Origin of the sequence: Bacillus sp. YP1 (genome assembly GCF_000877815.1) — a bacterium.
GTDB lineage: Bacteria > Bacillota > Bacilli > Bacillales > Bacillaceae > Bacillus > Bacillus subtilis.
Window position 1 is genome coordinate 2,121,529 of record NZ_CP010014.1, and the last position, 224,771, is coordinate 2,346,299.

Annotated in this window: 270 protein-coding genes, 1 tRNA gene, 11 pseudogenes, 1 riboswitch and 1 other annotated feature (1 of these 284 running past the window's edge); of the genes and pseudogenes, 56 read left to right on the top strand and 226 right to left on the bottom strand. The window is 41.1% G+C overall.

Annotated features, from left to right (window positions below):
* From QF06_RS10280 to QF06_RS10290, 3 genes are all read right to left on the bottom strand, one after another.
* Positions 1-7, bottom strand: partial view of a glycerophosphodiester phosphodiesterase gene (locus QF06_RS10280; RefSeq protein WP_041850009.1) — the start only. It extends 725 nt beyond the left edge of the window; 7 of the gene's 732 nt are visible here — the first part of the coding sequence; the start codon lies at positions 5-7; the stop codon falls past the left edge of the window.
* Between the two features lie 78 nt (positions 8-85).
* Positions 86-706 (bottom strand): N-acetylmuramoyl-L-alanine amidase family protein, encoded by a 621-nt coding sequence (locus QF06_RS10285; RefSeq protein ID WP_010886565.1) that lies wholly within the window; start codon positions 704-706, stop codon positions 86-88.
* 14 nt (positions 707-720) lie between these two features.
* Positions 721-1,014, bottom strand: a complete 294-nt coding sequence (locus QF06_RS10290; protein WP_003230284.1) for a lipoprotein — start codon at positions 1,012-1,014, stop codon at positions 721-723.
* 307 nt (positions 1,015-1,321) lie between these two features.
* Here QF06_RS10290 and QF06_RS21810 point away from each other — a divergent pair, with 307 nt between their 5' ends.
* Entirely contained in the window at positions 1,322-1,474 is a 153-nt protein-coding gene (locus QF06_RS21810) for a hypothetical protein (protein ID WP_014480226.1), read from the top strand.
* Positions 1,475-1,546: 72 nt separating this feature from the next.
* Positions 1,547-2,665 carry an NADH-dependent flavin oxidoreductase gene (locus QF06_RS10295; RefSeq protein ID WP_032726120.1) on the top strand — a complete coding sequence of 373 codons (1,119 nt, stop codon included), beginning with the start codon at positions 1,547-1,549 and terminating at the stop codon, positions 2,663-2,665.
* A gap of 464 nt (positions 2,666-3,129) precedes the next feature.
* Here QF06_RS10295 and spo0A read toward each other — a convergent pair whose 3' ends face one another.
* The 27 genes from spo0A to QF06_RS10430 form a co-directional block, all read right to left on the bottom strand.
* Positions 3,130-3,933: a sporulation transcription factor Spo0A gene (spo0A, locus tag QF06_RS10300; RefSeq protein WP_003226427.1), complete on the bottom strand. Its 804-nt coding sequence runs from the start codon at positions 3,931-3,933 to the stop codon at positions 3,130-3,132.
* Between the two features lie 275 nt (positions 3,934-4,208).
* Positions 4,209-5,489, bottom strand: a complete 1,281-nt coding sequence (spoIVB, locus tag QF06_RS10305; protein ID WP_004398697.1) for a SpoIVB peptidase — start codon at positions 5,487-5,489, stop codon at positions 4,209-4,211.
* Between the two features lie 174 nt (positions 5,490-5,663).
* Entirely contained in the window at positions 5,664-7,394 is a 1,731-nt protein-coding gene (recN, locus tag QF06_RS10310; RefSeq protein WP_003230267.1) for a DNA repair protein RecN, read from the bottom strand.
* Positions 7,395-7,430: 36 nt separating this feature from the next.
* On the bottom strand, positions 7,431-7,880 hold the full coding sequence (gene argR, locus QF06_RS10315; RefSeq protein ID WP_003230265.1) for an arginine repressor ArgR: 450 nt from the start codon (positions 7,878-7,880) through the stop codon (positions 7,431-7,433).
* A 97-nt stretch (positions 7,881-7,977) separates the two neighbouring features.
* On the bottom strand, positions 7,978-8,823 hold the full coding sequence (locus QF06_RS10320; protein ID WP_043940165.1) for a TlyA family RNA methyltransferase: 846 nt from the start codon (positions 8,821-8,823) through the stop codon (positions 7,978-7,980).
* On the bottom strand, positions 8,820-10,721 hold the full coding sequence (gene dxs, locus QF06_RS10325) for a 1-deoxy-D-xylulose-5-phosphate synthase (RefSeq protein WP_003245985.1): 1,902 nt from the start codon (positions 10,719-10,721) through the stop codon (positions 8,820-8,822). Before dxs ends, QF06_RS10320 begins: the two co-directional genes overlap by 4 nt.
* Positions 10,722-10,895: 174 nt before the next feature.
* A complete protein-coding gene (locus QF06_RS10330) occupies positions 10,896-11,786 on the bottom strand; it encodes a polyprenyl synthetase family protein (RefSeq protein ID WP_003230262.1) in 891 nt (296 codons plus the stop codon).
* Positions 11,776-12,030 carry an exodeoxyribonuclease VII small subunit gene (locus tag QF06_RS10335; RefSeq protein ID WP_003226409.1) on the bottom strand — a complete coding sequence of 85 codons (255 nt, stop codon included), beginning with the start codon at positions 12,028-12,030 and terminating at the stop codon, positions 11,776-11,778. The genes QF06_RS10330 and QF06_RS10335 overlap by 11 nt, the downstream gene beginning before the upstream one ends.
* Positions 12,027-13,373, bottom strand: a complete 1,347-nt coding sequence (gene xseA, locus QF06_RS10340; protein ID WP_015251733.1) for an exodeoxyribonuclease VII large subunit — start codon at positions 13,371-13,373, stop codon at positions 12,027-12,029. The genes QF06_RS10335 and xseA overlap by 4 nt, the downstream gene beginning before the upstream one ends.
* A 137-nt stretch (positions 13,374-13,510) precedes the next feature.
* Positions 13,511-14,362 carry a bifunctional methylenetetrahydrofolate dehydrogenase/methenyltetrahydrofolate cyclohydrolase FolD gene (folD, locus tag QF06_RS10345; protein ID WP_003230259.1) on the bottom strand — a complete coding sequence of 284 codons (852 nt, stop codon included), beginning with the start codon at positions 14,360-14,362 and terminating at the stop codon, positions 13,511-13,513.
* Between the two features lie 11 nt (positions 14,363-14,373).
* Positions 14,374-14,769, bottom strand: a complete 396-nt coding sequence (nusB, locus tag QF06_RS10350) for a transcription antitermination factor NusB (RefSeq protein WP_003230256.1) — start codon at positions 14,767-14,769, stop codon at positions 14,374-14,376.
* Between the two features lie 263 nt (positions 14,770-15,032).
* A complete protein-coding gene (yqhY, locus tag QF06_RS10355; RefSeq protein ID WP_003230254.1) occupies positions 15,033-15,440 on the bottom strand; it encodes a fatty acid biosynthesis protein YqhY in 408 nt (135 codons plus the stop codon).
* Between the two features lie 20 nt (positions 15,441-15,460).
* Positions 15,461-16,813, bottom strand: coding sequence for an acetyl-CoA carboxylase biotin carboxylase subunit (gene accC / locus QF06_RS10360; RefSeq protein WP_003230253.1), 1,353 nt, complete (start codon positions 16,811-16,813; stop codon positions 15,461-15,463).
* A gap of 11 nt (positions 16,814-16,824) precedes the next feature.
* A complete protein-coding gene (gene accB, locus QF06_RS10365) occupies positions 16,825-17,304 on the bottom strand; it encodes an acetyl-CoA carboxylase biotin carboxyl carrier protein (RefSeq protein WP_003230252.1) in 480 nt (159 codons plus the stop codon).
* 155 nt (positions 17,305-17,459) lie between these two features.
* Positions 17,460-18,116, bottom strand: a complete 657-nt coding sequence (gene spoIIIAH / locus QF06_RS10370; RefSeq protein WP_003230250.1) for a stage III sporulation ratchet engulfment protein SpoIIIAH — start codon at positions 18,114-18,116, stop codon at positions 17,460-17,462.
* Positions 18,117-18,806 carry a stage III sporulation protein AG gene (gene spoIIIAG, locus QF06_RS10375; RefSeq protein ID WP_014477307.1) on the bottom strand — a complete coding sequence of 230 codons (690 nt, stop codon included), beginning with the start codon at positions 18,804-18,806 and terminating at the stop codon, positions 18,117-18,119.
* Positions 18,799-19,419, bottom strand: a complete 621-nt coding sequence (gene spoIIIAF, locus QF06_RS10380; RefSeq protein WP_003230233.1) for a stage III sporulation protein AF — start codon at positions 19,417-19,419, stop codon at positions 18,799-18,801. Before spoIIIAF ends, spoIIIAG begins: the two co-directional genes overlap by 8 nt.
* Positions 19,420-19,432: 13 nt before the next feature.
* On the bottom strand, positions 19,433-20,632 hold the full coding sequence (gene spoIIIAE / locus QF06_RS10385; RefSeq protein ID WP_003230230.1) for a stage III sporulation protein AE: 1,200 nt from the start codon (positions 20,630-20,632) through the stop codon (positions 19,433-19,435).
* Between the two features lie 18 nt (positions 20,633-20,650).
* A complete protein-coding gene (spoIIIAD, locus tag QF06_RS10390; protein ID WP_003230228.1) occupies positions 20,651-21,052 on the bottom strand; it encodes a stage III sporulation protein AD in 402 nt (133 codons plus the stop codon).
* A 6-nt stretch (positions 21,053-21,058) separates the two neighbouring features.
* The gene (gene spoIIIAC, locus QF06_RS10395) at positions 21,059-21,265 is read right to left on the bottom strand and encodes a stage III sporulation protein AC (RefSeq protein WP_003153142.1); all 207 of its coding nucleotides are present in this window, start codon (positions 21,263-21,265) and stop codon (positions 21,059-21,061) included.
* A 22-nt stretch (positions 21,266-21,287) separates the two neighbouring features.
* A complete protein-coding gene (gene spoIIIAB / locus QF06_RS10400; protein ID WP_014480238.1) occupies positions 21,288-21,803 on the bottom strand; it encodes a stage III sporulation protein SpoIIIAB in 516 nt (171 codons plus the stop codon).
* A complete protein-coding gene (gene spoIIIAA, locus QF06_RS10405) occupies positions 21,797-22,720 on the bottom strand; it encodes a stage III sporulation protein AA (protein ID WP_015714242.1) in 924 nt (307 codons plus the stop codon). The genes spoIIIAB and spoIIIAA overlap by 7 nt, the downstream gene beginning before the upstream one ends.
* 75 nt (positions 22,721-22,795) lie before the next feature.
* A complete protein-coding gene (locus QF06_RS10410; RefSeq protein WP_004398639.1) occupies positions 22,796-23,077 on the bottom strand; it encodes a YqhV family protein in 282 nt (93 codons plus the stop codon).
* Positions 23,078-23,221: 144 nt separating this feature from the next.
* Entirely contained in the window at positions 23,222-23,779 is a 558-nt protein-coding gene (efp, locus tag QF06_RS10415; RefSeq protein WP_003226377.1) for an elongation factor P, read from the bottom strand.
* Positions 23,780-23,803: 24 nt separating this feature from the next.
* Positions 23,804-24,865, bottom strand: a complete 1,062-nt coding sequence (gene papA, locus QF06_RS10420; RefSeq protein ID WP_014480240.1) for an aminopeptidase PapA — start codon at positions 24,863-24,865, stop codon at positions 23,804-23,806.
* The gene (gene aroQ / locus QF06_RS10425) at positions 24,862-25,308 is read right to left on the bottom strand and encodes a type II 3-dehydroquinate dehydratase (RefSeq protein ID WP_003230223.1); all 447 of its coding nucleotides are present in this window, start codon (positions 25,306-25,308) and stop codon (positions 24,862-24,864) included. The genes papA and aroQ overlap by 4 nt, the downstream gene beginning before the upstream one ends.
* A gap of 86 nt (positions 25,309-25,394) precedes the next feature.
* The gene (locus QF06_RS10430; RefSeq protein ID WP_003230222.1) at positions 25,395-25,931 is read right to left on the bottom strand and encodes a YqhR family membrane protein; all 537 of its coding nucleotides are present in this window, start codon (positions 25,929-25,931) and stop codon (positions 25,395-25,397) included.
* Between the two features lie 226 nt (positions 25,932-26,157).
* On the opposite strand from QF06_RS10430, the gene QF06_RS10435 reads away from it, so the two are divergent.
* Both QF06_RS10435 and QF06_RS10440 read left to right on the top strand, forming a co-directional pair.
* Positions 26,158-27,114 (top strand): DUF1385 domain-containing protein, encoded by a 957-nt coding sequence (locus QF06_RS10435; protein ID WP_041850010.1) that lies wholly within the window; start codon positions 26,158-26,160, stop codon positions 27,112-27,114.
* 39 nt (positions 27,115-27,153) lie between these two features.
* On the top strand, positions 27,154-27,549 hold the full coding sequence (locus tag QF06_RS10440) for an SA1362 family protein (RefSeq protein WP_003226367.1): 396 nt from the start codon (positions 27,154-27,156) through the stop codon (positions 27,547-27,549).
* Here QF06_RS10440 and QF06_RS10445 read toward each other — a convergent pair.
* From QF06_RS10445 to lipM, 3 genes are all read right to left on the bottom strand, one after another.
* Entirely contained in the window at positions 27,546-28,421 is an 876-nt protein-coding gene (locus tag QF06_RS10445; protein ID WP_041850011.1) for a patatin-like phospholipase family protein, read from the bottom strand. The genes QF06_RS10440 and QF06_RS10445 overlap by 4 nt on opposite strands.
* 125 nt (positions 28,422-28,546) lie before the next feature.
* Positions 28,547-28,975 carry a transcriptional regulator MntR gene (gene mntR / locus QF06_RS10450; RefSeq protein ID WP_003236923.1) on the bottom strand — a complete coding sequence of 143 codons (429 nt, stop codon included), beginning with the start codon at positions 28,973-28,975 and terminating at the stop codon, positions 28,547-28,549.
* Between the two features lie 99 nt (positions 28,976-29,074).
* Positions 29,075-29,911: an octanoyltransferase LipM gene (gene lipM, locus QF06_RS10455; RefSeq protein WP_014664579.1), complete on the bottom strand. Its 837-nt coding sequence runs from the start codon at positions 29,909-29,911 to the stop codon at positions 29,075-29,077.
* Between the two features lie 190 nt (positions 29,912-30,101).
* Between lipM and QF06_RS10460 the strand changes: the two genes are divergently transcribed.
* Positions 30,102-30,482, top strand: a complete 381-nt coding sequence (locus tag QF06_RS10460; protein WP_004398485.1) for a rhodanese-like domain-containing protein — start codon at positions 30,102-30,104, stop codon at positions 30,480-30,482.
* 34 nt (positions 30,483-30,516) lie between these two features.
* Here the strand turns inward: QF06_RS10460 and gcvPB are convergent, their stop codons facing one another.
* Genes gcvPB through gcvT form a run of 3 tightly spaced genes read right to left on the bottom strand, consistent with a single transcriptional unit; the run spans position 30,517 to position 34,440 of the window.
* Positions 30,517-31,983: an aminomethyl-transferring glycine dehydrogenase subunit GcvPB gene (gcvPB, locus tag QF06_RS10465; protein WP_041850012.1), complete on the bottom strand. Its 1,467-nt coding sequence runs from the start codon at positions 31,981-31,983 to the stop codon at positions 30,517-30,519.
* Entirely contained in the window at positions 31,976-33,322 is a 1,347-nt protein-coding gene (gcvPA, locus tag QF06_RS10470; protein ID WP_043940166.1) for an aminomethyl-transferring glycine dehydrogenase subunit GcvPA, read from the bottom strand. Before gcvPA ends, gcvPB begins: the two co-directional genes overlap by 8 nt.
* 29 nt (positions 33,323-33,351) lie before the next feature.
* Positions 33,352-34,440 carry a glycine cleavage system aminomethyltransferase GcvT gene (gene gcvT / locus QF06_RS10475; RefSeq protein ID WP_041850013.1) on the bottom strand — a complete coding sequence of 363 codons (1,089 nt, stop codon included), beginning with the start codon at positions 34,438-34,440 and terminating at the stop codon, positions 33,352-33,354.
* A 170-nt stretch (positions 34,441-34,610) separates the two neighbouring features.
* Positions 34,611-34,712, bottom strand: a riboswitch (glycine riboswitch).
* A 168-nt stretch (positions 34,713-34,880) separates the two neighbouring features.
* On the opposite strand from gcvT, the gene QF06_RS10480 reads away from it, so the two are divergent.
* The 4 genes from QF06_RS10480 (at position 34,881) to sinR (ending at position 38,094) form a co-directional block, all read left to right on the top strand.
* The gene (locus QF06_RS10480) at positions 34,881-36,554 is read left to right on the top strand and encodes a DEAD/DEAH box helicase (protein WP_041850014.1); all 1,674 of its coding nucleotides are present in this window, start codon (positions 34,881-34,883) and stop codon (positions 36,552-36,554) included.
* 20 nt (positions 36,555-36,574) lie between these two features.
* Positions 36,575-37,369 (top strand): YqhG family protein, encoded by a 795-nt coding sequence (locus QF06_RS10485; RefSeq protein WP_003230200.1) that lies wholly within the window; start codon positions 36,575-36,577, stop codon positions 37,367-37,369.
* Between the two features lie 182 nt (positions 37,370-37,551).
* Entirely contained in the window at positions 37,552-37,725 is a 174-nt protein-coding gene (sinI, locus tag QF06_RS10490; RefSeq protein ID WP_003230187.1) for an anti-repressor SinI, read from the top strand.
* Positions 37,726-37,758: 33 nt separating this feature from the next.
* On the top strand, positions 37,759-38,094 hold the full coding sequence (gene sinR / locus QF06_RS10495) for a transcriptional regulator SinR (RefSeq protein ID WP_003226345.1): 336 nt from the start codon (positions 37,759-37,761) through the stop codon (positions 38,092-38,094).
* A 92-nt stretch (positions 38,095-38,186) separates the two neighbouring features.
* Here the strand turns inward: sinR and tasA are convergent, their stop codons facing one another.
* From tasA to tapA, 3 genes are all read right to left on the bottom strand, one after another.
* Positions 38,187-38,972 carry a biofilm matrix protein TasA gene (tasA, locus tag QF06_RS10500; protein ID WP_015251717.1) on the bottom strand — a complete coding sequence of 262 codons (786 nt, stop codon included), beginning with the start codon at positions 38,970-38,972 and terminating at the stop codon, positions 38,187-38,189.
* Positions 38,973-39,035: 63 nt separating this feature from the next.
* Positions 39,036-39,608, bottom strand: a complete 573-nt coding sequence (sipW, locus tag QF06_RS10505; protein WP_003246088.1) for a signal peptidase I SipW — start codon at positions 39,606-39,608, stop codon at positions 39,036-39,038.
* Positions 39,592-40,353 carry an amyloid fiber anchoring/assembly protein TapA gene (gene tapA, locus QF06_RS10510; protein WP_015251716.1) on the bottom strand — a complete coding sequence of 254 codons (762 nt, stop codon included), beginning with the start codon at positions 40,351-40,353 and terminating at the stop codon, positions 39,592-39,594. The genes sipW and tapA overlap by 17 nt, the downstream gene beginning before the upstream one ends.
* A gap of 271 nt (positions 40,354-40,624) precedes the next feature.
* On the opposite strand from tapA, the gene QF06_RS10515 reads away from it, so the two are divergent.
* Complete coding sequence (locus QF06_RS10515) at positions 40,625-40,951, top strand: YqzG/YhdC family protein (RefSeq protein ID WP_003246051.1); 327 nt, start codon at positions 40,625-40,627, stop codon at positions 40,949-40,951.
* 41 nt (positions 40,952-40,992) lie between these two features.
* On the opposite strand, the gene QF06_RS10520 is transcribed toward QF06_RS10515, so the two are convergent.
* The 9 genes from QF06_RS10520 to corA all read right to left on the bottom strand — a co-directional run bounded on the left by QF06_RS10520 (position 40,993) and on the right by corA (position 46,547).
* On the bottom strand, positions 40,993-41,172 hold the full coding sequence (locus QF06_RS10520) for a YqzE family protein (RefSeq protein WP_003230176.1): 180 nt from the start codon (positions 41,170-41,172) through the stop codon (positions 40,993-40,995).
* A gap of 70 nt (positions 41,173-41,242) precedes the next feature.
* Positions 41,243-41,617, bottom strand: coding sequence for a competence type IV pilus minor pilin ComGG (gene comGG, locus QF06_RS10525; protein WP_015251714.1), 375 nt, complete (start codon positions 41,615-41,617; stop codon positions 41,243-41,245).
* Positions 41,618-42,001: a competence type IV pilus minor pilin ComGF gene (gene comGF, locus QF06_RS10530; RefSeq protein WP_041850015.1), complete on the bottom strand. Its 384-nt coding sequence runs from the start codon at positions 41,999-42,001 to the stop codon at positions 41,618-41,620. It abuts the gene before it with no gap.
* Positions 42,002-42,026: 25 nt separating this feature from the next.
* A complete protein-coding gene (comGE, locus tag QF06_RS10535; RefSeq protein ID WP_003230165.1) occupies positions 42,027-42,374 on the bottom strand; it encodes a ComG operon protein 5 in 348 nt (115 codons plus the stop codon).
* Positions 42,358-42,789, bottom strand: a complete 432-nt coding sequence (gene comGD / locus QF06_RS10540) for a comG operon protein ComGD (RefSeq protein ID WP_004398628.1) — start codon at positions 42,787-42,789, stop codon at positions 42,358-42,360. Before comGD ends, comGE begins: the two co-directional genes overlap by 17 nt.
* Entirely contained in the window at positions 42,779-43,075 is a 297-nt protein-coding gene (comGC, locus tag QF06_RS10545; protein WP_003230162.1) for a comG operon protein ComGC, read from the bottom strand. The genes comGD and comGC overlap by 11 nt, the downstream gene beginning before the upstream one ends.
* A gap of 13 nt (positions 43,076-43,088) precedes the next feature.
* Positions 43,089-44,126, bottom strand: coding sequence for a comG operon protein ComGB (gene comGB / locus QF06_RS10550; RefSeq protein WP_041850016.1), 1,038 nt, complete (start codon positions 44,124-44,126; stop codon positions 43,089-43,091).
* Positions 44,113-45,183 (bottom strand): competence protein ComGA, encoded by a 1,071-nt coding sequence (comGA, locus tag QF06_RS10555; protein WP_004399124.1) that lies wholly within the window; start codon positions 45,181-45,183, stop codon positions 44,113-44,115. The genes comGB and comGA overlap by 14 nt, the downstream gene beginning before the upstream one ends.
* A 410-nt stretch (positions 45,184-45,593) precedes the next feature.
* On the bottom strand, positions 45,594-46,547 hold the full coding sequence (gene corA, locus QF06_RS10560) for a magnesium transporter CorA (RefSeq protein WP_029317911.1): 954 nt from the start codon (positions 46,545-46,547) through the stop codon (positions 45,594-45,596).
* A 142-nt stretch (positions 46,548-46,689) separates the two neighbouring features.
* Here corA and QF06_RS10565 point away from each other — a divergent pair, with 142 nt between their 5' ends.
* Complete coding sequence (locus tag QF06_RS10565) at positions 46,690-48,018, top strand: hemolysin family protein (protein ID WP_041850018.1); 1,329 nt, start codon at positions 46,690-46,692, stop codon at positions 48,016-48,018.
* Positions 48,019-48,070: 52 nt separating this feature from the next.
* Here QF06_RS10565 and rsbRD read toward each other — a convergent pair whose 3' ends face one another.
* Positions 48,071-48,907 (bottom strand): RsbT co-antagonist protein RsbRD, encoded by an 837-nt coding sequence (gene rsbRD, locus QF06_RS10570; protein WP_041850019.1) that lies wholly within the window; start codon positions 48,905-48,907, stop codon positions 48,071-48,073.
* A gap of 86 nt (positions 48,908-48,993) precedes the next feature.
* Here rsbRD and QF06_RS10575 point away from each other — a divergent pair.
* A tRNA-Gln gene (locus tag QF06_RS10575) sits at positions 48,994-49,064 on the top strand.
* Between the two features lie 66 nt (positions 49,065-49,130).
* Here QF06_RS10575 and mgsR read toward each other — a convergent pair.
* Positions 49,131-49,511, bottom strand: coding sequence for a transcriptional regulator MgsR (mgsR, locus tag QF06_RS10580; protein ID WP_003230147.1), 381 nt, complete (start codon positions 49,509-49,511; stop codon positions 49,131-49,133).
* Between the two features lie 231 nt (positions 49,512-49,742).
* Here mgsR and QF06_RS10585 point away from each other — a divergent pair, with 231 nt between their 5' ends.
* Complete coding sequence (locus QF06_RS10585) at positions 49,743-49,988, top strand: DUF2626 domain-containing protein (RefSeq protein ID WP_003226300.1); 246 nt, start codon at positions 49,743-49,745, stop codon at positions 49,986-49,988.
* A 39-nt stretch (positions 49,989-50,027) separates the two neighbouring features.
* Here the strand turns inward: QF06_RS10585 and QF06_RS10590 are convergent, their stop codons facing one another.
* Positions 50,028-50,663 (bottom strand): MBL fold metallo-hydrolase, encoded by a 636-nt coding sequence (locus tag QF06_RS10590; RefSeq protein WP_041850020.1) that lies wholly within the window; start codon positions 50,661-50,663, stop codon positions 50,028-50,030.
* 156 nt (positions 50,664-50,819) lie between these two features.
* Between QF06_RS10590 and QF06_RS21235 the strand changes: the two genes are divergently transcribed.
* Positions 50,820-50,993 (top strand): DUF2759 domain-containing protein, encoded by a 174-nt coding sequence (locus QF06_RS21235; RefSeq protein WP_003230141.1) that lies wholly within the window; start codon positions 50,820-50,822, stop codon positions 50,991-50,993.
* A 31-nt stretch (positions 50,994-51,024) separates the two neighbouring features.
* On the opposite strand, the gene QF06_RS10600 is transcribed toward QF06_RS21235, so the two are convergent.
* The 12 genes and pseudogenes from QF06_RS10600 to QF06_RS10650 all read right to left on the bottom strand — a co-directional run bounded on the left by QF06_RS10600 (position 51,025) and on the right by QF06_RS10650 (position 61,293).
* On the bottom strand, positions 51,025-51,339 hold the full coding sequence (locus tag QF06_RS10600) for an MTH1187 family thiamine-binding protein (RefSeq protein ID WP_003230139.1): 315 nt from the start codon (positions 51,337-51,339) through the stop codon (positions 51,025-51,027).
* Between the two features lie 2 nt (positions 51,340-51,341).
* Positions 51,342-52,403, bottom strand: a complete 1,062-nt coding sequence (locus QF06_RS10605; RefSeq protein WP_003230137.1) for a lipoprotein — start codon at positions 52,401-52,403, stop codon at positions 51,342-51,344.
* Positions 52,404-52,464: 61 nt separating this feature from the next.
* Positions 52,465-53,595, bottom strand: coding sequence for a M14 family metallopeptidase (locus tag QF06_RS10610; RefSeq protein WP_015251708.1), 1,131 nt, complete (start codon positions 53,593-53,595; stop codon positions 52,465-52,467).
* A gap of 82 nt (positions 53,596-53,677) precedes the next feature.
* Entirely contained in the window at positions 53,678-55,594 is a 1,917-nt protein-coding gene (locus QF06_RS10615; RefSeq protein ID WP_003230133.1) for an LTA synthase family protein, read from the bottom strand.
* 116 nt (positions 55,595-55,710) lie between these two features.
* Positions 55,711-56,677: pseudogene (glcK, locus tag QF06_RS10620) on the bottom strand (glucose kinase GlcK).
* A gap of 10 nt (positions 56,678-56,687) precedes the next feature.
* Positions 56,688-56,903, bottom strand: a complete 216-nt coding sequence (locus QF06_RS10625) for a YqgQ family protein (protein WP_004399107.1) — start codon at positions 56,901-56,903, stop codon at positions 56,688-56,690.
* 109 nt (positions 56,904-57,012) lie between these two features.
* Positions 57,013-58,536: a rhomboid protease YqgP gene (gene yqgP / locus QF06_RS10630; RefSeq protein ID WP_015714265.1), complete on the bottom strand. Its 1,524-nt coding sequence runs from the start codon at positions 58,534-58,536 to the stop codon at positions 57,013-57,015.
* Positions 58,537-58,625: 89 nt separating this feature from the next.
* The gene (locus QF06_RS21240) at positions 58,626-58,799 is read right to left on the bottom strand and encodes a hypothetical protein (protein WP_003230126.1); all 174 of its coding nucleotides are present in this window, start codon (positions 58,797-58,799) and stop codon (positions 58,626-58,628) included.
* 66 nt (positions 58,800-58,865) lie between these two features.
* Complete coding sequence (locus QF06_RS10635) at positions 58,866-59,429, bottom strand: 5-formyltetrahydrofolate cyclo-ligase (protein WP_015714266.1); 564 nt, start codon at positions 59,427-59,429, stop codon at positions 58,866-58,868.
* Positions 59,430-59,513: 84 nt separating this feature from the next.
* A complete protein-coding gene (gene rpmG / locus QF06_RS10640; RefSeq protein ID WP_003153056.1) occupies positions 59,514-59,663 on the bottom strand; it encodes a 50S ribosomal protein L33 in 150 nt (49 codons plus the stop codon).
* A gap of 83 nt (positions 59,664-59,746) precedes the next feature.
* Complete coding sequence (locus QF06_RS10645) at positions 59,747-60,814, bottom strand: glycosyltransferase family 4 protein (RefSeq protein WP_015714267.1); 1,068 nt, start codon at positions 60,812-60,814, stop codon at positions 59,747-59,749.
* Positions 60,815-60,822: 8 nt separating this feature from the next.
* Entirely contained in the window at positions 60,823-61,293 is a 471-nt protein-coding gene (locus QF06_RS10650) for a hypothetical protein (protein ID WP_041850022.1), read from the bottom strand.
* A gap of 179 nt (positions 61,294-61,472) precedes the next feature.
* Here QF06_RS10650 and QF06_RS10655 point away from each other — a divergent pair, with 179 nt between their 5' ends.
* On the top strand, positions 61,473-61,826 hold the full coding sequence (locus QF06_RS10655) for a hypothetical protein (protein WP_003245993.1): 354 nt from the start codon (positions 61,473-61,475) through the stop codon (positions 61,824-61,826).
* The gene (locus QF06_RS10660; RefSeq protein WP_014480272.1) at positions 61,823-62,287 is read left to right on the top strand and encodes an endolytic transglycosylase MltG; all 465 of its coding nucleotides are present in this window, start codon (positions 61,823-61,825) and stop codon (positions 62,285-62,287) included. Before QF06_RS10655 ends, QF06_RS10660 begins: the two co-directional genes overlap by 4 nt.
* Before the next feature lie 28 nt (positions 62,288-62,315).
* Here the strand turns inward: QF06_RS10660 and pstB (QF06_RS10665) are convergent, their stop codons facing one another.
* The 9 genes from pstB (QF06_RS10665) to QF06_RS10705 form a co-directional block, all read right to left on the bottom strand.
* Positions 62,316-63,098: a phosphate ABC transporter ATP-binding protein PstB gene (gene pstB, locus QF06_RS10665; protein WP_014480273.1), complete on the bottom strand. Its 783-nt coding sequence runs from the start codon at positions 63,096-63,098 to the stop codon at positions 62,316-62,318.
* A 10-nt stretch (positions 63,099-63,108) separates the two neighbouring features.
* Positions 63,109-63,918 carry a phosphate ABC transporter ATP-binding protein PstB gene (pstB, locus tag QF06_RS10670; RefSeq protein WP_015384102.1) on the bottom strand — a complete coding sequence of 270 codons (810 nt, stop codon included), beginning with the start codon at positions 63,916-63,918 and terminating at the stop codon, positions 63,109-63,111.
* A 20-nt stretch (positions 63,919-63,938) separates the two neighbouring features.
* Complete coding sequence (pstA, locus tag QF06_RS10675; RefSeq protein ID WP_003230103.1) at positions 63,939-64,823, bottom strand: phosphate ABC transporter permease PstA; 885 nt, start codon at positions 64,821-64,823, stop codon at positions 63,939-63,941.
* The gene (gene pstC / locus QF06_RS10680) at positions 64,823-65,752 is read right to left on the bottom strand and encodes a phosphate ABC transporter permease subunit PstC (protein ID WP_015714268.1); all 930 of its coding nucleotides are present in this window, start codon (positions 65,750-65,752) and stop codon (positions 64,823-64,825) included. Before pstC ends, pstA begins: the two co-directional genes overlap by 1 nt.
* A gap of 68 nt (positions 65,753-65,820) precedes the next feature.
* Entirely contained in the window at positions 65,821-66,723 is a 903-nt protein-coding gene (locus tag QF06_RS10685) for a phosphate ABC transporter substrate-binding protein (RefSeq protein ID WP_015714269.1), read from the bottom strand.
* Between the two features lie 154 nt (positions 66,724-66,877).
* Entirely contained in the window at positions 66,878-69,028 is a 2,151-nt protein-coding gene (gene pbpA / locus QF06_RS10690) for a penicillin-binding protein 2A (protein ID WP_015714270.1), read from the bottom strand.
* 113 nt (positions 69,029-69,141) lie between these two features.
* Positions 69,142-70,434, bottom strand: a complete 1,293-nt coding sequence (locus QF06_RS10695; RefSeq protein WP_003230095.1) for an MFS transporter — start codon at positions 70,432-70,434, stop codon at positions 69,142-69,144.
* 106 nt (positions 70,435-70,540) lie between these two features.
* Positions 70,541-71,149, bottom strand: coding sequence for a superoxide dismutase SodA (gene sodA, locus QF06_RS10700; protein WP_004398583.1), 609 nt, complete (start codon positions 71,147-71,149; stop codon positions 70,541-70,543).
* Between the two features lie 178 nt (positions 71,150-71,327).
* A complete protein-coding gene (locus tag QF06_RS10705; RefSeq protein ID WP_004398518.1) occupies positions 71,328-71,810 on the bottom strand; it encodes a DUF456 domain-containing protein in 483 nt (160 codons plus the stop codon).
* A gap of 109 nt (positions 71,811-71,919) precedes the next feature.
* Here QF06_RS10705 and QF06_RS10710 point away from each other — a divergent pair, with 109 nt between their 5' ends.
* From QF06_RS10710 to ispG, 3 genes are all read left to right on the top strand, one after another.
* On the top strand, positions 71,920-72,681 hold the full coding sequence (locus tag QF06_RS10710) for a DUF1189 domain-containing protein (RefSeq protein WP_015384107.1): 762 nt from the start codon (positions 71,920-71,922) through the stop codon (positions 72,679-72,681).
* 94 nt (positions 72,682-72,775) lie between these two features.
* Positions 72,776-73,075 (top strand): LysM peptidoglycan-binding domain-containing protein, encoded by a 300-nt coding sequence (locus QF06_RS10715; RefSeq protein ID WP_003230087.1) that lies wholly within the window; start codon positions 72,776-72,778, stop codon positions 73,073-73,075.
* Positions 73,076-73,197: 122 nt separating this feature from the next.
* Positions 73,198-74,331, top strand: coding sequence for a flavodoxin-dependent (E)-4-hydroxy-3-methylbut-2-enyl-diphosphate synthase (gene ispG, locus QF06_RS10720; RefSeq protein ID WP_010886567.1), 1,134 nt, complete (start codon positions 73,198-73,200; stop codon positions 74,329-74,331).
* Between the two features lie 25 nt (positions 74,332-74,356).
* On the opposite strand, the gene QF06_RS10725 is transcribed toward ispG, so the two are convergent.
* Positions 74,357-74,746 (bottom strand): DUF308 domain-containing protein, encoded by a 390-nt coding sequence (locus QF06_RS10725; protein WP_074794481.1) that lies wholly within the window; start codon positions 74,744-74,746, stop codon positions 74,357-74,359.
* A 132-nt stretch (positions 74,747-74,878) separates the two neighbouring features.
* Here QF06_RS10725 and QF06_RS10730 point away from each other — a divergent pair, with 132 nt between their 5' ends.
* Positions 74,879-75,460: a nucleotidase gene (locus tag QF06_RS10730; RefSeq protein ID WP_015714271.1), complete on the top strand. Its 582-nt coding sequence runs from the start codon at positions 74,879-74,881 to the stop codon at positions 75,458-75,460.
* 42 nt (positions 75,461-75,502) lie between these two features.
* On the opposite strand, the gene zur is transcribed toward QF06_RS10730, so the two are convergent.
* On the bottom strand, positions 75,503-75,940 hold the full coding sequence (zur, locus tag QF06_RS10735; protein WP_004398578.1) for a zinc uptake transcriptional repressor Zur: 438 nt from the start codon (positions 75,938-75,940) through the stop codon (positions 75,503-75,505).
* Between the two features lie 137 nt (positions 75,941-76,077).
* A complete protein-coding gene (locus QF06_RS10740; RefSeq protein ID WP_003230077.1) occupies positions 76,078-76,959 on the bottom strand; it encodes a YitT family protein in 882 nt (293 codons plus the stop codon).
* A gap of 115 nt (positions 76,960-77,074) precedes the next feature.
* Here QF06_RS10740 and QF06_RS10745 point away from each other — a divergent pair, with 115 nt between their 5' ends.
* Entirely contained in the window at positions 77,075-77,329 is a 255-nt protein-coding gene (locus QF06_RS10745) for a DUF2624 domain-containing protein (RefSeq protein WP_003230076.1), read from the top strand.
* A gap of 26 nt (positions 77,330-77,355) precedes the next feature.
* Here the strand turns inward: QF06_RS10745 and QF06_RS10750 are convergent, their stop codons facing one another.
* Both QF06_RS10750 and cshB read right to left on the bottom strand, forming a co-directional pair.
* Positions 77,356-78,249, bottom strand: a complete 894-nt coding sequence (locus QF06_RS10750; RefSeq protein WP_009967756.1) for a deoxyribonuclease IV — start codon at positions 78,247-78,249, stop codon at positions 77,356-77,358.
* A 9-nt stretch (positions 78,250-78,258) separates the two neighbouring features.
* The gene (cshB, locus tag QF06_RS10755) at positions 78,259-79,575 is read right to left on the bottom strand and encodes a DEAD-box ATP-dependent RNA helicase CshB (RefSeq protein WP_032677120.1); all 1,317 of its coding nucleotides are present in this window, start codon (positions 79,573-79,575) and stop codon (positions 78,259-78,261) included.
* A gap of 168 nt (positions 79,576-79,743) precedes the next feature.
* On the opposite strand from cshB, the gene QF06_RS10760 reads away from it, so the two are divergent.
* Together QF06_RS10760 and QF06_RS10765 are read left to right on the top strand one after the other, a co-directional pair.
* Positions 79,744-80,487: a YqfQ family protein gene (locus QF06_RS10760; RefSeq protein WP_003246095.1), complete on the top strand. Its 744-nt coding sequence runs from the start codon at positions 79,744-79,746 to the stop codon at positions 80,485-80,487.
* 122 nt (positions 80,488-80,609) lie between these two features.
* Entirely contained in the window at positions 80,610-81,554 is a 945-nt protein-coding gene (locus QF06_RS10765) for a 4-hydroxy-3-methylbut-2-enyl diphosphate reductase (RefSeq protein WP_014477361.1), read from the top strand.
* Positions 81,555-81,576: 22 nt separating this feature from the next.
* Here QF06_RS10765 and QF06_RS10770 read toward each other — a convergent pair whose 3' ends face one another.
* The 25 genes from QF06_RS10770 to rpsU form a co-directional block, all read right to left on the bottom strand.
* Complete coding sequence (locus QF06_RS10770; RefSeq protein ID WP_041850023.1) at positions 81,577-82,698, bottom strand: Nif3-like dinuclear metal center hexameric protein; 1,122 nt, start codon at positions 82,696-82,698, stop codon at positions 81,577-81,579.
* The gene (gene trmK / locus QF06_RS10775; protein WP_032722127.1) at positions 82,691-83,341 is read right to left on the bottom strand and encodes a tRNA (adenine(22)-N(1))-methyltransferase TrmK; all 651 of its coding nucleotides are present in this window, start codon (positions 83,339-83,341) and stop codon (positions 82,691-82,693) included. Before trmK ends, QF06_RS10770 begins: the two co-directional genes overlap by 8 nt.
* Before the next feature lie 256 nt (positions 83,342-83,597).
* Positions 83,598-83,960: a cytochrome c550 gene (gene cccA / locus QF06_RS10780; protein WP_003230068.1), complete on the bottom strand. Its 363-nt coding sequence runs from the start codon at positions 83,958-83,960 to the stop codon at positions 83,598-83,600.
* 329 nt (positions 83,961-84,289) lie between these two features.
* The gene (gene rpoD / locus QF06_RS10785; RefSeq protein WP_003226225.1) at positions 84,290-85,405 is read right to left on the bottom strand and encodes an RNA polymerase sigma factor RpoD; all 1,116 of its coding nucleotides are present in this window, start codon (positions 85,403-85,405) and stop codon (positions 84,290-84,292) included.
* 198 nt (positions 85,406-85,603) lie between these two features.
* A complete protein-coding gene (gene dnaG, locus QF06_RS10790; protein WP_015714277.1) occupies positions 85,604-87,415 on the bottom strand; it encodes a DNA primase in 1,812 nt (603 codons plus the stop codon).
* Positions 87,416-87,448: 33 nt separating this feature from the next.
* A complete protein-coding gene (locus QF06_RS10795) occupies positions 87,449-87,943 on the bottom strand; it encodes a YaiI/YqxD family protein (protein ID WP_003230065.1) in 495 nt (164 codons plus the stop codon).
* 253 nt (positions 87,944-88,196) lie between these two features.
* Positions 88,197-89,009, bottom strand: a complete 813-nt coding sequence (locus QF06_RS10800) for a pyruvate, water dikinase regulatory protein (RefSeq protein WP_003230064.1) — start codon at positions 89,007-89,009, stop codon at positions 88,197-88,199.
* Positions 89,010-89,034: 25 nt separating this feature from the next.
* Entirely contained in the window at positions 89,035-89,673 is a 639-nt protein-coding gene (ccpN, locus tag QF06_RS10805) for a transcriptional regulator CcpN (RefSeq protein ID WP_003237058.1), read from the bottom strand.
* A 132-nt stretch (positions 89,674-89,805) separates the two neighbouring features.
* Positions 89,806-91,845, bottom strand: coding sequence for a glycine--tRNA ligase subunit beta (glyS, locus tag QF06_RS10810; RefSeq protein WP_032722129.1), 2,040 nt, complete (start codon positions 91,843-91,845; stop codon positions 89,806-89,808).
* Positions 91,838-92,725, bottom strand: a complete 888-nt coding sequence (glyQ, locus tag QF06_RS10815; RefSeq protein ID WP_003226213.1) for a glycine--tRNA ligase subunit alpha — start codon at positions 92,723-92,725, stop codon at positions 91,838-91,840. Before glyQ ends, glyS begins: the two co-directional genes overlap by 8 nt.
* Positions 92,726-92,807: 82 nt before the next feature.
* Positions 92,808-92,982: a binding site (T-box leader), on the bottom strand.
* 39 nt (positions 92,983-93,021) lie between these two features.
* Positions 93,022-93,789: a DNA repair protein RecO gene (gene recO / locus QF06_RS10820; protein WP_041850024.1), complete on the bottom strand. Its 768-nt coding sequence runs from the start codon at positions 93,787-93,789 to the stop codon at positions 93,022-93,024.
* A gap of 36 nt (positions 93,790-93,825) precedes the next feature.
* Entirely contained in the window at positions 93,826-93,969 is a 144-nt protein-coding gene (locus tag QF06_RS21250; RefSeq protein WP_003230053.1) for a YqzL family protein, read from the bottom strand.
* 147 nt (positions 93,970-94,116) lie between these two features.
* A complete protein-coding gene (gene era / locus QF06_RS10825) occupies positions 94,117-95,022 on the bottom strand; it encodes a GTPase Era (protein WP_003230051.1) in 906 nt (301 codons plus the stop codon).
* Positions 95,003-95,413: a cytidine deaminase gene (locus tag QF06_RS10830; RefSeq protein ID WP_003230049.1), complete on the bottom strand. Its 411-nt coding sequence runs from the start codon at positions 95,411-95,413 to the stop codon at positions 95,003-95,005. Before QF06_RS10830 ends, era begins: the two co-directional genes overlap by 20 nt.
* 118 nt (positions 95,414-95,531) lie before the next feature.
* Positions 95,532-95,903 (bottom strand): diacylglycerol kinase family protein, encoded by a 372-nt coding sequence (locus tag QF06_RS10835; RefSeq protein ID WP_015384119.1) that lies wholly within the window; start codon positions 95,901-95,903, stop codon positions 95,532-95,534.
* A complete protein-coding gene (gene ybeY / locus QF06_RS10840; protein ID WP_003230039.1) occupies positions 95,884-96,357 on the bottom strand; it encodes an rRNA maturation RNase YbeY in 474 nt (157 codons plus the stop codon). Before ybeY ends, QF06_RS10835 begins: the two co-directional genes overlap by 20 nt.
* Positions 96,358-98,493 carry a cyclic-di-AMP phosphodiesterase PgpH gene (gene pgpH / locus QF06_RS10845; RefSeq protein ID WP_015251683.1) on the bottom strand — a complete coding sequence of 712 codons (2,136 nt, stop codon included), beginning with the start codon at positions 98,491-98,493 and terminating at the stop codon, positions 96,358-96,360.
* Positions 98,494-98,571: 78 nt separating this feature from the next.
* The gene (locus QF06_RS10850) at positions 98,572-99,531 is read right to left on the bottom strand and encodes a PhoH family protein (RefSeq protein WP_014477373.1); all 960 of its coding nucleotides are present in this window, start codon (positions 99,529-99,531) and stop codon (positions 98,572-98,574) included.
* Entirely contained in the window at positions 99,528-100,724 is a 1,197-nt protein-coding gene (yqfD, locus tag QF06_RS10855; protein WP_003230033.1) for a sporulation protein YqfD, read from the bottom strand. The genes QF06_RS10850 and yqfD overlap by 4 nt, the downstream gene beginning before the upstream one ends.
* Before the next feature lie 18 nt (positions 100,725-100,742).
* A complete protein-coding gene (yqfC, locus tag QF06_RS10860; protein WP_003226191.1) occupies positions 100,743-101,024 on the bottom strand; it encodes a sporulation protein YqfC in 282 nt (93 codons plus the stop codon).
* A 56-nt stretch (positions 101,025-101,080) separates the two neighbouring features.
* Positions 101,081-101,500: a hypothetical protein gene (locus QF06_RS10865; protein ID WP_032722132.1), complete on the bottom strand. Its 420-nt coding sequence runs from the start codon at positions 101,498-101,500 to the stop codon at positions 101,081-101,083.
* 24 nt (positions 101,501-101,524) lie between these two features.
* Positions 101,525-102,520 carry a flotillin-like protein FloA gene (floA, locus tag QF06_RS10870; protein ID WP_003230026.1) on the bottom strand — a complete coding sequence of 332 codons (996 nt, stop codon included), beginning with the start codon at positions 102,518-102,520 and terminating at the stop codon, positions 101,525-101,527.
* 21 nt (positions 102,521-102,541) lie between these two features.
* Complete coding sequence (locus QF06_RS10875; protein ID WP_033884447.1) at positions 102,542-103,855, bottom strand: NfeD family protein; 1,314 nt, start codon at positions 103,853-103,855, stop codon at positions 102,542-102,544.
* Between the two features lie 131 nt (positions 103,856-103,986).
* Entirely contained in the window at positions 103,987-104,433 is a 447-nt protein-coding gene (locus tag QF06_RS10880; RefSeq protein ID WP_003230022.1) for a GatB/YqeY domain-containing protein, read from the bottom strand.
* A 14-nt stretch (positions 104,434-104,447) separates the two neighbouring features.
* Positions 104,448-104,621 (bottom strand): 30S ribosomal protein S21, encoded by a 174-nt coding sequence (gene rpsU, locus QF06_RS10885; protein ID WP_003152957.1) that lies wholly within the window; start codon positions 104,619-104,621, stop codon positions 104,448-104,450.
* A gap of 172 nt (positions 104,622-104,793) precedes the next feature.
* On the opposite strand from rpsU, the gene QF06_RS10890 reads away from it, so the two are divergent.
* Positions 104,794-105,717, top strand: a complete 924-nt coding sequence (locus tag QF06_RS10890; RefSeq protein WP_014480301.1) for a Na/Pi symporter — start codon at positions 104,794-104,796, stop codon at positions 105,715-105,717.
* Positions 105,718-105,752: 35 nt separating this feature from the next.
* On the opposite strand, the gene mtaB is transcribed toward QF06_RS10890, so the two are convergent.
* The 12 genes and pseudogenes from mtaB to gpr all read right to left on the bottom strand — a co-directional run bounded on the left by mtaB (position 105,753) and on the right by gpr (position 119,686).
* Positions 105,753-107,108 carry a tRNA (N(6)-L-threonylcarbamoyladenosine(37)-C(2))-methylthiotransferase MtaB gene (gene mtaB, locus QF06_RS10895; protein ID WP_003230017.1) on the bottom strand — a complete coding sequence of 452 codons (1,356 nt, stop codon included), beginning with the start codon at positions 107,106-107,108 and terminating at the stop codon, positions 105,753-105,755.
* Entirely contained in the window at positions 107,108-107,878 is a 771-nt protein-coding gene (locus tag QF06_RS10900; protein WP_038829708.1) for a 16S rRNA (uracil(1498)-N(3))-methyltransferase, read from the bottom strand. Before QF06_RS10900 ends, mtaB begins: the two co-directional genes overlap by 1 nt.
* A 22-nt stretch (positions 107,879-107,900) precedes the next feature.
* Positions 107,901-108,836, bottom strand: coding sequence for a 50S ribosomal protein L11 methyltransferase (gene prmA, locus QF06_RS10905; RefSeq protein WP_032726187.1), 936 nt, complete (start codon positions 108,834-108,836; stop codon positions 107,901-107,903).
* A gap of 24 nt (positions 108,837-108,860) precedes the next feature.
* Entirely contained in the window at positions 108,861-109,988 is a 1,128-nt protein-coding gene (dnaJ, locus tag QF06_RS10910) for a molecular chaperone DnaJ (RefSeq protein ID WP_041850026.1), read from the bottom strand.
* A 199-nt stretch (positions 109,989-110,187) separates the two neighbouring features.
* Positions 110,188-112,023: a molecular chaperone DnaK gene (gene dnaK / locus QF06_RS10915; RefSeq protein WP_014477380.1), complete on the bottom strand. Its 1,836-nt coding sequence runs from the start codon at positions 112,021-112,023 to the stop codon at positions 110,188-110,190.
* Positions 112,024-112,046: 23 nt separating this feature from the next.
* On the bottom strand, positions 112,047-112,610 hold the full coding sequence (gene grpE / locus QF06_RS10920) for a nucleotide exchange factor GrpE (RefSeq protein WP_003230005.1): 564 nt from the start codon (positions 112,608-112,610) through the stop codon (positions 112,047-112,049).
* Positions 112,611-112,681: 71 nt separating this feature from the next.
* Entirely contained in the window at positions 112,682-113,713 is a 1,032-nt protein-coding gene (hrcA, locus tag QF06_RS10925) for a heat-inducible transcriptional repressor HrcA (RefSeq protein WP_003246126.1), read from the bottom strand.
* A gap of 80 nt (positions 113,714-113,793) precedes the next feature.
* Positions 113,794-114,933, bottom strand: coding sequence for a radical SAM family heme chaperone HemW (hemW, locus tag QF06_RS10930; protein WP_021480059.1), 1,140 nt, complete (start codon positions 114,931-114,933; stop codon positions 113,794-113,796).
* 52 nt (positions 114,934-114,985) lie between these two features.
* Positions 114,986-116,823 (bottom strand): annotated as a pseudogene (lepA, locus tag QF06_RS10935) (translation elongation factor 4).
* 133 nt (positions 116,824-116,956) lie between these two features.
* The gene (locus QF06_RS10940; protein WP_041850027.1) at positions 116,957-117,295 is read right to left on the bottom strand and encodes a YqxA family protein; all 339 of its coding nucleotides are present in this window, start codon (positions 117,293-117,295) and stop codon (positions 116,957-116,959) included.
* 16 nt (positions 117,296-117,311) lie between these two features.
* Complete coding sequence (gene spoIIP, locus QF06_RS10945) at positions 117,312-118,517, bottom strand: spore autolysin SpoIIP (protein ID WP_014477383.1); 1,206 nt, start codon at positions 118,515-118,517, stop codon at positions 117,312-117,314.
* Between the two features lie 62 nt (positions 118,518-118,579).
* On the bottom strand, positions 118,580-119,686 hold the full coding sequence (gene gpr, locus QF06_RS10950) for a GPR endopeptidase (protein WP_014480309.1): 1,107 nt from the start codon (positions 119,684-119,686) through the stop codon (positions 118,580-118,582).
* Between the two features lie 203 nt (positions 119,687-119,889).
* On the opposite strand from gpr, the gene rpsT reads away from it, so the two are divergent.
* Positions 119,890-120,156, top strand: a complete 267-nt coding sequence (gene rpsT / locus QF06_RS10955) for a 30S ribosomal protein S20 (RefSeq protein ID WP_003229989.1) — start codon at positions 119,890-119,892, stop codon at positions 120,154-120,156.
* 14 nt (positions 120,157-120,170) lie between these two features.
* On the opposite strand, the gene holA is transcribed toward rpsT, so the two are convergent.
* Positions 120,171-121,214 (bottom strand): DNA polymerase III subunit delta, encoded by a 1,044-nt coding sequence (gene holA, locus QF06_RS10960; protein WP_029317888.1) that lies wholly within the window; start codon positions 121,212-121,214, stop codon positions 120,171-120,173.
* A 39-nt stretch (positions 121,215-121,253) separates the two neighbouring features.
* Positions 121,254-121,403, bottom strand: a complete 150-nt coding sequence (locus tag QF06_RS21815; RefSeq protein ID WP_120363468.1) for a hypothetical protein — start codon at positions 121,401-121,403, stop codon at positions 121,254-121,256.
* Positions 121,404-121,443: 40 nt separating this feature from the next.
* On the opposite strand from QF06_RS21815, the gene QF06_RS21255 reads away from it, so the two are divergent.
* Complete coding sequence (locus tag QF06_RS21255) at positions 121,444-121,578, top strand: YqzM family protein (protein WP_003229983.1); 135 nt, start codon at positions 121,444-121,446, stop codon at positions 121,576-121,578.
* 39 nt (positions 121,579-121,617) lie between these two features.
* On the opposite strand, the gene QF06_RS10970 is transcribed toward QF06_RS21255, so the two are convergent.
* The 3 genes from QF06_RS10970 to comEA all read right to left on the bottom strand — a co-directional run bounded on the left by QF06_RS10970 (position 121,618) and on the right by comEA (position 125,205).
* A complete protein-coding gene (locus QF06_RS10970; RefSeq protein WP_041850028.1) occupies positions 121,618-123,948 on the bottom strand; it encodes a DNA internalization-related competence protein ComEC/Rec2 in 2,331 nt (776 codons plus the stop codon).
* Between the two features lie 3 nt (positions 123,949-123,951).
* Positions 123,952-124,521, bottom strand: a complete 570-nt coding sequence (locus QF06_RS10975) for a ComE operon protein 2 (protein WP_003229978.1) — start codon at positions 124,519-124,521, stop codon at positions 123,952-123,954.
* Positions 124,522-124,587: 66 nt separating this feature from the next.
* Entirely contained in the window at positions 124,588-125,205 is a 618-nt protein-coding gene (gene comEA, locus QF06_RS10980; RefSeq protein ID WP_041850029.1) for a competence protein ComEA, read from the bottom strand.
* Positions 125,206-125,288: 83 nt separating this feature from the next.
* Between comEA and comER the strand changes: the two genes are divergently transcribed.
* Complete coding sequence (gene comER, locus QF06_RS10985) at positions 125,289-126,110, top strand: late competence protein ComER (protein ID WP_041850030.1); 822 nt, start codon at positions 125,289-125,291, stop codon at positions 126,108-126,110.
* A 65-nt stretch (positions 126,111-126,175) separates the two neighbouring features.
* On the opposite strand, the gene QF06_RS10990 is transcribed toward comER, so the two are convergent.
* From QF06_RS10990 to QF06_RS11025, 8 genes are read right to left on the bottom strand one after another with little or no spacing between them, the layout of a single operon-like run.
* Positions 126,176-126,919: a class I SAM-dependent DNA methyltransferase gene (locus tag QF06_RS10990; RefSeq protein ID WP_032726197.1), complete on the bottom strand. Its 744-nt coding sequence runs from the start codon at positions 126,917-126,919 to the stop codon at positions 126,176-126,178.
* The gene (rsfS, locus tag QF06_RS10995) at positions 126,916-127,272 is read right to left on the bottom strand and encodes a ribosome silencing factor (RefSeq protein ID WP_003237112.1); all 357 of its coding nucleotides are present in this window, start codon (positions 127,270-127,272) and stop codon (positions 126,916-126,918) included. Before rsfS ends, QF06_RS10990 begins: the two co-directional genes overlap by 4 nt.
* A 17-nt stretch (positions 127,273-127,289) precedes the next feature.
* Complete coding sequence (gene yqeK, locus QF06_RS11000) at positions 127,290-127,850, bottom strand: bis(5'-nucleosyl)-tetraphosphatase (symmetrical) YqeK (protein WP_014480316.1); 561 nt, start codon at positions 127,848-127,850, stop codon at positions 127,290-127,292.
* The gene (locus QF06_RS11005) at positions 127,840-128,409 is read right to left on the bottom strand and encodes a nicotinate-nucleotide adenylyltransferase (protein ID WP_004398676.1); all 570 of its coding nucleotides are present in this window, start codon (positions 128,407-128,409) and stop codon (positions 127,840-127,842) included. The genes yqeK and QF06_RS11005 overlap by 11 nt, the downstream gene beginning before the upstream one ends.
* Before the next feature lie 11 nt (positions 128,410-128,420).
* Positions 128,421-128,711 carry a ribosome assembly RNA-binding protein YhbY gene (gene yhbY / locus QF06_RS11010; RefSeq protein ID WP_003226133.1) on the bottom strand — a complete coding sequence of 97 codons (291 nt, stop codon included), beginning with the start codon at positions 128,709-128,711 and terminating at the stop codon, positions 128,421-128,423.
* Positions 128,705-129,547: a shikimate dehydrogenase gene (aroE, locus tag QF06_RS11015; RefSeq protein ID WP_041850031.1), complete on the bottom strand. Its 843-nt coding sequence runs from the start codon at positions 129,545-129,547 to the stop codon at positions 128,705-128,707. Before aroE ends, yhbY begins: the two co-directional genes overlap by 7 nt.
* A gap of 17 nt (positions 129,548-129,564) precedes the next feature.
* Positions 129,565-130,665 (bottom strand): ribosome biogenesis GTPase YqeH, encoded by a 1,101-nt coding sequence (yqeH, locus tag QF06_RS11020; protein ID WP_003229966.1) that lies wholly within the window; start codon positions 130,663-130,665, stop codon positions 129,565-129,567.
* Positions 130,666-130,668: 3 nt separating this feature from the next.
* On the bottom strand, positions 130,669-131,187 hold the full coding sequence (locus QF06_RS11025; protein ID WP_003226126.1) for a YqeG family HAD IIIA-type phosphatase: 519 nt from the start codon (positions 131,185-131,187) through the stop codon (positions 130,669-130,671).
* A 361-nt stretch (positions 131,188-131,548) separates the two neighbouring features.
* Between QF06_RS11025 and QF06_RS11030 the strand changes: the two genes are divergently transcribed.
* Complete coding sequence (locus tag QF06_RS11030; RefSeq protein ID WP_003226124.1) at positions 131,549-131,689, top strand: sporulation histidine kinase inhibitor Sda; 141 nt, start codon at positions 131,549-131,551, stop codon at positions 131,687-131,689.
* 304 nt (positions 131,690-131,993) lie between these two features.
* On the opposite strand, the gene QF06_RS11035 is transcribed toward QF06_RS11030, so the two are convergent.
* Positions 131,994-132,725, bottom strand: coding sequence for an SGNH/GDSL hydrolase family protein (locus QF06_RS11035; RefSeq protein ID WP_003229964.1), 732 nt, complete (start codon positions 132,723-132,725; stop codon positions 131,994-131,996).
* Between the two features lie 251 nt (positions 132,726-132,976).
* Complete coding sequence (gene cwlH / locus QF06_RS11040; protein ID WP_021480067.1) at positions 132,977-133,729, bottom strand: N-acetylmuramoyl-L-alanine amidase CwlH; 753 nt, start codon at positions 133,727-133,729, stop codon at positions 132,977-132,979.
* A gap of 186 nt (positions 133,730-133,915) precedes the next feature.
* Here cwlH and QF06_RS11045 point away from each other — a divergent pair, with 186 nt between their 5' ends.
* Positions 133,916-134,542, top strand: a complete 627-nt coding sequence (locus QF06_RS11045) for a TVP38/TMEM64 family protein (protein WP_041850032.1) — start codon at positions 133,916-133,918, stop codon at positions 134,540-134,542.
* Positions 134,543-134,561: 19 nt separating this feature from the next.
* On the opposite strand, the gene gnd is transcribed toward QF06_RS11045, so the two are convergent.
* A complete protein-coding gene (gene gnd, locus QF06_RS11050) occupies positions 134,562-135,455 on the bottom strand; it encodes a phosphogluconate dehydrogenase (NAD(+)-dependent, decarboxylating) (RefSeq protein ID WP_041850033.1) in 894 nt (297 codons plus the stop codon).
* Between the two features lie 251 nt (positions 135,456-135,706).
* Here gnd and QF06_RS11055 point away from each other — a divergent pair, with 251 nt between their 5' ends.
* Positions 135,707-136,429, top strand: a complete 723-nt coding sequence (locus tag QF06_RS11055) for a YqeB family protein (protein WP_032726205.1) — start codon at positions 135,707-135,709, stop codon at positions 136,427-136,429.
* 32 nt (positions 136,430-136,461) lie between these two features.
* On the opposite strand, the gene nucB is transcribed toward QF06_RS11055, so the two are convergent.
* Entirely contained in the window at positions 136,462-136,872 is a 411-nt protein-coding gene (nucB, locus tag QF06_RS11060; protein ID WP_009967785.1) for a sporulation-specific Dnase NucB, read from the bottom strand.
* Positions 136,873-137,067: 195 nt separating this feature from the next.
* Here nucB and QF06_RS11065 point away from each other — a divergent pair.
* Positions 137,068-137,418: pseudogene (locus tag QF06_RS11065) on the top strand (sigma-70 family RNA polymerase sigma factor); the annotation flags it as partial.
* Positions 137,419-137,445: 27 nt separating this feature from the next.
* On the opposite strand, the gene spoIVCA reads toward QF06_RS11065, so the two are convergent.
* The 7 genes and pseudogenes from spoIVCA to QF06_RS11095 all read right to left on the bottom strand — a co-directional run bounded on the left by spoIVCA (position 137,446) and on the right by QF06_RS11095 (position 142,843).
* The gene (gene spoIVCA / locus QF06_RS11070) at positions 137,446-138,906 is read right to left on the bottom strand and encodes a site-specific DNA recombinase SpoIVCA (RefSeq protein ID WP_223257626.1); all 1,461 of its coding nucleotides are present in this window, start codon (positions 138,904-138,906) and stop codon (positions 137,446-137,448) included.
* Positions 138,864-139,042: pseudogene (locus QF06_RS22130) on the bottom strand (hypothetical protein). The gene spoIVCA and the pseudogene QF06_RS22130 overlap by 43 nt, the downstream one beginning before the upstream one ends.
* A 354-nt stretch (positions 139,043-139,396) precedes the next feature.
* Positions 139,397-139,816 carry a thioredoxin-dependent arsenate reductase gene (locus tag QF06_RS11075; RefSeq protein WP_004398596.1) on the bottom strand — a complete coding sequence of 140 codons (420 nt, stop codon included), beginning with the start codon at positions 139,814-139,816 and terminating at the stop codon, positions 139,397-139,399.
* Between the two features lie 11 nt (positions 139,817-139,827).
* Positions 139,828-140,868: an arsenite efflux transporter Acr3 gene (gene acr3, locus QF06_RS11080; protein WP_032722149.1), complete on the bottom strand. Its 1,041-nt coding sequence runs from the start codon at positions 140,866-140,868 to the stop codon at positions 139,828-139,830.
* Positions 140,869-140,890: 22 nt separating this feature from the next.
* Positions 140,891-141,331, bottom strand: a complete 441-nt coding sequence (locus QF06_RS11085; protein WP_032722151.1) for an ArsI/CadI family heavy metal resistance metalloenzyme — start codon at positions 141,329-141,331, stop codon at positions 140,891-140,893.
* A gap of 58 nt (positions 141,332-141,389) precedes the next feature.
* A complete protein-coding gene (arsR, locus tag QF06_RS11090; RefSeq protein WP_029318103.1) occupies positions 141,390-141,707 on the bottom strand; it encodes an arsenical resistance operon transcriptional regulator ArsR in 318 nt (105 codons plus the stop codon).
* 371 nt (positions 141,708-142,078) lie between these two features.
* Positions 142,079-142,843: a YqcI/YcgG family protein gene (locus tag QF06_RS11095; protein WP_017696291.1), complete on the bottom strand. Its 765-nt coding sequence runs from the start codon at positions 142,841-142,843 to the stop codon at positions 142,079-142,081.
* A gap of 442 nt (positions 142,844-143,285) precedes the next feature.
* On the opposite strand from QF06_RS11095, the gene rapE reads away from it, so the two are divergent.
* The 7 genes from rapE to QF06_RS21820 all read left to right on the top strand — a co-directional run bounded on the left by rapE (position 143,286) and on the right by QF06_RS21820 (position 147,627).
* Entirely contained in the window at positions 143,286-144,413 is a 1,128-nt protein-coding gene (gene rapE, locus QF06_RS11100; protein ID WP_004398842.1) for a response regulator aspartate phosphatase RapE, read from the top strand.
* Positions 144,403-144,537, top strand: a complete 135-nt coding sequence (gene phrE / locus QF06_RS11105; protein WP_004398770.1) for a phosphatase RapE inhibitor PhrE — start codon at positions 144,403-144,405, stop codon at positions 144,535-144,537. Before rapE ends, phrE begins: the two co-directional genes overlap by 11 nt.
* A gap of 109 nt (positions 144,538-144,646) precedes the next feature.
* Positions 144,647-144,805, top strand: a complete 159-nt coding sequence (locus QF06_RS21265) for a CDI toxin immunity protein (protein WP_003245945.1) — start codon at positions 144,647-144,649, stop codon at positions 144,803-144,805.
* On the top strand, positions 144,769-145,059 hold the full coding sequence (locus QF06_RS22345; protein WP_418910793.1) for a CDI toxin immunity protein: 291 nt from the start codon (positions 144,769-144,771) through the stop codon (positions 145,057-145,059). The genes QF06_RS21265 and QF06_RS22345 overlap by 37 nt, the downstream gene beginning before the upstream one ends.
* A gap of 115 nt (positions 145,060-145,174) precedes the next feature.
* Positions 145,175-146,770 (top strand): LXG family T7SS effector endonuclease toxin YqcG, encoded by a 1,596-nt coding sequence (gene yqcG / locus QF06_RS11110; RefSeq protein ID WP_004399034.1) that lies wholly within the window; start codon positions 145,175-145,177, stop codon positions 146,768-146,770.
* A 14-nt stretch (positions 146,771-146,784) separates the two neighbouring features.
* Entirely contained in the window at positions 146,785-147,363 is a 579-nt protein-coding gene (gene yqcF, locus QF06_RS11115; RefSeq protein ID WP_009967790.1) for a type VII secretion system immunity protein YqcF, read from the top strand.
* A 117-nt stretch (positions 147,364-147,480) separates the two neighbouring features.
* Positions 147,481-147,627, top strand: coding sequence for a hypothetical protein (locus tag QF06_RS21820; protein WP_009967791.1), 147 nt, complete (start codon positions 147,481-147,483; stop codon positions 147,625-147,627).
* On the opposite strand, the gene QF06_RS11120 is transcribed toward QF06_RS21820, so the two are convergent.
* The 18 genes from QF06_RS11120 to QF06_RS11200 all read right to left on the bottom strand — a co-directional run bounded on the left by QF06_RS11120 (position 147,624) and on the right by QF06_RS11200 (position 162,172).
* Positions 147,624-147,986, bottom strand: a complete 363-nt coding sequence (locus tag QF06_RS11120; protein ID WP_003229947.1) for a hypothetical protein — start codon at positions 147,984-147,986, stop codon at positions 147,624-147,626. The genes QF06_RS21820 and QF06_RS11120 overlap by 4 nt on opposite strands.
* 15 nt (positions 147,987-148,001) lie before the next feature.
* On the bottom strand, positions 148,002-148,481 hold the full coding sequence (locus QF06_RS11125) for a hypothetical protein (RefSeq protein WP_004399085.1): 480 nt from the start codon (positions 148,479-148,481) through the stop codon (positions 148,002-148,004).
* A gap of 164 nt (positions 148,482-148,645) precedes the next feature.
* Positions 148,646-149,464, bottom strand: a complete 819-nt coding sequence (gene cwlA, locus QF06_RS11130) for an N-acetylmuramoyl-L-alanine amidase CwlA (protein WP_017697459.1) — start codon at positions 149,462-149,464, stop codon at positions 148,646-148,648.
* Positions 149,465-149,508: 44 nt separating this feature from the next.
* Positions 149,509-149,931 carry a phage holin family protein gene (locus QF06_RS11135; protein ID WP_017697460.1) on the bottom strand — a complete coding sequence of 141 codons (423 nt, stop codon included), beginning with the start codon at positions 149,929-149,931 and terminating at the stop codon, positions 149,509-149,511.
* A gap of 45 nt (positions 149,932-149,976) precedes the next feature.
* Positions 149,977-150,870: a phage-like element PBSX protein XepA gene (xepA, locus tag QF06_RS11140; RefSeq protein WP_032722160.1), complete on the bottom strand. Its 894-nt coding sequence runs from the start codon at positions 150,868-150,870 to the stop codon at positions 149,977-149,979.
* A gap of 87 nt (positions 150,871-150,957) precedes the next feature.
* Positions 150,958-151,122, bottom strand: a complete 165-nt coding sequence (locus tag QF06_RS11145; protein ID WP_003229944.1) for an XkdX family protein — start codon at positions 151,120-151,122, stop codon at positions 150,958-150,960.
* Positions 151,119-151,454 (bottom strand): XkdW family protein, encoded by a 336-nt coding sequence (locus QF06_RS11150; RefSeq protein ID WP_009967793.1) that lies wholly within the window; start codon positions 151,452-151,454, stop codon positions 151,119-151,121. The genes QF06_RS11145 and QF06_RS11150 overlap by 4 nt, the downstream gene beginning before the upstream one ends.
* A 9-nt stretch (positions 151,455-151,463) precedes the next feature.
* Positions 151,464-152,564 (bottom strand): pyocin knob domain-containing protein, encoded by a 1,101-nt coding sequence (locus QF06_RS11155; RefSeq protein WP_032722161.1) that lies wholly within the window; start codon positions 152,562-152,564, stop codon positions 151,464-151,466.
* A gap of 3 nt (positions 152,565-152,567) precedes the next feature.
* On the bottom strand, positions 152,568-152,840 hold the full coding sequence (locus tag QF06_RS11160) for a hypothetical protein (protein WP_032722163.1): 273 nt from the start codon (positions 152,838-152,840) through the stop codon (positions 152,568-152,570).
* Positions 152,837-153,415, bottom strand: a complete 579-nt coding sequence (locus tag QF06_RS11165; protein ID WP_032722164.1) for a YmfQ family protein — start codon at positions 153,413-153,415, stop codon at positions 152,837-152,839. Before QF06_RS11165 ends, QF06_RS11160 begins: the two co-directional genes overlap by 4 nt.
* On the bottom strand, positions 153,399-154,445 hold the full coding sequence (locus QF06_RS11170) for a baseplate J/gp47 family protein (RefSeq protein ID WP_032722165.1): 1,047 nt from the start codon (positions 154,443-154,445) through the stop codon (positions 153,399-153,401). The genes QF06_RS11165 and QF06_RS11170 overlap by 17 nt, the downstream gene beginning before the upstream one ends.
* Positions 154,438-154,863, bottom strand: a complete 426-nt coding sequence (locus tag QF06_RS11175; RefSeq protein ID WP_032722166.1) for a DUF2634 domain-containing protein — start codon at positions 154,861-154,863, stop codon at positions 154,438-154,440. The genes QF06_RS11170 and QF06_RS11175 overlap by 8 nt, the downstream gene beginning before the upstream one ends.
* 12 nt (positions 154,864-154,875) lie before the next feature.
* Positions 154,876-155,142 carry a DUF2577 family protein gene (locus tag QF06_RS11180; protein WP_032722167.1) on the bottom strand — a complete coding sequence of 89 codons (267 nt, stop codon included), beginning with the start codon at positions 155,140-155,142 and terminating at the stop codon, positions 154,876-154,878.
* A complete protein-coding gene (locus QF06_RS11185) occupies positions 155,139-156,119 on the bottom strand; it encodes an XkdQ/YqbQ family protein (RefSeq protein WP_032722168.1) in 981 nt (326 codons plus the stop codon). Before QF06_RS11185 ends, QF06_RS11180 begins: the two co-directional genes overlap by 4 nt.
* 12 nt (positions 156,120-156,131) lie before the next feature.
* Positions 156,132-156,791, bottom strand: a complete 660-nt coding sequence (locus tag QF06_RS11190; RefSeq protein WP_032722169.1) for a LysM peptidoglycan-binding domain-containing protein — start codon at positions 156,789-156,791, stop codon at positions 156,132-156,134.
* Positions 156,784-161,541 (bottom strand): phage tail tape measure protein, encoded by a 4,758-nt coding sequence (locus QF06_RS11195; protein ID WP_043940167.1) that lies wholly within the window; start codon positions 161,539-161,541, stop codon positions 156,784-156,786. Before QF06_RS11195 ends, QF06_RS11190 begins: the two co-directional genes overlap by 8 nt.
* A gap of 2 nt (positions 161,542-161,543) precedes the next feature.
* Positions 161,544-161,681, bottom strand: coding sequence for a hypothetical protein (locus tag QF06_RS21270; protein ID WP_021480099.1), 138 nt, complete (start codon positions 161,679-161,681; stop codon positions 161,544-161,546).
* Between the two features lie 41 nt (positions 161,682-161,722).
* Positions 161,723-162,172, bottom strand: a complete 450-nt coding sequence (locus QF06_RS11200) for a phage tail assembly chaperone (RefSeq protein WP_032722171.1) — start codon at positions 162,170-162,172, stop codon at positions 161,723-161,725.
* A gap of 145 nt (positions 162,173-162,317) precedes the next feature.
* Here QF06_RS11200 and txpA point away from each other — a divergent pair, with 145 nt between their 5' ends.
* On the top strand, positions 162,318-162,497 hold the full coding sequence (txpA, locus tag QF06_RS11205; RefSeq protein WP_004398662.1) for a type I toxin-antitoxin system toxin TxpA: 180 nt from the start codon (positions 162,318-162,320) through the stop codon (positions 162,495-162,497).
* A 379-nt stretch (positions 162,498-162,876) separates the two neighbouring features.
* Positions 162,877-162,966: a type I toxin-antitoxin system toxin BsrH gene (gene bsrH, locus QF06_RS21825; protein WP_075058862.1), complete on the top strand. Its 90-nt coding sequence runs from the start codon at positions 162,877-162,879 to the stop codon at positions 162,964-162,966.
* 253 nt (positions 162,967-163,219) lie between these two features.
* On the opposite strand, the gene QF06_RS11210 is transcribed toward bsrH, so the two are convergent.
* The 17 genes from QF06_RS11210 to QF06_RS11290 all read right to left on the bottom strand — a co-directional run bounded on the left by QF06_RS11210 (position 163,220) and on the right by QF06_RS11290 (position 175,522).
* Complete coding sequence (locus tag QF06_RS11210) at positions 163,220-163,663, bottom strand: phage tail tube protein (RefSeq protein ID WP_003229930.1); 444 nt, start codon at positions 163,661-163,663, stop codon at positions 163,220-163,222.
* A gap of 2 nt (positions 163,664-163,665) precedes the next feature.
* Entirely contained in the window at positions 163,666-165,066 is a 1,401-nt protein-coding gene (locus QF06_RS11215; RefSeq protein ID WP_003229929.1) for a phage tail sheath family protein, read from the bottom strand.
* The gene (locus QF06_RS11220) at positions 165,067-165,258 is read right to left on the bottom strand and encodes a YqzN/YkzM domain-containing protein (protein ID WP_010886574.1); all 192 of its coding nucleotides are present in this window, start codon (positions 165,256-165,258) and stop codon (positions 165,067-165,069) included.
* Positions 165,255-165,692: a phage tail terminator family protein gene (locus QF06_RS11225; protein ID WP_003229927.1), complete on the bottom strand. Its 438-nt coding sequence runs from the start codon at positions 165,690-165,692 to the stop codon at positions 165,255-165,257. Before QF06_RS11225 ends, QF06_RS11220 begins: the two co-directional genes overlap by 4 nt.
* A gap of 12 nt (positions 165,693-165,704) precedes the next feature.
* Positions 165,705-166,208 carry an HK97 gp10 family phage protein gene (locus QF06_RS11230; RefSeq protein ID WP_003246050.1) on the bottom strand — a complete coding sequence of 168 codons (504 nt, stop codon included), beginning with the start codon at positions 166,206-166,208 and terminating at the stop codon, positions 165,705-165,707.
* Entirely contained in the window at positions 166,205-166,567 is a 363-nt protein-coding gene (locus tag QF06_RS11235) for a YqbH/XkdH family protein (RefSeq protein WP_003229925.1), read from the bottom strand. Before QF06_RS11235 ends, QF06_RS11230 begins: the two co-directional genes overlap by 4 nt.
* Positions 166,564-166,959 (bottom strand): protein YqbG, encoded by a 396-nt coding sequence (yqbG, locus tag QF06_RS11240; protein ID WP_004398566.1) that lies wholly within the window; start codon positions 166,957-166,959, stop codon positions 166,564-166,566. Before yqbG ends, QF06_RS11235 begins: the two co-directional genes overlap by 4 nt.
* A 3-nt stretch (positions 166,960-166,962) precedes the next feature.
* Positions 166,963-167,274 carry a YqbF domain-containing protein gene (locus QF06_RS11245; protein WP_003229923.1) on the bottom strand — a complete coding sequence of 104 codons (312 nt, stop codon included), beginning with the start codon at positions 167,272-167,274 and terminating at the stop codon, positions 166,963-166,965.
* Positions 167,275-167,284: 10 nt separating this feature from the next.
* Positions 167,285-168,220, bottom strand: a complete 936-nt coding sequence (locus QF06_RS11250; RefSeq protein WP_003229922.1) for a phage major capsid protein — start codon at positions 168,218-168,220, stop codon at positions 167,285-167,287.
* Between the two features lie 18 nt (positions 168,221-168,238).
* Positions 168,239-169,207 carry an XkdF-like putative serine protease domain-containing protein gene (locus QF06_RS11255; RefSeq protein WP_003229921.1) on the bottom strand — a complete coding sequence of 323 codons (969 nt, stop codon included), beginning with the start codon at positions 169,205-169,207 and terminating at the stop codon, positions 168,239-168,241.
* 32 nt (positions 169,208-169,239) lie between these two features.
* Positions 169,240-169,893, bottom strand: coding sequence for a hypothetical protein (locus QF06_RS11260; RefSeq protein WP_003229920.1), 654 nt, complete (start codon positions 169,891-169,893; stop codon positions 169,240-169,242).
* Positions 169,894-169,933: 40 nt separating this feature from the next.
* Positions 169,934-170,851, bottom strand: a complete 918-nt coding sequence (locus QF06_RS11265) for a phage head morphogenesis protein (RefSeq protein WP_004398748.1) — start codon at positions 170,849-170,851, stop codon at positions 169,934-169,936.
* Positions 170,848-172,380, bottom strand: a complete 1,533-nt coding sequence (locus QF06_RS11270; protein ID WP_004398894.1) for a phage portal protein — start codon at positions 172,378-172,380, stop codon at positions 170,848-170,850. Before QF06_RS11270 ends, QF06_RS11265 begins: the two co-directional genes overlap by 4 nt.
* Positions 172,381-172,383: 3 nt before the next feature.
* Complete coding sequence (locus QF06_RS11275; RefSeq protein ID WP_003229917.1) at positions 172,384-173,679, bottom strand: PBSX family phage terminase large subunit; 1,296 nt, start codon at positions 173,677-173,679, stop codon at positions 172,384-172,386.
* The gene (gene terS / locus QF06_RS11280) at positions 173,672-174,391 is read right to left on the bottom strand and encodes a phage terminase small subunit (RefSeq protein ID WP_003229916.1); all 720 of its coding nucleotides are present in this window, start codon (positions 174,389-174,391) and stop codon (positions 173,672-173,674) included. Before terS ends, QF06_RS11275 begins: the two co-directional genes overlap by 8 nt.
* A 67-nt stretch (positions 174,392-174,458) precedes the next feature.
* Positions 174,459-174,923: a hypothetical protein gene (locus tag QF06_RS11285; RefSeq protein ID WP_004398685.1), complete on the bottom strand. Its 465-nt coding sequence runs from the start codon at positions 174,921-174,923 to the stop codon at positions 174,459-174,461.
* Positions 174,924-175,066: 143 nt separating this feature from the next.
* The gene (locus QF06_RS11290; protein WP_004398775.1) at positions 175,067-175,522 is read right to left on the bottom strand and encodes a hypothetical protein; all 456 of its coding nucleotides are present in this window, start codon (positions 175,520-175,522) and stop codon (positions 175,067-175,069) included.
* Between the two features lie 197 nt (positions 175,523-175,719).
* On the opposite strand from QF06_RS11290, the gene QF06_RS11295 reads away from it, so the two are divergent.
* Entirely contained in the window at positions 175,720-176,649 is a 930-nt protein-coding gene (locus QF06_RS11295; RefSeq protein ID WP_003229913.1) for a hypothetical protein, read from the top strand.
* A 73-nt stretch (positions 176,650-176,722) separates the two neighbouring features.
* Here the strand turns inward: QF06_RS11295 and QF06_RS11300 are convergent, their stop codons facing one another.
* The 13 genes from QF06_RS11300 to QF06_RS11345 form a co-directional block, all read right to left on the bottom strand.
* The gene (locus QF06_RS11300) at positions 176,723-176,929 is read right to left on the bottom strand and encodes an XtrA/YqaO family protein (RefSeq protein ID WP_003229912.1); all 207 of its coding nucleotides are present in this window, start codon (positions 176,927-176,929) and stop codon (positions 176,723-176,725) included.
* Between the two features lie 81 nt (positions 176,930-177,010).
* Entirely contained in the window at positions 177,011-177,439 is a 429-nt protein-coding gene (locus QF06_RS11305; protein ID WP_009967809.1) for a RusA family crossover junction endodeoxyribonuclease, read from the bottom strand.
* Positions 177,440-177,534: 95 nt separating this feature from the next.
* Positions 177,535-177,684 carry a hypothetical protein gene (locus tag QF06_RS21280; RefSeq protein WP_003229910.1) on the bottom strand — a complete coding sequence of 50 codons (150 nt, stop codon included), beginning with the start codon at positions 177,682-177,684 and terminating at the stop codon, positions 177,535-177,537.
* A complete protein-coding gene (locus QF06_RS11310) occupies positions 177,675-178,616 on the bottom strand; it encodes an ATP-binding protein (RefSeq protein WP_075058863.1) in 942 nt (313 codons plus the stop codon). The genes QF06_RS21280 and QF06_RS11310 overlap by 10 nt, the downstream gene beginning before the upstream one ends.
* Positions 178,498-179,175, bottom strand: a complete 678-nt coding sequence (locus QF06_RS11315) for a DnaD domain-containing protein (RefSeq protein WP_116362964.1) — start codon at positions 179,173-179,175, stop codon at positions 178,498-178,500. The genes QF06_RS11310 and QF06_RS11315 overlap by 119 nt, the downstream gene beginning before the upstream one ends.
* Before the next feature lie 75 nt (positions 179,176-179,250).
* On the bottom strand, positions 179,251-180,105 hold the full coding sequence (locus QF06_RS11320) for a recombinase RecT (RefSeq protein WP_003229907.1): 855 nt from the start codon (positions 180,103-180,105) through the stop codon (positions 179,251-179,253).
* Positions 180,106-180,107: 2 nt separating this feature from the next.
* The gene (locus QF06_RS11325) at positions 180,108-181,067 is read right to left on the bottom strand and encodes a YqaJ viral recombinase family nuclease (protein WP_004398673.1); all 960 of its coding nucleotides are present in this window, start codon (positions 181,065-181,067) and stop codon (positions 180,108-180,110) included.
* 105 nt (positions 181,068-181,172) lie between these two features.
* On the bottom strand, positions 181,173-181,367 hold the full coding sequence (locus tag QF06_RS11330) for a YqaI family protein (RefSeq protein ID WP_003229905.1): 195 nt from the start codon (positions 181,365-181,367) through the stop codon (positions 181,173-181,175).
* Positions 181,327-181,500 carry a hypothetical protein gene (locus QF06_RS21830; RefSeq protein ID WP_119123069.1) on the bottom strand — a complete coding sequence of 58 codons (174 nt, stop codon included), beginning with the start codon at positions 181,498-181,500 and terminating at the stop codon, positions 181,327-181,329. The genes QF06_RS11330 and QF06_RS21830 overlap by 41 nt, the downstream gene beginning before the upstream one ends.
* The gene (locus QF06_RS11335) at positions 181,497-181,754 is read right to left on the bottom strand and encodes a YqaH family protein (RefSeq protein ID WP_003245994.1); all 258 of its coding nucleotides are present in this window, start codon (positions 181,752-181,754) and stop codon (positions 181,497-181,499) included. Before QF06_RS11335 ends, QF06_RS21830 begins: the two co-directional genes overlap by 4 nt.
* A complete protein-coding gene (locus QF06_RS11340; RefSeq protein WP_004398626.1) occupies positions 181,751-182,320 on the bottom strand; it encodes a helix-turn-helix domain-containing protein in 570 nt (189 codons plus the stop codon). The genes QF06_RS11335 and QF06_RS11340 overlap by 4 nt, the downstream gene beginning before the upstream one ends.
* Before the next feature lie 73 nt (positions 182,321-182,393).
* The gene (locus QF06_RS21285) at positions 182,394-182,534 is read right to left on the bottom strand and encodes a hypothetical protein (protein ID WP_003229902.1); all 141 of its coding nucleotides are present in this window, start codon (positions 182,532-182,534) and stop codon (positions 182,394-182,396) included.
* 29 nt (positions 182,535-182,563) lie between these two features.
* Positions 182,564-182,794, bottom strand: a complete 231-nt coding sequence (locus tag QF06_RS11345) for a helix-turn-helix transcriptional regulator (RefSeq protein ID WP_004398958.1) — start codon at positions 182,792-182,794, stop codon at positions 182,564-182,566.
* 176 nt (positions 182,795-182,970) lie between these two features.
* Here QF06_RS11345 and sknR point away from each other — a divergent pair, with 176 nt between their 5' ends.
* Positions 182,971-183,321, top strand: a complete 351-nt coding sequence (gene sknR, locus QF06_RS11350; protein WP_004398704.1) for a transcriptional regulator SknR — start codon at positions 182,971-182,973, stop codon at positions 183,319-183,321.
* Between the two features lie 266 nt (positions 183,322-183,587).
* Here the strand turns inward: sknR and QF06_RS21290 are convergent, their stop codons facing one another.
* Together QF06_RS21290 and QF06_RS11355 are read right to left on the bottom strand one after the other, a co-directional pair.
* A complete protein-coding gene (locus QF06_RS21290; protein ID WP_003229900.1) occupies positions 183,588-183,755 on the bottom strand; it encodes a hypothetical protein in 168 nt (55 codons plus the stop codon).
* A 355-nt stretch (positions 183,756-184,110) separates the two neighbouring features.
* Positions 184,111-184,647: an ATP-binding protein gene (locus QF06_RS11355; RefSeq protein ID WP_004399117.1), complete on the bottom strand. Its 537-nt coding sequence runs from the start codon at positions 184,645-184,647 to the stop codon at positions 184,111-184,113.
* A 268-nt stretch (positions 184,648-184,915) separates the two neighbouring features.
* On the opposite strand from QF06_RS11355, the gene QF06_RS11360 reads away from it, so the two are divergent.
* From QF06_RS11360 to QF06_RS21835, 3 genes and pseudogenes are all read left to right on the top strand, one after another.
* Complete coding sequence (locus QF06_RS11360) at positions 184,916-185,434, top strand: ImmA/IrrE family metallo-endopeptidase (RefSeq protein ID WP_015714342.1); 519 nt, start codon at positions 184,916-184,918, stop codon at positions 185,432-185,434.
* Positions 185,434-185,832 (top strand): annotated as a pseudogene (locus QF06_RS11365) (sigma-70 family RNA polymerase sigma factor); the annotation flags it as partial. The gene QF06_RS11360 and the pseudogene QF06_RS11365, both read left to right, overlap by 1 nt.
* Positions 185,832-185,948 carry a hypothetical protein gene (locus tag QF06_RS21835; RefSeq protein ID WP_041850087.1) on the top strand — a complete coding sequence of 39 codons (117 nt, stop codon included), beginning with the start codon at positions 185,832-185,834 and terminating at the stop codon, positions 185,946-185,948. The pseudogene QF06_RS11365 and the gene QF06_RS21835, both read left to right, overlap by 1 nt.
* Here QF06_RS21835 and QF06_RS21295 read toward each other — a convergent pair.
* From QF06_RS21295 to yrkP, 5 genes and pseudogenes are all read right to left on the bottom strand, one after another.
* Positions 185,914-186,111, bottom strand: a pseudogene (locus QF06_RS21295) (recombinase family protein); the annotation flags it as partial. The gene QF06_RS21835 and the pseudogene QF06_RS21295 overlap by 35 nt on opposite strands.
* Positions 186,069-186,233: a hypothetical protein gene (locus QF06_RS21300; RefSeq protein ID WP_080332536.1), complete on the bottom strand. Its 165-nt coding sequence runs from the start codon at positions 186,231-186,233 to the stop codon at positions 186,069-186,071. The gene QF06_RS21300 and the pseudogene QF06_RS21295, both read right to left, overlap by 43 nt.
* A gap of 544 nt (positions 186,234-186,777) precedes the next feature.
* Positions 186,778-187,194, bottom strand: coding sequence for a phosphate-starvation-inducible protein PsiE (gene psiE, locus QF06_RS11370; RefSeq protein WP_003246154.1), 417 nt, complete (start codon positions 187,192-187,194; stop codon positions 186,778-186,780).
* 45 nt (positions 187,195-187,239) lie between these two features.
* A complete protein-coding gene (yrkQ, locus tag QF06_RS11375; protein ID WP_041850088.1) occupies positions 187,240-188,538 on the bottom strand; it encodes a two-component system sensor histidine kinase YrkQ in 1,299 nt (432 codons plus the stop codon).
* Positions 188,525-189,220: a two-component response regulator YrkP gene (yrkP, locus tag QF06_RS11380; protein WP_041850089.1), complete on the bottom strand. Its 696-nt coding sequence runs from the start codon at positions 189,218-189,220 to the stop codon at positions 188,525-188,527. The genes yrkQ and yrkP overlap by 14 nt, the downstream gene beginning before the upstream one ends.
* Positions 189,221-189,487: 267 nt before the next feature.
* On the opposite strand from yrkP, the gene QF06_RS11385 reads away from it, so the two are divergent.
* The 3 genes from QF06_RS11385 to QF06_RS11390 all read left to right on the top strand — a co-directional run bounded on the left by QF06_RS11385 (position 189,488) and on the right by QF06_RS11390 (position 191,774).
* The gene (locus QF06_RS11385) at positions 189,488-190,705 is read left to right on the top strand and encodes a DUF418 domain-containing protein (protein WP_003229894.1); all 1,218 of its coding nucleotides are present in this window, start codon (positions 189,488-189,490) and stop codon (positions 190,703-190,705) included.
* On the top strand, positions 190,624-190,872 hold the full coding sequence (locus tag QF06_RS21840) for a hypothetical protein (RefSeq protein ID WP_119123070.1): 249 nt from the start codon (positions 190,624-190,626) through the stop codon (positions 190,870-190,872). The genes QF06_RS11385 and QF06_RS21840 overlap by 82 nt, the downstream gene beginning before the upstream one ends.
* 344 nt (positions 190,873-191,216) lie before the next feature.
* Positions 191,217-191,774 (top strand): GNAT family N-acetyltransferase, encoded by a 558-nt coding sequence (locus QF06_RS11390; RefSeq protein ID WP_003229892.1) that lies wholly within the window; start codon positions 191,217-191,219, stop codon positions 191,772-191,774.
* 490 nt (positions 191,775-192,264) lie between these two features.
* On the opposite strand, the gene QF06_RS11395 is transcribed toward QF06_RS11390, so the two are convergent.
* From QF06_RS11395 to bltR, 15 genes and pseudogenes are all read right to left on the bottom strand, one after another.
* Positions 192,265-192,789, bottom strand: coding sequence for an NAD(P)H-dependent oxidoreductase (locus QF06_RS11395; protein WP_003246192.1), 525 nt, complete (start codon positions 192,787-192,789; stop codon positions 192,265-192,267).
* A 243-nt stretch (positions 192,790-193,032) separates the two neighbouring features.
* The gene (locus tag QF06_RS11400; RefSeq protein WP_004398792.1) at positions 193,033-193,509 is read right to left on the bottom strand and encodes an HXXEE domain-containing protein; all 477 of its coding nucleotides are present in this window, start codon (positions 193,507-193,509) and stop codon (positions 193,033-193,035) included.
* 582 nt (positions 193,510-194,091) lie between these two features.
* Entirely contained in the window at positions 194,092-194,877 is a 786-nt protein-coding gene (locus tag QF06_RS11405) for a sulfite exporter TauE/SafE family protein (RefSeq protein WP_003229890.1), read from the bottom strand.
* Positions 194,878-194,937: 60 nt separating this feature from the next.
* Positions 194,938-195,165 carry a sulfurtransferase TusA family protein gene (locus tag QF06_RS11410; protein WP_003229888.1) on the bottom strand — a complete coding sequence of 76 codons (228 nt, stop codon included), beginning with the start codon at positions 195,163-195,165 and terminating at the stop codon, positions 194,938-194,940.
* A 33-nt stretch (positions 195,166-195,198) separates the two neighbouring features.
* Positions 195,199-196,333: pseudogene (locus tag QF06_RS11415) on the bottom strand (MBL fold metallo-hydrolase).
* A gap of 29 nt (positions 196,334-196,362) precedes the next feature.
* Positions 196,363-196,647 (bottom strand): annotated as a pseudogene (locus QF06_RS21845) (DsrE/DsrF/DrsH-like family protein).
* Between the two features lie 20 nt (positions 196,648-196,667).
* Positions 196,668-197,225, bottom strand: a complete 558-nt coding sequence (locus QF06_RS11425) for a sulfurtransferase TusA family protein (protein ID WP_004399169.1) — start codon at positions 197,223-197,225, stop codon at positions 196,668-196,670.
* A gap of 65 nt (positions 197,226-197,290) precedes the next feature.
* A pseudogene (locus QF06_RS22135) lies at positions 197,291-197,387 on the bottom strand (rhodanese-like domain-containing protein); the annotation flags it as partial.
* Positions 197,388-197,410: 23 nt separating this feature from the next.
* Positions 197,411-197,893 (bottom strand): DsrE/DsrF/DrsH-like family protein, encoded by a 483-nt coding sequence (locus tag QF06_RS11430; RefSeq protein WP_003229885.1) that lies wholly within the window; start codon positions 197,891-197,893, stop codon positions 197,411-197,413.
* 146 nt (positions 197,894-198,039) lie between these two features.
* A complete protein-coding gene (locus tag QF06_RS11435) occupies positions 198,040-198,300 on the bottom strand; it encodes a metal-sensitive transcriptional regulator (RefSeq protein WP_003237170.1) in 261 nt (86 codons plus the stop codon).
* 21 nt (positions 198,301-198,321) lie between these two features.
* Positions 198,322-198,639: a hypothetical protein gene (locus QF06_RS22140; RefSeq protein WP_015649913.1), complete on the bottom strand. Its 318-nt coding sequence runs from the start codon at positions 198,637-198,639 to the stop codon at positions 198,322-198,324.
* A gap of 384 nt (positions 198,640-199,023) precedes the next feature.
* Positions 199,024-199,584 (bottom strand): cupin domain-containing protein, encoded by a 561-nt coding sequence (locus QF06_RS11440; RefSeq protein WP_004398494.1) that lies wholly within the window; start codon positions 199,582-199,584, stop codon positions 199,024-199,026.
* A gap of 225 nt (positions 199,585-199,809) precedes the next feature.
* Entirely contained in the window at positions 199,810-199,956 is a 147-nt protein-coding gene (locus tag QF06_RS21325; RefSeq protein WP_009967843.1) for a hypothetical protein, read from the bottom strand.
* Positions 199,934-200,044, bottom strand: a pseudogene (locus tag QF06_RS22145) (N-acetylmuramoyl-L-alanine amidase); the annotation flags it as partial. The pseudogene QF06_RS22145 and the gene QF06_RS21325, both read right to left, overlap by 23 nt.
* A gap of 81 nt (positions 200,045-200,125) precedes the next feature.
* Positions 200,126-200,947, bottom strand: coding sequence for a multidrug efflux transcriptional regulator BltR (gene bltR / locus QF06_RS11445; protein ID WP_041850099.1), 822 nt, complete (start codon positions 200,945-200,947; stop codon positions 200,126-200,128).
* Positions 200,948-201,061: 114 nt separating this feature from the next.
* Between bltR and blt the strand changes: the two genes are divergently transcribed.
* On the top strand, positions 201,062-202,264 hold the full coding sequence (blt, locus tag QF06_RS11450) for a multidrug efflux MFS transporter Blt (RefSeq protein ID WP_041850100.1): 1,203 nt from the start codon (positions 201,062-201,064) through the stop codon (positions 202,262-202,264).
* A gap of 198 nt (positions 202,265-202,462) precedes the next feature.
* Positions 202,463-202,921 (top strand): spermine/spermidine acetyltransferase, encoded by a 459-nt coding sequence (bltD, locus tag QF06_RS11455; protein WP_041850101.1) that lies wholly within the window; start codon positions 202,463-202,465, stop codon positions 202,919-202,921.
* 156 nt (positions 202,922-203,077) lie between these two features.
* Here the strand turns inward: bltD and QF06_RS11460 are convergent, their stop codons facing one another.
* The 3 genes from QF06_RS11460 to QF06_RS11465 all read right to left on the bottom strand — a co-directional run bounded on the left by QF06_RS11460 (position 203,078) and on the right by QF06_RS11465 (position 205,789).
* Positions 203,078-204,382: a hemolysin family protein gene (locus tag QF06_RS11460; protein WP_041850102.1), complete on the bottom strand. Its 1,305-nt coding sequence runs from the start codon at positions 204,380-204,382 to the stop codon at positions 203,078-203,080.
* A 280-nt stretch (positions 204,383-204,662) separates the two neighbouring features.
* Positions 204,663-204,806 (bottom strand): YrzO family protein, encoded by a 144-nt coding sequence (locus tag QF06_RS21330; RefSeq protein ID WP_017697705.1) that lies wholly within the window; start codon positions 204,804-204,806, stop codon positions 204,663-204,665.
* A gap of 17 nt (positions 204,807-204,823) precedes the next feature.
* Positions 204,824-205,789: a DMT family transporter gene (locus QF06_RS11465; protein ID WP_043940168.1), complete on the bottom strand. Its 966-nt coding sequence runs from the start codon at positions 205,787-205,789 to the stop codon at positions 204,824-204,826.
* 125 nt (positions 205,790-205,914) lie between these two features.
* On the opposite strand from QF06_RS11465, the gene czcR reads away from it, so the two are divergent.
* Positions 205,915-206,781: a LysR family transcriptional regulator CzcR gene (czcR, locus tag QF06_RS11470; protein WP_004398672.1), complete on the top strand. Its 867-nt coding sequence runs from the start codon at positions 205,915-205,917 to the stop codon at positions 206,779-206,781.
* Positions 206,782-206,903: 122 nt separating this feature from the next.
* On the opposite strand, the gene QF06_RS11475 is transcribed toward czcR, so the two are convergent.
* The 3 genes from QF06_RS11475 to QF06_RS11485 form a co-directional block, all read right to left on the bottom strand.
* Complete coding sequence (locus QF06_RS11475; RefSeq protein WP_003229874.1) at positions 206,904-207,941, bottom strand: flavin-containing monooxygenase; 1,038 nt, start codon at positions 207,939-207,941, stop codon at positions 206,904-206,906.
* Positions 207,942-208,028: 87 nt separating this feature from the next.
* Entirely contained in the window at positions 208,029-208,964 is a 936-nt protein-coding gene (czcD, locus tag QF06_RS11480) for a CDF family zinc transporter CzcD (RefSeq protein WP_003229873.1), read from the bottom strand.
* Between the two features lie 286 nt (positions 208,965-209,250).
* A complete protein-coding gene (locus QF06_RS11485; protein WP_004398711.1) occupies positions 209,251-209,640 on the bottom strand; it encodes a tautomerase family protein in 390 nt (129 codons plus the stop codon).
* 333 nt (positions 209,641-209,973) lie between these two features.
* Here QF06_RS11485 and gltR point away from each other — a divergent pair, with 333 nt between their 5' ends.
* Positions 209,974-210,864, top strand: a complete 891-nt coding sequence (gltR, locus tag QF06_RS11490; RefSeq protein WP_003229871.1) for a glutamate biosynthesis transcriptional regulator GltR — start codon at positions 209,974-209,976, stop codon at positions 210,862-210,864.
* 157 nt (positions 210,865-211,021) lie between these two features.
* Here gltR and QF06_RS21335 read toward each other — a convergent pair whose 3' ends face one another.
* The 10 genes from QF06_RS21335 to QF06_RS11535 all read right to left on the bottom strand — a co-directional run bounded on the left by QF06_RS21335 (position 211,022) and on the right by QF06_RS11535 (position 218,276).
* Entirely contained in the window at positions 211,022-211,339 is a 318-nt protein-coding gene (locus QF06_RS21335; protein ID WP_032677115.1) for a hypothetical protein, read from the bottom strand.
* Positions 211,297-212,619: a branched-chain amino acid transport system II carrier protein gene (gene brnQ / locus QF06_RS11500; RefSeq protein WP_003229870.1), complete on the bottom strand. Its 1,323-nt coding sequence runs from the start codon at positions 212,617-212,619 to the stop codon at positions 211,297-211,299. Before brnQ ends, QF06_RS21335 begins: the two co-directional genes overlap by 43 nt.
* A gap of 160 nt (positions 212,620-212,779) precedes the next feature.
* Positions 212,780-213,112, bottom strand: coding sequence for a branched-chain amino acid transporter AzlD (gene azlD / locus QF06_RS11505; RefSeq protein WP_003245988.1), 333 nt, complete (start codon positions 213,110-213,112; stop codon positions 212,780-212,782).
* A complete protein-coding gene (gene azlC / locus QF06_RS11510) occupies positions 213,109-213,873 on the bottom strand; it encodes an azaleucine resistance protein AzlC (RefSeq protein WP_015251618.1) in 765 nt (254 codons plus the stop codon). The genes azlD and azlC overlap by 4 nt, the downstream gene beginning before the upstream one ends.
* 12 nt (positions 213,874-213,885) lie before the next feature.
* The gene (azlB, locus tag QF06_RS11515; protein WP_004399001.1) at positions 213,886-214,359 is read right to left on the bottom strand and encodes an azlBCD operon transcriptional regulator AzlB; all 474 of its coding nucleotides are present in this window, start codon (positions 214,357-214,359) and stop codon (positions 213,886-213,888) included.
* A 333-nt stretch (positions 214,360-214,692) separates the two neighbouring features.
* On the bottom strand, positions 214,693-214,968 hold the full coding sequence (locus QF06_RS11520; RefSeq protein WP_004398814.1) for a barstar family protein: 276 nt from the start codon (positions 214,966-214,968) through the stop codon (positions 214,693-214,695).
* Positions 214,969-215,239: 271 nt separating this feature from the next.
* The gene (locus QF06_RS11525; RefSeq protein WP_003229866.1) at positions 215,240-216,472 is read right to left on the bottom strand and encodes a cytochrome P450 family protein; all 1,233 of its coding nucleotides are present in this window, start codon (positions 216,470-216,472) and stop codon (positions 215,240-215,242) included.
* Positions 216,473-216,864: 392 nt separating this feature from the next.
* Positions 216,865-217,014 carry a hypothetical protein gene (locus QF06_RS22025; RefSeq protein ID WP_003229864.1) on the bottom strand — a complete coding sequence of 50 codons (150 nt, stop codon included), beginning with the start codon at positions 217,012-217,014 and terminating at the stop codon, positions 216,865-216,867.
* A 98-nt stretch (positions 217,015-217,112) separates the two neighbouring features.
* Positions 217,113-217,676 (bottom strand): cysteine hydrolase family protein, encoded by a 564-nt coding sequence (locus tag QF06_RS11530; RefSeq protein ID WP_004398700.1) that lies wholly within the window; start codon positions 217,674-217,676, stop codon positions 217,113-217,115.
* 228 nt (positions 217,677-217,904) lie between these two features.
* Entirely contained in the window at positions 217,905-218,276 is a 372-nt protein-coding gene (locus QF06_RS11535; protein WP_010886579.1) for a YrdB family protein, read from the bottom strand.
* A 456-nt stretch (positions 218,277-218,732) separates the two neighbouring features.
* On the opposite strand from QF06_RS11535, the pseudogene QF06_RS22030 reads away from it, so the two are divergent.
* Positions 218,733-218,858: pseudogene (locus QF06_RS22030) on the top strand (TetR-like C-terminal domain-containing protein); the annotation flags it as partial.
* Between the two features lie 227 nt (positions 218,859-219,085).
* On the opposite strand, the gene QF06_RS11540 reads toward QF06_RS22030, so the two are convergent.
* Entirely contained in the window at positions 219,086-219,589 is a 504-nt protein-coding gene (locus tag QF06_RS11540; RefSeq protein ID WP_004399152.1) for a DinB family protein, read from the bottom strand.
* 226 nt (positions 219,590-219,815) lie between these two features.
* Positions 219,816-220,670: an aminoglycoside 6-adenylyltransferase AadK gene (aadK, locus tag QF06_RS11545; RefSeq protein WP_041850110.1), complete on the bottom strand. Its 855-nt coding sequence runs from the start codon at positions 220,668-220,670 to the stop codon at positions 219,816-219,818.
* 395 nt (positions 220,671-221,065) lie between these two features.
* Between aadK and QF06_RS11550 the strand changes: the two genes are divergently transcribed.
* The 3 genes from QF06_RS11550 (at position 221,066) to QF06_RS11560 (ending at position 224,341) form a co-directional block, all read left to right on the top strand.
* Positions 221,066-222,109 carry a nitronate monooxygenase gene (locus QF06_RS11550; protein ID WP_019712534.1) on the top strand — a complete coding sequence of 348 codons (1,044 nt, stop codon included), beginning with the start codon at positions 221,066-221,068 and terminating at the stop codon, positions 222,107-222,109.
* 346 nt (positions 222,110-222,455) lie between these two features.
* Positions 222,456-223,253, top strand: a complete 798-nt coding sequence (gene murI / locus QF06_RS11555; protein ID WP_041850111.1) for a glutamate racemase — start codon at positions 222,456-222,458, stop codon at positions 223,251-223,253.
* Between the two features lie 380 nt (positions 223,254-223,633).
* The gene (locus QF06_RS11560) at positions 223,634-224,341 is read left to right on the top strand and encodes a YrpD family protein (RefSeq protein WP_032726255.1); all 708 of its coding nucleotides are present in this window, start codon (positions 223,634-223,636) and stop codon (positions 224,339-224,341) included.
* Positions 224,342-224,771 lie beyond the last annotated feature (430 nt).

A 224,771-nucleotide genomic window follows, 5' to 3' on the forward strand; every position in this document is an offset into this window, starting at 1 on the left:
TTGTCATCGTTTCACCTCAAACCCTAAAGTTTTCTCCATTATACTTATTTTGTCGGCTCCACTCTAGGATTAAGGCTGTATCAATCTACTGATCATAATAAGAATCAATGCCGTTGACAATCGCATCTGCGGCCTTTTGCTGGTATTCTTCACTTCCCAGCTTGTCCGCATCAGAACTGTTAGTGATAAACCCAAGCTCCGCCAACACACTTGGCATTTGTGAATATGTAATGACGTAAAAGTCTGATTCTTTCACGCCCCTGTCTCTCGTTTGTAAGGATGAAACGAGCTGTGACTGAATATCGGATGCCAGACGCCGGCTGTTCTCCCCTTCATAATCAGATTGAAAATACGTTTCTGTTCCTGAAGCTGAAGCAACCCCTGAATTCACATGAATGCTGACAAAAAGGTCAGCCTGATTGGCACTTGCCTTAGCCACTCTTTCCTCCAAGGTCAGAAAATGATCGTCAGACCGGGATGCAACAGGATTGGCTCCCTCCTCTTTTAGTTTGTCTGTCACATGCTCTGAGACAGCCAAATTAATATCCTTTTCAAAGAGCCCGTTTCCGACCGCTCCACTGTCTTCACCGCCGTGTCCGGCATCAATATACACTGTTTTCCCTTCTATCGGCTCTGCTGCCTGTGCACAAGGCGCGAGCGTCAAAGCCAATCCGCACAGCGCCAAGCTCCTCCATAACATTCTCAACTTACTCCCTCCGGTCACGAGTTCTTTCGCAGCTGAATATCTTCCAGCTGTAAAGTTCCATTATCCTTCTTTGTATATTTCACCAGGACATGTGTCTGATCTGGCAGTGATTCACATTCATCACGTTTATCCTTCGGAACTTGTATCATGGTTTCTTCTCCATTAAGAGAAACCGCAATCGTATGAGGATCAGCCGAGCCAATGTATTTTCCCTCTTCGGTAAACCTTGGCACTGAGTCATCCGCACTTGCAACACTGCACCCCGAAAGAAAGAGCGCAGTAAACAGCAAAAGAACCGTTTGTTTCACATGACCACCTCTTCCTGATGTTTGGCTTTTATCTTTGACCAGAATGGCGAATTTGTAAAGACAACGCGAATGCAGGCGAGCAAGTTCCATGATTTTCAAAAGGGCTATACGACCCGATCATTTCCTGTTGTTAGAAAGATAACGAGCAGATTTGTCTATGAGGATGGCTCTAATTGAGGCGTCAATTAGAAAAAATTAGCGGAAAGAAGCAACTTTTTATTCATTTTAAAAAATTTGAGAATAGGGTGAGCAAATCGTTTGACGGGTGGGTCAGCCAAGCGTAACCTTTTAAAGGATATTTACTTTATTGAAAGAAGTTAAAGCCATGAAAAAATTCGTTCTGCTGCTGGCGGCAGCTGTCATCACATGCTCCATCGGCCACCAAATCAGCGGCGGCTACAAAGGCCCCGAAAAAGAGCGGCGAAAACATCACTCTGCACTCAAGATATTCAGTCGGTAAAGCAGATCAATTGCATTAATTTTTACATATAGGCTAGAATATGTGCGAATCCAAACGAAAGAAGATGATCAAATGAATCCTAAGTATAAGCCTCTGTTTGAACCATTTACGTTTAAAAGCGGCGTTACAATCGACAACCGGATCGCAGTAGCACCGATGACTCATTACGCTTCTAATGAAGACGGTACAATATCTGAAGCGGAGCTCGACTACATCATCCCCCGTTCAAAAGAGATGGGAATGGTGATTACAGCCTGCGCAAATGTTACACCGGACGGAAAAGCATTCCCCGGGCAGCCGGCCATCCATGACGATTCCAACATTCCAGGTTTAAAAAAGTTAGCACAAGCCATTCAGGCACAAGGCGCTAAAGCTGTTGTACAAATTCATCACGGCGGTATTGAGTGCCCGTCTGAGCTTGTTCCTCAACAAGATGTTGTGGGGCCAAGTGACGTGTTTGATAACGGCAAACAAATTGCTCGCGCATTAAAAGAAGAAGAAGTGGAAAACATTGTGAAGGCGTTTGGAGAAGCGACAAGACGTGCCATTGAAGCGGGCTTTGACGGTGTCGAAATTCACGGTGCAAACGGCTACTTAATTCAGCAGTTTTATTCTCCGAAAACCAACCAGCGCACGGATCGCTGGGGAGGAAGCGATGAAAAACGATTAGCCTTCCCGCTCGCTATTGTCGATGAAGTGAAAAAAGCCGCTTCAGAACATGCGAAGGGTGCGTTCTTAGTCGGATACCGCCTGTCTCCGGAAGAACCTGAGACACCGGGATTGACAATGACTGAAACTTATACGCTTGTTGATGCTTTAGGGGATAAAGAATTGGATTATCTTCATATCTCACTGATGGACGTGAACTCAAAAGCGCGCCGCGGTGCAGATCCGACTCGCACACGCATGGACTTATTGAATGAACGTGTCGGAAACAAAGTGCCGCTGATCGCCGTCGGTTCCATCCATTCCGCTGATGACGCGCTTGCCGTCATCGAAAACGGTATTCCGTTAGTCGCTATGGGACGCGAAATTCTAGTTGACCCTAACTGGACGGTAAAAGTAAAAGAAGGCCGTGAAAAGCAAATCGAAACAGTGATCAAAGGCACAGATAAAGAAAAATATCATTTGCCTGAACCGCTTTGGAAAGCAATTGTGAACACGCCAGGCTGGGTGCCTTATAAAGATTAATGTGCAAAAGACTGCCGAAACGATTCGGCAGTCTTTTTCCCTTTATATAAATAGTTTGTGTACACATCTAAACAGCAAAAGAAAGAGCTCCCCACCAACTTCGAAAAGAAAATCCAGGAAAAACCCCTCACGCTTTCTTGCTTTTTTCTTTTTCATTCGTACGTCTCCTTTTTACATGAATACGCCTTACTTACGATTTTGCAGGAGAAAGGTTTCATTTTATAACGGACACATTTAGGGTCGATCATGCTTCGTGATCCTATAAGATGTATGAATGGACCAAGAGTGCAGGTAATACCGCCATTTGCTTTCCTTACTTTTCAAACCTATCCTTTACTATATGCGGATACTTAATATTCTTCTCCCATACTACAAATGTCCCCAAAACAAAACGCCTCCTATTTATCAGCGCAAACTAATAAATAAAAGACGTTTGATTTAATGACCACTTAATAAGCTCATGTTTAAGAAGCCTTATGTTCTAATCTCAGCTTATCCGCAACCATTGCAATGAATTCCGAATTTGTCGGTTTAGCTTTTGTCATGCTGACAGTATAACCAAACAACGAGGAAATGGAATCAATGTTTCCTCTGCTCCATGCCACTTCAATTGCATGGCGGATCGCTCTTTCTACACGGCTTGCGGTTGTGTTAAATTTTTTGGCGATGTCCGGATAGAGGACTTTTGTAATGCTGCCGAGCAATTCGATGTCATTGTATACCATTGAGATTGCTTCGCGCAGATAGAGATAGCCTTTAATATGGGCTGGGACGCCGATTTCATGGATAATGCTTGTGATGCTCGCGTCGAGATTTTTCTTCTTTGGTTCAGGCTGGCTGCTGCGTATAATACTGCTTTGCGATGATGGCGCACGATGCGTCACACTGCTGGCATTTCCGCTGACCTGGCGGATATGGCCGACAAGGTTTTCCATATCAAACGGTTTGAGAATAAAGTAGGACGCGCCTAAATCGACGGCCTTTTTCGTGACATCTTCCTGTCCAAAGGCTGTCAGCATAATGACATTCGGCTGTTTTTTCAGATCTGATTCCCTCAGCCTCTCTAAAACCGCAAGTCCGTCTAAATGCGGCATAATAATATCTAATACGAGCACATCGGGATCTTTTTCTTTAAACAGCGACAGGCATTCCTGTCCGTTATAAGCAACGCCGATCACTTCCATGTCTTCCTGTCCTTCTATATATTCACTTAACAGGCTTACCAGCTCTCGATTATCATCAGCAACACAAACTTTAATTTTCTCCACGTTTCTTCCTCCCCAAATGTAGTTAACAGGATTCACCCTTGCTACATGTTTACATTCGACAAAACCGCTATATACCCTCTAAAAAAATCATAATCATCAATATTAGTGGCATATCTTTGTTATTCTATGTTTTTCTCTGTTTTTCGACTAAAAATGAAATTTGACAAACAAGGAAACGTGAATTTGTCGAAAAATCTTCTTTTGTATATTTTACCGTATGTATTCTGAGAAGTGAAGAGGGATCAAAATAAAAAAACTGCCGGAAACTCCGGCAGTCAGCTTGCTTTTTCTTTTCCATAAATATCGATTCCTGCTTCTGACAGCATCCATTCAATATGAACACCGTAACCGCTTGTCGGGTCATTTACAAATACATGGGTGACAGCACCGATCACTTTTCCATTTTGAATAATCGGGCTTCCGCTCATCCCCTGTACGATGCCTCCTGTTTCTTTCAACAGCCTTGGATCGGTAATTTTCAACACCATTCCTTTTGTCGCAGGGAATTTTTGCGGCGTTGTGCTGACGATTTCAATATCGAATTTTTCTACTTTGTCATCATCAATAACGGTTAAAATTTCAGCCGGCCCTTTTTTGACTTCGGTAGAAAACGCAACCGGCAATGCTTGATCTGATATGTTGTTTTGAATCGGCTGATGCAGTGTGCCGAAAATCCCAAACGGGCTGTTTCTGTTAATATCCCCGATCGTTTTGCGTTCTGAGGAAAATCGCGCCAGTTTTTCTCCCGGATTACCGCCTGTCCCTTTTTCAATTGATGTTACAGTGGATTTAACAATTTCTCCATTCTCCACTACAATTGGTTTCTTTGTATCCATATCGGAAATCACGTGGCCAAGTGCTCCGTATTTTTTTGTTTTCGGTTCATAAAAGGTCATAGTGCCGATGCCGGCAGCAGAATCTCTGATATATAACCCGATTCTGTATTTGCCTTCTCCTTCATCCTTTTCTGGAATCAGCTTCGTTTTGATTTTCTGTTTATCACGTTTGATCAGTAAATCTAAAGATTCACCAGTTTTCCCAGCCTTTTGAATAAATGGGGCTACATCATTCATTTTTTCAATTTTCTGTCCATTCATCTCAATAATGATGTCGCCCGCTTCAATTCCTGCCGTTTCTCCCGGAGATTTTTTGCCTTCACTTGTATTGATTTGATGAAATCCGACGACAAGAACACCGACGGAATGAAGTTTTACACCGATTGATTGTCCGCCAGGTATAACTTTTAAATCAGGAAGAACATGCACTTTTGTTTTTTTAATTGGAAATCCGGCAAGATCATATACCAATTCTGACTCACCTGATTTTTTGCCCGTCACCTTGATTTCATGCGGATCTTTCTTTACTGTAAACGCTTCTGAGGATTCTGATGTCTGAGCGTTTACCGATAAACTCGTTTCAATCGCTTGTGTTTGGGTTTCAAATACTCTCATTTGCGTTGGAATCAGTAAATATTCTTTTAGCGGTTTGCATAAACCTACACTTAATAACGAAACAAGGAGAATTAAACCTACTGCTTTTCTGATGTTATCGGGCATTCACTACTTCACTCTCCTCGCTCCTATCCCACACCTTCTTTATGACTTGCTGCTACATCATTTAATTTTGCCTTCTGACGGCTTATTTATAACTGTCATATGAAGAAAAACATTGGATATACTGATGAACGAATGGATGTGCACGAAAAAAATAAGCTGCGCTTCTCGCGCAGCTTACCCAGTTGTTTTGACTTGATCCGCTTGTTTTAAAAGTTCTTTCGCATGGCGTTTCGTTAAGTCGGTTACTTCGACACCTGCAATCATGCGCCCGATTTCCGCTACCTTTTCCTGCTTAGAGAGCGGCTTGACACGTGTCGTCGTTCTGCCGTCTTTTAACTCCTTCGCAATATAAAGATGCGTATCGGCCATGGCAGCCACCTGAGGCAGGTGTGTAATGCACAGCACTTGTGATCCTATTGACACCTTATGGATCTTCTCAGCAATTGCCTGTGCGACCCTGCCGCTTACACCGGTATCAACCTCGTCAAAAATGATCGATGTCACATCCTGTTGTGAGGAAAAAATGCTTTTTATGGCAAGCATCACCCGTGACAGCTCTCCACCTGAAGCGACTTTCGAAAGGGATTTCAGCGGCTCGCCTGTATTGGTTGAAATTAAAAACTTCACCAGGTCAATCCCTTGTTCAGTCAGCTGAACGGGCTGGCCGTTTACAAGCGGCGCCTCTTCATTGCGTGACGCTGTTCTGACCTTAAATTCCGTATCAAAAGTTGATTTTTCCATGTACAGGCTTTTTAATTCCCGATGAATCTCATCAGCCAGCTTTTTCGCCCATGTTTTTCGGATTTGTGACACATTTGCCGCTTCCACTGCGACATCTTTGCCGACGGAGTCAAGCTCCTTTTTCAAGCTTTGAAGGTGGCTGTCCCTGTTTTCAATTTGGTCAATCTCTTCTTCAATTTTAGAAGCATATTCCAAAATGTCTTCAACAGTGGCACCGTATTTTCGTTTCAGCTGTTTGATTTCATTAAGTCGCGTCTCAATATAGTTCAGGCGTTCCGGATCAAATTCAAGCTCATCCAGCATATTTCTCATCTGAAATGTGGCATCCTCAAGCAAATAGTAGGAGTTCGAAACACTTTCAGACATTTTTTTCAGCGGTTCGTTTATATCAGATATATCTTCAAGCTGCGCTGATGCCATTCCAACCCAGTCCAATCCGCCCTGCTCACTGCGAAGCGCGTTATATGCATTTTGCAGCGACTCATATATCTTCTCAAAGTTTGAAATTTGCTGGCGCTCTTCTTGGAGCTGTTCATCTTCGTTAAGCTCAAGCTTTGCCGATTCGATTTCTTCGAGCTGAAATTGAATAAGATCAAGACGATGGGCCATTTCCTGTTCGCTTTCAGAAAGCTGCTTAAGCTTTTTGAGCAGCTTCACATACCGCTGGTACCCTTCCTGATACGTTTTGAGCGCGCTTTCCACTTCGGCCCCGGCAAACTTGTCCAAAAGCTGGAGATGATTTTCGTCTTCCATTAACAGCTGGTTATCGTGCTGCCCGTGAATATCTAATAAAAGCCTGCCGATCTCTCTTAGTGAAGCAATCGTGACAAGCTTGCCATTGACACGGCAAACGCTTTTCCCGCTCGTGCTGATATCCCTTCTCATGACGATCATTTCGTCTGAAACGTCGATTCCCTGCTCAGCGCATACGCCTAAAACAGGATGGCCGCTCTCCAACAGAAACAGCCCTTCAAGTTCGGCTTTTGCTTCCCCATATCTAACAAATTCAGATGATCCGCGGCCTCCGACTAAAAGAGAAATGGCATCTATGATGATGGATTTGCCGGCTCCGGTTTCTCCTGTTAAAACCGTAAGCCCGCGTTCAAAAGAAACCGTCAGTTCCTCAATAATGGCAAAGTTTTTAATCGATAGTTCAGCTAACAAACAGCATTACACCTCTTATCTTTGTTAGATTTTCTGTTACAGCAGTTCAAGGAGCCTGTTTTTTACGCCTTCTGTATCTTCAGGAGTCCGGCAAATAATTAAAATCGTATCATCTCCGCAAATGGTCCCCATCATTTCATCCCAGTCCAAATTGTCCATCAGCGCCCCGATTGCCTGGGCATTGCCCGGCATCGTTTTCAGCACAATCATATGGCTTGCTGAGTCTATTTTCACAAATGCGTCCATCAATGCCCGCTTTAGCTTTGACAGCGGATTGAAACGCTGGTCCGCCGGAAGACTGTATTTGTAAGAACCATTATTTGTAGGCACTTTTACAAGGTGAAGTTCTTTAATATCCCGTGATACCGTGGCCTGCGTTACTTTGTATCCATCCTGCTTTAGCATGTCGACCAATTCATCCTGCGTTTCGATTTCATTGCTTGTAATGATCTCTCTGATTTTAATATGCCTCTGGCCTTTGTTCATGTAAGCACCTCTATTTCCAAGCTTATCTGTTCTTTTATGTTATATGATTCTCTGCACATTGTACATGAATGCAGAAAAAAGGAATAATAGCGCCCTATTATTCCGGTACATCTGCTTTTTTTTCTTTTAACGTCTTATGTGCTTCTTCTACAACGCGCATGATCTCTTCTTCCGGCAGTTCCTGGCCTTCCTGTCCCTCTCCCGGCCAATGCAAATGAAGGAGAAACTCAATATTTCCGTCTCCTCCCGTGATTGGAGAAAATGACAAGCCTTTACAGATATAGCCTTCAGCGGCAGAAAAACTGATCATTCGCTTGAGCACATCAGCATGCACTTTAGGATCTCTAACAATCCCTTTTTTGCCGACGGATTCCCGTCCCGCTTCAAACTGAGGCTTAACTAAAGCCATGCAGTCGCTGCCCGGTACGAGCAAAGTCCTTAGGACAGGCAGGATGAGCCGCAGTGAAATAAAGGACACATCAATTGTGGCAAACTCCGGCATGCCCTTTGTAAAGTCTGCCGGTGTTGCATAACGAAAGTTCGTCCGTTCCATCACGACGACCCGTTCATCCTGTCTAAGCTTCCATGCAAGCTGATTATAGCCTACATCCACAGCGTATGACTGTTTAGCTCCATTTTGCAAAGCGCAGTCCGTAAAACCGCCGGTGGAGGAGCCAATATCAATCATAATTTTATCTTTGACAGAGACGGGAAATTCCTTCAACGCTTTTTCGAGCTTTAAGCCGCCCCTGCTCACATACCTCAGCGGGTTTCCTTTGACAGTTAACGGAAGGTCGCGGTCAATTTTTTCTCCAGGCTTGTCCAAGCGGTTTTCGTTTGAATAGACGACCCCCGCCATAATGGCTCTTTTGGCTTTTTCACGCGTTTCCGCCAGCCCTCTTTCCACTAATAATACATCTAATCGTTCTTTCTTTGACGTCATGATCCAATTCCTTTGTGTGTCTTTGGCGGCATCAGTAATCTAATACGATTTGCCACCTGCTGTTTTGTCAGTCCAATTTCCTCAAGAAGCGCTGTTACACTTCCGTGTTCAATAAACCGATCAGGTATACCCATTCTGTCAATCGGAGTATGATATTCACCTTGATCATGAGCGAATTCTAAAATCGAGCTTCCGAAACCGCCTTCTAAGACCGCTTCTTCAATTGTTAAAATTGGCAAGCCTTCTTTTAGGATACTCTTCATCATCTTTTCATCAATCGGCTTAATAAAACGCGCATTCACAACGCGCACGGAAAGGCCTTCTTTCTGCAGCTCTTCGGCTGCTTCAATCGCCATTTCGATTGTTGTGCCGAATGTTAAGATGACAGCATCGTTCCCTGGACGCAGCACCTCCCACGTACCGATCGGAATCGTTTTCAACTGTTCATCCATTTTTACGCCGAGTCCGTTTCCGCGCGGAAAACGCATTGCTATCGGGCCTTCGTCATAGCTAAGTGCTGTATGAACCATGTGCTGGCCTTCATTTTCGTCTTTCGGCATCATTAAGACCATGTTTGGAATGTGGCGCATAAACGCAATATCAAACACGCCTTGATGTGTCTCTCCATCAGCGCCAACGAGTCCTGCACGGTCAATTCCAATAAACACATTAGCGTTTTGGCGGCAGATGTCATGAACAACTTGGTCATATGCCCTTTGCAGGAAGGTTGAGTAAATCGCCAAAAACGGCTTCATACCCTGCATTGCCATAGCTGCAGCCATTGTTGCGGCATGCTGTTCTGCGATTCCTACGTCGAACATCCGGTCAGGGAATTCCTTTGCGAAGCCTTCAAGCTTTGAACCGACAGGCATAGCCGGCGTAATGGCTACAATGCGTCCGTCCTCGCGCGCCATTCGCTGCACAGTTCCGCTGACAAGACCGCTCCACGAAGGAGCTGCGGCTTTCGGCTTTACAAAGTCACCGGTATTAATTTTATATGGTCCGGTACCATGCCATGTCCCAATCGTATCGGTCTCAGCCGGTTTGTACCCCTTCCCTTTTTTCGTAATGACGTGCAGAAGAACAGGGCCTTTCGTTTTTTTGGCGTATTGAAGATTCTCAATCAGCTCATGATAAGAATGTCCGTCCACTGGGCCCAAATACGTAAAACCGAGCTCCTCGAAAAACATTCCGGAGACGAGCATGTATTTCAGGCTGTCTTTGACCCGTTCCGCCGTGGCGGCAAGCTTGCCCCCAACTGCCGGAATCTTTTTAAATAAGTATTCAAGCTCATCTTTGACCCACTGGTATTTCCCCGCAGTGCGGAGCCGTCCGAGCATAGAGTGAATGGCACCGACGTTTGGCGCAATACTCATTTCATTATCATTAAGGATGACAATCATGTCTTTTTTCTCGTCGCCGATGTGGTTAAGGGCTTCGAGCGCCATACCGCCGGTCAGCGCGCCGTCACCAATGATCGGAATAATATATTCATCCGTTCCTTTAATATCACGGGCAGCTGCCATTCCCATCGCGCCTGACAGAGAAGTCGAGCTGTGCCCGGTTTCCCAAACATCGTGCTCGCTTTCACTCCGCTTTGGAAATCCGCAAAGCCCTTTGTACTGGCGAAGCGTCGCAAATTCTTTTCCGCGTCCTGTCAGCAGCTTATGGACATACGACTGATGGCCTACATCCCATAAAAATTTGTCTTTCGGGCTGTTAAATTCCTTATGCAGGGCAACAGTAAGCTCTACGACACCTAAGTTTGGGCCGATGTGGCCGCCGGAAGCGGATAAACTTGTAATTAAAAACTGACGGATTTCATCACTTAATTTCTCTAATTCATCAATGGACATGTTTTTTAAAAACGACGGGTCCTGTATTGATAAAAGATCCAAAGCGGATCAACTCACTTTCAGCATGAATTTCTGCAATGATACATGTCTTTTGCATGCCGAGCTGACAATAATCTCAGACATAAAAAAAGACAAACGCGCTTTTCCTTTTCATTTTTCATATAAACTGCTTACATTTTACCATACCTCGTGCAGCCGCTTCAAATTAGGATCGTTTTAGTGATCTCTTGCCGCAATTAAATCACAAAGCTCATATAAAAGGTCTTTTTGAAGAGAGAGTCCGCCGATCAATCGCTTCGCCTCTTTTATATGAACATCCAATTTATGTTTGGCCCCTTCCAATGAAAGAAGCGACGGGTATGTCGATTTGTCATTTGTGGTATCCGAGCCGACACGTTTGCCGATTTTCTCTTCACTGCCTTCTAAATCTAAAATATCGTCTCTGATTTGAAATCCGATTCCAATGTGGCTGCTGAAGGTACGCAGTGTTTCAATGTCTTCCTCAGGCGCATCAGCCAAAATAGCACCGGCGATTACACAAAAGCCAAGGAGCTTGGCAGTTTTCCGTTCATGAATGGATTCGAGCTCTTCAAGCGTGACTTGTCGGTTTTCCGCTTCCATATCAGCTACTTGCCCACCGACCATGCCTTCGGTGCCTGCCGCTGAAATCAGTTCATTCACAAGCCGCAGGCGCTTTTCTGCTGACACCTCGTCTGACACGTGGGAGGTAATCAGCTTAAAGCTTTCTGTGAGCAGCCCGTCACCCGCTAATACTGCCGTCGCTTCACCAAACACTTTATGGTTTGTCGGCTTCCCGCGGCGCAAATCGTCATCATCCATGCATGGAAGATCATCATGAATTAACGAATACGTGTGAATCATTTCGACAGCACAGCCCACCGGAATGCCGTCTTTTTCGCTTTTTCCATATGCATTTAAAACAGCCAGTACAATCAGAGGCCGCAACCGCTTTCCGCCGGCCTGTAGAGAATATAGCATAGATTTCTTTAATGAGTCCGGCATATCAAGCTTTTCTGTATAGACAGAAAGCTGATTTTCAATTGTTTTTTTCCGGTCCGCCAGAAAGCTCGTTAATTTATTTGTCACCTTCGTCTTCCTCCTGAACACTGAAAGGTGCCAGTTCGCCGTCTTCTTTTAAAATGAAGTCCATTTGCTTTTCGACTTTTTGCAGCTTTTCATGGCACATTTTTGACAGAGCCATGCCTTCTTGGAAATAGTTAATGGCTTGCTCTAGAGGCACATCTCCCTCTTCAAGCTTTGATACAATGCTCTCAAGCCCTTTCATCGCTTCTTCAAATGTCATGTTTTCATTTTTTTTCACGTCTGTCATTTTTCTTCCCCTCTCTTTTCTAATACTTCACAGGTCAGCACGCCATCCTTCAGCTTGACTTCAAGCCGGTCCTGCTCTTCTATTTGACTGACACTTTTAATGAGTTTATCTTCTTTATAAGCCAAGCTGTATCCTCTTTCCATCACTTGAAGAGGACTTAGTGCATTCAGCTTGCCAAGAACGGTTTGAAATTGGGAATGCAGCTGCTTCATTTGGATATTCATATTTTTTCTCAGCTGATTTGTTTGTTCCTGGTATCGTGTTCTCGCTTGTTTCAGCTGTTCATGAGGATGCAGTGCCTCTAATCTGTACGTTTCACGCTCCAGCTGTCTGCTTTTCCGATCTAAAAGAGCGGTCAGCTGTGCTTGAAACTGCTGGTACGCGAGGTCAAACTGCTGCTCTTTTTGCGCATACAAACGCTTTGGAAAACGAAAGGCATAGGACGATTGCAGCGTTTGAATCCGTTCTTTTTTCTGGCCGAGGTGCTGTTGCATTGCTCTTGTCATTCTGACTTCCGCTGTTTTTGTGCGTTCGATTAAATCAGTGGTATGAGGCACAGCAATCTCAGCTGCTCCTGTCGGCGTCGCAGCTCTGATATCGGCGACAAAATCACTAATCGTAAAATCCGTCTCATGTCCGACTGCCGATATAATCGGAATATTGGAAGCGAAGATGGCGCGTGCTACAATTTCTTCATTGAATGCCCACAGTTCTTCTATCGAACCGCCGCCTCTCCCGACAATTAATACGTCGCAAATCTCTTTTTCATTTGCCTCTTCAATACGCGTAACGATGGATCTGCTCGCATTTTCACCTTGTACGAGCGCTGGAAGAACAATGACTTTTACAAGTGGATATCTTCTTTTTAGAGTTGTAATAACGTCTCTGACAGCGGCACCCGTTGGAGATGTCACAACCCCGATTGTGGCTGGAAATGCGGGGATTTGTTTTTTGTAGCGGTCGTCAAATAAACCTTCTCCGGCAAGCTTCTTTTTTAATTCTTCGTACGCTAAATAAAGCGCTCCAACCCCGTCAGGCTGCATTTCTTTGGCATATAATTGATAGTTTCCGCTCGGTTCATATACGGAAATTCCGCCTCTGACCAGCACTTTCATTCCGTTTTCAGGTTTAAAAGGCAGACGCTCGCTTTGTCTCGCGAACATCACCGACTGCATTCTTGCGTTTTCGTCTTTTAAAGTGAAATAAATATGCCCTCGTGTGTGTATCTTTACATTCGACAATTCGCCTTTAATCCAAATATTTTCAAGGTGAGGATCTACATCGAATTTTCGTTTTATATACTTTGTCAGCGCTGAGACGGTCACATACGCTGCTTCACCCATGTCTAAAAACTCCTCTCCTAAGCATTCCTGCACCATAACTAAAGAAAACCCGCCCTGGCTTTAGGAGCCTGAAGAAGCGGGTATCGTGCTCATATTCAAGGCGGGCAAACATTTCGCCTGTGAATATCTCCAATTATCTATGATAACGTACGTTTCGCAGATTTAACAGTATTATGCGCAAGCATCGTGATGGTCATCGGACCTACTCCGCCCGGAACCGGCGTGATGAAGGACGCTTTTTCCTTTGCCCCTTCAAATTCAACGTCTCCGCAAAGCTTTCCGTTTTCCAGACGGTTAACGCCGACGTCAATGACAACAGCGCCCTCTTTGATCTGGTCTGCACTGATGAAGTTGGCTCTGCCGACTGCCACCACCAGGATGTCCGCTTTTTTCGTATGTTCAGTAATATTTTCTGTTCTTGAATGACAGTAAGTAACCGTCGCGTTTTCATTTAATAAAAGCTGGCCGACAGGTTTGCCGACAATGTTGCTTCGGCCGACTACAACAACCTCTTTACCGGAAAGGTCAATATTGGTTTTCTTCAAAAGCTCAACAATTCCATGAGGCGTGCAAGGAAGAAACGTATCTTCGCCAAGCAGCATTTTCCCTACGTTTAACGGATGAAAACCGTCTACATCTTTATCAGGGGAGATACGTTCGATCACCGCTTTTTCAGAAATATGGTCTGGGAGCGGAAGCTGAACGAGAATGCCATGAAACTCAGGGTCTTGGTTATATTGATCAATAATGGAAAGCAGTTCAGCTTCTGTGAGGCTGCTGTCAAATTGATCGAGCTTGAAATTCATTCCCATTGTTTCTGCCGCTTTTTTCTTTCCTCGCACGTAAGAGTGAGAAGCAGGATCATCTCCAATCAAAATAACCGCCAGTCCGGGAGTGACGCCTTGCTTTTTAAGCTCTTCTACCTCTTTTGCCAATTGTTCGCGTTTTTCTCTAGCCGTTTCTTTTCCGTCGATGATTGTTGCAGTCATTTTCTTTCCTCCTATGATTGTTCAATATCAGATTTAATGTTAGAAAGAACCCCGTTTACAAACTTTGTCGCTTTGTCATCACCAAACCGTTTTGCCAGCTCAATCGCTTCGTTCATGGAGACATTCACCGGAATGTCTTCGGCATATGCCATTTCATATGCTGCCAGGCGCAAAATCGCACGGTCAACATTGGCAATCCGATCGAGCTTCCAATTCACCAGATGCTTGGAGATCATTTCATCCAGCTGGTCTTGGTGTTCCAATACCCCGTGTACAAGCTGTTCAAAGAAAGGATCTGTTTTTTCTTCATCCAGTGCGTGTTCTATGGCTTCATTCACTGCAATATCGCTGACATCAATTTGAAATAGTGCCTGCAAAGCTTTTTCTCTTGCTGTTCTTCTTTTCATTTTCTTTCTCCTTTGATCCTCTTTATCCGCTTGTCGTTAAGCCACAAAGAGATCATAACATATTTTTTTCGTATCCGCATATTGAAATCAAGGTTTTTTTACCCTATTACCGAATATTTTCACACACCTTAATATGATTATTCGGATTTCACGTTCATGAAGAAACTCGGCTATGTAAGCCGGCTTTCTTCATGCTTTGAAATAAAGGGTAACGTGTAAAAAAACCAAAGGGCCGCCCTCCCCTTGGTTTCGTGTTAAGCCATTTACATTTCTTCGTCGATTTGGACTTCTTGGGCTTTTGTGTCAAATTGAATGCCGACGATGTGAATATTGATCTCGTTAATCGAAAGAGACGTCATATTTAATAAGGTTTGACGAATGTTTTCCTGAACGGATGCTGCAACTTTCGGAATCGAAACGCCAAATGTAACGACACAGTATACATCGATCGTAATTCCGTCATCCGCCAGGTCGACTTTGACACCTTTGCCATGATTCACTTTGCCAAAGCGCTCAACGACGCCTGTCGCAAAGTTTCCGCGCATTTCGGCAACCCCATCAACTTCTGATGCTGCAATGCCGGCAATGACCTCAATGACCTCCGGTGCAATCTCAACCTTACCCAAATGCGTATCTTCGTGATCCATTTTAAGCAAGCTGTTGTCTTTCATTCAATTCACCTCCGTAAAAATTATGAGCCCATTACATCATATGTTTCTAAAAATTTCGTATTAAACTCTCCGCTCACAAATGTTTCGTGTTCAAGCAGTTTTAAATGGAAAGGGATTGTTGTCTCAATGCCTTCGATGACGAATTCGCTCAATGCGCGCTTCATGCGGGCAATCGCTTCATCCCTCGTTTTTCCGTATGTGATGACCTTTGCAATCATGCTGTCATAGTACGGTGGGATGGAATAGCCAGGGTACGCAGCTGAATCGACACGGACACCAAGACCGCCAGGAGGCAGGTACATTTTAATTTCACCAGGTGACGGCATGAAATTTTTACTTGGGTTTTCTGCGTTGATTCGGCATTCAATGGCCCAGCCTTCAAATTCAACATCCTCTTGCTTGAGGCTCAGTTCCATTCCTGATGCCACTTTGATTTGTTCCTTGATCAGGTCAGTTCCCGTCACCATTTCTGTGACTGGGTGCTCTACCTGAATTCTCGTGTTCATTTCCATGAAGTAATAGCGCTGTTCATTGTAGTCATAGATAAATTCTACTGTTCCAGCACCTGTATAGCCAACCGCTTTTGCAGCCTTTACCGCTGCATCTCCCATTTGCTCCCTGATTTCTGAATCAAGGGCAGGAGATGGTGATTCTTCCAAAAGCTTTTGCAGGCGTCTTTGGATCGAGCAGTCGCGTTCGCCCAAATGGATCGTATTTCCGTAGTTATCAGCAAGCACTTGGATCTCAACGTGGCGAAAATCTTCTATGTATTTTTCGATGTATACACCTGGATTTCCGAATGCAGTTGCCGCTTCCTGCTGTGTAATCTTAATGCCATTAATCAGTTCCTCTTCAGTGCGAGCAACCCTAATTCCTTTTCCGCCTCCGCCTGCGGTGGCTTTTATAATTACAGGATACCCAATTTCATTAGCAAGCGAAACCGCTTCTTCCACATTTTCTATAATTCCCTGTGAACCCGGTACGATTGGCACGCCGGCCTGTTTCATCGTTTCCCGCGCAACGTCTTTTGTTCCCATTTTTGAAATGGCGTCAGCGCTCGGGCCGACAAACGTGACATTCACTTCTTCACATAATTCAGCGAAATCAGCATTTTCAGCTAAAAATCCGTATCCCGGATGAATGGCGTCCGTGCCAGTCAGCTTTGCAACACTCACAATATTTGTAACGTTTAAATAGCTGTCTTTTGATGCTTTCGGTCCGATACAAAAAGCTTCATCGGCCATTTGAACATGAAGGGCATCTTTATCAGCTTCTGAATAAACAGCGACAGTCTCAATTCCGAGCTCTCTGCAGGCTCTGATGATTCTGACAGCAATTTCTCCTCTGTTGGCGATCAATAGCTTTTTAATCATGTTCAGTCTCCTTACTCCGCTTTTACAAGAAATAGAGGTTGTCCGTATTCGACCAGCTGGCCGTTTTCTACTAATACTTCAACGATTTCGCCTTTCACTTCTGCTTCGATTTCGTTGAAAAGCTTCATTGCTTCTACAATGCAGACAACTGTGTTTTCATTTACTTTTGAACCGGCTGTTACATACGGGCCAGCTTCCGGTGATGAAGAAGCATAAAATGTTCCTACCATTGGTGAAGTGATTTTATGCAGATTCTCATCTTGCTTTGGTGCTTCTTGGGCAGGTGCCGCTGCTTGCTGCGCTTGCGGCTGAACTGCCTGCGGAGCCTGTGCTTGTACAGGTGCTGCCGGTGCCTGCTGCATGACTTGAACCGTGCCTGCTTCGTGTTTTTTCAGTTTTAAGGATACACCTTCATTTTCATATACGAATTCGTCAATTGTAGACTCGTCAATTGCTTTAATCAGCTCGTGGATTTCTTTGATATTTAACATTCAATCGCACTCCTATGTATGAAATTTCTTTTTTATAGGTTACTACTAAAAGTACATACTATGTTCATCTTACAGGAGCGGACTTTTGAATTCAACTCTAATATGACAGCAACGCAAAAAGCCCGCTTGTTTAGCGGGCTTCTTTTTCCTCTTTCTTACTTGGATGGTTCAAATGTGACAGCGACATCTTTCATTGTTTTGATTTCTTTTGCCACAAGGTCTATAATGGCTGTCGCCTTCGATTTGGAGTGTTTGTCTGATTTGACTGTAATATTGATTTTATCTCCTTCAGCATTAACAAGCGCATCCTCGTAACCTTGTGTTTTAATCAGCGTTTCAAGCTGTTTTTCTGTTCCTTCCACTTCACTGAGAGCCGTCATTTTATCGTATGCTTCGCTTTTCTCCTTGGCTGTTGCATCATCGCTTGACACAATGGCATTCAGCTCTTCTCTTTCTTTGCTTCTGGCATCTTCTAAATCAAGACGGTACGTTGTAAACAGATCATCATCGGCTGTTTCCGTAACAACAGTTCCTTTTTCACTGGCTTCAGCGGATGTTTCCTTGTCTGCTGATGAATCTTTCGTTCCCTTTGTTCCATCTTCTTTTCCTTTTTCAGTTTCTGTACCGCTTTTTTCCTTCGTGTCTTGCTTGGCAGGCGCTTTTTCAGTTGCGACCTCTCCGCTGTCAGACGCACTTTTTTCACTTTGCATCTGCACGGCGTTTTTGCTTTCCGGCGACATGATATAGTAGACGCTTAACACCACGACAAGACTGAGCATTGTTAATAGCCAAACGGTTTGTTTTTTAAGCATTTATGAATCCTCCTTTATTTTTTTAGGGGCAACCGCAACCCGGTGGCTTGGAACATCCAGGACCCGTGTCACCGCTTCGATAATGGTTTGTTTTATTTGAACGTTGTCCACTCCTTGAGCAACAACGAGTACACCGCGTATATCAGGTTTTTTCGTTTGGACGACGACAGGTGTTTCTTTATCGCCGTTTTTGATCATGACGATTTCTTCCTCCGATGTTTGGTCTGTAACGCTTCTTGTTCCGCCTTCTTTGTCAGTTTCTTCGGTGGTTGTATTTTTGTTTGATTTGTTTTTTTCGTATACTTTCAGCGACGTTGCATCTACATTCACGACAACCGAGACATCGTCCACACCAATGATTGTTTCAAGGATTTCTTTCAGCTGATTTTCGTATTCTTTTTCATAGTCATCGATCGAGTCTTTAGGTTTATCAGATTTTGAGGCTTTAAACACTTCAGCTGTTTTCTCTTTGCTGTCTGCGGAATGTTGCGATGATACGGCCGTTATCGTTTTGGCGTTTTCTGTTTTCTCAGGTGAAGAAAACAGCTGGCTGACAAGCATAAAGGAAACTCCGAGAACAAAAACGAATAGAAAGTAATGATATTTGGTCAGCTTCGGCTTTTCGCCGTCCTTCGTTTGTCCCGGAAGAAACTGCTTTTTCAATACATTCCATAATCCGTTTTTATTCATTGCCGACACTCTCCCCGCCTTCCATATGAACCGTAATTTTCTCACTTCCGATTTCCCAAATGTCCGCGAGCTGCGTTTGTATCTGTTTGGCTTCTTTTTGTTCGGCTGCTTCTTTTGTTACGTATGCATGATCTGTATCAATGTGGACCGGCGCGACCGTTTGGACCGTTTTTTCAGAAGACGGGGCCATATACACGCTGATTGTTTTAATATCCTCTTCTGAATCTACCTTTTCTCCTGCCGTGAGTTTGATGCGGCCTACTTTATATTCATCATGACTGAATCTCTCCTCCGCTTTCTTTTTTAGTTGGACAGCCATTTCTTCTAGAATATATGCGCGCTGGGAAGCTTGTATTTCTATTTTTTTTGAATTGATTTGATTTTTTATGTCGGCAGACTCTGACTGCCCGTTTTTTGTGAGGTATTCAAAGATGACTTCGGGGTCTGTCTTGAAAAGTTTAAAAATCGGCGTAAGCATGACGACAATCAAGAGCAGGCTGACTACCATTTTTGCGTACTTTTGCATGCTGGAGCTCGGCAGCAGCATATCAATCACAATTGCAAATAGGATAAACAACACGATGGTGGTAAGCCATTCCGTTAAAAAACTCATTCGCCTGCCTCCTTCATTTCATCATCATCGTGAGGTTTCCGGCTGTGATTATGACAGTAAGGCTTAAAAAAAACATGAGAGACACAATGGCGAGAGCTGCAAAAATATAAATGACGCTTTTGCTGATGACGTCGAGGCAGGTGATGACGGGCCCGCCTCCTAGCGGCTGAAGAATCGCGGCTGCCAGCTTATAAATAAAAGCGAGGGAAAGCACTTTGATTGCCGGAAATGCCGCGATACAGATCAAAATAGCGACACCGAGAATCCCTACCGTATTTTTCAGCAGTAAAGAGGCGCTGATTACTGTATCTGTTGCGTCTGTAAACATTCGGCCAAGCACAGGAATAAAATTTCCGGTTATAAATTTAGCCGTCCTGAGCGTAATGCCGTCTGTCACTGCAGCTGAGGCTCCCTGAACAGAGATGACGCCGAGAAAGATGGTAAGAAAAACAGCCAGTGCTCCGATGGCGATATTTCTGAGCAGGTTGGCCAGCTGCGTTACTTTGTATTGTTCAGTCATCGTGCTGACAATGCTCAGAATCGCTGATAAAAAAATCAGCGGCATGACGATATTCTGAATCAAGAGACCGCTCGTGTTCATCAGGAAGAGGATAACAGGATGAAAGAAGGCAGCAGATACAGCTCCGCCTGAGGAAGCCAAAAGCGCCAAGAGGAGCGGAATGAGCGCCAGGATAAAGCTGGTCATCGTCTGAATCGCCTCAGTTGCATAGTTAATTGCCACATGAAAGCTATTAAGCGCAAGGATAATCAGCACCATGTACACAATTGAGTAAGCGACCTTACTGACGGTGCTTTGCTGAAAAGCATTTTGCAAAAGCTGCAGAATGACGCAAAAAATCGTGAGCAAAATCAATGTGCCCAGCAGCTTTCCGTTGGCAAGCACTTCATGAAACAAATAAGAAAAGAGAGCTTTCAGCCATTCTTGCGGTGAGAATGATTTATCGCCATTGATAAACTCCATTAAGCTGCCTTTTTGGCTTTCCGGCAGCAGTCCGCCGTATTCTGTCATAATGTCATTCCAAAATTCCCCGATCTTATCTGTTTCAAGCGAGGCTGCTGTCCTTTCCGCTAATTGCTCGGCTGTTTCAGCATGGTCTTCCGTTTGTTCTGCATTACCAGCTGCTTGTACAATTTCTGCACGGCCTGCTATGATCAGCACGGCCAAAAGCAAAACCCATTGAAAGCGCTTCAATCTACCGCCTCCTTTCGGTTATGACATAGAAGGTATAAGTCCGAGAATCGTTTCGATAATGACGGTTAAAATAGGCACAGCCATTACGAGTATTAAAATTTTCCCCGCCAATTCTATTTTCGAGGCGATGGCTCCTTGACCGGCATCTTTTGTGAGCTGTGCCCCGAATTCAGCAATATAGGCGATTCCGATAATCTTTAAAATGGTTTCAACATAGACCATGTTGACATTTGCATTAATCGCAATTTTTTCTATCATTCGAATAATGTCGTAGATTTGGTCTACCAAATAAAGAAAAATGGCACATCCGGCAAAAACGACGATTAAAAACGCAAAAGTCGGCTTTTGTTCTTTTACAATTAAAGAAAGGAAGGTGGCGATCAGCCCTAAACCTACAATTTGAACAATGTCAATCTGCAAGCCCCCCTATCCTTGGAATAAAAACACAGCTTTTATCTTTTTAAATAGGTCATCTACAATCGTGGCGACCATAAATAAAATATAGATAAAACCTAACAGCGTCACCCACTGAGCATATTCTTTCTTGCCCATCTGATCCAATATCGTGTGTAAAAAAGCGACCACGATTCCCACTCCGGCGATTTGAAATATGACATTCACGTCTACTCCCATTTTATTTTTGCTCCCCTCACGTTTACATCAATAGAAGAATGAGTAACAAGCCCGCTAAAAAGCCCAAACTTTTTATCATCTTTTCATTTTTCGCTTGCGCCTGCTCAGCATCCGCTTCAGAGGCTTCCAAATGTGACAGCGCCAGCTTGATGTGCTTTTGCTGAGAGATTCGATCATGAATCCCGAGCGTCTCGCCAAACTGCTTCAGCACTTCGTATTCGCTTTTTTTCAAAGACAGGGTGTCCCATACCTTCTTTAAGCTTTGCTCCCACGCCGTTTTCGCGGAATCACTTCCCTTGTCCAGCTGATCACTGAATGCGGAAAAAAGAGCTGAAACAGGCTGTGCGAGCTGTTTGGCAATCTGCTGTGAAGCAGTATGAAGCGGTGTATGGCCGTACATGATTTCAGCCTCGAGGGATTGAAGCGCCGCACGCAGCTGGCGGATTTGCCGCGGCCGTTCTGTATAAATCTTCGCCATCTCAAAACCTGTCCATGTTGTCGCTACCACAATGAATACAGCGCCCAGCAGCTTCAGCATGTTTTCACGCCCGTCGTCCTAGACAGCACATTTCCGTCTTTGTCATAAATTTGGCTCACTGTGCCCGGCCCTTTTGCTCTTGATAATTCCAAATAGCGGTCAAAGGCTCTTTCTTCCCACAAACGCTTCAATGAAGGCCGCTTCATCAGGTCGGATATACTCCAGCCATGCGCCGATACGATTACTGAAACACCGGCATGCAGCGCCTCCAGAAGTGCATCTGTATCTTCCATACGCCCGATTTCATCGACAATCATCACCTCAGGGCTCATGGATCGAATCATCATCATCAGCCCTTCAGCTTTTGGACAGGCGTCTAACACGTCAATTCTCTGACCAAATTGATGCTGCGGAATACCGCGAAGACATCCGGCAATTTCTGACCGTTCATCGACGATTCCTGTCTTTACGGGCAGCATGGGTTTTTTGCCGGTGCTTGAGAGCCTCGCAAGGTCCCGGAGAAGTGTTGTTTTGCCGGTTTGGGGCGGTCCGATAATCAGCGTATTCAGCCAGCTGCTTTGATATAAGTATGGAAGCAGCGGCTCCGCAATCCCCAGCTTTTGCCGGGCAATTCGTATATTAAAAGATGCGATGTCACGGAGGCCTTTCACACCTCCGTTTTCCGTAATCACTCTGCCCGCCAGTCCGACTCTGTGGCCGCCTCTGATCGTGACATACCCTTTCTTCAGCTCTTCTTCAAGTGTATACATACTATAGTTGCTGAGCCGGCTCAGGATCAGATGGGCATCCTCGGCCGTGCCCGCATAGGACAAATACACAGGTTGTCCTCTTCGAATCAATTCAACAGGGCGGTTGATCCGAATTCTGACTTCTTCGATTTCCAGCCATTGTTGTTCCGGTATTTCAGAAAGGGCGTTTTTCATGGATTCAGGGAGAACCTCAGCGATTTCATTCAACAGAGCCTCCTCCTTTCTACCGATTGGCTTCTTTAAAATGTATGATGTGAGGCAGACTTTATGACAAGCCTCTCTTTATTTATGAACACCCGCCAAAATCAAGACAACACCCGTAAAAATCAGAATCAGCTTTGCATACGAAAGCTGCCCGGCAATTTGGTAGATTCCGACAGTCATCGTAATGATAAAAATCAACGGACCGACAATAGCGAGAATGCTGTTAACCACAACCGCCTTCCGGACATCGTTGGTCACAAGCATGACAATTGCTGCCGTCAGCTCAATCATAGAGGATAAAACTCGTAATCCCGCCATTGTTAAAACAGTAGAATTGATATTTCCAAGTAAAAATTTCATAGCACTCTCCCAACCTCCCATTTTTTTATATGATATGCTCTAGCTTGCTGAAGTAGTCTTGTCATTTTCGTATAAAAGAAAGATTCTGTTTTTGGGCACAAAAAAAGCCTGCTCCCATTTGGGAACAGACTTCTTTTTTTCTTTCTATGCTCTTGAAACGTAAGAACCGTCTGATGTATTGACAACAAGTGTGTCGCCTTCATTCACAAAGAACGGCACGTTTACAACAAGCCCGGTTTCAGTTTTCGCAGGTTTTGTACCGCCTGACGCTGTATCACCTTTAATACCAGGTTCAGTTTCAACAACTTTCAGCTCAACTGTGTTTGGAAGTTCGATACCAAGTGTTTCATCCTGGTACATCATGATATGCACAGACATGTTTTCTAGCAGGTATTTTAATTCTTCTTCGATTTGAGTTGCGCTCAGTTCAAGCTGCTCATAAGAAGAAGTATCCATAAATACGTGCTGATCTCCGTTTGCATATAGATATTGCATTGTTTTGGTTTCGATTTGCGCTTTCGCTACTTTTTCACCAGCGCGGAATGTTTTTTCCTGAATCGCGCCAGTGCGAAGGTTGCGGAGTTTAGAGCGGACAAATGCCGCACCTTTTCCAGGTTTTACGTGCTGGAAGTCAACGACGCGCCAAATGCCGCCATCTACTTCAATTGTTAATCCTGTACGGAAATCGTTAACTGAAATCATGTTTAATGTCCTCCTATATTCCAATCACAAAATAATAAGTTCTTTTGGGGAATGGGTGATTGTCCGGTTGCCGTTTTCTGTAATCACGATGTCATCTTCAATGCGGACACCGCCTGTTTCTGGTATGTAAATGCCCGGCTCCACTGTGACCACCATACCCGGTTCAAGGATAGCTGAAGATCTGACGGATAATCCCGGCGATTCATGAACTTCCATGCCGAGCCCGTGCCCGGTTGAATGGCCGAAATAGTCACCGTAGCCTTTTGCAGCAATATGATCCCTTGTGAGGGCGTCAGCCTCTTTTCCTGTCATTCCCGGCTTAATATGTGCGACGCCAAGCGCCTGAGCATCAAATACAACCTGATAGATCTCCTTCAATTGATCACTGGGCTGACCTACAGCGACCGTCCGGGTAATATCAGAACAATATCCTTTATAATAAGCGCCAAAATCAAGCGTAACAAGGTCTCCGCTTTCAATCAGTTTGTCACTGGCCACACCGTGCGGAAGGCTCGAACGAAGGCCTGAGGCGACAATCATATCAAAAGAAGAGCTGTCTGCTCCCTGGCTTCTCATATAAAACTCCAGCTCATTGGCAACAGCGATTTCAGAAATGCCGGGTTTCATAAACGTCAAGATATGTCTGAAGGCATCATCTGCAATCTTCGCAGCTTCCTCTAATATCTTAATCTCTTCACTAGACTTAATCAAGCGCAACTTTTCCACGGATTCAGCCACAGGCACTAATTCGGCATCACTGATAACGGCGCTGTATGAAGCGTAAGTGCCATATGTCATGCTGTTCTGTTCAAAGCCGAGACGCTTGATGCCAAACGATTCAACAGTGTCGGCAGTGGTCTGAATCAAGCTGCCGCCATGTTCAATGATCTCAAAACCCTTTACCTGAACCTTCGCCTGCTCAGTATAACGAAAATCCGTAATAAACGCTGCTTTGTCACCCGATATAACAGCCAAACCCGCCGAACCTGTAAACCCTGTCATATAGCGTACATTCGTGCTGCTTGTAACCAGCATGCCGTCAATTCCCAGCTGTCCAAACAGGTTTCTTAATTTCTCTAGCTTCATCTTGATTCTCCCCCTTGCTGGCTTAATAAGTAGCGAACAGCAAGCTTGTAGCCTTCAGCTCCAAGACCGACAATCTGCCCTTTCGCAACAGGAGCGATAACCGACTGATGCCTGAATTCTTCCCTGGCGTATAAGTTTGATAAATGCACCTCTACCACAGGAAGACTGATGCTTGAAACAGCATCCCTGATCGCATAACTGTAATGACTCAGGGCGCCGGGGTTCAGAACAATCCCGCTGTATTGCTCCTCAGCCTCATGTATCGCATCTATCAAATCACCTTCGTGATTAGACTGGAAGAAAGTGAGCTGGATATGTAAGGCTTCAGCAAACTGAAAAAGATCTGTTTCAATATCGGTCAGTGTCTGGCGGCCGAATACTTCAGGCTCACGACTCCCAAGCCGGTTAACATTCGGTCCGTTTAAAATCAAAAAATGAGGCACATAATCTCTCCTTTTCGCGAGGGTTTCTCATGTAAAAAATGTTCACTTCTCGTGAACATTTTATCATACTGGAAAAGGATTATACACTATTCTCTATGCATTCCCAGCGCACGTGCAAGCTTTTCCGAATTCAGCTCATTGTATTCAAATGAAATGGAATACCCGACAAACAGCCCGTAAAGCAAATAAATGCAAATGGTCGTAATAATTGTATCTGATGTCAGTTCGGTCACCGTGCGCACATCTGGAAAAATCGGATTAAAAACAAAAAACACGAGCAGCCAAAGCACCAAGCCGTATAAAATACCCGGCCACATTGTTTTTAAACGTTTCAATAGAAGAAAATAAAGAAACGCTGCGCCAATTGAAATTACTCCAATCAAAATGATGCTGATTACCGTTCCCAGCCCATGTTTTTTCCACTCTCCGAGCACAAACGGCTGCAATATCATATTCGGGCTGATTTCGGAAAAATGAAACAAATATGCGATATAAGCAACGAAACTCCAAAGTACGCCCCCGCAAAAACCTGTTGCCGCCACTCTGCCGGCCATTGAAACAGGCGGCTTTTGCTTCTCATTCAATTCTTCATTTTGTTCTGTATCTTTTTCGCTTGTCATCATGGCACCTCCAGTTAAAGTGTGCCCAAAAAATGAAATGTCAATAAAAAAGCTCACACTTTTTGACAGCTGCGAGTAAAATTTGAAAATAAAGGGTATAATGCATGTAGAAAAAGCAAGGCTATGGCAATTTTTTCAGCCTGTCAATCTAGAGGTTTAGCGCTGTTTCCTGTACAATAGAGTGAAAGGAAATGGTTAGCAATCCTAAAGAAATAGGCAGGTTGATAATATGTCAAAACATAAAGTTCCGCCCGCTTACGGCGGGCAGGCTGTTGTGGAAGGCGTTATGTTTGGCGGAAAGCATCATTACGTTACAGCCATCAGAAGAACGGATGGAAGCATTGACTTTTTTAAGCTTCCACGCAAACACAACCCGAAACTGAACATCGTGAAAAAGATACCGTTTTTACGGGGGATCGCGGCCATTATCGAAGCGAGTGCAAACGGCACAAAGCATTTGAATTTTTCAAGCGAACGTTACGGGCTCGATCCATCTGAAGACGAGACACTTGAGCAGGAAGAAAAAAAATCCTCCGGGCTGTCTATGTATCTCAGCCTCGCAGTTATAGGCGTCCTATCATTTTTGTTCAGTAAATTCGTATTTACATTGGTTCCAGTTTTCTTAGCTGAACTGACAAGGCCGATTTTTTCCTCGGACACGGCGCAAATCGCGGTTGAAAGCCTGTTTAAGTTGATTTTGCTGCTCGGTTACATCTATTTTTTGTCCATGACACCGCTTATTAAAAGAGTGTTTCAATATCATGGAGCCGAACATAAAGTCATAAACTGTTATGAACAGAATTTGCCATTTACTGTGGAGAACGTCCAAAACCAATCTCGGCTTCATTACCGCTGCGGATCAAGCTTTATTTTATTTACGATTATTGTCGGCATGTTTGTTTATTTACTCGTTCCGACAGATCCGCTTTGGCTGCGTGTTATAGATCGTGTCGCACTGATACCGGTCGTGCTTGGTATATCCTTTGAAGTTCTGCAGCTGACCAACAAAGTGCGTGACATTCCCGGTCTGAAATTACTTGGGTACCCGGGACTGTGGCTTCAGCTGTTAACCACAAAGGAACCTAAGGATGAACAGGTTGAAGTTGCCATCGAAAGCTTTAACGAACTTCTCAGACTCGAAGCATTGTCTGAGCAAAATCAGAAGCCTTCTCACAACGTCATCTAAAATCCGTTGCCCTGCTATTACTTTCGGAGGTGGACAGTTATGAATCATCGTGTACAACCTATTATTGCTGTATTAATTGCGCTGGGAGCGTTCGGTTTCCTCTATGTGCTGGTAACCAATCCCGGAGAAATGGCAAAAATGGCGGTAACCGTCATCGTGGCAGGTATCATTATTTATTTTATTGTGAAATATGTAATGAATCGAAATGCGGGCAGCGAAGGAGCAGCCTTCAAAAAAGCGGCGAAACAATCGCGGCGCCGGATGAAAGAACAAAAAGCAAAACACCGCGCCGGACATAAGGGACGTGTCAGCCACCTGCGAAGCGTTCCGAGCGCCAGCAAGCCTAAGCCGATGATTCTCAAGAAAAAAAGCCAGACTCAGCTGACTGTTATAGAAGGGAAAAAAAATAAAAAGAAAAACAGGGCGCTTTTTTAATAGGTCCACTGCTTTAAAAACAGCTCTGTCCGTCTTTTACCTAGCTCAATCAGGGCTAGTTTTTTTTGTTGTGTTAAATGAAAATCAGTTGCCATTACGCCATCAACCGGGAGAAAAATGATATTTTGTTCATAGCGTGATGCAATGTGCCTTGCGTCATGGGCATCCTTCATCGTTTCAAACAGGGCGCCGAACAGTTCAAAAGCGTTGCGGATATTTTTTTTCGGACGCTCTCTTTCACGCGGCGCAAGCGTCACACCGATCACAGGGCGCTTTCTTTCCTTTGAAAACAGCCAGATGGGGAAATTGCTTAACACACCTCCGTCGACAACCGTGGCGGTGCCTGTGTCCGTTTTTAATTTTATCGGTTCAAAAAAATACGGAATGCTGCAGCTCATTCTGACCGCTCTGGCAACCGGGAACATATCGGGATTTAACCCGTAACGGGCCAAATCGTCCGGCAAAACAATCATGGTGCCGTTTGTCAGATCAGAAGCAATAAGGCGCAGAGACCCTTTCTGCAAATCGCCGAAAACCCTTATGCCTTTCGCTCTTAACAGATCAGCAATCCATTCTTCTATCGTATCGCCTTTGTATAAGCCAAGACGCCAGTAGATGGACACCCACTGGAGCATTTTTAAGGGGAGAAAAGAGTACCTTTGATCCAGCAATTTCTCTCCGTCCACTTCTTCAATTAAAGCGTGGATTTCCTTACTGGTGTAACCTGACGCAATGAAAGCGGCAATAATGGCGCCCGCGCTTGTACCCGCAACCCTTTTAAAGCGGAAGCCTTTTTCCTCAAGCGCTTCATAAGCGCCTGCAAGCGCAATGCCTTTTACTCCTCCGCCGGAAAACACACCGTCAATATACATCTCATTCCCTCCCCCTCCATCCGATCGTTTATTACCATTTTAAGAAAACACGCGCAGAAATAGACCAACTAATGACGGGTGGCGTCAGCGTATCAAAAAAGACGGCCTCCTTCGAGACCGCCTTTTTACTGATTATGATGTTCTGTTTTCTTTTGGATTGATTTCAGATCTTTTTTACGGGCATCATCTTCTTCAAAATATTGAACAAGATCCCCGATGCGATCAATACTGTTCCAGCTTAAATGATGTTCGATTCCTTCGACATCGTTATATATTTTCTCTTCATCAACACCAATGATTCTTAAAAACTGCTCAAGCAATTCATGTCTGTATACCAGCCGTTTGCCTATTTTTTTCCCTTTAGACGTTAACACGAGACCGCGATATTTTTCATAAATTAAATATTCGTCTTTATCTAGTTTTTGAACCATTTTTGTTACAGAGGAGGGATGGACTGCCAATGCTTCCGCGATATCGGAAACTCGTGCATATCCTTTTTCTTCAATCAGCATATAAATCTGTTCAATATAATCTTCCATACTTGGTGTTGTCATCGAAACCCTCCCAAAAAGCACCTTAACTTTATAAACCATTACAAGTTTACACTAATGAACTTGAAAAAACAAGGATGCTCCGCGGGTCAAAAGCCCTGTTTACCGCTTATAATTCCATTCATCTGAAGCGTACTTTGTTTCAGCCAAGTGATGAACAAAATCAAGCTCTTCCTGAGAAAGTTCATATGGCTCCAAATGAATGTTAAGACCTGTTTCAAATCCTTCTTTAAAGGCTTTACGAGCCTCATCCATCGTCACCCGCTTTTCGGTGAGTTCATTAATGGCAACCGCTTTATTTTTGAAATTGCGCTGCATCCGCTCTCTTACTCTTTCACTTGGATATAAGAACAGATCGAACAGCTTGTCCTCATCTAAATCAAGAAGAATGGAGCCATGCTGAAGAATCACGCCTTTTTGTCTCGTTTGCGCGCTTCCCGCCACCTTGCGCCCCTCAACCACTAGCTCATACCACGAAGGCGCGTCAAAACAAACAGATGACCGCGGATTTTTTAAGCTTTCTTTTTCTTTTTCAGTTCTCGGGATGGCAAAGTAAGCGTCCAGACCGAGATTTCTAAAGCCTTGAAGTATGCCTTCTGAAATAACCCGGTAAGCCTCAGTAACAGTCGCCGGCATCTCGGGGTGCTCTTCCGAAACAATTACGCTGTATGTCAGTTCCTGATCGTGCAGCACACCTCTCCCGCCGGTCGGGCGTCTGACGAATCCGAGATTATATTTATGTACTGCTTCAAAATTGATTTCCTTTTTAATATTTTGAAAATACCCTACAGAAAGTGTCGCCGGATTCCAGCCGTAAAAACGGATAACCGGGGGGATTTTCTTTTCGCTGTGCCAATATAAAAGCGCTTCATCAAGCGCCATATTGAATGCAGGACTTGCATTGCCTGAGTCTATAAACCGCCAAGTTTCTTTTTGCATTTTAAGACCTTCCTTACCGTTTTAATAGAATCAGTTTATCAAACTGTCGGGAAAATGAAAAATATTTTAGTTCCATTATAGATGACAATCACGCTGTGCTTTACTATAATAGTATTTGTCGAAAACGGCTCTATGACCTTGTTTTATGAAGCAGGGTTTTGATTTTATATGCTAAAGGAGTAGAATCACATTGTCTAATATGATCGTTTTGATTATTTTTGCTGCATTTATCATCTATATGATTGCTTCATATGTCTATCAGCAGCGAATTATGAAAACACTTACCGAAGAAGAATTCCGCGCGGGTTACCGCAAAGCGCAGCTTATTGATGTTCGTGAGCCAAATGAGTTTGAGGGCGGACATATTTTAGGCGCCCGCAACATCCCGCTTTCCCAGCTGAAACAGAGAAAAAATGAGATCCGTACGGACAAGCCTGTTTACCTGTACTGCCAAAACAGTGTCCGCAGCGGACGCGCGGCACAAACCCTGCGCAAAAACGGCTGCACTGAGATTTACAACCTAAAAGGCGGCTTTAAAAAATGGGGCGGAAAGATTAAAGCGAAGAAATAAAGCAAACAGCTGTCTGGTAGACAGCTGTTTTTATTTATCTTTCTTCCGCCTCGTATCTGAGCACCGGGTGTCTCGCCGCTTTTGTTTCATCCATTCTTTTTACAATCGTTGTATGCGGGGCCTCCTGAACAAGTTCCGGATTCTCCTCCGCTTCTTTTGCGATTTGAATCATAGCATCAATAAACGCGTCCAGTGTTTCCTTTGATTCGGTCTCTGTCGGCTCGATCATGATGCATTCTTCAACATTAAGCGGGAAATAAATCGTCGGCGGATGATAGCCGAAATCAAGCAGCCGTTTTGCAATATCAAGCGTACGCACTCCCAGCTTTTTCTGCCGCTTCCCTGATAATACAAATTCATGCTTGCAATGGCGGTCAAACGGAAGATCGTAATAAGGCGCGAGTTTTCTCATCATATAGTTGGCGTTTAACACTGCGTTCTCAGTAACAGCCTTTAATCCGTCAGGCCCCATGGAGCGAATATACGTATACGCTCTCACATTAATGCCAAAGTTGCCGTAATACGGCTTCACACGGCCGATCGCATGAGGGCGGTCATAATCAAACGTAAAGCGCCCTTCTTTTTTGACTAAAACTGGCTTTGGCAAATAAGGAATCAGATCTTGTTTTACGCCGACAGGGCCTGAGCCCGGGCCTCCGCCGCCATGAGGGCCTGTGAATGTTTTATGCAGGTTGAGGTGCACCACGTCAAATCCCATATCACCAGGTCTCGCCTTGCTTAAAACGGCATTTAAATTAGCTCCGTCATAATACAGTTTCCCCCCCGCTTGGTGTACAATTTCCGCCATCTCTGTAATCTGCTCCTCAAACAAGCCGAGCGTGTTCGGATTCGTCAGCATAAGAGCTGCAGTTTCTTCATTCACTGCTCTTTTTAAATCCTCTAAATCAACAAGCCCTTTTTCATTCGATTTCACCGTAACTGTTTCAAAGCCTGCTACTGTCGCTGATGCAGGATTCGTCCCATGCGCGGAATCAGGGACAATGACCTTCGTCCGTTTGAAATCCCCGCGAGCTTCATGATAGGCACGGATCATCATCAGCCCCGTCCATTCGCCGTGCGCTCCGGCAGCAGGCTGAAGCGTAACCTCATCCATTCCCGTTATTTCTTCAAGGTGCTTGCTTAAATCATATAAAAGCTCTAATGCGCCTTGCACCGTGTCTTCATCCTGAAGGGGATGAATCGCAGCAAAACCAGGTATACGCGCGATTTTTTCATTGATTTTCGGATTGTATTTCATCGTGCAAGAACCGAGAGGATAAAAACCGGAATCCACCCCGTGATTGCGTTTGGACAGCGCTGTATAATGGCGCATGATGTCCAGCTCTGAAACCTCCGGCAGCGCTGCGTCTTCGTCACGAATATAGGTGTCTGACAAGAGGTCCTCCAATCCGATTTCCGGTACATCGAGCTCCGGCAGACTATAGCCGATTCGGCCTTCTCTTGAAAGTTCAAAAATAAGTGCCTGGTCCTGATTACTCATGGCGATCCCCCAATTCCTGAATGAGTGCGTCAATTTCTTCTATTGTTCTCAGCTCCGTTACAGCAATCAGCATATGGCAGTCCAGCTCCGGATACGTCAACCCAAGATCATATCCGCCAATCATGCCTTTTGCAAGCAAACGCCTGTTCACAGCTCTCACCGGCTCATCCAGTTTGATGACAAATTCATTAAACATCGGCCCGTCAAACATAACGGTAAGGCCTGCTTTTTTTGCTTCTTGCTTTGCATAGTTGGCTTTTAAGAGATTTTGGCGGGCTATTTCTTTTACGCCGTTTTTTCCGAGAGCAGTCATGGCCACTGATGCTGCCAGCGCATTTAAAGCTTGGTTGGAGCATATATTTGATGTTGCTTTATCCCGGCGGATATGCTGCTCCCTGGCTTGCAGGGTAAGTACAAAGCCTCTTTTTCCGTTTTCGTCTTCCGTTTGTCCGACGAGACGGCCCGGCACCTTTCTCATTAATTTTTTAGTAACGGCAAAAAAGCCGCAATGCGGGCCGCCGTATGCTGAAGGAATGCCGAAAGGCTGCGCATCACCGACGACGATATCAGACTGAAACTTGCCCGGCGGAGTGAGAAGACCTAGCGCCAGCGGGTTGGCTGAAACAATAAACATGGATTTCCCTTGATGAGCGATAGGTTCAATATCCTTTAGCGGCTCGATCCGGCCGAAAAAATTCGGGTACTGAACGATCACTGCGGCTGTGTTCTCGCAAACGGTTTGGCGCAATGCATCAAGATCCGTAACGCCATCCGCAGCGGGTACTTCAACAACATCAATATACTGACCTTTTGCGTACGTTTTCAGCACCTCTCGCGATTCAGGATGCACGGTTTTTGACACAACAATTTTTTTCTTTTTCGTGTGGCCTGAAGCAAGCATTGCTGCTTCTGCCAAGGCTGTTCCGCCGTCATACATCGAGGAGTTGGCGATATCCATGCCTGTCAGTTCACAGATCATCGTTTGGAATTCAAAAATAGCCTGGAGCTCTCCTTGTGAAATCTCTGGCTGATAAGGCGTATATGCGGTATAAAACTCAGAGCGCGAAATGACATGATCCACAATGACAGGCTGATAGTGGTCATATACACCCGCTCCTAAGAAAGAAGCGTATTGTACGGTATCACGATTTTTAGAGGCCAGCTTTGTCAGTTCTCTTGTTAATTCTGTCTCTGATTTCGCTTTTTTGATTTGATACTCTTTTTTATATTTGACGTTTTCCGGTATATCAGCAAATAAATCATCGATGCTGCTTACGCCGATAGTAGCAAGCATCTCCTGTTTATCCTTTTCTGTTGCGGGCAAATAACGGTGCTTCATGTGTTGTCTCCTCTCTCCAAGAAAAAATATTAGCGTTTATAAAATGGTGTTTTGACAACCTTTGCTTTCACTAATTTTTTGCGTATCTCTACATCTACAACAGTCCCGATCTCACTCGTTTCCGAATCAATTAAGGCAAGGCCGACGTTTTTTCCTAATGTCGGTGACTGCGTGCCGGTTGTCACCTTTCCGACAGACCTGCCATTTTGGAAAACCTCATATCCGTGCCGCGGTATCCCTTTTTCAATCATTTCGAGACCGACAAGTTTGCGCTTCGCTCCGTTTTCTTTTTGTTCACTCAATACTGACTTACCAAAAAAGTCAGACTCCTTTTTGTGCTTTACAGCAAAGCCTATACCTGCTTCAATCGGTGTAATATCCCGGGTCAGCTCCTGACCGTAGAGCGGGAGCTTCGCTTCAAACCGGAGTGTATCACGTGCACCGAGACCGCATGGAATCAATCCGTATGCATCCCCTGCATCGATGATTCCTTTCCAAATATGCATAGCATCATCACTGCGGCAGTAAATTTCATACCCGTCTTCTCCCGTATAGCCAGTGCGTGAAATAAGTGCTTTGCGGCCGCTGATATCGGCTTCATCAATAAACGCAAACGGCTTTAATGCAGACACATCCGCATCTGTCAGATTTTTCAAGACCGCTTCTGCTTTCGGTCCCTGTACAGCCAAGAGCGCGATTTGGTCTGACTGATTGTCAATCTGTACATCGCCTGCTGCATGTTCTTTCATCCAAGCCAAGTCTTTATCTATATTAGAAGCATTAATGACAAGCAGATAGCGGTTCTCTCCTTTTTGATAGATAAGCAAATCATCGACGGTTCCGCCATCCGGGTAACACATCGCTGTATATTGAGCACGGCCTGGCGTTAATGCGGAAACATCATTTGTCATCAATCTTTGCAAAAAAGACAGACTGTCGTTCCCTGACACTTCGACTTCTCCCATATGAGATACATCAAACAAACCGGCTGCAGTTCGGACAGCCTCGTGTTCTTTTTTTATAGAAGAAAATTGAACAGGAAGCTCCCAGCCTCCAAAATCAATCGTTTTTCCTCCATATTCCTTATACAGGTCAAATAACGGCGTTCTGTTCAGCATCTAATTCCTCCCCTTTATCAACGGCGCAGCTAAAAACATACAAAAAAGGACAGAGAAACACCTCATGTAAAATGAAGGTTCTCTGTCCTGGCACCTGAAAGTTTACTTTGCATACGCAAAGACGTCCCCTTTGGTGGTTTGCGCATCCGCACAAACACTCTCCAGAGTTGCGTCGAGCAAGAGTTCTTTTGCCTGAGAGATTCACTCCGCAGTTTGCTCCTTCGGCGCCTGTATCCCGAGGTTTTCGGTCAGGTCTCTCCCCTTGCTGTCATTCGCTCATATTTTCATGCTGTTATGGACATACTATAGCAATATCTTACATCAAATACATACTCATATCCTACCATCATCACTATATGCTGGGCAACAGCAATTTGGGCAGATTTTTCTTATATTGTTCATCTTAAGAATCGAAGAATTAGAAAGGCGGTTTCAAAGCAATGAATACAGAAATGATCTACGATGCAAAATGGCCTGAAGAATTTGCTGAAAGACTGAAAAACGATGGCCCTTGGGCAAACTGGGAACTGTACAAGCTCTCTGCAGAAATCCAGAAAACATTAGCAATTCCAGATTTTGAAGGCTTACGGGCTCCTTTATATCTGCCTTCCTTTACGCCGCTCCCCCACCAGCTTGAAGTGGCGCAAAAAGTGGTTGAAAAAATGAACGGGAAAGCGATTTTAGCAGATGAGGTTGGTCTCGGGAAAACGGTGGAAGCCGGTTTAATTTTAAAAGAATATATGATTCGCGGATTAGCAAAAAAAATTTTGATCCTTGTGCCCGCTTCCCTTGTGTCACAGTGGGTCAAAGAGCTTCAGGAAAAATTTTTGATTCCGGCTGTTGAACAAAAGAAAAGCTATGTGTGGGAGCAATGCGATATTGTCGTCTCATCAATAGACACCGCGAAGCGCTCGCCCCATCGAGAAATCGTTCTGTCTATCCCATATGATCTTGTCATTATTGATGAGGCACACAAACTGAAAAATAGCAAAACGAAGAACTATGAATTTGTCCGGAATCTCGTAAAAAAATATTGCCTGCTTCTTACCGCGACGCCAATCCAGAACCGTATCGAAGAGATTTTCAATTTGGTGTCCTTATTAAAACCCGGCCATTTAGGCAGTCAGAATCACTTTCAGGAGGAGTTCGCTAAGAAGAAATCCAGTTTAGAAGCGCATGAACATTTAAAAGATCTTGTGAATAAAGTCATGATCCGTAACAGGCGGCATGATACAGGGCTGAATTGGAAACAGCGTCATGTTGAAACAGTGCCGATTCAATTTTCTCCATCAGAGCAGGCGCTTTATGATGAAATTTCTCGCTTGAAGGAAAGTATCAATAAACCAGCCAGCATGTTCTCGATTATGACCTTGCAAAGAGAATGCTGTTCGAGCAGAGAAGCGGTGTATATGACTCTGAAAAAGATGCTTGATCAAAAAGAGAAACAAGCACCTGCCATTGATGAGGATACGATTTCAGTTTTGATAGATCGCATCAATCAAGTGACACAAAACTCTAAAGCGCTTCAAGTTGTTGACTTGATCAAAAAGATCGACGATAAGGTCATCATTTTTACAGAATACCGTGCAACCCAGATTTATCTGCAGTGGTTTCTTCAGCAAAACGGCATCAGTTCTGTGCCGTTTAGAGGCGGATTTAAACGTGGAAAAAAAGACTGGATGAAGGATCTTTTCCGCGGAAAAATCCAAGTCCTTATTGCAACTGAAGCAGGCGGTGAGGGAATTAACCTGCAATTTTGCAATCACATGATCAACTATGACCTGCCATGGAACCCGATGCGGCTTGAGCAAAGAATCGGAAGAATTCACAGACTCGGGCAGGAGCGTGACGTGCATATTTATAACATGGCGACAAAACATACGGTGGAAGAGCATATTCTAAAGCTTTTATATGAAAAAATTCATTTGTTTGAAAAAGTGGTCGGTGAACTTGATGATATTTTAACGAAAATTCAAGTGAACAATTTTGAAGAGCACCTTCATGACATTTTGTATCACTCAGCAACAGAAGAAGAAATGAAAATAAAAATGGATAACTTAACCTCATTTTTGTCTTATAAAAAACAGCTGCCTGCTGAAAAAAGAGGATCTTAGCCTGTAAGGAGGTTTTATTAGTGAGACAGCAAGAGGTTCACGATTTTCTGCTGCGTTTTTTTCAAGCAAACAGCTGCCAAATCGTCGATCAAGGCTTAGGCTATATGACAGTGCAGCTTACAGTTGAAATGGACAAACAAATCATGAACCGCCCTTTCTACTGGCATTGGCGCGAGAAGACAGGCGGTGATCCGAATCCAATGAAAATCACTTTTATTACAGATAAAGAAAATGCGCCAAAAGACCTAGATGGTGAATTTATATATTTTGGGGCCCCGCGTCTTTTTCAAATATTTAAAGCTGTTAAACAAAATGGGAGATTTACCAGAATGTATGAGAAAATTGAATCAGCCGGAGCTAAAGTCCCACTTCAGCCTTGGCTTGGTATAAATGTCACGATTTCATACCAGTCCGACATGAAAAAGGATAAGTTATTGTCACTAGGTCTTCACCTAGTCTCTGGAACGATAATTGAAGATTTTCAAAGCAAGCTGACCCAGTTTTCACTGACGTCTCAAATATGTGACTATTGCTTCACCATTTCACCTATGATCAAACCAGAAAGCGGACTTAAGCGTATGGAAAACTATATTTCCAAATCCGCTATGCAGGAGCCGTCCGACTGGGCGGAACAGGCGGTTAACAGGTGGAAGAATGATATGACATTGCTTGATAAGTTTTACGAGCATATAGAAGAAAAACCAGAAGAATACCATCTAGAAAAACAGGCGCTGAAAACCTTGTATCAACCAAAGATATCAGTTGAAATTGAAAATGGCGGATTGTTTTATCTGCAAAATAATATTTCAAGCTAACTTTTTTACCATTCGACATCATTCTCGTTTTTTTTGAGAAAATACGATTATAATAAAGGTATATTGGAAAAAAATTCTGGTGATTTAATGGCAAATGACTTCCAGAGACTAATGAAGCATACAATGAGTCATGGCCGGACTGGCTGAAATACATAAACAAGTATTTTAGGAGGAGAAACTGCATGAAGAATGCAAAACAAGAGCACTTTGAATTGGATCAAGAATGGGTTGAATTAATGGTGGAAGCCAAAGAGGCAAATATCAGCCCGGAAGAAATACGAAAATATTTACTTTTAAACAAAAAGTCTGCTCATCCTGGTCCGGCAGCCAGAAGTCATACCGTAAATCCTTTCTGAATGTGCTATAATATCACAAGGAAGGTGATGACATTGATTGGCCAGCGTATTAAACAATACCGTAAAGAAAAAGGCTACTCACTATCAGAACTAGCTGAAAAAGCTGGGGTAGCGAAGTCTTATTTAAGCTCAATAGAACGAAATCTACAAACGAACCCCTCCATTCAATTTCTCGAAAAAGTCTCCGCTGTTCTGGACGTCTCGGTTCATACTTTGCTCGATGAGAAACATGAAACCGAATACGATGGTCAATTAGATAGTGAATGGGAGAAATTGGTTCGCGATGCGATGACATCCGGGGTATCGAAAAAACAATTTCGTGAATTTTTAGATTATCAAAAATGGAGAAAATCCCAAAAAGAGGAGTAGTGCCTGAGCAGAGGCACTAACTCCTCTTTTGTCAATAACCATCGAGACGGCCCAGTATATGAATACTGGGCCGTCTCTTTTTATTGTTGTTATTAATTTTTATCCTCGCTGTGCGCTTTTTCATTTTCTTTCACATAACCGTCTTTATCAGTATGGTCCTTTTTGATTGTCAAGCCGTTCCACTGTGTAGCTTCGAACGAGAATTGAAGCTTAATGGAGTTGCCTTGATATTTATTTTGAACCATAAGCCCGTTTTCATCTTTTGTTTTATCATCTTTGAATTGGATTTGCATTTGAACCTGATCGAAGTCAGTTGGTGTTTTTGGAACACCATCATATTCAGGAGCAGTTTTACCGTCAATTGTTGCTACATTGACTTTACCGCTTGCATGTAAGAATTTAGGGTCAATTTGTTTTTTGATTTTTTCAGTAGCCGCTGCATCATTTTTAGCAGACATCAAATACAAGTCTTTAAGGTTCGCATCATCTAAAATAATGTTTTTCGGGTAACCATTGCCGCCCTCTTTTCCAACTGTCAACAATGTCACTTCAAACTGGCTGAGGAAATCTTCTGGAGATGTATTGCTGCCGCCGTTTGCTTTAAAATCTCCATAATTAAGCGCCATTAGAACTTCTTTGATCGCAAGTGATCCGTTATTTTCAAATTGGAAATCCTTTGTCAACTTATCTCCCGGCTTTAGATTTGATAAGTTCACACTCGCTGAATTCTCTTTAGCAGATAAATCAAGCGTACCTGATGCAAAAGTAGCATCCTTTGATTTAATGTCGTTAAATGCTGCCCATGTTCCTCCTCCAACTAAAGCTAATCCTAGTGCTGCAGAAGCAACTCCTAAACTCAATTTCTTTTTCATACCCATGGTAAGCTCCCCTTTTATTGAATGATTTTATATCGAAACCTGTTGCCAGGTTTACAACTGAAGTTAAGTAGACATGGTGCTGTCCTTTGTATCTGTTTCCAAGGCTTTTGTCTTTCTTTCAATTTCTCTAATGGCGCTGCTGATCGTCACAAAAGCGTAAACTAACAGCATCACGCCGGGAACAATCAATAATACAGCCGTTCCAATCGGCTGGCTGGCAAAATGAAGCATATAGCCGGCATATGGAAGCTGAAAACCTGTGTATTGCGCGCGAACATTTTCGTCCGATACAGGCGCTGAATCAGCTGCTGCATTATTATCACCTTTTGTTTTAAATAACAAATGGTCTCCTTGCTTTGTTATGTCAACAATTCTGTGGGTGACCGCCGTATTTGCATCCTGCATAAATGTAATAACGTCACCTTTTTGGAGCTCTTTCACATCAGTGATTTCTTTGACCAATATTAAGGAACCTGTATTGAACTCCGGCTCCATCGAACCTGACAGAACTGATTTCAGCGTATACCCAAACACTGCCGGCTCTCCCCCGGATGAACGTGTTGAAATCACGACAAGTGTCAGCACAATAATAAGAGTAAAGATGATCACGTATAAAATATTACTGATCAGCTTCATTGCTTTTTTCATCCTCTTCCCCGCTTTCCTTCTGGTCTGATTGAGTTTCTTTTTCTTTGGTTACAGCTTCTTGAGATGTTTCTTCTTTCATTGTTTTTTCCGGTATATCTTTTTGTGTTGTTTCATTCTCCTTTTTGACGTCCGACTTTGTTTCTTTTTTAGGGACTGTCGGTTTTTCATCGCATTTTGCAAGCCTCATAGGCTCCGACCACTCAAATGTACTGCCGTTTGCCGGGTAGCCTGCCGGTTTATATACTTTAAATGCATAAATGCCGGGTTTCATTTTTTTCTTCGTCTCAATTTTATAAAGTGAATCGCCAATTTGATTGGAGACAAATCCTTTTTCGATCACGTTCCCATCCTTTAACGGTTTGCGGGCATTTTCAAGCTTATGAAGCTCCCACTTCCACTTTGATTTCTTAAGTTTCTCACCTGTATTTTCGAGCACAGCAAATAAGGCGAAAGGTGAGCATACAGTGCCTTTCGTATCCGTTTGATCTGATATGTGCAAATCACTTTGATCCCAGCGTTTATCATAATGGCAGTTTTTATCTGTATGCTGAAAGTCTTTACACGTTTGAAGTGAGACATCAAATGTTTCAATATCATGAAAAGCAGCGCTTGTATCATCGGAAAATTGTAAGCATAGTGCGGCAGTCAGACTGAAAATGACTGAAAGCTGAAAGATAAGCAGAACTTTCAGTTTCGTCTTCGCCTTTTGCTGATTGTGAAACAATCGAAACATATCTTACCTCCTGTAAAACACTGTAACTTGATATGACAATCGTTCTCTTTAAAGAACTCCACAAATAGAGTATAATCAACGATTTATAGATTTAAAAACACCGAAATCGCTCATTTCGTTCGTTTAAAAGAATGTTTTCATCATATTACAAAGTCTTGCTCAGTATTGCTCATTTTTTCAATTTTTTTGAAATTTTTGGGATTGTTATGTGAGAATTTAAATGCATATTCCATTATTATTTGGTAATAATAAACAAAGAAAGGGTGACAGCATGATGATCAAACAATGTGTGATTTGTCTATCTCTTCTCGTCTTTGGCACCACAGCCGCTCACGCAGAAGAAACACCGCTTGTAACCGCCCGCCACATGTCCAAATGGGAAGAGATTGCTGTAAAAGAAGCAAAAAAAAGGTACCCGCTTGCACAGGTACTGTTCAAACAAAAAGTATGGGACCGTAAAAGAAAAGATGAAGCAGTGAAGCAATACCATTTAACTCTGAGGGAAGGGTCAAAAGAATTCGGCGTTTTTGTGACGATTTCATTTGATCCTTATAGCCAAAAGGTCAATAAAATTGCCATATTAGAAGAATATCAATAAGGTCCTCCATTTTTTGAAGGACCTTATTCGTTTATTTGCGGTTATTTTTTCCGTTTCAGCCAAAGTCGGAAGCCATAGGGTAAAATACCGAACCACTGCTGGGAAACAGGCGTTTTTGTTTCTTTCCGCACCTCTTTTCGTTCTTTTCGCTCATCTCTCGGAGTATCTATATATTTGACAAATTGCTGCGTCATATATTTAACATAATCATTCGTTTTCACGTGATCACCTCATCATTCAATTATTATGAGTGTTGTCTCACATGACTTTTTTTATACCCTTTACACTGTTTTATTCTGTCCATCTCAGCAGCTTTTTCTGTTTTTGGTCAAACACGATCTGTGCAGTTCTTTCTGTTCCCGACTCCGTTGACACTCTTAAGTTGATTTCTTTTTGTTCTTTTATCGATGTATCATGAATGTAATAAGAAACCCGTCCATATGGAAATTGCTCCGTACCCTCCTGGCCTTTCCGTTCCTCTAGAACATGCCGAATCGAAAGAAGCACCCCATTTTGAAGCAAATTCTCTCCGATGTATAACTCTTTTGTTTCCTTCTCAAACATGCAGCGTGAAATATATTGAGCAGCAGTAAAGTTCACGATTAACAGCACAAGCGCTGACACAAAAAGAACAGCTGGATAAATAAACCCTCTCGTACGGTACATTCACCCTCCTCCTAAATACGAATAGACCGGAAAAGCTGTTTGATACACTTTTTGGTCCTCACTCTCAATTTTCAGCAAAACAACACCATTTTTAATATCAGCTTTCATGGCAGCAATATGATCTAAAATCGGAACATGCCCTTTGCCATCCACTCTTTTTCTTATCATTGAATGATAAATGTCAAAACGGATGTCTTGTCCGGAAAGATTGGTGCAGATTAACACGCTCCCATGCTCGGCTGTCTTAACTGCCTGTGACTCCTTGCATTCATTCATCATCTGTTCTATAGAAATCATCCATTCTTGCTGTGTGAAACCGTCATGTTCCTGCTGTCGAGACAAAAACAGATGGATAATCGCAGCTAACGATCCTGATATGAGCAAAAAGACTGAGAGCGAAAATAATACGTTAAGAAGCGTGTAGCCATTCTGTCTGCAAAATGCTGAGGCAAAATGATTTTTCTTTATAAGCTGCGGCTTTGATACATACGTTTTGATATTCGCCCTCCTCCTCCCACTTCATTGCATAGATATGATTGTTCTTTGTAATCGTTTTTGACGCGGCTCCTTCACCACTCATGACATATTTGCTAATGCTCTCATTCATCATCTGATAGCCAATTTCTCGTGATTCCGCCATTTTTTCATCAGCCATCAGCTTGTCCCACAAGGGGACGACTGTCAGCAGCACAAACAGCCACAGGCTTAGCGCAGACATTGTTTCTATTGTAGAAAAACCTTTATTTTCTCTCCACATTGACTCTCCCGCTCCCTAGATAAACTGTTATGTCATAAACGGCATGGCCTTTTACTCGTATTTTTCCGCCTGCATTCGGGTGCCCTTTCTCATTAAATTCCAAACGGTCTTTTAATGTCAGCAGTTCTATAGAAAGTCCCGTTGCATACGGACGTTCAATAACCGTATCACCAATGACTAATTGATATTCTTTTTTATGAAAGAGAATTTTTGTTCTTTGTTGACGGGAAATAGCAGTCTGCTGTGTGAGCATAATATCATTTTTCAGCTGACTTGCTGCCTGTCGGACAGCTGTATTGTCATAAGCAGGAGGAAGTGTAGTGAAGACGGCCACCAGGAGGATAGAGGCAAGGCTTAACACAAGCAAACTTTCTAAAAGGGTAAACCCCTTCTCCTCGTTTAATTTAATGTTCAACCTTAACTTCTCCGCCGGTGATGATAATGCGCTTACCATTTGGACAGACAGCATCCTTTTTCACATAGCCCTCTGACTGTAAATCGGCAAGGCTCGGAGTTTGTCCTTCATGATCAAGCTCAAATGCAGTCATTTGTGCCTTAACCATGTTTTGTAAGCCTTCACAGCCCTTTTTTTGAATGGTTTGATTATGTTTCGTGACGTTCGGTATCGTAATTAAAAGCAAAATCGAAATAATAAAGAGCACGATTAACATTTCAACAAGTGTAAATCCTTTCTCATTCATCAGCCTCTTCCTTTCACATTTGATTCATCATCTGATACATAGGCACAAGCATAGATAAATACACAAGTAAGATCAGCGCTGCAACAAATCCATAAATCATTGGCTGAAGGATGCCTGTCCATTTTTGCGCTTTGTGTTCCAGCCGCTGTAATATGAATTGGCTGTATGTGAAAAGCTCCCGATCCAATCGGCCGCTCAGCTGGCCGTGAGATATGACTTTTGATAAATCAGTTTCATAAAAAGGGCTTCCACAAATAGCGGATTCAATTGACTCACCGGCTTTTAGCCGTTCAATCAATTGTTCAGCCTCGCAGCGGTAGAAAGGGAGAAACGTTTGATGTTTAAATGCATTAAGGCTGTCATAAATTGAGAGGCCTGATTTTAAAAGGCTGCTTAGCTGCAAAGAAAAAAAGTAGCTGTTAAACAGCTTTACAAGCTTTCCAACCAAAGGAATCCTGATACAAATCAGCATTTGCCGGGCAGGTGATTTTTTCTTAAACACAAGCCAATAATAAATCCCGATACCTGCTGTAAAAAGAACAAGCAAAATGATCACAAGATCAATATGCTGAAAAAAAGCAAAAAGCATATCGGTTGAACGTGAGGTTTCCATATTCATCGATTGATAGATACCGGAAAACTGAGGAATGATGATGGACTGTAACATATAAAACATGACAGCGACCGTAAAGATGAGGAAAAGCGGATAGCGCAGCACTCTTTTCAGCTGGTCTGCCTGTGCAATTTTTCGTTCCAGCAGCTCTCCGCTCTGAATCATTGAAGCAGGCAGTTCACCATGTGTTTCAGCAAAATAACAAATACCTACGGCTTCCTTATGAAATGACAAACTCTTTAGTACTTGATAAAACGGAGCCCCTTCCCTCAAACAAGTGACCGAATCAGTCAAGTCAGCCGCCTGCCTCTTATTCATCTGAAGTTCCATCAGGCGTAATCCATCCAGAAGTGTATATCCGCCCGCAGTCATTTCACCGAGCCTCTTTAATAACCTGGCTTGATCCTTTAACAACCAGACTTTTCTAATCTTTTTCATGATAAACCCACCGGTCATAGTTGTTTGTCGTTAAATAGCCGAGCGCAATTCCTTTTCTGATAATTTGACGAAGCGTTTGATATTGGTAATTTGCATGATTTCCTTTTGCCTCCTGGATACATTGCTGAAGATTTTTCCCGTATAGAAGCTCATAAACGCTAGCTCTCCTAGTATTTCGTGACTGTCGGCAATACACTGATGAACATCCGTTTTCACAAAACGGGCAAGCCAAATCAACCAAGCGCTGAGCCGCTATTGCAATGACAGTCTGTTCAATTTCATTCATATTGATACCGAATTCAAGCAGTCTGTAAATTGCGCCCTTTGCGTCTCTCGTATGAAGGCTCGTTAGTACCAGATGTCCCGTCATCGCTGCCCGCACCGCAATTTCAGCTGTTTCCGCGTCTCTGATCTCACCTAAAATAATCATATCGGGGTCATGGCGCAAAATTGCTTTCAGACCTGCGGAATAAGTTACACCGGCTTTTTCATTCACCTGAACCTGAAGAACATCTTCGTCCCTTGTTTCAACAGGGTCCTCTAATGTGACAATATTTCGATTAAAGTGTTTTTTTGCATATTGAACGAGAGAGTATAATGTGGTAGTCTTCCCTGAACCAGTCGGCCCGGTAAAAATGAGCATGCCATGGGAATGTTTTAAAAACGAGAGTAATGTGGCTCCTGTCTTCGGAAATAGCGACAATTTATCAATCGAAGGGATATTGTATTGGGGCATCACTCTGATCACGAGGCTTTCTTCATTAATTGTGGGCAGCGTTGACATTCTTAAATGAACATTTCCCTCTTTCAACTTTAACGTAAGCGAACCGTTTTGCGGCTTTCGCCTTTCACCTATATCCATTGCTGAAAGAAATTTAAAATGTGAAATCAGTCTTACGCACTCTTCTTTTTTCATGTCCCTTTTTTTCAGCAAGGCATGATCGACCCGAAAATGAATGATAGCGTCCCGCTCCCTCGGCACAATGTGAATATCAGAAGCCTTTGTTAGATATGCCTCTTCAATCAAGTTTTTGCTTACCTTTTCTATTGAATCCAATTTGATTCCCTCTCCTTTCAACGCATATTGTAGAAAAAGAAGAAAAGGTAATCAAACAGGGAAAACGTGATTTTGTGAGATGTTATATGCTGAAAAACCAATTCTTTCTGGCAAGAAAAAAGACTTTCAACTGAATGTGCCCCTTTCATTATAATTTTCCCAATAATAAAAAAGCAGACATGGTCACCATGCCTGCTAGATTCCATTTTCATTATGCTGTTTTCGCTTATTGACCAGTATCTTTCTCAACGGAAAGATCGCCTAATGCAACAATACCGGCAATTTGGCCATATTCAAGAATCGGTAAACGGCGGATTTAATGCTCTGTCATAAGCCCCTTGACATCGTATCCGGTCACCCTGATATGTCTGGTGAAAAAGCGGGGCACGCTGCACAAAATATGAAACATCCTATAGAGTCCGCCTTTTTCGAGGTTTCTTTTTCTTCTTCCGCTCCTGCAGCATATCTCCCGTCCAGCCTTTTTTTCTCAAATAGAGATAGATCAGAACTGTAGATGTGACAATCAATAAGAGGGAAAAGAGATATCCGTATTTCCAATTCAGTTCCGGCATCACTGAAAAGTTCATCCCCCATAAGGCACCCAGAGCTGTTATCGGCGTAAAAAGCGTCGTAAAAATGGTCAGCGCTTTTACAATTTCATTCCCCCTATGTGAGGTAATGACTTCCTCTGAATGCAGCAGATTGTTAAGCTCCCCTTCAAATTCGCTGATGTATGAAAATCCCCTGTCAATTTTCAGTTGTGTCCGCTGATAATCCTTTTTCTCTTCATTTTGAGGTAAAAAGGTTTCTTTCAACGCCATTTCAATTTTTTTAGCGCTTAATATCAAATTTTTCCAAATCATCAGTTCATGGCGCAGGAGATGGACGCGGTTTAAAATGCTTTTGCTATTGTCGTCTTTAATCTGCCATCTAAGCTTTCTCAGCTTTACTTCAAATTCATCAACACCGATTAAATACGCATTCATTAGTTCGCCGAGAAGAATTAAAAACCCCTCTATCGCATTGTCCGCTCTTTCCATTTGCCGGACAACTTCTTTGCCTTTAATCTCTCTCAAAATCGAAAAGTCAAAATTGATTGTGAAAAAATATTGTCTGGTGATATAAAAGTGAAAAACAGTATGGTCTTTTTCTTCACCAAGCCCCTGATCATAAACAATCGACCCAAATACCGCTTCATTTTCCGTTTCAGTTGTATCTACTCGCAAAAAATTAACGTGGTGGTTATTTTCAAACCACTTTTCACACTGAGGCCAGTGAGAAAAATGGATTAGATCTCTTGCCTTACTTCTTTCTTGAGGCCCCATTTGGTACCAAAACCAATCCTTTCCCGTATGTGCCTTCATGTCAAGCTCCTCCAAACTTTTGTTCTTTATTCTTTAATTGCCCAATAACCGCGTCACTAAACCAGTCTGCCGCTTCAACACATGTTTTATGAGCATTTTCAGGTGGTATGGAATGTAGAAAGACATCGGAAAAGGGAGGTGCATGCCTTCCTTGGAGAAGGCAGTTGTTTTGGAATTTATCAATTTACTAGCAGTCGCTATTCTCATTTTGTTAACAGGATTTTTCGTTGCCGTAGAATTTTCAATCGTAAAAGTGCGGCGATCCAAAATTGATCAGCTTGTCGCAAAAGGAAAGAAAGGTGCTAAAGCGGCAAAGCATGTCATCACTCACCTTGATGAATATTTATCAGCCTGTCAGCTGGGCATCACAGTCGCAGCATTAGGACTGGGATGGCTTGGGGAACCGACTGTGCAAACTCTGCTTCGACCGCTTTTTCATAAAGCGGGCTTAAATGAATCGCTTACCCACCTACTTTCACTCGTCATCGCATTTTTAGCGGTTACGTATTTAAATGTCGTTATTGGGGAGCTGGCGCCAAAGAGTTTCGCCATTCAAAAAGCAGAAAGCATTACCTTGTTGTTCGCTAAACCGCTTATTTGGTTTTATAAGATCATGTTTCCATTCATTTGGCTGTTGAACCACTCTGCCCGATTGATTACAGGAGTGTTTGGACTGAAGCCGGCATCAGAGCACGAGCTGGCATATACAGAGGAAGAACTTCGGGTCCTATTGGCTGAAAGCTATAAAAGCGGCGAGATTAGAAAAAGTGAATTAAAGTACATGAATAATATCTTCACCTTTGATAAACGAATGGCAAAGGAAATTATGGTGCCGCGAAATGAAATGGTCAGTTTGTCACTAGATGAAGACTCCATTTCAAATCTTCAGGAAACAGTCAAGCAAACAAAATATACACGGTACCCAGTTGTAAGAGAGGATAAAGATAACGTTATTGGCGTGATTAATATGAAAGAAGTGCTGTTTTCCATGCTGACGAAAGATTTTTCAATCAAGAAGCATCAAATTGAACCTTTCGTACAGCCCGTTATCCATGTCATTGAGACGATTCCTATTTATAAACTATTGCTGAAAATGCAAAAGGAACGCACTCATATGGCGATCCTCATAGATGAATATGGCGGGACGTCCGGTTTGGTCACTGTCGAGGATATTATCGAAGAAATTGTAGGAGAAATCCGTGATGAATTTGATGCGGATGAAGTGCCTCATATCCGCGAACTTGGAAAGGATCATTACTTGTTAAATGCAAAATTATTAATCAGCGATGTTAACAGCCTGCTTGGAACCGATTTATCAGAGGCTGAAGTAGACACCTTGGGCGGCTGGTTTTTGACACAAAACATAGATGCTGAGCCTGAAAGTACCATAGAATATGATGGCTACTCTTTTAAGGTAAAAGACATCAACAGCCATCACATTTTATTTATAGAAGTTAAAAAAGCTGAATAGCCCGTGAAAGGCTGTTCAGCTGCTATCTTTCAAGATTAACATGGCAAAGGCATCAACACTCTTTTATTTTAAACCCTTTATTGGCCAGGGCTTTAGCAAGACTTTGCTCGGTTTTCACATTCGAAAAATCCAGACCCAGCTTCACGACAGTTTGGGCAATTTCCGGCCTGATTCCTGAAATAATCGTCTCAATGCCGAGCAATTTGGTGCTGTCAATCACTTTAAAAATTTGATAGGCTACCATGGTATCAACGATAGGAACGCCCGAAATATCTAAAAATAAATACGAGAGCTTTAACGCTGAGCACTGCTCCAGCACAGACTCCAAAATCGTCCTCGCTCTGTGCGTATCAATTTCACCGACAAGCGGAAGAATCCCAATCCCATCAGTAATCGGCATAATCGGCGCACTCAATTCATTAATCATTTCTTTTTGCGCGTTTAATTGTATCATGGTCACCTGGTGATATTCTTCCGTAAACACTTCGATGATCTCATCAATGTTTTGATTCAAGATCCGGCTCCACTCATAAAATTCCTGAATGCTGATGTCTTGAGAAGAAGCTTCGCTGAATTTCTGAATCCATTCAAACATGATGTGCCTGAAAGTGTTAAACTGGCCGACACTTTGTGTAACCGTCACTTCATGAACGGCACGGTCTCTGGCGCATTGAAGAGACCACCGGTTGAGCTCATCCTCTACGTCTTCTTTTCTAAGGGATTTTGCTACGATGGTCACCAATAATTCATGCTGGTCTTTTAACTTTTGTTCTAGTTTTTGCTGATCTTTCGCTGAATACAGCCAGCTGCCGTTTGACGTACAAACTTCCAGCCATTGTTGCGTGATATCTTCTTTGTGCTCTGTTAAGTGCTGATCAAGAGCTATCATCTTAATGAGCTCCCTCCTGTTTTTGAAAAATGTACGCTATATATGTATAACGCGTCTGCCTTTACACATACTATGTTTAGATTCAATGGGCTATAGCCAAGCGGTAAGGCAATGGACTTTGACTCCGTGATCGTTGGTTCGAATCCAGCTAGCCCAGTTTCTGAACAGGTGAAAAACCGAAGATAAGCTGATTCGAATAAATCAGCGGATCTTCGGTTTTTCATCATGCAGATTGATGAACCGTTTTCTTCTTCGATAACTTCAACAGTTCTCCCGGGTTATAACCAATCACCAGCTTTTTGTTGTCTACTAGAATCGGGCGTCGCAAAAGCTTCGGCTTCTCGATTAAAAGTTCCAGCACCTCATTTACCGTCATTTCTTCAATGTTTAAATTTAAATTTTTGAAAGTCTGGCTTCTTGTCGCCAAAATTTCATCAATTCCTTCTGTCGTTAACGATAAAATGTACTTTAATTCTTCTCTTGTCGGGGTTTCTCTGAATAAGTGCCGTTCGTTAAATTCAATTTGATGTGCTTTAAGCCAATGTTTTGTTTTTCGGCATGACGTGCAGCTTGGATATGAGTAAAAAGTTAATTGTTGTTCCATTCGTTTTTTCCTCCTCAGTTAACCATCTCTTTGTAGAATAACTACCCGGATCATTTTTCATTTAAACCATTTACAGAACTTTTTTCGGATTATTTTTTTAAAAACATTCATACAATAGAAAACACAATCAAAGGGACAAATTCCATTTGTATATTAATAATGAAAATGTTTACATTTCTAGGTGTGATCCATTATAATAACAGTCAGAGGGACTCTCGGGAGGGGATAAAAATGAATCGCATGTTCCGGGTGTTAGGATTTTGGACGGGAATTTTTGCAGTCATGTTTTATTTAGGTGATATGAAAGATGCTTCCCTTTTATTTTTTGGACAGACGATCTTATTTGTGTTTCTATCGTATTTGAACTTAACCGAACGCATGTATATTTATATTTTTGGCGCTTATTTAACAATTTTCTTCGCCGGCTTTACATATTACTCAATTTTTATTATGGTGCCCGGCGGCGGAGGCCATTAAATGCAAAAAGAGACAAACCTTATCGGTTTGTCTCTTTTTTTACAATGAAAACCCATTTAAAAACGGATTTTGGTCCTGCTCAGTCAGTACGTCTGTTTCAGGTCCATGGCCGCTTAACACCAGCGTGTGTTCCGGAAGCGTAAGCAGTTTTTCATGAATGGACGTCAGCAGCGTCTCTTGATCGCCGCCTATTAAATCCGTACGTCCTATACCGCCTTGGAACAAAACATCTCCGGAGATGACCAAGTCTGCATCTTTCACGTAGTAAGACACACTGCCTGGTGAATGTCCCGGCGTAAATAATGTTTCCAAATGAAACGGCCCGATATTCAACTCACCGTCGCCTTCAATTAGATGATCTGCAGGCTTAGCTGTGACTTCTATCCCTCGCAGCATGCCGGAGCCGTTTAAAGAAGCGTCCGCAAGCCAATTTTTTTCATTTTGATGCAGGTAAACAGGGATATCCCATTTTTCTCTCACTTCATCAAGCGCCCCAATATGGTCAAAATGGGCATGTGTAAGCAAAATGGCTAAAGGCGTCAGCCCTTTTTCTTTTATGTATTGATTGATTTTATGTCCCTCGCCGCCCGGATCAAAAATCAGGCATTGATCATCACTGATGAGAAAATATGCGTTCGCTTGAATCGGCCCTACTGGCATTCGTCTCCATTTCACTATTATCACCTCTTTCTTTTTTATGCTCTTATTATGAGGGTTTTTTAAAAAAGATTCAAACAATCGCAATGAAAACGCTATCGACAAACCTATAAAAAACAGGTAGAATAAAACTGGAAAGAATTGCAGGTTTTTCAATGTAAAGGGGGCTGTGTTATGTTACTTGTCGTGATTTTCGGCCTTGTCGCTCTTTTCGCTTTATGGGGAGTCTTGCGTTCTGTTAGAAATAAAAATATACTCGGGTTTTTATTAGCCGGTGCCACCTTATTTGTCTTTGGATGGTTTACCGTGATGACCGTAATAAACAGCGGGTATCCAACCGCACATTAAAACCTGTATCCGATCGGATACAGGTTTATTTTTATGGCTGTAAATGTTTATTGACACTTTCTATTTTGCTCTCAAGCGTCGTTTTTTTGTCACGCCTGTCATCGATGCGGATATTCGTTGCCACTCTGTGCAATCCTTTTTGAAATGGCGCTTCGTGAATTGCCTGAATGACTGCAAAAAGGTCACTGAGTTCTCCCTCGATCAGCGTATTCATCGGTGTCAGCTGATATTTGATTTTCCCTTCTGCTTGATATCCTTCTAATATCTTTTGCACATCGGCTACGTAAGCACTGACACTGGGTGTTTCCGTACCGATTGGGATAATGGTTACATCTGCGATAGCCATCGTTATTCCATCTCCTTTTGATCAATGATGAGTTGCTTCGTTTCATGTGATTTCAATAAAATAATTTGCTCAAAATGAAAGCCGTATAACGCATATTTCCCGTTCGGAGATATTTGAATCGGCTCCATTTCCCGCAGAGACACAAGATCTTTTGTCTCTCCCGATGCTACATTGATTGCTGCGAGCTTATATGCATCGCCGCTTTGTTTGAATGTATAAAACAGGCCTCCTGCTTCATCATAGTCATACTCCATTGGAGCCAAACTTGTATATTTCGCTTGGAGCGGCCATTTCGCTGTAACAGGTGATGTTGATTGCGGCGTTTTAAACTGATACGTCCCTTTTCCTCCGGAAGCTGATTTGACAGTAAAACTCATTTGATGGAAAGAATCGAAGAATAGAACGTTATCCTCAAGCTTCTGTTCCGTCTTAGAAGCTGTATCGAACGTATATAAAGGCCCTGTTTTATCGTCTCTTCCCTCTTTTACATAATCAAATGTATTTTTGGATGTCCAATGAATGAACGGAACCTGTACTGGGCTTAAGAAAGATTCGTCTTTTTTAGCATTCACCTGATATGTATGGAAATCCCAGTTTTCATTGAATTCCGTCACCATCATTTGATAAGGATCATACTGATTCCAAGCAGCTTCAAGCTCATACGTTTCGTAATCTTTTTCGTAAAGCGTCTCTCCTTCTGCATTAAGCAAAACCACTGCCGTCTTTTGGCTATGTGTGATTTGCAGCAGAATCATCTGCTCCCTCGCATTGATTTGAACATCAACGATTTGACCATCCGTTTGATAGAGCTTTTTCGCTTTGCCTGTAAAGATGCGGTACGCAAAAAGCTCTGTTTTCGTCGGATTAGACGCAGTATATAATATTGTGCTGTTATTCAGCCAGCCTTCCGCCCCATCCGCTTTTTCCGCGGAAAGCGGTATGATGTCTTTTTTCTCATCTTTTGCCGCCGATGCCTGTTTTTGCTGCTGATGAGATGGTTCGCATGCCGATAAACTAAACAGCAATACCGCCAGCAGAATAAAACAAACTGATCTCATCAGCATTCCCCTCCGATCATCTTTATTTTCTCATATTTGCTTCGGCAGAAAAAAGAAAAAGTTTCAGTTACTCATGAAAAAATAACGCCCTCCACAAGATACCGCTTGTGGCGTTATATATGTGTGAAAACTGCTGAAACGGCAAAGGATTTTGGCCTTTTCCAAGTTCCACCGTATACCCTTCCTTAAAATAATGGTGAATAAACCAATCACGAAATCCAGCATAGCTGTCTATATCCCTTACTCCCTTATAAATGTTCCCGCTTAACTCCTCAAAATCCTTTATGACGGCAGCAGATTCCTCAGGCTCAAGGCCTTTATAGCCCCAATAAATTTCTTCTCCTTGAGTATGAAGAGCCAGCAGTCTGTCAGGCGGATTCTCCGTGATCAGCCGGTACATCGCAATAGATTCCGGCTCCGTAAGCGGAGAGATTCCCGGAAAATCGCGGTAGCTGGGTGCTGTCGGTTTTCGGTATTTTTCAATTTCCCATAATGATGGAAATTGTTTATTTAAATCAACCCCGTTTATATTCGCCTTCCATTCATTAAAATTTGGACGATGTTCATTTAGCCTTTCGAGTTCATCTCTTCTGGCTCCCATGACTTCTGATCCGTTTAAAACAAGATCAACGCCATCCGGATTGACAAGAGGAACGAGGGATAAGGATGTGCTGTTAAACAGCTTTATGGGAGAAAAGCCAAAGAAAGGCGAATTGCAGCATAATGACATACAGTATTCCTTAAACCATTTTAGCAGGACAGACGTTGTAATCCACTCATTCGCATGAAATGACGCGTTCATATGGACCTTTTTTACGGCATGCTCCCCACCAGCCTTCAGCTCCCAGATAGGCCTGCCGAGTACAGAACGGCCAATTTCCCGGCATGAGACAAACGGAAAAACATCAATAATCTTCTTTATTTCCTTTTCAACAGCTGAATCATCATAGATTTTCTCTTGCTCAATCCAGCTATCTGAAAGTTTCAGCTGCCGAGGCTGTAAAAAGCGCTTTATGTCCTGAATGGTTTGAAGCTCTTTGCCGCTATGCTCCTCTATCACATAACCAGGGCAATACAATTGATGTTTTTGTGCGGAGCGATTTGCACTTTTAAGCAATTCCTCGTCTATCTTCAGTTCTTTCGCCACATTGGCCAAATTGTTCTTGATCTCAGGTTTCACAGTAATAAACGCCATCATCATCCCCCTTTTTTGTTACTATATGACAGCGTATTTAAAAAAAGAAAGCCTCCCGCTCACTTCGATGCGGGAGACATTGTGATTATGATGCCTGATCAAGCATTTGTTTTTCTTTCCGCTTTGACGAATTGTCCAGCCTTTTCTGGTCATAAAATCGCAACAAATCCCCATAAATGATTTCATCAGAAAGTGATAGCTCCTGTTTTGCTTTATCAGCAAATGCTTCACATTGTTTTGTCTCTTCTAACGGTTTTCCCGTCTCTTTGTCATAACACGCACCGTCTGTATAAACAACCTGATCTGTGATAAAGCTCCCGTCCCGGAGCACCGTGAAGTCCAGTTTTTCGTCTGAAAGCAGATCGTTGCCGAATTGAATTTGATCTTTCGTATCAATCCCTAAAAGATTCATCAGCGTCGGCCTGATATCAATCTGCCCGCCTACTGTTTCAATGGTTTGCGGCTTTTTATCAGTAATACCCGGAATATGAATGACCAGCGGCACTTTTTGGAGCTGTACCTCTTCAAATGGGGTTATTTCTTTTCCTAAAAACTGCCCCATCGCTTCATTATGGTTTTCTGATATACCATAATGGTCACCATATAATACAATAACAGAGTTGTCGTATAACCCGTCTTCCTTCAGCTTTTCGATAAAACGTTTCAGCGCCTCATCCTGATAACGCACTGTCGGAAAATATTTATTTAGCGTCTGGCTGCTTGAATCATATTCATCAATCAATTGATCCTCTTCATCAAGATCAAACGGGAAGTGGTTCGTCAGTGTAATCAGCCTCGAGTAAAACGGCTGAGGCAGATTTTTCATCAGCTCTGAAGACTGCTCAAAAAATTCTTTATCCTTAAGTCCCCAGCCGACTGAATTTTCGTCAGTTACATCATACGAGTTAATATCAAAAAACGAATCATATCCAAATGAGTCGTACATTAAATCACGATTCCAAAAGCTCTTATTATTAGCGTGGAGCACCGCTGAATAGTATCCGCTGTTTTTCAAAATTTCAGGAGCGGCCATATATTGATTGCCCGCATTCGTAAAAAATACGGCACCTCGTCCAAGCGGATACAGTGAATTGTCCACGATAAATTCAGAATCCGAGGTTTTCCCCTGGCCTGTTTGGTGGTAAACATTATTAAAGTTGTAGCTCTGTTTTATAAAGTCATTCAGAAAAGGCGTGATTTCTTCTCCATTCAATTTTTCATTAATCACGAAGCTTTGCGTCGACTCTAAGGATACGAGAATGACGTTCCTTCCTTTTGCAGCGCCGAATAAGCGTTTGTTGGCATCCTTCGCATTAGCGGTTACGTAGTTTTCAATCTCCGTCAGGCTGTTGCTGTCTGCCAACGCTCTCTGTGCGGATTGCTTTGACTGAAGAACGCCATCGTAAATATGAAAATTAAACAGGCTAATGTTTTTAACAAGCATTTCTCTGTCAAATGAGCGTGTCAATAGCTGAGGTCTTTCCGCCTCAGACAAGCCTAGGTTGAAGAAATAAACAGAAGCAACGAACAAAAAATAAGCCGCCCGTTCATTTTTCGTTGAGGGAATGTCCGATTGAAAAGCTTTTTGCCGGATGTGAAGCCATATTAAAACCGCAATATCTACAGCTAATAGGAGGTCTGTCGGCTCAAGAAGTGTTCCGATGCTGCTTCCGAGATCACCCATATTGCTCGTTTGAAAAAGAACAGGGATTGTTAAGAAATCATTGTAAAAACGGTAAAAAACCATATTTGCCAGCAATACAAACGTGACAAGACAGCTCATCGCGATAATATAGCGATTTCTGTTTTTGCCTTTCAAAAACAGGCTGAGGCCAAAAATAAGCAACAAAAAACTCAATGGGTTGATAAACAGAATAAATTCCTGTGTTAGATTGTCGATTTTAATATGAAAACTGGTTTTGTAAACAGCATACGTTTTCAGCCACATCAATAAAATGGCAATCAGCATAAATGAAATCTTCGAAAAAAACGTTTTTCGCATTTCAACCTCCTATGCAGCACGCTCAAAAAAATCAGTCTATTCCCAACATTCTCATTAACACATCAAATTAAATCTTAACCTGAGCACAACAAAAAATCAATTTCATTTACACAATTTTAACAATTTTGATGTTTCAGCCATTCATTTTTAGCGATCCAAGCGCCTCCGATAACGCCGGCATCATTTCCAAGTGCTGCGATTGAAATATCAGCAGCTTGGGCTGCCCGCGGAAACGCGCATTTGCGGAATGTTTTCTCGACTTTTGATCTCAGCAGTTCTCCGGCTCTCGATACGCCGCCGCCAAGAACGATTTTGGATGGATTAAGCGAGCTTGCCAAATTTCCGAGCACCAAACCAAGATGCTTGGCTACATAATCAACCACCTCAAGGGCAATTTCATCATTTTCACCCGCCGCTTCAAACACATCCCGCGCTGACAATTGTTCGGTTGCTTGTAAACGTGTCGTCTTTTTAGCATTTGCTATTTTTTCTTTTGCAATTCTTACAATTCCGGTTGCTGACGCAATTGTTTCGATACAGCCCGTTTTGCCGCAGTTGCAGGGCGCTCCGCCTTCAGGGATGCTGCAAATATGGCCGATTTCTCCGCCGGCGCCATTTATGCCATGTACAATTTCACCATTTGCAATGATGCCGCCGCCAACTCCTGTGCCAAGCGTCACGAGAATGACGTCTTTTGCGCCATCACCCGCTCCCTTCCACATTTCCCCGAGCGCAGCAATATTCGCGTCATTTTCTATAACAGCTGGGATGCCGGTTTCTGTCTCCAGATGGTTTTTCAAAGCATAATTTTTCCCCCCTAGATTTACTGTTTCATAAACAACTCCCTGCCGCCATATCTACAGGGCCTGGTGCACCCATTCCGATGTATTTGATGATGTGCTTCGGTTTTTGCAGCTCATCCAGCTTGCCGTCGATAGTTTTTGCAATTGTGACAGTAATCGTGTCGCCGGTTTTATCAGTCGGAACTTCCCACTTATGCTGAATTTCGCCATATTGATTAATAAAAGCGAGTTTAATCGTCGTTCCTCCCAGGTCAATGCCCGCAAACCATATCTCGTCCATTTTTATCACCTTAGCCTTTATAAAAATCTCTTCCGTTTTTTGTTTGTTCCAATTCTTTTCGAAGGACAGCTGCCGCTCTGGCCCACTGCTCCTTTTCAATCATGTGGTTCATGTATAATTCCTTTAATTCATCCAGCATAAACTCAATTTCAAGCTCTCTGTCTCCAAAATAAACAATGTGGCCAAACGTTTTTAACAGCTGCTGCACATCATAAAATGTATTCATTTTCCTCACCATTTCTTGAACTTAACTATCATAAGCGTATTCATAAGGAAGCGGTCAGTCAAGAAGAAAACGCTGACAAAAAAGCCAGCTTCCTTTCCATATTCCACCTCTATGATTCTTTATTGTTTTCAATTTGCCGCTGCAGCTCCTTGTAGCGCTGCTCCTTCGGCTTCAGTTTCACAGCCGTCTGGATGGCCTTTTCTGCTTGTGCAAGCTCATTTTTTTCCGCATACAATAACGCTAAATTGTAATAGGAAGCATGGTCTTTAGGTTCTTTTTTCACTGCTCGTTCCAAAAGGGAAACCGCCTGATCATATTCGCCGATTTGAATATCAGAAACAGCAAGAATTTTCAAAAGATCGGCAGAGGCATCTTTTTGCGCTGCTTCTCCGTTCAGCAATTCTGTTACTTCTTCATACTTTCCTTCCTGATACAGCTCGCTTGCCTGCTGAATCAGCGCTGACTCCTGGTGTGAAGGCGAATGCAATCCGTAATATAAAAATCCAACAGCCAAAGCAATCAGCAAAACCGCTGACAACAATCTTTTTCCAAAGGCTCCGGCTTTAGGCAACCCCAGTGCTGCTGCAGCGAAAAAGCCGCCAATCAAGCCGCCGATATGTCCTGAATTATCAATATTCGAAACCGCAAAACCAAAGCCCAGATTGATGATAATAATGACAATAATATTGGTTCCTATAGTTCTTAAAAACATTTTTCGATTAGACAAAGCAACATACAGTAATGCACCTAAGCATCCGAATATGGCTCCTGATGCCCCTGCCGAAGGATACGGGCTGAACACAAAACTCGCAATCGAACCCGTAATGCCAGCAGCCAGATAAATCAGCAAAAATCTCCTCGATCCATACATCCGCTCAACCGCTGTACCAACCGACCATAAAGCCAGCGTATTAAAAGCTAAATGCGCTATGCCGATGTGAAGCACGATCGGTGTCAGAAGCCGCCACCATTCTCCTTGTGCAATCAGGCTGTTTTCTTTTGCTCCAAAAGCCACCAGCGTCTCCGTATTAGTGCTGCCTCCGTTTATTTCGAGCAAGAAAAACATCAGGATCTGAAGCGCAATAAATAAATATGTAAAAATCGGTTTTCCGTTTTGAAAAACCGCCGCTTCAGTTTTTCTCTGTTCTTCTTGTTTCAGCACTAGCGAAAGGAAGCGTTCTCGCGCCATTTGCGCGTTTTCAAACGAAGCGTGTTCCTCTGAACAATCTTCTGTACGAAATGATGGAAAAACCGCTTGAAGATCATCTCGAAGCATCGTTCCTCTAACGATCGCCGGCTCAACTGACACAGTTCCCTTCTCAAAAGTTTTTTTTGCAATCTCTTCCCAGTCATCAACAGGGGCTTCCGTTGAAAAAAACACATTCAGCAGCTTCATCCTTCGTCTGCCCAATTGATGTCTGACTCGTTCTACTCGTTCGGCCTGCTCTTCGATGTCTCTAACCATTTCTTGACGGAAATCAAGATCGTGCTTATAAAGACGAACTAGATCATGAGAGGACTTGTCCGGAGCTTCCAGCCATATTTCATCTGACTCACCGGCTTGTATGACGCCATACCCGCTATTCACCAGGTGCGCCGCAATTTTCCAATATGTATACTCCAGCAAAAACATGTTTACCGCTCCAATAGTTTTTTTTCATTATAACAGCTGGCGCTCCGAAACGCCTACTGAAAGCAAAAAATCCCGTTTTTCACGGGATTTTAGAAAGCTTGCTGTATAAACTTATTGCGGATAAATGGAATTCTTAAAAACAAATGGATAAAAGACCGCCTGATTCCTGGCTGGCTGAGTACAGTATTCATAAGACGGTAGCGATTTTGATAAAACATGACGGCAGAAACCGCGAAAATGGCATAAATCAAAAGTTTTTTCATGATATCCCTCCTGCCAATAGGGTTTGTTATTCTGCCTTATTTATTCTCGAATAAGGGACAGGAAAGTTATGAAAAACAAGAAATAATCCGATCCTCTGTTATCAGCTTATGTACCGGGATGTCATGTGGCAGACTGGGTACGTGCGCATACAACTGGCACTCCAAAAGCAATGAGACTGTCTTCCCTTCATATTCACTTAAATAGCGATCATAATAGCCGCCTCCAAAGCCGACCCTAAACCCGTTAACATCAAAACAAACACCTGGAACGATCATCAAGTCAATTTGTGATGGGTTTACTTCTTTTGTTTTTTCAATTACCGGCTCGAGCAGTCCGGCGTACACGGTTTCGAGCTGATCATCAGTCTGATATGTGCGAAATTGCATTTTCTTCGTGTCCGGATGGCATTTTGGGATGCAAACTTGTTTCCCTTCTTCCCAAGCCTGCTCAATGACAGGACGCGTCGGTATCTCTAATCCTCTGGAAATAGTGACGGCAATGGTGCCGGCATTTTGCCACTCCGGCAGAGAAAACAAGTACTTATACGTACGTTCCGTTTTTTGAAGAATATCTTCATTAGATAAAGCAGACAGTGCCTCCAGCGTCTTTTTTCTTAATTGTGATTTCATCTCTCATCCCCCTCGGAATAGAAAAAAAGCCAGAACCTTTTTCAAAGCTCTGGCTTTTTTCTTACACCTCAAACAGCAAAGCTGTTATTTTGTTTCACGGTGTAACGTAGATTTTTTATCACGTGGGCAATATTTTTTAAATTCAACGCGGTCTGGATTGTTGCGTTTGTTCTTTTTAGAAATATAGTTACGCTCACCACATTCAGTGCAAGCCAAAGTAATATTAACGCGCATTATTTTCCCTCCAAACTAAAATCATTTACTTATTCAGACTTATATATAATACCACTATAATGGACGGAATGCTAGGCTGTTTTTCAATGAATTGCTGAATTATTGAAGATACGCTCATAAAGCTGCAAATATGATGACATAATGAGTCGGGGGTGGTGGAGCTTGAACACTTGTTGTCTGCCAGCTTCTTTTATCCGGCGGGCTTTTTCCCGGTCTTTTAAAAAGCTGTCCAGCAGATCAGCCGCTTCCTGTACGAGCGTAAAATTAGCGATGATTGCCGTTTTGTCATGAACGGCATAATCACAAAAACCACCCGACTGAGAAACGACAGTCAGCACACCTTGTTCCATGCTTTCTTGCGCGGCAAGCCCAAACGGTTCATAAGAACTAGGGAAAACAGCCATTTCACATTGAGACAGTAACGTTCTGATGTCTTTCCTATTGAGAAACGGCAGGAACATGACGCGATCCTTCAGGTTATATGCCGCAGCTAATTTCTCATAGCAGGACAGAGACGGCCCCTCCCCAGCCAGCACTAGATAGAGGTCTGGCTGACGCTGCTTCAAGATGGCAAACACCTTTAACAGCTGCGAAAATCCTTTTTCCGGAACGAACCTTCCATATGAAAAGAGAAATCTTCTATTTATGCTTCTTTGGATTTTCCCCTTCTCTTCCTCCATAGATGCAGGGCTTGGGATAACGGTTATTTTTTTATGTGCTGCCTTATTAAGAGACCGCTTCATAAATGTGCTTAATACGATCAATGCATCAGCGGATTCTATAAGGAGCCGTTCGGTCTTGAGCCTGTATGGGTGTGGGGCTTCTCGGCATACCTTCTTCCTTTCTCTTTCAAGACCGTGGATTGTCGCAGTAAGCGGAAGGCCAAGCCGTTGTTTCAAATACTGGGCAGCAGGGGCAGTTGTGTCATCATGGGCATGAATCAGATCAAAGCGTTTATTGTGTGATAACACATGGCGAACCATTGTAAAGTTAGCATCAGCTATGTAATCTTCAAACTTCGCATACGAAAACAGCTGCCCGCTCGGAGTAAAAACCGTAATGTTGATATGAGGGTTTAAATAGGAAATGAGGCGGTTTAAATGGACACCTAGCCCGCTTTTCGGCTCATCGGGATGTTCGGGTGAAAGCATGAGAATGTTTACCGTTCTCTCTCCCCTCTCCCATAACAGGTGTATGCAGAAAATTGCGCCTCCCAACTGGTGTGCGCTTCTTCAATCTGAAAACTGTTTATATGACGAATCCCATTTTCATCGAGATAGATGTCGTCTGTACCGGCAAGCTTGAGAGAGACATTCATTGAATTCACAATTCTGTATTCAGCCCGATATACAGCATCACCAGCCGCCTGTCTAATCGTCCATTCGCCTTTATCATACGTTGTGCGTTTTGTCCTGACAGCTTCAATGTCTTTTCTTTTGATGACAATGCGCAATTCTTTTATCATATCCTGCGTTTTTTCGAAAAGGACCGCTTCAGCCAGCCGCATTGTTTCTTCTGAGATTTCCCAGCTTACGGTCAAGGTGTGAGCGTTTTGAATGATTATGTCGAATGTGTCCCTAAAAAAGGAAAGCTTATGTCGTATATTATAGGGAAATGGGTGTTTATCCATGGACTCCTAACATTCTCCTTTCCAATCGTTCACTTCGTGTTCCTATTAAACCATTACATGAAGAAGAAGCGAAGAAAGATTTCTCGACAAAATCTCGTTTTTTTCGCGAATTCCTTTAGAAACTATTGGTTTTATGGTATAAAAAAGAAGGATAAAAAAAGAATAGAAGGTGATGAAACGTGGAAATTGCTATTATTGCGTTGTTTATCGTCAGTATAGCGCTAATTGCATTCTCATATTCTCAAAGAGACCCGATGAAAGATGTAGAACAGGAGCTCGAAACACTGCAGCTTTCTGCGATGCAGGAAATTTACAAGCTCAAAAAGAAAATGACAGTGCTTGAGGAAGAATTACTGGAAACAAACCTTGTCATTCGCAAATCAAAGCAGAACGACATCAATCAAAAAATCGCTAAACAAATACTTTCTAAATATAATAACGGTATGTCAGCTGAAGCGATTGCTAAAGCTGAGCATGTATCAGTGGAAGACGTAAATACGATTATCAAAGATAATGAGAAGGTGCTCGTATGACAAAACGGGGCATTCAGGCATTTGCTGGCGGCATCATTTTAGCGACAGCCGTTCTTGCAGCTGTTTTTTATCTGACTGACGAAGACCAGGCCGCTGCTGTAAAAGATAATAAAACAGTAACTGAACAAGACGTGAACAATTACCTTGATTCTAAAAAAATGGTTTCTGTGAACCGTGATGAATATCAAAAACTTCTTGATTCAAAAGAGAAATCGTTGACCGATGACAGCAGCTCAGACACGAAAACAGACAAAGTCAAAACGTACAAGCTCAAAATTAAAGATGGCATGAGCACTGCGGATGTATCTGCTATTCTTGAAAAAGAGGGCATTATCTCTTCGGCTCAAGACTTTAATGATTATGTCATTGATGCCGGCTATCACAAAGAAATTCGTGCCGGCGAGTTTAAAGTAAAATCAGACATGAGTTTCAAAAAGATCGTAAAAACGTTAACACGATAAAAAAACAGGCTGACTCAGCCTGTTTTTTTCATCCAAACTTTCCTGAAATGTAATCGAGCGTTCTTTGGTCCTTCGGGTTAGAGAACATTTTATTCGTATTGTCGCATTCAACAAGCTCGCCCATGTAGAAAAAGGCGGTTTGATCAGAAACCCTTGCTGCCTGCTGCATGTTATGCGTGACAATGACAATTGTATATTTATTTTTCAGCTCTAGAATGAGTTCTTCAATTTTTCTCGTTGAGATTGGATCTAGTGCAGATGTCGGTTCATCCATCAGCAAAATATCAGGATTGGTCGCAAGTGCTCTGGCGATGCAAAGACGCTGCTGCTGGCCCCCTGACAGCGAAAGAGCGGACGTATGCAATCGATCCTTCACCTCATCCCATAACGCCACGTCTTTTAATGACTTTTCCACAATTTCCTGAAGCTTCTTCTTATTTTTGGTGCCGTGGACTCTCGGTCCGTAAGCCACATTATCAAAAATAGATTGCGGAAACGGGTTCCCTTTTTGGAATACCATGCCGATATTTTTCCGTAAATCCACGATGTCCACTTTATCCTTTAAAATATTGCTGCCATTATAGTTCAGCTCACCTGCAAGCTTTACATTTGGCGTCATTTGAATCATTAAATTCAATGTCTTGATAAAGGTCGATTTCCCGCATCCGGATGGACCGATAATCGCCGTAACCTCATTTTCATAAATGCTCAAATTGATATTTTTTAAAGCATGATGCTGTCCATACCATAAGTTCATTCCATTGACTTGATAGACTTCCTGTTTCATTACAGCTTCGGTAGCAATACTCATTGCCGCCCTCCTATCCGAATTTCCCGTTAATATAATCCTCTGTCTTTTGCTTTTTCGGACTCGTGAAAATCTGTTCGGTCTGTCCGTATTCTACAAGCTCGCCGTTTAAAAAGAATGCCGTCCGGTCAGAAACCCGCAGAGCCTGCTGCATATTGTGCGTGACAATAATAATTGAGTATTCTCTTTTCAATCCTGTAATTAATTCCTCTATTTTCGCATTTGAAATCGGATCAAGCGCTGAAGCTGGTTCATCAAGCAGAAGAACAGCCGGCTTCATCGCAAGCGTTCTCGCGATGCATAAACGCTGCTGCTGGCCGCCGGATAACGAGAGTGCGGATGAATGTAAACGATCCTTCACCTCATCCCAGAGGGCCGCTTTTGTTAAACTTTCTTCCACAATTTCATCTAAAACAGCTTTATTCCGCTCTCCGGCATATTTCAATGCATGTGTGATATTCGCATAGATCGATTTCGGAAATGGATTTGGTTTTTGAAAAACCATTCCGATTTCTCTTCTCAAGCTGACAACGTTAATATTGCCGCCCAATATATTTAATCCTTCATAAAGGATTTCACCTTCCGCTCTTGCAGATGGAATTAAATCGTTCATTCGGTTAATATTTCTCAAAAAAGTAGATTTTCCGCATCCCGACGGCCCAATTAAAGCAGTCACCGCATTTTTTTCAATATCCATGTTTACATGATGAACGGCTTGTTTATTTCCGTAAAAAATAGACAGATCTTTGACCTCAAGCACGTGATTCTGCTTCGGAACAATAACAGCTCGCTCAGGTTTTTCTTTTACCATTTGTTCAGACATGTTTTTCGCCTCTTTCCGTTCTAATTTGCCGTAAGCTTTTTGTAGATCATCGTGCCAAGCCATCTCGCCGCGAGATTAAACACAAGAACAGAAATCACCAGCACGGCAGAACCACCGTTGGCAATCGCTTCAGCATCCGGAATCATTCCTTGTGTATTGACGTTCCAAATGTGGACCGCAAGTGTTTCAGCGGGCCTGAAAATATTAAGCGGTGATGTTTCCGAAAACGGGTTCCACTCCGTAAAATTAAGACGCGGTGTTGTCAGGCCTGCCGTAAATAATAATGCGGCCGCTTCCCCGAACACCCTTCCTGACGCTAAAATTGCTCCTGTGATGATAGAAGGAATCGCACTTGGAATTAAAACTGTTTTTACGGTATGCCAGCGTGATACACCTAAAGCGAGAGAGGCTTCCTTCAGATCTTTAGGGACTGAACGGATCGCGTCTTCTGTCACACGCACCATGACAGGAAGGTTAAAAACAGTTAACGCAAGCGCTCCGCCTATGATCGTATATCCCCAGCCTGTTAAGTTGACAAACATCAATAATCCAAACATCCCAATGACAATAGACGGAAGAGATGAAAGCACCTCTATACATGTTCTGATGAAGTCAGTTACTTTGTTATTAGGCGCGTATTCAGCCATGAAGACTCCGCCGCCCACACCGAGCGGGATTGTAATCAGCATTGTAATAAACAAAATATAAAAGGAGTTAAACAGCTGATCTCGTATGCCTCCTCCAGCTGCAATGGCGCTGGATTTTGTTGTAATAAATTGAAAACTGAGCTGAGAAACACCGTTTATAATAATATAGGAAAACAAACCTACTAAAATGGCAGCGATAATGGCTGCACACAAACCAAACATTCCGGTCGCCAGTTTATCTGTTATTTTGCGGTTCATTACACTTTCCTCCTAGATGACAAGTAGCGAATAAGCAGGATGAACAAGAATGACATCACCAGAAGCACAAGCCCCATTGACCACAGCGTATTGTTTTCAACGCTTCCGTATGTGGTGTGGCCCATATTCAGCGTGATGATCGTTGTCAGCGTTCCCGCAGTGTCAAACAGGCTTTCCGGCAATACTCTTGTATTTCCAATGACCATCTGAACAGCCAAAGCTTCACCGAACGCCCGAGCCATGCCTAACACAACAGCTGTCATCAATGTTGGAAAAGCTGCAGGCACAAGTACTTTTCTGATCGTCTGCCATCTTGTCGCACCAAGCGCGTAAGAACCCTCTCGTAAACTCTTCGGAAGAGAAGCCATTGCATCAGCAGAAATCGATGTGATCGTCGGCAGAATCATGACGGAAAGGACAATCGTTCCCGCCAATAAACTGTGCCCTGTTCCGCTCGATTTGAACTGGGCGATAAACGGCACCAATACTGTAAGACCTATGAATCCATAAACAACAGATGGAATACCGACTAAAAGCTCAATCACCGGCTGCAGCACTTTCTTTCCCCAATTCGGGGCAATCTCTGTCATAAAAATCGCACCTGCAATGCCAAGCGGCGCAGCGATTAGAGCAGAAAGAATCGTTACTGCAAATGAGCCAAAAATAAATGGCAGCACTCCGTATTTCGGATCAGTATCTGTAGGATTCCAATTTAAGCTCGTTAAGAATTCAATTGGGCTTACACCATTTACAAGAAAAGATTGCAGCCCCTTCACGCCGAGGAAAATGGTGATCGCAACAGATGCCGCAATCATAATCAGGGCACACGCTGTCACAATCATTCTTCCCCGAACTTCATCCAATTGCCGATTTTGCCTTGAGCTGATTAAACGCTCGCTCACAGACATATTTTCTCTATTGTTTATCATTGTTTTACACTCCTATGAATGTGTTAAGAGGAGAAACGGTTGTCCCCGCACTCCTCTTTTTATTAAGATCAGCTTTGCTTCCCTTTGGCATCGCGTGTCACTTTCATATCAGTAACCGGAATGTAGCCTTGGTCAGTAACAATGCTTTTTTGAATGTCTTCACTCTTTAGATAATCAAGAAATTCTTTAGCTAAACCTGTCGCTTCACCTTTTGTATAAGAATGCTGATAAGCCCAGATCGGATACTCGCCAGTTGCTACATTTTTCGCTTCAGGTTTAACACCGTCAATAGATAGAGCAGTTACTTTGTCATCTGTTAAATATGAGAATGCAAGATATCCAATCGCTCCCGGAGTATCAGCAATGATCTTTTTCACCGTGTTGGAGGAATCTTCAGTAATGCCTTCTGCAGGCTCCGCACCGTCAAGCGCATATTTCACAAATGTAGCACGTGTGCCAGAAGAATCAGGACGGTTTACAAGTGTAATCTTTTGGTCTTTGCCGCCGAGCTCTTTCCAATTTTTGATTTTGCCAGTGAAGATTTTTTTCAATTCATCTTTTGAAATATCCTTTACACCAGCATCAGGGTTTACAGCTGCTGCCATACCAACTACAGCGACTTGATGATCGACAAGCGCTTTTGCATCGATGCCTTCTTTTTCTTCAGCAAAAACGTCTGAATTCCCGATCTGAACAGCTCCTTCAGAGACTTGAGAAAGCCCTGTTCCAGAACCGCCAGCTTGTACCTGTATATCAGCATCAGGGTTTTCTTCCATAAATTTTTCCGCGGCTGCAAGTACTAGTGGCTGCATTGCCGATGAACCAGAAATGGTTAAAGAACCTGATGCCTTTTCTTCTCCTTTTGCAGAATCGCTATTCGATTTTTTACTTTCTCCTGCATTTCCGCATGCAGCTGCAATCATCATAAAAGCAGCCATCAGAAGCATAAGCACCAATTTGTTTTTTTTCATTTCCTGAATTCCCCCTGCGTATAATGTGTAATTTGTCCTACACGTATAGAGTAAAGGTTCTATGTAAAAAGGGTTTGAACCGAATGTTAAGGTTTTGTAAATCAGTGCGTTTTTTTGTATAAAAAAAACGCCCACATCATGTGAGCGTTTCTTTTTAGTTATCAGAAGACGTTGTGTTTTCTGCATTTTCTTCGATTTTGTTTTTATTCTTTTGCTGAGTATCTTCTTTGTCCTGCTTCGATTTCAGCTCAAAATATTTATCCATTACTTCCCTGCCGATTTCGTTTGTAATGGTATATTTAGCGCTGTAATCAATATAAGCCCAAGGGACTACTACAGAGATCGCAATCTCAGGATTATCAGCCGGTGCATAGGCAACAAGTGTCGTATTATAAGTCGCTGTTCCTGTTTTTGATTTATCAGGTCCATCATAGAACGATTGTGCTGTTCCTGTTTTACCAGCAGGCTGATATGACGCTGAAGCAAATTGGCTGGCAGCTGTCCCTTTTGTCATCACCCGTCTGAATCCGGCCTGAACCTCTTTAATGTATTCACTCTTCATGTCGATTTTATTCAGCACTTCCGGCTGAACGGATTGCACGACAGCACCGATCCCTCTTTTAGCATCAGGTTCTCTGACTTCCTTTACAAGCTGAGGCTTTAAGCGATATCCGCCGTTTGCAATCGTTGATACGTATTGCGCAAGTTCCAGCGGTGTATACGTGTCGTATTGCCCGATCGCATAGTCAAGCAAGAATCCCGTCAATCTGTCTGTTCCTTTATAGCCTGTCATTTCATTCGGAAGATCAATTCCAGTTTTGACACCTAATCCAAATTGGCTGAAATAATTACGGAACGTATCAAAGGCCGTCGTATCAATCGGTAAAGCTTGGTGCGGTTTATATTCACCTTTTCCGAGCGCGATCGCTGTTTTAAACATAAATACGTTAGAAGACTGCTCTAAGGCTCTTTGAATGTTAACAGGTCCTAAAGTAGTCCAGGATTTTTTACCATTTTTATCCTGACCGATATACAATGGTTCATCCTGAAAAACTGTATTCAGGTTGATGGCACCGGTTTGAAGGCCTGTCAAGACTGTTGCCCCTTTGACTGCTGAACCCATGGCGTAAGATGACGTCATTGTACCTAAAGCGTAATCATCAATTTTATATTTCCCATTTTCTTGTTTAATCTGCTTGCCCGCCATTGAAAGCACTTCACCGTTTCTTGGGTCCATCATGACAACGAATGCCCTGTCTAACAATTGCGTGCTTGGTCTTGCTTTAGCAGATTTGAGGTTCTTCTCAATGATTTTTTCCACTTCTTTTTGCAAATCAATGTCAATCGTAAGGACGAGATCTTTACCGGCTTTACCTTCAGAAACGGTTTTCGTTCCCGTGACATTGCCGTTTGAATCTGTGATATTTTCGACTTTGGCTTTTTGGCCCTGCAGAAGGCTTTCGTATTGGTATTCCAGATAACTTTTTCCGACCCTGTCATTTCGGCTGTAGCCAAGCGACAGATAATGGTCGAGCAAGTTGGACGGCAATCCTTCATTAGAGCTGGACACACTTCCGAGCACTGAGCGAAGAAGGTTTTTATACGGATATTCACGTTCCCAATCGGACGTGACATCAACACCTGGCAGTTCGTCTAAATGTTCACTTACCACTGCCATTTCCTTCGCTGATACATCTTCGTTTTTGATATATTGAGGGGTCAATGCATAGCCCGAATCCATCTGTCTTTTGATAGCGAGGATCTGCATATCTTTATCCGTCAATTCATTCAGCTGCTTATCAGTAATCCGTTTTAGCTGAAGCTGGTATAAATCGTCATCGGATATTTTTTTGTCTTCAACCTGCTGTCTTTCTTTAGAGCTAATGAGCTTTTTCGCTTCTTTCGGTCTAGTCAAAATCCAATAATCTTTTTTATCCCGTTCTGTTACTTTTTTTGTATCGACTTTGATCATGTCAGACAGCTTTTTTGCGATCTTTAAGCGCTGTTCTTGCGTGGTCGATTTAGATCTCGTGTATGTGATTGCATTTAAAGCCTTATTTGTCACAATGGCATTAAAGTTTCGATCATAAATTTTCCCGCGTGGTACCGCTGAGCTGACTTCACTTTGTTCCTGCTTATTCGCTTGGTTTTTGTAATCATCGCCTTGCACGATCTGCTTGATGCCCAGTTCCACAATAATCCAGGTGAATATAACAAAGGCAGCTAAAAATAAAATATTCAGCCGGATCGGAAGCGACTTCTTTTTCTCTTTATGATTTTGCTTTTTTGGTTTATTTCTCCTCATAACATCACCTTTTCTATTTACAGAAAGAAAAGACACTCAAGTAAGAGTGCCAGTTTTCATTTTAAAGGTTTTTTCGACTTTTTTCTACAGATAACCCCTTTTTGGCAAAAAAATTATCTCTCGCCTTTTAACAGGGTCGGTTCTGTTACCCGTTTTTGGCCATCTTCTTCCATGGTTTCATTTTCCCCTTCTTTCTCCTTAAAACGGATATCCTTGACAAAGTAATAAATCAAAGGATGTCCTATACCCAATATCGCAAGTGACAAAGGAATTCCCACATCCTCTTTCAGAAGGGCCACAATCAGGAGAAAGCACAAAATGGAAACAATTCTGCCGGCGTTCAAGAACATTTCTCTAAGCACGATATATTCAATTCTTGCTTTTCTGGCATGCCTCGCGCGCCCTATCACATCATATGTAAGTGATACATATGGCACAAGCAACAGAGGATAGCCGATGGCAATAAAAACGCCATACGTTAATAATGTCGAAAAGCTCATATGGAACAGAATCAAAAACAGCGCGCCATACAAAATAAGTCCGCCCAGCAAAATCGATTTTTTTCTCGCCTTTTTCTTAATCAGCCTGGATGCAAAGTAGTAGGCAAAGAAGGAAACAGCTGAATTGACAAGACCGAATGTACCGAGAGCAAGTTCGCTGTTTGTCTCAATAAATACAAACACACTGATTAAAAAGACAAAAATCCCTTCTCTCAAACCCTGAAAAAAATGCGCATTCGTGATTCTCCGCCAATTCATATTGCTATGGCGCTCTCCAAATACTTTGCTCAGCATAAAACGGCCCTTTGATTCTCTCCGTTTTAAGAAAAAGCTCATCACGACAGCCAGGGCAAATAAACTGAGGGAGAGACTGAAAATCACTGTATAACCCGTATTATTTTCAAGCCTTGAGATCACGAATCCGGCTACAATCGGGCCGATCATTCCTGCAGAGGAAGACAGAATGCCCATAAACCCGTTGAAAAAGTCTCGTGTATCCGGCTCTGTTATTTCAAAGGTCAGTACGTTAAACGCTAGCCAATAAAAGCCATAGCCAACTCCGAGCACCGCGCCGATTAGCACGAGGCGGCTGGCCGCCGTTTCTCCGGCTAAAAGCACACTTAAATAAAAGGCAGCTAAAAAAATGACGCCGAACCTTAAAATGAATACCCTGTCTATTTTTTTGGCTAACCGTCCAGCCAAATAAAAGGTTATCGGCTGCATTGTCACAATGGATAAATTATATATCGCCAAATCAATAAATTTCCCTGACTGCTTCCAAAGATACACATTAACAAATGTATTGGACAGTGCAATTCCCAGCGAGTAAAGCCCGCCAATGGTCAGCAGAAAGAGTAACCCTTTGTTTACGTCTACATCGCCTATCACTTTTTTTAGTTTGCTCATTACTGACTCCCCTTTACTATCCCTTAGTCTGTCTCACTCAAACCGAGATATGTAAAAAGAAGACATAAAAAAACAAGGTCCCATAATGAGGACCTTGTTTGTGCCATTATTTTGCTTCGCTGTATAGACGAGCCACTTCGTCCCAGTTTACAACATTCCAGAAAGCTGAAATGTAATCAGGACGGCGGTTTTGATAGTTAAGGTAGTAAGCATGCTCCCAAACGTCAAGACCTAAGATAGGCGTTTTGCCTTCTGAAAGCGGAGAATCTTGGTTTGGCGTGCTTGTGATTTCAAGTTTACCGTTGTTCACAACAAGCCATGCCCAGCCAGAACCGAAGCGTCCAGCTGCTGCTGCTGCGAATTGCTCTTTGAATTTGTCAAAGCTTCCAAATACACTGTTGATCTCTTCAGCAAGCGCGCCAGTCGGTTCGCCTCCGCCGTTTGGAGATAAAAGTGTCCAGAATAATTTGTGGTTCGCGTGTCCGCCGCCGTTGTTGCGGACTGCAGTGCGGATGTTTTCAGGAACAGAATCAAGATCTGCAACAAGCTCTTCAACTGATTTGTTGGCAAGAGCAGTGTTTCCTTCAACCGCTTTGTTTAAATTTGTCACGTATGTGTTGTGGTGTTTCGTATGGTGAATAGTCATAGTTTCCTTGTCGATATGCGGTTCTAAAGCATCGTACGCATAAGGTAATTCTGGAAGTTCGTAAGCCATGATAATTCCTCCTTAGTATATATGTACTGAAATGCCGCTTCACAGCGAGCCTTTCTTCATTCAATGTAACAAAAGAATGCTTTGTAATCAATGAAAAAGCTCACGATTTGGCTCATTTCAGCGGACATATTTCACTTTAACCGATAATCTGCCCCATTAAACCTGCCGCCAGCATTTCTTATAGGACCGTCCATAAAAAGTATCCGATCATCAAAAGCTGTATGATGCCCTTTGCAATAACCCCTGTTAAAAAACCAATGAGTGAGCCGAGGCCAATTTTAAACGCTGACTTTAAGTCCTTCTGATGAACGATAAGTTCTGCGCAAACAGCCCCGATAAACGGCCCCAATATGATCCCTGCAACCGGAATGACAAAAGGCCCGATTAATAAACCGATCGTGCTTCCCCATATGGCAGCTTTGCTTCCTCCGAACCTTTTTACTCCAAGCAGATTCGACACGTAATCTGCTGCGAATAATACTGCGGCAAAAACTGCCTCAACAAGCCAGAACATATAAGAATACGGACTGAATGAAAATAAAAATCCGTACAATACAAATCCGGCAACAATAAATACTACGCTCGGAATAACAGGATACACCAGCCCGATAAAGGCAATGATAAAAACCGCTGCAATCAACAGCCAATACAACATATCCATAGCTTCCATCCTCCCATTTTACTCTGTCTTCTTCATGTCTTCCTTGTATTCACACGCATGCAACGATACAATAAGCAACATATATTAGTTTAGCTAGGAAGTGAAGATAGTGAATGTGTTTCAGCTTTTCATTAAAAGTACATACTCTCCCCGTGATATTGCAAAAACAAGATTTCAAGGAATCGGAAAAGCGATTCTTTATGTATTTTTGCTCTCTGTCCTGTTTGCAATCCCTACCGCTTATTATGTAAGTACAGGGACCGTAAAATCAATGAACGGCTTTAAAACTGTTTTAAACAAAGATTTCCCTGATTTCACAATTTCAAACGGCAAACTTCAAACGGATGAGAAAAAAGCCACGGAATCTCAAGCAAATGGTTTCGTTATCGTGTTCGATCCGACAGACTCCTATGGCACTGAACAAATTGAAGCAAAGCAAAACGCGATCGGCATCCTTCAGAACAAATTTGTTTTGGCCATTGACGGACAAGCCCAAGAAATGTCTTACTCAATGATGCCATCAGAGTTACAGAAAAAAGATGTCATTGCAGGGTTAAACCAAAATAAAGCGATGATTGTAACTGTTCTCTCAGCTCTTATTTTTCTCGTAACAGCAGCGGGAAAATTTATTGAAGTATCGTTTTTAGCGCTTATCGGGTTAATCATTAAGAATTCGCAGAAAAAACATTTATCCTATCATCAGCTCTGGAAGCTTTCTGCTTATTCCATCACCCTTTCAACTGTATTCTTTACAATCATGCGGGCATTAGAAGCAACCGTACCAAGTGAATTTTTGCTGAACTGGTTTGTCAATTTTGTCATCCTGTTTCTCGTTTTAAAAGAGATTCCGTCCAAAAAAGCTGCTGTATAAACCGAGGCTGCATTCGCAGTCTCTTTTCTTTTGTCATGAATCGAAATGGACAAGCATACTATGGTATAAAATTTCGTATGCGGGAGGAAAAGCGATGAAGCGTCTCACCTTAGTATGCAGCATTGTTTTTATACTTTTTATTCTTTTTTATGACCTTAAAATTGGAACCATACCCATTCAGGACCTCCCTGTCTATGAAGCATCAGCAAAAACGGCTGTACAAGAACCGGCTTATAAAACGGTGAAGGTAAAGCCGGGTGATACGGTTATGTCGATAGTCGGATCAGCAGGTTCTCCGGATGACATTGTAAAGGATTTTGAAGCACTGAATCCAAATGTGAAAGCCAATGCCATTCAAGCGGGAACAGCGTATAAATTCCCGGTCTACCCTTAATTTAACGTTAATTTCTTGTCAGTTCGGCGAAGACACTGTTACAATGTAATTTGTAAAATAAATTCACATAAACCATACTAGAATTGTTATATCTAGAAGCGGCAACTACAATTAAGGAGCGATTGCAAGTGAGTGAAATCACACATCGTACAAAAACGCGTCCCGTCAAAGTGGGACCTTTAACAATAGGCGGCAACAATGAAGTTGTCATCCAAAGCATGACAACAACAAAAACACATGATGTAGAAGCAACGGTTGCGGAAATTAACCGTTTGGCTGAAGCCGGATGCCAAATCGTTCGGGTAGCATGTCCTGATGAACGGGCAGCAAACGCCATTGCGGATATTAAAAAGCGCATTTCCATTCCTCTCGTTGTTGACATACATTTCGATTATAAACTTGCGTTGAAAGCCATTGAAGGCGGCGCAGATAAAATCCGAATCAACCCCGGCAACATCGGCCGGCGCGAAAAAGTTGAAGCGGTTGTTAAAGCGGCCAAAGACAAAGGCATTCCGATCAGAATCGGAGTAAACGCCGGTTCATTGGAAAAACGGATTTTAGAAAAATACGGTTATCCGACTGCCGATGGAATGGTAGAAAGCGCACTTCATCACATTAAAATTCTTGAGGATCTTGATTTTCACGATATTATTGTCAGCATGAAGGCCTCTGACGTGAACCTTGCAATCGAGGCTTATGAAAAAGCGGCGAAAGCGTTTGACTACCCGCTTCACCTCGGGATCACCGAGTCAGGAACGCTGTTTGCCGGCACAGTAAAGAGCGCAGCAGGACTCGGCGCCATTTTAAGCAAAGGCATCGGGAACACCATGCGCATTTCACTAAGCGCAGACCCTGTAGAAGAGGTAAAAGTAGCAAGGGAGCTTCTGAAATCTTTCGGCTTAGCCTCCAATGCTGCCACGCTCATCTCTTGCCCGACTTGCGGCCGTATTGAGATTGATCTAATCAGCATTGCCAATGAAGTGGAAGAGTATATTTCTAAGATAAAAGCGCCGATTAAAGTTGCTGTTCTCGGCTGCGCTGTAAACGGACCTGGTGAAGCGAGAGAAGCTGATATCGGAATCGCCGGCGCACGCGGTGAAGGACTGCTGTTCCGGAAAGGGAAAATTGTCCGTAAGGTTCCAGAGGAAACGATGGTAGAAGAACTCAAAAAAGAAATTGACATTCTTGCTGAGGAACACTACGCAAAACTTGAAGCTGAAAAAGCAAAATTAAAAGAAGAAACACAAAAAGCTTGACGGGAACCCGTCAAGCTTTTTTGTGTTAGAAAAATGGAATAATAAATATTCCAAGCACTAATGAAACAACACCGATACCCATTGCCCAGGCGCCAAGGCCTTGAGCACCTCTTCTTCTTGCGATATAGCCGACAATAATACCAGCAGCTCCCAATAAAACAGGCAGTACAAACAATGAAATGATGGACAAGGCTAAAGCGATATATCCTATTCCCCGTCCTTCATTGACATTGCCGCCGCTGCGATCATTGTCTTGGTCATTGCTGCGGTCAGCAGCACGATAAGGCTCTGCGATTTCAGCAGCTGTTTCCTCAAAAAAACCGTCATTGTCGCGGTTAATATTTGTCCCTTCAGATCCATGATCAACATAGTAACTGTTGTTATCACGCTTTTCGTAATCGTTTGCCACCTTCAATTCCCCCTTCTGTTTTATTAAAGGAGCTTTTATAGTTTGATCCATTTTGCCTGATTCATGTTTGCTAAACTTTTCTGTTAATGTCAATTGTTTATGTTACACTTGAAGGGATGAAACTGAAGGAGTGTGGGCATGTTACGCTTAGGAATAGATATTGACGGCACAATCACGGCTCAGGATACATTCGTCCCTTATTTGAACCGTTCGTTTAATCTTTCCATTTCATTAAACGATATGACGGATTATGATTTAACAAAGCTGTTAAACATTACCCAGGAAGAATTTTGGGATTGGATGAATCAAAATGAAGCGATCATATATAAGGAAGCATTGCTTGCACAGCATGCGAAACAGTCACTTGATCTTCTCAAAGAGGAGCACAAGCTTATTTATATTACAGCGAGACGGACTCATTTAACTGATATTACCTATGAATGGTTTGACAGACAAAACATTCATTATGACCACATCGAACTCGTTGGCGGTCATCACAAAGTTGAAGCGGTCAAGAATCATAACATCGACCTGTTTTTTGAGGATCATCACGGTAATGCCATGATGATTGCGAAAGAAGCCGGGATACCGGTGATTTTGTTCAATTCCCCTTATAATCAGCTTCCGATTGATTCAAACATCATCAGAGTAAACAACTGGCTAGAAGCCGTTAAATGGATAAACAACAACAAGCATCACTTAATACGCGTCAATAACTGAAAAAGGAGCCCAAACCGGGCCCCTTTTTCATATATACGCATTTTACGCAGTAGTGTTTTCTTGGTTTTCCGCTGTACAATCAGGGCATGTGCCATAAATCTCAAATTTATGCCCGCTGACCTGATAGCCATCCAAATCATCACAAAGCTTGTCCATCGGACATGATTCAATTTCCTTTGTTTTGCCGCAGGCAAGACAAATAAAATGATGGTGGTGATGGGTGAATGAACACTTAAATCGGAAGAGCTTTTCACCGGACAGCTCAGTTGTTTCCAAAATCCCAAGTTCTTCATATAAAGAAAGATTTCTGTAGATTGTATCAAAGCTTAAGCCTGGATAATCATCATTCAGTGCAGACAGTACGTTTTTAGCGGTAAGATATCTGTCTGAATCAGCAAAAAGCTGCAGCATATCCTCCCGTTTGTTTGTATATTTATATCCGTTTTCTTTTAGTAGGTTCAGCGCTTCTTGTACGTTCATGAAGGGTCCCCCTTTTCGCTTTGCTTAAGAACGTATTACATGTATGAAAAAGAAAATGGCAGCTGTCTGTCCAGCAAGCCATTTTCTTTACTGCAGATAAAATTATACCCATAAAATGAATAAAAGTAAATGAAAGCCTAGTGGATTGCGTTTTTGAATTTTCCGCCTCTCGTTTCATGAGTATTCATAATTGTTATGAATGCATTTTGATCGACTTCAAACACAATCGATTTGAGCTTTGTCACTTCCAGCCTTGTGACAACCGCGTAAATTACGTCTTTTTCTTCGTCCGTATACCCGCCTTTCCCCTTCAGCTTCGTTGTGCCCCGACCAAGACGGTGCAAAATCGCGTCGGAAATCTCATCATACTGCTCAGACACAATAATGACAGCTTTTGTTTCATCAAGCCCTTGGATCACGGCATCAATCGTTTTCATCGCAATATAATAAGTCATGAATGAGTACATCGCTTGCTCAGGACCGAACACAAAAACTGCCCAAATGAAAATGAACACATTGATGAACATAACGAACTCACCTACTGAAAACGGGAGTTTTTTGGTCAGCAAAATACCGAGAATTTCTGTACCATCCATTGAACCTCCGTTTCGAATAACAAGCCCGACGCCAAAGCCGAGTAAAAGACCTCCGAACACAGTAGCCAAAATAGGCTGGGTTGTAATGGCTTCTACATGGTGAAGTGAGGATTCAATAACGGCAAGCCCGACAATCCCTATAAACGTAGAGACTAGAAAGGTCTTACCGATATATTTATATCCGAAGATCATAAAAGGAATATTTAATATGACAACGAAAAAGGCGAAATTCAGAAAGGGGTTTGACATAAAGAGGTGGTCTAAAATAAGTGATACACCGATAATCCCGCCATCAATAAAATCATTGGGGATTAAAAATAATTCAATACTTACAGCCGCAGATGCAGCTCCTACCAGAATCATAAAGACCCTGAAAATAAAATGGGTAAACGTTTCTTTCTTATGTTGTTTTGTTGGGGTCATAAAATCTCCTTTCCTGCAATAACTATTTTAAATACATTATAAATCTATTTTACCATTAAACACTGACACATTTTACTGATTTGCCCATACATTAAGTCTGGAGGTGGATTGACCGATGATTTTATTTCAAAGAATTATTTTACAGCGGCTTAATCAGGCTACTGCTGATGATTTGCTGAAGTACTCAAAACAATACGGAATCAGCTTAACAAGATCGCAGGCCGTTGAAGTAGCGAACCTGTTATACGGGAAAAATGTAAACATCTTTAATGAGAGTGAACGAATGCGGCTGCTGAAACAAGTAGAGACGATTACATCGAAAGAAACAGCTCAAACAGTTAATGAACTATTCAAACAATTTACAAGCTAAAAAATGGGGGTGTTATCCCCCATTTTTTATTGCTGTAAAATCTTTTCGAGCAATGTATCATCAAATTGTTTTTCTTTCAGCATTTCAATCTCAAAACGGTATGGCGGTTTTTTGTTCTTTTTATCTTCACCGACGTATGGTGTTTCAAGAATTTTTGGAATGTCTTTTAACTGCTCATGATGAACAACATATTGCAGTGCGTCAAAACCTATTTCACCAAAGCCAATATTTTCATGGCGGTCTTTTCTCGCACCTTTGACATTTTTGCTGTCATTGATATGAAGAACTTTAATACGGTCAATGCCAATGATTTTATCGAACTCATTTAGCACTCCGTCAAAGTCTTCGACAATGTTATACCCGGCATCATGTGTATGGCACGTGTCAAAGCACACTGACAGCTGCTCATTGTGTGTAACGCCTTCGATAATCTGCGCAAGCTCCTCAAAGCTTCTGCCGCATTCTGATCCTTTTCCAGCCATTGTTTCTAATGCAATCTGGACATTTTGATTCGGATCAATCACTTCATTTAAGCCTTCAATAATTTTTTTGATGCCCGCTTCAGCTCCTGCCCCTACGTGAGCGCCAGGATGAAGGACAATTTGCTTCGCTCCGATGGCCGCTGTCCGTTCAATTTCTGAACGAAGAAAATCAACACCCAGCTCAAAAGTGGACGGATTTGTCGTGTTGCCAATATTAATAATATAAGGCGCGTGTACGATAATCTCGTCAATGCCGTTTTCTTGCATATGTGCCCGGCCTGCTTCTATATTTAAGTCTTCAATTTTCTTTCGGCGCGTATTTTGCGGTGCGCCTGTATAGATCATAAACGTATTCGCCCCATAAGAGACTGCTTCCTGGCTTGCAGCCAGAAGCATATGTTTTCCGCTCATAGAGACGTGTGAGCCTATTCTCAGCAACAGGTTCCCCTACTTTCTTTTGTTAGATTGGTTTCTTCTCTGTTTTTTCTTGATTTTCTCCATCTCATAGCTCATTTTCTTTTTATACCCAGGCTTAACCTTCTTCGGCTTTTTCACGAGACGATGAGCAATTTCATCCGCTTCATTCGGCGTTTTTTTACGTTTTTTGCGGCGCTGACGGTCATCGCCTTTTTTCCATTCGCCCTTTTCAAGCTCTAAGTACTCAAATTCGATGCCCATTTTTTCAAGTCTTACTAATGCATCCTCATCAGTAAGCTCATAAATGGTCATCGCTTGTCCTGATGAGCCGGCACGAGCCGTTCTGCCCACACGGTGAACATAGAAATCGAGATCATCCGGCAGCTCATAGTTGATAACATGGCTGACACCTTTAATATCAATACCTCTTGCGGCAAGGTCAGTTGCAATGATATATGTGAATTCCAAATCATTGATCTGCTTCATGACTTTTTTCCGCTCACGTGGTGTTAATCCGCCGTGCAGCAAGCCGATTTTCATGCCTTTGCCAGTCAGATACTGGGCAATATGGTCAGCCGTATTTTTCGTGTTGGCAAACACAATCCCCAGGTATGGATTCAGATGCGACATGATGTCAAAAAGGAGCTTGTCCTTGTCACGATGTTTCGAAGGAATGAGGATATGCTCGATTTTCGCAGCAGTCACCTGTTTTGGCTCCACATGGGCGTATTTCGGATTTTCCATGTATTTCTTCAAGAATGGTTTCAGCTTTTCCGGTATGGTCGCTGAGAACACAAGCATTTGCAGATCCTCAGGCATGCGGGAACCGATGTAATCTACATCTGCAAGGAATCCCATGTCCAGCATTAAATCCGCTTCATCAATAACAAGAGATTCCGCTTTATGAACACTTAACGCCTGTTCTTTGATTAAGTCAGCAATCCGTCCGGGTGTACCGACAACAAGATGCGGCTGTATTTTCAATTTATCAATTGATTTTTGTTTATCAGTGCCTCCGATAAAACATTTCGAGCGAATCTGACTGCCTTCCTCACCTTGTGTGATTTTAAGCGCTTCCTGATAAATCTGGTTGGCAAGCTCTCTTGTCGGAGCCGTAATGACTACCTGAACGACATCCTTAGCAGGATCGATTTTGTTTAATAAAGGCAGTAAATAGGCGTGAGTCTTTCCAGTACCCGTCTGAGACTGGCCGATGACGCTTTCTTTTTTTAACACTGCAGGAATCAGCCTTTTCTGGATATCAGTCGGTTCGTAAAAACCAAGGCGATGTACTGCATCTATAATAAATGGTTTCAATTCATAAAGTTCAAATTTCGTTTCTTTCATTTTTCCCAGCTCCTTAAAGCGGCACATTATGTGTCCATCATCACATTATACCCGATTTTGCTTAAAAACACCACGTTTGCAAGGCGTTTGTTTTATTCAGTTATGTAAAGCAAATACCGCAGCCCATGCATATTCTAATAGCAGAGAGAGCTGAAAGGAGGTACAAGTATGTTTTCACCGCAGCAGCCAATGAGAAATTACCCACAGCCCGGACCGCCCCGCCCCATGCCAAATCAGCGAATGATGGGCAGAAGACCGCCTAATATGCGAGGACCTTCATTTGGAGCACAGCAGCAAGGTTTTCAGCAAGCCGGACAATTTCTTCCTCAGGCAAATGCCGGAGCGAGAAATGGTGCAGGTGCAGGCGGAGGCTTAAAAGGAATGCTGTCAAGGTTCCTCCCCGGCGGAGGAGGCGCTGGCAGCGCCGGAGTTCCTGGAATTCCAGGAGCAGGTGCAGCAGCGAGCGGAGGTGCTGGCCTGCAAGGCATTCAAAATATTGCCAATCCTGCATCATTATCCAGTATGCTTGGAAATGTGCAAAAAGTACTCGGCATGGCGCAGCAAGTCACCCCTATGATCCAGCAGTACGGCCCATTAGTCCGCAATCTGCCAGCAATGATGAAGCTGTACAGCCAATTAAGTAAAAGTGATGATACTGAGACAGAGGCCAATGAGGAAAGTGAAAAACAATCCGTTTCAGAAGAATCATCAGAAAAAGAAAAAGAGACTGAAACAAAAACCTCAGATGGGAACAAAAAATCAAAACCAAAAAGTTCTTCTCTCCCAAAGAAATCTAAAACAACTGACAATAAAGAACAAGAATTAAAAACATCTGCCCCGAAGAAAAAGGAAGCTGCCTCTCCTGCTCCGAAAAGAACATCAGGCAGTTCAAAACCGAGATTATATATTTAACATTCTTTGATATCTTAAGTGAGATTGGCTATAATGAGATCAGAAGAATGCAAGAATAGAGCCGTTTGATTACGGCTTTTTATATTGCCTTTACTCACTTCAGTATTGGAGGACAACCGAAAATGGACGTAATTAAAATTTCACCGCGCGGCTATTGCTATGGTGTTGTTGATGCTATGGTCATTGCCAAAAATGCGTCGCTAGATAAAAGCTTGCCAAGACCCATCTATATACTCGGGATGATTGTTCATAATAAACACGTCACTGATGCGTTTGAAGAGGAAGGGATTTTTACATTGGACGGCTCTAACCGTCTGGACATCTTAAAGCAGGTTGACAAAGGAACTGTCATTTTCACTGCGCACGGTGTTTCTCCCGAAGTCAGAAGAATCGCAGAAGAAAAAGGGTTAGTCGCAATTGATGCTACATGTCCGGATGTGACGAAAACGCATAATCTAATCTTAGAGATGAAAGAAAAAGGATATCACGTGATCTATATCGGCAAAAAAGGGCATCCAGAGCCTGAGGGAGCCGTTGGCGTAGCGCCGGAGATCGTTCACTTAGTTGAAACAGAAGAAGATGTAAAGAACCTTGATATCCAAGCCGAGAAGTTAATCGTGACGAATCAAACAACAATGTCTCAATGGGATGTTCACGACATTATGGAGCTTGTCAAAGAAAAATATCCTCATGTCGAATATCACCAAGAGATTTGCCTCGCTACTCAAGTGCGGCAGGAAGCTGTATCAGAGCAGGCAAAAAAAGCGGACTTAACAATCGTTGTCGGAGACCCGAAAAGCAACAATTCAAATAGGCTTGCTCAAGTGTCAGAGGAAATAGCCGGGACAAAAGCATACCGGATCGGCGACTTAAGCGAATTGAAGCTCGAATGGCTGAAAGGCGTTAATACCGTTGCAGTTACAGCGGGAGCTTCAACACCGACGCCGATCACAAAAGAAGTCATTCGCTTTTTAGAGCAGTTTGATCACGAAGATCCATCAACTTGGACAACTGAACATAATATACCGCTCAAAAAAATACTTCCAAAAGTAAAAGCAAAAAACTGAGGCTGTAAAAGCCTCAGTTTTTTTATAGAAATGTAAATGGATTTGTATCTGTTTCAGAAACAAAGATATTCACGCCAAACTTTTTATCATTACACATTGATGTAAGTTTTCTCGTGACGCCTTCTTTCATGATTTTTTCCGCGTAATGGCCCGGATCAACCACATTTAGGCCAAGCATCATCGCATCATGGGCCACATGGAAGTATAAATCTCCTGTGACGTAAACATCGGCTCCCTTTCGTTTTGCATGATGAATATACTTGTTTCCATCTCCGCCAAGAACAGCTACTTTTTTCACCATGCTGTCAGCATCCCCAACCATTCTGACACCATTGACGTCAAGCTTGTCTTTCACAAATAAAGCGAATTCCTTGAGCGTCATCTCATTTTTAAGGGTTCCGACACGGCCGAGCCCTTTTTCGGCGGGAGTCTGTTCGACAGGATAGATATCGTAAGCGACTTCTTCATATGGATGGCTTTTTATCATTGCATTGATAACAGCCTTTTCGACGCTTTTAGGAAATACAGTCTCAAGCCTTACTTCATGAACAAGCTCAAGCTCTCCCACTTCACCGATAAAAGGCTTAGCTCCCTCTAATGGCTTAAAGCTGCCGATTCCTTCAGATGAAAACGCGCAATGGCTGTATTCACCGATATGGCCGGCCCCCGCATTTCCGAGCGCGGCTCTGACCTGCTCTTCATATTCCTTCGGCACGTAAACTGCCAGCTTTTTCAGAGAATCCGTATAAGTAGGTGCCAGCACTTCCGTCTCACTCAGCTCTAATGCTTCAGCAAGCAAATCATTCACGCCGCCGTCCGCAACGTCTAAATTTGTATGAGCTGCATAAACAGCAATATCATGCTTCAAACACTTTTCAATTAACCTTCCGGCAGGCTGATCTGTTGAAATATGCTTTAGCGGCCGGAAAATAGGAGGATGGTGTGCAATAATCAAGTCAACCTCTTTTTCAATCGCTTCATCGATAACGCTCTCTAACACATCAAGTGTAACCATCACATTTTTAATTGGTTTGTTTAAGGTGCCGATTTGCAGGCCGATTTTATCTCCTTCAACCGCATAGGCTTTCGGGGAAAATTGTTCAAACAGCTGGATGATCTGCTGCCCATTTACACTTTTAGCCATGATCGATTACCTCCTTTAACAGCTCCATTCGATCAGCGAGCTCCTTTAATTTTTGTTTGTTTTGCTCTGTATCCGCCGCTTGGCTGATCTGTTCATAAATGCTTTGAGTGTGCTGAAGCTCTTGTGTCCACTTTTTCAAAAAGACAGCATTTTTTTCTTTTGCCAAGAAAGGGCCGACGAGCATCCCGGCTGATAAAGAAATACCGTCATAAGCCGCATCCCTGTCTCCCGCTTCTGCCACCAGCACCTCATAGCACTTTCCGTCCTCTTCAAGGATTACCTCATCTATCAGCGCATATCTTTCTTTATAAAGCCACTCCCTGATATGAACAGCATGAATATTCGGCTGTAAAATAAGCCGTTCCTTCCCCGTTAATTTGTCTTTGCCCGCTTCTAAAATGTGAGCGATCAAAGATCCGCCCATTCCGGCAATCGTAATGGCATCAGCTTCACCTTTTTTAATCACTTCCAGTCCGTCTCCCTGCCTTACAGAAATGTGCGAGTTTAAGCCTGATTTTTCAACCTGCCGCTTTGCAGACAAAAATGGGCCGTCTGTTATTTCTCCGGCAATCGCCCCGCTGGCTTTATGATTCAGCACCGCATAACAAGGAAGGTAGGCGTGGTCAGAGCCGATATCGGCCATCACCGCTCCATTCGGTATGTACTCCGCTACTGTTTGCAATCGTTTAGATAATTTTAATTCGTTCACTTGTCATCACAACTTTTCTCAATCATTTTTTCCTTTACTATCATATAAAAAATCAGCCCGGAATCCAAGCTGAAGCAAATGATTTTGAAATTATTTCTTTTGATGCGGGTCTGCACGCGGCAGTCAAAAATAAAAGGCTGTCGAGAACATCTCGGCGGCCTGTGAATGTATAAAGAGAAAAATAGTTCTTTTATTTAATTTTTGACACCCACTCTGCCATATCATCCAGCTTATCGGCAGGAACAAGACCGGAAGGCATTCCATTACCGCCTTTTTCGATCTTTGTTTTAATTTCAGCGACATCTTTCTTATCCCCTACACCTTTTAAGCTAGGACCCGAAACACCTTCATAATTTTCACCGTGGCATGCGATGCAGTTTGCCTTGTAAATTTCTTCTGGTGAAGCGTTTGCATCTTTCTTTTCAGCAGATTTGCTTTCTCCTCCGCTTGCAATCTCCCGAGAGTCATCAAGTCCTTTTACTGATAAAAAGAAAGTTAGACCAATTCCTAAAACAGCGATCAGCAAAAATGGAATAAGCGGGTTCCATTTCATTTCCCTTCCCCCTTTTTGATCCTTCCCCCTATGTAAACACTTCTAATTCTAACTTATTTTTACAAAAAGTAAATGGATTGCTATACAAAAGTTTTTTATTCACACTTTATACAAAATTGAATTGAAACATGCCTAAATCTCTAATATCCTTTTTATTCTATTGTATAATGTATTGTATACGCTTACAATAGAAAATATGGAATTAGATTTTGAAATTTTTCACCACAATGTTCATTTGCAAATGACATCATTTTTCAGTAAAATAAAGGCATATTATCCATATATCTTTTTAAAAAAAAGAAGAACGGATCTTCAAGACCCGTTCCATCTTATTCAAGGAAATCTTTCAAACGTTTACTTCTGCTAGGATGTCTTAGTTTCCGCAACGCTTTGGCTTCGATTTGTCGAATACGCTCTCTCGTTACTCCAAATACTTTGCCGACCTCTTCTAATGTTCTTGTACGGCCGTCATCAAGACCGAATCGAAGACGCAATACATTTTCTTCACGATCAGTTAACGTATCAAGCACATCTTCCAGCTGCTCTTTCAATAGCTCGTATGCGGCGTGGTCAGAAGGTGAAGTTGCTTCTTGGTCTTCAATGAAATCACCAAGGTGCGAGTCATCCTCTTCACCGATCGGTGTTTCCAGAGATACCGGCTCTTGAGCAATCTTTAAGATTTCGCGTACTTTTTCAGGCGTTAAATCCATATCTTCCGCAATTTCTTCAGGTGTTGGTTCTCTGCCTAAGTCTTGCAGTAATTGACGCTGCACACGGATTAATTTATTAATGGTTTCAACCATATGAACGGGAATCCGGATCGTTCTCGCCTGATCGGCAATGGCGCGTGTAATCGCCTGTCTGATCCACCACGTAGCATACGTACTGAATTTATAACCTTTGCGATAATCAAATTTTTCAACGGCTTTCATCAGGCCCATGTTTCCTTCCTGGATCAGATCAAGGAACAGCATACCGCGTCCGACATACCGTTTTGCGATACTGACAACAAGCCGCAGGTTCGCTTCAGCCAATCTGCGTTTAGATTCTTCGTCACCTTCTTCAATCTTTTGAGCGTAGGCGATTTCTTCTTTTGCAGAAAGAAGGTTAACCCGACCGATTTCCTTTAAATACATACGAACTGGGTCATTGATTTTAACGCCAGGCGGTACACTTAGGTCATTAAGGTCAAATTCTTCTTCGGCTTTGGCAAGCTGCTGAATATTAGGATCTTCTGTTTCTTCATTCTCACTAATTAATTCAACACCTTGTTCACCTAAAAATTCATAATACTCATCCATTTGGTCTGATTCAATTTCAAAGCTGGACATACGCTCAGCAATTTCTTCATATGTCAAAACGCCACGTTTTTTACCAGACTCTGTTAATTGCTCTTTTACTTGGTCGAATGTTAATTCTGTCTCGTGGGTTTGTTTATCAGCCATTATGGATCCCTCCTTCCAAAGCTTGCAACGAATTCTATAAGCGGTATGATTCTTATTCGGTCCATTCAGGCGTTTTCTATGTGAACTGCCTTTAACAATGTGCGAATAATGAAATGACAATTCATGATGAGGTTAAGCGATCTATTTGCTCCTCCGCAAGGAATCATTGCCAATAAATGCTCCTCATCAGTTCTCCAGTTATTTTAAAGATCGGTTCAATGTAACGATTTCTTGAGCCAAAGAAGCAGCTCTTAAAAAATCTTTTTGCCTTTCTGCTTCGGCTCTTTCCGCCTCTTTTTCTTTTATCATTGACCAATTTCTTTGATTCAACACTTTTTTTACATAATCTGATAACTCGGCTTCGCTAAGCTCTTGATTAACCTGAAGCATTAATATATCGGACAAGAGCTGGCTTATATGATCATCCGTCACCCTGGCCATCAGATGCTGAGGCGTCAGCTCGGCTCCCTCTTCATAAAAAGCATAAAGATAAGCGGCTAATGCCCGGTGCTCATCAATATTAAATTGAAACCCTACCCGGTCAATCACTTTTTTGATGACGCTCCGATCTCGAAGCATGTGAGCGAGTAACAGCCTTTCTGCATTTTCATACGCCGGACGCAAACGTTTTTGCCTTGCTTTTGTCGTCAGATGCGCTCGCCGCGTTTTAGTTTCACCGCTATTGTCAGCAGGTTTGTTTTGCTTGCTGAAAACAGACAGCTGCTCAGTTAAAGACTCCTGTGAAAGCGAAAACTCTGAAGCAAGCTGCTTTACATAGACTTCCTGCTCTAGAGACCCTGAAAGCGTGCTGATTTCTTTCAGTACGTCTTTAATGTAAGCTAGGCGGTCGCCTTCATCGGACAGGTTCTTTCCTTTTCGGAAATATTGCATTTTGAACGCCATTACGGTGACACTTGCGTCAATAATGTCGTTTTTAAATTTTTCCCCGCCGAATTTTTTGATGTAATCATCAGGGTCCAATCCGTCAGGAATCATTGCAACTCTGACTTTGCAGCCTTTTTTTTGCAGAAGCTCCGAAGCTTTTAAGGTGGCTTCATAACCGGCTTTATCAGAGTCATAGCAAAGAATGATTTCTTCGACGTTTCTTCTCAGGATCTTGACATGATCATCTGTAAGAGACGTTCCCATCGTGGCTATGCTTTCCTTTACACCCGAGCTTACGGCCGATATGACATCAGCAAACCCTTCAAATAAGACTGCTCTTTCCTGCTTTCTGATATGAAGGCGGGCCTTATAAAAATTGTAAAGCAGTTTGCTTTTATGAAAGAGCGGGGTTTCAGGACTGTTCATATACTTAGGCTGCTGGCTGCCAAGAGCCCTGCCTGAGAAAGCAACAACAGCCCCGTGATGATCATGGATCGGAAACATGACACGGTTTCTGAAGCGGTCGAAATATCCGCTTCCGTCTTCGCGTCTGATCAGGAGACCCGCTTTTTCCATTTGCGCCTCACTAAATCCCCTCTTTACAAGGAATTTCGTGATAAAGTCCCAAGAATCAAGAGCATAGCCAATCTGAAATTCATTAATCAGCTCTTTCGTAAAGCCCCTAGAAAGCAGATAATCCAGTGCCTCTTGACCTTCTTTTGTATTTATTAACAAATGATGGTAAAATTTCTTCAGGAGCTCATGTGCCTCAGCCATTTTTTGTTCTCCAGAAGACTCTGGCCGGGCTCCGGAATGGACTGTTATATCATCTGGAAAATCAATTTGGTATTTGTCAGCAAGGTGAGAAACCGACTCGGCAAAAGAATAGCCTTCCATCTGCCTTAAAAAAGAGAAAACATTGCCGCCCGCTCCGCAGCCAAAGCAATGAAAAATCTGTTTGTCGGGCGATACGGAAAACGAAGGTGTGCTTTCTCCATGAAAAGGACAGAGTCCAAAGTAGTTTCGGCCTTGCTTCTTTAATTGAACATAATCACCTATGACTTCAACGATATCTGCCGACTTTTGCACCTGATCCACAATTTCATCTGGTATCCGATTTCCCATCTTATAACACTCCGTCGTACATTATTCGATGCTTTAGTGCAAAATCCCTTCATCGTTCGACAGGATTTTTTGCAGCAGTGTAATAAATCGTTCTCGATCTTCTTTATTCAATTTTTTAGGCCCTTTGGCATATACGCCTTTTCTTCTTTGTTTGCCGGAAAAATGACGGCCCTCTAGGGCAAAATCAATCGTGTCTTCCTTGTAAAGACGACCTCTTTCCGACATAACGGAGACATTTCTGTTCAACAGCAGAGATGCTAATCCGATGTCCTGCGTCACAACAATATCTCCCGGTTTCACGTGATTTGCGATATATAAATCAGCAGCTTCTTTATGAGGATCAACATACTTCCATTTTTCTTCATTGCTTCTGGAAAGCTGATAATGTTCAAATGAAGCGACAAAAAGAACTTGAACTTCATACTCGGATGCTGTTTGTAAAATTTCATCTTTTACCGGACAAGCATCAGCATCGACAAAAATCGTCTTTTCTTGTTCATTAAGAAGAGTAATTCTCCATCCCTCCATTAAACTCCTGCATAAAAGCAAGCAAAATCGCACATCCTTTATTATTGTGGATGTATATGAATTTGTCGAAAAATTTCCGGGAGAAATTCTTGACATCTTACCCATAATAGTTTATTCGTATCACACGATCCTTAAACCTAAAATTAATCATTTTATCACAATTTTTTATTATAATACAAACTTCACAAAGATGCTATTGTTTTTCATTATTCCCTTTTGGCACAGCCAAAAACCCAGGATAGAGCGTCCTGAGTTATATGTTTTTTGTTTTGAGATGATGGATAATATTTGCTGTTTCCTCAACCGCTTTATTTGAAACATCAACAACCTGGCAGCCGATCCGATCCACAATCTTTTCGAAATACTCGAGTTCCTCTTTGATTCTGTTGATATTTGCATAAATCGCTTTATCATTAAGCCCGAGTGATTTTAAACGTTCTTTTCTGATATGATTCAGTTTATCAGGGCTAATCTTTAAACCGATGCATTTTTTCGGATCAACGTTAAAGAGTTCTTCCGGCGGATCAACCTCCGGTACAATCGGAACATTGGCAACCTTCAGGCGTTTGTGTGCGAGATATTGAGACAGCGGTGTTTTAGACGTTCTTGACACGCCGATCAAAACGATATCAGCTTTTAAAATCCCTCTTGGATCACGTCCATCATCGTATTTAACTGCAAACTCGATGGCCTCCACTTTTTTGAAATAATCTTCATCAAGCTGGCGCACCCGCCCCGGTTCGTATTTCGCTGTTAAACCATAGGCTGTTTCCATTTTATCAATCAACGGGCCGATAATATCATAATATAAAACATTTGCTTTTTCCGCTTCGGCTATCAAATATTCTCTGATTTCCGGCACCACGAGTGTAAAACAGATAATGCCGCCGTCTGCCTTTGCAAGTGAAATCACTTCATTGATAGTGCCTATATCTTCAACATAAGGAATTCTTCTTACATGAGTATCATCCGCCGATCCGTTAAATTGGCTGAGTGCTGCTTTTACTACCAATTCAGCCGTTTCACCGACGGAATCCGATACAACATAGATGATGCGGTTATTCATATTATCCCCCCGTTAGTTTGCAATCTTATAGGATTTCATTTTCAGATAAACTGACAAGTATTTTGGTCATATTTGTTTTTGTCACTCTGCCGATCACTTCAAAGCCTTTATCGGTGTCTTTGATGACAGGCAGTGCATCAATTTGTTTTTCTATTAAGTGCTTTGCAATGTCCATCACATAATCCTCGCGTCTGCACACCGTAATGTTCGGCATCCTTGTCATGATGATGTGAACAGGGACCGATGTAAGCTCCTGCTGGCCAATGCTCGCTCTGAGCAAGTCTTTTCGTGAAAGCACCCCGACTAAAACAGCATCGCGGTCCACCACAAACAGAGTACCTACATCTTCTAAAAACATGGTGCAAATCGCATCGTACACAGAAACGTTTTCGTGAATCACTACGGGGATAGATTGAAAGTCTTTCACCTGAAGCTTTTTGAGTTTATCCGCCAAAAGCTGTGTGCCGGTTTTTCCCGTATAGAAATAACCGACTCTCGGGCGCGCCTCGAGGAATCCTGACATGGTGAGTATGGCTAAATCCGGGCGCAATGTCGCCCTGGTTAGGTTCAGCTTTTCTGCAATATGCTCCCCTGTAATCGGCCCGTTTTCTTTTACAATCTGCAAAATATGTTCTTGCCGTTTATTTAGTTCGATCGTACTCACCACCTTTTCACTTCATAGCTATGTAAAGAAATAATAATCCATATTATAACGTAAATATCTTGTAATCAAACAAAAAACTTATAAATGGGGAAAAGACGATTACAGATCACACAGCAACCGCCTTTTCTCTCTTTATTTTACAATAAGGGCATTCATATTCGCAAAGGACTTGATCTCATCCGCCAAGCTTACCATTTGCGCTAAACGATTTGCCTTTAATGACTCATTATCCGCTATAACCATTGTATGATCGAAGTAAGCATCGATCGGTTCTTTTAAGGCTGCAAGTGAAGCAAGCGCCGCCTCATAATCTTTTTTGCTGAAGTTTTCCTGCAGATTTTGCTTCGCTGTTTGGTAGGCATCAAACAGTTTTGCTTCGTATTCATTTTCAAACAGATCAGGCTGAATGTCTCCGCGGACTCCTTTTTTGCTGATAGAGATCACTCGGCCTAACGCTTCGGCTGTTTCCTTAAAGCCAGGTGCACCAAGCTTTTGCTCCAGTACTTGTGCTTTATGCAGCGCAGAGTACGGCTCAAGCTCAGAGCTTTCCAGCACGGCGTCAATGACATCATGTCTGATTTGTTCAGCATTCAAGACATATTTCAAGCGCTGAGTGAAGAAATCCAGCAGTTCATTTTCTTTATCGGTTTGAACGAAAGTAAGCAGCTCTTCAAATGAAATTCCCCAGTTGCGGTCAAGAAGAATCGCAACAATACCGCTTGCTTGGCGGCGCAGTCCGTAAGGGTCCTGGGAACCGGTCGGAATTACGCCGATAGAGAAGAATGAAGCGATTGTGTCAAGCTTATCCGCCATTGCTACAACAGCTCCGGTGAAAGTAGAAGGCGTTTCTCCGCCCGCTGATCTAGGCATATAATGTTCATTAACTGCCGCAGCCACAGCTTCATCTTCGCCAAGCATTCTCGCATACTTTTCGCCCATAATTCCTTGAAGTTCAGGGAATTCATATATCATATGCGTCACAAGGTCGAATTTAGAAATTTCAGCAGCCCGCTTCACATGTTTTAATGTATCTTCATCAGCCTGAAGACGAACGGCAAGTTTCTCTGCGATTGATGTGACTCTTCTAACCTTATCAGCAAGAGAACCAAGCTCTTCATGGAAAACGATATTTTCAAGCTTCTTCACATTTGCATCAATGTTTAGTTTCTGATCTTCTTTGTAGAAGAATGAAGCATCAGATAAACGTGCGCGCAGCACTTTTTCATTGCCTCGGGCCACATTTTCAATCGCGTGGCTGTTGCCGTTTCGGACTGTGATAAAGTGAGGCAGCAGGTCACCGTTTTTGTCTTTGACAGGGAAGTAGCGCTGATGCTCTTTCATTGTTGTGACAAGCACTTCTTCAGGAATTGACAGAAACTCGGATTCAAATGAACCGTAAAGAGCTGTCGGGTATTCTACTAAATGATTCACTTCATCAAGAAGGTCTTCGTCAACTGGAATGCTCCAATTGTTTTCAGCAGCCATTGTTTCCAGCTGAGATTGAATCATTTGCTTTCGGACGCTAGGATCAGCAATAACATGCTGTTCTTTCAGCTGCTCTTCATAAGCTGAAGGTGATTCAATTGACACTTCATGTCCGAGGAAACGGTGTCCCTGTGTTGTCCGTCCAGACTCAACGTTTGTGATCGAAAATGGAATGACATCCTGTCCAAATAATGCGACAATCCATTTGATCGGTCGGATATAACGCAAATCTTCATTTCCCCAGCGCATGTTTTTCGGGAAATGCAAGCTTGTAATTAAACCGCTCAATTCTGGCAGAAGCGACTTCGTTTCTTGGCCGGCTTGGAATTTTTGCACGAATACATACTCTATGCCTTTTACTTCTTTGATGTACAGGTCTTCCACATTCGCGCCTTGGCCTTTTGAAAAGCCGATTGCCGCTTTTGTCCAGTTCCCGTCCGCATCAAGGGCAATTTTTTTCGCAGGCCCTTTTGCTTCTTCTTTTATATCATCCTGCTTTTCTGCGACATCCTTAACGAACACAGCAAGACGTCTCGGTGTATTGAAGAGTTTCACTTCACCGTGAGTAATGTTTTTTTCTTTAAGCCAGCCTGTCAGCTTGTCGCCAAGCTGAACCATGCTTTCATTCAAAAAGCGCGCCGGCATTTCCTCTAATCCGATCTCTAAAAGTAAATCCTGTTTACTCATGAGAAGAACCCTCCCCTTTAAGCATTGGGAACCCTAGTTTTTCTCGTTCCTCATAGTAGGTTTTTGCTACTTTTCTAGCTAAATTCCGCACTCTTGCGATATAGCCCGTCCGCTCGGTAACAGAGATCGCACCTTTGGCATCAAGCAGGTTGAAAGTGTGCGAGCATTTCAGCACATAGTCATATGCTGGATGAACAAGTCCGTTGTCCATTTGCTTGATCGCTTCTTTTTCATATGTGCTGAACAATTGGAACAGCATATCGACGTCTGATGTTTCAAACGTATAAACAGAATGCTCATATTCAGCCATCATGAATAAATCTTTTACTGTAAACCCTGACGTCCATTCCAAGTCAAACACGTTTTCTTTATCCTGGATATAAGACGCGAGACGCTCAATTCCATACGTAATCTCTACAGAAACGGGTTTACACTCTAATCCCCCGACCTGCTGGAAATACGTAAATTGTGTTATTTCCATTCCGTCAAGCCAAACTTCCCAGCCTAGACCCGCGCAGCCTAAAGACGGATTCTCCCAGTTGTCTTCAACAAAGCGAATATCGTGCTCAAGCGGATCAATTCCAAGAGCACGCAAGGAATCCAAATACAGCTCTTGAATGTTATCAGGTGACGGTTTAATAATGACCTGGAACTGATGATGCTGATACAGTCTGTTCGGGTTCTCCCCGTAGCGGCCGTCTGCCGGACGTCTGGAAGGCTCTACATAAGCCACTTTCCACGGCTCAGGACCGATACTGCGCAAAAATGTATACGGGCTCATCGTGCCGGCTCCTTTTTCTACATCGTAAGCCTGCATAAGCACACAGCCCTGACTGGACCAATGCTTTTGCAAGGTTAGAATCATGTCTTGAATATTCATTTCAAGCACCTCCACTTTTCTTTCATAAGTTGACTGCGGCAGCAACCAAAAAACTCCCGTCTCTATGCTTGCCAGCCGCAAACATAGGGACGAGAGTTCTCCCGCGGTTCCACCCTAGTTGCTGAGAACAAAATCCCAGCCTCTTTTTTAAAATTGCTCAAGAATGCCTTTCGTTGCGTGCTCATCCTTAGCTTACACCGCCCTAAGGTCGCTTTCATGAGGTAAACGCAAGTACTTCTTTCTCTCACTGCAACATATTTTATAATAAATGATCATATAAAAAGATGGACCAAAAGTCAACTTTTGTTTTCACCCATAAAATGTTTCATGCTTTCCATTTGATCTAAAAAGCGCTTTGATTTTAAATACAATCCCGAATATTCTTCGTAATATAAATCAATCACTTGCTTTAATTCAGCTTTTGTTTCCTCTTTTAAGGACACATTGCCGAGCCTCGACAGATCAAAATAGTAAAAGAGTCTTAACAGCCTTGCCGTTTGCGGTTTGATCGGTATCCTGTAAGGATCTTTTTCAAAACAGCGGTGGCATATAAAACCATTATCACGAACAGAGAAATGAAAGGTTCCGTCTTGGCTTTTACAATGTACACAATGATTTAGCTCAGGATACAGGCCCATGACACCGAGCATCTTCATTTGAACAATGAAGGTGATAACATCCGGATCTGTTCCTTCATTTAGCTGTTTTAATGACTCTAATATGAATTCAAATAAATAAGGATTTGGCTTTTTTTCTTCTGTGCCTCTGTCGACTAACTCAGCAATATAGGCAGCATATGCTGTTAAAAACAAGTCTTCCCTGATGCCTCTCATGCTGAGGATCATTTCCCCCTGCTGAAGCGTTCCTAGGCCCGATGTTTTTTGCATTAAGAAAGAACCATACAAAAAGGGCTGGCTGACTGCTGATAAACGGCTGTTCGGTTTTTTGGCGCCTCGTGCCATAACACCTATTTTTCCGTGTTCTCTTGTCAGTAAAGTTACGATTTTATTCGTCTCTCCGTAATCATTTGTGCGAAGAACGATTCCTTCACATTTTGTCAGCATTTCCGCACCTTCCTCAAGCAGGAGCGGCCAAGAGGTTTATAAAATTGGATAATCAAATCGGGCTAGCTCATCTTCTAGTTCTTCGGGTCTTTCCATGTTCTCTTTTTCCAGTTCTTTAAAAAGAAGATACGTATCAACATTTCCTGTTTGAGAAAATACGTTCCAGGTAAAATTCAACACAAGAAACCCACCTTTCTGTAGTTAAACTAGCTTACCTAAACTCCAAATTCTTACCTTTATCTTGACCAGATGTCCTCCATTTCATGTTAAACAAAATTTGCTAATGTATCCCTGTTCCTGTGAGATAATGACACACACAGCTAGAGATTAATATTCGTCCTCTTTAAAGCCAAAATCGCGAAGCTGGGACATTTTATTACGCCAGTCTTTCTGCACTTTCACCCACAATTCAAGGTAGACACGGGAGCCCAACAGTGCTTCAATATCCGCTCTCGCTCTTTTTCCAACCTCTTTTAGAAGGCTTCCTTTTTTACCGATCACGATGCCTTTCTGGGAATCCCGCTCGACCACAATCGTTGCCGCTACGTGCACAGAACCGTTGTCCTGCCCTTTGATGGATTCGATGGCCACCGCAATGCTGTGCGGGATTTCTTCTCTCGTCAAATGCAGCACCTTTTCCCTGATTAATTCAGAAATGATAAATCGCTCAGGGTGGTCAGTTACCTGGTCACTCGGATAGAATTGCGGCCCTTCCGGCAAATACGCTTCAATCTGAGCGAGCAAGGTTTCGATGTTATTTCCTTCTAAAGCAGAAATCGGAACAATTTCCTTAAAAGGATAACGTTTGCGGTATTCGTCAATTAGCAGAAGCAATTGGTCGGGATGAATTTTATCGATTTTGTTTACGATTAAGAATACAGGCGTAGACATCGTCTGCAATTTCTCAATGATGAATTCGTCGCCCTTCCCGTAGCCTTCCTCAGCATTGATCATAAACAAGATCAAATCGACTTCTTTTAATGTATTTTGCGCCACTTTCATCATAAAGTCCCCAAGCTTATGCTTAGGTTTATGAATCCCTGGTGTGTCAATAAAAATGGTTTGTGATGTGCCTGTCGTCAGTACTCCTTGCACCTTGTTTCTCGTCGTTTGGGGCTTATCGCTCATGATCGCGATTTTTTGTCCAATGACTCTGTTCAAAAATGTAGATTTTCCTACGTTTGGTCTTCCAATAATGGATACAAATCCTGATTTAAAGCTTTCGTTCGTCATGTAAATCCTCCGATGAAAATGCGCCTGGCAATAATTCTTCCACAGTCATTTCTTTTATTTGTCCTTGTAAATTAGTCAGTACGACAATAACGTCTTTTGTGCAAAGCTCAGAAATCACCTGGCGGCAGGCTCCGCACGGAGATACCGGTCCAGGGGTGTCAGCCGCAACGGCCAGCATCTGAAACTCTGTATCCCCTTCAGAAACAGCTTTAAATAAAGCGGTACGCTCGGCGCAATTGCACATGCTGTATGCCGCGTTCTCAATGTTGCAGCCTCTGTACACTTTTCCATCCTTGGTAAGAAGAGCGGCTCCTACTTGGAATTTGGAATACGGCGCATATGCCATATCACGCGCTTTTAAAGCTTCTGTTATTAATTCTTGTCTGTTCATGTGTACATTCCTCTCTTACCTATAATGGTACCGCTATCACTTTATATTTTACATAATCGCGCGCTTTTTTTCACGCCCATTTCTAAAAATGTAAAATAAATGTAAGAATTTTCAGCCATTACAGCTTTGGCAAAAAAATAAGTAAACCAATGATACACGAAATCACGGCAAAAACGCAAACAGCCCCGGCGGCAGCGTCCTTGGCCGCTTTAGCAAGAGGGTGATGTTTGTCAGTTATTAAATCAACCGTATGTTCAATGGCTGTATTTAAAAGCTCAAGCGAAAACATACCGCCTATCAAAAGGAATATAATCATCCACTCAATCATGCTGAGCTCTACAAGGAAGCCGCAAATGAGAACAGCACAGGCGGCTGCGGCATGAAATTGGAAATTCCGCTCCGTCCGCGCTGTTTCCCAGATGCCCCGGCCTGCATGCACGAAGCTTTTGAAGAATCGCTTCAGCTCATTTCTATGATCTTTTGAGTCCATAAGCGTCCAGCAATTCCTTTTGCTTAGTAAACATCTCCTCTTCTTCCTCTTTCGTCATATGGTCATATCCTAAAAGGTGCAGAAATCCGTGTACAGCTAGAAATCCGAGCTCTCTTTTAAAAGAATGATTATACTCCTCTGCCTGCTCTCTTGTGCGATCGGCACTGATGATAATATCACCTAAAACCGGAGGCATTTCGGCGCCCACGATTTCGATCTCGCCTTCCCCCTCTTCTTCAAGAGCAAATGAGATGACATCTGTCGGAGCATCCTTTCCCCGGTATTCTTTGTTAATCTGATGTATGTCATCATTGGAAACAATCGTGACAGAAACTTCAGCCTGATCCTGAACGCCTTCACGCTCAGCGGCAAATTGAAGCAGATTTTCTACTTCTTTGAGCATCTCTTCTGAGACGCTTCCCGTTTCATCAACGATATCAATCAGTAAACTCATCTATTTCACCTTCTTAGTAGCCTCCGGATATTCAATCCGGGAGTGGAAAATTCCTTTTAATGTTGCACAGAGCGTTTTTGCGATTGTATCCAGCTCTTTAAATGTCAAATCGCATTCACTGAACTGTCCGTCCTGAAGCTTATCGGATATAATACCCCGGACAAGCTTTTCAATTCGTTCAGGATTTGGATTATGCATGGATCTGACGGCCGCTTCAACACTGTCGGCCACTGATATAATTGCGGCTTCCTTTGACTGCGGCTTCGGCCCCGGATAACGGAACTCTTCCTCTGTAATCTGGTCGCCTTTTTCCTTCGCTTTATAGTAAAAAAACTTTAAAAGCGAGGTTCCATGATGCTGCTCAGCAATATCGACAAGCTCTTTCGGAAATTTATAGCTTCTCAGCATATTCGCACCGTCTGTCGTATGCGAGATAATAATATTTTTACTCAACTGAGGTGACAGCTTGTCATGCGGATTGTCAATATTCATTTGGTTTTCAATAAAATATTGCGGGCGCTTTGTTTTTCCGAGATCGTGATAATATGCGCCGACTCTTGCAAGCAAACCATTAGCCCCAACCGCTTCACAGGCTGCCTCTGATAAATTGGCAACCATTACACTGTGATGATATGTACCTGGTGTTTCTGTCAGTATTTTGCGCAATAGCGGATGGTTAGGATTAGACAGCTCGAGCAGCCTCATGGTGGATAAAATGCCAAAGCCCGTCTCAAAAAACGGCATCAGGCCGATGATCAATACAGATGAAGCAAACCCCGACACAACCCCCATGAGCATTAACGTGCCGATTTCAAGACCCGACAGCGCAGTGTTCTGGATCAATAATAAGGATAGAACGACAACCATATTAATAAACGCCACGAAAAGTCCGGTCTGCAAAATCTTTGATCTTGCATTGTGTTTTCCTAAAAATAATACACCTGAAATGCCGCTGATCAAATAATAAATCCCTATGACATAATTGAATGTTCCTGTCACACCCTGATTAAACATCATACTTCCGCAAATCGCAAGAATGATACTTCCCAAAATGGCAATGCGTTCATTCATCAGCAGTTTGATTAAGATGGCGCCGGCCGCAATGGGGACCAGATAGCCGATATTATTATACTCCATCTTCTGAAACAAACTGACAACCTCCATGATCACAAGCAAAAGTGTTGTGATTATGGAGAATAACAGAATGGATTGGTTTTTAAACTTCAGATTTTGTTTCTGTTTTTCAAAATAATATACAAGTGTTGCAATGAAAAGTCCGATCATAATCAATAGCCCGCTGATCGGTTTAAAGAGATTTGAGTTATTTAATAACCCGGTCAGCTCAAGTTTTCTGTACACTTCCCGATCAATGAGGTCATTTTCTTCCACGAGCACTTGTCCCTGTTTGATTTGAACCTGCTGGACATTATCTGAGGCTTCCTGCCGTTTAGCCTCTGTTGCTTTCGGATCGAAGACGTAATTCGGAATAATAGCAAAACGCCCGATTTCTGTCGCGGCTCCCAAGTATTTAGACGGAATAGAATTGCTCTTTAGCTCTTTTTCTACCTTATCCTTTGCATCAGATAGTTTATCCGAGGGGATTTCACTGCTCATGACCGTATTTACTGCGGTAATGACCGTATCTCTGACAAAAGAAAAGTCTTCACTGTCTGCTTTCAGCAATGTCTTGATGGAATCCTCCGATATAGAATCATTCACATCTGATGTCAATTTGTCCTTTACAGATTTGACCATTGATTTTTCCGATGGTGATTTACTGCCTTCCTCCGATGATTTTTTCACTTCACTAATACTGTCGAATATTGATGACACAAGGTCAATCCGATTGTCTGTATATTCTTTTTTTAATGTATATTGATCTTCAACCGCGTCCTCAGCGGCTTGCTTTTTTTCCTCCGTGGCTTTTTGATCTTCTACGGTTGCCGGAGCGTAAATGGTCTTGTCGCTGACTGAAAACAGGTCTAAATCAAGTGTTTCCGGCTTAACATGTACAAAGAGCAAAGCAAACATAATGGCAGCCAGCAGAAGATACAGCAGTATATGCATGGAGCGAGCATTTTTAAAACTGCTCCATTTTTTCGAGCTGCTTTTGGTCTTAGCCTTCTTTTTCAACACAAGAACCTCCTCTTGAAACATCAAGCCCATAAGCAATCATAAAAATGACCCGATAACGCGCGATCGGGTCATTCAGCATTAATTTTGCTTATCGTATGCTTCAATAATTTTCGCAACAAGCGGATGTCTGACCACGTCTGTCTGGTCTAGCTCAATCATAGAAATGCCGTCTATTCCTTTCAGCATCTCCTTCGCTACTGCAAGTCCCGATTTGACGCCTTTCGGCAGATCAATTTGGCTGACGTCACCTGTAATGATCATTTTAGAGCCAAAACCCAGTCTCGTCAAAAACATTTTCATTTGAGCAGGCGTGGTATTCTGTGCTTCATCAAGTATAACATAAGCATCATCGAGCGTCCGCCCCCTCATATATGCGAGCGGAGCAATTTCAATGATGCCTCTTTCCATCAGACGTTCTGTATGATCTGCCCCAAGCACATCATGGAGAGCGTCATACAGCGGGCGCAAATAAGGATCTACTTTTTCTTTTAGGTCACCTGGGAGAAAACCAAGGCTTTCACCGGCTTCCACGGCAGGTCTTGTTAAAATGATTTTTTTGATATGTCCGTTTTTTAAAGCATGGACTGCTTTTACGACAGCCAGGTACGTTTTCCCGGTTCCCGCCGGACCAATGCCGAATACAAGGTCATTCCGCTTCATAGCGGCCACGTATTCCCGCTGTCCCATTGTTTTTACACGGATTGATTTGCCTTTTGCGTTTTTTGTAATTTCTTCTTCATACATGCTTTCAAAGTATTCAAGTTCATTCTTCTTTGCCATTTTGATGGCGTAAATCACATCACGTTCAGAGATCTCTATCCCCTTGCGAATTAAAGCGAGGAGCGATCCCAGCAGCCTGTCTGCAATCTGAAACGATTCATCATCGCCTGAAACATAAATCGTCTCGCCGCGCGTAATGATATTTACATTCAGATCTTTCTCCATCAATTTCAAAAAAGAATCTTGGTTCCCGAAGAGTGAAAGCGCCTCGTCCGGGTTTTTCAGTTTTTGATTCATCGCAAGTAAATGTTCTGTCATTCTTCAGTCTCCCTGACAATAGGTGTGGTTTGAACGATATCTTCTATAACTTGGTAGAGAATAATCAACTTTACTTTACCATTCTCAACAGTCTGGTGCAAAACTTTTTCACTTTTCACCTCGCCGTTTTCGCCTATTTTATCCTCTACATCCTGTTTACCCAATTTAATGCCTTCTTGAACTGCTTCTTCTTTTGTATATTTTCGCAAAGCCTCTTCACTTTCTCTCGTTTGCTCTTTGACATAGGATACAGGGAGCTTAAATCCGAGAAAATGAAGCGAATGCTTTTCTTGTTCTGTTTTTGGATGCTTCAATTCCTCTTTTTTAAACGTCATCCCCCAGATCGGGATTGCCAAAGAACCAAAAGAAAGCTTGTGCTTTGTCCTTACTTTGCCCGTATAGACGTTAAATAATGTTTCAAGCGGGACTGTCACTTCTGATCTATACCAGGTTTCTCCGTAAATTTCTGCTTTTGAGGCGACTTCCTGCTGATGGTCTTCGCTGCCGATCAGTCCCGAAACAAGCAGCTGTCCCTTTTCAACATGATCGTGTATGGCGGCCATGGGCTGTCCTTTTTGCACAAACATTCTCGTAATGGTTGCTTTCTTTTTGGCGACAATATTGCGCGGGCTAACATATTTTTCTTTTTCGGGCTCATTTTTCTCCACAACTTTCATATGAATGGTCGTCCCCTTCAGATCAACTCCGACCCAAGTGATATTGTCTATTCCATTGGTTAATGATTTCTGTATTTTTTCGGGCGACATCATTAAAAACTGCAGACGGCCCTTTTTGACGCCGATTTCATTAAGATGCTGCCTCATTTGATGTTCTGTTTCAGGCTTAGCGCCTGTCACATCAATTTTCCACACCATATTGGACAGCAAAAACAAAAGAATGAAAAAAATCGCAAAACCGATCGTAAACCCTATATTCAGCTTTGATTTCAGCAACAGGAAGGGAAATCCCTTCCGATTGATAAATCGGGCTTTACATTTAAATTTACTTCTTACCCGCCGAAAGGCATGTACATCCTGAAGCTGTATATATAACGATACGGCTTCTTTCTTTTTTTTGACATGAAAGACCGGAATCCCCTGTCTTGTGCATTCATTAAGGAGCCGCTCAATCCCTCTTCCCGTCAATTCAAGCTGGACCTTACCCGAAAAAAAAGACAGCCATTTATTTTTCACAACATTTCCCCCTCGGCTTTATGACTCAACATATCGAACGACATCAATCGTACCCTCCAAAAGTATCTCTTCCGGAAGAATCGCCTTGATGACAAAATTTTTACCAGATATGATGCACTGGCCCTGCTTCAGCATCAGCCGCACTTCATTCTCACTGAAAAGCAAAAGGCCTCTGTGGTTTTCTATGTAGATATGAAGTCTGCCAACCATTGTAATCCTCGGCAGATCCATCATAACGTCCGGGGGAATTTCCAATGCTCTTGTCAGCCAAGCTTTCATACGATTCTTTCTTTGCCCCATACAAAAAGAACCCCCTTTCATCTCATATGTATGATTTGAAAGGAGGTTCTAACACTTTAATTTTTACGGGCCGGGCGCATCGTACGGTGAGGTTTTTTCGCCCGTGGAGGTCCGAACACCTCTCCTAGAACGATCCCCTGTACGACGGTGTCTTTATTCACCTGAAGCATTTTTTGTTTTGTGTATACTGTTTTTTGTTTGGCAGCAGCAAGATCTCGTTCCAGCCCTTTCAGGTTTCTTGCTGTTTCCCTGCGTCTTTCTTCCGCTTCCCGTCTTGCCTGTTCCATACGGTTAGGGATAGGTGCAGGGGCATCTTCTTTTGACTGCTTTTTTTGAGGAGAAGCAGATTGCATGTGTTGAGGTTTTTTACTTTTTTGGCTGTTTTGCTTTTCTTCTTTGCTCTTTTTGCCGAAAATCGCAGAAATGATTCCGATGATCGCTGCAATAATAAGCGGATTGGTCAGTAAATCTTCCATCAGCGTTCTCCCTTCTTAGAGAGATTATGATTTGCGGTCTTCATCCGAAGGGTCTTTCGTCAGCTTGCCGAATGAATCACGCATTTCTGTGTCAGCATCGATGTTCTTGATATTCATGTAATCCATGACGCCAATATTCCCTTCACGCAAAGCTTCTGCCATCGCAAGCGGCACTTCCGCCTCGGCTTCTACCACTTTCGCGCGCATTTCTTCTACGCGGGCACGCATTTCCTGTTCTTGAGCGACAGCCATCGCACGTCGTTCTTCCGCTTTTGCCTGCGCGATGTTTTTATCAGCCTCGGCCTGATCGGTTTGTAAAATTGCCCCGATGTTTTTGCCGATATCTACATCTGCAATATCAATTGAGAGAATTTCAAACGCAGTTCCTGAGTCCAATCCTTTTCCAAGGACTGTCTGAGAAATCATGTCAGGGTTTTCAAGCACTTTTTTATGATTATCAGATGAACCGATTGTAGAAACGATCCCCTCACCTACACGAGCTACAATGGTTTCTTCCCCTGCTCCCCCAACGAGGCGCTCGATATTCGCTCTTACTGTGATTCTCGCTTTCGCTTTCACTTCAATCCCGTCCATTGCAACACCAGCAATGAACGGTGTTTCAATCACCTTAGGATTAACGCTCATTTGAACAGCTTCCAACACGTCCCGGCCTGCAAGATCAATGGCAGCACAGCGCTCGAATGTGAGTTCAATGTTAGCTCGCTGAGCGGCGATAAGCGCGTTGACGACTCTGTCAACATTACCTCCAGCCAGGTAGTGGCTTTCAAGCTGGTTTGTTCCAACATTAAGTCCCGCTTTATGGGCTTTAATCAGCGGGTTAACAACCCGATTCGGAATGACACGGCGAAGCCTCATCCCAACTAGAGTGAAAATGCTGATTTTCACTCCGGCTGCCAAAGCTGAAATCCAAAGCATTACAGGCACAAATGTAAAAAATACTGCCAAAACAATGATCGCTACTGCGACAATTGCCAGAATCATAAGTGTTGACGGATCCATATAACTTCTCCTCGTTTCTATTTAAATTTCTCTCACGACAATGCGTGAGCCTTCTACTTTAATCACTTTTACTTTTTTATCTTTTTCTGTAAACGATCCCTCCGAAACAACGTCAAGGCGTTCATCATCAATAATCACGGTACCGGAAGGACGCAGCGGTGTAAAGGTTATACCCACTTTTCCCATTAAGTCCGTGCGCGTTTGATTTGAAACGTAGCCGCTCTCCGTGTTTGTAGAATCATTTAATATCAATTTCTTAAATAATTTCATACGCTTTCCCAACACCCTTGTCAGTAAAATAAAAGCTGTAATCGAAACAGCTGAGGCGATCAAGAGAGAAACCGCCATGACAGTGAAGCTCCCCGCGGCTAAAAACAGGCTCGCAATAATCGCTCCCAAGCCCAGTAATCCAATGATTCCTCCGGGAAGAAAAATCTCAAGCAGAATGAGAATCACCCCTGCTATAAAGAGGAGAACCGTCTCATACCCGGCAAGGCCTGCTGCGAGATGCCCGTAGAAGAACAGCAATAACGCAATGAGTCCAGCCGTTCCAGGGAGGCCGACACCCGGGGAAAAAAGCTCCACCGTCAGACCTAAAAAAGCGATTGTCAGCAGAATAGGGACAATGACCGGATTCGTCAGCCATCTTGCTGTCTTTTCCGCAAAGCTCTCCTTTGCGTAGCTAATCTGCGCCTTTTCGAACCCAAGCTTCTTTACGAGCGTGGACAAATTGTCAGCAGTGCCTTCTGAATAGCCTACCTCAATTGCCTTGTCTGCGTTAAGTGTCAGCAGATCTCCCTTAGGCGCGCCGACTTCCTTGGCATCTATATCCGGATCAGCCATTGCGAGCGCATATTTTGGATCGCGGTTATTTTTCACTGCGGCATCTTCCATCTCTGCCAGCCAAAGTGATTGAGCTTTTTGGTCAGCGGCATTGCCTTGGCCATCAACAATCGCGGCGGCTCCCATTTTTCCGCCAGGCGCCATATAAATGTGATCTGCTTGAAGTGCAATATATGCACCAGCAGACAACGCTCGTTTGTTGACATATGCAGTTACGGGGATCTCGCTTTCGGTTATCAAATCGGCCATATCAATAGCAGATTTGACCAATCCCCCTGGGGTATTGATATCAAGAATAATATGGTCTGCATGTGCATCCTTTGCATCTTGTAACGAACGGGACAAAAACGAGGCGAGACCCTGTTCGACATTTTTTTCAACCGGAATCACATAAACAGCTTGCTTTTCTGCTTTTGCGTTCAGTTGTACGCCTAATAAAGAAAGCAAAAATATACCCAAAAGAGCAGCACGGAATCCTTTGATTTGAAGCAAGGGCGGTGTATCCCTCCTTCCTTTTATAATAAAGTGCCTTCTCTTCATACGTAACAAATGTATCAAAGGTTTCATTTTTTTATGTATAAAAAAAGACATCTCTCTTAGAAAGATGTCCTTTTCTTTGCCATTTAAGACAGTTGACTGCTCACAAGCTTATTAATTAAACTTCCGTCAGCTTTACCTTTTACTTTAGGCATAATTGCCCCCATCACTTTGCCCATGTCCGCTTTTGAGCTCGCACCGACCTCCGCGATGGTTTCATTTACGATTGTACGCAGCTCTTCTTCTGACAGCTGCTCAGGTAAATAAACTTCTAAAATGTCCAGCTCTTTTTGAACTTTATCTACTAAATCTAAACGATTAGCGTTTGAAAATTCCTGGAGGGAGTCTTTACGTTGCTTAAGTTCACGAGAAAGGACAGTGAGTTCCTCATCCTCGGTCAAACTGTCTTTCTTAAGCTTAATTGCTTCATTTTGAAGTGAAGCCTTAACCATTCGAACGACAGTCAGTTTGTCTTTCTCACGGTTTTTCATATACAGCTTCATATCCTGGTTGAGACGCTCAAGAAGACTCATAAATCCACCCTCTTTTAGAATTTGCGTTTTCTAGCAGCTTCAGACTTTTTCTTGCGCTTTACGCTAGGTTTTTCATAAAATTCACGCTTTCTTGCTTCTTGCAAAGTACCTGTCTTTGATACACTGCGTTTGAAGCGACGAAGAGCATCTTCAAGCGATTCGTTTTTTCTAACGACCGTTTTTGACATTCTCTTTCCCTCCCTCCGAATACACCAATCGACTACCTTTAAGTTACACATATAAACATGTACTTTGACATTATAATATAAGCCATCAGTCAGGTCAACTAAGTGAGTTCACTTTTCCGTCATGAGTGCGACTGCCTGTCTATATAATGAAAGAAAGGGGTTGGTGAATAGGATGTTAATTCTGATTAGCTTTACTGCTCTTATATTATTCTTTCTCACAGGCATGAACATGCTTCGAAAAGGCTTAATTTCTATGGCGTACTCAAAAATTGAAGATCGTTTGCTTTTATTTACAGACCATCCATTAAAAGCGTTTCTTATCAGCATTGTATTTACGGGGATACTTCAGAGCAGTTCAGCCTTTATGGTCATTGTCATCGGCTTTGTTAGTGCGGGTGTGCTTTCTTTTAAGCGGACGATACCGATGATTCTCGGAACAAACGTTGGGTCTACCTTTACAACTGAATTTATTGCTATCAAAATGGATATTTTGATTTGGGTTCTTTTAATAGGAGGTTTATTGTTTTTTCTGACTGGCAGGTATCCTTTGAAACAGCTGGGAACAAGCTTCCTCGGACTGGGCATCATCTTCTTTTGCATCAGCGGATTCAGCCACCTTGCCGGGCCGCTGACGAAGCTGAAAACGGGAGCCGACGTTCTATACCATGTTAACGATTCAAACTGGTCCGCTTTGCTCATCGGCATGGTGTTAACTGCCATCATTCACTCCAGTTCTGTCTGTATCGGCATTTTGATGAGTTTTATGAATGAAGGGATTATCGGACTGACACAGGCGATGAGCGTCGTACTCGGATCCAATATCGGGACATGCATTACAGCTGTCATGGCTGCTGTATCCGGTGGATATGCGGCGAAACAGACAGCGTATGCGCATGTGGTATTTAACGTGCTAGGGGTGGCTCTAGTATTGCCTTTTCTGACCGCAGCGACCGGCTTTGTAGAGCAGTTATCACCCGATCCTGCCCAAAGGATTGCTCATTTCAGCCTTTTATTTAATGTAGTAACAGCTCTTTTATTTCTTCCGCTTACAAACTTGTTTTACCGCTTGATTCACCTTCTTATCCCGGCTAAATAAAAAACCGGTACATTTTAATGCACCGATTTTTTAGGTTAAGAAGACAAACGCATGTGTTCAGTTATTTCATCCTCAACCACACGGACAAACTGTCCTTCGTTGTAAGGATAACCTGCTTTTAGGATTTTGACTTTTACGATTTTGCCGATCATATCTTCCGTACCTTTGAAAACAACCTTCATATAATTGTCTGTGTAACCGACAAACATATTTTCTTCTTCTGTTTCCTTAAACGCTTCCTCAGGGATAATCTCAAGCACTTCATTTTCATACTGAGAAGCGTATTCTTTTGCAAGCTGGTCAGAAAGAGCAATCAGGCGGTGCACACGTTCGTTTTTCACGTTTTCATCCACTTGGTCTTCCATTCGCGCAGCTGGTGTTCCTGTACGTTTACTGTAAGGGAAAACATGCAGTTCAGAGAATTTATGTTCTTTAATAAAGTTATAGGTTTCCATAAATTCTTCTTCTGTTTCTCCAGGGAATCCGACGATGACATCAGAAGTAACAGCTAAGCCTGGCAGTGCTTTTTTCAATTTATTTAAACGGTCTGCAAAGAATTCCATTGTATATTTGCGTCTCATTCGTTTAAGCACTGTGTTTGATCCGGATTGGATAGGAATATGCAAATGATTCACTATCTTATCTGAGCGGTCTAAGACCTCGATCACTTCGTCAGTGATTTGGCTGGCTTCGATTGAAGAAATTCTGATCCGTTTCACGCCTTCCACACGGGTGTCTAATTCGCTCAAAAGCTTCGCGAAGTTGTAATCTTTCATATCTTCGCCATAGCCGCCTGTATGAATACCCGTAAGAACAATTTCCTTATATCCGGCATCAACAAGCTGCTGCGCTTGTTTAATGACTTCTTCAGGATCGCGGGAGCGGAGCAGGCCGCGCGCCCACGGAATGATACAGAATGTGCAGAAATTATTGCAGCCCTCCTGTATTTTTAATGACGCTCTTGTGCGATCCGTGAAAGCAGGCACATCAAGCTCTTCATATACTCTTGCTTTCATGATGTTGCTGACGCCATTAATCGGCTGGCGTTCTTCTCGGTATTGGTCAATGTAGCCAAGCATTTTTTCACGGTCCTGTGTTCCAACTACAATGTCGACACCGGGGATCGCCATAATCTCAGCAGGTGAGGTTTGCGCGTAGCAGCCTGTGACACAGATGACACCGTCAGGATTTTGACGAATGGCGCGTCTGATCACTTGGCGGCTTTTTTTATCTCCCGTATTTGTAACCGTACATGTATTAATGACATATACATCAGCTGTTTGTTCAAAGTCTCTTCTTTCATAGCCCGCTTCTTTGAAAAGCTGCCAGATTGCTTCTGTTTCATAATGGTTGACTTTACAGCCAAGCGTATGGAAAGCAACAGTTGCCATTACTGATCACCTCTTAATAACTCTGTTTGATAAGAAATCGCGCTCAACGCGTATAGCGGAGCGGTTTCTGTCCTTAAAATTCTCGGTCCAAGGCCGCACGTCACACCGTCTTGCTTTGTGAGCCGTTCAACCTCCGCTTCTGTTAAACCGCCTTCTGGACCAAATACGATCAATAGAGATGATCCTTTCGGAAGGCTGCTTACAATCGCGCTGAATGCGCTTATTTCCCCTTGCTTCGATGACTCCTCGTATGCAACGACACATTTATCGAAATCCTGCATCCTTTGAAGAAGCTGCTGAAAAGAATGGACATCCATCACTCGCGGCACTTCGTTACGGTACGATTGCTCAGCCGCTTCCTTTGCAATTTTCGTCCATCTTTCCCGCTTTTTCTTTGCCTTTTTGTCATCCAGCTTGACAACAGAACGCGCGGCTTGGAAAGGAATAAAGGCATGAGCTCCGAGCTCAGTCCCCTTTTGGATAATCCATTCAAGCTTATCTCCTTTCGGAAGGCCGCTCGCAATATAGACCTTTATCGGAAGCTCTCTGTTTTCATTCGTCCATTCTATCACAAGGCAGGACACTTTATCTTTGGAAACAGATTGAAGTTCACATTTTGCCTCGAAGCCGTCTTGAGAGCAGCAGATAATCTGATCTCCCTCATTCATTCTCATCACGTTCACAATATGATGAACATCTTCGCCGGTAATCGAAAAAGCCGGCGCTTCCTCTATTTGCTGCTTCGTGAGCTCGATAAAATATCGTTGCATACGCTGTGACACCTACTAACTGTTATTTTTTCGCAATAATGCTGACCCAATCTTCCATTGAAAGGATTTCTACAATGGTAAAGCCAGCTTGTTCCAGTGCTTCTTTTACTTCTTGTTTTTTATGCCCGATGATTCCTGACGTAATAAAGTGGCCGCCTTCTTTTAACAGGCTGTACGCTTGTGAAGTAAAGCGAAGAATGACTTCAGCCAAAATGTTGGCCACAATCACATCATGTTCCCCTTCAATCCCGTCTAACAAATTGTTTTGCTTCACTTGAGCAATATCGCTGACTTTGTTCAGCTTGAGATTAAGGCGTGCACTTTCTACAGCCACGGGATCAAGATCGTAGGCATGAACCGATTCAGCCTCAAGCATTGCAGCCGCAATACTTAAAATTCCTGAACCAGTGCCGACATCAATCACCTTATCACCCTTTTGCACAAAGCGTTCAAGCGCCTGAATGCAGAGTACGGTTGTCGGATGTGTCCCTGTGCCGAAAGCCATTCCCGGGTCCATTTCAATAATCAGTTCATCAGTATGGACCGGCGTATATTCCTCCCACGTCGGCACAATTGTAAACTTTTCAGAAATTTTCACAGGATGATAATACTTTTTCCAGGCAGTCGCCCACTCTTCTTCATTTACTTCAGAAATAGTGATCTGGTTTCTACCCAAATCAATATTGTAAAGAAGGAGATTATTAATCGTTTCTTTAATGCCGTCTACAGTTTCGCCCAGAAAACTGTTAACCGGCAGATATGCTTTGACAATGACACCCTCATCTGGGTAATCATTGGGGTCGAGCTGGTAGATTTCCCCGTACACATTCTCACGTTCTTTAATTAAATCAAGCGGGTCCTCTATCACAACCCCACTTGCACCAGCTTCATGCAATATATTTGAGATAGGTTCGACCGCTTCATGTGTTGTGTGAATGCTTAATTCGGACCATTTCAAAACTACCAACTCCTCATCCAATAATTAATCGCCTTTAAACGCGCGTTTTACCTTGTCAAAGAAACTCATTTCCTGTTCGTCAGGCAGGTTTCCGCTGACTTCGGCAAATTCGCGGATAATGTCTTTTTGTTTATCAGTCAGATTTGTCGGCGTAACGACGCGGACGACGATATGCTGGTCACCCTGTCCATAGCCTCTGACATTTTGAACGCCTTTGCCTCTTAATCTAAATTTCGTTCCTGTTTGTGTACCGGCCGGAATTTTCAATTTCACTTTTCCATGCAGCGTCGGCACTTCTACCTCATCTCCAAGAGCAGCCTGAGCAAACGTTAACGGCATTTCACAGTAAATATCATCGCCGTCACGCTCGAAGAACTCGTGTGCGCGTACATGGAACACGACAAATAAATCCCCGGCAGGGCCGCCGTTTATTCCTGATTCACCCTGTCCCGAGAGACGAAGCTGCTGCCCGTCATCTACACCGGCTGGAATTGTCACATTGATTTTCTTGCGTTTTTTGATTTTTCCTTTGCCGCCGCAGTCCGCACATTTGTTTTTAATGATTTTGCCTGTACCTTCACAGTGGTGGCAGACCCGTCTGTTAACGACTTTTCCAAACGGTGTATTTTGCTCTACGTTTAACTGGCCGGAGCCTCCGCAGTGGGAGCATGTTTCTGGATTTGTTCCAGGTTTCGCACCTGAGCCTTTACATGTCTCGCACGTTTCCTCGCGGGGAATTTCGATGGTTGTTTCTTTACCGAAAGCCGCATCCTCAAACGACAGGGTCATCGTATACTGTAAATCAGCACCCTGGCGCGGAGCATTTGGATCTCTCCGTCTTGTGCCTCCGCCGAAAATACTTGAGAAAATATCATCGAAACCAAAACCGCCGAAATCGCCGCCGCCAAAACCTCCGCCGCCGAAGCCTTGGTTAGGGTCAGTGTGACCAAATTGATCGTAATGCGCACGTTTTTGGTCATCTGACAGCGTTTCGTACGCTTCTTTTACCTCTTTAAATTTTTCATCTGATCCGGCTTCTTTGTTAATATCAGGATGATATTTTTTTGACAGCTTCCGATAAGCTTTTTTAATTTCATCCTTTGAAGCGCTCTTACTTACTCCCAGCACTTCATAGTAATCACGCTTACTCATCTCGCTTCACTCTCCCGAATTTCTCACATAAATTAGATTGTATCATTTTGAATTATGATTTTTCAATTCCTTTTATCCCGGGCAAGAAAAAAAGTCAAAGCCAAGAGATGCCTGACTTTGACTTTCTAATCATTGAATCAGATTATGAAATGTGTTCTTTTCGGTCAGCTCCGGAAGCGGGGCTGACACTAAAAAGAACTTATTTTTTGTTTTGGTCGTCGTTTACTTCTTCGTATTCAGCGTCGACAACGTTGTCATCCGCTTTGCCTTCAGCGTTTGCTCCGCCTTGAGCTTGCTGTGCTTTAGCAGCTTCTTCATAAAGCTTCATAGAAAGCTCTTGAACGATTGTTTGAAGCTCATCTTTTTTCGCTTTGATCTCTTCAAATTCGTTTTTCTCAATTGCTGCTTTTAAAGCGTCTTTGGCATCGTTGGCTTTTTTCACTTGTTCTTCATCCACTTTGCCTTCAAGATCTTTTAATGTTTTTTCAGTTTGGAAAACAAGCTGATCTGCTTCGTTGCGGACTTCGATTTCTTCTTTTTTCTTCGCATCAGCGTCAGCATTTTCTTCCGCTTCTTTAACCATGCGTTCGATCTCTTCATCTGAAAGACCTGAAGAAGATTTAATTGTAATGTTTTGTTCTTTCCCTGTGCCTAAGTCTTTTGCTCTTACGTTTACGATACCGTTTTTGTCAATATCGAAAGAAACTTCGATTTGAGGCACGCCGCGCGGTGCTGGCGGGATATCAGTAAGCTGGAAGCGGCCGAGTGTTTTGTTGTCGGCAGACATTGGGCGCTCACCTTGAAGAACATGGATATCAACAGCTGTTTGGTTATCAGCAGCAGTTGAGAACACTTGAGATTTGCTTGTCGGGATCGTCGTGTTGCGGTCGATCAGTTTTGTAAACACGCCGCCCATTGTTTCGATACCGAGAGAAAGCGGTGTAACGTCAAGAAGAACAACATCTTTTACGTCACCTGTGATAACGCCGCCCTGAATCGCAGCACCAAGCGCTACAACTTCATCCGGGTTTACGCCTTTATGCGCTTCTTTTCCAGTTTCTTTTTTGATTGCTTCTTGTACGGCAGGGATACGAGTTGATCCGCCGACAAGGATGACTTTGTCGATTTCGCTTGCAGAAAGTCCTGCATCTTGAAGCGCTTGACGGACAGGACCCATTGTGCGCTCTACTAAATGAGAAGAAAGCTCTTCGAATTTAGCGCGAGTTAATGTAAGTTCAAGGTGAAGCGGTCCTGCTTCTCCAGCTGTGATAAACGGTAAAGAAATTTGCGTAGAAGATACGCCGGAAAGATCTTTTTTCGCTTTTTCAGCTGCGTCTTTCAAACGCTGAAGCGCCATTTTGTCTTTTGATAAATCAATGCCGTTTTCTTTTTTGAATTCAGAAACAAGATGATCGATGATAACTTGGTCAAAATCGTCCCCGCCCAGACGGTTGTCGCCGGCAGTTGAACGAACTTCGAATACACCGTCGCCAAGCTCAAGGATGGAAACGTCGAATGTACCGCCGCCAAGGTCGTATACTAGGATCGTTTGATCTTCATCTGTTTTATCAAGTCCGTATGCAAGCGCTGCTGCAGTTGGCTCGTTGATGATACGTTCTACTTCAAGACCTGCAATTTTACCAGCGTCTTTTGTTGCTTGACGCTCAGCATCGTTAAAGTATGCAGGAACTGTGATAACTGCTTTTGATACTGTTTCGCCAAGATAGCTTTCAGCGTATGATTTAAGGTGTTGAAGGATGATAGCAGACACTTCTTGTGGAGTGTAATCCTTTCCTTCAATTTCAACTTTATAATCAGTACCCATATGACGTTTGACTGACATAATTGTGTTAGGGTTTGTAATAGATTGGCGTTTAGCCACTTCCCCTACTTGACGTTCGCCGTTTTTAAACGCAACAACTGATGGCGTTGTGCGGTTTCCTTCAGCGTTAGCAATCACTTTAGGCTCGCCGCCTTCAAGCACTGCCACACATGAGTTTGTTGTTCCTAAGTCGATTCCGATAACTTTACTCACTTGAATAACCTCCTGCTATGTAATTATTGATTCACTTTGACCATGGAAGGGCGAATGACGCGATCCTTCAGCTTATAGCCTTTTTGCATTTCCTCAACAACAATGTTGGAGCCGTAGTTTTCGTCTTCAGCCTGCATAACAGCTTGGTGCAGATTAGGATCAAATTCCTGCCCTACAGCTTCGATGGCTTCGACGCCTTCTTTTTTCAAGGCTTCTACGAGCTGACGGTGGACCATTTCCATTCCCTGGAGCAAACTTTTCGTCTGTTCATTGTCGGCTTCAACCTGAAGCGCTCGTTCAAAGCTGTCAAGAGCCGGCAGCAAATCAGTCACGATATTTTGAGAACGGTATTTTTGGGACGCTTCCATCTCTAAACGGCTGCGTCGTTTATAGTTTTCAAAGTCTGCTTGAACACGCAAAAGTTTGTTTTCTTTTTCCTCAAGCAAACCTTGCAATTCGTTAATTTGGTTTTGAAGAAGTTCGCTTTCATTTGTTTCTTCCTGCTGTTCATCAGCGGCAGCTTGTTCTTCAATGATTTCTTGCTCTTCTGTTTCGTTTTGTTCAACGGTTTGTTTTTCTTCTGACATTGTGTTCACCTCCCTCAAAGTGTAAGGAGAAGGACAGGTGCTGCCCTTCGATAAAATTTGCCAAAATTCCCTTATTCATCATACAGACTTGTTAATGCTTTTGACAAGTCCGAAGTCACATGCTGAAGCAGGCTGACAACCCTGGAATAATTCATGCGGGTCGGGCCGATAATCGCAATTGAGCCGATCTGCTTCTGGTCTACGGAATAAGAAGCCGTAATCAGACTGCAATTTTCCATCTCTTCATAGTCGTTTTCTTTTCCGATTTTAATCGAAATTCCCGTGTGCGGGGATTGAACCAGCTTTAAAACATCCTGTTCTTTCTCAATTAATGAAAGGAGCGACCGAACTCGGGTGATATCATGGAACTCAGGCTGGTTCAGCATATTGATTTTCCCGCCAAAAAACAACTTTTCAACATGATTTGTGGAATGAAAGGTTGAACGAAGCGCGTCGAGTATATTGTCATAGTTCTTAATGTGCTGTCTTAGGTACATGACAACTTCCTTAAATATGCGCTCATTCAGTTCATCCATTGGAACGCCGCTTAAACGGTCATTCAGTATATTGACCAGTTTTTCAATATCAGACAGATCCATTTTGGTCGGAAAGTTAATCGTTTTGTTTTCCACATGCCCCGTATTGGTAACGAGAATCGCTACCGCCATATCAGGCTGAATCGGAATGATTTGAATCTGTTTAAGGTAATTCTCACTCAGCTTCGGCCCGAGTACGATGGATGTGTAATTCGTCAGATCGGACAAAATTTGCGCTGATTTTTGAACTGTCTTCTCCAGCTCGAAAATTTTCTCTTTGAAGATCGAGTGGATTTGGTCCAGGTCGCTTTTCGTCAGTTTGACGGGTGACAGCAAATGGTCAACATAGTACCGATACCCTTTTTCTGACGGAACACGTCCTGAGGATGAATGGGTTTTTTCAATAAAGCCCAATTCCTCCAAGTCAGCCATCTCGTTTCTTATTGTTGCAGAGCTAAATGTGATTTCATCTTTTTTCGAAAGAGTTCTTGATCCCACCGGCTGTGCCGATTTAATAAAATCGTTGATTATAACCTGAAGGATCAGCAGCTGACGATTTGTTAACATCATCATCACCTCTGTTAGCACTCTCAATAAGTGAGTGCTAATTCTATAACAAAAGTATCAAACCACAAGAAAAATGTCAATTATAACTCACCCAAAAAAGCGCCAAAAACTTCATTGCCTAATAATTTCCCTTGATGAGTCAAATAAACGGCAGACTCCGAATTGTGAATCAGCCCTTTTTCAGCGAGGTCTTTTAACACGCTTGGGAAAAGTTCATCTAGGGAACGGCCGTATTTTTCTGCGAATCGTTTTTTGCTGACACCGGCTGTTTTTCTCAAACCTAAAAACATTTCTTCCTCAATCTGTTCTTCTGTTGTCACTTCATGTGTATCTCTGTACGGAAAACCCTTTTCAGCTATCAGGTCAATGTAATGCTTAACAGGTCCGACGTTCACTGTTCGTGTGCCGCCAATATATCCGTGAGCGCCGGCTCCGAAACCGAAATATTGTTCGTTGCTCCAATACGTTAGATTGTGCTTAGATTCCATGCCTGCCTTAGCAAAGTTGCTGATTTCATATTGATGAATGCCGTGAGCTTCCATCTGGCTCATCACCATTTCATACATTTCAGCTTCCTGCTCCTGCGGCGGAAGATGAAGCCGCCCTTTTTGCATCAAATTATAAAATACCGTTTTCGGTTCTACAATAAGGGAGTAAACGGAATAATGCTCGGCGTCCAATGATAAAGCAGTGTTTATGGAATGTTCCAGATGCTTGAGGGTTTGCCCCGGAAGCCCGAACATTAGATCAAGACTGATATTCTCAAAACCAATTTCCCGCGCTCTTTCAAAAGAGGTGAATACATCTTTTTGCTTGTGCACTCGGCCGATTTTTTCTAACAGATCGTCTTCGAACGTTTGCACACCAAAGCTGAGGCGATTTACGCCTGCTTCTTTTAATATTTTTAATTTCTCTGCGGACAAGTCGTCCGGATTCGCTTCAACCGCAAATTCCGATAAGTTGCTTGAGGGCTTCAGCACGCGGTTGATCATGTCCATCAGCTTTTTAAGCTGTTCCTCAGACAGGGAGGTCGGCGTGCCTCCTCCGATAAAGATTGTTTTGAGATCAGGCTGCCCGGTTTTTGCTATTGTATTTATCATTTCCTGTTCGAGTGCGTTTAAATACTCGTCGACTGGCTGACTTTGAATAAAATATTTATTGAAATCGCAGTAGTGGCAAATATGCTCACAAAATGGGATATGGATATAAGCTGATTTCAAATGGATCACCTTCTTTACAGAAAGAAGCCGCAGTACAAGACTGCGGCGGCTTCTATTGTTTTTTCGGACTGTCGTCCATTTTCAGAACTGCCATAAATGCTTCTTGCGGCACTTCAACTGAGCCGACCTGCTTCATACGGCGTTTTCCTTCTTTTTGTTTTTCAAGAAGTTTCCGTTTACGCGAGATGTCCCCTCCGTAACATTTAGCCAATACGTTTTTACGCATTGCTTTTATGGTGGAGCGGGCCACGATTTTCTGGCCGATTGCGGCTTGTACCGGAACTTCAAACTGCTGGCGCGGAATGAGTTCTTTAGTTTTTCAACGATCACTTTTCCGCGTTCATATGCGTAATCACGATGCACGATAAAGGAAAGGGCATCGATTTTTTCACCATTCAGCATAATGTCCATTTTCACAAGCTTGGACGGTTTGTAGCCGATCAGTTCATAATCAAAGGACGCATAGCCTTTAGTGCTTGATTTCAGCTGATCAAAAAACTCATATACGATTTCCGCTAATGGCATATCATAAATGATGCTGACACGGTTTGCGTCTAAATACTGCATATCAATAAAATTGCCGCGTTTTCCTTGGCAAAGCTCCATTACAGCGCCGACATAGTCATTCGGCACCATCATCGTCGCTTTTACGTATGGCTCCTCAACCCTTTCGATCTTTTGAGGATCCGGCATGTTGGATGGGTTGTCGACAACGACCTTTTCGCCGTCTGTCATATACACGTCATAGATAACGCTTGGCGCTGTCGTAATCAGGTCGATGTTGAACTCACGCTCAATTCGCTCCTGAATGATCTCCATGTGAAGCATGCCTAAAAATCCGCAGCGGAACCCGAATCCAAGCGCTTGCGAAGTTTCCGCTTCATATTGAAGGGAGGAATCATTCAGCTCAAGCTTTTCAAGAGCTTCCCTTAAATCATTATACTTCGCTGTATCAATCGGATACAAACCACAGTACACCATCGGGTTTAGCTTGCGGTATCCCGGCAGCGCTTCTTCTGCAGGATTGGCAGCGCTCGTTATTGTATCACCGACACGTGTGTCACCGACATTTTTGATTGAGGCAGTCAGGAAGCCTACATCACCGACCGTCAGTTCATTTGTCGGAGTTGCTTTCGGCGTGAACACGCCCACCTCTGTTACTTCGAATTCTTTGCCGGTTGCCATCATTTTGATTTTTTGTCCCGGCTTTACCGTTCCTTCAACGACTCTGATATAAGCCACGACACCGCGGTAGGCGTCATAAAGCGAGTCGAAGATCAGCGCTTTGAGCGGCGCCTCCGGATCTCCGGTCGGAGCTGGCACCTTTTCTACGATTTGTTCTAAAATCTCCTCAATCCCGATACCGGCTTTTGCTGAAGCAAGCACGGCTTCTGATGCGTCAAGGCCGATAACGTCTTCTACCTCTTGGCGCACACGTTCGGGCTCGGCGCTCGGAAGGTCGATTTTATTGATGACCGGAAGGATTTCAAGATCGTTGTCAAGCGCTAAGTAGACATTGGCGAGCGTCTGCGCTTCAATCCCCTGGGCTGCATCCACGACAAGAATCGCTCCCTCGCAGGCAGCAAGGCTTCGGGATACTTCATACGTGAAGTCGACGTGTCCCGGCGTATCGATTAGATGAAAGATATATTCTTCTCCGTCTTTTGCTTTATATTTAAGCTGAACAGAGTTTAATTTAATGGTTATGCCCCGCTCACGTTCAAGATCCATAGAATCGAGCAATTGTTCTTTCATTTCTCGTTGAGTGATTGCCGACGTTTTTTCTAAAATACGATCCGCTAAGGTCGATTTTCCGTGGTCAATATGGGCAATGATAGAGAAATTCCGTATTCTCGATTGCCTCTCTAAACGCTTTTCTTTATCTGTCACAATCTATCACTCCTACTATTAAACGCAAAATACACTAGCTTAGATTATATCAATAGGATTGTAAAGATTCAATGTAAAACAAGAAAGAGAAAAGTTCCCTATCATATCTGGGCTGCTTTTCTCTTTCACGTACTTATTGATTCATATCCCGTATCCATTCATACATTGACTGGGCAGTATTGGTTACGGTGTCCGAAAGCGCTTTTCCGGCTTTTGAAAACATATTGAATGTCTCCACCTTTTCCAGCTCTTTTTGTTTTTCTTCTAAATCTTTTGCCGTGACTGTTTCTCCTAGGATTGAGGCTTCTTTTTCATTATCTTTTCCGTCGGTGAGCGTAAACGCCCCCTTCAGTGAAGGGTCATAATAGCCTTTCATACTCAGCATCCCGTTGTTTGCCTGCTGCATGCCGAACAGAACGCCTAAAAACATGATCGTGACAAGCAGTAAGCACTTTCCAAAGTATGCAATCAAATCAACCACCTATTTCTTATTGTTTTTTCGTCTCCCCGCTCGCTGCGTTGACCTTTTCAGCATCCCAGTACATTTCGCTGAATACGTCCGCGGCCGCGTTAGCCGCACGCTGCAGCTCTTCGAGATTATTATCCACTCCGCCAAACTCGAGCAAAAGCGCTCTATCGGTTAAATCCTGATTGTAAACACCATTATCGCCTGGCGAGCCTTTGGAAAAGACACCTGTGCTAAGTCCGGGGTATTTTTTCTCCATCAGTTTATGAAGCTCACTTGCAATTTTATAGTTTTCTTCGAAGTTTTTGCTTTTTTTCCCGACGACAAAGGCTACCCTGGCATAGCTTTTCCCTTTAATCGTTGCGGTTGTGTCTTTTTTGCGCCGAGAGTCTCTGTGGATGTCAATGATATATTGCAGATTTTTGTTTGAAGCGAGGGCGTCTTTCACGACCGGCCTTGATTCATCATAGGACCTGGCATAGTTTAAGCCTTTTTTATTCAATTTTGACTGTATATCGGTTTTATTCACTGTGGCTCCGATTCCCTGGGATTCAAGCGCTTGTCCGAACATATCTCCTACAAGCGTGACATTGGCTTTAGAATGGCGCGCCATGTCAGGATCGGTCTCGCCTTTTAATAGAGGGAGATATGATTCCGTATTGTGCGTGTGATAGATAAACACGACCTTTTTATCACCTGTTGTTTGTTTCGGCGGATCTTTTTGCGCATTATCTGATTGCGTTTGCTGTTTTTCAATCTCTGCCAAATTCGCTTCCCTTTCTTCCTCCATCACCTTAGACGGCGGCGGCGATTCCGCAGGCATATTCGTATAATCGGTTCCTTGTCCAGCTAACAAAATCTCGGTATCAAATTGTGCAAACCCCGGCAGCTCCCGACCGAGAAAGCTCCGCGGATCTTCGAGGTTAATGCTCGTCGCCAGCTTTAAAGAAAGACGAGAAAGATGAAATGAGCTGTCTGTTTGAGAGAGGTCAGAAGCGAAATAATGGTTTTCCATCCGCAGCAAATGTGCAAATACGTCACCCGGCAATTCTTCAGCAATCCCATAAAAAGAGTCAGACGACGGCCTAAGTTCCGGCCGGAGAGACGTCAGCACACCGGATAGAACAAAAATCACGATAAGGCTTACGATAAATAGAAAGATGGCTTTTACCGCTTTCCCTCCATTTACCGCAACAACAATCTGTCTGTTTCTGCGTTTATTTCTCATTGAATCCCTCCAGCGCTTGTCTAGTAATTACTCTATGAACAAGCTAGAGGAAGTAGAACTGTTTAGTGATTGTAGGAGCCTTTGTTTTCTTGTGACACTTTTTCATGAAGCGCTGTGTTTAATCCGTTCGCTAAAACATTTGCCATATCGTCGATAAATGAATCGACTTCCTTCGGCGTAACCATTAAGTTGTGCCCTAAAGGCGAAAGCACCTCGTGAATGAGCTGCCGTTTTTCATCTTCTTGAAGGGTTCCGACAATACCCAGGAACGATTGGCGCTGCTTTTGATCGGGAAGATCTTCTTCAGTGAGCACTTTCTTTTTCCCAAACGTCATGCCTGCCGGAACAAGCGATCTTGATGGCCTGTTATCCTTCATTTCTCTGCCAAAATGTTTTAATATGTAGTCCACCGTGTCGCTGGCAATTGTCACGGCATCAACTACTGTCGGAACACCGATAGCAATCACCGGAACACCAAGCGTGTCTTTGCTTAAATCTTTTCGTTTATTCCCCACTCCAGACCCCGGGTGAATGCCTGTATCCGATATTTGAATGGTTGTGTTGACCCTTTCCACCGCCCGCGCCGCCAACGCATCAATGGCGATGACAAAATCAGGCTTCGATTGCTCAATCACACCTTTAATAATGTCACTTGTTTCGATTCCTGTTATCCCCATTACACCCGGTGCAAAAGCACTGACAGGCCTGTAACCCTCCTGTACGTTTTCCGGCTGAAGCTTAAACAAGTGCCTTGTTACCAACAGATTTTCTACTGCCATCGGCCCAAGCGCATCAGGTGTCACGTTCCAGTTGCCGAGCCCAACGATCAAACAGCTCGCATCTTTTGAGATATTAAGGTTTTCAAGAAAAGCTGAGAATTCCTCTGCAAAGACAGCAGAGACCTTCTCCTGCATTTCCGAATCATTCTCCCTGATTCCCTGTGCTTCAAGCGTTAAATAGCGCCCTTCTTTTTTTCCCGAAAGCTCTGCGCCTTCCTTTGTAACATCAACTGTGCGGATTTTAATGCCGCCGTGATCACGCTCTTTTTCAATAAAGCCTTTAATTTCTTTTGTCGGCACAGCCTGCTGATTGGCCATTGCTTCCTTCGTTTCCACTGCCAAATCGGTACGTATCAAATACTGATTCACATCTAGCTCACTTTTTTTCATACAGGGGCCTCCTTCACATTAAGTACCTATATTGTTGCCATTTGCTGAATGAATCATGCTAAAAAGAGAACCTTCAATGAAAAATACTTTACATTTATATTGCAATCTAAAGGTGTGTTTGATAGAATACAATTTGTTCTATTGTGAAGAAGATTTAACCTTAAGACACTGTGCTACAGGTTGTATCTTAGGAGGTGAAACACATGCCAAACATTAAATCAGCGATTAAACGTACAAAAACAAACAACGAACGCCGCGTTCATAACGCGACAATCAAATCTGCTATGCGTACTGCAATCAAACAAGTTGAAGCTTCTGTTGCCAACAACGAAGCTGACAAAGCGAAAACTGCTCTTACTGAAGCAGCTAAACGTATTGATAAAGCAGTGAAAACAGGTCTTGTACACAAAAATACCGCAGCTCGATACAAATCAAGACTAGCGAAAAAAGTGAACGGACTTTCTGCATAATATAAAAACGATCCTCAATAATGGGGATCGTTTTTTTCATTTCTTTTTAACAGCTGTAAAAGGAACAGTTCGAGCAGGAGCTGCTTGTCCTTTTTCCCGGTTTTCATCTCATAGTCCATGACAGCAAGCTGTTCAATAATTGAACGGAGCTCCTCCTCTGAAAAAAGCCTTGCTTGATCCATCGCCAGCTTTACCCGAAATGGGTGAACTTTTAGATTAGAAGCGATTTGTTTTTGTCCGTATCCCTGTTCCGCGAAGTACTTTGTCTGCAGAATCAGCCGGAACTGGTTCGAAATAAGCGCCATAATTTTGATCGGTTCTTCATTTTGTTTAAGCAAATCATAAAAAATTTGCAGACTCTCTGTTCGTTTTCGGTTGACGATTTTATTGATCAGCTCAAAAATATTTTGTTCAAGGCTTCTAGCAACAAGCATTTTTACATCATCCAGCGTAATTTCTTCACGATCTCCAATAAACGTGCAGAGCTTTTGAATCTCCTGAAAAATCGATGACAGATGCCCGTTCACAAGCAGAACCAAATGCTCCGCCGCTTCCGTACCGATTGTTTTCTGCTCTGTTTTTGCAAGGTTGACAGTAAAGTCTGTCGTTTCCTTTGCATTTAATTCCTTCGCCTCCATCATAAACGCGTGCTTCTTTAACGCTTTCGTCAGCTTTTTTCGCTCATCAAGCTTTTCATACGGAGCAAGCAGGACAAAGACTGTGTAAGGCGCAGGTGATTGTATATATGATTCAAGCGCACTGACGTTGTGCTCAATTTTTTCTTTTTTCTTTTCACCTGTTAAAAAATATGGATTTTTCACAATGACAAGACGCCGCTCCCCCATAAACGGAAACGTTTCAGCATCTGCAATCGCTTGATCCAGCGGGTCCTCTTCCAGATCAAAAACGGACAGATTGAAATCCTTTGTCTCCTGATCAACGACCGTCTGTCTGATCCTGCTGACGGTTTCTTGCAGCAGATATGTCTCTTTTCCGTATAAACAATAAACTGGATGGACATCTCCTTTTTTCAGGCTTTTCCACACATCAAATACCATTGTTGTACGACTTCCTCTCTTTCATCATCCCCTTCTATCCTAAATTGAGTTTGGAAAATAGTAAAGAGGAAGCCTGACTGCTGCTTCCCCATTTATATTAAACGCCTGTTCGCAAGCCCCCGGGACAGCTTGTAAAAAGGCGATAATCACCAGAACAGAAAACGTTACCTTAGCTTCTAGATTTTTCAAAACAATTCCATTATACTTAAGTCAGTCAGGAGGGATAAAGTTGAATGATTTTGAAAAAAACGTTCAAAGCAAACGAAATGATGCTGTAGATTCAGCTGTTGGTTTTGTTGTGTCCTTCGGATTTTTCGCCTTCTTGTTTGTCATGGCAACGGTTATTCACCTAGTTGGTTCATAACAGCGACTGCCCGGGCTGCTGATTTCTCGGCAGTCTTTTTTAGTTCGTCTCTGTTATATCTGATGTATCATATGGAGGATAGACAGAAAAGGTTCCAACTCTGTTTTTGTATCTATATTGGATCGTTCCGTTTTGATCTGTTCGCAGCACGCGGATAGAATGTCTCTGTAATAGTTGCAGAACTTCTTGATGAGGATGATGGTACCGATTGTTTTTCCCGGCTGAGATAATGGCCGTTTTCGGCTGAAGCTGTTGGATGAATTCTTCACCGGTAGAGCCTTTGCTCCCATGGTGCCCCACCTTTAAGACATCTGCTTTAATATTTGGAAACACGTCCATCACCTCCTGTTCCCCTTCTTTCTCCAGATCACCCGTCAAGATCCAGCTCAGAACGCCCGTCTCCATCCACAGAACGAGAGATGAATTATTTTTGCTTGCCGGATCAGGTGCTTCAGGTGACAGTACATGGAACTGCAAATCCTTTATTTGCAATACATCGCCTCGCTTCACCTCTTCAATTGTCACTCCCTCTTCTCTGGCTGTCTGCAGCACTTTCTCATCTTTAGGTTCAGAAACGAACCCTTTCGGAATCACGAGGCGCTTTACTTTATGATGCTTCAGCAGAGTCTCCGCCTCTCCGATATGATCTTGGTCAGCGTGCGTCAGAATTAAAGCGTCAAGCTGTTTGATTCCCTTAGCAGTTAAAAACGGAATCAGCATCTTTTCCCCCAGTGAAAACGGATGCTGTTTTTCGCGCCAAGGCTCTGACGAGTAAGACAAAGTGCCGCCGGTATCAATTAAGACACGACCCCGCTGATGCGGAGCACCTACAAACATGCTGTCACCCTGTCCAATATCTATCATATCCACTTCTCCTTCGGAACTAAGACACGGATATATAAAGAGCAGAAACAGCACTGTGCAGCAAATGCCGCCGGTTACCATCAACTGCGACAAGGAGCGTTTTTCAATCGCCATAAGCAATAGGATGATCGTGACCGTGAATAAAAAAAGCAGAACAGGTGCAGGATGTGCGATCATAATCGTGAACACATCAACATCTGCAATTTTTGTGATTAACCTATTGGTCCAGCTTATCAATAAATCAAACCAGCTGAAAAACAATCTCCCAAACGAAGCGGAAAGACTTAATAGAAGAACACCTGCTACAGCTCCCGGCAAAATACAGAAGGTATAAAATGGTACCATCAACATATTCATCGGTACGCTGATGATAGAAAACTGATGAAAATGATATAGAAGAATCGGAAGCGAGCCCAGCTGAGCGATGAGTGATACAATTGTCAGCTGCCCCAAGGAGGTTTTAACCTGCTGAAAAATAGAAGAGGATAGAATTAAAGAAAAACTGACGGCGAACGATAGCTGAAAACCGGCTTCAAAGAGATGATAAGGATTGAAGAGCAGAAGGACGATGTATGAAAGGCAAATTGCAGTTGCAGAGTGGACACGCCATTTGACAAGACTTCCAGCTAAGTAAACACCCGACATGAGAGCGGCGCGTAGCACTGAAGGAGCAGCGCCGGTCAACATCACATAGAGCGGCAGAAATAACAGCAACAGAATTGACGCCTTTTCTCTTGTTATACCAAGGCGGATCATGATATAAAACAAACCTGCTGTCAAAATCCCCACGTGGAGTCCTGATATTGCCAAGAGATGGACAACACCAAGCTTTTGATACGCGGTAAGCACTTCATCCTCCACATAAAATCTGTCACCGACTGTAAGTGCCTGTACAATTCCTGCCGAATCAGGAGGCAGCAGGCTGTTTGTGAATGATATGATATGTTTTCTCAAGCTGAGCACCTTGTACTTGAAATTTTCAGGTTCGCTGCAGTTTTGGATAGACGTGACAGAGTAGTTCCAATGAATATGCTGCCGATAAAGATACTCGTTATAATCAAATGCACCCGGCACAGTTGCGTGTTTCGGTTCTTCCAATGTACCAGTCAACTCACATGACATTCCTGGTTCTATGTATAACAGCTGTTCTTTTTCACCAGCAGACTGAATGCGATACGCAGCAGCCCATTTTTCCTTATCAGGTGTCTTAACCATCATAGACATACGGTCGCCGTCAATTTTGGGAATAGTGGCAATCACTGCCTTGAATTGATAGGTTCCCTGCCGATAGGAAGAGACATTCTGAGAATCTGTGACTGCATACAGTACAAAAAACAATATAAAAGAGAAGAAACAAACAATAATAAGAAAAGCGTGCCTCGTTTTGATTAAAATGATGAGGAGAAAGAGGATGAAAAGAAAAATAGCGGGGAAATAAGCGGCGGCAGTAATTCCAACCGTTGCCGAAGCTGCCGCCATAGGCAATAACAAACGCGAATTACGCATTCATCACACGTAGCTCGTGAAAAGTGTATTCGCCTGTTCATGTATCTTTTTCAATTCTTCCTCCGCTAAACCGGCATCGGCCAATTTCCCTATAAGACCCGCTACAAATGAAAGCTTTTCTCTGTTTTTCAGATCAACGATCATTTCATCGAGTTCAACCTGTTCAACAGTTACCCCCGCCTGTTCAAATAATTCCTGCGCATACGGATGTGTTTTGTAATCCTCAGCATAATAAACCGTTTTGATACCAGCTTGAATAATAGATTTGCAGCATTGAATGCACGGATAATGCGTCACATAAATCTCCGCTCCATCAGTCGGCACCCCAAACTTAGAGCATTGAAGAATCGCATTCATTTCAGCGTGAATCGTTCTTGCACAATGATCATCTATCATTAAGCATCCTTCATCTGCACAATGTACGCCGCCCGCGATTGACCCGTTGTAGCCTCCTGCTATCATGCGTTTGTCTCTGACTATAGTAGCGCCGACAGATAATCTCGGACATGTGCTGCGCAGCGCCAATAAATGGCTTTGAGCCATAAAGTATTGATTCCATGAAATTCGTTCCACGTTGTTCCCTCCAAATGTTGTATTGCCTGACCTTTAGTTTACCTATCATAATGCATGACCGTCAAATCACTTTACTGTAATGGAAGACTTTATTTTCTCAAATGACTTTTCACCTATTCCTGAAACCTTAGTGATATCTTCAATTGTTTGGAAACGACCGTTTTCTTCCCGATATGCAATAATAGCTTCAGCTTTGGATGGCCCCACCCCTGAGATGCCTTGTAACTCCTCTAAGGTTGCTGTATTGATATTCACCAGCGCTCCCTTCCCTCCATCGCTTTGGACAGACACTCCGCCACCTTGCTGCACTGCTGTTTCCTCTCCCTTTTTCGGGATGTACACCACTATCCCGTCCTGCAGAATCTCCGCCAAATTTACTTGCACTTCGTCTGCTTGTTCACTGGTCCCGCCCGCTTTCTCAATTGCCTGAGATACTCTGTCCCCTGTTCGCATTTCATAAACGCCAGGATGCTGAACAGCACCTTTGATGTCTATCACAATTGTTTCGTTTGACTCGTCGTTGTTTGCTTCCTGCTTTACCACTGTATTTTCTGCCTCTGTTGGTACAGCTTGCTTCACCGGCTCTTTATTTTTCCCTGTGGCCAGAAAGATCATAATTGCTGTGAAAACAGCCGCAGAAGCCGCTAAAATAATTGCTTTCTTATGCTGATTCAACCAATTCATCGTGCATGTTCCCCGCTTTCGTCATATTTTATTTTCATAACACATATGGTTTAGAGGATAATAGCTCAAAGGAGGGGAAACCATTGAAGATAGGCTTTATCGGCACAGGAAATATGGGTACGATCCTTATCGAATCATTTATTGAATCAAAAGCGGCCGATCCCTCAAACATGACAATCACAAACCGCACAATTGAAAAAGCGTTACACATAAAAAACCGCTACCACAGCATAAACGTTACCGAAAGTCTCGAAAAGCTCGTTTCTGAGAACGAGATGATTTTTATTTGTGTTAAGCCGCTTGATATATATCCTTTACTGGCAAGAGCGTTACCTTATTTAAGAAAAGATCATATTCTCATTTCAATTACAAGCCCCGTTCAAACCGAACAGCTCGAACAATATGTGCCGTGTCAAGTGGCGCGAGTGATCCCAAGTATTACGAACAGAGCGCTGGCAGGTGTTTCTCTCGTCACTTTCGGCACAAGCTGCAGCGAATCTGCAAAAGCGAAAATCAATGAGCTGATGCAGCATATCTCTCATCCGCTGCAAATTGAAAGTGACATCACGAGGGTTGCATCAGACATCGTAAGCTGCGGCCCTGCTTTTATGAGCTATCTGATTCAGCGGTTTATAGATGCAGCTGTTTCGGAAACATCAGTGTCTAAACAGGACGCGATTTTGATGTGTAAGGAAATGCTTGTCGGAATGGGAAAACTGTTAGAAACCGAATTGTATACCCTGCCTGCATTACAGGAAAAGGTTTGCGTTAAAGGCGGTGTAACAGGAGAAGGCATTAAAGCGCTGGAAAGCGGTGTGCAGGATATGTTTCACCGGGTATTTCAAAATACTCATATGAAGTACGAGGAGGATATTTCCGCAGTGAAAAAGCAGTTTCATGTGTAGACGAGTATGTCATACCTTCGTCTGTACTGCAAAAGCATAAAAAAGCATTTTAAAAAACCATCGTTTTAAGAAACGATGGTTTTTGATTTCTGCGCCTTGAAAAAGAGGCGTTCTGATTGTGCTGATGGCTCGGTATCCGTAAAATCAGCTGTCACGCGATGGAGCTGAAAGCCGCAGTTCTTAAGCATTTCTTCGTATTCTTCCACCGGGAACGTTCTTTGCTCGTGTGTCTCATCAAAACGATCATACGCTTCTCCGTTCCACACAAAAAACGACATATCATGAATGACAGAAAGCTCGTCACTTCCGGCAAAGCTCTGCCAAATATAGCTGATATCTTCGTCCTGGTCAGCAAATGTGCTATCCGGAAAGACTTCCGCAATTTTAAAAGATGAATGAACATCAAACAGCAGAATGCCTTCAGGCTTTAATACCCGAAAAACACTGTTAAAGGTTTCGATCACATCATTTTTTGTTTTTAAATAATTTAATGAGTCACAGCATATCACAACAGCGTCAAACTGACCGTCAAAGCCGGTAATCTCTCTCATATCCTGCTGAAGAAATAAAATAGGCTGGCTACTCGATACCTTTTGCTGGGCGAAAGAAAGCATCTCTTCGCTGAGATCGATGCCTGTAACCTCGAAGCCTTTTTCGGCAAGCCGGATGGAGATTTCCCCCGTGCCGCATGCCAGATCGAGAATACGGCCTTTTTCCGGGAGAGATGCTTCAATCCATTTTGTCCATTGATCGTAAGGCGCGTGAGACATTAACTCGTCATACACGCTTGCAAAGCCTTGGTAAATCATTGGTTCATTCCAAGCTCAAGATCTGCGAGCGGAGCGTCTCCCCACAGCTTTTCCAGGTTGTAGTAGCTTCTTTCATCCTTGTGGAAGACATGGACAATCACATCGCCAAGGTCAACGAGCACCCATCTTGCTTCATCGAAGCCTTCCATCTTTTTGACTTGAATGCCGTTTTCTTCAGCCTGATCTTTGATTTCACGGGCAATCGCCTGCACCTGTTTATCTGAATTTCCGTGGCAGATCAGAAAATAATCAGCAACCAGAGAAATACCTTCCATATCCAGTGCTAAAATATCCTCTGCCCGTTTATCGTCGCAAGCCGCAGCTGCGATCTTTAAAATGGACTTTTGGTTCATTCACAAATTCCTCCTGTTCAGCTGCCAGACACAAGCCAGTTATATGTTAAAAATGTGTCTGGAAAAACCGGTTGATTTTTTTTCATAAGAAAAACCATTGTATTTTTAATGGACTGAATCAGCGCTTGATTCAAATCTGTCTCAGCAAGCTTACGCACCTCATCGACACCGGGAAATGCCCGATTTGGCTCAATGTAATCGGCAACGTAAATGACTTTTTCTAAAAGTGTCATGCCGGGGCGCCCTGAGGTATGATACCTAATGGCGTCAAGAATGTCTTCATCTTGAACCCCTGCCTCTCTTTGGACCAAATAAGCGCCGACCGGAGCGTGCCAGAGCTCCGGATTATGATCCAATAAATGCGCAGGCATTTTTTCTCGCGCAATAATTTGTTTCATTTCTTCTTTCGGGCGGAATTTGGCGTAATCATGAAAGATTGCCGCTGTTTCCGCTTTTTTAGAATCGGCTCCAAAACGCTCCGCAAGTTCGATCGCCGTGTTCATCACGCCAACCGTATGGATATATCGGTGTTCGGTCAATTGCTGCTTCACGCATGCAAGTGCCTCCTCACGATTCATATAAACCATTCTCCTCTACATACTTCTTCACTTTATCAGGGATTAAGTAGTCAGTGGGCTTCTTGCTTTTAAACCGTTCCCTTATCATAGTTGATGATACCTCAAATTCCGGAACGTCTGCAAAGAGAAGCGGATAAGGGGTTTCAACATGAAAACCGGGGCGCTTTACTCCAATAAATTGAATGAGGTTCAGCAGCTCGTCCAGCTTATACCATTTAGGCAAATATTCAATCATATCAGCGCCGATAATAAAGAACAGCTGATCATTTGGATAACGCTGCTTCAGTAAAGAAACGGTATCAAAGGTATATGACGGTCCTTCTCTTTCCATTTCAACAAGCTCCAGCTTAAAGGACGGATTAGATTGAATTGCAAGCTTTAGCATTTCCACGCGATGAAAGCTGTCGGTATAGTCTTCGTTCTGTTTATGCGGCGGAATTTGATTAGGCATAAACCAAATTTCATCAAGCCCCGCCTGGTACAGCACCTCATTCGCCATTAAGAGGTGACCATTATGCGGAGGGTCAAACGTGCCTCCGAAAATTCCGATTTTCTTCATTTCAACCACCTTTAAGGAAGCTCGATTTGTTTATTTTCCTTTGATTCCTTATATAACACAATCGTATTGCCGATTGTCTGCACCAATTGAGAGCGGCTTCCTTTTACAAGAGCTTCCGCTACATCGTTTTTATCCTCTTCGCAATTCTGAAGCACGCTGACTTTAATCAGCTCTCTCGCTTCAAGCGCCTCAGCAATTTGTTTAATCATGTTGTCGTTTACTCCGCCTTTACCTACTTGAAAAATCGGCGTTAAATGATGCGCTTTAGAACGCAAAAAACGTTTTTGTTTACCTGTTAACATTCTGTTCCTCCTAATTTTCCTATTACAATGGATCTCATTTTTTCAATATCAGGCTCTTGTCCAGTCCACAATTGGAAAGACAATGCTGCCTGTTCAACAAACATGCCCACACCGTCGAGTGTTTTCAAGCCTTTTTGGCTTGCTTCCTTTAAAAGGGCCGTCTGTATTGGATTATACACGATATCACATACGACGGCACTGCTCGCGGCACGCTGTAATGAAAGCGGCACATCGTCCACGTTCGGATACATGCCCACAGACGTTGTATGGATGATAACATCATACTGCTCAAGACGTTCTTCTGCTTCTTTTATGCTTAATACTTCTTTATTGTGAAACGAGGGAGTAGCTTCTGTAAGCCGCTTTGCTTTTTCTAACGTCCGGTTGCAAATGTCAAATTTTTTCGGGGTATTTCGGACAATTGTTGTAAAAATGGCTCTCGCCGCTCCGCCAGCGCCGATCATTAAGAATGACAGTTCAGAGATGGGCTTGTCTAATACCTTCATTAATGACTTCACGAAGCCTTCCCCATCGGTATTGTATCCGACAAGCTTATCTCCCTCTCTTCTGACCGTGTTTACGGCACCGATCACTTTTGCACTCTCATCAATATGATCCAGATAATCCATAATGGAAACCTTGTGCGGAACAGTCACATTGATTCCTTGTACGCCTAGAGCTCTTATTCCTTTTACCGCATCCTCCAGATCATTCTCTTCTACCTTGAAGGCATGATAATGTCCGTCAAGCCCGAGGTCTTTCAATGATGCGTTATGAATATCAGGTGACATAGAATGGCCAATCGGATTTCCGATAACCCCATACAGCTTTTTCATACTCCTCTCCCCTTTTCTTAAATTAATGAACGCCGAACAAATACATGAACGCCTTTTGGCGCGTATGCAGTTACCTTTTTATCGGCGTCATGGACAGTAACCCAGCCTAACCCAGAGAAAACGATATCTGTCTTTTTGTCTTTTATCGTAAACGTATGGGCGACCAATTCCGGAAACTCATCCATTTCATCTTTACCCGGAGGTGTGAGCAATTCCCCTGCATGCTTTTCATATAGCGCGTCTGCATTTTCAAGTTTTGTTCTATGAATCATCAGCTCATTCGGCATATAGCAAATAAAAGGAGATCTTTCCCCAGACACATAATCAAACCTTGCAAGTCCGCCAAAATACAGTGTTTGCTGATCATTAAGCTGGAATGTGCGAGGCTTCAGCTCCTTTTTAGGAGATAATATTTTCAGATCCTTTTTATTGACATAATGCGCCATTTGATGGTTGTTGATAATTCCCGGTGTATCATAAAGCGATGAACCGTCATCCAGCGGGATTTCAATCGCATCAAGGGTTGTGCCAGGAAATTGGGATGTTGTAATAATATCTTCTTCACCTGACACTTCTTTAATAATCCGGTTAATAAAGGTTGACTTTCCTACATTTGTACATCCGACAACATAGACGTCTTTTCCGTTGCGGTAATGCTCAATCGCGTCAATTACTTCTCTGATTCCCTGGCCGCGTCCCGCACTGACCAAAAATACGTCAACCGGTTTTAAGCCAAGCTCTTTCGCTTCACGCTTCATCCATTGGATCAGACGCTCTCTTTTCAGTGACTTAGGCAAAATATCCGCTTTATTGCCAACTAATAAGATAGGGTTTCCCCCCACCAAGCGCTGCAGCCCATTAATCCAGCTGCCGTTAAAATCAAAAATATCAACAATTTTTACGACAAGAGAGTCCGTTTCTCCAATACCGTGAAGAATGTTCAAAAAATCATCATCAGTTAAGGAGACATCTTGTATTTCATTATAGTTTTTCAGTCTGAAGCAACGCTGGCAAATCACATTTTCTTTCGTAAGCGATGCAGGCGGCGCGTACCCCAAACCTGTTTTGTCCTCGGTTTGGATCGTAACTCCGCACCCGATACAAACAACCTTTTCCATTTCTTACTCCTCCCACTGAATGTGCCCTTTTCGTTTGAGAGCACTCAGTATTCTGCGTTCGACCTGGCGGTTAAAGCGCGTAATGAATCCGTCAGAGGAAGCGACTGGCACGACCAAAATCGTATGGTAGCCGTTTCGGTTTCCCCCGAGTACATCGGTCAGCAGCTGGTCTCCGATGACAACGCAGTCCTCTTTTTTCAGCTCCATATTGCGCACCGCTCTATTAAAGGCTTTACCCATCGGTTTTCTTGCTTTATAGATGAATGGGATTCCAAGCGGTTCTGAGAAAAGTTTCACTCTTCTTTCGTTATTATTAGAGACAATTGTCACTTTAATGCCGTGTTCCTTCATTTCTTCAAACCACTCGATCAATCGCGGCGTCGCATTCGGTCTGTCCCATTCAACAAGCGTATTATCCAGGTCAGTAATAATCCCTTTTACATTTCGTTCCTTTAATTTCTCAGGTGTAATATGAAAAATATTTTTTACAAACTCGTCAGGTAAAAAAAACTTTTTTAACAAAACCCGCACCCTTCCCTTTTTCTATCTTTCAAAATGATTGTCGAAAAAAATCGAACTTGCGCCTAAAGAAAAACTGAGCAAAAAAATTTCGACAAAAATTGGGTTTCTTCACCAGGTGTGGATAAATTTACACACACTATCCACTCTTATTACATCACTCTTTAGACAAATTATAAACACGATACTCACAAGTTATCCACTTTTTGGTGTGGATAACAGAACGATTGTTCTTATATGCATTTCATGGTAGATTAAAGATAACTTCAACCTCAGATGAACGCAACTTATCATTGTATGCGTTAAAATCATGAATGATTCCAACTTTTAAGGAGGTGCCTCTCCCATTAATTGGGTTCCTAGCATGAGAAAACTGTCTGATGAATTACTAATAGAATCTTATTTCAAAGCCACCGAAATGAATTTAAACCGTGACTTTATCGAGTTAATTGAAAACGAAATAAAAAGAAGATCGCTCGGACATATTATTTCCGTATCTTCTTAATAGGAATTTGTCTATTTTTTCCGGGCGTATTTCCTTTTTTACTCAGATGACTGATATTATATCACTTTGGCTGCGCGCTTTACTACTATTTTCAGCAAAAAACACCCCTAAAAAGAGGTGTTTTAAAGGGCCGGTTATTATGCTAACCAGTATATCCCGCCCACAACCAGGAGAACAACAACTAAAACAACAATAAAAGCGTATCCATATGCTCTGCCTGCGCCATACATGTGAAGCGCCTCCTTAATAAGGTTTTATAACAGCCTATGTAGGAGAAATAAATCGGACTAGGCGGTTGTCCGGCTCAACGCTGCAGGATCTGCCCATCTTGTATTCCTTCATATACGATCCTTGCCCCTTTAGGTGTCATATGATTTCCAGAAGGATCTATTAAACCAGATTGGATAAGCGCTTCATCAGTTGCTTTTCCGCCGTCTGCTTCTATAAAATGCTTCCAGTTATCTACAAGAGGGACATCCAGGCGCTTCGACACATCTCTTGTAATATCGTTATATGAGTTGTGCCATTTCCTTGCTCCGCCTTTTGGTTCAAAAGCAGCTGCTTGGTATCTGGAATAGTAAAACAGATGATGCTTCCCATTACCTTCTATAATTGGGATACACGTCATTAAGATAGGCTTGATCCCGTGTTTTCTGCTTTCTTCAATAAAATAAACCAGATTTTCTCTAAAACGCTGCTTCGACACTCTCGGTTTCCCTTCAGTCAGTATGGCAGCGTCATTGGTGCCGAACATAATAAACAAATACTTCGGTTTTTGATCCAGCACATCTGTCTGAAATCGGAGACGGGCATCCTCTGTCGTCTGTCCGCCGATTCCCGCATTGAGTATATCAAGGTTACCGCGCTCAGCTGTTTTTAATATATTGACCCACTGCTGTGCTTTTGGATAATCGCGATAATCCCAATTTGAGCCACGCGTATTACTGTCACCAAATGCTACAACGTCTTCGTATCCCCTTCCCTCGCATCCTGCCGTAACGAACAGCAGAAGGAAAAGGATGATAAAATGTTTCATCTTTACACCCCCAAAAGCCTCACTTTAATGTTATACCTCTGTTTCTCTTCGTTCAATGAAGAGTTTTTCGCTATCACTGTTTTTTCCTATAGTTAACGTGTCCCCCTCAGTGAATATCATTCTGCTTTCATTGCGGCGCAGCTGATGATTTTTTAAAATTCCCTTCTTTCCAATCTGAAAAACACACAAACCAAAGAAAAGAAAATAACCTGAATCCGCACTGGAAACAGGTTATCCGTTAAATCCTGCATTTACTTTAACTTCGATTTAAGCTTGGCCTTTGTTTTTGGCCCATAAATCCCGTCTGCAGTTAATCCGTTCATGAGTTGAAAACGCTTGACGGCATTCGCTGTTTTCGGTCCGTAAACTCCATCTATGCCATTGTTTTTGGCTCCCTTATCAGGGTAAAAGTGAAGTGCAGCTAAAGCCTTTTGCAGCTGGAGAATGTTTGTGCCCTTTCGATAAGGCGAAGTGAGCTTTATAACCCCAGACGGCAGAGGATATGATGGTGAAGATTCTTTTGGAGGTGTATCCGAGGAAGAAATTCCGTTTAGAAAAGAGTTCCAGTGGTCCAAGAGTTTCCGCGGACATTCTTTCCCGGACCATTTTTTGTGGGGAACAACACGATTTAACGGAATATTGTTTTCCTTCATCAGCTTTCTGATCAGCCACTGGGCATTTGATGTTGCTTTTTCAAAATCGCCGTCAGCATTTTCACAGATTTCAATCCCGATCGATTTGCGGTTTCCTGTCCCGTTTGTACCGTCTCCCGCATGCCAGCCGTTTTCATCTATCGGGAGATGCTGATAAATGACTGAATCGTCAACTGTAAAATGCCAGCTTTCGGATGTGTTCGGGTTTTTCACAAACTTGGCGTGCATTTTCGCATCAGCGCCTTTTGCTGTATTCGCTGTATTATGCACCGTAATATAAGCAGGCGTCATCGCATAGCCAGGACGATTATCATTTGATACCGGTATAAAATCCTTTTTTATGGTTACCATTTCTATCCCTCCCTATTATTAAGAATGCAGAAAACAGAGAGATGGACAGCCTTTTTTATGAAGTAAAAAAGAATTGTGTTCTCAACCTGGTTTTCAGTTGAACCGCTGAAATGGCACCAGTTATACTAATTTAGATGACGGAGGTTTTGGCTCCTGACATCACCTAAGTTGGGAGTGACCATAGACATGTTAAAAAAAGTAATAGGTATACTTGTGATTATCGCTATCATTGCAGTCGGTTTTTTTCAGAAAGAAGCTTGGCTTGATGCAATCAAAGCAGGAGGGATGTTTTCCGTTTTATTTAGTATGCTGCTGATTGCTGCCGATGTTTTTTTCCCAATAGTGCCGTTTGCTTTGGTTGCTGCTTTAAATGGCGCAGTGTTCGGGACTGCAAATGGAATTTGGATTACACTGACCGGCTCAATGCTTGGTACTATATTGCTGTTTTTTCTCGCCAGGTACAGTTTTAGAGATTGGGCCAGAAAAAAAGTTCAGGCCTATCCTGCCATACAGAGCTACGAGGCTTCCTTCAACAAAAACGCTTTTACCGCTGTTTTATTAGGAAGGCTGATACCTGTCATACCTTCACTTGTAATGAACGTGATCTGCGGGCTGAGCCAAGTTCGCTGGCATGTTTTTTTCTTTGCGTCTTTAATAGGGAAAATCCCCAATATTGTTGTTGTCACTATTGCAGGCGCCAACTTCACCAGCAATAAATTATTGTCTATCAGCATTTACGGTGCATATATTCTGATCATCATGGTGGTCATTTATAAAAAGTTCCCTCATCTTCTGAAGATGCCAAAAAAATAAGGAGGTTTGTTTGGCCCCCTTACTTTTTTTCTGTCGCATGGCCTCCAAATTCATTTCGAAGCGCAGCGACCACCTTTCCTGTAAACGTATCGTCTGTTAAAGAACGGTATCTCATCATCAGTGACATGGCGATGACCGGAGTTGCCGTCTGCAGATCAAGCGCGGTTTCCACCGTCCATTTTCCTTCACCTGAGGAATGCATAATGCCCTTGATCTGATCCAGTTTCGCATCCTTAGAGAAAGCTCGCTCAGTCAGTCCCATAAGCCAAGAACGAATGACAGAACCATGATTCCACACTCTGGCAACCTTCTCATAGTCAAAATCAAATTGGCTGTTTTCAAGCACTTCAAATCCTTCACCAATCGCGGCCATCATTCCATACTCAATTCCATTATGGATCATTTTTAAAAAATGTCCGCTTCCCGCTTCACCAGCGTATAGATAACCATTTTCGACGGCGGTATCACAAAAAAGCGGTTCCACAATCTCCCATGCTTCATGATCGCCCCCCACCATAAAACAGGCTCCATGCCGTGCGCCTTCCATTCCGCCCGACGTTCCGGCATCGAGATAGTGAATACCCGCTTCTTTCATTTGATTGTAGCGGCGAATTGATTCTTTATAATGAGAGTTTCCAGCTTCGATAATCATATCGCCTTTACTTAATAAAGGTGATACATCACGCAAAACAGCATCGACAATGCCATGCGGTACCATAACCCATAGGATACGCGGCGGGTCTAATAAAGAAATTAACTCTTTAAGATTCGTTGTCCCCTCAGCCCCGTATGCTTTCAGTTCATCAACAGCCGCTTGATTTACATCATATCCTACCGCTTGATGATTGCGGTCAATGAATTGCTTTCCTATGTTTATGCCCATTTTCCCTAAGCCGATTAATCCGATTTTCATATCTGTTCCTCCTGATTGTCTAAAAAGCCTTTACTCTTTATGTTCCCTTTGGATTGTATTGTGATACGCAGAAAACAAATGGGGCTTACATCGTCTGCGCATGTAAATTTTATTTTTCATAACCGACGGCGCCTGCCAGTTCTATTACTGAATCTCTTTATATCCATAATTATCGCTTTATCCTTGATTTACCATCAGTTTAAGTTAAAATATGGGAAGGAATTCGATTTTTTCAGTAAAAAGAAGGTGACATGTTGCAGAATCAATCTCATACTCTTATTGGAGTTACGAAAACCGCTGTATTCTTTTTATACGCTGCACTTGCAATCATCGGTTTTGCAATCGGGTATTTTATCCCGCAGATTGCGAAATGGGCATTATCCCTCCCCTGGATCCCTCTTGAAGGACCGCTTCGGCTCATTACCTCTTTTCAGGGATCTACAGCTGCATTTATCACTGCTCTTCTCGGTATGTGTGCGGGGATTTGGTTCGCTCATTCTGTTATTGCAATGCTGCTGTCTGTCAAAATTACAGATCACACAGTGGAATTCATCAAAGGAAAAAAAGTGCAAACAATTCATTCCGATGACATCGCTCTTGTATTTATGGATCACAAACGGCTTGTCCTCCTGGGAACAGCCGGATATGAATTGGTACGGGAAGAAATTGATGAAAAACCAGTAAACGTTGAGAAGGCCTTTAGACAGCATCATTACGAATGGGCAACAGATGGTGATCCGTTTAAAGATCAATTTCGCCGATGGATTCCTGATGCACCAGACCTATCGCAAGGCGCCCATGCCTTATTAAAAGCTCGTCATAAAGCGCTGCAGGACGAAGAAAAAGACGATATTGAAGAATTCCGTCTCGAACTGGCACAGCTGGGCATCGTTGTACGGGACGAAGGCACACGCCAATATTGGCGAAAAGCAGAAACCTATCCCCCGAAAATTCAGCACGGCGAAGGATTGTAACAACAGAGGCTCAAGAAAGAGCCTCTTCTTTACTACTGCACAATAAACAGCACTCTGGTACCGTCAGGATAGCTGCTCATTTGATTCCCTACCCACGAGCCGGCGCCGCGATTATCAGAAGGCGTCACATATCGGACATCAGCCCCTGCGCCGCCTTCCTCGCAGACCGCCATCGGCCACTCATCCCGGTCATAGCCCGGCTTGGTCGGGATTCCCTTTAAAGATTCCTCCCGCCTTTTGTCTGCTCCATCTCTGTCAATGGTACAAATATCTGGATGTCCCTCTGCAATTGCATCTCTAATATGACTGCCGGTTTCCGGATAACGAGACAGCGGAAAATATAACACTTTGTCATACGAAGATGCGCCTTGGATCTGTTGCGGAACCATTAAACAAAGAAGAACTGCTGCAGCAAGAAACAGGCCTGCCATCCATTTTTTCATTCCCATCCCCCCATACCTTTGTTCATTTCAATGTATGGGCGCTTGATAAAGATTATTTTTAACATTTGAAGTTAGTATGCTGCTTACAAAAGCCGGACACCCCCGCGAGAAATTTCCCGGTACAGACACAGACAGCCTCCAGGTCACATACATTTACATATAGGCTTTTGCCTACATACTTTTGTGGAGGTGACGATGGTGACAGGTGTTTTCGCAGCGCTCGGCTTTGTTGTTAAAGAGCTTGTCTTTTTAGTATCTTACGTGAAAAACAATGCCTTTCCACAACCGCTCTCAAGCAGCGAAGAAAAAAAATACTTAGAGCTCATGGCTAAAGGGGATGAACATGCCAGAAACATGCTGATTGAGCATAATCTTCGCTTGGTCGCCCATATTGTGAAAAAGTTCGAAAATACAGGTGAGGATGCAGAGGACTTAATCTCCATCGGAACGATCGGGCTGATAAAAGGAATTGAAAGCTATTCCGCTGGTAAAGGGACAAAGCTGGCGACGTATGCTGCGAGGTGTATTGAAAATGAGATTGTAATTACAAAAGGGGGGTGCATACACCCCTCTTTAATACGTTTCAATATATATGGTGTCAGAATCCACAATGGTAACTTCTTTCACGATAAAGTTAACAATTGTTTTTTTATCTTCAAGAGTTAAGTTATCTGCACCGATTGATTGAAAATAGTCGATGGCTCTTTTTAGAGCATTTTCACTTGAGCTCGTATCATCTAGGACTTTCATTTTTGACTGGATTTCGTTACACTTTTCAGTAAGCTGATTTTGCTTTTTTTGCAGTTCAATAATTTGTGCTTTGATTTCATCTATGTCTAAATCATCGTCATCGCTTAGGCTGATTAGCGTTAAAAGACGCTTGCGGCCTTTTTTTGTTTTCTCTATCTCTTTTTCAATAAGTTCTAATTCATCAGACAGGTGATTTGATTGTTCAGCCTCTTTAAAAGAAACATACTTTTGAGGATTTGTGATGAATTTAAAAATTTCACCCCATACATGCCGGTTCAATTTATTCTCAGACATTTCTTTTCCGCAGCCGCGGTCCTTTGCGCCAGAATAATTTTTCCGGCAAGTATATACATAGTAGTCTTTACCATGTGATTTTCTTTTCTTCCCTGTCATGGTATTTCCGCATTTTCCGCATCTAACCAAACCCGATAACAAGTAATTGTGAGGGCTGATACTCAAGTGTTTTCTTTTACTTTGACCTAAGAGTTCTTGAGCATAATCCCATTGTTCAGCTGGAACAATTGCTGGAATTGTCACAGTGATTTGTTCTTCTTCAGGCCTTATTTTAATTATAGATTTGTTCCCTGCCTGCTTTGAAACATAGGAACCCTCTGTATCATATTTATACTGTCTATGTTCACCCTTATAGGAAGAGTTCATTAATATTTGCCGAACAACCTGCCTGTGCCATACTTTGGCGCCTTTTTTTGTTTTAACCCCCATCTGAGTTAAATGTAGAGCAATACCATTTACTCTGCCGAAAAAAGGGCTTTTATGATCGGTGAAATAGTTAAAAATCATCCGAATGATTTTTGCTTCCTCTTCTAATATCTCAAGAGTTCTTTTCTCTTTAACAAATTTATAGCCATATAGTTTAGAATCTTTAATGATCATGCCTTTTTTCATTTTTTGAAGTCGGCCGCTTGATGTCCGTTCTTTGATTTTGGCTTTTTCAAATTCTGAGATTGCCCCGCGCATTGCGAAAAACAATTGACCTTCTGGAGAATTGGCGTATTCACCATTTACAAAAATCAAAGGTATGTTTCGCTTTCGCAATTCGTCATCAATGATTAGCTGATTCATTAATTTCCGAGAAAGACGGTCAGGATCGTAACAAATGACTTGACTTATAAGTCCCTTGCTTGCATCCTCCCTCAAGCGATTCAAAGCCGGACGTTCTAAAAGCTCTCCTGAAAATCCTTCATCTGCATACTTCAGCACATCTTTAGTCCCTGCTTTCTTTATACAGGCCTCGATTTGGCTGTCGATGCTCGATCCCTTGATCGCTTGTTCCTCGGTCGATACCCTTACATATATTGCTATCACCCTGAATCTCCTTCCTATAAAGTTTTATTAAATAATGATAGCAATCGTTAATGCATTTGTCAGCTTGCGGTCCCTCGATGATTATCACTTTCATAAAATGCATCACCCCTTGGGTAATGCTATGTAACAGCTGTTTGTCCAAATGAGGAGATTTTAAATTAAACTATAGTGTTATTAAACGTTTCAATGAATATGCAAAAAATTTAAAAAAAGTTGTTGTGACTTTTCTACACTCCTTTAGGTCCTCAATAGAAAAGATTTTATTTTCTATGCCTCAACATTCGCTTATTATAGTTTTCAATGATTTATTATTATTTGAGAGTACAATGGAGTAGTGTTTTTCATTGTTAGATAGTTAATGACATTTCACTGGTGTCAAGTTCGTATAGCTAGACATTAATAAAAAAAGGACACATATAAATATGCATCCTTTAACAAAAGAGTTTATTTATTTCCCTGTTTCAGCAAATTCCTTCAACCTATTCCCTATTTCATCACGAACTCTTTGGAAAAACGCCCATTTTTCTTCTTCTGTCCCTTGTGCTCTTGCCGGATCATCAAAACCCCAATGCTCACGTTTTACATGTGGAGGCGTCATCGGGCATTTATCAGCAGCATCTCCACAAAGCGTAACAACTAAATCAGCATTGTTCAGAATATCAGAATCGATTATATCTGACGTTTGATTAGAGATATCTATACCAACTTCCTTCATCGCTTTAACAGCATTCGGATTTAATCCATGTGCTTCTATCCCCGCGCTATACACTTTCCACTCATCACCTAAATATTGTTTAGCCCATCCTTCAGCCATTTGGCTCCGGCAAGAGTTCCCTGTACATAAAAAGTAAATGATTTTATTCTCCATATATTCCACCTCTACATCGAGTGACTTCCAAAGTATTTTCGTTGAAACCATAAAGCAACCTTAACAAGTGCTATCATGACTGGCACTTCTACAAGCGGACCAATTACGGCGGCAAATGCTGCACCCGAATGAATTCCAAATACACCAACAGCTACAGCAATCGCTAATTCAAAGTTATTGCTTCCTGCTGTAAAAGCTAAAGTAGTAGTTACAGCATAGTTTGCCCCGATTTTCTTCCCTAAAAAGAAGGAAACAAAGAACATTAAAACAAAGTAAATCAATAATGGAATCGCAACTCGGACAACATCTAACGGCAAGCTAACAATTACATCACCTTTTAAGGAAAACATGACGATAATTGTAAATAGCAAAGCAATTAACGTAATTGGACTAATCTTAGGAATGAACACTTTTTCATACCATTCTTTGCCCTTCACTTTTACAAAAATATAACGTGTCACCATTCCTGCAATAAAAGGAACTCCAAGGTAAATGAATACTGATTTTGCGACTTCTGCCATCGTAATATTCACTACTGCTCCTTCCATCCCTAACCATTGCGGAATAACTGTTACAAAAATGTAAGCATAAACTGAGAAAAAAAGCATTTGGAAAATTGAGTTGAAGGCAACTAATCCTGCCGCGTATTCCGTATCACCTTTTGATAAGTCATTCCAAACAATAACCATCGCAATACAGCGAGCTAATCCAATCATAATAAGCCCAATCATATACTCCGGTTTATCTGGCAAAAAGATGATAGCCAAAATAAACATGAGAGTCGGTCCGATGATCCAGTTTTGCACTAAAGATAAAATTAACACTTTAATATCTTTAAATACCCGTCCAATTTCTTCATATCGAACCTTTGCTAGTGGTGGATACATCATTAATACTAATCCAATAGCTAAAGGGATAGATGTAGTTCCTACTTGGAATTTGTTTAATCTACCAACAAAACTCGGAAATATAAAACCTAATCCTATCCCCAATGCCATCGCAAGAAAAATCCAGATGGTTAAATAACGGTCTAAAAAAGATAAACGTTTCATTACTTTATCCTCACCTTTTTTACTAACAGCAAGAGTTCGTTGTACTATCACTTGGTGGTGCTACACAACAAGAGGAAGAATCTTGTTTTTGAATCTCGCTATTCGATTTGGTATAGAAAAATTCCCACTCGTTTCCATCTGGATCAGTAATCCAAAATTTATCTTGGACTGCATAACAACAAGTCGTATCCATTTCCTCACGTGCAAAAAACCCTTCTTTTTCAAGCCTTTCCTTGTGTTTCAAAACTTCTTCCAAACTATCTACTTGGAATCCAAAATGATTCACTTGATTTCCCTTCACCTCATCTGCGACATTTAAAGTGAAGTTCAGTCCAGGAGTCTCTAATAAAAACTTTGCATAGTCTGTTTTTACTTTTACAGCCTTTACTCCAAAAACTTTTTCATAAAAACTGATCGAATTCTCTAAGTTGACAACGTTAATCCCTACATGAACATATTTCATTTTAATTCCCCCTCTTATCTATTAATCAAAAAAAATTGATTTAATGCCTAAATTTTTTTTAGCAACAATCTCCTTCACCTTTTTTTCTAAATACACAACAAAGCTCTTCTGATAATAAACCATTTACTTCCTCATCATTTAGATCATAATAACTCCATGTTCCCTTTGTCTCTTTCGTTATTAAGTTGGCATCCAATAAAATTTTTAGATGATAAGAAAGTTTAGATTGCGTCACCTCAAAAATCTCAGTCAGATCACAAACACAGGTTTTTCCCCTTTGACAAAGTTCATACATGATCTCTAATCGTTTCTGATCAGCAAGAGCCTTAAATTTTTGTTCATATTTCCGTAGCAGTTCTGATTTCGTCTCATCCATTCATATCGCCTTCTTTAATCAATTTTTTTTGATGTATTTATTATACTCATGATTTTTAAATTAATGCAAGCAAATAAATCAATTTATTTTGATTAATTGTAAAACCCGCTAAAAGCTTGTGTAACCAGATAGAGGTTTTCCATTTTTATTATTTCCTCCATCGCTACTTTGCTACTACAGCAACGGAGATCATAAACGCTAATTTCTAATTTCAAGAAAAAAACATTAAATAATTTTTGTGAATATGTAGAATCGATAATAATTCGAGATAATACGTATTTAGTCAGAGCACACAGATTTATCATCAATTAAAACCTTATGTGAAGATATAAGCCATTCAATCCATCCTTCCACATAAGGTTTTAAACAATTTAATCAGACCTTTTCTTTTTGAATAAGTTCTTCATTTTCATAAAAGGGCATTGTGACACTTGATTTTCATCATCTCGCAAGAAGTACTGTTTCCACTCCAGATTGTCTTTTTTTCCATACCATCCTAAATGCGGATGGATAGGTACTTCATCATATGCCTCAAGCCTTTTTCGAATTTGCTTACTCATATTTCGTCCAAATGCAGTAGTATCATTTAGATCCTCAAAAACCCATCTAGGCTGAAACGTCAACATAAAATAAGGAAAACTTCTGCTTTTTCTTTTGCTGTGAGCTGGTGTAGCACACAGAACAAAATATGGTTCTCCATTAAAACAGTATTCCCATTGAAAGTGCTCTGGATTTTCTGGTATATAATCTGGCCAATCAGCTGGATCTTCCATGCTCAATGAATTTAGAAACTGCCAAAACAACGATTCGTAATCCTCAATTTTGTAATCACTAAGCAAGTCTTCTGGTGTATGAAATATTATAGTTAATGATGCATACTTTCCTGTCTCTCGTGAAATAGTTCCATACCGAGTAAGCAACGGCGCTAATTCCTTCGCAGTTCTAGGATTCCTAGGATCACCGACAAAAGCAATCCGCAGCTGGTCGCTTAAAAATGCTACCCTTCCCGGTATACAAGGAAATTTATTTTCTTTATCGCCTATTTTTTCCGTTAAGTAGTTAAACGACTTCATTTGCCAATCAGGTAACGTTTCTTTAATTTTTTCAAGATCACTTTTGGCATATAACTCAGTCAAAAAATCCACCTCCAAAGGCATTTATCATAATGTATTGCGGGAGCAAGAAGGCGGTGAATGTCTAATTACTTTTTCATATATCCAAATGAATATTAATTAATTAATTGGTTAAGTTTTAGTGGGTAGGTAAGTAATTTTCTTATCAAGAAAAATCCAGAATCAGTTCTGCGTTTAGCTGTACATGCACACTCAGCCCTCAAAACGACTAACGCTGGACTTTCTGGATGTTTTCAATTTTAAACTATCACAAGAATGACCGAAATTCCCTGTTTTTTGATGCCAAGTCATGGTACTCCCAGGAGGGAATTTCATAACTCTCTAAAGCAAAAAGTTATTGCGGTCTCACCGAAAATTTAAATTGCGGTGCCCTATTTCCTTTTTCTGCGAACGAAAACTTGTTAATATTTACAGTACTAGTAGAGTTAAGGGAAGGGTGAATATCTTGATATCAATCACATCAGCTGAAGTGGGAATGAAGATTAATGAATGGCATAGGCATATTCAAAAATTCAACGTAACTGATGCTGAAATGTTAAAAGCTGAAATAGAACGTGATATAGAGGTTATGGAAGAAGATCAAGACTTGCTTATTTATTATCAACTAATGGCCTTTCGCCATAAAATTATGTTGGAATACACGCTGCCATCTGATGAAAACCGAATGGAACTTTCAGAATATTTAAATAAAATTGAGGGCCATAAGAAAAAATTAGACAATATGCGGGCATATTATTATAACTTCTTCCGCGGGATGTATGAGTTTAGAAACGGTGAATACACAAGAGCCATTACATATTACAAAAAAGCTGAACGCAAAATTCCTACAATCTCCGACAAGATTGAAAAAGCTGAGTTTTATTTTAAACTGTCTGAAGTCTATTATCATATGAAAATGACACACATTTCGATGCATTACGCTGAGCTTTCATACAACATTTATAAGAAACACGAGCTTTACTCTGTTCGTCGTATTCAGTGCCATTTTGTCATTGCCGGTAACTACGATGACCTTGAAAATCATGAAAAAGCTCTCCCCCACCTTCAAGAAGCTTTAAAAGGTGCCGAGCTGCTTAAAAGTAAAAATACTCATATCTATGCCACTGCGTTTTTCAATCTCGGCAATTGCTATCACAAAATGGACAACTTAAATAAGGCTGCTCGTTACATCGAACAAGCCTTGGTTCAATACAGAAAAATTAACTCTGACGTACTTCCGCAAGCTTATCATGACCTAGCGTTGATTTATTTTAAACAAGGCAAAAAAGAACAAGCAATGGATTGCTTCCGCAAAGGAATCAGAAGTGCTGTAGATTTTAAAGACGAACTATTTATGAACTTATTTGAAGCATTAGACGTTCTTTATATAAGAAATGGCGATACACCTAAACTTCTCAACATTTTTTCTCGTTTAGAGAACGGCAAAGGATACCCTTATCTGGAAGAGCTGGCATTGTTAGGAGGCAACCTTTTCGATTATAATGGAAAAATAGAGGATAGTATCATCTGTTTCAAGAAGATGGTATATGCTCAAAAGCAAATATCGAAAGGGGAATGCATGTATGAAATCTAAATTGTTTATCAGTTTATCCGCCGTTTTAATTGGACTTGCCTTTTTCGGATCTATGTATAATGGCGAAATGAAGGAAGCATCCCGGAATGTAACTCTCGCACCTACTCATGAATTCCTTGTTTAATTCGATAAACAACATTAGTTCTGATTCCCTTTAGCCGTTTCATAACGGCTTTTTCTTATTTCTAATACTGAAAAAATCTATCATACTTAAAGCTTTTGAGGTGAACATTTTGGACTTATTTGATGAATGCTTAGAAGCTCTAGGGAAAAACAAAGAAATCTTATCAGAAGAATTAACGGCAAAATATTATGAACTGCTTTCAAACAGTTTTCCCTTACATCTTGGGGACGAATCAAGTGGGAAGAAGTTTGTTGTCATCAATCTATAGATTACGAGGAAGAGATTTACGATTGGCTAGCTAAACACCATTTTAAAGATAGGAACATTATTATTCTTTGGGGTTACGGAGAACAGCCAGCATTAAAAACCAGTCTTGAGCATGCATTAAACGTAATTGATGATGTAACTGCCGTTGGATCGGATACTTTTATGTTTAGTGAATCTGGCTACGTTATCGAATTTTTTCATGATGGCGATGTTACAATTGGAAAGTCCCCTTTCATTGAAAGGATTAACAAATAGGTAAAATGACACAGATCGAATGATTCATTTCCACCATTTGATCCACATAACAGTTAGTTTCATCATTCTTCCATGGTAATATTTTGTTATGACGATTAAATGAAAGGATATGATCATGAAAGTATTTGAAGCCAAAACCTTGCTCACCGAGGCTGAAAAGCGAGCACAGGAATACAAAGATTTAAAAAGTAAAATGGTCAAATTAAAGAAAGCGTTCAAAGCTGTTGCAGATTTAGATGATAGCGAGTTTTCAGGCAAAGGCGCTAATAACATTAAATCATTTTATGAAGATCAAGCTGGCATTGCTGACCAATGGATTGATTTAATTGAGATGAAAATTTCTTTCTTAACGAGTATTCCTGGTTTTTTAGAAGATGCCAACTTATCAGATGCCTACATAGAAGAAACCTTTTTAGCGCATGAGCTTGCTAACGCCTACACCAAATCAAAATCCATTATGTCTGAACAGAAAAAAGCCATGAAAGATATATTAAATGATATCAACGATATACTGCCTTTGGATCTGTTCTCGACAGAAACTTTTAAAAATGAACTTTCGTCTGCCGAAAAGAAACGAAAAGAAGCCATTGAGAAAATGGATGAAGTTGACCAAAACTTAACATCAGAATACGGACTATCAGAAGCAAATGAACAAATGATTCAAGCTGATTATCAAGCTTTAATGAATGCGACAGCAAAAGGCAAAAGCGCCTCTCCTATTCACTATAATGCGAAGGCTTATAGAGACAGTGAGATTCACAAGATGACTGAGGATGTAAAGAAACAATCAACAGACTACATCTCTTTTAAGGACCAACAGGCGGAACAAAGAAGAATTGCAAAAGAACAAGAAGAACTGGCGAACAGACCATGGTATGAAAAGTCTTGGGATGCTGTTTGTAATTTTACAGGAGAGGTCTCTGGATATTATGATTATAAAAGAGCCGCTGATGGGGTTGATCCTGTTACCGGCGAAAAGCTAACTGCTGGACAACGGGTCGCTGCCGGTGCAATGGCTGCGGCAGGATACATCCCTATCGTAGGATGGGCAGGTAAATTAGCTAAAGGTGGAAAAGCTGTTTATTCAACAAGTAAAGCATTGTATAGAGCAGACAAAGCTCTCGATGTATATAAAACACCTAAGACATTCCATGCCCTTCAAAACTCCAGCAAAGGACTTTATGGACTTGCTTCTGCAAATGGTTTTAGTGAAGCTATAACAGGACGCGATATGTTCGGGAATAAAGTCTCCAAAGAGAGGCAAGAACAGAGCCTTAGTGGTGCAATGGCAATGTTGGTTCCTTTCGGAGCTCGCGGAATTAACAAAAAGCTTAATGCAAAATCAAGTTCTCGAGTTAGCGAAGCATCGACTAACACCAGCAAAAAACCTAAAGTTCCTAAAACGTACAAAAGACCAACTTATTTCCGTAAAGGCGTTAGAGATAAGGTTTGGGAAAATGCTAAGGATTCAACCGGATCTGTTAAAGACCCGTTAACAAAACAAGTAATGAAAAAAGATGAACCATGGGATATGGGTCATAAACCAGGTTATGAATTTAGAAAACATCAACAAAGTGCGATGGAAAGAAATATTAGTCGAAAGCAATTTTTAGATGAACATAATAATCCAGACCACTATCAACCCGAATTACCTTCCTCCAATAGGAGTCATAAAGGGGAAGATATGACGGATGATTACTTTGGAGATTAAGGAGAGATTGTCTAATGGGCGTAACACAAGAAAATAAAGTAATTGCTAGAACAGTTTTAGGAGCTTTTGGGGGGAAACCGAAGGTTACGAAATATTGGGATGATAACAAGAATAGCAGCATAGATATTTTATCGGTTAGTGACCAGCCTCAGGAAGGTATCACGTCATATTCAACTCTAGGTTTGTCGGATCATTCTATTAATTATGAGGTGAATGGCACTCCGTTGCGGATAGAAATCGTAGCTGCAATGGAGTCAGCTTCAGACATATATGCTAATGTTTTATCAACTTGTGCCTTTAATATAATCAACTCAAATTTCACTTGTGCACCAGGTGTTATTTTTAAAAATGTGATTAGTATGTATGATCAGGAAACCGACATGAAACATATTATGTTCGTTCCCCCATTTTTATGGGAGGAAGATTTAGAACTACTTGAATTTAGTAACAAAAATGTTACTTGGCTAATGGCTTTACCTATATCCGAAGGAGAATTGCAAGTAGCTGAAAAACACGGCTCAGATTATTTACAAGATCTTCTGGAATCAAAACAGATTGATATTTTTGATATAAAGAGAGAATCTGTTGTTTAATGACTTTAATAAAGAAGAGTCACTTTATAAGCCCCTCTCAATGAGAAGGGCTTATTTTATTTAATTTGAAATCAGCTGCAAATAATAGAAGAAAATGACTGAGGTAAGGAGAATTCTATGATTAATGAAGAAAAACACACAAACCCTCAAGCTAATAACAATATATTTGGAAGGATAGATACCTGGTATTCTGTTCATAGGAGTTCGAACTTGAGGGAAAATAAAGAAAGACCAGCTTATTATGTGGCTGGTCCTTATCTTTAATTAAAGAAATGGTTATGTAAAGCTTTAGAAAATCCAAAACCTTCTTCTGGTCCCTTTAACCAGAGAGAAATAAACTTTTCGAAATCCACTTCTTTTTCAATATCTTTCAAAATTCTTTTAAATTCTTCAGTAAAGTTATGAAGAGAGACCTCTTCGCCATTTTTAATCTTATCAGTGTACTGGCTCGTTAACTCTCTTAATTCTTGATACTGTTTTTCACTTAAATCATAGGCCAAAACTTGATCAAATAAGCCAAACCGATCATAATCAGCTGCTAATTGTTGGACTAACCTTAGTTGAAAAGCCTGCTTCTCGACTTTTTTTTCTAGGTTGTCAAGCCTTTCTTCTACTGTTACCAATTCAAATCACCTCAATTAAAAAGCTAAGAAAGTAAATACACTTGCAATAGTTCTAGCTGTAGAAGATTTTACACCAGCATCAATTAGATATGAGGAAACCGTGTCAATAATTGCGTCCTCCACAACGTCACCTCGTTTAACTAACTCGTCCAAAGCATCTGCTACATCATCAGTATGTTTTGCGAATGTTTTTCCTGCTGATCCACCTAACTCATCGACTACCTCACCAACAATTCTCCCACCATGTCGAAGCGCACTGGCTGTTGCCTTCATTGCTTCTTTAGCAATCCATTTTTTAATACCATTTGTGTGAAATTCACCAGATTGTTCAGTTGTATTAGTTGGTAATTCGGATAGTTTAACGGGAGTTTGATAAGTGACTTCCTGCTGTGCCTGTAATGTTACCTCTTGAGCTTTGGCATGTCCATCCAACGGAAGAACTAATGATAAAGAGAATGTTAATGCAGATGTTGCTAAAAGTAATTTCTTAAACATGAAATCAATCCCTTTCTTTTAAATTATTTACATGTAAATGATAACATTATGTTCAGACTAGAAAAATAATACTTTTTACTCAAATATTAGAATAATTTTGAACTATCTGTAACAAAATAAACATAAGTATCTCCTTGAGAAAGATACTCAAGGAGACTATTTATTTACTTCAAGAGAGCTTCAAGTTTCGCTTTCGTTTTTGGTCCGTAAATACCGTCTTGAGTAAGCCCGTACATAGACTGGAATCGTCTAATTGCATCTGCTGTTTTCGGACCATACACGCCGTCAATGCCGTTGTTTTTTGCTCCTTTATCCGGGTAAAAGTATAGTGCAGCCAGTGCTTTTTGAATTTGTGTTACCTTTTCCCCTCTCATCATTGGGCTCTTCACTTTAAAAATACCGGATGGTAGCGCATATGACGTTTTTTTGCTGCTTGTGTTTGTTGTTTTCTTTTTAGCTACACTTGCTTTGCTTGAGTTTGTTTTCCCACCTAGCGCCTTTAATTCTTTTTCAATGGCAGCCTTAACTTGATTCCATCTACCCTCTGACAAAATGCGGTGCGGGCAATACTTACCGTTCCAGTCTTGGTGCTTACGGACACGATCAATGCCCCATCCGCGTTCTTTAAGTAGCTGCGCCACAAACTTAATAGCAAGCTTTTCCGCTGCCTTATATCGTGCCCCTCCTGACTTGCTATAACAAATTTCGACACCAATCGACTTACGATTCCCTGTACCGTTTGTTCCATCTCCTGTATGCCAAGCGTTACGATTTGTTGGAATTCCTTGAATGACCTGTTTATCGTCTACTGCAAAGTGAAAACTCGTTGAGCTAGAGTTATTCTTCATGTAAGAAATCTCATTAGCTGCTGAAGCATCGTTCGCAGTGTTATGAATAGTAATATATTCAGCTTTCATTGGATTAGGACATTTCAATCCATACTTTGATTTAGAGACTAGATTCTTTACAACTTTAATGGCCATATATCCTCTCTCCTTCTGTCTGTATAATAAAAAAAGCCACTGGCTTAGCCAGCAGCTTTGTCTGCACTATTCTTACTCTGTTCTTTTTCGTTCTCAATTGTTTGTAATCGAGCTGTTATCGTTGAAGGGATTTTAACACCGATTTGTGCTAAGTTTTCAGTTATTGACAAACCTTCATTAGCGATATAAAAAAGAACGGTACCAAAGGTTAAGACACCGTTCAAATTGAGTACTGTATCAATCACGTTTGCCAAAATGACCGCAAAGAAATTGAGTAGCTTGCGGACATAGCCAAACCATGCGCTCCGGCTTCGCAGTTTCTTGAATTTCCATGCCTTAATTACTCCTGTTAAAACGTCTATTATGCTAAGAACTAGAAGTAAATCAAGATACTTCACCCCACCAAATAAATATACTCTTGCTAAATCTAATGTTTCAAAATTGATAAACAAACTTGTCTCCTCCATTTCTAATCACCTCCTCCGAGGCAAATAAAAAAGGACAGCCGGATCTTATGAGACGGCCGTCCCTCGAACTGAAAAGTTTCCATTTGTTAAAGCTGTAAGCTCCATAACAATTTCTTTAAAGCCAGTAATGTTAAATGACCAAGCTTCTGATTTCCCTTTTGTGCTAGTGGCAAATGTTCCGTCATCCACTTTCTGACCTCTAAGGGCTCTTTTTGTTCCCGATAAGGATTTACCCCAGAACTTCAACTCACTTGTCTCAGCCGTTCCATAAACCTCAATGAGCAACGTTTTAAATGATCCAACAGTTAACGAAGTACCTTCCCCGATTGTTTCTGTTTTATCATGAAAAACAACATCTATTGTTTTTGCTTGAGTGTCTAATGAGCTAAGGTTCAAGCCTTCAGTTTGAACTTTTAAACGACCATCATTAGTTAAACCGTTTTTATCTAACTGGACTGACAACGGAGCAACTGCTGTAATAGGAACAGTGTGGTTAATGTTTATATCCTCTTCACCTGCGCCCAGTGACTGGTATAGTAAAAATTCAGATTGCTGCAGGTTACCATTTGCGTATCTGAAACGGAAATAGCGTTTAGTTAAATGAATCCATTCAGTCTCGCCAAGCGTATTTGCTTTAACTACCAATGAAGAGACAGTGGTCCATGTATTCATATCATTACTTTCTTCGATGAATAAGGTTCCTTCACGATCAGAATAAGCGTGACCTTTTACTTTTGAAATTAAAACCTGACCTAATCGATCTTGTCCATATTGCGTGTAGACTTCAGTGGCTTTTAAAACTGCGTTCGTCAGCAGCTCTGAATTACCGGAGATTGAAGCTACCGGCACAACAAAATCTCTGTTTCCTTCTCTGTATGGCTTGGCTGCCCCCGGCTTACCAGTTGCATCTGTTGAAAATTGAAAACTATATGATGCCATTATAAATCCTCCTTGCTATTGTAGATCATTAGTGGTGAGCATGGGTTTACAACGGAACCACCTCCTTTAAGGAAAAATAAAAAAGCCCTAAATGGCTTCTCCTGTGATCTCTTTATACTGTTCAGCTGTAATGAGTTTTTTCTCTATTCCTTCCTGTAAATCTTCGGGCGAACAATCTTTGAGATGAATTGCCTGTTTCACCATTTCAGAAGAAGCCCAGTTATAATGCAAAGCCAGCACCCAATAATTCATGAACCTTGCCCTCCTTGTAGAGTAAGCAGTTGCAACTTTATTTTTGAAAGCTCGCTTCCCAAAGTTTGGTTTAATTCTTCAAGCTGTTTACGAGCCAGTTTTTCCTGTGACAACTCTCTTGCAAGTAGATCCACTTGAACTGGTGGTTCATATGCAGATGTACTCTGAAGCTCTTCCCACCAAGTTTTTAACTCTGCTTCCGTGGGTATAGGTGCCCTAATATTCCACTCTGCTATATATGAGGGAGTTCCATCACCATTATTCTGGACAATAAAATCCTTTGTGGGATCAGCTGTTGGGTATTTAAAAAGAATAGCTTCACCTATATTCATCGTTACCTCCTAAAATCTTGGATAGTTTCGGCCTCCAAGTTCTTGTATATCAAAAAAGTTAAATACACCATTTTTATCATCTACTGCCCTTTTCAGTGTTTCGTCTCCTCCGTAATTACAGTAGCACCAGATTTCAACGTAATCTCCTTTATTCATGGGTACAGTCGCATTGCCGTTTAAACCAAGATTCATCCCATTATCCTTTTCCTGAAAGTCTCCTCTTACATGGTGCAGTGTTTTATATGCTTTTCCATTTAGGTAAACCTTCAAATGAAAGTTTATATAAGATGTATAATTTAAGGTATATATACTTGCCCCGATTAAGTACATTCCATCGTTCGGAGAAATAAATCGATTGTTTTTAGTATCAAAAGCATTATGGCTATCCTTGATGACCCTGTTAAATGCAATTTTAGTGTGATCAATCTTTTTTAAATACTGAACACCTGTAGTTCCAATATTCGCATGAGCAAAACCTGATATCTTTTGCCACGGAGTCCAGCCTGAACCACTCCACCAGTGTCTAATCCAAACTCCTGTACTGTCATAGTAAGTCCCAGACTCATTCCCTGTTCCGTAAAAGTATTGAGTGAAACGGTAATTATTATATTTTTCATTTTTGACAATGCCATAACCCAAGGGGTAGCCTGTAGTATTTCCCTGCCCAATGTCCATTAAGGTCAGTCCTAAAGGATATTCTTCCCCTCCTGTTCTTGCATCTTGAATAGCATTGTCTCCAGTAATTAACGTCAGATTGTTATTTTTATAGTTGGTATCCACGTAATATTTTGCATCCGATAAAGCCTTATCCGCTTTTTCCTGAGCTCCGACAATTGTTTCTTTTGCATTCCAATTCTCCCGTTCCACTGGTGTAATGTGCCGTTGTAAATCATTACGATGCTCTTCAAATTCTTTTTTCGAAGCTTGCTGTACATTATCAACGTTCCCTAGCCCGATTTGCGCCTTTGTTGTATTGTGAGGGTTGTTCATGTCATTTTTATGTACAGCTAAATCTTTATGCGCATCTTGAATGCCTTTCTCCCAACGGTTCACATCATCTTCATTAATCGGATCGTCCGGGAGCCAATCTGTTTTTGCATCATAAGCCATTTGCTACACCACCTCGAAAGTAATCCTAAAATCTAGCGTTCTATTATTACTGACGTCTAAATCTGTTGTTCTTTCCGTAATTACGTTGTTTTGTTCATCAAGGATCTGCACACTCTTAATATGTTTGATATCTTCCTCTCGTTGAGTAAGTACCGTGACAACCGCACCGTGAATGGTGAGTTCCACAATTTCTGTTTCACTCCCATTCAGTAGCACTTTCGATATCCTATTTTTCAAATCTGCAGCTGTACGCTCTCTATAAACCTGCGTAATCATGCAAGGACCACCTCGTTATTATTGAGCGTGACGGAATAACCTACCTTTAGCTCACTTGCTTTTCGATACCTTCTGTTATTCAAAATGACAGTATCTTTTATCTTGAGTGGCTCATTCACAGCAGCTCGCAAGGTATATGCCAAATGAGCTGGCTTCATATTCTCCAATGTTTCTATGAGCTCGCTCATATGCTGCATATCATCTATATCAATATCAACATTAAAACGGTACTGTCCTTGAAGCAGCCTGACCTGAGCAGACGGATTTTTCAGGAACCGGTTCAATGCCTGTTCAATGGCCTTATATGTTGCCGGCGGTATATTGGACATTTTAGAGATTAGACGCAATCGGCGGATCTCATCGGGGTCACCTGATTCCCGCGGTACGTTCAAAATCTTTTCCCATCGTTCAAGCCCCCAGGTTGCCGTAGTAACAAACAACTGATCTGTCAGATCAAAGATGCTATTATTTTGCTTTTCAAATTCCGGAGCTTCTGCCTGAAGAAGTTCCGCCATTTCTTTCAATTTGGTAAGGAACGGCGGCAGGTAAGCAGTCATTTCATCGAGTTTGCTCAATGATGTTCACCTGCCCCAATTTAGGGATTTCCACGTCACTCAGAACCAAATTTTCGGTCACGCCGTTGATTTTAATATCTGCGTAATCACTTACTGAAGGTGAATTGTAGACGATATTATTAATCTGCGATAAACGGATGACGTTATCTTCAAAGGCAATCTTTTTAAAAAGATTTAAAACACCTGATTCAATTTCTTGCTTTACCTGATCGATAGAGCTATTGACCTCGGGAAATACCTCGGCTGAAATCTCAACCTCTTTCCATATCGCACTCTCCACTGTGACAAAGGCACCTATTGGCGCTTGTCCCTCACCTTGTCCGGGTTCAGGATCAATATAGTTTTTCACCTTTGATATTAAAATATCGGAAGCAGGTTCCAAGTTAGCATTGGTCACGACAATTTTGACTGTACCGTCCCCGTTCCAAAGCGGAAAGACCTTTACCTTCCCTACTCCGTCTACTTCTTCAGCCCATTGTTTATAGTGAGCTTTATTGGCACTGACAGCTTCCCGACGCACGCGGGTAAAATATCTAGCTCTTAAACTGTCATCATCCTCCTCTTCTCGACCAGGGATTAGAATCTCTTTCACGATCGCTTTTTGGAGTCCTGGTATGGTGTCTAATGACAATAGATTCTGGCCGGAAATATTTGCGTTCCCCGCTTCCCCCGCTGTTTCACATTCCAACGTCCCGTCAGCTGTGTATTGGAAATACAGGTTATCTACAAAAAAGCGGGAACCCACTGGAATGGTTACTCCTTCAGTAAACTCCGCTGCCCGGACTGCTTTCGTGGCAGCCGTTCGCTCGATGCCGGCTTCAGTAGCCCGACGATCTAAAAATTCTCCTTGTGCTGTGTCCGAGAAGACAAGTTCCAGCACCGTATCGAGCCAAATATAAGACTTGGCCAATTCTGCAGCTGCAGGAGCTAACGCGTTATAAATCACGCTTCCTTCCCTTGTATCAATGTCCGCTGAAATTCTGTTCAGCATCCGGTCCATAATTTCTTCAAAAGTTTGATCTTCAAACATCTTCACCAAGCACCTCCTCGATCTCCAATTTTCCCTCGTCCGTTTCGACTGTAAAGGAAACATGGAACGAATCACCTTGTTTTTCTATTTCAAAATCTGATACAGAGGAAACACGATCGTCATAGATCAGCGCTTCCTCTATTAGCCGCGGAATCTCCATTTTCTTATATGCGTCTGTTGTTTCATTATCCGCCAAGATGTCTTGAAGCTCATTTCCAATGTCATGGCTGAAAACAGAATAGGCGTATCGCTCAGTATGAAGAGATAAATATACAAACTGCCTGATTGCTTCAAGGCCAGTAATCATTTCATTTGTGATACGGCCATTTTCAAAATCTATTTTGTAGGTTTGCGAGGTTTCTATGACTTCGCTGTCATCTTCTATATCCTCAAACTCGATTTCCGGAGACAAAGCCATTCCAAACACCTCCTATATTTTGTCGAGAATAAAAAATGATTGCCCGCCTTTTAAGGAGACAATCATCACACGCTCACCAGTATTCAACGCTTCTTCTTCACCGGGCCGCAGCCGCTTTGGAACAATAATCAAATCAGCAGGTATTATTAATTTGTCATTTTCATTAAGCCTTATTTCAACAGGAGAAACGGAAACCACTTCAGCCGGCATAATATCCACTGGTGACTCAGAATCAACTGCACCGACAGCCAAATGTTTGATTGCTTCACTTAATCTCATGAGGAAACACCATCAGGGATAGAATTTTTCTCAACCACATCAATGGTCATCGTGTGTGTCGATCCTTTAAATTCGTGTTTATCTGTTTCAATCCAGTATGTTTTCTTAACCCCGACTTCCGGAATTGAAATATAGACGGGCAAACCACTCTGAAGATCTGGAATCCCAATTGCTTGAATACTTTTGAGTTCTTTTTTGACGCCTTTCTTCTGTGCCTGTTTAACTTTCGCACGCTGCTGCAACTGTGCTTGGTTAATGTTATCTGATACTGTTTCAACATACTGAAGGACGCCGTATTTGTTTATGCCTGCGCTGTCGCTTGCGGTGGCCGTGTATGTTTTATTGTCTTTCTGACGCCGCAGCTTTACTCTTGTGACTGTGTCATTAATGGAAGTGCTGTATTGATAACCAGTAATGTTCACACCCGTTTCCAGTACCCATACTTCTGACGGATCAGGCCAAGCGCGAAGGCCAAGCTTCCCCTTCGCAGAATATAATTGATAATTCCTTCCGGTTTGGCTTTTCGTTTGTTTCAAAGCTTTCAGAATCATGTCATAAAGGCTCGTATCATCTTTAAACACTAATGATTTAATGGTGTAACCCGTATTTGCAATGGATGTCGTTGGAATTTGAAAATCTCTTGCCAGGCGCTTAATAATCTCGTCTGCACGCTTATTGGAGAACACATAAACATCTTTGTTCTTAACCAGATATTGCAGCATGTCATAAGCCGTAAAGGTCAGCCCATGTTCTTCCGGATTGCGAGAAAACACAATACCTCGAAACAGCTCTTTCCCTTTCCACTTAAACAGAACCGTATCTCCTTCTGATACGCTGTAATATGAATGGGTTCCTTGTTTCGTTATGATCTTTGCTGTGATTGATCGCGGAGCCTGATACCGTTGTCCCTCAAGAGAAACACTTTCTGTTACCAGCTCAAGCCATTCCGTTTCTTTAATGACGAAAAGTTCTATCATGTCATCACCTGCTTACTGCGGTATCTTTAATTTTTGCCCAGGAAAGATCCAGTGTCCTGGCTGCCTGATATTACGTTTACTTCGTTTGATCATAGCCTTTTTATTGACGTTCCAGATTTTGCGCCACTTTGTGCTGTCTCCATAAAATTTACCGGCAAGGTCCCACAGTGTATCGCCTTTCTTAACGGTGTATGTTTTAGGAGCTGATTTAGATGGTCGTTTCTTCTTCGTCTTTTTCTTCTGCTTGATCTTCCGCGGCGAAGCAGTTTTGTATTCCTTCAGCTTTATTTCATAATCACGATCACCTATATCTTTTTGGCCCTCGCTATATGAAAAAACCTCGATACTGCAAGTTAAATTAATTTTCGTTCCAGTAATTAAGAATTGAACCGGCTTTTTAGCTTTCACCCATTTCTCGATCTTTGCAATAGCATTTTCAGGAGAAGGAAATCCCTTATACTCAGCAAGCGGGCTATGTTTCTTTGGAAAAAAAGAAGAGAACGAAATTTCTTTCGCTCCCGGTTTATCAATAAAAGTGATCTCCCCAAAACTAGCCACTTTTACTGATTCATTTTGAATTGTGTTTGAAATATCAATTTGTTCAGGAAGGACAGGAAGCCGTAGCTTATCCTTCCCTTGTGAAATCCAGAATTCATATATGGATTTAGTCAAAAGCAACGACTCCCTTCGTTCCAATGTTGATATCCTGTTCAAGCTCATCGACAAGAGCCTGCTTAATCTTAGCTACAAGGCTGTTCATATCTTGGTCATTGTGAAAATGCTGATCGCCATTAAATTGAATAATAACCTCTTTACCTCCTGATGCTGTAACAGTTGTTTGATGACTGCCTGTTGTGGCTGCTGTTACTTGACCGGAAGATAGTTCAGTTTGGCCTTTTTGAGATGGGTCTGTGACTTCCATTCCGAGTGCCTTAGCTGCTTGGGCTAATAAATAACGTCCACGGATGCCTCGCTCCTCCGGAATGATCCATTCCCGTTTGTTTCCTTCACCGACACGTGCAATCTGCTCTTTGGTAATAAGTCCGCCGTTAGCGTAGCCAACATATGGACCTCCGTGCCTCATGCTTCTAATGCCTGGTACATTATTAATTGATCCATATCTGCTTTTGATATAGCCAATCGCAGCAGCAGCGTTGTGAATCGGGTTAAGAATGTTATTCATGCCTGGCAATTTGTGTGCGTTGAAGGTACTTGGGATTGTCTGCATGAGCCCCTGAGATGGATGTCCTGCTTTCGCATTACTATCCCATAAGTTGATTGCCTTCGGATTACCGCCTGACTCATGCTGAGCAATTGTCATCAGCCCTGGGAGCCAGCTCACCGGCGTCTTTGTAGCCATGATAGCAGCCATAAGCCATTGCTTCACATTTCCGCTTACTGCTCCCATTCCGGAATAAGCAGCAGCTAGTGAGCCTGCTTGTTTTTCAGCAAACTTTTTCACATCGACAGAATCCAGACCTTTTACAATACCTATAGAGGCAAAGCGACCGAGACTCATCATGACACGGGAAGGTGAGTGAATATCAAGCTCTTCACGAAATGCCTTCTCAACTTTTTTCGCCAGTTCCTTGGCAGCCTCATGGACTTCACTTGCCTTAGAAGTCATGCCTGAAACAAAATTACTGATCATACTGCTTCCCCATCCGTTTGATGATTCTTTAGATCGGATAAACGGCTTGTTAATATGAGTGCTGACGTATTGATCAGTACCAGTTTGTGAACTATTTTGTCCAGAAGCAAAACCTTTGACCGTTCCGCTTCCCCATGATGAAGATTTATTAACAGTGTTCTGAAATGGCGTTTTAACCTTCGTCTGCAAGAAGCCATCTGTACCGGTCGAAGTGCTGTTCTGACCTTTAGCATATCCATTGACCACTTGCTTTCCGTAATTCGGAGAATAAGAGATTAAATTGTTCATTGGCTGTCCAACGTTTTTCTGTTTCCAAGATTCCATAGAAACAACATTATCTCCAATTCCTTGATCAAAGCCTTTAGTGAACTGTTGACCAAATGAAGTCGCTTGTTCATCAAGACTGGATGTGTCAATTATAGGAGATACAGAAGCAGTCACCGCCGCTCTACGGATTAGCGGGGAAGTTGCTGGTTCACCTCCTGCAGATGAAGCAGACGCTATATCATCAACTACACTCATCCCTAATTTCGAAGCAGCTTGAGAAAGGAGCATTTTGCCGCGACCTTTATTATTCTCAACGGGAATAACAAACTCTTTACCTGCTTCACCAATCCAAGATATTGTTGGCTTCGTAATGTAACCACCAGTAGCATGTTTCTTTGGCTTTTCTTTTCCCGTACCAAATAAATAATTTACGCCACTCTTCACATATCCCCACGCTTTACCAGCAGTTTTTTTCGCACTTGAAGCTACTTTCCCACCGACTTCTTTTACTCCGCCCAAAATACTGCTTCCCAATTCCTTTACACTTTGCCACTTTTCAGACCACCACTTCTTACTAAAAAGGGTTTCTGAGATGGAACTCTTAACACTTTTCCATATTGATTTAGCATTGTCCCATTTATTTTTGGACCAGCTTTTTACACTTTCCCATTTTCCTGACCACCACTTCTCGCTAAATAAAGTGGATTTCAGTTTTCCTTTAACAGATTGCCAAACAGAAGACGCGCTGTCCCATTTACTTTGAGCCCAACCTTTTACGCCTTCCCACTTTCCTGACCACCACTTCTCACTAAATAAAGTGGATTTTATTTTTCGCTTTACGGACTCCCAAACAGATGATGCACTATTCCATTTGTCTTGTGCCCAGCTTTTAACACCAGACCACTTCTCAGACCACCATTCACTATTAAATAAAGTAGACTTCACCTTTTCTTTTACATGAGACCATGTATCACTTAACCCATTGAGAGAAGTCTTCGCATTACTCTTAATGCCGGACCATTTTTCAGACCACCATTTTTGATCAAATAATGTACTGTTTAGTTTCTTCTTTACTTCTGAACCATCAAACGCTTTACCTAAACTTGAACCACCCATGGTGCCTGCTATACCACCAACTATTCCACCAATGGCTGTTCCCACTCCTGGAATAACACTGCCAATAGCTGCTCCTGTAGCCGCTCCAGCAAGACCACCGCCAGCTGATCCAATCTTTTCACCAACATTATCTTTATTCATCCCAATTAAATCGGTTGCCGCTAACGCTGTTCCTAATAGAGGGACTCCTTTTGCAAACTTGCCAACACTTTTCAGAGGACTTAAGACTTTCCCGAACTTCGATGTACCGCCTGCAGCTCTACCAGCTGAGTATAGCTCCGATCTCGTAGTGGTTATTGCTGGTCTTGATCCTCCGGTTGGATTAGTACCTACAGTTCTACCGGAACGCCTTCTCTCCAACCGTTCAGATGACACAACAATTGAACTGTCAGAAGGGTTCATTCGGTTTAGATTACCCCGTCGTCCTAAAACTCTTTTCCCTCGTCTTCTACGAATGCGATCATTTTTACCTCCATCGCTACAACAGCAACATGTTAAGCTGCCGCTTCGAGGTAAACTCGTTGGACTTGTGGCAGTTTTGGATTCTCTGCTCCTTGTGCTGGCATTACGATTACTGTTTCTGTTCCTCCTTTCACTTCGCGTATTAGCGCCAGCTTCAGGAGTACGTTTGGGAATTAGCTTTCGGATTACGCCTGCTGCATCACTTCCGACAGTACCTATGCCTTTTAACAGCGGACGTAGTATTTTCAAATAACCAATCAACCCAATTAAAGAAGGGATCACAACTTTAATCGCTGTTTTTAAATCTTCCCAATGGTTGACGCTCCACTCAATGGCTACGTTTAACTTATCACCTATCTCCTTACCAAGATCAGCAATATCTTTTTTGATCTCTTTAAGCTTTTCCTGACCTTCTTTACTGTTAATGAACGAGCTGATTTTATCAAAGGCTGGCCCTAATCCAGTTAGCAGAGAAGTTCCCATATCCTTAGATATGCTTTCAAAATCTCTCATGGCATCATTAACCGGTGTCATCGGATTATTATCCCGAAGTTTCGTAAAGCTTCGTTCTAATTCACCGCTTGTTTTGGCACTTGTACCAATACCCTCAGCCATATCTAAAATCGGTTGCTTGAGGTCTTCATATTGTGTTCCAATAAGCTCAGTCGCAATAGCAGCCCGCTTTGTTTTGTCTTTCACTTTAGAAAGTGCTTTTGCCACCCTAAATAAACTTTCCTCTCCGCTTATTGAACCATCTTTGAAGCCCTTGAACATTTTCTTAGTTTCCTTGGCTCCGAACAGCGTTTTAAATGCGTCCACTTGGCTATCAGACATTTCGGTTCGGCGGATGTTAAACTCACGCATACTATCGGCTAGGTTATCGAAGTTTCTGGCGCCACCCTTTGTTCCTTTTATCATGGCGTTTGCAATCTGGCCGCCTGTGAGCTTCAAGTCTTTAAAGGTGGAACTGTATTCATTCATCGTATCCAATAAATCGTCAGCTTGGTCACCGGCATTCCGATATACATAAGCAATTAAGTCTCCGCTTTGTTTTCCAGACAATTTCAAGTTGTTATACATTGAACTGAAAGCACGATCTACCTCAGCTTGATCAGCATTCATAAGCTGGGCAATCTTACTTGACGACTCAGTCAATTCAGCAAGAGCTTTTTTAGACGCCCCTGTCTGTTGCGATAAGTTTCTTAGAGATAAACTGACTTCTTCCCGAGAACTGCCCGCTTTATTGTTGAAATAGATCTGATCCGTCATTCTTGCAACATCTTTCTTATTAACGTTTGAAGTTGCTGACACGTAAGCATCCTGAGACATTGTACTCTTACCAGAACCCATAATTGAACCTGCAGAAAAACCGCCTGCAACTGCCAGAGTAATGGTAGCATCCTTCAAGCTGTCTATTTTCGCTTCAATTGCATCCAGAGCCGCTGAAGCTCTATCCTTAATAGAAACAGTTGGCTCAGCATGTTCGCCGTCTACATCGGACACATGACGACGGATCTCATCTAATTGGTTTGAAGCATGATCACGAACTGAAACAGTTGGCTCAGCGTGCGAGCGATTCAAATCAGAGAGACCTCCACGGATCAAACGAAAACGTGGTGTAGCTTGATCATTTACGGAAACTGTCACCTCATGGCTGCCCTCGGTAAGATCCTCAGCTTGCTGACGTATAGAATGTAAGCCATTCGAAGCTCGATCATCTAAATCCACTTCAAGCGATCGAGCCCGACCGGTCAAACGGTTGGCTGATCGGTCAATTCTCCGCATAACTTTCTCAGTCCGATCTTCAGCATCAAAAATAAGAGGGCCATTAGCGGCCCTCTTAAGTCTTTCAGCATTGCCTTGTATCATTCGAAGCTTGCGGGAAATCTTATCATGTAATTCAAACGTGGCTGTTAGTTTAGCCATAGTTAATTACCTCCCTTCTTCGCTTCTTTTTCTAACAGCTCAAGCTTATAACCGATTAACCCATATAAGAGCGCCTTGAATTCTTTCGGAGCCTCATATAGTTCTCTTAATTCTGACGGGGCGTATTTGAGTTCATGCATCGCGTAATAAAGATATACAGCCTCTTTGTCCCCGTCCTTTACTAGTTTTTTGCCGCTTCTTCAAGGTCTTCGAGATCATCATCAAATCCATTGATTTCAATTGCTTTGTTTAGCCAGTTCGCATACTCACCGCCGACTGAAAGAACACGTTTGGCGACTTCCACTGGATCTTCTGTTTTGTAAGCCTCACGTAGTTCCTTAGCTTTAAAGTTCGGGTAAACAGTCGTTTCAACCGCAATACGAGCATAAAAGCGTTGGCTGTCCAATTCCTTCACACGGCCGCGGCCTTTTACATTCTTGTAAGTCGTATTCTCTTTCTCAAGTTCGTCAATTCGTTCAGTCGTGATCGCTTTGAAAATGAATGGAACAACATTGCCCTCTTTGTCTACAAATCGTTTAGAAATCGGTACTTTTACTTCTTCCGCTTCAATTGTTTGTCCTGGCATAAAGAATGAAAGATCGTAAACTTTTTCATTTTGTTTTTCACTCATGTTTATTAGCTCCTTTTACTTTTTAGTTTTGGACAAGAAAAAAAGCACATTCATACTTTTTGAATGTGCTTTCCATATAATTCATGTATAATAGATTCTTGAAGCTACCTTAGCTTATCCTCCGAATATGAAAGGAGGTGAAATTATGTCGACCTATGAATCTCTAATGGTCATGATCGGCTTTGCCAATTTAATAGGCGGGATTATGACATGGGTAATATCTCTTTTAACATTATTATTCATGCTTAGAAAAAAAGACACTCATCCTATTTACATTACTGTAAAGGAAAAGTGTCTACACGAGGACCCTCCTATTAAAGGGTAGTTTCTTTTTTAAAAGCTAGAGTGCTGCCACACTCTGGCTTTTATATTTTAGCATTTCTCATGAAAGTAACACACATTAACAAGTGGTAATGTGGTAATGTGGTACCAACTATAAGCTTACGCCAGTAGTTGCAATACTTTTGCTTGGCACCATTATAACATGAATATATATTGATTATATAATTATTTGTATCTTTTATTTGTTACTTTTTTTATCTATGAGTTCAAAATGACCTGATCATAGAAGCCTTAACCCTTTTTCTTTTATTAAAAACCCTCGGATTATGAAAGTGTTATGGTACAATATGGTTTAGTATAAATGAATATTGGCTTTCAACATCTCAAGGGCGGTCTGGCTCACTCCCTCATGAAAGGGGGTGATGCACGTGTCAACATTTCAAGCATTAATGCTTATGCTTGCTTTCGGGTCATTTATAATTGCCCTGTTGACTTATATAAAGAAGAAATAGACCCACCCCTTGAGCTCGGCAAAGTAAAAGGGTAAAGTCTATCCTAAATACTTTCATGAAGTTGTTAAGCCAGCCCTCTTGATGGGCCAACATTTATACTGACCCGGCGGCAACCGGGTCTCTTTTATTTTATGCATTTCTTTTGAAAGAAATACATGTTTCCATTTGGTACGGTTGAATTACTTCTAAAGTAATCTTACCACATTTTTTCGTAAATATCTTCGTTAAAGTCGGCGATTTTTCGTGAAAGTGATTAGAATGTGGATTTTAACTGTTCAGGCACATCAAAATCCTCAAAGGTAAACGGCACTTCTTCTTCCAATGCTTCAGAATCAACATCAAGCCCAGCGATTTTCGCAGAATCAAAGTTCACATCGTACAAGGTGACTCGTTCAGTCCCACGACCTGAAGAGGCGTCATCTAGAACAGCTTGTAAGGTGAAATAAGGATCACTTCCCTTTTTCACATAGTCCATCATAATAAGAACAAATTGAGAAGTCACTTTATAAAAAGTGGCTGTTCCCGTTCCATTTGCTCCGGTCGTTTTGTGCCCCGTCATCCGACGACCCATGATATTGACCTCGGATTTGTTTTTCTCTACATTGGCTTCAAACGTTTTGATATGGGCCATTTCTTCTCCATCAAGAAACAACCTGCCCTCTTTACCTGAAATGGTGTTTTGCGCTTTTAATGCCATTCCTATTTCACCTCAACATTAAAGTAGAATTTTTCAGCTGCATCCACCGGTTGAACTGCAAGATCAATCAGGAAGCCGTCACGATCATTATTCAGAGCAATTGTAATGTCATTCTCTGAATCAAAATCAGTAATGCCCTCGTTATCTTGAAGAACACTCAAGTATTGAGTAATTAGCGTTTTTACAAACTGCAGTCCGTCATTTGTAGCGGGAACATCACTGCCGCTCGCTTTTCGAGACTTGATCAATGCTTTCAATTGTGATGTCAGGTCATTATTGATTGCATCAAGTACACGGACAATTTTGTTTTTCTGGAACATCTTATTTTTCTCTGCTGTTAGGCTTGTGAGTGAATTAATGTCCTTTTCAACCGATACTGATTTATCACGAGAATCATAAGTAAACAAGAATTCCCCATTTGACAATCGTTCAACGATTTCGTCGTTGTCAATTCGGTTAAGGACATCTACAGCTCCCTCGTATTCTACAAATGTAAGTGATTGATTAAATGTAGCCCCCGCACTTGCACCGGCAACCCAAGCTGTAGCTTTTTCAGGAGTGATCTCCGTTCCATCCTCAAGTAGGACACCACCTGTTACATTGATAATACCCTCATGGTCTCCCTTGTAATTTGAAAGAACACCTTGAACCTTTTGCCCTTGGTTGTCTCTCAGCCGTTTGATAAACGCAACAAACGTTGCTTTTAATTGCTCGTTATCCTCTACAGGTAAAGCGATTGTGTCAAAGTATTCCGTTTCAGCCGCTTCCAAGAAAGCTGTATAATCGGCATTTGTCGGTGTTTTGTCTGTTCCGCCTGACAAGCGGATTCCGGAAGTTGCAGGGAGAGCACCGCTAACATCTTCAGGGGCCGTACCGGTTAACGGAATAGTAACTGTTAAATCTCCTTTCCCCGTAAACGTGACATATTTATTCGGTTTAAGTTCTTCAGCTTTAGACACTGTTTGTTTATCCACTTCAGATTGATCAAGGTAGGTAGTGACATCAACTTTCGAAGAGTCAATAACGTTCTCCGTAATACTAATAATGATGTCATTACCTTTAGTGCCGCCATAAAGAGCAGTAGCCTTTACACCTTCGCTAATGTCTGCTGAAGCACGAAGACCTTCCGTTAGGCGATAAAGCAAGACTGTATTCGCCTTCTTCATCGCCTCACGTAAAAGCAACAGCGAAGGATCATCAATGTTCAACCCCACTTTTTTATTCAAGTCCTCGATTGAAGAGATAGAAATGAATTTCTTAACCTCACCCCAGCTGGACGCTATCGGCAGCGCCACTGTTCCACGTTCTCCGGCAGAAACACGGTTCTCCGCGGTCGTTTTGAAGTTAAAGTAAATACCGGCACGCTCTTTTTCCTTGCCAGGTGTGAAAGTTCCGCCGTTCATCTATTTGACCTCCTTTTGAAGAAACTGAGAAATCAACTTCTTCGCTTCCGATTTTGTAATACTCATTTTATGAACATGAAAAAGAGCACCGTCAAACACCTCGGGTTTTACCCCAAAGAGCTCTCGACTGTGCTCTCGCAAATCCTTAATATAAAAAGCATTTTCTGCTTTCTCTTTTTTAGTGGCCATCATTTCACCCCACTTTTAAATTTAAAACCATCTATTGAACGCTGATCTTCCCGCTCATACCAATAGCGGCTCGTCCAGTTTAAGACAATGGTCGCATAATCGTCTGATACCCGCGTTTCTATTCGAGATAGGCGAATAAAATCCCCAGTATCCTCGCCAGATTCTTGTATAAGCGGAATTATGCCTCTTCTGCTTCTAAGTGTATCCGCAATTCGTTCCGCTTCGTTATGAGCCTTCTGTACGTTTTCGTGAAAGAGTTTTACGTTTAAAACATATGCTTTCTGAAACGTGGATACTGTGTCCACCCCATCGACCGTGGAAGCCGGTGGAAAGTAAAGAGACGGAACAGCAAAGTCCTGCGGTATTTCTTCTTCATACACTTGAACAGGATACAGTTTGTATAGATAGCCCATAATTGAACCTACTTCTTGATTCATGGCAGCACCGCCTTAAAATTCTTCATAAATCCATTGCTGCAGCTTCCGCTCAAGGCTTCTCTCAAACATCAACTGAAAAATGGCCATGGCGTTATCCCAAAACCCCGAACCGTCTACCCATCGGAACTTCAGCAGCATGCCGGAATTTTTTTCAGCAGGGTCATATTCGAAACGGTCGCCTTTCCACCGACCTGGAACCCATCGTCTATCCTGATTTTTAGACGGATCGATAGTAAAGTGCCCGTCATTGACGTATGAGGCGTAATCCAGATTTGTTCCAACATCCAACTTTAAGCTGCCTTCTGTCATTGAAAAGATATTATCCTGGTCACCTTTCTGAAAGGAATTGAGCAAGCGGCGAGTGTCCACGGTCTTCGTCCTAATGATCTCATCTTGGATGATATCTAAGAACTCAAAACCCATTGATTCAAGCCACTGCTCATATTTCCTCTTCAGTCCCCCACGAGAAGCCCGGTCTAATGATTGTATGAACTGATCGAGACCCCGAATTTTCATAAGTATTCAACCTCCCGTACTGCCGTCACTTCCCAATGATGATTCCTGATTTTGCGGGGCTTCTGTAATTTATAAGCAGTACCATCCCAAACCGCCCTGTCATTTACTCGAATATCAGCAGTAGCAGGGAAATGCACAAGGAAAGATTGATAAATAGATACATTTGACTCCTGTTGGATAATGGACTGACTCTTCTCTGTAAAATAACACGGCTGATTTTCTATGTCCGGCTCATCAGGGTACGAAAAAACCGGTTGAACATCTTCAACCGGCACCCCGAATTTTTGCTTTCTATTTTCTTTTTTCTCCTGCAGATGGTAAATGTCACATCTGTGAGTCAATAAGGATTGATAACTCATATTGATCTCATCCGCACTTTCGCTTCAATCCCTTCTAAATCAGGGTCAGCCGGTTTCACATAATCTTTTATTAATGCATACACATCAGGTTTTTGAAGAGAACTGCCATCCCCTAGAGTATAAGAATAGTCACCAATTTTTTCAGTTGTATATCCTTTAATAATTGACTCGTCGCCATTTATAAGAGCATAAAACTGAGACAACTTTAATAGAGCCAGTCGAACCGTTTCAGGCAAAGGGATATACTCTGCATCTGAAAAATCATGTCCAACTTTAAGAATGATATCGGCAGTTGCCTCAAGGATATCCTGTTTTAACAACTCGTCAGGTCTGGTCTTTACAGACTCAAAAACTGAATAACTCTTTAATTCATCGGGAGTGATTAACAGCATAGGTCACTCCCCTTTGTTATCTATTTGCTTAAGGATGTAGGCAATTCTTTCATCTGCGTTTTTGAAGTCAGACGGATTGCGACCAAGATTAGAAATAATGGATTCATGCTCTGCTTTATTCATACCTTTCAATTCCGATTCAGTATAATTTATCGGATCATCCTTTTGATTATTAAGCTCTTGGGTTAGTATAAAATATGGATTTTCATTTAAATACTCATAGAGCTTTTTCGGTACTGTTTGACTGACACCTGCTCGAAAGGTTATTCCCATCACATTGTATGTTTTGCCTTTAATAAGCTTTGCAGTAAACACACCAGACCACCTACTCCTTCACTTTCACGATCTTGGCTACGGCGTCCTCTTCTTCAAAAACACTATCCAATTTCGCTGTCAAAACAATGATAAACATACGGCGACGGATGTCCTTATCTACTTCAATCCGAATGTTACGAGAGAATCCGAGAATAATATTCTTCGGATGAGTTAGGATGATATCAGAAACATCGGCTGCAGTATCTCCCTCTCCAATCGTATAAGGCTGTAAATTTGCAATACCTTTGATTGGAACACCAAAAGCAGATGAAAGGCCACCTTGAACAGCTGCATCCCCTAAATTTGTTTGACGATCAGCTACACGATCTTTCCATTCGACCTCAATACCAGGCGATGTATAGAAACGGAACTCCTGCGGAATTCGCAAATATTTAGGAGGTACAGCTTTGTATCCTCGTTTAAATGTTTGACGTGTCAGTTCCTCACCTGCAGCATCGACAATATGAGATGTAGCTTGTTTTCTGATGCCATCTAATTGTGCAAGATATGAGTCGGAGGAAGATGTATCCCCATTTACAAGCAACTCTTCAATATCAACCGCAGCACGCTCAGCTATCATTTGCATGATTGTATTCTGAAGGCCATCTTTTTCGATGTTGTTTTCAAGTGTGTCATAGGTAATGTTAACTTCAGCAATTACTTCTTTTGTGCTTAAGTTAACTGTGCTAGTTGATGGAACTGACTTTTGATCTTTAGTTAGCGCAACTCCCTCTTGGGCTGCCCTTAAAATACGCTGACCAAAACCGATCTTCTCGATTTTCTGTGTGTCATGGTCCATTTGAATAACTCGCGCATCTCTTAAAATGGTTGGCGTATCTTGTACCATTCGAATAAAAGTTGAAGCCTGAGTAGGATTCATAATCCCGCCGCTCTCTAAAGTAGAAAGCGTCATTTCTGCTTTATTAATAACCTCTTGATTTCTCATTCGTATCCTCCTTATCCATTAAAACAACCCTGACCAGATTGATTTTTGAACTTGTTCGGAACCCGATTCTTCAGTTTGCTTAGATGTTCCGCGACTTTTTTCGATTGCTTCAATACGATCAGCGAGCGGTTGAACAGCTTCTGAAATTGCCTTTTTCAACTTCTCGCCCTCTTTTTCAGTCTCTTCTTCTTTTTCTTTATCTTTCTTATTAAGCTCTTCCTCTTTTTCTAATGTCTCGAGCCGCTTCTTAATTGGCTCTAATGCTTCTTGAATGGATTTAGTTACTTCCTCCGAAGTCATTTCTTCTTCCCCCTCTTTTGTTTCTACCTGACTCAGTAAATTACCAAGGGCAGCATGAGCATTCTTAATTTCTTGCAGGTTTGAAGCGGAAAATTTTCTGCCCGCCTTTGCAACTGGCTCTTCATATGATTGCTGTTGTTTTCCAACAAAAAAGTTTTTGAGCAAATTAAATAGCCCTTTCTCATCTGTTTTCTCTTGAGAAACGGGCTTTTCTTGTTTTTCAATCGTCTCAGCAGTTCCTGCCATTGAATAACCGGTAATTTCGCCTTTTTTGATTTGCTCCCATACTTCCTCAGAAGCCTTTGTGACAAGGACCCATGATCCCTTTTTAATGGTTTCCCCATTCATTTCAAAGTCTGCCGGTGCGACATAGGACTCAACCACCTCACCAACACCACCCTGAAAGTCATGTTGCTTGTCGATTTGACGAGCATCTTTCAGGAATCCATGAGCGGCCTTTTCGATTTCTGCAGCTGTCATGAAATCTCCGTGGGCGTCCACTGTATCAGGTTCATACACGATACCGTAAACAAGTTTTTGCTCGTCTGCCTCTTTCGCAAGGATTCTGACTTCCTTTTGAAAATCAGGTTGTTTTTCTGATTTCACAATAAAGAACTGCTTTTGATTAGCAGCCTTATCCACATAAGAAACATGTGTGATTTTTGCGTTCACCAATTCTCTTGGCATGTTATTCACCTCCTTAAAATAAGAAAAGACTTCTAATTAGAAGTCTCACCAGCTGTATTCTCAGCAACATAATTGCTTGTTATCTCCATTAACCTTTTTACACTCTTATCTACATTCCAGAAAAATTTATTCATAATGTAGCTTTGTGAAATATGACTTTTCTCTAAGTCATGAACTATATTCATTATATCAAGTAAGCTTTCCGCAAATGAATCATTAAGAATTTTATGGCGTTTCAAATAATCAACCATGTATAACATGCCTATACCTTGAGATTTATCTGCCGCATCATCTTTTTCTGATACTTTTTCATAAAGATTTTTCACTGCTCCATATAAACGAATCATTTCCATTTTTAGTAGTAAGTCATTATCCCCTTTAATGCTTGTCTTCTCATTATAATGGGAATGTGTTTCCTCAGTGATTTCAGAATTACTTTCTAAATTTAATGAATCTTTTAGATTTTGATCATCAGTTCCATATTGATTCTCTTTATTCAATTGGAAACTAATCTTATCTAATTTTTGGTCAATAGTGAATTCAAATTCCCAATCCTTATATTTAATTTTCGCCAAGGTACTGATCAAATTTGAAACCGGTTGTTTTAATTTAAAAACCAAGATAATTATTGCTACCGGCCAAATGATTGATTTGACTATTGAAGAGATAAACTCCATCCAATTCATATTTTCCCCACCTAATATGTAATGAGGACATTATACTATTTTATTCCATGTTTGCTAAGACTTCTCTTTGAATCTCTTCTTTTTCTTCGGGTGATAAGCCTAAAATCTTACTATCTACCACAGGCGATAGAACACAATGGCAGTTAACCCGCTCCCTTGTTGATAGTTTAGGATCCCTCGGAAACATGCAGGTTTCGCTACTGCCCGGTATCTGAAATTCTTCATCTACTCCAATGACTGTACCGTCAAGATCAATGTGATTTTCACGAGGATTGTTCTTCTTCCCTCCGCTGTGCCGCCATTTCTTTTTCTTTACTGCCGGCGATTGTGCATATGATTCATGCTGCGCGGCAGAGGAAGCGGCAAGCACTTCTGTGATGGCTGTGGTACGCGCCCGCTCCCTATCAAATTGTGGCATGTCTTTGAGAGTCAACTCAATGTCCTGGATTGATGAACCGTTCTCGATAGCATTAGTTAGCACGTCCTCCACCACTTCATGTGTGTTTAACTTCATGATCTCAGCCAGCTTCTTTGACCAATCCTTAATCCAATTAATCGTACGATTGGATAAGACTTTAAAAGGCACCTCTGGATCTATTGAATCCATGATTACTTCAGCCATTTCTTCAATAGTCTGTTGCAGGAATCCCTCAGTCAGTTCCTGAAATTCTTCCTCGAAGTCATCCTCCGCGAATAGGTTCTGAGTAAAAAACACTAGAAGGGCTTTTAACGTCTCTTCTGAGTCTTTGCTTACAAAACCTTTGAGACCATCTAAAAACTTCTTATGCTGGCGTCTGAGCAATCTGGCAATGCCTTTTTCATATTCCTCCACATATTTGGGGATATTAGATTTGCCAGGAAAGTCAGGTACCATCTCCCCCAATTGCTTATACTGATTTTCCTCGGCTTTTTGAATAAAGACATTTAAACTCTCCAATAGCTTATCCGTTTTGTTCATCTCTTCAAATCCTCCAGAACATCCCGCATATCTTTTAATAACCCGATCATATTAGGAGTACCGTTCTTAGATTTAAACAGTGCAGCCAAAGGATCGGAAACGGACGACTCGTTAGTTTTACCAAGCGGCCTGTTGTATTCTTCTTCTGGCCATTCTTCAAGCGTCTTACCAAGTACCCGTCCAGCCAAATCGCGTAAATCATTCGGAGAAACTGCACCTGCTGTTATAAACGGTGTTAGAACCTTAGCAATTTCTAAAGGATCTCTAAAGTCTGGCCCTTTTAGTTGGAGTCGGACTTTATGAATTTCAAGATCATTTAGAAATAAAGCATTCAGTTTACCTGTGATTAATTTTCGTTCAGGCTGAAATACTTGTTCCTCAGTAATCTTTCTTGCTGTGTCAGCTGTCGCTCTGTTGTAATCTTGAGCTTCACCTGTATAAAGTGGGGGCAAACGAAAAGCCGATCTAATTTTATCTCGGTTCTTTTGGTCATATTCAAGAAACAAAGCATCTTCTTGAAGGATTTCAGCAAGTGACTTAATATCAACTTTCACTGGTGCAATCTCTTCATCACCATGAATGTTTTTCCCCTTCGCTATCCCTTCTGCTTCAAGTAATAGAAACTTATGAGCGTTCTCCACTCCTTCAAGCCCATTCATGTAATCCTGCAATTGTGTGTATGAGTCCTCAGACAACATTCCATTTTCTATTGTGATGGCAGCGGGAATATGTCTTCCTTGTTTGAAGTACATAAAGTTCAGCTCTTCAGCTTTACGAGCACCATACAAATTAACAATATGGCCAATCCATCGCGGTTTCCCATAAATACCGCTTCCTATTTTGAAATGGACCACTTCATTTGCTCGTTTCTCCAATGGGGTCTGTTCATCATATTGACCTGTCTCTAAATTTAAAGTGCGAGGATCACCATATTCTTTAAAATAAACCATACGGCCGTCAATCATCTGAACATACTTTCGGAATCGTTTCTCTCTTTTGATTGATTTCATTTGTCCTTGTTCGAAGTACGTAAAATCAACTTCGATTGGTTCAGACAGTTTGCAAACTCGTACATTTTGAACGTCCATGTATTCAATGCCGGCTGGCTTATTTTCACCGTTTCGAATGACCTCAATAAAGCCATTGCCCGTCTTTTCTCTATCTTCAATAACAAATCCGAGTAAAGTCTCAGCTGACTCATCAAAGTGAAGATATTTAACGAACTCTTCAAGCTTTGTCCATTCACTTTCAGCTTCTGTTTTTTCTTCATTTGTCACATCTGGCGAATTCACATCAAAAGAATACTCGAAATCAAATCCAAAGCCCACAATATTTGTCCTGTAGGCATCAACACATTGCTGTAAGATTGTTGAATACTCAGCAATCATTTTTAATTCCTTTAGGTTATACGGAGGAGGCAAAATATTGCTGTCATAGCTGTCAGCAAATTCATCTTCATAAATTTGTTTCGTTGATTCAGTAGGTGGAGAGGCTTTGATCACTCGTGCTTTAACAGATTTTTTTGACATGCTTTACCTCCTTCCTGGTCTTGATCTTTGCGGTCTTCCTTTTGATTCTTCTTTCAAATCGGTTACCTCATAATCATCGAGAGCGTACCAGATAGCTGACAGTGTATGCGGGTCTATGGTGAACTCGTCTTCTATGATGTTCCCCAGCTTATCGGTAGCATAAGCAAGCGGCTTAAGCTCATAAATCGTGTTCTCGCAACGATCAGAGCAAATGATCTTCCTGAACCGCTTGATTTTCTTTGTATACTGAAGGCGTGATCCTTGATATTTACGGGCACCCACCATATTGAAACCGTGTTGCTGAAAATAACGGATTGTCTTTGGCTCTGCTGAATCCGCCTTGATTAATTCCTTAGTCTCTGCAAATTCCTTAAGTTCTTCGGCTGTCTTATCATCCGTTAATCCATTTTTGTAATACTCCCAGTAGATATAGAGATATTTCTTTTCATGATCCACAGCAACCCTAACGACGGCGTTATACGATTCCACAAAACCAAAGTCCATGCCAACCCGTTTAAGCGGGCGGTTAATATTAGAGATTGCAGTCATAACCTCTTCATGCGGTCGCTCTTCAAACTGCGGCAGAACCCGAATTCCATTCACGCCAAAATGACCTTTCCGCGCAATTCGGTAAAGGTCTGGATCGTATTCCTTCAATTCTTCAAGTTGCTGGACATAGCTTTCTGGCAGGAAAAGATTATCATCTGCCGTTGAGTGATGATAATAGGTGTCGTTGCTAACGATTATCCGCTTTTCATAAAGTTCCTTATCATCCAGTACAAAGCGCTTCTCCCTATCATCCTTGAAGAAATGCTTAAAAGTCCAATTGTCCTCTCCAACTGGATTTGTTGAAAGTATCATGTGAAGCGGCAATGTCGGGTGACGAAGACGTCCAAGAAGCTCCTTGAACCCCTCATATTTTACTTCAGAGCATTCCTCAATCCAAATGAGGGAAATATTATTGATTGATTTCAGTTTGGCTGGCTTATCCATCCCTTTAAAGATGATTCTGCTGCCATTTGAAAATCGAATCTGCATCGGAGAAGATACACATCTAACGATATGATCTAATTTTAGATCACTTACAAGTTCATCAAAAAGTGAAAATGTTGAGTCCCTATGTGTGTCGTACACTTCTCTGATAACAAGTGCAGTACGCTTTTCTCTGAGCAATTTCAGAACAATCTTGAGCGCCACATGATAGCTTTTGGATGATCCATAACCACCCACAAGAAACTGAAACTTTTGATTCCAGTCAAAGAGAAATTCTTTAAAATGTGGATTTACCTGTTTAATCACTGTCATCACCTTTGTTTACAATGGTGATCTCAAAAGGTTTATCTTCTTCTGTAAGTTCTTCGATCTCTATTTTTTTCTTGTTGATATTTAAGCGCATATGCTCCAATTTAAGGCGTCGTTCGTCTTCCGAATGGGCTAATTCATCAAACTGTTTAATTAAATTCCTGAGCTCTGCCATTGCACGAGATTGAGCGTTCAAGAACGTTGCATGACGATCCCAAGAAAATTGAAATTCGAATTCTTCCTCTTCGACTTCGTTTGTCTCAGATAGCACAGACTTTTTCTTTTTCAGTTCTTTAATCATTTCCTGCTTATCAGAAACGAACATGATCTTTTGCGCCCTTATTATTGCGGCATATTGGATCTGTATCTGATCCCATATCATATCGACAGGCGAACGTTCTTGAATCCCTTCCATGATGGATAGCGTTTCTTCTGGCAGGAACTTAGAGAAGAATCCATGAGTCACAGCGTTTTGATTTCCCTTAGGTGCGCCGCCATTATTACCTAACGCATTCTTGTTACCGAGTGGTGCACCTACTTTTTTTGTGTGCACACCTTTTTTTAAGGGTGCACCCTTTTTTCTTTGCCAACCATGGCGTTGTTTCCACGATTTAATGGTGTTCACAGATACCCCATATTTCTCGGCAAGGTCCTTGTATTTCATACCTTTGGCGTAATCCTTATACGCCTGTATGTGCTTATCAACCATCTACATTCACTGCCGCCTCCTTTTAGATTGAGTTGTTTTGAAAATAAAAAAGCTCCTCAAAAGAAGCTTAAATATGTTTTTTTATTAAATTAGTTATTTCATCAATCAACCGCTCAATATATTCTTGATTGAAGTTCACCTCAATTATTGGATCATCGTTCATAAAACCTCTTAATGCCACTTCAACTTCTCTTAAATAATTTATATATTCCTGTAACTTGATATTCAGTTCTTTATCAAAGAGTATTGAAAATTTCTTAACAATCAGTTCAAATGCCGATAGCTCTTTAAAATAATCAGTATGTAATTTTTCTAAGTATCCTTCTGGGTGATTATAGAACGGTACAAAGGCAGCAGCGGTTTCAATTCTTTTATTGTTAATATTATAAATCTCATCAATTAGTATATAGCCTTTTGTGAAAATTTCATTTCCTTTTCTATTCTTCTTTTGTAAAACATAATTAGTTCCACCTGTAAAAAAAACTGCTGTTATAGCACTAGTAATGACTGTACCAAAATCTATTTGAATCAATTTCATCCCCTCCTTTTACTAATTATCGGCAAAAGAGAGCGATACAGGTACTATTCGCAAAATTTGTCGAACGAAACTGTTGTATAAAACCTAAATTTAGTGGTGACGCAGGAATAATTCGCCGCGCCGACCTGCCTCCCATTTTACACTACAGATTTTTTCAGATTCAACAAACGCTCAAAGTGGCAATCTTGGCATAATTGGCTGATGAACTCATCTTTCATTTTGCGTACAGTTTCCCTTGAAATGCCAAGGTGAAGACTTATTGCGCGGTAGCTCATACCCTCCATCATGCAATCATAAATGACTTTATGCTGCTCACCATGGATCTTTTCAGCCCCTAATTCAACTGCATATACTCGCTCTTCATAATACTTAAGACGTTTGAAAAGACGTTCCTCTCTCATATCCATTTGCCTTAGCTCAGCCTGACTCTTCCCAGGACTTCCTTTTGGCATAGTAGCTTCTAATCCATATTGAGCAACACCCCAATTCTTCATGGGAATTACTGAACCATAGAGTACCCTTTGCAATCGACGAACCTCTTTCACCATCCAGTGATAGCTATTGATTAGATTTTCAATTTCTTTTCGATTCATGAAAGTATCCTCCTTTTCAAAATAAAAACGGACACCAAACATACAGCGTAATACTGTAAGTTCAGTGTCCGCAGGCTTTCCGTCTTGGACTAACTGGATATTTTATGCTTTAATGAATTCACATTACCTAAGGAAAAAAATTCAACTCCCTCCTTAAATATGGTAAAATTTTATTATAAAGTAGTGGAGGTTGTTATATGAGAGTTAGAGAAATAAAAAATTTACTCGACAATTATAATAAACAAATTGGAGTTAGTGTTTCGCACGTACCGCACAGCAACAGAAAGACTGTTCTTAATTTACAAAAGTCTTTAGATGCAATTAACGAGTTGTCTAAACTTGGTTTTTTAGATGATGATATTGAGAGATTTAAAGATCTAGGAAGTATATATTATTCACGTGTACCTGAAGATAAGATTGAAGTGGATAATCACATCGCTAATCAAATTACTAATCATATAAAAATTGTAAAAGAAAAATTACGTGGTTTTGGAATTTTAATTGATCAGTCAGTTTCTGATCAAAATGAGAACGTAATTAGCGTAAAACTCCCTCAATACAACTCATTAGAAGAACTAGAAAAATTCATCAAAAAATTAAATAATGCATTTCAGAATGGTATTACCCTTGAGGAAATTAATGGACATTATAAATTACAGGGTTTTGACACAGGTTCAATGTGGATTGACATCTTAGTAAACAGTTCAGCTGCAGTAATATTTGTTGGACAACTTATAGATGCAGCTATAAACATTTCAAAGCGATCTCAAGAATTACTCATTACTAAGGCAAACATCGAAAAGCTAGCTCTTCAAAATGAGCAATTAAAGCTACAAGTCGAAACTTCCAAAGCTTTGCTAGATGGAATTGAAAAGGGTATTGACACAATAACAGATGCCGAAATAAAAAATGTTACTGAAGGAGCAAATTATTCAACAGAATCAATAGGACATATAAAACAATCGGTTAAAATCTTTGCAGAATTACTCCATGAAGGTACCCAATTCCACCCATCTTTAGATGCACCTTCTGAAACAGTTGAAGCCTTTCCTGAACCCCAAAAGAATTTAGAAGAGCCTCAACAATTATTAGAAACATTAGCTGACAATTTACCTGAACAGGAATAACCTGCACATCCAAGCCGAAGGAGGAGATATCCTCCTTCTTGTTTACCTTTTTATAAAGTATTATATCTTCTTCTCATTTCACCTTAAACCCTATCTCATGATCAACCCTTGCAAAGCTGCCCTTTACAGTTTGAATCACTGTTTTGCCGTGCTCCGGAGCATCTAAAACATGTGCAGTTCCCTGATTCCCATCTAAAACAATGATCTGAACTTTTCCTGGGTCAATTTTCTGCTGAATAGTGAAGTCTTTTTTGATGTTTATTTCTCTTGGATTGTACACTCAAAGCGCCCCCTATGTTATGATAGAAGTACCAGTTCATATCAAGAACACTGAGGCTAAGCGCTTCGGTGTTTTTTATTTTTAGGCAGAAACCTCTCTTATCATGACTTCCACCCTTGGCTCTTCGCTATAAAACTTACTGACTTTCAAATCCACAACCTGACTATCATCTTTGTATATCAGATGATTCAAAGCATCTTTCACGCCCTTTACATAATTATCAACGTCGGGCTTTGTAGTCGGCCGCAGAAGGCCCTTTTCAGCTTTCTCTTTCTTCTTTTTTGAGTTTGAAACTGACTTAGGCATTGGTCTGTACACTTTGACATCCATTGAGACAGGACCAGTAATAATTGTTTCTGGTCGATGCTGAGACGCAACCAATGCCACATACTGTTTGAAATACTTTGATTTCGCTGGATCACGCATATGCACCTTCCCATTTCGTATTGATCCACGCGGCCTTCCTTGTGCGACTGGCTCACCATAAACAGTGAACTTAATGCAATCCAACTGTTCTTTACCTCCCGTCAAGCTGTTCCCATAACTTAATTTCTTTTTCTATTCTCGGTGCAGAAAGTAAAATTATCAGCAGAGACACGACTGCTTTAAGCACTCAGCATCCGCTCCATTTGCTTTATTTTTTCCTCAAGTAAACGGATTGTTGGTGTAAGATCTTTACCTTCATTTCGATTTGAAGGGCCAAATATATAAAGTCCACCAGTTGCTTTTATATTCGTTTTCTTTTTCATTCCCAATCACCTAACCTATGATTTAATTGCATTCGATCGCCTCTAATAATCACTATGTAATCACGGCACATCTGGTGAATTCGTGAACCAAGAGCCTCGTCTATATCCAAAATCTCATCGATTGTTAACTCCGAAGAAATCAGCAAAGGTTTGTGATTTAAATACCGGTAGTTCAAGACTGACTGGATTTGTTCAACCTGCCAGTCTGTTGCCCTTGGTTGACCGTTTATTGGTTTAAATAAATCATCAATGAATAGAACTTCGACCTTTCTCATGGCATCGAGTTTTGCTTCTAAGTTATCAAAGTTAGCTTTCAAATCACCCATGCCCTCTACATAAGGGAAATACATGCAGTGTACTGATTTTTTCTTGATCAGATTATTCATAATCGCCGTGAGCAAATGAGTTTTACCGCTACCTGGCTGTCCAAGTAATGCGATACTGTTTTGCCTTTCTCCTTTGATCTTTTGAAAATCTTTATAGTATTCCACTGCACACTCATAAGCGTCCTTGATCATGTCTGGCTTACCGTCCGTTATGAAGTTACCAAAGAGAAGCTTTTCAAACTCTTCTGTAATGCCACTAGCTGCCATGAGTCTGGCAATTTTCTTTCGTCTTACACATTCACACTGTTTTGAATAAGTATCTTTCCATTCGCTAGCTTTATCCGGCGTACAAACCTTACCTAACAGAAAATCATCTTCCGACACCATATCGTCCGGAACCATAAGGTCTAACTGTTCATCTAAATGCCAAGAAGTGTCCTTATGGACTCGATAAACGACAATTCCACGATCCTTACAATAAGGACAATCAAATTCAGCCTTTTCTTCTGATACGGCCTGTTTTGTTCCCAAAAAGCGGGCTGACCTTTCCCGAAGTTCCTGCATGATCGTTTGAAATGCGGTGTCTATACTGACTGCTTTGTTTATAGCCATATTGTTTCTCCTTTCTCTTTTGAGTGAATGGATTTGATAAGATGGCTTGAACATATGACAAACTTGCAGCTTTCCCCTTTAATTGAAACGCTGTCTTGATAGCCTCCATCACTTTTTCCTCACCATAATCGTCGACCATGTAGCCGATCCGCTGTGCCTCCATCGGGCCGACTGACCGAGCAACTTTGTTTTCATATAGCTCAAAGGCATTTTTCATTTTGTCATCGACCTCCTGATGTTCAATCTGAGCTGGTTCCAAAGCTTTGTTCTTCATGTAATTTCCTAGTTGTATGTAGTCTGCATAATGAAGTATGGTGACGATGAACCCTCTTTTTTGTGGAAGACGGTGCAATTTGATATATCCCTGTTTCTCCATTCGGTCTAGTGAGTATTTGATCTGTGCAGCTGACCAGTTAAAATCTTTTGCTAGTTCCACAACTTTGATAATGGTCTGCCCAAGTTCTAGCTCTTGATTTGGCCTGTATTCAGCTCTTTTGAACAAGTGATCATAAATTTTTTCATCCCTAAACTCTTTGAATGGTAGTCGGGGTATGACCACATACCCCATTGCTTTTATGTCCAAGTCAATCACCTACTTCCTTTCACAGAGTGCAGTTATGTCAGAGATGCCGGCTCAATCAAACGGAAGTTCATCGTCTTTTATATCTACAGGCTTGCCGTCAAAAGGATCGGTTTCTTGGGCGCTTGGTTTTTCCGTTTCATCTTTGTTTGAAGGCTCGGAATCGATAATTTCTGAACTGTCTGCCTCATTGGTAATGTCAATCCGTTCCCTTGTTTCATCTTCCTCAATAACTGCTTTTTGCATTTCAACAGAGAGAATCCCCCACTTGCTCAAAACTGCTTTTAATACAGTCTTAAGAGCCATCGCATCCCAGTCATTTTTCCATCCAAAATCAGACTTACTGAATTTCTTTTTGTGCTTCTCTACTTGTGCCTTTGTCCAGTACACTGTTTTTCGGAAGCCATTTATCAACTCAAAATAAGCTGCATAACCAATTACCGCGTCTGATTCTCGTTTTTCAAAATCAATCTCGATCTCCTCAGTCAACGGATTCCACTTCTGCAATTCGCCTTCATGAATCGGTATGCAATTGATGGATTTATATTGGCCTGTTCGTAAGGCTAGCTGGATATATCCTTTGTATCCAAGCTGAAATTGAGCCTTACCTCCGTAAGGAACAATCCAGGCATACCCTAAGTTTTTATCTATAGGTAAATCGAGTGTAGCTGCCACCATTGCTGAGGATATGACGCTCATAGGATCTGTTTTCTGTAGCATCTGCTCGCTGTTATAAAGGCTTAAGATAGAAGCAGTAAACTGTGTAGCCCTCTTCCCTAACACTTCCTCAAATCGTTTAATAACAGATGGTGAGGAAAGTAGCCCTTTCATTGTTGCTCCTTGTTGTTGCACAGGTACGTTTTTTTGTTTCTTTTGGATGTTGTTTTTAATTGATTGATTAGTAGCCATAATCAGCTAACCTCCTTGATTCCAAAACGTCTGAAATGAGTTTCCTTTTTAACTTTCTCGTATACATCCGGAAACTGGTCTTTGAGCTTTTTCGTGTCAATTCGATTTGAGACAACAGGCTTCCAGCAAGCTTGATAGTTACCGATAAACCCATACTCTGCATCCTTCATTTCATGTTTGATTTGGTTCTCTAATTCTTTTGCCTGGCTTTGAAGCTCTGAGATCTGTTCTTTAATAAGCAAGTATTGTTGAATACGTTCTCGATTAGCCGCAGTTAAATCAATAGCTTTGTTATTTTCCGTTTCGGCATATCGTTTTTTGAGGTATTCCTCCGCAGCACTTGAACCATCTAAAGCAGGAGCTTGTCCACCTAAGACCTTGTCATTCCAGAACTCAATCTCTGCTTTAAAGATCATGTCAATTAACTCGTCGTCTCGCTCAATCTCTTTCCAGACAAATTTGTTCCCGCCAATCAGCACAGCAAAATAAGCTTTCCGATATTCAGGTCCAAGCACACCCAGATAATGCTGGACCTGAACGATATAGCTCTCGGGGATTTCTTCGTCCTCCCATTCTTTTAAGTTGTAGGCTGATGTTGTTTTACATTCAAGGATCGCTTTTTCACCAACGATCATTCGATCAACATTAGCCAAAATGAAATTATATTCTGGATGTCTGAGTATTGCTTTTTTACGTCTAACCTTCTTGCCACTACGTATCTCAAATTCTTTTGCAACAATATCTTCTAGCAATGATCCAAAGTAAGCAGCTTCACTTTGCGATTCACTAACAGGGACCTGTCCTGTTTTGTCTAACCATAATTCAAAAGGTGTCTTCCACTTGTTCAGCCCCAAGATAATGGATGCATCTGAGCCGCCAATTCCTTTTCTTCTTTCAATAAGCCATTCATCACGGCTCATTTCAGAATTCTTAGCAAGAACCTCAGCCCGTTTGCTTGTCATTCCACCTAACCCCCATTGTTTTTATTGAGGCTATCTGATAAAATATTTGCACATGAGTTTTTTTAGATAGCCTTTAAAGAAGTCCACTTTGCCGAGTGGGCTTTTTTATTGCGCGTTTTTAAATTCAAAACCAAGTTGCTCCCTTAGATACCTTTCCAAGTTCTCTCTGAGAATGATTTCGCCGCCATCAATTACATAATCATCAACTGGTGTTACTTCATCACCGTAAAAATCTATTTGTACATCCGTTTCAGTCAGCTTATCGTGCCAGTTGTTTATGACCATTGGATTTTCGACCATTCTTATTCTCCTCTCTGAATTTGTCTGCACGTCTATCCCATAACAGATGGAATTCACTATTGTTACGAATCATCACACACCATTTACGAACTTCCAGAGCAGTTGCCGGTTTATGAACAAAATGAACCATCATCCTATACACCTGCTCACTACAGTTAAGTTGATACCTTGCTGTTGCATTTTCAATGCCGTTTCATAAAGGCGTCCTTTGTTTGCAAGCCGGCTAATATCCTCAGTAAGAACCTTGATGCTTCCAGCAAGACTAATCGCTTCTTCATAATCACCATCACGTAATGCCTCTGACAGCATGATTGATAGCTCTTCTGCTGATTCGATTTTTCTTTTTGCGATAGGAACATCTGCCTTCAAGAAATGATTAGTATTCATACTGAAACCGCCTGCCTTCCTTCTTGTTTTGCCATAGCAACTTGATCAACTAGAGCTTTCCGCGTCCATCTATCTGCAAGTTCCTGCATTTTCAACCCGTGAGTACGAACAAGTGAATAAATCAATGTTTTGTTAGCCGCAATCAAATCAAAAATCTGCTTAATATCGGCCATCGGCAGCTCCTCTGTTTTACCTGGTCGGTTATCCGTGAGCCAACGGGCTAAATGTTTGGTTGCTTGCAGTGCTTCCTCCAATTGGTGAACCATATTAATCACCGCATTACTTGCACATTCATTGAGTGCCGGATCAATAGGAGCAGCGGCTGTAGGATGAAGTTTGAATAAGTAATGTACAAGATCAATATGTTCATAGGCAGCGCACTTCTCAAACCATTTAATACATAACTCTGGAGTAAGCTTGGCAAGTCCATTTTCAACATCTGAAACATACCTTTGATCCTTACCTCCGATTAACTTGCCGATTTGGTATTGTGAAAGACCTGCAGCCTTACGGGCACTACGCATAATCTGCGGTAAATTACGCATATTGTATGGGTTGTTCTCCATATGTTTGCCTCCTGTTATATTAGGTTTTTAGTTTTAAAATTGAAGTTGAAAGACCATGCTGTTTATAAATGACTTAGGCTGATTCCTTTTTATTTTTTTGCGCAAGCTTCTCTTGGTGTTCATTCATACGCTGAACAAGTATGCCACTGAGGTATTTGTAGGCTTTGGCCTCTGCCTGTTCAAACAGTGGTCCTTTTTTCAAGATGACTTTCATAATTAAAAGGCCTCCTTTGTGAATTCTAATCATGCTGAATCCTTAGAATTATGTTTCGTTTCGTTACATACATCCTCAAAAAAAATAGTCCAGTCAAAGCCTAATTTCTCTCCTATTTTTTTTGAGACAATAACACTAGGCTTCCTAGTACCATTTTCTATCATGGTGTAGTATGCTCTACCAATCTGTGCAGCTTTGGCAACTTCTTCTTGAGTAAACCCTTTTTCTAAGCGGTTTTTCTTAAGCCATTTTCTCATCATTTTTCACCCCCTTAATCAGAAAATGTAACGTTTCGTTACTTAGATAATAGTATCGATTCGTTACATTGTCAACACATTTTCATAAAAAAAGTATCGTTTTGTTACCAAAACTTATATGTAACCCTTTGTTACGTTACAATGAGATATAGAATAAAAACAAAAGTCAGGTGATTAATATGTTCTCCGAGAACTTGAAAAAGTGCAGAAAACAAAAGAAACTAACCCAACAAAATATGGCTGATAAACTTGGAATTACTCGGCCTGCCTACACCGCCTATGAACTAGGTAGTCGTGAGCCTGACTATAAAACCTTAATTAATATTTCAAACATACTTGATGTTTCTTTGGATTATCTTCTTAAAGGAGAAAGCAATGAAAAAGTATTTCAGGATGAAGCAAAAAAAGTGTTAAACGATCCTGAAACATTCCTTGCAGCAAAAGACGGTGAGGTAACAGATGAGATCTTACAGGCTGCTTTGGAGATTATAACGGAGCAATTAAAAGAAAGACGGAAATCAGATAAATAAACGCAGTTAGTTTATTATTATTTATTTCTGTTTATTATGTTTAATTCTGTTTACTAATAAGATTTAGATTCTCATTTATATTTCATTCATACCCTCATTTAAAAAGTGATTTTGAATCCTTTACAAACCCTTACGTGACAAGGGTTTTTGTTGTTTTTCTCATTTATATTTTCATTTATGTTTCTTTTATATTCTCATGTAAAAAAATTGAGCGTTTATTGTGAGGGAAATTGCAGAGTATCGAAATGGGAAAAGAGGGCTTCTTGTTAAAAACCTTGCAAAGTGTATGTGAAAAAAATAAACAATACAATTATCGTAACAACAATAATTGTTTCTTTAATAAAATTTTTATTATCTTCATTCTTTTGTTTCTTTTTTTTAATCTCTTCTCTGTATTTTCTTTGAACCTCTTTCTTCTTATCATTATTTTTCATGATTAAACTCCTTTGAAGTCCATTTATTCCCTTGCCCCTATCATTTGCAATTGTAATAATTCACTAATGATTACACCAACAAAAAAGGATCGGCAAGTGCTTTTCACTCAATGGTAACCAACATAAGCACTAGCTGGACAGGTTTTAGGATGTATCTAATCGTTGAGGTTCCATTTCCTGCAACTGATCCAAAAACTTCCTTATGAAGAACAATCTCTTCTCTGTTGTGGGGATGCTACCAAAAATAGTAGGCAAATTGATAGCGGTATTAAAAAAACAGCTCATTAAATGCCATACTGGAACTGTCTTTGATTTTTGGATTTATTTTCTGATGCAGCTATTGCTATCCGTTAGTTTAATTAGAACTCAGATAATCCAAGACACGGTCAACTCTTTCATTGACTGAGCAGTCGTCTTCAATCTTTAACACTGGACAAGATAAATCTGCCATCCAATGTTCATGCAAAGCTCTACTTCTAACTTCCATTCCAGCATTATCATATAAAGAAGCCCACTCTAAAAATGTTTTTGATTGTTCATATTTACTGCCACCGGCTAACACTTCGTTTCCATAACGCTGAAATTCCCTGTGCCTTAGTCTCTCAAGCCGTATATCTTGTGGAATCCATAAGAAGACGACAAGGTCAAAATAACTTTTTAGATTATCGCCCCAGCCACACACTGCACCAGAAAGAATCCATTTTTCATTGATTGTTAAGTCTTTTTCAAGCAACTTTCTTCTTTCAGGAATTTCTCTTTTTTTAGTGAATTTGTCTAACCAATAGTAATTATCAGTATCAAGATGCGTATGAGGCAAACGCTTTGATAATGCAGCACCCAATGTTGAAGTTCCGACACCAGAGGCTCCCAATATGTGAATATTTTTTTTCATACTTCCCCTCCTTATTAAGCAACCAAACTCCCTGTTTGTTGCATAACGTACTTACTATTATTTTGACATAAATCCCTAAAAGACCTTTACTTTTCGAGGGAAATCCAGATGCGTGTTAAAATCATAATACTTACGAAAACAGTCATTATTAAACGGATTCATATTCCATCTCCTTAGACGCATTTTCCTATGAAAAAAGTCTTGATTTCCATATAATATTTAAACGAATCCAATTTTTAGATTGTCGTCTTTAAGGAGGTTTTTCATCTTGAGGTATACAAACAGTCATTTAGAGGATTGGATTGAAAACTTATACAAGAAGATTGATATTACAGAACCAGAACAAATTAATTTTGAACGGATTGCCGAGGCTTTAGATATCAGGCTTTCGTTTAAACCTGTTACAAGCTTCGCACTTAAACACAGCGGGATTTATAATATATGCTTGGACAGCCGAAAAAGCCGAACTGAACAATGGTATGATTTCGCTCATGAATTTTGCCATATATATAGACATGAAGGCGATAAAAAAACAATGCCTGCAACTTGGACAGATTATTTAGAGTGGCAGTCCAATTATTTTACATATCACTTTTGCATTCCAACTTTCATGTTGCGTAATATTAATCTTTCGTACATACAATCACATGCAATTGAAAATATAGCTTGGTTATTTAAGGTATCCCCTTCGTTTGCGAAGAAACGTTTGAGCATTTATTACAGGAAGCTGACTCAACCTTTATTTAATCAAACAGTTACGGGAAATCTGTGCACCCCCCTTTTGTAATTAATAATGAAATCCTCATGCATTTGCGCGCATTGAAAAAAACAAAAAAAGACGTCTCCCTTCACGATCCGATCGGGCAGGATAAGGAAGGGAATGAAATAAGCCTGATTGACGTTTTGAAATCAGAAAACGAAGATGTGATTGATACGATCCAGCTCAATATGGAGCTTGAAAAAGTGAAACAATACATTGACATTTTAGATGACCGTGAGAAGGAAGTGATTGTCGGGCGGTTTGGACTTGATTTGAAGAAGGAAAAAACGCAGCGAGAGATTGCCAAAGAACTCGGTATCTCGCGCAGCTATGTATCGCGGATTGAAAAGCGGGCGTTGATGAAGATGTTTCATGAGTTTTATCGGGCAGAGAAGGAAAAGCGGAAGAAGGCGAAGGGGAAATAATGCAGAAGAGGCCGGATCTCATATTCCGGCTTTCTCTATTTGAAAGAGTTATGAAAATCATTTTTTTCATAGCTGATAAGCTCTCCGAGAAAGACGGTCAGGATCATAACAAATAACTTGACCTATAAGTCCCTTGCTTGCATCCTCCCTCAAGCGATTCAAAGCTGGACGTTCTAAAAGCTCCCCAGAAAATCCTTCATCGGCATACTTCAGTACATCTTTAGTCCCTGCTTTCTTTATACAGACCTCGATCTGGCTGTCGATGCTCGATCCCTTGATCGCTTGTTCCTCGGTATATTGCTATCACCCTGGATCTCCTGCCTATAAAGTTTTATTAAATAATGATAGCAATCGTTCATGCATTTGTCAGCTTGCGGTCCCTCGATGATTATTACCTTCATAAAATGCATCACCCCTTGGGTAATGCTGCGTAATACCTGTTTGTCCTAATGAGGTGATTTTCAATGAGTATGAAAACAAATAAAAAAACCGATGGTTTGAACCATCGATCTGTTTTCTATATCACTGGGCCCTCAATATAGTAAATCTAGCTCATTGGTTATGAAAGCTTATTTTCATTACACACTCTATATTCATTTGTTATCATTTCTATACGTTTATATCAATTATGGTAAAAAATGGTGACAAAAAAACCAATAAACGTCCATCCTAACTTTTTCATCTTATTTATTAAGAATTTTAACCTCTTCCTTGTAAAATAAAGAGCGATTTTCATCTCCAGACAGTTAATGCTATTTCATCGGGACATGTCTGTTAAAGTAGCCAATAAATACATTCAGATATCCACTTACAACCACGATTCAATTTGATCCACTACAGATTTCTGAGCTGACATTAAACAGATAGACTTATAAAAATCTGTACCAGTTCCCTTTCACAATTAGGATATTTCGGCGGCGTATCGGCATAATGCGAACTAATTTATTAATGTTCAACAACAGAATTTCGTCTATTGGCAATAAAGAATCCACAAATCATTGCAAGAATGGCCATCGCCCACCAGAACGTTGAGATCGCCTGATCATGATCGATGATAATCAAACGAATGACAGCTGTGATGCCAATATAAATGAAGTAGCGAAGCGGAAAATGAAAGTCTGATTTGAAGTATTTGATAATCAAAGCAATGAACTCAAAGTACATGAAGAATATAAGCAGTTCTCCAAGCATCTCATAATAGCTGTCCACTTTGTTGAACAGTGACTTGTATACGAATAGCACAATGTACCAAGTCTCGCTGATCAGAAGTGCGCTTAAGGCTAACGCCAGAAAGAACAGACAGACGTTGAGAAGCGCTTGTAACAGGTAAGGCACCTTTTTGAATTTGTTAGAAAATCTCATCATGTTGTCTCCTATTTCAATATATTCGTGGTTTTTATTCTCAGCCTACATCTTGGTGTTCCAAAATCGTAGCACAATGTAGTACTTAGAATTCTTTTGTATACTGTGAAACTGTCCCTGCATGCGGGACATCATTCGCGCAATGCTTCTTTCACCGAGTCCGTTGCTTTCCGGTGTTATATCTGCAAGTTTAATCGTATTGCTAACATGGATCTCAAATATCTCTTGATCCGATACAAACGTGATGCTGATTTTTTCTTCCGGATCTGCGTATTTCAATAAGTTTGACATCACATTATCAAATACACGACCAAGCTCCTCCAAATTCACGTTAATATAGGTTTCCGGCAGCTCGCCTGAAATATGGACCCGAAAATGCTCCTGATGAAGGATAGCAATCTGATCTGATATTAGATCGTAGATCACTTCTTTCACTGCAACGGTCTCCAGATCGGCCTCATATTCCTTGTCCAGCAGGAAATACGCAAACAGATTGTCAGACAAGCTTTTTAATTGCAGTGCTTTACCATAAGCATTGGCTACATACCGATCTTTGCTGGCACCCGCTTCGCCTCCCTCTTTTTTGGCAAACTCCAGATTCATGATCAGCGACGTCAGCGGTGTGCGCATATCGTGCGACATTTCGGTAACCAGGCTGCGGCTCTCAGCTTGCAATTCCTCGATAGCTTTAAGTTTATCCAGGAAAGCTTTCCGCAGATCCTCAATGCTCTTTGCAATCATCGCTAATTCATCATGCCCTTTTATCGTCATCTCGTAGTCCAGTTCGCCCCCTTCAAGAATATGAATCTCTTGATGAATCGTTTTAAGGTAGCGAAGACTTTGGCGAATTCCGAAGAGAACAATGATTAAAAAGATGAGGGTTGCCCCGAGCAAATCCAATGCAAAGGCCAGATCATAATATCGGGAAGAGTAGAAACCGTCGATAATGACTCGTCCTTCACCATCGCTAAACTTGACAGGATGTGAATGATTTTGAGCGTACTGAGTCAGCTTTTCCTTTCCATAATCCGATTCGGAATAAATAGAATCATATTGCAGCTCCTGATCCTTGAATATGGTGAGGTTAATGTAATTTTCTTTTTTGACCCACTCGCCAAACGCTTTTCTATCTGATGTAGACAACTCATTTTCTGAAACGTACTTGCTGAATTTTTGAATGTATCTTGCTGACTCCTTGTGATAATACTCTTCCGAACTCAGATATCCCTCGATCAGATTATCTGTGATCTTTTGCAACGTCAGAAAGATCACACCACTCACAATCGCAGCAACCATTATCAGCAAAGCCAGTTTTTTGGTTAGCGTAAATTTAAGATGCGCCAAATCGATATCCTCTTCCCCATTCAGTTATTATATAAACCGGACGTGCCGGATCATCCTCAATTTTGGAGCGCAGCTTCCGAATATGCACCATCACCGTATTGTTGGAACAGTAAAAGTAAGGCTGTCCCCACACACTCTCATATATATTTTGGGCAGAAAATATTTTGTTGCGTTTGCTCATCAGAAGTTTCAGGATACGATACTCCAGATCTGACAACTTGATTTGCTTCTCCTCTTTCCACACCTCATTAAATTCTTCGCTCACTCTTAGTTTGCCGCCGATAAGAAATGTTTCTTCCTGTTCCTTCTTTTCCTGATAGATAGTATATCTGCGTAATTGAGCAATCACTCTAGCGTGAAGTTCCTCTTCCGAGAATGGTTTAGTCATATAATCATCGCCGCCGGCGAGTAATCCCTCAGTTTTATCGAGTGTACTCGATCTGGCCGTCAGAAACAGAATCGGGACGTTAGAGGATTTCCTGATGTGCTGACATGTTTCAATTCCCGAAATGCCTGGCATCATAATATCCAAAATAACCAAATCAAGCGAGTCATTCACAAGTTGCAATGCTCGCTTTCCATCCTTGGCTCTTAGCACCTCGTAACCTGCACGTGTAAGGGATTCCTCCAAAAGATCACCAATATCCTCATCATCCTCTACGACTAATATTCGATAGGCCATGTCTCTCTCACCTCATGATTCTTGATGTTATTTCTCGTGTGTCCTTACTATATATCGTTCATAGTAATAAGTACGTTATAAGATACTACGTAAATCTTAACAATTTATGAAAGCTGATGCTCGCCACAAATTTGTCACATTTTCTAAAAAAAATGATGACTCTTCATAAATTGTTAAGATTCGGTCTTTATATTTATCCATTGTAAGGCTCAAGTTTTTCAGATCCGCACTACACATTGCCGTGATAAATGGGAAAGGAGTATTGATATGATTGTACAAAAAGAAGGACGCGGGCAACCGGTGAGTCTGCGGGAACGGGTTCATTTTCTGGACATCGTACGAGGATTTGCCTTGCTTGGCATTATTATTGTCAATTATTTTCTGATCGTAGATTCAGTAAAGGGATTCGAAATGGCCTCCGATGACGTACTGCATAAGCTGGTTTCCTGGTTTGCCGAAGGGAAATTCGTTACGTTATTCTCCTTCCTGTTCGGAGTCGGGTTTATGATCTTTATGGATCGAGCCGCGCAGAAGGTAGAGAGTCCCAACAAGCTGTTTGCCCGCAGGTTATCTATCCTGTTGGGATTTGGCATTTTGCACATCACATTTGTTTGGGTCGGTGACATATTGGCCTTTTACGCCGTAAGTGGCTTCCTGTTACTCGCCTTCTATAAACGCACGGCCAAAACGGTGCTTAGATGGATTATCGCACTTATCGTGTTTCAATTCCTGACTCCTGTTTTCACAATGTTGTACAATGTCATCAATACTGCAGGGTCAAAAAACCCGAATTTTTCAGAGTTTACTTTGTTTAGCCACAGCAGCCTTACCTACATGGAATCCATCAGCACTCGGTGGACAGATATGGTCACGATGGCTGCCGGCTCTTTCTCTATGATCTATTCCATGTTTCTCATGTTTCTGCTGGGCGTGTACTTTGTTAAGATGGAATTTTTCAAAGACATGGAAGCGAAAAAGCCTATATGGAAGCGTATCTGGATCATTAGCACAATCGCTTTTCTAATAACACAAAGCAGTATATTACTAGACATGTTTAATCTTTCTGAGAATATGCTGTGGAAGGACATTTCCTCTGTCTTGGGTCAAAATGGCGGCTTAACCGGAAGTATGTTTTATATGAGCACTTTTGCAATGCTGTTTCTATACCTTCCTCAGCTGCGAGGCCCTATGATGATATTCACCAAAGTCGGACGGATGTCATTGACCTGTTATCTGCTTCACTCTATCATTGGAACAGTTCTGTTCCTCAGGTACGGATTCGGGCTTGCGGATCATATTCAATCCGCCGGCACGTTCATGTTCAGTCTGGCCGTGTACTTCGTTCTTATGAGCTTTAGTACATTGTGGTTGAAACGGTTTAGGTACGGTCCGATGGAATTAGTATGGCGCAAGCTGACGTACGGCAAAGTAAACGGGAGTCCCAAAGCAACTCCGCTGCATTCGGAAAAATCTATTCAGAAATAACCCCCTTGCACAGATTGCATGACTTCAAATTAGTGTTGTTGAATGAAGCGGGCATTAAACGGACAGATTTGATATATGGACTAGTTATTTTTATATCATTTAGGCTTCTTTGGGCTAATAAATCCACCAGAGTTTACTCAATGTGCATTGCTCATGATCGAATCTAAATTGAATCTTTTACGCATGTTCATAGTCAAAGGCGCCTCATTCGACTATTTTTGTAACTTTTCGCAGGAAAAATTCGAGAATGATGACAAATCCCGCATACGACACTTAATACGGTAGTGAACAATAGTAAATTAGGGTTACATGCAGCTTGTTTTCCAATGAAACAAAGAAAAAGAATCATACAAAAAGACAGGAGAAAGCTTTTGAAGTATTTTAACGCCAAATTTACCGCGGAAGAAAGAGCGATGGAATCACTTTTTTGTGAAAAGGCCTCGCAGAGCAGCTCGAATGTTTTACTGAACGACTGAACTCTATATTTTAGCAACTGAGGGAGTGAACAATCATGAAAACTAAAAATGAACCAAAAGTTATTCTGGAACTAGCAAAGGAATCTGATCTGCCAGAATTCCAAAAAAAATTACAAGAAGCCTTTGCGATCGCCGTGATTGAAACGTTCGGTGATTGCGAAGATGGGCCGATTCCATCGGACAATGATGTTCAGGAGTCTTTCAATGCTCCCGGAGCAGTGGTATATCATATTCTTCAGGATGGTAAGAATGTCGGTGGTGCAGTAGTACGTATCAACAGCCAAACAAATCATAATTCGCTAGATTTATTCTATGTATCTCCAGAATATCACAGCCAAGGGATTGGTCTTTCTGCTTGGAAAGCCATTGAAGCACAGTATCCGGATACTGTGCTTTGGGAAACCGTGACACCTTATTTCGAAAAGCGAAATATCAACTTCTATGTGAATAAGTGTGGATTTCATATCGTAGAGTTCTACAATGAACATCACTCTAATCCGCATATGCATCGCAATGGACGTGAAGATGACAAGCCCCTACTGAATGATGATGACTTTTTCAGATTTGTAAAGATTATGAAAAAAAAGGACTAAACAATTGAACACGGCGAGATGCCGCAGAGAGTTGCTGGTAACTTTTTTATATTTCATTATCAGAGGAAGGTAATAATGATGTTTAAAAGGTGTTTTGATCCCTGTCTCATAAACAGGGGTCAAAACACCTTTGAATCATCGGTTTCTTTTCTGACATATACCACGCCCACTAGTCCCTCAACATAGTAAAAACATATCATGAGTTACAAAAGCTTTTATTCAAAGCATATGTTTATTTTATTTATACTTATTTTCATCATTTTTCAGAATTCTGGACACAAATCGGGTACCTATTAGAGGCCAAGGAACTCTACATTTCATTAAGAAATACGTACTCATTGCCCTGCTTTAATTAATTTTAAGCCCTCGCACTATGCCCCCCCCTGAATTAAGTATTTGATGTAACTTTGAAATTAAGTTTATGAAAATCTGTCACAAACCCTTATTTCATAACACATCATTTGTTTCAGCTTCCCTCGCGAATACCGGATTAATGCTCGGCTTTAAGATAGTCAACCAATCTCTCCGCACTGTTCTTAACATCTTCTTTTGAAAGATGAAGTGTCCCATATTGTGTAAACGCAGGAAGAAAACGCATTCCTATATAGTTAGCAGTGACTTGAAACGGTCTGATAAGCTCGCTGATCGTGATATTATATTCTCCGCCTGCTTGATAATCAGATTCCTGTGCGCCTAAGGAGATAGCTAAGAGTAGTTCTTTTCCATGCAATTTAGTTCCTCCAGTTCCATAAGCCCAGCCATGTGTTAACACATCATCTTCCCATTGTTTGAGTAACGCGGGACTGCTGTACCAATACATTGGGAACTGAAAAACGATACGCTCATGATCTAACAGGAGCTGCTGCTCTTTTTCTACATCAATGATAAAATTAGGGTATTCACCGTACAGGTCATGAACCGTAATGTCTTTCTCTTGCTTTAAACGATTCATCCAGGTTTTGTTGACAACAGACGTTTCCAAATTAGGATGTATAACGATAACTAATGTTTTCATTAGACTGATTATCCTTTCTTTGCCAATTAGTTATTATTTTTTACGATAATGAATTGATTCTAATTTTAAAATAGCAACTTTATTTACACCTATTTTATCCTTTTTCATGAATTCAGGGCAACTAATTGGGCACCAAAATCAATGATGACTTAAGACATTGTTTTGTAGAAATCCGATATACAGAATAATCCATTATTTAGAAAATTTCTACCTTTTCCCTCAATCCTTACCAATTTAAACTCATTAAGGAGATACTTTATCACCAACTTTAAATAATAATGGAATAAGTGCTAATAAAATAATTCCTACAACCAACGTAGATATTATTAACTCCTTCCATACAATCAAATTCTTTAAAAACATTTGATAAATAACTAATGAGTTTACTGGAATGTTAAGCAATAAGCCCGTAAGAAGTCCAGGTGCATACTTTTTCATTACAACAGTTGCGATAAGATGTGGAAAAATAGCGTTGATAACCATAGAACCTAGAAAGCCAATGAAAATCCATTTTGCAATATCTGATTCTGGCATATATAAAAAACCAAATGCAGATAAATAAGCCAACATAGTTATAACAATGACAGCAAAATGAAATTCATTTGAAGTTACTGGCTTTTGAAACTTTGAAGATTGTTGTGACCACTCAGGTAACCAAATAGCTTCCTCAATATTATGAAGTGTAATAGCAAAACAAAAAAATGCTACGAAATAAACCACCTATCATTTCCTCCTCGGTGCCACAACCAATATGGTTTGGCAACATTATATTACATTTGAGGCTGATTGGATATGGTGTTAAAAGAGAGAAGAATCTGCCTTAGTAGTTGCTTCTTAATTATATGTGCAATAACGTGTTGTTACGTGGCATGTCATATTCAAATATAATAACTCTAAAGCAAACAAAGATACCTATATAGTTTGGCATCCTCTTTTTTAGTTCGAGTCCCTCTATTTATTTTGGGCACAAAATAGACATAATTTATATTGACTCATTATACCCATCACATACCATACCCCTTAAACCAATCAGGATTAAAATGTTTTAAAAAAGGTGATCAAAGATTAAGTTATGGTCTCTTTTATTTTATGTATGCTGTCTTAATGCAAAACAACACTGGACACCACTAAGTCAAATGCATTTCATGGTACTATAGTCAAGACTTGTCCAAGTCACCATTATCAAAATGAATTTCATCAAACACTTGAAACATTTATTGAACGCGGCCAAGTGTCATAACATTAATAAGAAACCAACGAGTGATGAATCTTTTAATCTTTCATTTTACCCGCTGGCTCATATCAAAGGAGCTCTAACCAAATTTTAATAGCTGTCGCACCTATTAATTGCGCTAAAACCCATTGCAGGAATTTTGTATTTACTTTTTGCCCAACTGATGCGCCAATAGGAGAAGCTATTAAACTAGTAATCATAAGAACCAGAGCTGGTACAAAAAGAACCTGGCCCGTGATTACTTTTCCAACTGTTGCGCCAATGGATGAAAGAAATGTAATCGCAAGAGATGAAGCGACTGTGACTCTAACAGGAATATTTAAAATCGATAACATAATGGGGACTAGGATAAAGGCGCCGCCAGCTCCTAAAATACCTGATACGCCACCAATGATAAACGCTAAGGAAGAAGCCAACCATTTATTAAATATCACTTCCTTATCTTCGCTATGTTCTTGTCCTTTCTGTCCTTTTTTAGGTATAAACATTAAAATAACTGCTATAATAGCCAGAATTCCGTATATAAAGTTAATTCCTTTTTCAGATATATAATGAGAAAAGTAACTCCCCAATACACTCCCTAAAAGGATGCTGCTTCCCATGTAAATAATTAATGTTTTATTTATAAGACCACTCTTACGATAAGCCCAAACACCGCCGAGTGTCGCAAAAAAAACTTGAATAGCCCCTATCCCTGAAACTTCATGGGCAGTTAATGACATCACTCCCACTAAAGAAGGAATGTACAATAGCATTGGATAATTAATAACTGCTCCGCCAATACCAATCATTCCGGAAATAAAGGCACCAATAAACCCTATAATGAAAAGAGTTGTGATAAAGGCAATATCCATTTTATTTGCCTCCTTTCATAGGAAAAGGGTATCTTTCTATTCGATACCCTTTCACATTCATTAGCCTTTTTGAATCCAAAATTTCAATATATCGCCCTCGTCCGTTTGCTCTAAAAGGTCATGTCCGCCTGATTTAGACCAGGCTGTAAGATCATTTTTGGCTCCCTTATCTGTTGCATGCACTTCTAATATTTGACCTGATTCCAGTTCATTCATCGCTTTTTTTGTTCTGACAATTGGCATTGGGCATGCCAAGCCTTTTGCGTCTAATACTTTATCTGATTTCATGTTCTTCTCTCCTCTTTTTAGCAGAAACTTGTGTTACCGTATTGCACAGCGGTTTGGGCCAATCTCCATTTCACGCTGTTTTTCTTCATCTGGGCTGATTTTCCCCATGTTTGTTTCTCGAATCTCTTGGTATGCATTTGGTTGCGGAGGCAAATGATCTGTTACTAGGTGTCTAAATTCTGTTTCATCCGCAATGTTCAAACCATGGTTCTCGCTAAATAATGTACTTAGTTGTTTACCAACACTTCCATTCTCATTTAGCTCGTCAATGATCATAAAGTGTGCCGGTAATACAATTAAATCCTTTGATAACGCTTTGTAACGGCTATAAAGCGTTTTTCTTAAATCTCCTACCCAATCTTCTGCCATACCGGCTAAGTCTGGTCTGCCGATTGAATCAATAAACAAGATATCACCTGAAAGAAGATACTGGTCATCGACAATGAAAGAAGTGGAGCCAATCGTGTGCCCCGGAGAATAAATCGGTTGAATTTTAATCGTTGTATTTCCAATAATAATGTCATTTCCTTCTTCCAACGGCTGATAATCGAATTCCACTTCTTCAGCATCTTTAGGCGGTAACCAGTAGGTTGCTTTTGTTTTTTCAGCAATGACTCTGCCGCCTGAAATATGGTCCGCGTGAAGATGTGTATCAAATACGTGAGTAATCGTTGCACCCTTCCCCTTCGCAAAATCTATAAAGAAATTCACCATACGTGTCGCATCAATAATTGCTGCTTCACCATTGGAAATGACCATGTATGACAAGCAGCCTTTACCGATTCGAACAAACTGATACATCTCACCGCCATCTTTTAAATCCCCGACTTTTACCGGCTCTAAATGTTCGCTCCATGCTTTCATTCCACCCTTAAGGTAGGATACAGAATGACCTGCTTCAGAAAGCATTTCGGATACCATGACGGATGAACCTTCTTTTGCGCAAACGACCAGCACTTCTTTATCAGAAGGAATTTTCTCCAAGATATCTTCTACGCCATCTAAAAGATCAAAATAAGGAACATTCAAATGGTCAAAGTCATGCCCTTCTATCTTCCAATCACTAAAATCATTTTCATTACGCACATCCAAAATAAATAAAGGTTCTTTGTTAAAGATTTTTTTTGTCACTTCTTTTGGGGTCATTGCCTTTACGGTCATGTTTCAATACCTCCTATATCAAATCTTTTAGCGGGACTAAAACGTTAAGGATACATCAGCATCTTTCGTAAAACCAAAAAAGGTAACAGCCCCGCCTACTTCGATTCCTTCCATAAAATCATCTTTTGTTAAACCCATAACGTCCATCGTTATTTGACAACCAAATCATGCAACTCCCATTTCAATCAGTTAAGAATAGAAGGCACATTTGCGTTCCTACAACCTTCTGCGACATGCTCTTTTCCTTGTCGCAATATTACAGACTTTATAAGCATCAAACAGACCGCTATTTGCCGCAATAATCGCTACTCTTGTACTCATCTGTTCATCATGCTTTTTATTTATTCGGTTTTACCTGTCCAATCCCGCATACCCGGGACAACATTAATAACCTTTTTAAAACCTTGTTTTTTCATGGTGCGGGCCGCCATTTCACTCCTTCTTCCCGAATGGCAGATAATATAAATTTCATCATTTTCGTTTAATTCGTTAGCGCGCTTTTCCACTTCACCAAGAGGGATATGCACAACTCCTGGGATATGAGCTTTTTCATATTCCTCTATCTCTCGAACATCTAAAATGTTAAGAGACTCGTCACTATCTACTTTCTGTTTGAAAGCTTCTAATGAAATCTCAGGAATTGAAGATGCATTTTCTGATGAATGCTCTCCTCCTTTTCGAAGAAAATGACGAAGTATTTCTCCCTCTGCTTCAGTACCCAGATATTCATGGCCTGTACTTTTTGCCCATGCTTCCAGATCTGCTGTAGAACCTTTATCTGTCGCATGAATTTCCAATACTTCACCAGCTTTTAAATCCTTCATTCTCTTCTTCGTTTTTACGATAGGCATTGGACACGCCAAACCTTTAGCGTCTAGTACAATAGTTGCTTTCATCATTTTTTCCTCCTTTTCTTATATAGGGGTGGGGGTATACAAATATACAAAAAGTTTCTCACTGTAAGTTAACACCATGTATTCATACCCCCTTTTATATTTGTGATGTTTTTAAATCCTTGTTTCTTCAATATTTTTACTTGCCTTTAAACTTCTCATTCCGCTTAGCAATGAGTAAATGAGTAACATTAGATAAATAAGTTGACACTGCCTTCCTCAGCATCTGCCAAATAAGCTGCTACACCAGCATAGTCAATATCATCTAATAGTTCTTTTTCCTGTAAACCAAGAAGATCCATTGTCATCGTACAAGCTACGAGCTTTACCCCCTGTTCTTGAGCCATCTCAATCAACTGAGGTAAAGTAAGTACATTATGCTTTTTCATCACATTTTTAATCATTTTAGGGCCCATACCTGCAAAGTTCATTTTAGATAAACCCATCTTATCAGCACCACGAGGCATCATCTTTCCAAACATTTTTTCAAGAAATCCTTTTTTCACTGGAATCAGCTCTTCTTTACGTAAAGCGTTAAATCCCCAAAAAGTATGGAAGATCGTCACTTCATGATCGTAGGCAGCTGCACCATTTGCAATAATATAGGCTGCCATTGCTTTATCATAATCCCCGCTAAATAAAACAATTGTTGTGCGTTTTGTTTGTTCTGTCATGTTTATTCTCCTAACTAATTACCCCTGCGGGTATATTAAAGTCAAAAAATTTTTTCGAAAGATCTGCTTTTATTCAACTCTTTAAATACCATAGGGGGTATAATATAACGCATATAAAAATTCGTCAACCTTAGGTTGATGAATTTTTATCGGCTCTTTACCAATAAGTCGACTGCTTCTTTTACTAAATTTTGTGTGTCTTCGCCTTTTTCTAAACTTTCACGAACACAATGTTCAAGGTTTGTGCTCACAATTAAACCCATCGCTCGATCGATCGCATTACGGGAAGCTGCTAATTGGGTCACAACCTCTCTACAATCTTTTCCTTGTTCCATCATAGTCAATACACCTTTAATTTGTCCTTCAATCCGTCGTAAGCGGTTTTTAATCTTTTGATCATACTCCATATATCAATGAAATCCTTTCTTTCATTTATTTTTACATTTACATGTTGCCAGTTCATAACTGTTTACATGGATACCTTTGCGCTTTAGAAAACGCACTCCTAAATTTAATTCCACCCGGTCACGAGCTATTATGTGTATTTTATCACGTGGAATCTCTAAATAAAAACGTTTTAGATACGCATATGGGATGTTTAAAATAATATTATCCGAAAAATTGGCTACATCGTTATAATGACGAATATCTAATATTGTGATGTCCATAGCCTCTAATTTATCTTTATGGATACAAGAGATTCCGGTTATAGGATAATAACGTCTATACGTTGCAATGATAATCACAAAAATAAGCAGGAATGCAATAACTAAATAATTGATACTATTTACACCACCTTATTAACTCTTTGTTTATTCACAAAACAATAATATACCCCCATAGGTATATAGTCAAGTGTGAAAGTTACTTTCTTTGAGCTGATAGATTCATTTCGATATCCGCGGATTGAAAAAATACTTACATTCGATAATGCCAATTCTGCTAAAAGGAACTCGAATAAAGCAATAAGCCGATTTAATTTTAAATCGGCTTTATTTATCAATTACTTAAAATTAGCACAAGACACGCTGCTTGGATATTAAATGGGGTTTCATTAGCATGGTACTGGTTCCCCATGTTTCATGCTGGATGTGACTTTAATTATTCTAGAATTCTCCAGAATATCTGTGCTAATCTTCCGCAGCCACTGCATCTGCTTTGGTTTCATGAACTGTACCAAATGGATGGTTAGGAGGAGCATAAATGGAGTAAAGTTTTAATGGCGTATTTCCTGTATTAATTACGTTGTGCCAAGTGCCGGCAGGGACAACAATGGCAGAATCATCATAGACATTTCTTTGAAAGTTCAAATGATCTTTGCTCTTTCCCATTTTGACGATCCCACGCCCCTGCTCAATCCGTAAGAACTGGTCAACGTTAGGATGGATTTCCAAACCAATGTCTTCTCCAATACCAAGACTCATCAAAGTAACTTGAAAATGCTTTCCTGTCCATAAAGCAGTACGGAACGTATTGTTTTGTTTTGTGGCTCTATTGATATTTACAACAAATGGTTTTGGTCCATAATCCTTCAAAAGAAGGTTTCTATCTTCATATGAAGAGCGCAAATCGGCACCTCTGTGTACTTTCTCCATCTCATTTGGAATAGTCCAATAAACAGATCTTCCATCATTATACATCGGCACAGTCACATAATAATAACATTGAGGCGAAAAAGGGTTATAGTACATTTTTTGATCCCCGCAATTATAAATTTTTGTGATAGTATCCTATGCATTTATTAAGGGAGTGTGCTAAATCAAGAAAACTCATATTAAACACAAAAATGAATGTTCGATCACCGTTTGATTCATGGATGAATAATTTATCACCGACCTTGTAATCGTTTTCTAGATGTTGAATTTCACTAGCCTTTGTTAACAAGACATCGAATGACACCTTTATATGATGGATTATCAAAGGTCGACGATCCTAAATGGCTTTTGAACATTTACATAGCACAACAACAGAGTATACGGAATTCTGTTGTTTGTCCCCCCTATCCCAGCTCTTTTAGATTTATCTCTTTGGATGCGCCTTGATGGCCAGTTTTTCAGCAGCATAGAATTTATCCCCTCCTGAATCGTTATAGCATATTTCAACGCCGATAGACTTGCGGTTCCCAGTGCCGTTTGTACCGTCTCCTGTATGTGGGCTCGCTTTTAGTAAACCAGTTTATATTCTTTTTGGGCACACAACAGAAACAATTTTCCATATGAAAATCTCGTAATTTTACACCTCTTTAACTTGAAGGAGGATTTTTGCATATGTATTTTCATACCCGTCAACTACCATCTCATCCAGCATATATTCCTCATATGCATTTTCCCCTATTTGCATTCCATTTCTTTCAATGAACTCAATGATTCTCCGGTACGCCTCTTCAGTATTTCCGCCTATTTCATATCCAACTGCATACAGGCCTTTTGGCCGTACATGATAATTTATGTTCTCTGCCCCATCTTTTACTTTTATATAAAAGTAACTGTAATTGTAGAAGTCTTTTTCTAAGATTTGTTCCCGTGCAAAGATTCCGCCTATCGGATATCCTTCATCTAATTCATATTGCTGAACTTCATGAATGAGTTCTGAAATGGCTGCCACATATTTTCGTTCCGGTAAGTTTAATGTTTTTCGGCTTAACATGAATGTTTCTTCATTTAAATATTCAAAAGAAATTGAGGAAAAATCAGTCTCAAGTGCTTGTTCTGTAAGCGTCACTTTTGTTTGTAAGATCGTTTGCAACTGCTTAAGCTCATTTATTTTTTTATCAATCTCAATAGACTTTTCTTTTAGAACATGCAGGATCTTGTCTGGTGTTTTTCCTTTTATTAGACATTTTATTTCTTTTAATGGAACCCCAAGCTCTTTAAATAGAGTGATGACTTGAAAAATCTCAAATTGATGATAGGAATAATATCTATACCCATTTTCTTTTTTTATTTCCGGTGAGAATAGACCAATCTCATCATAATGAAATAAGGTTTGTTTTTTTACACGGCAGAGCTTTGAAAACTCCCCTGTTGTGAAATACTTCTTAACATCTTCGCTCATAAAAACCTCCTTGACTATACGGTAACCATATACCTTATGATTTGATTGTACTTGAAAAAAGCTTCAAGTGAAAAGGATAGGTAAAAGGGTTCAATTGAGTAAAGGGGAATTTAAATGAAAAAATCAATAAGTGAGCAAAAAACGATTTTCATTATACTATTGAGCAACATCTTCGTAGCATTTCTTGGTATCGGTTTAATTATTCCGGTTATGCCTTCTTTTATGAAAATCATGCATTTATCCGGCAGCACTATGGGTTATCTTGTTGCGGCTTTTGCCATTTCTCAGTTAATTACTTCACCTTTTGCAGGTAGGTGGGTTGACCGTTTTGGGAGAAAAAAAATGATTATTCTCGGGTTGCTTATATTCAGTTTATCTGAGTTGATTTTCGGATTAGGGACCCATGTTTCAATATTTTATTTCTCGAGGATATTGGGTGGTATAAGTGCGGCTTTTATCATGCCCGCGGTAACAGCATATGTAGCTGATATTACAACCCTAAAGGAAAGGTCAAAGGCTATGGGGTATGTTTCTGCTGCAATTAGCACCGGCTTTATTATTGGGCCTGGTGCGGGAGGATTTATTGCCGGCTTTGGCATCCGCATGCCGTTTTTCTTCGCCTCCGCCATCGCGTTAATAGCAGCTGTCACTTCCGTTTTTATACTAAAAGAGTCATTGTCGACAGAAGAACGCCATCAACTCTCATCTCATACAAAGGAATCAAATTTTATTAAAGACTTGAAGAGATCCATTCATCCTGTCTATTTCATTGCATTTATTATCGTCTTTGTAATGGCTTTTGGTTTATCAGCTTATGAAACGGTATTCAGCTTGTTTTCTGATCATAAATTTGGCTTCACACCAAAAGATATTGCAGCCATTATTACGATTAGCTCCATTGTTGCGGTAGTTATTCAAGTTTTACTATTCGGGAAATTGGTCAACAAACTTGGAGAGAAAAGAATGATTCAGCTGTGCTTAATAACCGGTGCGATCTTGGCTTTCGTGTCTACTGTTATGTCAGGATTTTTAACTGTTTTGCTTGTAACTTGTTTTATTTTTCTAGCGTTCGATTTGCTACGTCCGGCCTTAACCGCTCATTTATCCAATATGGCCGGTAACCAGCAGGGTTTCGTAGCAGGCATGAACTCCACATACACCAGCCTGGGAAATATATTTGGACCTGCTTTAGGCGGTATACTATTTGATCTTAACATTCATTATCCTTTCCTTTTTGCAGGTTTCGTTATGATTGTCGGCCTTGGTCTTACAATGGTTTGGAAAGAAAAAAAGAATGATGCTGCAACTTTGAATTAATTCATTTTCTATAAAGTCAAGTCATTTGGATGCAGGGAATGCCTCTGGTTAGGCACAATAAGAAAAGGTACTTAATTTGATAGGCTACATGTTGCTTGATGTGAAAATAGTTTATGCTGAGTTTTAGCAATATCAGGATTTCATCTGCCATCACCTTAAGCCGCAGCCTAACCGGGATAAGAAAAAAGGAGAAGTAGTATGAGTATAAACATAAAAGCAGTAACTGATGATAATCGTGCTGCAATTCTTGATCTGCATGTCAGCCAGAATCAATTATCATATATTGAATCTACAAAAGTATGTTTAGAGGATGCAAAAGAATGTCACTATTATAAACCTGTCGGGCTTTACTATGATGGAGATCTAGTCGGTTTTGCAATGTATGGATTGTTTCCCGAGTATGATGAAGATAATAAAAACGGACGAGTCTGGCTTGACCGATTTTTTATTGACGAACGCTATCAGGGAAAAGGATTAGGGAAGAAAATGCTTAAAGCCCTCATTCAGCACCTTGCTGAGCTATATAAATGCAAGAGAATTTATTTAAGTATATTTGAAAATAATATTCATGCTATACGCCTTTATCAAAGGTTTGGTTTTCGATTTAATGGTGAACTCGACTTTAATGGTGAGAAGGTAATGGTAAAAGAGCTATAGATATCCAAGCCTCCTTGTTTGCTGAGAAACGTTTGAACTTCGATCATGATTACCTGCTTAAACTGCAAGATCATTGTTTAAAAAAGCCTGGATGAAAATTTCATCTCAGGCTTTAAGCATCTTATTAGTCAAAATCTCATGTGCTTTATCCAGATGTTATTCTTTTTTCCGGACAATTTCTAAATAATTAATATGCCGGCCAACTGTTTTGTGCACTTTAAAAATATACCCATCGGCTTCTATAACGGATCCAACTGCAGCGTCTATTTGTTGAGTCATAAACCAGCCGCCTATCGTATCCACTTCGTCACTTGCTAACGTCGTTCCCAATAAATCATTTACATCCTCAATGAGCACTTTCGAATCTAAGATAAAGTGATTATCATTTACTTTTCTAATATCAGGCACTTCATCTTCATCAAATTCATCTCTGATTTCCCCAACAATTTCTTCAAGAATATCTTCAACAGTGACTAAACCTGAAGTGCCGCCATATTCATCCACAAGAATAGCGATATGTGTTCGCTCTTTTTGCATTTTTACCAATAAATCATGAATTGGAACGGATTCAATAACATGGATAACAGGAGTGATATGATTTTCTAACTTGAAATCCTCTTTTATCTTCTGGTCTGTGTCAATATAAGCTGACAAGAATTCTTTAGCATTGATAAAACCAATGATTGAATCTTTATCTCCATTTAGGACTGGGTACCTTGTATAACTCTCTGTCTTAATGGTCTTAACAATAGTTTCATAAGAATCCTCACTAGAAATCGCTACGATCTCTCTTCTCGGAATCATAATTTCTTTGGCAATTCTTTCATCAAATTCAAAAATATTATTTACATATTTCAACTCATTTTTATTGATTTCACCGCTCTTATAGCTTTCAGACAGTAAGATGCGCAGTTCTTCTTCAGAATGAGCAAGTTCATGTTCTGATGCAGGTTTCAAACCGAAGAGTCCTACTATAAACCGGGCTGAACCATTTAAAAACCATATAAAAGGGAACAGGATGCGGTAAAACCAAATAATTGGCTTTGCAGTCAAAAGAGTGATGGTTTCCGCTTTTTGGATAGCGAGTGTTTTAGGAGCAAGTTCTCCAACTACAACGTGCAAAAAAGTCGCAATCACAAAAGCAATCACTAAGATCAATACATGTGAGACTGTTTCACTTACATGAAAATGAGCAAATAAGGGGTGCAAAATCACTTCAAAAGTCGATTCTCCAACCCAGCCAATTCCCAACGCTGTAACCGTGATCCCTAATTGACAAGCTGACAAATATTCGTCCAAATGAGTAATGACCTTTTTGGCTGATACGGCACCTTTTTTTCCCTCTAATATGAGTTGGTCAATTTTTGATGACCTGATCTTTACTATCGCAAATTCAGTCGCAACAAAAAATGCTGTTAAGACAATTAAAATAGTAAAGATTATAAGGTTAATGGTTGTCAATGATTTGCCTTACTTAGTAAGGCGTACACCTCCGATATAAATATTTATTTTTCTAACCCGTTTTTTCTGAATAAACAAAAAACAGTATATATAACATTATAAGTTCAAAAGAACCTAAAATCAACTCTGAATGATGTAAATAATCATCTTTTTCCGTATGAAGAGTGGTTCCCATAGTATTTAACTAGCGATTGGTGACGTTTTAAGGCTTAAAAAAGAAAGCAAAATAAAAACACACCTGAATTTTCTGGTGTGTTCAATAATACCCAACCGTCTTAATTTATTTGATGTCTTTATTAAGGTTTTCTCTTAAAATTTGAATCAATTCCGCCTGTTGCTTTATATTTTTGCGGCCATTTCTATTAATTGCAGCAAGTTCACAGACAATTCCAGCTGAAATGAAAAACAATAAACCTTCAAACATTTTAAATCCCCCACCGTCTAAGTGATAGTCAAATGTGTTTTTTCTTTTTGCAATACCTGCTTATAATCTTCCTTACGCTGATATATGTTATTTAAAATGAGTCCAATAATGACAAACAGTGTTCCTACTATATCAAAAGCAGTTATGTTATATCCTTTGATCACCATGATTAACAATGTAGTGATGGGGACAAAGTTAATAAATAAAATCCCGTTAATGGATGATAGGATTTTAATGCCATAGTTCCAACTAAGGAGGGCTATGATACCTGGTAAAGTAATCATAAATAAAAAATCATACTTAATTGCTGCAACTACTTTAATACTCGGTACCGACACGTAACCTTGCGCGGTAAGTATAGCTGTCATGATTCCTGTTATAGCTGTGCCGAATAAACATGTCAATGTTGAATAACGAAGTGTGGACCACTCTTGGAATAACTGTCCCCCAATTGTGTAGACAACCCATCCTAAAACACCAATGAATATAAAGAGTAGCGAGAATAGATGATCCCCTAATGAAAAAAAGAAACTTATATTACCTTTGGTTATGACCATCGAAGCCCCCAAAAAGGCAATCAATATACTGATCATTGTGTATTTTTTAGGTTTCACATGTTTATATCCCCATAGAATAACAATTGAAAGCATCGGCATGAGTGCCTCGGCAATGGACGCTGTCATAATTCCAGACTTCCCCATCAACCTTTGACCTAAAAAAATAAGAACATTGTATACAGTAAACGCCATCACCCCAAATAAAATGATCCATTTTGCTTTACCCTCTAAATGAAATGATTTTTTTCCTTCTCTCACTAATAATAAAATCACTAACATAATTGTTACCACACCGTAGCGAATAAATGAAAAATAAAACGGATCAATAAATTCTAATGCATGATCTGCAACTGGAAACATCGCGCCCCAAGACATACTTGCTACTAAACATGTAAGGGCACCAATGAATAATTGACCTTTTTTCATTGAATTCCCCTCCTTTTCTTTAAAATTACAATGAGAATTATAAAAAGAAGTAAGCATCAAGTAAAATGAACAAAAGTGATGAAAAACATCATTGATAATGATACTTTAATGAAGGGGGGATCTTCATGGAACTGCGAGACTTACAAATTTTCAAATGCGTAGCCCATCACAAGAGTATTACCGGTGCTGCAAAAGAGTTAAATTATGTACAATCTAATGTAACTGCGCGGATTAAGCAATTAGAGAATGAGCTCAAAACACCTCTTTTCAATCGCCATAAAAAAGGGGTTTCACTAAGCCCAGAGGGCCGAAAAATGATTGAATACGTTAACAAAATTTTGAAAGATGTTGAAGAACTGGAGCAAGTCTTTCTAGATACTGAAATACCGTCTGGAATATTAAAAATCGGTACAGTGGAAACAGTGAGGATACTGCCGACCATCATAGCTTCCTATTATAAAAAGTATCCTAATGTGGATTTATCATTGCAGGCTGGTCTAACAGAGGAACTTATTAAAAAGGTCATGAATCACGAATTAGACGGAGCTTTTATTTCAGGCCCCTTGAAACATTCTATTCTGGAACAGTATGATGTTTATACTGAAAAACTTACTCTTGTAACCAGTAACAAAACGTTTAATATAGAGGATTTTTCAACGACTCCGATTCTTGTTTTTAACCAGGGGTGCGGGTATCGGTCTAGGCTTGAACAATGGCTCAAAGATGAAGGTGTGCTCCCAAACAGAATGATGGAATTTAACATCCTAGAGACAATCTTAAATAGTGTTGCACTTGGACTCGGTATAACAGTGGTACCGGAATCTGCTGTTATGCATCTAGCTGTACAAGGTAAGGTTTATTGCCACCCATTGCCTGAGAAAGACAGCTGTATCTCAACAATTTTTATACGCCATAAAGATGCGTACCTGACAAATTCAATGCGCAGCCTCCTAAAGACCATTGTTGAACATAAAAATATGAGTATGGCTTAAAGTGATTTTTCTCTTTCTATATTCTAACTTCTTAAATAAAAGAGAAGGCTCATCTCCACTTCGCTACCCTTATTCACGCAAAAAATAGAGCAGTAAACATGTGAGTTACTGCTCTGCTTCGTTTATTCACCGTTCATTTGTTTTACAATGTATTCAGCATCATTTCCTACGCCTTGAAGCAACGCTGAACCTCGCTTATGCTGCCAAGGCAAACCTATAAAGTACAATCCTTCTACAGGTGAAACACCTCTATGATGTATGATTCGACCTTCTTGATCCAAAACACCTTTTATATTTATCCAACATAAGGGATTCCTGAAACCAGTAGCCCAAATAATATTGTTTACTTCTAATGTAGATGAATCTTTAAAAATGATTTCATTTTGCTTTGCGGCAATGACTCTTTTTTTTAAGATGATCTCCTTCTGTTTTATTGCATGTTTTAATTCATGCCCAAATACTGGATCACCTTTCTTTTGAATGAATTTGCCTACTATTGATGTATGACTTGCATGTAAAACTCCTAGTTTATCAAACCACCAAAAGATGCTTCTTTTTCCGATCATTAAAGGGAAATAAACAAGTTTATTACTACAAGCTAAATATGTAACTCTTTCTTTGGATAATTCAACAGCTATTTGAGCACCACTATTCCCACCACCAACTACTAGTACATTTCCATATGCCAATTGTTTTGAATTCTTATATTGTGATGAGTGTAGTTGATTAATATTATCGGATAAATCCTTTGATATTGATGGAATATTAGGGGTATGAAAAGGCCCTGTAGCAATGACAAGATTCTTCGTTTGATATTCTTCCCGATTTGTTTTTATTAAGAAATAATTCTTTATTTTTAGGACACTTATTACTTCTGTCCGTAATTGGATTGGAATTTCAAATTTTTTAACATACTTCTTTAGATAAGCAACAATTTCATTTTTTGAAGGAAATCCATGTTTTTCTCCTTCAAGATGCATTCCAGGCAAAGAGCTATACATTCGAGAAGTAAATAAAACTAATGAGTCATACCGATCTTTCCAGCTCTCCCCCACCTCATGACTTTTATCCAAAATGATAAACTTTTGATCGGACTGCTTAAGATAATATCCTATTGAGATCCCTGCTTGACCAGCCCCGATTACTATAGTGTCGTACACATTATCACCCCGCCAATTTCAAATTGTCAGTAGACAGAATCTGCAAAATCCTAGTTGATCTCCTCACTATAAAGTTAGATAAAAAATTTAATGGTGATGGTGGTCACGCTGCTTCTCCATTTTGGGCTGACAAAGGATCGCATTGTCGTGGTTATGCGCTTCGGTTTCCATTTGAATGGTTACGTGCGTAATGCCTTTATGCTCAAGTTCATGTTCAATTTTGCGTAAAATATTTTCACTTTCTGAAATGGTCAGTTGATCGTCAACAACTGCGTGGCAAGAAAGAGCATTCAATCCGCTTGTGATAGACCATATGTGTAAATCATGAATGTTTTGAATTCCCTCTGTCCCTTCAATTGTACGAATGATATCAGAGACATCGATATTTTCTGGAGTTCCTTCCATTAAGATGTGAATGGAATCTTTAGTCACATTGTAACCGCTTCTTAGAACAAGAATAGCCACAATGATACTAGCCAATGGATCTGCCCAGCCCCATCCAAAGAAGATGATAAGTATGGCAGCTAAAATGGCACCTACAGAGCCGAGCATATCGCTTATTACATGTAAATAAGCTCCTCTTATATTCAGATTATTCTTTGTATCTCCGCCACTCATCATAATCCAAGCGACCAATAGATTCACAACTAACCCGATGATACTAATTGTAAGCATGCCGGTTGTTGCTACTTTTGGTGGATTAGAGAAGCGTTCGATTGCTTCATAAATGATATAAAGAGAAATAAGAATTAAGGCAGCACCGTTTATCACAGCTGCAAGAATCTCAAATCGTTTATAGCCGAATGTCTTATTGTGATTTGCCTTTTTTTCAGCTAATGTAAAAGCAATCAGGGCAACCATTAATGAAATTGAATCACTCAGCATATGGCCTGCATCAGATAAAAGCGCCAGGCTATTTGTTAAAAATCCACCTATAGCTTCTATAATCATATAACCTGTAATCATGATAAAAGAGATCAATAAAACCTTTTTATTTGCTCCTTCATTATGATTGTGACCCATAAAAAACTCCTCCTTACCTAAAGTTTTTAATACATATGTATTTATTATTTCAAATCTGTTATGAAGCATTCTAACATGATACAAATAATATTTATATATGAGCATGTGTTCATATATAAATATATCTGCTCTTTACTGAAATGTCAAAATATTTTTATAGAAATCCACAATACCTCCTTAATTATTCTTTTATAAACATAAAAAAGCGGAGCAAACACATGGTTTGCTCCGCTACCCTAGTTTCTCTATCCTTTTCTTCAATCAAGCATTTGAGGGTAGTATTCAACTACAATTTACCTGTTAAAAATTGGGCCTCACCAAGTCCAAAACTCCAGTCAGCATTATCATTTTCAACAATAGATACAATTAAATCAGTTGATGCGATACCACACTCAGATTCCAGTCTTTCAGCTAACAGCCTGTAAAATTTTTGTTTCTTCTCTTCCGGTCGGGATTTACTTGTAACTGAAAGAACAACAAGATTTTTAGTTCGGTTAAATCCTAACCCAGTATCCTCAATAATCATATGATTTTCTGGATGTTCATGAACAATTTGATAACGGTCTTGTTGAGGCACATCAAAAGCCTCTACTACAACATTGTGAGCGACATCTAAAAGTTTTTTCAAACTTGATTGATCTCGCCCTTCTATTAAGTCAAAACGAAGTAATGGCATAAAATCCCCTCCTTCTACTACAACAGTCTTTTTAATTTCATTCGTTAATGTGTCAGCTATTTCCAAGCAGCTGCTACATTTAGAAAATAAAGTAATTTCCCAATAACCCCTTCATTCTGGTGTTAGTCAAGCCTATGTTATGATGTGTATTTCCATAGGCAATATACAGAATCAACTTCGAGTAATTAACCATTTTTTGAAATAGCTTTATCACTTACTTTAGAAATCATTTATTCTTCTAAGCTTTAGTTTACATGAAGCTCTGCTATCATATATAATTCAAAATTAAGATGGAAGACATCTCAAAATCAGATATCAACTATGGAGGACTAGATGAATATTCAGTTGTTACAGGTTTTTCTCACTACTGCTCGTGAAGGCAGTATTTCCAAGGCTGCTCAGACTTTAAATTATGCACAATCGAACGTAACGAATAAGATACAACAACTAGAAAACGATTTACAGACAAAATTATTCTATCGTCATAGTCGAGGAATCACACTTACTCCCCCAGGGCAAATTCTTGTTTCTTACTCAGAGAAAATTCTACATACTATTGAAGAAGCTAGAGCAGCCATGGGCGAATCATCCGCGCCTTCTGGGCCACTGCGTATAGGATCAATGGAAACAACAGCTGCAGTTTGGCTTCCTCAACTCCTTGCACATTATAATAACCTCTATCCAAATGTTGATTTGAACCTAGTAACCGGCCCTACGGAACAACAAATACAAGCAGTTTTACATTATGAGTTAAACGGCGCTTTTATTTCAGGGCCTATTGAACACCCTGATTTAGTTCAAGAAAAGGTATTGGATGAAGAGATGGTTCTTGTTACAAGTGCTTCACACCCTGTGATTTCTTCCATTCAGGATGTTCAAACACAAACAATGCTTGTATTCCGTAAAGGATGCTCATACAGAGCAAAGCTCAATCATATCCTGCAAGAAGAAGGTTTATTACCTATAAAATTAATGGAATTTGGCATACTTGAAGCGATCATTGGCTGTGTAAGCGCCGGCTTGGGGATTTCACTGCTGCCTCGTTCAATCATTGCTTCGCATGAAAAAGAAGGCCGCATCTGCAGCCACACTATCTCTGACAAATATTCTTTCGTATCAACCATGTTTATAAGGCGGAAAGACACTTTAATTACCCCTGCTTTATCTGCTTTTTTAACGCATATGAGGGATCATTTTCAGGTAAAGAGGCCAGATCAATCGTAAATAAATGGATGGAAGGCAGGCTTCGCCTCAAAATACCTCTGATCAGTTGTCTGATATAAAAATATAGGCGCATCTCATTGTTTGTATAGAGCAAAAAAGCAAACTTCGGTATGGAGTTTGCTTTTTCTTCGTGATTTCGCACTCTGAATCGTGAAACCTAGCCGATATTAGGATGTAGATTTTCTTCATTCAAAGAATTTTGAACGAAGATCATTGCCCTAGACACTTGGTTGCGTCTTGAAGTTAAAGGCTGACTATTTCCTAAAGAGTCAGTCGCTCTCACAACTATTAAATATTCACCTACAGATTTCGGGTGACAACGGGAAGATTGATATTTTCGGTTGGACAGGGGCAGAACATCCAATTGTAACAGTTGAAGTATCCACTGATGGAGGAGATCCTGCAGATCTGAGTGATATTGCTGTTGATTGATCAACTTGTTTTTGTTCGGAATATACTCAGTATATAGCCGCATATTCCTCCTGCAATAGCTGGAATGAGCCACCCCAGCCCTATGTTATACATAGGGAGAATCTGAGAGAAAATATGATTCACAACTTCAATTTTTATTCCCGCCTCCTTCAAACCGTCAAATAAGCTGATGATGAATGCGAATAATAAACTGCCTTGATACACTTCTGTCTTCCCTTTAAATACAGAATGCAAAAACGTTAAAAATATTAAGGAAATCGCGATAGGATACATCGTCAGTAAGACAGGCATTGACACCTTAATGAGCTGGGTTAATCCTATATTTGCGACAAGCGTACTAAACACTGATAAAACGACAGCAATTTTTTTATAAGAAATGTTCGGAAATAGTTCATGAAAAAATGAAGAACACGCAGTGATCAGTCCGACACTTGTCGTCAGACACGCCACTGTAATCATTAAGCCCAATAAGATTGAACCATAAGAACCAAAATAATAGGATGAAACCTTAGCCAAAACCTCTGCTCCATTTTCTAAAATCCCTAGTTCTTCAACGCTGGAAGCCCCCATATAGGAAAGAGCTGTATACATAACTGCTAAGAGTACAGCTGCAATCGCGGCTGCTTTTGCACAAACACCCATCAGCTGTTTTTTGGTAGAAGCTCCTTGTTCCTTCAATGCATTCACGATGATAATTCCAAAAACAAATGCTACAAGGGCATCCAGAGTAAGGTATCCTTCCTGAAATCCTTTAAAAAACGCTTGTGATGTGTACCCTTTTGACGGTGCTTGAATGGTTCCAATTGGGCGAATAAGAGCTACCACTACAAGCAATCCGATAAATGTCAGCTTAATTGGTGTCAAAAATTTCCCAACTATATCAATGATTTTTGAAGGATTAAGTGATAACACGCATGCCAATCCGAAAAATAATATTGTAAATATGATCAATGAGACAGGGCCTGCATCATTTGATAAAAAAGGTTTTACCCCAATTTCAAACGATACGTTTCCTGATCTCGGGATAGCGAAAAAAGGCCCGATTGCCAAATAGAGAATCGTCGTAAATACAATGCCAAACACCGGGTGAACACGGCTGGCTAACGACTGTAAGTTTTGTTTACCCGAAAAAACAAATGCTGTTATAGCCAGTAATGGCAATCCAACTCCGGTCACTAAGAAACCTGCATTAGCGACCCATACATTTTTCCCGGCCAATTGACCAAGCATAGGCGGAAAAATGAGATTTCCTGCTCCAAAAAACAATGCAAATAGCATTAATCCTATAATGATGATATAGGAAGCAGACACTTTTTTTGACATTATATATCCTCCGATTAAAGTAGACACTTCTTGAATAGCCAGGAAACATTACAGATGCTATTTGCACTGGCACAGTGTTGATTCCAAAATAAGCTTGTGTCAGTTTTATATATTTTTATCAAGTTTAATAAAAGCATGATTTGATAGTTTCCGATATCGGTTAAAAAACCAATTGCACCAAAACCATATAAACAACGGTTCCCCCCGCTATGGAAAGAAGCATATTTTTCTTCCACAAGTGAAGCAGTACAACTGCAGCTGCTCCAACTAATTCAGGAATGCCATGACTTCCAGAAAGCAGACTCACATCTTTTAAACAATAAATGACCAAAAGCCCGATTACCGCTGATGGCAGCACTTTACCAAGATACTGTACATATTTCGGTGTCGGTTTGCCAGACGGGAAAATCATGAATGGAAGGAACCGTGTCAGCATTGTTCCTAGCACGACCATTGCAATGGTGATCATTTGCTGCGTCATAGTCATCGTCATACGGAAACCTCAGCTTTCTCCAATGGTTTTCTCAGAACAGTCAGTACCCCTAAAATGGCGAGCATAGCAGGAATAATAAATTGGTTTCCGCCAAAAAGGATAAGACAGGCTACTGAAAGTCCAAGTCCTGAGAGAGCACTGTAATGCTTTTTCTCTTTCATCCATTGTTCTATGAATATCACAATAAACAGAGCAGTCATCACAAAATCAAGCCCTTCGGTATTAAACTTCACGTACGACCCAAAAATACCTCCTATCGCTGCCCCCGCGACCCAATATAAATGATTAAGCAGTGTCACAAAAAACATAAACCAGCCCTTGTCAACATTCGCCGGAACATTAGCGGTATAATTGATAGAAAATGACTCATCGCACATTCCGAAAATCAGATAAAGCTTTTTCTTTCCAGTCCCCCTGTACTTATCCAACATGGAAATTCCATAAAACAAATGCCGGGCATTGACCATTAACGTCAAAAAAAGAGCATTCATAGGGTTGAACGCACCAAGTAAAAAATTCGCTGCAACAAACTCCATTGAGCCCGCAAATATCATAAAACTCATGATGATTGGATAGATTGCGCTAAATCCCAAAGAATGCATAAAGATTCCATAAGCTATCCCCAAAAATAAAAACCCCGCAAAAATCGGAATGGTATATGGGAATGCAGAACGAAATGCAGCCCATATTTGACTTCTCTTATTCATATGAGTGTTTATAGCAGGAGAGCTTAAATGTAACGATTCTTTATTTTTATTCAAATCAACAACCTCCTACATTTCATCAATTGGCACACTGACAGTTCTTTTTTCTGTACTCATGACTATGCTTGTGTCAACTCCACTAATAGCAGGATTCTGCATTAATGAATCAATGATAAAATTCCGATAACTCTCCATGTCCTTCGCCACAATCTTAAGCATATAGTCATGGCTTCCTGTAAGTGTGTAGCATTCTTGAACCTGTGGGAATTTGTTTATATCCTCTAAAAATGAATGAATTGTCTCCCTATTTAAGGGTGATAAGTTGATGAGAGCTAGTGCTGTGACTTCGATTCCAAGTTTTTTCTCATCAACAATAGTCGTAAACTTTTTAATTATACCTGCTTCTACTAGGTTCTTTGTTCTTGCAAGGCAAGCTGATGGTGAAAGCCCAATTTTCTTAGATAAATTTAAATTTGATATTGAAGCATCTTCCTGCAAATCTCTTAAGATGGCCTTATCAGTTTCGTCAAGCATAATACCCATTTCACAACCCCCAATACAACTTAACAGAATTATATTTCATACAATTTAAATAATAACGAATTTTTATTCGTTAATCAAATATTATTTAAATTTAAATCCTTTTAAAGTATTATTCACAGAATAAAATTATCCTCGCGATTAACTCATAATGAAATTAACTTACATCAGAAAGAAGTCATGGGAGAGTTATGTACTTGTGTGACTTGATACCAACATCATAAGAAACTTATCAGAAGCCAAAAAGTTATTGCGGTCTCACCGAAAATTGAATTTGCGGTGCCCTATTGCCTTTTTCCGCGAACGAAAATTGTTAAAATTCGCAAAACAGAAAGTCTACTCTATTATTATTTTAAATTCGTCCTTTAGTTCTTCTTGAGCCTCTTGTATAACTTCTAATACATCGTCAGCGTATGAACCTAAAAATGTATTGCTGAACTCAAAATTTTTCAAGACTAAAGTGAGCGGCAAATCCACCCACCCTGTCAGGCAATCCCATAAAGCGTCTAAATTTCTCCCATAGTAGTCTGGGAAGTCTAGTTTATCTTTTAAATCATCATGTAAAACTTCTATATTTTCAAAGTCTCTTCCATCTATTATTATTTTTCTCATTAGAAACTATGCCCTCCATTATTTTATCTTAACAAACGTTTACTATGTAACAGCTGTTTGTCCAAATGAGGCTGAAAACAAATAAAAAACACCGATAGGATGAAACTATTGGTGTTTGCAAGACATCTTCATACCCGGTAGGCATAAATAATGCTAAACTTTGTTTTTAAAAAGCTATCATATCAAATTTTTATGTTACAGCTTTTACTATCGTTTAATCTAATTGAGGAGTAAAACAAGATATGTTTGAAAATCACATATCCCCTAAAAATTAAAAACTAATCGGCAGTTCTTCGAGTGCTCTCATCAGAAAATTCCCTTTCCATTTCATTTGTTTCTTTTCGCCTTTTAACTGTATATTTGGACAGCGGCGTAATAAGGTGGAAATCGCAATCTTTGCTTCTAAGCGGGCTAGCTGTGCACCAAGACAAAAATGATTGCCATGGCCAAAAGCAATATGGCGGTTGTTCTTTCTTTCAATATCAAATATGTCGGCATTTGGAAATATCTTTTCATCACGGTTTGCTGATGCTAAAGAAATGATGATCACATCTTTCCGTTTAATCTCCTGCCCATGCAGTATAAACGGTTCAGCCGTCCAGCGAATTGTCGTTAGCTCAACAGGGCTGTGAAACCGCAATGCTTCTTCTATGGCTGAATTCATCAAGTCCGGCTGCTGGCGGAGCTTTTCTAGTTGATCATGGTGACACATCAGAGCATATGTCATATTGGTGATTAAGTTTACGGTTGTTTCATGACCTGCAACGATAAGCAGCATAATCATCGAGTACAATTCTTCTGTACTTAATTGTGTGCCTTCACTTTCCGCTTGAATTAATGCACTGATTAAATCTCCTGCAGGTTCTCTCCTTTTTTTGCGAACTAAGGATTCCAGATATTCAACAAACTCCCCTAACAAGTGGTCATTCTCCTGAAGTCTTTCAGGGGCATCTGAAAAATCAATAATTGCTTGCGACCATACTCTGAATTTTTGACGATCTTCCAAGGGAATGCCGAGCATTTCACTTATCACGATAATCGGCAATGGAAACGCATAATCGTCTACTAGGTTCATGAATTTGTTGGGCTGCACTTTATCCAATAAAGAATCTGCGATATGCTGGATTTTGTCTTCCAACTGCAAAATCATCCGATGCGTAAATGCTTTTTGAACAAGAGTTCGCAAGCGGTTGTGATCAGGGGGATCTGAATTAAGCATATGTTTTGTTAAAGTCTCTTCATTCTTCAATAGAGCAGGACGTTTTTCTTTTGCGGTAAATACATTTTCATAGTTTTTCTTTAATTTTTCATTCTTTAATAAATGTATTGCATCATCATATCTCGATATGAGCCAGCCTTTCCCCAGAGCTCCTAAAGATAATGGGTAGAGAGCCTGTGATTTTCGCAATTCTTTATAAAATTCATACGCTTCATCTTTAAATGCTCTCGAAGACAATTGACTTTCCGTCAAAATGGTTACACTCTTTTTTTCTTTTGAAGACATTCATTCGACCTCCATCTTTGAAAGGTTATGATAATCTTTAAATATAAAATCAGGACGATTTGTAAAATGATCCATTGAGATCAGTATTCATGATAAGGGCCAAAATGCCGTCCCCGCATTTTGAAATAAAAGATATGAGACAGTCATTAATCATTTTGCTGCCTAAACTCTTTCCCTGATAAAATGGCGAAACTCCTAATACTTCTATGCCGGCTCTTTTAAGGATTTGGAAAATTTTTTAGCCCCATTTTGATTAATGTTATCCCCCCTGCTGCTATATAATCGATCAAGTTTAATGTCGGGTTTATCACGATGTTTTAATAGAGCGGCAACAACCATTTCACCATTCTGAATGCCAACAAAAAAGAAATGCTTTTTAAAATATGCTCTTGTCAGTACTTTATGCATTTCAAAAATAAATGAATGATCTTTTTTTCGCGTTTTACGAGTAAATCCATAAAAGGATATTGATTGAAAGATTGATGGAATAGCTTTGCCACTTTGCTTACTTCATCTGCTCTTGCTTGTCGATAAAGAAACATTGATGCACCTCCTCTGAGCAGTAAAGCAGGAAATCGAATTAAAGCGCCCTTCCTATTGGAAAGGCGCCTGCCGTTTTACTGTGCCAAAATGTTTTTCATCAGTGAGTTTTTATAAAATCATTTATTAATTGATCAGTTGTCAATATTGTGGCAAATTCATCATGCAATGTAGCTAGAGATATATTATGAATAGTCGCCGCATCATAATATGTATCATTTTGGTCTCTCATTCCGAAGGCTGCTGTTGCATCTGAAATCAGGTATGTATCAAACCCTAAATTACCACTCATTCTTGTGGTGGTTGATACACAGTGAGGCGTGGTTAAACCAGTTATGACTACAGTGGTTATTTCATTTAATTTTAAGAATTCTTCTAAATTCGTACCAATAAAGCTGCTATTTACTGTCTTGGTTATAATGACTTCTTCATCCATAGGCTTAACTATTTCCTTTATTGCAAACCCTTCATTCTTTGGATGGAATAAAGAATGAGGTTTATCAGAAGTGTGTTGTATGTATATGACTGTCCATCCTTTTTCTCTCCATAATTCTAGTATTTTACTAATGTTTTCTTCCGCCTTTACGTTATTCCGTTCCCCCCATTTTTTATCATCGAAGGCTTTTTGTACATCCACAATGATTAAAGCTTTCTTTTCTTCCACAAGATACCCTCCTACGTAGAATTTCTATTTATTACTACATTCTAAATACAAATTTTACTTTTGTACAATTGTTTAATGATGAATTTCAAATGAGCGCCTTCTTTATTGGAAAATGCGTTCTATACTGCAACTGTGCCCAAGCCGTTAACCTTCAAATCTAATCTGAGAATCACTGGCTCTACAGAGAATAATAAAAAACACTCTAATAACGAGTGCTGAAATGAAAAACTATTGATTTAGAAGCCATTTGATACGCTCAGCTGAAATGATGTAGTGGAGTATTATAAGACATAAAAAGACAATACTAACTGGTTTTAAATAACTAAAATAAAGCGCTGCAACAGCCATTGCAAAGATCAATAATTCAATAACTAACCTTGTTACTCCGTTTACAGCTATTACAGTTTGTCCGCTTCGACTAGGATCATGAGGTACTGCAAATACAGACCAGACAATCATAACTGCAATAGGTAAAACCAAAGTTAAAACATATTTAAAATAACCATTAAAGCTTATCCAAGCATACACCCCTAAGGAGATTAGTGCAGCAATTTCAAGGGTGAATCTTAAAAGTAAATTAGTCTGATTCAGTTTTTCCAACTCCTCTATAAAAAACACCCCCGCAGGAGATGCTCTTTCTCTGCTTTATTTCAGCGTATAAAAACTTTTCTGTTCTTCCTCTTTAGATTCTATTGTAGTTTTCGGCGAGATTACCTCTACTTTTGAAGAGATGATACCGACTGCTGCTGTTACCAATGCTCCGATAATAGAACGATGATAAGTATAATGAAATATGACAACTTTTCCCCTCCTATTCAGTTAATTATCCAAATAATCAGGAAGTTGTCTACAATTTGCAGAATTTGTCGAACGAAGTAAAGATTATACCTGGGAGGCTTTACTCATTGTATGAATTACAGTAAATAAATTGCCTTCCCTTTTGAGAAGACGTTCCAACTCAGCTAGACTCTTCCAATAGGCTTCCTTTTGGCGCAGCTGCTTTTATTCAAAAATTGAGCAACACCTGAATGTTTCATTGGAATTTCTGAACCATCGATCGCTGCTGAATTTGTTGCAAATGCATACGTAGGAGTAGTCGAATGGTGGTTGAAAAATGAAATGCCTTCCCCACCTCGAGTGATGGCAGAAAAAGCGGGGGTTTTGTTAGAGAGGAATCTATAGATATGTGTATCGAAGATTTGACAGCATTAAAAATTATACTTACATCGTTGGGAACAGGCCAACAATAAAGCGGAAGAACGTTGTCATTTGAAGTGGTTTGGAATAAAAATGATTCGAATATGTTCTTATCATTGTAAACGAACAAAAAAAGAACATGTTTTGAAAAAAGATTGATCAAAACATCTTCTTATATGTTGTCATAGCGTAACTTTTTATAAAAAGGTTAATTACATTTTCGGGGCTTCCAAACCAAATTTTGCCCATTCTTCTTTTGCTGGACCATAAATACCTGGAACAGTTAAACCTGCTTGTCTCATAAGAACAGTCATTTGTCCCCGATGGTGGTTTTGATGTTGAATTAAAAACATCAAAAGTGAACCGTTAGGCATTTGTTGTCCAATAAAGTTGATACGTTCTTGAAGTGTATGGTCAGTCCATTGGGTTTTTAATGCCTGTACAAATGCATTACTGGCTTGATGATAGCTGTCAGCTATAAACTGAGCAGAAGTTGGAACAGGATAATCTTCAGCTGGGGCTTGGAACGTTAAGTCTGTGTTTGAGGTAATGATGCCAATGGCAGCAACAGTATGCCAAGCAATACGGCCTAGAGTCCAATTTTGTGAAGTTATTTCTTGTTTAAGTGATTCATCAGTCAGACTATTTAATAGTTTCTGTGTAGCATCTGCTTCGAACTCCCAAGATTTCAAAAAATGGTCTAAGGTTTGAAACACAAAAATCCTCCTTTTCATTCTTTTGTTTTTTCAATGTGCTTATAGGTTAATTATAATGCCTCCTTTCGTTAAAAAGAACAAAAATTTCGGACAAGAATAATCATAGTAAAATGCGTAGACATTCTTAAACGTAACGATTTACGCATCTTTTTACAAACATGGTGACTCCTTGGTCTCCATTGTCAGCGAGAATCAAATATCATATGAAGACAATCCTATATTCTTATCACTTTACTGAGCAATAAATACCTTCCGTATACTTAGTGATGCCTTCATCGTAATCAGGATACTTATATGCAAGACTTTCTGATACAGCTTTTGAATACTTTCTAAATAATGCATAGCAAGTAAATAAAGACTTCCACATTTCCTGATACCCATTCACAGAATATGTAGACATGAGTTCCTCCCATTCTTTATTTGAAAGGTACCGCTTCATAAATTTATAGTTCTTCCCCATACTAAATGAATACCCTTTCTGAGATGCGATATGCCAGGCCATCATTCTCAATAAATTAGGACGTACAATTTCATTTAAATGGTCAATGGCAAAAAGGATTTCATTTCTTGCTAGTCCTTTTACTACGTAAGTCGAAACCATCCAGAACTCATTACAGCAATCATCAAATTCCCTTGCAGTCGGCTTTTTCATCCAGTATTGGCGATCATTTGGGGTCACTTTATAGTTGATGAACGAATCCTTATCGAGCAAGACCTTAACCAAACCATCGTTATTAGCAAAATAATCTTCTGCTTCACGAATTGGAATAAGGGTTAGATCTAATTTGTTGCCATCCTCAAAAAGAATGATGTATGAAAACCAATTACCTAATTCAGGAGGAAAAAGCTCCATATCTTCTGGTTTTTGCATCAAAATGCGCTTCCCAAAGATTTCGAGCCACTGATCATTTTCTTTAAAAGATTCTACATCAGTTACAAAATACGAGATGTCATAATCTTGGAAGTTGTCAGGAGGGATATTTCTGTTTGTACGTGACCCTTCCAAAGTGACCAATCGGATTCTCTCATCGTTCAAAGCAAAGTCCAAGAAAATGTCCATCATTTCCTGCTCACTTCGCATCGCATGTTCCTCCGTTTCAGCCTTAATATCTAACTGTAAAACCGAATATTGATCTGTACGTCTTATAGATTTTTTTACTCTTGAATGTGATGTATTCTTCTAAGCTTTATTTTACATGAAGTCCTTCTATATATCATTCAAAATTAAGATGCAAGACATCTCAAAATCAGATATCAACTATGAAGGACTACATGAATATTCAGTTTTTTGTAGAGCCGCCATGGGACGACACTATCTTTGACACACTTTAATCCCCCCTGCTTTATCGACATGTTAACTGGTATGAGAGATTGACAAAAAGAAGGAAAACGATATATTTAAGCGAATACGAGTTTTTGAGCAAATTTTAAAATGACACTTTTTTCAAAAATCATGTCTTAACGGGGGGATTCGGTATGAATGAATTTATGAAGAAGTTTTCCTTAACAAAACCGATTATTCAAGCTCCAATGGCTGGCGGTATTACAACGCCCCGACTTGCATCTGCAGTTTCGAATCAAGGTGCTCTTGGCAGCTTAGCATCGGGGTATCTTACGCCAGACCTGCTAGAACAACAGATAAAAGAAATGTTTGAGCTGACAGACGCTCCTTTTCAAATTAATGTGTTTGTTCCGCTTGGTCTAGAAATGCCACCAGAAGATCAGATTAAAAAGTGGAAAGAAAACATACCGTTAGCTAATCAAGTAAATCAATTCACATCTGTACAAGAAGAGTGGGATGACTTCTATCAAAAAATTGATCTAATTTTAAAATATAAGGTTAAGGCTTGCTCATTCACTTTTGATCTGCCGCCTGAAGACGCAGTAAAGGAGCTAAAAACCGCTGGATGCTGTTTAATAGGAACCGCTTCAACAGTAGAAGAAGCATTGTTAATGGAAGAACGGGGAATGGATATAGTAGTCCTTCAAGGAAGTGAAGCCGGTGGACATCGCGGAGCATTCTTACCTTCCAAAGGTGAATCTGCCGTAGGTTTAATGGCTCTGATTCCACAAGCAGCAGATGCACTGAGCGTACCTGTCATAGCTGCTGGGGGAATGATAGACCACAGAGGAGTAAAAGCAGCTTTAACCCTTGGAGCCCAAGGCGTTCAAATCGGTTCTGCCTTTTTAATTTGTCACGAGAGTAACGCACATCCAGTACATAAACAGAAAATACTAGAGGCAAACGAAGCAGATACAAAGCTTACAACATTATTTTCAGGTAAAGAGGCCAGAGGAATCGTAAATAAATGGATGGAAGAAAAAGAACAGTTTGAGACACAAACCCTTCCGTACCCTTATCAAAATACACTAACGAAGGCAATGAGACAGAAGGCTTCACTTCAAAATAACCATGATCAGATGTCTTTATGGGCAGGTCAAGGGATACGGTCATTGACTGAGGAAATTTCGGTTAAGCAGCTTTTAAATCAGCTTTGCCAAGAGGATATAAAAATATAGGCGCACCTCATTGATAGAGCAAAAAGCAAACTTCGACAGGCAGTTTGCTTTTTTTTCGTAATTTCATCCTCTGACTCTGGAAATCTAAATACTCCTACATTTTCAAAGCTAATTGAATCGGGTTACCAATCATCCCATTGATACGATGCGATCTTAATGATTTCACCACAACCACAATACATCACCAACATTTCGATCTCATCTCCCCTTCTCAAATTTTGCTACCTATTCGAAAAATCGATAACTCCCATATTAAATCCGAATAGTAAAATGGTTTTTTTCGTTTGATTTAGATGATATAAAGTCATATGATAAAAAAAGAATGAGACAGAAAGCGTGAGAAGTTATGAAAATAGGATTTTTTGATTCTGGAATTGGTGGCATGACTGTATTGTATGAGGCCATAAAAGTTCTTCCTAATGAAGATTACATTTTTTATGCAGATACGGTAAACGTTCCATACGGTGAAAAATCAAAGGGTAAAGTTAAAGAATATATTTTCAATGCAGCTGAATTTTTGGCCAGTCAAAATATCAAAGCTCTTGTTATTGCGTGTAATACAGCTACTAGCATTGCGATAGAGGATCTTCGGAGAAATTTCGACTTTCCGATAATCGGAATCGAACCCGCTGTAAAGCCTGCTATAAATAAATGTACAGAGGAAAGAAAAAGAGTTCTGGTAGTTGCTACTAATTTGACCCTTAAAGAAGAGAAATTTCATAATCTAGTTAAAGAAATTGATCACCATGACCTTGTTGATTGCTTAGCTCTTCCAGGACTAGTTGAATTTGCTGAGAACTTTGATTTTGGTGAAGACAAGATCATTAAATATCTAGAGAACGAACTATCTTCTTTTGATCTGAAACAATATGGAACGATTGTGTTAGGATGCACTCATTTTCCGTTTTTCAAAAACAGTTTTGAAAAACTGTTTGGGATAACAGTTGATATTATTTCAGGCAGTGTCGGTACTGCAAAACAGTTGAAAAAAGTTCTTACAGATCGTAATCAGCTTGGTAAAGGATCGGGCTCAATCACCTTTTTCAATTCTGGCCATAAAATTGTGGACCAAGAAGTCATATCAAAGTACAAAAGATTGTTTGAAATATTAGATGAAACTCAAAGGAGTCATGTTGGATATTGAATGTAAATGAAAAAGACAATCTCCTGAAGAGAAACATGAACTAAGAAGCGGGCTTAAAAAGCCCACTTTTTTTCTAACAAACAATTGAGTTATACACACATATCTGATTACAGTGTTTTCTCTCTTTCCCCTCTTATTTCTCCCCCCTCTCTATAGCTTTTCTATTTCAATAAAACACAAGTCTCGATTGAAAAGTTATCGTAACATTTACACTTCACAGGAGATTTTTCACGATTGCGAATCGACCGTTTGCCAGATGCACAAAGTCATAATGTGTAAATTCTGTATCTATGTGCATGTTTATTATGGAATTATTTTCATAATGTTTTATAATACAAGATGATAGCGTTTTCTAATTATAATGATAGGGGGAAATAATGATGATGAAAAAAGGTCTGCTTGCGGGTGCGCTTACGGCAACCGTGCTTTTTGGCACATGTGCAGTAGATGTGCCGGGTATTATTAGTCCAAAAACCGCAGAAGCTGCATCACAGCTAACTGATGGAATCGGCGGGAGGGCTTACTTGAACAGTAATGGTGCCATTCTTGTTACGAAAATCCAGCTTCCTAGCTCCACTCAGGTTTCAAATGGGACAGCCTACATCTACTCTGGTTTTAGCGGAGGCACAGAATCCGATATTGGGCTTCAGTACAGTGATAAATATAATGTATGGAAACCATATATGAAAGTTGGTTCAAAAGGACAGGATCAGGTTCAGTACCTCGAAGGAGGAAGCCAATTCACGAATACGAAAGGCTTCCGTCCCGGCAGCACCGTACAACTTACCATCTACAAAAACCTTAACGGCAATACCCGCGCTACATACTGGGGCACGAACAATGCCGGATACAACGGCCGTCTCATCTCAGAAATCAGCAAAACAAATGTCGGCTCCATCTCAAAATGGAAAGCGCTCGCTACAGTTGCAACAACAGGGTCACGCCAATCTATCAAATCAAATTTTTCAACATCTTTTACAAACATCACCATCGACAACAAAGCAATAACACCTGTAATTGATACACAAGACTTCGCTAAAGTAACAGTCTCAGGCAACAGTGTCAGTTTGTCCGTTGTGAAAAATTAAAACATGTTGAGCAACCAGTGCGGCAATTGGCTTAAAAGGGGCTTTAAAAGGCCCTTTTTTCATTTCGATTTAACAGTTAGCTTTGGTTCATGCCGTCTAAGAAGCAGCCTGCCGGCAGCTAGACAGCCAGCTGATTGTACGGGAAACCCGCTAACACTTATTATGGTCGAAGGCGGTTCTTTTTAAAACGAATCACTTGTCTGTGTTCACCTTCTTTTCAGCTACATACTACGTGATAAGCGCGGAAAAAATTAAGGTTCCCCTTTACATTCTCTTCATTTGTTTTTTACAGTTGTCTACTATGCATACCGCTCTCTTAAGGGATAAAAGTCATTGGACGGGCATCTCTTCTAATCAATCTTCTTTTTCTTTCATTCCCCTCTGATTTCCGTAGGATTAGTAAGCACAGAGGCTTTTAGTTCCCGATTAC

Bases quoted from the DNA above. Each gene is read 5' to 3' on its own strand.
- QF06_RS11390 (WP_003229892.1), top strand. From the start codon at position 191,217: ATGAAAACTAAAAATGAACCAAAAGTTATTCTGGAACTAGCAAAGGAA.
- QF06_RS11085 (WP_032722151.1), bottom strand. From the start codon at position 141,331: ATGAAATATGTTCATGTAGGGATTAACGTTGTCAACTTAGAGAATTCG.
- QF06_RS10760 (WP_003246095.1), top strand. From the start codon at position 79,744: ATGTTTTCACCGCAGCAGCCAATGAGAAATTACCCACAGCCCGGACCG.
- glyS (WP_032722129.1), bottom strand. From the start codon at position 91,845: ATGAGTAAACAGGATTTACTTTTAGAGATCGGATTAGAGGAAATGCCG.
- QF06_RS11195 (WP_043940167.1), bottom strand. From the start codon at position 161,541: ATGGCTAAACTAACAGCCACGTTTGAATTACATGATAAGATTTCCCGC.
- QF06_RS22025 (WP_003229864.1), bottom strand. From the start codon at position 217,014: ATGTTTCTTTATCGACAAGCAAGAGCAGATGAAGTAAGCAAAGTGGCA.
- QF06_RS11270 (WP_004398894.1), bottom strand. From the start codon at position 172,380: ATGTCAAAAAAATCTGTTAAAGCACGAGTGATCAAAGCCTCTCCACCT.
- QF06_RS11310 (WP_075058863.1), bottom strand. From the start codon at position 178,616: ATGGCTATAAACAAAGCAGTCAGTATAGACACCGCATTTCAAACGATC.
- tasA (WP_015251717.1), bottom strand. From the start codon at position 38,972: ATGGGTATGAAAAAGAAATTGAGTTTAGGAGTTGCTTCTGCAGCACTA.
- QF06_RS11220 (WP_010886574.1), bottom strand. From the start codon at position 165,258: ATGATGGCCACTAAAAAAGAGAAAGCAGAAAATGCTTTTTATATTAAG.
- QF06_RS11135 (WP_017697460.1), bottom strand. From the start codon at position 149,931: ATGGAGGAGACAAGTTTGTTTATCAATTTTGAAACATTAGATTTAGCA.
- QF06_RS10515 (WP_003246051.1), top strand. From the start codon at position 40,625: ATGATGATCAAACAATGTGTGATTTGTCTATCTCTTCTCGTCTTTGGC.
- QF06_RS10770 (WP_041850023.1), bottom strand. From the start codon at position 82,698: ATGGCTAAAAGTGTAAATGGGCAGCAGATCATCCAGCTGTTTGAACAA.
- QF06_RS21300 (WP_080332536.1), bottom strand. From the start codon at position 186,233: ATGAAGGTAATAATCATCGAGGGACCGCAAGCTGACAAATGCATGAAC.
- cwlH (WP_021480067.1), bottom strand. From the start codon at position 133,729: ATGGTAACCATAAAAAAGGATTTTATACCGGTATCAAATGATAATCGT.
- xseA (WP_015251733.1), bottom strand. From the start codon at position 13,373: ATGGGTGAAGCAGCGTATGTGACCGTCTCAGCGCTGACAAAGTATATA.
- QF06_RS11250 (WP_003229922.1), bottom strand. From the start codon at position 168,220: ATGAGAAATCAAGAGGTTATTAATAAAGCAGAAATGACGCTTTCTACT.
- spoIVB (WP_004398697.1), bottom strand. From the start codon at position 5,489: ATGCCCGATAACATCAGAAAAGCAGTAGGTTTAATTCTCCTTGTTTCG.
- yqgP (WP_015714265.1), bottom strand. From the start codon at position 58,536: ATGTTTTTGCTGGAGTATACATATTGGAAAATTGCGGCGCACCTGGTG.
- recO (WP_041850024.1), bottom strand. From the start codon at position 93,789: ATGCTGACAAAATGTGAAGGAATCGTTCTTCGCACAAATGATTACGGA.
- QF06_RS21820 (WP_009967791.1), top strand. From the start codon at position 147,481: ATGATTAATGAAGAAAAACACACAAACCCTCAAGCTAATAACAATATA.
- aroE (WP_041850031.1), bottom strand. From the start codon at position 129,547: ATGAAAAAGCTGTATGGGGTTATCGGAAATCCGATTGGCCATTCTATG.
- QF06_RS10320 (WP_043940165.1), bottom strand. From the start codon at position 8,823: ATGACGTCAAAGAAAGAACGATTAGATGTATTATTAGTGGAAAGAGGG.
- txpA (WP_004398662.1), top strand. From the start codon at position 162,318: ATGTCGACCTATGAATCTCTAATGGTCATGATCGGCTTTGCCAATTTA.
- QF06_RS11200 (WP_032722171.1), bottom strand. From the start codon at position 162,172: ATGAGTGAAAAACAAAATGAAAAAGTTTACGATCTTTCATTCTTTATG.
- spoIIIAG (WP_014477307.1), bottom strand. From the start codon at position 18,806: ATGAATAAAAACGGATTATGGAATGTATTGAAAAAGCAGTTTCTTCCG.
- murI (WP_041850111.1), top strand. From the start codon at position 222,456: ATGAAAATAGGATTTTTTGATTCTGGAATTGGTGGCATGACTGTATTG.
- bltR (WP_041850099.1), bottom strand. From the start codon at position 200,947: ATGAGCGAAGATGTTAAGAAGTATTTCACAACAGGGGAGTTTTCAAAG.
- QF06_RS10585 (WP_003226300.1), top strand. From the start codon at position 49,743: ATGAATCGCATGTTCCGGGTGTTAGGATTTTGGACGGGAATTTTTGCA.
- arsR (WP_029318103.1), bottom strand. From the start codon at position 141,707: ATGGATGAGACGAAATCAGAACTGCTACGGAAATATGAACAAAAATTT.
- gcvPB (WP_041850012.1), bottom strand. From the start codon at position 31,983: ATGAGTAATCAGGACCAGGCACTTATTTTTGAACTTTCAAGAGAAGGC.
- spoIIIAB (WP_014480238.1), bottom strand. From the start codon at position 21,803: ATGCTGAAGCTGCTGGGCGCTGTATTCATTGTGGTAGCGACAACATGG.
- comGB (WP_041850016.1), bottom strand. From the start codon at position 44,126: ATGAAAAAGATTAGAAAAGTCTGGTTGTTAAAGGATCAAGCCAGGTTA.
- bsrH (WP_075058862.1), top strand. From the start codon at position 162,877: ATGCACGTGTCAACATTTCAAGCATTAATGCTTATGCTTGCTTTCGGG.
- QF06_RS10660 (WP_014480272.1), top strand. From the start codon at position 61,823: ATGACAAAACGGGGCATTCAGGCATTTGCTGGCGGCATCATTTTAGCG.
- nusB (WP_003230256.1), bottom strand. From the start codon at position 14,769: ATGAAAAGAAGAACAGCAAGAGAAAAAGCTTTGCAGGCACTATTTCAA.
- QF06_RS10745 (WP_003230076.1), top strand. From the start codon at position 77,075: ATGATTTTATTTCAAAGAATTATTTTACAGCGGCTTAATCAGGCTACT.
- dnaG (WP_015714277.1), bottom strand. From the start codon at position 87,415: ATGGGAAATCGGATACCAGATGAAATTGTGGATCAGGTGCAAAAGTCG.
- spoIIIAH (WP_003230250.1), bottom strand. From the start codon at position 18,116: ATGCTTAAAAAACAAACCGTTTGGCTATTAACAATGCTCAGTCTTGTC.
- QF06_RS11265 (WP_004398748.1), bottom strand. From the start codon at position 170,851: ATGAACAAAACGGATAAGCTATTGGAGAGTTTAAATGTCTTTATTCAA.
- QF06_RS21840 (WP_119123070.1), top strand. From the start codon at position 190,624: ATGGCGCAAGCTGACGTACGGCAAAGTAAACGGGAGTCCCAAAGCAAC.
- QF06_RS10990 (WP_032726197.1), bottom strand. From the start codon at position 126,919: ATGATTTACCAAGGCTTTGCAAGCGTGTATGACGAGTTAATGTCTCAC.
- comGC (WP_003230162.1), bottom strand. From the start codon at position 43,075: ATGAATGAGAAAGGATTTACACTTGTTGAAATGTTAATCGTGCTCTTT.
- QF06_RS11430 (WP_003229885.1), bottom strand. From the start codon at position 197,893: ATGACAGAACAAACAAAACGCACAACAATTGTTTTATTTAGCGGGGAT.
- accC (WP_003230253.1), bottom strand. From the start codon at position 16,813: ATGATTAAAAAGCTATTGATCGCCAACAGAGGAGAAATTGCTGTCAGA.
- QF06_RS10615 (WP_003230133.1), bottom strand. From the start codon at position 55,594: ATGCGAAAAACGTTTTTTTCGAAGATTTCATTTATGCTGATTGCCATT.
- QF06_RS10430 (WP_003230222.1), bottom strand. From the start codon at position 25,931: ATGATGACAAGCGAAAAAGATACAGAACAAAATGAAGAATTGAATGAG.
- QF06_RS10440 (WP_003226367.1), top strand. From the start codon at position 27,154: ATGAATCATCGTGTACAACCTATTATTGCTGTATTAATTGCGCTGGGA.
- rpsU (WP_003152957.1), bottom strand. From the start codon at position 104,621: ATGTCAAAAACGGTCGTTAGAAAAAACGAATCGCTTGAAGATGCTCTT.
- QF06_RS11330 (WP_003229905.1), bottom strand. From the start codon at position 181,367: ATGGTCGAAAATCCAATGGTCATAAACAACTGGCACGATAAGCTGACT.
- QF06_RS11435 (WP_003237170.1), bottom strand. From the start codon at position 198,300: ATGGAGTATGATCAAAAGATTAAAAACCGCTTACGACGGATTGAAGGA.
- QF06_RS10730 (WP_015714271.1), top strand. From the start codon at position 74,879: ATGTTACGCTTAGGAATAGATATTGACGGCACAATCACGGCTCAGGAT.
- QF06_RS10695 (WP_003230095.1), bottom strand. From the start codon at position 70,434: ATGAGCAAACTAAAAAAAGTGATAGGCGATGTAGACGTAAACAAAGGG.
- sinI (WP_003230187.1), top strand. From the start codon at position 37,552: ATGAAGAATGCAAAACAAGAGCACTTTGAATTGGATCAAGAATGGGTT.
- psiE (WP_003246154.1), bottom strand. From the start codon at position 187,194: ATGAGATTTTCTAACAAATTCAAAAAGGTGCCTTACCTGTTACAAGCG.
- QF06_RS11405 (WP_003229890.1), bottom strand. From the start codon at position 194,877: ATGGATATTGCCTTTATCACAACTCTTTTCATTATAGGGTTTATTGGT.
- trmK (WP_032722127.1), bottom strand. From the start codon at position 83,341: ATGGCCGATATCGGCTCTGACCACGCCTACCTTCCTTGTTATGCGGTG.
- QF06_RS10685 (WP_015714269.1), bottom strand. From the start codon at position 66,723: ATGAAAAAAAACAAATTGGTGCTTATGCTTCTGATGGCTGCTTTTATG.
- sipW (WP_003246088.1), bottom strand. From the start codon at position 39,608: ATGAAGCTGATCAGTAATATTTTATACGTGATCATCTTTACTCTTATT.
- QF06_RS11335 (WP_003245994.1), bottom strand. From the start codon at position 181,754: ATGAATACTAATCATTTCTTGAAGGCAGATGTTCCTATCGCAAAAAGA.
- QF06_RS21335 (WP_032677115.1), bottom strand. From the start codon at position 211,339: ATGCGGCTATATACTGAGTATATTCCGAACAAAAACAAGTTGATCAAT.
- QF06_RS11425 (WP_004399169.1), bottom strand. From the start codon at position 197,225: ATGATGAAAGCAACTATTGTACTAGACGCTAAAGGTTTGGCGTGTCCA.
- yhbY (WP_003226133.1), bottom strand. From the start codon at position 128,711: ATGTTAACAGGTAAACAAAAACGTTTTTTGCGTTCTAAAGCGCATCAT.
- QF06_RS10480 (WP_041850014.1), top strand. From the start codon at position 34,881: ATGAATACAGAAATGATCTACGATGCAAAATGGCCTGAAGAATTTGCT.
- gnd (WP_041850033.1), bottom strand. From the start codon at position 135,455: ATGAAAATCGGATTAATCGGCTTAGGGAAAATGGGCATAAACATAGGA.
- cwlA (WP_017697459.1), bottom strand. From the start codon at position 149,464: ATGGCCATTAAAGTTGTAAAGAATCTAGTCTCTAAATCAAAGTATGGA.
- pstB (WP_014480273.1), bottom strand. From the start codon at position 63,098: ATGAGTATTGCTACCGAAGCTGTAATGAAACAGGAAGTCTATCAAGTC.
- yqcF (WP_009967790.1), top strand. From the start codon at position 146,785: ATGGGCGTAACACAAGAAAATAAAGTAATTGCTAGAACAGTTTTAGGA.
- QF06_RS11125 (WP_004399085.1), bottom strand. From the start codon at position 148,481: ATGTTTAAGAAATTACTTTTAGCAACATCTGCATTAACATTCTCTTTA.
- QF06_RS10410 (WP_004398639.1), bottom strand. From the start codon at position 23,077: ATGAAATTTTTACTTGGAAATATCAATTCTACTGTTTTAACAATGGCG.
- QF06_RS11225 (WP_003229927.1), bottom strand. From the start codon at position 165,692: ATGAATCAAGAAGTAGGTTCAATTATGGGCTATCTATACAAACTGTAT.
- phrE (WP_004398770.1), top strand. From the start codon at position 144,403: ATGAAATCTAAATTGTTTATCAGTTTATCCGCCGTTTTAATTGGACTT.
- brnQ (WP_003229870.1), bottom strand. From the start codon at position 212,619: ATGTCAAAAAAAGTGTCTGCTTCCTATATCATCATTATAGGATTAATG.
- nucB (WP_009967785.1), bottom strand. From the start codon at position 136,872: ATGAAAAAATGGATGGCAGGCCTGTTTCTTGCTGCAGCAGTTCTTCTT.
- era (WP_003230051.1), bottom strand. From the start codon at position 95,022: ATGACGAACGAAAGCTTTAAATCAGGATTTGTATCCATTATTGGAAGA.
- rsfS (WP_003237112.1), bottom strand. From the start codon at position 127,272: ATGAACCAAAAGTCCATTTTAAAGATCGCAGCTGCGGCTTGCGACGAT.
- QF06_RS11230 (WP_003246050.1), bottom strand. From the start codon at position 166,208: ATGAAAATTCGGGGTCTCGATCAGTTCATACAATCATTAGACCGGGCT.
- QF06_RS11395 (WP_003246192.1), bottom strand. From the start codon at position 192,789: ATGAAAACATTAGTTATCGTTATACATCCTAATTTGGAAACGTCTGTT.
- QF06_RS10435 (WP_041850010.1), top strand. From the start codon at position 26,158: ATGTCAAAACATAAAGTTCCGCCCGCTTACGGCGGGCAGGCTGTTGTG.
- QF06_RS10970 (WP_041850028.1), bottom strand. From the start codon at position 123,948: ATGCGTAATTCGCGTTTGTTATTGCCTATGGCGGCAGCTTCGGCAACG.
- QF06_RS10295 (WP_032726120.1), top strand. From the start codon at position 1,547: ATGAATCCTAAGTATAAGCCTCTGTTTGAACCATTTACGTTTAAAAGC.
- QF06_RS11340 (WP_004398626.1), bottom strand. From the start codon at position 182,320: ATGGAGAACAACCCATACAATATGCGTAATTTACCGCAGATTATGCGT.
- QF06_RS10625 (WP_004399107.1), bottom strand. From the start codon at position 56,903: ATGAATACATTTTATGATGTGCAGCAGCTGTTAAAAACGTTTGGCCAC.
- QF06_RS10890 (WP_014480301.1), top strand. From the start codon at position 104,794: ATGTTAATTCTGATTAGCTTTACTGCTCTTATATTATTCTTTCTCACA.
- QF06_RS11260 (WP_003229920.1), bottom strand. From the start codon at position 169,893: ATGAATTGGATGGAGTTTATCTCTTCAATAGTCAAATCAATCATTTGG.
- QF06_RS11485 (WP_004398711.1), bottom strand. From the start codon at position 209,640: ATGCCATTACTTCGTTTTGACTTAATAGAAGGGCGAGATCAATCAAGT.
- QF06_RS10565 (WP_041850018.1), top strand. From the start codon at position 46,690: ATGCCTTCCTTGGAGAAGGCAGTTGTTTTGGAATTTATCAATTTACTA.
- xepA (WP_032722160.1), bottom strand. From the start codon at position 150,870: ATGGCATCATATAGTTTTCAATTTTCAACAGATGCAACTGGTAAGCCG.
- QF06_RS21270 (WP_021480099.1), bottom strand. From the start codon at position 161,681: ATGCATGAACTCAAATACGCCCCGTCAGAATTAAGAGAACTATATGAG.
- acr3 (WP_032722149.1), bottom strand. From the start codon at position 140,868: ATGAAACGTTTATCTTTTTTAGACCGTTATTTAACCATCTGGATTTTT.
- yqhY (WP_003230254.1), bottom strand. From the start codon at position 15,440: ATGAAAGACAACAGCTTGCTTAAAATGGATCACGAAGATACGCATTTG.
- accB (WP_003230252.1), bottom strand. From the start codon at position 17,304: ATGTTAAATATCAAAGAAATCCACGAGCTGATTAAAGCAATTGACGAG.
- cccA (WP_003230068.1), bottom strand. From the start codon at position 83,960: ATGAAATGGAACCCGCTTATTCCATTTTTGCTGATCGCTGTTTTAGGA.
- rpmG (WP_003153056.1), bottom strand. From the start codon at position 59,663: ATGCGCGTTAATATTACTTTGGCTTGCACTGAATGTGGTGAGCGTAAC.
- sknR (WP_004398704.1), top strand. From the start codon at position 182,971: ATGTTCTCCGAGAACTTGAAAAAGTGCAGAAAACAAAAGAAACTAACC.
- QF06_RS11560 (WP_032726255.1), top strand. From the start codon at position 223,634: ATGATGAAAAAAGGTCTGCTTGCGGGTGCGCTTACGGCAACCGTGCTT.
- aadK (WP_041850110.1), bottom strand. From the start codon at position 220,670: ATGCGAAGTGAGCAGGAAATGATGGACATTTTCTTGGACTTTGCTTTG.
- QF06_RS11410 (WP_003229888.1), bottom strand. From the start codon at position 195,165: ATGAAATCAGATAAAGTATTAGACGCAAAAGGCTTGGCATGCCCAATG.
- spoIIIAC (WP_003153142.1), bottom strand. From the start codon at position 21,265: ATGGGAGTAGACGTGAATGTCATATTTCAAATCGCCGGAGTGGGAATC.
- gcvT (WP_041850013.1), bottom strand. From the start codon at position 34,440: ATGCTGAACAGAACGCCGTTATTTGACCTGTATAAGGAATATGGAGGA.
- azlD (WP_003245988.1), bottom strand. From the start codon at position 213,112: ATGACGATGACTATGACGCAGCAAATGATCACCATTGCAATGGTCGTG.
- QF06_RS11235 (WP_003229925.1), bottom strand. From the start codon at position 166,567: ATGAGTTATCAATCCTTATTGACTCACAGATGTGACATTTACCATCTG.
- QF06_RS10705 (WP_004398518.1), bottom strand. From the start codon at position 71,810: ATGGATATGTTGTATTGGCTGTTGATTGCAGCGGTTTTTATCATTGCC.
- QF06_RS11465 (WP_043940168.1), bottom strand. From the start codon at position 205,789: ATGAAAAAAGGTCAATTATTCATTGGTGCCCTTACATGTTTAGTAGCA.
- glyQ (WP_003226213.1), bottom strand. From the start codon at position 92,725: ATGAATATTCAAGACATGATTCTAACCTTGCAAAAGCATTGGTCCAGT.
- folD (WP_003230259.1), bottom strand. From the start codon at position 14,362: ATGACTGCAACAATCATCGACGGAAAAGAAACGGCTAGAGAAAAACGC.
- QF06_RS11150 (WP_009967793.1), bottom strand. From the start codon at position 151,454: ATGAATATAGGTGAAGCTATTCTTTTTAAATACCCAACAGCTGATCCC.
- QF06_RS11075 (WP_004398596.1), bottom strand. From the start codon at position 139,816: ATGGAGAATAAAATCATTTACTTTTTATGTACAGGGAACTCTTGCCGG.
- QF06_RS10765 (WP_014477361.1), top strand. From the start codon at position 80,610: ATGGACGTAATTAAAATTTCACCGCGCGGCTATTGCTATGGTGTTGTT.
- QF06_RS21835 (WP_041850087.1), top strand. From the start codon at position 185,832: ATGCAGAAGAGGCCGGATCTCATATTCCGGCTTTCTCTATTTGAAAGA.
- QF06_RS10635 (WP_015714266.1), bottom strand. From the start codon at position 59,429: ATGAAATCACAATTAAGAAAAAAGACGCTGGAGGCACTGTCTGCTTTA.
- QF06_RS10610 (WP_015251708.1), bottom strand. From the start codon at position 53,595: ATGATGGCGTTTATTACTGTGAAACCTGAGATCAAGAACAATTTGGCC.
- yqbG (WP_004398566.1), bottom strand. From the start codon at position 166,959: ATGCTGTTAATCACTCCCGATGAATTAAAGAGTTATTCAGTTTTTGAG.
- argR (WP_003230265.1), bottom strand. From the start codon at position 7,880: ATGAACAAAGGCCAGAGGCATATTAAAATCAGAGAGATCATTACAAGC.
- QF06_RS11320 (WP_003229907.1), bottom strand. From the start codon at position 180,105: ATGGCTACTAATCAATCAATTAAAAACAACATCCAAAAGAAACAAAAA.
- QF06_RS10605 (WP_003230137.1), bottom strand. From the start codon at position 52,403: ATGCTGATGAGATCAGTTTGTTTTATTCTGCTGGCGGTATTGCTGTTT.
- QF06_RS21235 (WP_003230141.1), top strand. From the start codon at position 50,820: ATGTTACTTGTCGTGATTTTCGGCCTTGTCGCTCTTTTCGCTTTATGG.
- QF06_RS11155 (WP_032722161.1), bottom strand. From the start codon at position 152,564: ATGGCTTATGATGCAAAAACAGATTGGCTCCCGGACGATCCGATTAAT.
- QF06_RS11170 (WP_032722165.1), bottom strand. From the start codon at position 154,445: ATGTTTGAAGATCAAACTTTTGAAGAAATTATGGACCGGATGCTGAAC.
- QF06_RS11345 (WP_004398958.1), bottom strand. From the start codon at position 182,794: ATGATGAGAAAATGGCTTAAGAAAAACCGCTTAGAAAAAGGGTTTACT.
- tapA (WP_015251716.1), bottom strand. From the start codon at position 40,353: ATGTTTCGATTGTTTCACAATCAGCAAAAGGCGAAGACGAAACTGAAA.
- QF06_RS11355 (WP_004399117.1), bottom strand. From the start codon at position 184,647: ATGAAAAAAAATATTCACATATTGGGAGCCTCTGGTGTCGGAACTTCA.
- comGE (WP_003230165.1), bottom strand. From the start codon at position 42,374: ATGTGGAGAGAAAATAAAGGTTTTTCTACAATAGAAACAATGTCTGCG.
- holA (WP_029317888.1), bottom strand. From the start codon at position 121,214: ATGGTATTTGATGTGTGGAAAAGCCTGAAAAAAGGAGATGTCCATCCA.
- QF06_RS10880 (WP_003230022.1), bottom strand. From the start codon at position 104,433: ATGAGTCTTCTTGAGCGTCTCAACCAGGATATGAAGCTGTATATGAAA.
- yrkP (WP_041850089.1), bottom strand. From the start codon at position 189,220: ATGGCCTATCGAATATTAGTCGTAGAGGATGATGAGGATATTGGTGAT.
- sodA (WP_004398583.1), bottom strand. From the start codon at position 71,149: ATGGCTTACGAACTTCCAGAATTACCTTATGCGTACGATGCTTTAGAA.
- corA (WP_029317911.1), bottom strand. From the start codon at position 46,547: ATGAAGGCACATACGGGAAAGGATTGGTTTTGGTACCAAATGGGGCCT.
- zur (WP_004398578.1), bottom strand. From the start codon at position 75,940: ATGAACGTACAAGAAGCGCTGAACCTACTAAAAGAAAACGGATATAAA.
- QF06_RS11290 (WP_004398775.1), bottom strand. From the start codon at position 175,522: ATGAATCGAAAAGAAATTGAAAATCTAATCAATAGCTATCACTGGATG.
- gcvPA (WP_043940166.1), bottom strand. From the start codon at position 33,322: ATGAAGCACCGTTATTTGCCCGCAACAGAAAAGGATAAACAGGAGATG.
- czcR (WP_004398672.1), top strand. From the start codon at position 205,915: ATGGAACTGCGAGACTTACAAATTTTCAAATGCGTAGCCCATCACAAG.
- QF06_RS10645 (WP_015714267.1), bottom strand. From the start codon at position 60,814: ATGCTTTCACCCGAACATCCCGATGAGCCGAAAAGCGGGCTAGGTGTC.
- QF06_RS10715 (WP_003230087.1), top strand. From the start codon at position 72,776: ATGAAGCGTCTCACCTTAGTATGCAGCATTGTTTTTATACTTTTTATT.
- grpE (WP_003230005.1), bottom strand. From the start codon at position 112,610: ATGTCAGAAGAAAAACAAACCGTTGAACAAAACGAAACAGAAGAGCAA.
- QF06_RS10800 (WP_003230064.1), bottom strand. From the start codon at position 89,009: ATGAATAACCGCATCATCTATGTTGTATCGGATTCCGTCGGTGAAACG.
- mntR (WP_003236923.1), bottom strand. From the start codon at position 28,975: ATGACAACACCAAGTATGGAAGATTATATTGAACAGATTTATATGCTG.
- QF06_RS11525 (WP_003229866.1), bottom strand. From the start codon at position 216,472: ATGTCTTCAAAAGAAAAAAAGAGTGTAACCATTTTGACGGAAAGTCAA.
- QF06_RS11185 (WP_032722168.1), bottom strand. From the start codon at position 156,119: ATGATAGAACTTTTCGTCATTAAAGAAACGGAATGGCTTGAGCTGGTA.
- QF06_RS11005 (WP_004398676.1), bottom strand. From the start codon at position 128,409: ATGAAGAAAATCGGAATTTTCGGAGGCACGTTTGACCCTCCGCATAAT.
- dnaJ (WP_041850026.1), bottom strand. From the start codon at position 109,988: ATGAGTAAGCGTGATTACTATGAAGTGCTGGGAGTAAGTAAGAGCGCT.
- blt (WP_041850100.1), top strand. From the start codon at position 201,062: ATGAAAAAATCAATAAGTGAGCAAAAAACGATTTTCATTATACTATTG.
- comEA (WP_041850029.1), bottom strand. From the start codon at position 125,205: ATGAATTGGTTGAATCAGCATAAGAAAGCAATTATTTTAGCGGCTTCT.
- pbpA (WP_015714270.1), bottom strand. From the start codon at position 69,028: ATGAGGAGAAATAAACCAAAAAAGCAAAATCATAAAGAGAAAAAGAAG.
- cshB (WP_032677120.1), bottom strand. From the start codon at position 79,575: ATGAAAGAAACGAAATTTGAACTTTATGAATTGAAACCATTTATTATA.
- rpsT (WP_003229989.1), top strand. From the start codon at position 119,890: ATGCCAAACATTAAATCAGCGATTAAACGTACAAAAACAAACAACGAA.
- terS (WP_003229916.1), bottom strand. From the start codon at position 174,391: ATGGTTGATAAGCACATACAGGCGTATAAGGATTACGCCAAAGGTATG.
- QF06_RS11255 (WP_003229921.1), bottom strand. From the start codon at position 169,207: ATGCCAAGAGAATTGGTGAACGCAAAAATCACACATGTTTCTTATGTG.
- pstC (WP_015714268.1), bottom strand. From the start codon at position 65,752: ATGATAAACAATAGAGAAAATATGTCTGTGAGCGAGCGTTTAATCAGC.
- bltD (WP_041850101.1), top strand. From the start codon at position 202,463: ATGAGTATAAACATAAAAGCAGTAACTGATGATAATCGTGCTGCAATT.
- QF06_RS11520 (WP_004398814.1), bottom strand. From the start codon at position 214,968: ATGAGAAAAATAATAATAGATGGAAGAGACTTTGAAAATATAGAAGTT.
- QF06_RS21330 (WP_017697705.1), bottom strand. From the start codon at position 204,806: ATGTTTGAAGGTTTATTGTTTTTCATTTCAGCTGGAATTGTCTGTGAA.
- yqcG (WP_004399034.1), top strand. From the start codon at position 145,175: ATGAAAGTATTTGAAGCCAAAACCTTGCTCACCGAGGCTGAAAAGCGA.
- QF06_RS11055 (WP_032726205.1), top strand. From the start codon at position 135,707: ATGTTGCAGAATCAATCTCATACTCTTATTGGAGTTACGAAAACCGCT.
- QF06_RS10650 (WP_041850022.1), bottom strand. From the start codon at position 61,293: ATGGATAAACACCCATTTCCCTATAATATACGACATAAGCTTTCCTTT.
- QF06_RS10335 (WP_003226409.1), bottom strand. From the start codon at position 12,030: ATGACAGACGTGAAAAAAAATGAAAACATGACATTTGAAGAAGCGATG.
- floA (WP_003230026.1), bottom strand. From the start codon at position 102,520: ATGGATCCGTCAACACTTATGATTCTGGCAATTGTCGCAGTAGCGATC.
- mtaB (WP_003230017.1), bottom strand. From the start codon at position 107,108: ATGGCAACTGTTGCTTTCCATACGCTTGGCTGTAAAGTCAACCATTAT.
- spoIIIAF (WP_003230233.1), bottom strand. From the start codon at position 19,419: ATGAGTTTTTTAACGGAATGGCTTACCACCATCGTGTTGTTTATCCTA.
- QF06_RS11325 (WP_004398673.1), bottom strand. From the start codon at position 181,067: ATGACAAGCAAACGGGCTGAGGTTCTTGCTAAGAATTCTGAAATGAGC.
- QF06_RS11180 (WP_032722167.1), bottom strand. From the start codon at position 155,142: ATGAGATTAAGTGAAGCAATCAAACATTTGGCTGTCGGTGCAGTTGAT.
- QF06_RS11210 (WP_003229930.1), bottom strand. From the start codon at position 163,663: ATGGCATTAAAAGCGCAAAACACCATTTCAGGTAAAGAGGGCAGGTTG.
- efp (WP_003226377.1), bottom strand. From the start codon at position 23,779: ATGATTTCAGTTAACGATTTCCGTACAGGATTAACAATTGAAGTAGAT.
- QF06_RS10795 (WP_003230065.1), bottom strand. From the start codon at position 87,943: ATGGAGGGATGGAGAATTACTCTTCTTAATGAACAAGAAAAGACGATT.
- QF06_RS21240 (WP_003230126.1), bottom strand. From the start codon at position 58,799: ATGAAAAAACTTTTGATTTATGCCATTTTCGCGGTTTCTGCCGTCATG.
- gpr (WP_014480309.1), bottom strand. From the start codon at position 119,686: ATGAAAAAAAGTGAGCTAGATGTGAATCAGTATTTGATACGTACCGAT.
- QF06_RS11215 (WP_003229929.1), bottom strand. From the start codon at position 165,066: ATGAACGGCGGAACTTTCACACCTGGCAAGGAAAAAGAGCGTGCCGGT.
- hrcA (WP_003246126.1), bottom strand. From the start codon at position 113,713: ATGTTAACAAATCGTCAGCTGCTGATCCTTCAGGTTATAATCAACGAT.
- mgsR (WP_003230147.1), bottom strand. From the start codon at position 49,511: ATGGAACAACAATTAACTTTTTACTCATATCCAAGCTGCACGTCATGC.
- lipM (WP_014664579.1), bottom strand. From the start codon at position 29,911: ATGCAAAAAGAAACTTGGCGGTTTATAGACTCAGGCAATGCAAGTCCT.
- QF06_RS10850 (WP_014477373.1), bottom strand. From the start codon at position 99,531: ATGACAGAACATTTACTTGCGATGAATCAAAAACTGAAAAACCCGGAC.
- rpoD (WP_003226225.1), bottom strand. From the start codon at position 85,405: ATGGCTGATAAACAAACCCACGAGACAGAATTAACATTCGACCAAGTA.
- QF06_RS11030 (WP_003226124.1), top strand. From the start codon at position 131,549: ATGAGAAAACTGTCTGATGAATTACTAATAGAATCTTATTTCAAAGCC.
- QF06_RS21290 (WP_003229900.1), bottom strand. From the start codon at position 183,755: ATGAAAAATAATGATAAGAAGAAAGAGGTTCAAAGAAAATACAGAGAA.
- QF06_RS10835 (WP_015384119.1), bottom strand. From the start codon at position 95,903: ATGGACTCAAAAGATCATAGAAATGAGCTGAAGCGATTCTTCAAAAGC.
- azlB (WP_004399001.1), bottom strand. From the start codon at position 214,359: ATGGGTATTATGCTTGACGAAACTGATAAGGCCATCTTAAGAGATTTG.
- yqfC (WP_003226191.1), bottom strand. From the start codon at position 101,024: ATGGGGCAAAGAAAGAATCGTATGAAAGCTTGGCTGACAAGAGCATTG.
- QF06_RS11145 (WP_003229944.1), bottom strand. From the start codon at position 151,122: ATGAATTATTGGGTGCTGGCTTTGCATTATAACTGGGCTTCTTCTGAA.
- QF06_RS10830 (WP_003230049.1), bottom strand. From the start codon at position 95,413: ATGAACAGACAAGAATTAATAACAGAAGCTTTAAAAGCGCGTGATATG.
- pstA (WP_003230103.1), bottom strand. From the start codon at position 64,823: ATGAACCGCAAAATAACAGATAAACTGGCGACCGGAATGTTTGGTTTG.
- rsbRD (WP_041850019.1), bottom strand. From the start codon at position 48,907: ATGATAGCTCTTGATCAGCACTTAACAGAGCACAAAGAAGATATCACG.
- QF06_RS10445 (WP_041850011.1), bottom strand. From the start codon at position 28,421: ATGTATATTGACGGTGTGTTTTCCGGCGGAGGAGTAAAAGGCATTGCG.
- QF06_RS11440 (WP_004398494.1), bottom strand. From the start codon at position 199,584: ATGTACTATAACCCTTTTTCGCCTCAATGTTATTATTATGTGACTGTG.
- QF06_RS10865 (WP_032722132.1), bottom strand. From the start codon at position 101,500: ATGGAAGATTTACTGACCAATCCGCTTATTATTGCAGCGATCATCGGA.
- QF06_RS10900 (WP_038829708.1), bottom strand. From the start codon at position 107,878: ATGCAACGATATTTTATCGAGCTCACGAAGCAGCAAATAGAGGAAGCG.
- QF06_RS10740 (WP_003230077.1), bottom strand. From the start codon at position 76,959: ATGACCCCAACAAAACAACATAAGAAAGAAACGTTTACCCATTTTATT.
- yqeK (WP_014480316.1), bottom strand. From the start codon at position 127,850: ATGAATCGTGAGGAGGCACTTGCATGCGTGAAGCAGCAATTGACCGAA.
- spoIIP (WP_014477383.1), bottom strand. From the start codon at position 118,517: ATGAGAAATAAACGCAGAAACAGACAGATTGTTGTTGCGGTAAATGGA.
- pstB (WP_015384102.1), bottom strand. From the start codon at position 63,918: ATGTCTGAACAAATGGTAAAAGAAAAACCTGAGCGAGCTGTTATTGTT.
- QF06_RS11550 (WP_019712534.1), top strand. From the start codon at position 221,066: ATGAATGAATTTATGAAGAAGTTTTCCTTAACAAAACCGATTATTCAA.
- QF06_RS21830 (WP_119123069.1), bottom strand. From the start codon at position 181,500: ATGATGGTTCATTTTGTTCATAAACCGGCAACTGCTCTGGAAGTTCGT.
- yqeH (WP_003229966.1), bottom strand. From the start codon at position 130,665: ATGGAAAAGGTTGTTTGTATCGGGTGCGGAGTTACGATCCAAACCGAG.
- czcD (WP_003229873.1), bottom strand. From the start codon at position 208,964: ATGGGTCACAATCATAATGAAGGAGCAAATAAAAAGGTTTTATTGATC.
- ybeY (WP_003230039.1), bottom strand. From the start codon at position 96,357: ATGAGTTTACTGATTGATATCGTTGATGAAACGGGAAGCGTCTCAGAA.
- QF06_RS21285 (WP_003229902.1), bottom strand. From the start codon at position 182,534: ATGAAAGTCATCTTGAAAAAAGGACCACTGTTTGAACAGGCAGAGGCC.
- gltR (WP_003229871.1), top strand. From the start codon at position 209,974: ATGAATATTCAGTTGTTACAGGTTTTTCTCACTACTGCTCGTGAAGGC.
- QF06_RS11175 (WP_032722166.1), bottom strand. From the start codon at position 154,863: ATGGCTTTGTCTCCGGAAATCGAGTTTGAGGATATAGAAGATGACAGC.
- QF06_RS10600 (WP_003230139.1), bottom strand. From the start codon at position 51,339: ATGGCTATCGCAGATGTAACCATTATCCCAATCGGTACGGAAACACCC.
- QF06_RS11160 (WP_032722163.1), bottom strand. From the start codon at position 152,840: ATGATTACGCAGGTTTATAGAGAGCGTACAGCTGCAGATTTGAAAAAT.
- comGG (WP_015251714.1), bottom strand. From the start codon at position 41,617: ATGTACCGTACGAGAGGGTTTATTTATCCAGCTGTTCTTTTTGTGTCA.
- QF06_RS11045 (WP_041850032.1), top strand. From the start codon at position 133,916: ATGTTAAAAAAAGTAATAGGTATACTTGTGATTATCGCTATCATTGCA.
- QF06_RS11295 (WP_003229913.1), top strand. From the start codon at position 175,720: ATGAGAGTTAGAGAAATAAAAAATTTACTCGACAATTATAATAAACAA.
- QF06_RS11385 (WP_003229894.1), top strand. From the start codon at position 189,488: ATGATTGTACAAAAAGAAGGACGCGGGCAACCGGTGAGTCTGCGGGAA.
- papA (WP_014480240.1), bottom strand. From the start codon at position 24,865: ATGAAGCTAGAGAAATTAAGAAACCTGTTTGGACAGCTGGGAATTGAC.
- QF06_RS21325 (WP_009967843.1), bottom strand. From the start codon at position 199,956: ATGCTGCTGAAAAACTGGCCATCAAGGCGCATCCAAAGAGATAAATCT.
- QF06_RS11035 (WP_003229964.1), bottom strand. From the start codon at position 132,725: ATGAAACATTTTATCATCCTTTTCCTTCTGCTGTTCGTTACGGCAGGA.